Annotated in this window: 202 protein-coding genes, 1 pseudogene and 1 riboswitch (2 of these 204 running past the window's edge); of the genes and pseudogenes, 107 read left to right on the top strand and 96 right to left on the bottom strand. The window is 51.8% G+C overall.

What is annotated here, in order from left to right:
* The 5 genes from IX84_RS30670 to IX84_RS04340 all read left to right on the top strand — a co-directional run.
* Nucleotides 1–364 carry the 3' end of a ligand-binding sensor domain-containing protein gene (locus IX84_RS30670; protein ID WP_052515755.1) on the top strand. 2,735 nt of this gene lie to the left of the window's left edge, so only the last 364 of its 3,099 coding nucleotides appear in the window; the start codon falls outside the window, past its left edge; it ends in the stop codon at nt 362–364.
* A 96-nt stretch (nt 365–460) separates the two neighbouring features.
* Nucleotides 461–3,034: a hypothetical protein gene (locus IX84_RS04325; protein ID WP_044216842.1), complete on the top strand. Its 2,574-nt coding sequence runs from the start codon at nt 461–463 to the stop codon at nt 3,032–3,034.
* 86 nt (nt 3,035–3,120) lie between these two features.
* Nucleotides 3,121–3,765 carry a hypothetical protein gene (locus IX84_RS04330; protein WP_044216843.1) on the top strand — a complete coding sequence of 215 codons (645 nt, stop codon included), beginning with the start codon at nt 3,121–3,123 and terminating at the stop codon, nt 3,763–3,765.
* Nucleotides 3,762–4,076, top strand: a complete 315-nt coding sequence (locus IX84_RS04335) for a winged helix-turn-helix domain-containing protein (RefSeq protein WP_044216845.1) — start codon at nt 3,762–3,764, stop codon at nt 4,074–4,076. The genes IX84_RS04330 and IX84_RS04335 overlap by 4 nt, the downstream gene beginning before the upstream one ends.
* Before the next feature lie 45 nt (nt 4,077–4,121).
* The gene (locus IX84_RS04340) at nt 4,122–5,612 is read left to right on the top strand and encodes a DUF4153 domain-containing protein (RefSeq protein WP_044216847.1); all 1,491 of its coding nucleotides are present in this window, start codon (nt 4,122–4,124) and stop codon (nt 5,610–5,612) included.
* On the opposite strand, the gene IX84_RS30675 is transcribed toward IX84_RS04340, so the two are convergent.
* Nucleotides 5,605–6,360, bottom strand: a complete 756-nt coding sequence (locus tag IX84_RS30675) for a LamG domain-containing protein (protein WP_052515756.1) — start codon at nt 6,358–6,360, stop codon at nt 5,605–5,607. The two genes, IX84_RS04340 and IX84_RS30675, sit on opposite strands and share 8 nt — an antisense overlap.
* Nucleotides 6,361–6,483: 123 nt before the next feature.
* On the opposite strand from IX84_RS30675, the gene hisB reads away from it, so the two are divergent.
* The 4 genes from hisB to hisA are packed head-to-tail and all read left to right on the top strand — an operon-like array spanning nt 6,484 to nt 9,593.
* Nucleotides 6,484–7,617: a bifunctional histidinol-phosphatase/imidazoleglycerol-phosphate dehydratase HisB gene (gene hisB, locus IX84_RS04355; protein ID WP_044216853.1), complete on the top strand. Its 1,134-nt coding sequence runs from the start codon at nt 6,484–6,486 to the stop codon at nt 7,615–7,617.
* Nucleotides 7,618–7,676: 59 nt separating this feature from the next.
* Nucleotides 7,677–8,246, top strand: a complete 570-nt coding sequence (locus IX84_RS04360; RefSeq protein ID WP_044216854.1) for a Uma2 family endonuclease — start codon at nt 7,677–7,679, stop codon at nt 8,244–8,246.
* 32 nt (nt 8,247–8,278) lie between these two features.
* On the top strand, nt 8,279–8,866 hold the full coding sequence (hisH, locus tag IX84_RS04365) for an imidazole glycerol phosphate synthase subunit HisH (RefSeq protein ID WP_044216855.1): 588 nt from the start codon (nt 8,279–8,281) through the stop codon (nt 8,864–8,866).
* Between the two features lies 1 nt (nt 8,867).
* Nucleotides 8,868–9,593 (top strand): 1-(5-phosphoribosyl)-5-[(5-phosphoribosylamino)methylideneamino]imidazole-4-carboxamide isomerase, encoded by a 726-nt coding sequence (gene hisA / locus IX84_RS04370; RefSeq protein WP_044216856.1) that lies wholly within the window; start codon nt 8,868–8,870, stop codon nt 9,591–9,593.
* A 1-nt stretch (nt 9,594) separates the two neighbouring features.
* Here the strand turns inward: hisA and IX84_RS04375 are convergent, their stop codons facing one another.
* Nucleotides 9,595–10,170, bottom strand: coding sequence for a nitroreductase family protein (locus IX84_RS04375; RefSeq protein ID WP_044216857.1), 576 nt, complete (start codon nt 10,168–10,170; stop codon nt 9,595–9,597).
* A 105-nt stretch (nt 10,171–10,275) separates the two neighbouring features.
* Here IX84_RS04375 and IX84_RS04380 point away from each other — a divergent pair, with 105 nt between their 5' ends.
* A complete protein-coding gene (locus IX84_RS04380) occupies nt 10,276–11,043 on the top strand; it encodes a glycosyltransferase family 2 protein (RefSeq protein WP_044216858.1) in 768 nt (255 codons plus the stop codon).
* Nucleotides 11,044–11,056: 13 nt separating this feature from the next.
* Complete coding sequence (locus IX84_RS04385; protein WP_044216859.1) at nt 11,057–11,887, top strand: glycosyltransferase family 2 protein; 831 nt, start codon at nt 11,057–11,059, stop codon at nt 11,885–11,887.
* Here the strand turns inward: IX84_RS04385 and IX84_RS04390 are convergent.
* From IX84_RS04390 to IX84_RS04415, 6 genes are all read right to left on the bottom strand, one after another.
* Complete coding sequence (locus IX84_RS04390) at nt 11,884–12,381, bottom strand: dihydrofolate reductase (protein WP_044216860.1); 498 nt, start codon at nt 12,379–12,381, stop codon at nt 11,884–11,886. The two genes, IX84_RS04385 and IX84_RS04390, sit on opposite strands and share 4 nt — an antisense overlap.
* 13 nt (nt 12,382–12,394) lie before the next feature.
* Nucleotides 12,395–14,266 (bottom strand): penicillin-binding protein 2, encoded by a 1,872-nt coding sequence (mrdA, locus tag IX84_RS04395; RefSeq protein ID WP_044216862.1) that lies wholly within the window; start codon nt 14,264–14,266, stop codon nt 12,395–12,397.
* Between the two features lie 42 nt (nt 14,267–14,308).
* Nucleotides 14,309–14,833: a hypothetical protein gene (locus IX84_RS04400; protein WP_044216863.1), complete on the bottom strand. Its 525-nt coding sequence runs from the start codon at nt 14,831–14,833 to the stop codon at nt 14,309–14,311.
* Nucleotides 14,826–15,653 (bottom strand): rod shape-determining protein MreC, encoded by an 828-nt coding sequence (gene mreC / locus IX84_RS04405; protein WP_052515757.1) that lies wholly within the window; start codon nt 15,651–15,653, stop codon nt 14,826–14,828. The genes IX84_RS04400 and mreC overlap by 8 nt, the downstream gene beginning before the upstream one ends.
* A gap of 41 nt (nt 15,654–15,694) precedes the next feature.
* A complete protein-coding gene (locus IX84_RS04410; protein WP_044216865.1) occupies nt 15,695–16,726 on the bottom strand; it encodes a rod shape-determining protein in 1,032 nt (343 codons plus the stop codon).
* 297 nt (nt 16,727–17,023) lie between these two features.
* Nucleotides 17,024–18,244 (bottom strand): M16 family metallopeptidase, encoded by a 1,221-nt coding sequence (locus IX84_RS04415; RefSeq protein WP_160213660.1) that lies wholly within the window; start codon nt 18,242–18,244, stop codon nt 17,024–17,026.
* Between the two features lie 255 nt (nt 18,245–18,499).
* On the opposite strand from IX84_RS04415, the gene dnaN reads away from it, so the two are divergent.
* The 7 genes from dnaN (at nt 18,500) to IX84_RS04450 (ending at nt 24,833) form a co-directional block, all read left to right on the top strand.
* Nucleotides 18,500–19,615 carry a DNA polymerase III subunit beta gene (dnaN, locus tag IX84_RS04420; RefSeq protein ID WP_044216866.1) on the top strand — a complete coding sequence of 372 codons (1,116 nt, stop codon included), beginning with the start codon at nt 18,500–18,502 and terminating at the stop codon, nt 19,613–19,615.
* A 94-nt stretch (nt 19,616–19,709) separates the two neighbouring features.
* Nucleotides 19,710–20,162, top strand: a complete 453-nt coding sequence (locus IX84_RS04425) for a hypothetical protein (protein ID WP_044216869.1) — start codon at nt 19,710–19,712, stop codon at nt 20,160–20,162.
* 16 nt (nt 20,163–20,178) lie between these two features.
* Complete coding sequence (gene nadD / locus IX84_RS04430; RefSeq protein WP_044217281.1) at nt 20,179–20,754, top strand: nicotinate (nicotinamide) nucleotide adenylyltransferase; 576 nt, start codon at nt 20,179–20,181, stop codon at nt 20,752–20,754.
* A 73-nt stretch (nt 20,755–20,827) separates the two neighbouring features.
* Nucleotides 20,828–21,250 carry a glycosyltransferase 61 family protein gene (locus tag IX84_RS04435; RefSeq protein ID WP_044216871.1) on the top strand — a complete coding sequence of 141 codons (423 nt, stop codon included), beginning with the start codon at nt 20,828–20,830 and terminating at the stop codon, nt 21,248–21,250.
* Entirely contained in the window at nt 21,243–22,514 is a 1,272-nt protein-coding gene (locus IX84_RS04440) for an NDP-hexose 2,3-dehydratase family protein (protein ID WP_044216873.1), read from the top strand. Before IX84_RS04435 ends, IX84_RS04440 begins: the two co-directional genes overlap by 8 nt.
* Nucleotides 22,515–22,675: 161 nt before the next feature.
* Nucleotides 22,676–23,029, top strand: coding sequence for a hypothetical protein (locus IX84_RS04445; protein WP_044216875.1), 354 nt, complete (start codon nt 22,676–22,678; stop codon nt 23,027–23,029).
* Between the two features lie 391 nt (nt 23,030–23,420).
* Nucleotides 23,421–24,833: a DUF2851 family protein gene (locus tag IX84_RS04450; protein WP_063978248.1), complete on the top strand. Its 1,413-nt coding sequence runs from the start codon at nt 23,421–23,423 to the stop codon at nt 24,831–24,833.
* On the opposite strand, the gene IX84_RS04455 is transcribed toward IX84_RS04450, so the two are convergent.
* The 11 genes from IX84_RS04455 to IX84_RS04500 form a co-directional block, all read right to left on the bottom strand.
* Nucleotides 24,776–25,804 carry an SPASM domain-containing protein gene (locus tag IX84_RS04455; protein ID WP_044216877.1) on the bottom strand — a complete coding sequence of 343 codons (1,029 nt, stop codon included), beginning with the start codon at nt 25,802–25,804 and terminating at the stop codon, nt 24,776–24,778. The genes IX84_RS04450 and IX84_RS04455 overlap by 58 nt on opposite strands.
* A gap of 32 nt (nt 25,805–25,836) precedes the next feature.
* Nucleotides 25,837–27,393: a YifB family Mg chelatase-like AAA ATPase gene (locus tag IX84_RS04460; protein ID WP_044216879.1), complete on the bottom strand. Its 1,557-nt coding sequence runs from the start codon at nt 27,391–27,393 to the stop codon at nt 25,837–25,839.
* 95 nt (nt 27,394–27,488) lie between these two features.
* Nucleotides 27,489–28,271: a Spy/CpxP family protein refolding chaperone gene (locus IX84_RS04465; protein WP_044216881.1), complete on the bottom strand. Its 783-nt coding sequence runs from the start codon at nt 28,269–28,271 to the stop codon at nt 27,489–27,491.
* A 42-nt stretch (nt 28,272–28,313) separates the two neighbouring features.
* Nucleotides 28,314–28,703, bottom strand: a complete 390-nt coding sequence (locus IX84_RS04470) for a hypothetical protein (protein ID WP_044216882.1) — start codon at nt 28,701–28,703, stop codon at nt 28,314–28,316.
* A gap of 9 nt (nt 28,704–28,712) precedes the next feature.
* Complete coding sequence (locus IX84_RS04475; RefSeq protein ID WP_044216884.1) at nt 28,713–29,108, bottom strand: anti-sigma factor family protein; 396 nt, start codon at nt 29,106–29,108, stop codon at nt 28,713–28,715.
* Entirely contained in the window at nt 29,105–29,647 is a 543-nt protein-coding gene (locus IX84_RS04480) for an RNA polymerase sigma factor (RefSeq protein WP_044217286.1), read from the bottom strand. Before IX84_RS04480 ends, IX84_RS04475 begins: the two co-directional genes overlap by 4 nt.
* A gap of 72 nt (nt 29,648–29,719) precedes the next feature.
* On the bottom strand, nt 29,720–30,844 hold the full coding sequence (locus IX84_RS04485; protein WP_081968609.1) for an extracellular catalytic domain type 1 short-chain-length polyhydroxyalkanoate depolymerase: 1,125 nt from the start codon (nt 30,842–30,844) through the stop codon (nt 29,720–29,722).
* Between the two features lie 39 nt (nt 30,845–30,883).
* Complete coding sequence (locus IX84_RS04490) at nt 30,884–31,783, bottom strand: glutamate--tRNA ligase family protein (protein ID WP_044216886.1); 900 nt, start codon at nt 31,781–31,783, stop codon at nt 30,884–30,886.
* 428 nt (nt 31,784–32,211) lie between these two features.
* Nucleotides 32,212–34,170: a histidine kinase gene (locus tag IX84_RS04495; RefSeq protein WP_044216888.1), complete on the bottom strand. Its 1,959-nt coding sequence runs from the start codon at nt 34,168–34,170 to the stop codon at nt 32,212–32,214.
* Nucleotides 34,171–34,388: 218 nt separating this feature from the next.
* Nucleotides 34,389–34,532, bottom strand: coding sequence for a hypothetical protein (locus IX84_RS33275; protein WP_160213662.1), 144 nt, complete (start codon nt 34,530–34,532; stop codon nt 34,389–34,391).
* A gap of 337 nt (nt 34,533–34,869) precedes the next feature.
* A complete protein-coding gene (locus tag IX84_RS04500) occupies nt 34,870–35,625 on the bottom strand; it encodes a LytR/AlgR family response regulator transcription factor (protein WP_044216890.1) in 756 nt (251 codons plus the stop codon).
* A gap of 406 nt (nt 35,626–36,031) precedes the next feature.
* Here IX84_RS04500 and IX84_RS04510 point away from each other — a divergent pair, with 406 nt between their 5' ends.
* On the top strand, nt 36,032–36,859 hold the full coding sequence (locus IX84_RS04510) for an ion transporter (protein ID WP_044216894.1): 828 nt from the start codon (nt 36,032–36,034) through the stop codon (nt 36,857–36,859).
* Nucleotides 36,860–36,861: 2 nt separating this feature from the next.
* Here the strand turns inward: IX84_RS04510 and IX84_RS04515 are convergent, their stop codons facing one another.
* The 4 genes from IX84_RS04515 to IX84_RS04530 form a co-directional block, all read right to left on the bottom strand.
* Nucleotides 36,862–37,755, bottom strand: a complete 894-nt coding sequence (locus IX84_RS04515) for a universal stress protein (RefSeq protein WP_044216895.1) — start codon at nt 37,753–37,755, stop codon at nt 36,862–36,864.
* Between the two features lie 3 nt (nt 37,756–37,758).
* A complete protein-coding gene (locus tag IX84_RS04520) occupies nt 37,759–39,345 on the bottom strand; it encodes a BCCT family transporter (protein ID WP_044216896.1) in 1,587 nt (528 codons plus the stop codon).
* A 110-nt stretch (nt 39,346–39,455) separates the two neighbouring features.
* Nucleotides 39,456–40,946 (bottom strand): SusD/RagB family nutrient-binding outer membrane lipoprotein, encoded by a 1,491-nt coding sequence (locus IX84_RS04525; RefSeq protein WP_044216897.1) that lies wholly within the window; start codon nt 40,944–40,946, stop codon nt 39,456–39,458.
* Nucleotides 40,947–41,021: 75 nt separating this feature from the next.
* Nucleotides 41,022–44,378 (bottom strand): SusC/RagA family TonB-linked outer membrane protein, encoded by a 3,357-nt coding sequence (locus tag IX84_RS04530; RefSeq protein WP_202965204.1) that lies wholly within the window; start codon nt 44,376–44,378, stop codon nt 41,022–41,024.
* 205 nt (nt 44,379–44,583) lie between these two features.
* On the opposite strand from IX84_RS04530, the gene IX84_RS04535 reads away from it, so the two are divergent.
* Together IX84_RS04535 and IX84_RS04540 are read left to right on the top strand one after the other, a co-directional pair.
* Nucleotides 44,584–45,585 carry a transporter substrate-binding domain-containing protein gene (locus IX84_RS04535; protein ID WP_052515761.1) on the top strand — a complete coding sequence of 334 codons (1,002 nt, stop codon included), beginning with the start codon at nt 44,584–44,586 and terminating at the stop codon, nt 45,583–45,585.
* A gap of 66 nt (nt 45,586–45,651) precedes the next feature.
* Complete coding sequence (locus IX84_RS04540) at nt 45,652–46,422, top strand: DUF547 domain-containing protein (RefSeq protein ID WP_044216899.1); 771 nt, start codon at nt 45,652–45,654, stop codon at nt 46,420–46,422.
* A 5-nt stretch (nt 46,423–46,427) separates the two neighbouring features.
* On the opposite strand, the gene IX84_RS04545 is transcribed toward IX84_RS04540, so the two are convergent.
* The 5 genes from IX84_RS04545 to IX84_RS04565 all read right to left on the bottom strand — a co-directional run bounded on the left by IX84_RS04545 (nt 46,428) and on the right by IX84_RS04565 (nt 51,485).
* Entirely contained in the window at nt 46,428–47,921 is a 1,494-nt protein-coding gene (locus IX84_RS04545) for a tetratricopeptide repeat protein (RefSeq protein ID WP_044216900.1), read from the bottom strand.
* Nucleotides 47,922–48,047: 126 nt separating this feature from the next.
* Complete coding sequence (locus tag IX84_RS04550) at nt 48,048–48,809, bottom strand: zinc ribbon domain-containing protein (RefSeq protein ID WP_044216901.1); 762 nt, start codon at nt 48,807–48,809, stop codon at nt 48,048–48,050.
* A gap of 49 nt (nt 48,810–48,858) precedes the next feature.
* Nucleotides 48,859–49,911 carry a Nif3-like dinuclear metal center hexameric protein gene (locus IX84_RS04555; RefSeq protein WP_044216902.1) on the bottom strand — a complete coding sequence of 351 codons (1,053 nt, stop codon included), beginning with the start codon at nt 49,909–49,911 and terminating at the stop codon, nt 48,859–48,861.
* Entirely contained in the window at nt 49,911–50,399 is a 489-nt protein-coding gene (gene rfaE2, locus IX84_RS04560; RefSeq protein ID WP_044216903.1) for a D-glycero-beta-D-manno-heptose 1-phosphate adenylyltransferase, read from the bottom strand. Before rfaE2 ends, IX84_RS04555 begins: the two co-directional genes overlap by 1 nt.
* A gap of 3 nt (nt 50,400–50,402) precedes the next feature.
* Nucleotides 50,403–51,485, bottom strand: coding sequence for a lysylphosphatidylglycerol synthase transmembrane domain-containing protein (locus tag IX84_RS04565; RefSeq protein ID WP_044216904.1), 1,083 nt, complete (start codon nt 51,483–51,485; stop codon nt 50,403–50,405).
* Between the two features lie 138 nt (nt 51,486–51,623).
* On the opposite strand from IX84_RS04565, the gene IX84_RS04570 reads away from it, so the two are divergent.
* From IX84_RS04570 to IX84_RS04580, 3 genes are all read left to right on the top strand, one after another.
* Nucleotides 51,624–52,100, top strand: coding sequence for a hypothetical protein (locus IX84_RS04570; RefSeq protein WP_044216906.1), 477 nt, complete (start codon nt 51,624–51,626; stop codon nt 52,098–52,100).
* 83 nt (nt 52,101–52,183) lie between these two features.
* Nucleotides 52,184–53,137 carry an isopenicillin N synthase family dioxygenase gene (locus tag IX84_RS04575; protein WP_044216907.1) on the top strand — a complete coding sequence of 318 codons (954 nt, stop codon included), beginning with the start codon at nt 52,184–52,186 and terminating at the stop codon, nt 53,135–53,137.
* A 122-nt stretch (nt 53,138–53,259) separates the two neighbouring features.
* Nucleotides 53,260–53,487, top strand: coding sequence for a Sec-independent protein translocase subunit TatA/TatB (locus tag IX84_RS04580; RefSeq protein ID WP_044216909.1), 228 nt, complete (start codon nt 53,260–53,262; stop codon nt 53,485–53,487).
* Between the two features lie 88 nt (nt 53,488–53,575).
* Here the strand turns inward: IX84_RS04580 and IX84_RS04585 are convergent, their stop codons facing one another.
* On the bottom strand, nt 53,576–54,205 hold the full coding sequence (locus IX84_RS04585) for a DUF937 domain-containing protein (protein WP_044216910.1): 630 nt from the start codon (nt 54,203–54,205) through the stop codon (nt 53,576–53,578).
* Nucleotides 54,206–54,373: 168 nt separating this feature from the next.
* On the opposite strand from IX84_RS04585, the gene IX84_RS04590 reads away from it, so the two are divergent.
* Complete coding sequence (locus IX84_RS04590) at nt 54,374–54,694, top strand: hypothetical protein (RefSeq protein ID WP_152604913.1); 321 nt, start codon at nt 54,374–54,376, stop codon at nt 54,692–54,694.
* Between the two features lie 14 nt (nt 54,695–54,708).
* Here IX84_RS04590 and rsmI read toward each other — a convergent pair whose 3' ends face one another.
* Together rsmI and IX84_RS04600 are read right to left on the bottom strand one after the other, a co-directional pair.
* A complete protein-coding gene (gene rsmI, locus IX84_RS04595; RefSeq protein WP_044216915.1) occupies nt 54,709–55,380 on the bottom strand; it encodes a 16S rRNA (cytidine(1402)-2'-O)-methyltransferase in 672 nt (223 codons plus the stop codon).
* 22 nt (nt 55,381–55,402) lie between these two features.
* Complete coding sequence (locus IX84_RS04600; protein WP_044217292.1) at nt 55,403–56,119, bottom strand: CDP-alcohol phosphatidyltransferase family protein; 717 nt, start codon at nt 56,117–56,119, stop codon at nt 55,403–55,405.
* 107 nt (nt 56,120–56,226) lie between these two features.
* Here IX84_RS04600 and IX84_RS04605 point away from each other — a divergent pair, with 107 nt between their 5' ends.
* A complete protein-coding gene (locus IX84_RS04605; protein WP_044216917.1) occupies nt 56,227–59,166 on the top strand; it encodes a T9SS type B sorting domain-containing protein in 2,940 nt (979 codons plus the stop codon).
* 14 nt (nt 59,167–59,180) lie between these two features.
* A complete protein-coding gene (locus IX84_RS04610) occupies nt 59,181–62,168 on the top strand; it encodes a T9SS type B sorting domain-containing protein (RefSeq protein ID WP_081968611.1) in 2,988 nt (995 codons plus the stop codon).
* Nucleotides 62,169–62,329: 161 nt separating this feature from the next.
* Here the strand turns inward: IX84_RS04610 and rpsU are convergent, their stop codons facing one another.
* Nucleotides 62,330–62,521, bottom strand: coding sequence for a 30S ribosomal protein S21 (gene rpsU / locus IX84_RS04615; protein ID WP_044216921.1), 192 nt, complete (start codon nt 62,519–62,521; stop codon nt 62,330–62,332).
* A gap of 626 nt (nt 62,522–63,147) precedes the next feature.
* Between rpsU and IX84_RS04620 the strand changes: the two genes are divergently transcribed.
* The 18 genes from IX84_RS04620 to IX84_RS04705 all read left to right on the top strand — a co-directional run bounded on the left by IX84_RS04620 (nt 63,148) and on the right by IX84_RS04705 (nt 81,125).
* The gene (locus IX84_RS04620) at nt 63,148–65,055 is read left to right on the top strand and encodes a tetratricopeptide repeat protein (protein ID WP_044216922.1); all 1,908 of its coding nucleotides are present in this window, start codon (nt 63,148–63,150) and stop codon (nt 65,053–65,055) included.
* A 173-nt stretch (nt 65,056–65,228) separates the two neighbouring features.
* Nucleotides 65,229–65,945, top strand: coding sequence for a pirin family protein (locus tag IX84_RS04625; RefSeq protein WP_044216923.1), 717 nt, complete (start codon nt 65,229–65,231; stop codon nt 65,943–65,945).
* A 433-nt stretch (nt 65,946–66,378) separates the two neighbouring features.
* Entirely contained in the window at nt 66,379–67,005 is a 627-nt protein-coding gene (locus tag IX84_RS04630; protein WP_044216924.1) for a TetR/AcrR family transcriptional regulator, read from the top strand.
* Between the two features lie 296 nt (nt 67,006–67,301).
* Nucleotides 67,302–68,282, top strand: a complete 981-nt coding sequence (locus tag IX84_RS04635; protein ID WP_044216925.1) for an NADH-quinone oxidoreductase subunit B family protein — start codon at nt 67,302–67,304, stop codon at nt 68,280–68,282.
* 98 nt (nt 68,283–68,380) lie between these two features.
* Nucleotides 68,381–69,979, top strand: coding sequence for a nickel-dependent hydrogenase large subunit (locus IX84_RS04640; RefSeq protein WP_044216927.1), 1,599 nt, complete (start codon nt 68,381–68,383; stop codon nt 69,977–69,979).
* Nucleotides 69,980–70,157: 178 nt separating this feature from the next.
* Entirely contained in the window at nt 70,158–70,646 is a 489-nt protein-coding gene (locus tag IX84_RS04645; RefSeq protein WP_044216928.1) for a hydrogenase maturation protease, read from the top strand.
* A 5-nt stretch (nt 70,647–70,651) separates the two neighbouring features.
* Nucleotides 70,652–71,023 carry a hypothetical protein gene (locus IX84_RS04650; RefSeq protein ID WP_044216930.1) on the top strand — a complete coding sequence of 124 codons (372 nt, stop codon included), beginning with the start codon at nt 70,652–70,654 and terminating at the stop codon, nt 71,021–71,023.
* On the top strand, nt 71,023–71,346 hold the full coding sequence (locus IX84_RS04655) for a hypothetical protein (protein ID WP_044216932.1): 324 nt from the start codon (nt 71,023–71,025) through the stop codon (nt 71,344–71,346). Before IX84_RS04650 ends, IX84_RS04655 begins: the two co-directional genes overlap by 1 nt.
* Nucleotides 71,321–72,832, top strand: a complete 1,512-nt coding sequence (locus tag IX84_RS04660; protein WP_044216934.1) for a hypothetical protein — start codon at nt 71,321–71,323, stop codon at nt 72,830–72,832. The genes IX84_RS04655 and IX84_RS04660 overlap by 26 nt, the downstream gene beginning before the upstream one ends.
* Nucleotides 72,833–72,846: 14 nt before the next feature.
* A complete protein-coding gene (locus tag IX84_RS04665) occupies nt 72,847–73,212 on the top strand; it encodes a hydrogenase maturation nickel metallochaperone HypA/HybF (protein ID WP_044216936.1) in 366 nt (121 codons plus the stop codon).
* 235 nt (nt 73,213–73,447) lie between these two features.
* Nucleotides 73,448–74,170 (top strand): hydrogenase nickel incorporation protein HypB, encoded by a 723-nt coding sequence (hypB, locus tag IX84_RS04670; protein ID WP_076650619.1) that lies wholly within the window; start codon nt 73,448–73,450, stop codon nt 74,168–74,170.
* Nucleotides 74,170–76,500: a carbamoyltransferase HypF gene (hypF, locus tag IX84_RS04675; protein WP_044216937.1), complete on the top strand. Its 2,331-nt coding sequence runs from the start codon at nt 74,170–74,172 to the stop codon at nt 76,498–76,500. The genes hypB and hypF overlap by 1 nt, the downstream gene beginning before the upstream one ends.
* Nucleotides 76,491–76,775 carry a HypC/HybG/HupF family hydrogenase formation chaperone gene (locus IX84_RS04680; protein ID WP_044216940.1) on the top strand — a complete coding sequence of 95 codons (285 nt, stop codon included), beginning with the start codon at nt 76,491–76,493 and terminating at the stop codon, nt 76,773–76,775. The genes hypF and IX84_RS04680 overlap by 10 nt, the downstream gene beginning before the upstream one ends.
* 46 nt (nt 76,776–76,821) lie before the next feature.
* Nucleotides 76,822–77,934, top strand: a complete 1,113-nt coding sequence (gene hypD, locus IX84_RS04685) for a hydrogenase formation protein HypD (RefSeq protein ID WP_044216942.1) — start codon at nt 76,822–76,824, stop codon at nt 77,932–77,934.
* Nucleotides 77,935–77,947: 13 nt separating this feature from the next.
* Nucleotides 77,948–79,012 carry a hydrogenase expression/formation protein HypE gene (gene hypE, locus IX84_RS04690; RefSeq protein ID WP_238578227.1) on the top strand — a complete coding sequence of 355 codons (1,065 nt, stop codon included), beginning with the start codon at nt 77,948–77,950 and terminating at the stop codon, nt 79,010–79,012.
* Nucleotides 79,012–79,413 carry a group III truncated hemoglobin gene (locus IX84_RS04695; protein WP_044216943.1) on the top strand — a complete coding sequence of 134 codons (402 nt, stop codon included), beginning with the start codon at nt 79,012–79,014 and terminating at the stop codon, nt 79,411–79,413. The genes hypE and IX84_RS04695 overlap by 1 nt, the downstream gene beginning before the upstream one ends.
* Before the next feature lie 6 nt (nt 79,414–79,419).
* Entirely contained in the window at nt 79,420–80,529 is a 1,110-nt protein-coding gene (locus IX84_RS04700) for an NHL repeat-containing protein (protein ID WP_044216944.1), read from the top strand.
* Between the two features lie 32 nt (nt 80,530–80,561).
* Nucleotides 80,562–81,125, top strand: coding sequence for a bifunctional nuclease family protein (locus tag IX84_RS04705; RefSeq protein WP_044216945.1), 564 nt, complete (start codon nt 80,562–80,564; stop codon nt 81,123–81,125).
* Nucleotides 81,126–81,233: 108 nt separating this feature from the next.
* Here IX84_RS04705 and IX84_RS04710 read toward each other — a convergent pair whose 3' ends face one another.
* Nucleotides 81,234–81,872 (bottom strand): sugar-binding protein, encoded by a 639-nt coding sequence (locus IX84_RS04710; protein ID WP_160213664.1) that lies wholly within the window; start codon nt 81,870–81,872, stop codon nt 81,234–81,236.
* Between the two features lie 169 nt (nt 81,873–82,041).
* Here IX84_RS04710 and IX84_RS30680 point away from each other — a divergent pair, with 169 nt between their 5' ends.
* The 3 genes from IX84_RS30680 to IX84_RS04725 all read left to right on the top strand — a co-directional run bounded on the left by IX84_RS30680 (nt 82,042) and on the right by IX84_RS04725 (nt 84,761).
* On the top strand, nt 82,042–82,632 hold the full coding sequence (locus IX84_RS30680; RefSeq protein WP_052515764.1) for a hypothetical protein: 591 nt from the start codon (nt 82,042–82,044) through the stop codon (nt 82,630–82,632).
* Nucleotides 82,633–82,756: 124 nt separating this feature from the next.
* Nucleotides 82,757–84,085 (top strand): AAA family ATPase, encoded by a 1,329-nt coding sequence (locus IX84_RS04720; protein ID WP_044216947.1) that lies wholly within the window; start codon nt 82,757–82,759, stop codon nt 84,083–84,085.
* Nucleotides 84,078–84,761, top strand: a complete 684-nt coding sequence (locus IX84_RS04725) for an RloB family protein (protein WP_052515765.1) — start codon at nt 84,078–84,080, stop codon at nt 84,759–84,761. Before IX84_RS04720 ends, IX84_RS04725 begins: the two co-directional genes overlap by 8 nt.
* A gap of 70 nt (nt 84,762–84,831) precedes the next feature.
* Here the strand turns inward: IX84_RS04725 and IX84_RS04730 are convergent, their stop codons facing one another.
* On the bottom strand, nt 84,832–85,776 hold the full coding sequence (locus IX84_RS04730; RefSeq protein ID WP_044216952.1) for an endonuclease/exonuclease/phosphatase family protein: 945 nt from the start codon (nt 85,774–85,776) through the stop codon (nt 84,832–84,834).
* Nucleotides 85,777–86,128: 352 nt separating this feature from the next.
* Here IX84_RS04730 and IX84_RS04735 point away from each other — a divergent pair, with 352 nt between their 5' ends.
* Nucleotides 86,129–87,700, top strand: coding sequence for a Fic family protein (locus IX84_RS04735; RefSeq protein WP_044216953.1), 1,572 nt, complete (start codon nt 86,129–86,131; stop codon nt 87,698–87,700).
* A 19-nt stretch (nt 87,701–87,719) separates the two neighbouring features.
* Here IX84_RS04735 and IX84_RS04740 read toward each other — a convergent pair whose 3' ends face one another.
* From IX84_RS04740 to IX84_RS04785, 10 genes are all read right to left on the bottom strand, one after another.
* Nucleotides 87,720–88,586 carry an RnfABCDGE type electron transport complex subunit B gene (locus IX84_RS04740; RefSeq protein WP_044216955.1) on the bottom strand — a complete coding sequence of 289 codons (867 nt, stop codon included), beginning with the start codon at nt 88,584–88,586 and terminating at the stop codon, nt 87,720–87,722.
* 13 nt (nt 88,587–88,599) lie between these two features.
* Nucleotides 88,600–89,457: a ferredoxin reductase domain-containing protein gene (locus IX84_RS04745; protein ID WP_044216958.1), complete on the bottom strand. Its 858-nt coding sequence runs from the start codon at nt 89,455–89,457 to the stop codon at nt 88,600–88,602.
* Between the two features lie 77 nt (nt 89,458–89,534).
* On the bottom strand, nt 89,535–89,717 hold the full coding sequence (locus tag IX84_RS04750) for a hypothetical protein (RefSeq protein ID WP_044216961.1): 183 nt from the start codon (nt 89,715–89,717) through the stop codon (nt 89,535–89,537).
* 222 nt (nt 89,718–89,939) lie between these two features.
* Nucleotides 89,940–90,521: an electron transport complex protein RnfA gene (locus IX84_RS04755; RefSeq protein ID WP_044216964.1), complete on the bottom strand. Its 582-nt coding sequence runs from the start codon at nt 90,519–90,521 to the stop codon at nt 89,940–89,942.
* Nucleotides 90,518–91,165 carry an electron transport complex subunit RsxE gene (rsxE, locus tag IX84_RS04760; protein WP_044216965.1) on the bottom strand — a complete coding sequence of 216 codons (648 nt, stop codon included), beginning with the start codon at nt 91,163–91,165 and terminating at the stop codon, nt 90,518–90,520. The genes IX84_RS04755 and rsxE overlap by 4 nt, the downstream gene beginning before the upstream one ends.
* Entirely contained in the window at nt 91,158–91,862 is a 705-nt protein-coding gene (locus IX84_RS04765) for an FMN-binding protein (protein WP_044216967.1), read from the bottom strand. Before IX84_RS04765 ends, rsxE begins: the two co-directional genes overlap by 8 nt.
* Nucleotides 91,859–92,878: an RnfABCDGE type electron transport complex subunit D gene (locus tag IX84_RS04770; protein WP_044216968.1), complete on the bottom strand. Its 1,020-nt coding sequence runs from the start codon at nt 92,876–92,878 to the stop codon at nt 91,859–91,861. Before IX84_RS04770 ends, IX84_RS04765 begins: the two co-directional genes overlap by 4 nt.
* On the bottom strand, nt 92,871–94,229 hold the full coding sequence (gene rsxC, locus IX84_RS04775) for an electron transport complex subunit RsxC (protein WP_044216970.1): 1,359 nt from the start codon (nt 94,227–94,229) through the stop codon (nt 92,871–92,873). The genes IX84_RS04770 and rsxC overlap by 8 nt, the downstream gene beginning before the upstream one ends.
* Nucleotides 94,229–99,157, bottom strand: a complete 4,929-nt coding sequence (locus IX84_RS04780) for a 2-oxoacid:acceptor oxidoreductase family protein (RefSeq protein WP_044216973.1) — start codon at nt 99,155–99,157, stop codon at nt 94,229–94,231. The genes rsxC and IX84_RS04780 overlap by 1 nt, the downstream gene beginning before the upstream one ends.
* 11 nt (nt 99,158–99,168) lie before the next feature.
* Entirely contained in the window at nt 99,169–99,549 is a 381-nt protein-coding gene (locus tag IX84_RS04785; protein ID WP_044216976.1) for a hypothetical protein, read from the bottom strand.
* 154 nt (nt 99,550–99,703) lie between these two features.
* Here IX84_RS04785 and IX84_RS04790 point away from each other — a divergent pair, with 154 nt between their 5' ends.
* Entirely contained in the window at nt 99,704–100,528 is an 825-nt protein-coding gene (locus IX84_RS04790) for a ZIP family metal transporter (RefSeq protein WP_044216979.1), read from the top strand.
* 71 nt (nt 100,529–100,599) lie between these two features.
* Nucleotides 100,600–101,049 carry a NifB/NifX family molybdenum-iron cluster-binding protein gene (locus IX84_RS04795; RefSeq protein WP_044216981.1) on the top strand — a complete coding sequence of 150 codons (450 nt, stop codon included), beginning with the start codon at nt 100,600–100,602 and terminating at the stop codon, nt 101,047–101,049.
* Nucleotides 101,050–101,157: 108 nt separating this feature from the next.
* On the opposite strand, the gene trxA is transcribed toward IX84_RS04795, so the two are convergent.
* Nucleotides 101,158–101,529 carry a thioredoxin gene (gene trxA, locus IX84_RS33280; RefSeq protein ID WP_044216983.1) on the bottom strand — a complete coding sequence of 124 codons (372 nt, stop codon included), beginning with the start codon at nt 101,527–101,529 and terminating at the stop codon, nt 101,158–101,160.
* Between the two features lie 115 nt (nt 101,530–101,644).
* Between trxA and IX84_RS04805 the strand changes: the two genes are divergently transcribed.
* Genes IX84_RS04805 through IX84_RS04815 form a run of 3 tightly spaced genes read left to right on the top strand, consistent with a single transcriptional unit; the run spans nt 101,645 to nt 103,304 of the window.
* The gene (locus IX84_RS04805) at nt 101,645–102,217 is read left to right on the top strand and encodes a hypothetical protein (RefSeq protein WP_044216985.1); all 573 of its coding nucleotides are present in this window, start codon (nt 101,645–101,647) and stop codon (nt 102,215–102,217) included.
* A gap of 12 nt (nt 102,218–102,229) precedes the next feature.
* Nucleotides 102,230–102,988 carry an HNH endonuclease gene (locus IX84_RS04810; protein WP_044216987.1) on the top strand — a complete coding sequence of 253 codons (759 nt, stop codon included), beginning with the start codon at nt 102,230–102,232 and terminating at the stop codon, nt 102,986–102,988.
* On the top strand, nt 102,969–103,304 hold the full coding sequence (locus tag IX84_RS04815) for a hypothetical protein (RefSeq protein ID WP_044216989.1): 336 nt from the start codon (nt 102,969–102,971) through the stop codon (nt 103,302–103,304). The genes IX84_RS04810 and IX84_RS04815 overlap by 20 nt, the downstream gene beginning before the upstream one ends.
* A 1-nt stretch (nt 103,305) precedes the next feature.
* Here the strand turns inward: IX84_RS04815 and IX84_RS34480 are convergent.
* The 3 genes and pseudogenes from IX84_RS34480 to IX84_RS04825 all read right to left on the bottom strand — a co-directional run.
* Nucleotides 103,306–103,461, bottom strand: a pseudogene (locus tag IX84_RS34480) (DNA cytosine methyltransferase); the annotation flags it as partial.
* Nucleotides 103,458–104,414 carry a HaeIII family restriction endonuclease gene (locus IX84_RS04820; RefSeq protein WP_044216992.1) on the bottom strand — a complete coding sequence of 319 codons (957 nt, stop codon included), beginning with the start codon at nt 104,412–104,414 and terminating at the stop codon, nt 103,458–103,460. The pseudogene IX84_RS34480 and the gene IX84_RS04820, both read right to left, overlap by 4 nt.
* Before the next feature lie 9 nt (nt 104,415–104,423).
* Complete coding sequence (locus IX84_RS04825) at nt 104,424–105,479, bottom strand: DNA cytosine methyltransferase (RefSeq protein ID WP_044216994.1); 1,056 nt, start codon at nt 105,477–105,479, stop codon at nt 104,424–104,426.
* A gap of 298 nt (nt 105,480–105,777) precedes the next feature.
* Nucleotides 105,778–105,959, top strand: a riboswitch (cobalamin riboswitch).
* Nucleotides 105,960–106,085: 126 nt separating this feature from the next.
* On the opposite strand from IX84_RS04825, the gene IX84_RS04830 reads away from it, so the two are divergent.
* Both IX84_RS04830 and IX84_RS04835 read left to right on the top strand, forming a co-directional pair.
* Nucleotides 106,086–107,066: a ribonucleotide-diphosphate reductase subunit beta gene (locus IX84_RS04830; RefSeq protein WP_044216996.1), complete on the top strand. Its 981-nt coding sequence runs from the start codon at nt 106,086–106,088 to the stop codon at nt 107,064–107,066.
* A gap of 24 nt (nt 107,067–107,090) precedes the next feature.
* Nucleotides 107,091–108,761 (top strand): ribonucleoside-diphosphate reductase subunit alpha, encoded by a 1,671-nt coding sequence (locus tag IX84_RS04835; RefSeq protein WP_044216998.1) that lies wholly within the window; start codon nt 107,091–107,093, stop codon nt 108,759–108,761.
* 182 nt (nt 108,762–108,943) lie between these two features.
* Here the strand turns inward: IX84_RS04835 and IX84_RS32805 are convergent, their stop codons facing one another.
* A complete protein-coding gene (locus IX84_RS32805) occupies nt 108,944–109,150 on the bottom strand; it encodes a hypothetical protein (RefSeq protein WP_152604914.1) in 207 nt (68 codons plus the stop codon).
* A gap of 159 nt (nt 109,151–109,309) precedes the next feature.
* Here IX84_RS32805 and IX84_RS04840 point away from each other — a divergent pair, with 159 nt between their 5' ends.
* Both IX84_RS04840 and IX84_RS04845 read left to right on the top strand, forming a co-directional pair.
* Nucleotides 109,310–110,593, top strand: coding sequence for a hypothetical protein (locus tag IX84_RS04840; RefSeq protein ID WP_044217000.1), 1,284 nt, complete (start codon nt 109,310–109,312; stop codon nt 110,591–110,593).
* Nucleotides 110,583–112,331, top strand: a complete 1,749-nt coding sequence (locus IX84_RS04845) for a tetratricopeptide repeat protein (RefSeq protein ID WP_044217002.1) — start codon at nt 110,583–110,585, stop codon at nt 112,329–112,331. Before IX84_RS04840 ends, IX84_RS04845 begins: the two co-directional genes overlap by 11 nt.
* Nucleotides 112,332–112,354: 23 nt before the next feature.
* Here the strand turns inward: IX84_RS04845 and IX84_RS04850 are convergent, their stop codons facing one another.
* The gene (locus IX84_RS04850) at nt 112,355–112,879 is read right to left on the bottom strand and encodes a hypothetical protein (RefSeq protein ID WP_044217004.1); all 525 of its coding nucleotides are present in this window, start codon (nt 112,877–112,879) and stop codon (nt 112,355–112,357) included.
* 199 nt (nt 112,880–113,078) lie between these two features.
* On the opposite strand from IX84_RS04850, the gene IX84_RS04855 reads away from it, so the two are divergent.
* Together IX84_RS04855 and lon are read left to right on the top strand one after the other, a co-directional pair.
* Complete coding sequence (locus tag IX84_RS04855) at nt 113,079–114,989, top strand: DNA topoisomerase IV subunit B (protein ID WP_044217303.1); 1,911 nt, start codon at nt 113,079–113,081, stop codon at nt 114,987–114,989.
* Between the two features lie 215 nt (nt 114,990–115,204).
* Nucleotides 115,205–117,625: an endopeptidase La gene (lon, locus tag IX84_RS04860; RefSeq protein ID WP_044217006.1), complete on the top strand. Its 2,421-nt coding sequence runs from the start codon at nt 115,205–115,207 to the stop codon at nt 117,623–117,625.
* 19 nt (nt 117,626–117,644) lie between these two features.
* On the opposite strand, the gene IX84_RS04865 is transcribed toward lon, so the two are convergent.
* The 3 genes from IX84_RS04865 to IX84_RS04875 all read right to left on the bottom strand — a co-directional run bounded on the left by IX84_RS04865 (nt 117,645) and on the right by IX84_RS04875 (nt 121,474).
* Nucleotides 117,645–117,959 carry a rhodanese-like domain-containing protein gene (locus IX84_RS04865; protein ID WP_044217008.1) on the bottom strand — a complete coding sequence of 105 codons (315 nt, stop codon included), beginning with the start codon at nt 117,957–117,959 and terminating at the stop codon, nt 117,645–117,647.
* 10 nt (nt 117,960–117,969) lie between these two features.
* Nucleotides 117,970–120,519: a T9SS type A sorting domain-containing protein gene (locus IX84_RS04870; protein ID WP_044217011.1), complete on the bottom strand. Its 2,550-nt coding sequence runs from the start codon at nt 120,517–120,519 to the stop codon at nt 117,970–117,972.
* Between the two features lie 85 nt (nt 120,520–120,604).
* Nucleotides 120,605–121,474 carry an alpha/beta hydrolase gene (locus tag IX84_RS04875; RefSeq protein ID WP_081968615.1) on the bottom strand — a complete coding sequence of 290 codons (870 nt, stop codon included), beginning with the start codon at nt 121,472–121,474 and terminating at the stop codon, nt 120,605–120,607.
* Nucleotides 121,475–121,701: 227 nt separating this feature from the next.
* Here IX84_RS04875 and IX84_RS04880 point away from each other — a divergent pair, with 227 nt between their 5' ends.
* From IX84_RS04880 to IX84_RS04895, 4 genes are all read left to right on the top strand, one after another.
* Nucleotides 121,702–122,406, top strand: a complete 705-nt coding sequence (locus tag IX84_RS04880) for an esterase family protein (RefSeq protein WP_044217306.1) — start codon at nt 121,702–121,704, stop codon at nt 122,404–122,406.
* A gap of 43 nt (nt 122,407–122,449) precedes the next feature.
* Complete coding sequence (locus tag IX84_RS04885) at nt 122,450–123,400, top strand: ATP-grasp domain-containing protein (RefSeq protein WP_044217013.1); 951 nt, start codon at nt 122,450–122,452, stop codon at nt 123,398–123,400.
* An 80-nt stretch (nt 123,401–123,480) separates the two neighbouring features.
* Complete coding sequence (locus IX84_RS04890; protein ID WP_044217015.1) at nt 123,481–124,299, top strand: type 1 glutamine amidotransferase; 819 nt, start codon at nt 123,481–123,483, stop codon at nt 124,297–124,299.
* 112 nt (nt 124,300–124,411) lie between these two features.
* The gene (locus IX84_RS04895; protein WP_044217017.1) at nt 124,412–125,602 is read left to right on the top strand and encodes a hypothetical protein; all 1,191 of its coding nucleotides are present in this window, start codon (nt 124,412–124,414) and stop codon (nt 125,600–125,602) included.
* On the opposite strand, the gene IX84_RS04900 is transcribed toward IX84_RS04895, so the two are convergent.
* The 7 genes from IX84_RS04900 to IX84_RS32385 form a co-directional block, all read right to left on the bottom strand.
* Nucleotides 125,599–127,161, bottom strand: coding sequence for a GH3 auxin-responsive promoter family protein (locus tag IX84_RS04900; protein ID WP_238578228.1), 1,563 nt, complete (start codon nt 127,159–127,161; stop codon nt 125,599–125,601). The genes IX84_RS04895 and IX84_RS04900 overlap by 4 nt on opposite strands.
* A 91-nt stretch (nt 127,162–127,252) precedes the next feature.
* Nucleotides 127,253–130,111, bottom strand: a complete 2,859-nt coding sequence (uvrA, locus tag IX84_RS04905; RefSeq protein WP_044217018.1) for an excinuclease ABC subunit UvrA — start codon at nt 130,109–130,111, stop codon at nt 127,253–127,255.
* A gap of 58 nt (nt 130,112–130,169) precedes the next feature.
* Entirely contained in the window at nt 130,170–130,973 is an 804-nt protein-coding gene (locus IX84_RS04910; protein ID WP_044217020.1) for an alpha/beta fold hydrolase, read from the bottom strand.
* Nucleotides 130,973–132,241: a glucose-1-phosphate adenylyltransferase gene (locus IX84_RS04915; RefSeq protein WP_044217022.1), complete on the bottom strand. Its 1,269-nt coding sequence runs from the start codon at nt 132,239–132,241 to the stop codon at nt 130,973–130,975. Before IX84_RS04915 ends, IX84_RS04910 begins: the two co-directional genes overlap by 1 nt.
* A gap of 21 nt (nt 132,242–132,262) precedes the next feature.
* The gene (locus tag IX84_RS04920; protein ID WP_044217024.1) at nt 132,263–133,696 is read right to left on the bottom strand and encodes a glycogen synthase; all 1,434 of its coding nucleotides are present in this window, start codon (nt 133,694–133,696) and stop codon (nt 132,263–132,265) included.
* A 238-nt stretch (nt 133,697–133,934) separates the two neighbouring features.
* A complete protein-coding gene (locus tag IX84_RS31820; protein WP_063777922.1) occupies nt 133,935–134,054 on the bottom strand; it encodes a 30S ribosomal protein THX in 120 nt (39 codons plus the stop codon).
* Nucleotides 134,055–134,144: 90 nt separating this feature from the next.
* Nucleotides 134,145–135,698 (bottom strand): T9SS type A sorting domain-containing protein, encoded by a 1,554-nt coding sequence (locus IX84_RS32385; protein WP_052515766.1) that lies wholly within the window; start codon nt 135,696–135,698, stop codon nt 134,145–134,147.
* Between the two features lie 169 nt (nt 135,699–135,867).
* Between IX84_RS32385 and IX84_RS04930 the strand changes: the two genes are divergently transcribed.
* Entirely contained in the window at nt 135,868–137,319 is a 1,452-nt protein-coding gene (locus tag IX84_RS04930; RefSeq protein WP_044217025.1) for a hypothetical protein, read from the top strand.
* Between the two features lie 3 nt (nt 137,320–137,322).
* Here the strand turns inward: IX84_RS04930 and IX84_RS04935 are convergent, their stop codons facing one another.
* Both IX84_RS04935 and IX84_RS04940 read right to left on the bottom strand, forming a co-directional pair.
* The gene (locus IX84_RS04935; RefSeq protein WP_081968616.1) at nt 137,323–138,546 is read right to left on the bottom strand and encodes an MFS transporter; all 1,224 of its coding nucleotides are present in this window, start codon (nt 138,544–138,546) and stop codon (nt 137,323–137,325) included.
* 70 nt (nt 138,547–138,616) lie between these two features.
* On the bottom strand, nt 138,617–139,834 hold the full coding sequence (locus tag IX84_RS04940) for an HD domain-containing protein (RefSeq protein WP_044217027.1): 1,218 nt from the start codon (nt 139,832–139,834) through the stop codon (nt 138,617–138,619).
* 40 nt (nt 139,835–139,874) lie between these two features.
* On the opposite strand from IX84_RS04940, the gene IX84_RS04945 reads away from it, so the two are divergent.
* Nucleotides 139,875–140,132, top strand: coding sequence for a hypothetical protein (locus IX84_RS04945; protein WP_044217029.1), 258 nt, complete (start codon nt 139,875–139,877; stop codon nt 140,130–140,132).
* Nucleotides 140,133–140,164: 32 nt separating this feature from the next.
* Here the strand turns inward: IX84_RS04945 and IX84_RS04950 are convergent, their stop codons facing one another.
* Nucleotides 140,165–141,802 carry an ATP-binding protein gene (locus IX84_RS04950; RefSeq protein WP_044217032.1) on the bottom strand — a complete coding sequence of 546 codons (1,638 nt, stop codon included), beginning with the start codon at nt 141,800–141,802 and terminating at the stop codon, nt 140,165–140,167.
* A gap of 227 nt (nt 141,803–142,029) precedes the next feature.
* On the opposite strand from IX84_RS04950, the gene porX reads away from it, so the two are divergent.
* Nucleotides 142,030–143,583: a T9SS response regulator signal transducer PorX gene (porX, locus tag IX84_RS04955; RefSeq protein WP_044217034.1), complete on the top strand. Its 1,554-nt coding sequence runs from the start codon at nt 142,030–142,032 to the stop codon at nt 143,581–143,583.
* Here porX and IX84_RS04960 read toward each other — a convergent pair whose 3' ends face one another.
* Nucleotides 143,584–147,153 carry a hypothetical protein gene (locus IX84_RS04960; RefSeq protein ID WP_044217036.1) on the bottom strand — a complete coding sequence of 1,190 codons (3,570 nt, stop codon included), beginning with the start codon at nt 147,151–147,153 and terminating at the stop codon, nt 143,584–143,586.
* A 661-nt stretch (nt 147,154–147,814) separates the two neighbouring features.
* Between IX84_RS04960 and IX84_RS30690 the strand changes: the two genes are divergently transcribed.
* Nucleotides 147,815–150,709, top strand: coding sequence for a peroxidase family protein (locus tag IX84_RS30690; RefSeq protein WP_081968617.1), 2,895 nt, complete (start codon nt 147,815–147,817; stop codon nt 150,707–150,709).
* A 63-nt stretch (nt 150,710–150,772) separates the two neighbouring features.
* On the opposite strand, the gene IX84_RS04970 is transcribed toward IX84_RS30690, so the two are convergent.
* Complete coding sequence (locus tag IX84_RS04970; protein WP_160213665.1) at nt 150,773–151,222, bottom strand: DUF2442 domain-containing protein; 450 nt, start codon at nt 151,220–151,222, stop codon at nt 150,773–150,775.
* Nucleotides 151,223–151,229: 7 nt separating this feature from the next.
* Nucleotides 151,230–151,484: a DUF4160 domain-containing protein gene (locus tag IX84_RS04975; RefSeq protein ID WP_044217039.1), complete on the bottom strand. Its 255-nt coding sequence runs from the start codon at nt 151,482–151,484 to the stop codon at nt 151,230–151,232.
* A gap of 163 nt (nt 151,485–151,647) precedes the next feature.
* Here IX84_RS04975 and IX84_RS04980 point away from each other — a divergent pair, with 163 nt between their 5' ends.
* The 5 genes from IX84_RS04980 (at nt 151,648) to IX84_RS05000 (ending at nt 158,288) form a co-directional block, all read left to right on the top strand.
* A complete protein-coding gene (locus IX84_RS04980) occupies nt 151,648–151,860 on the top strand; it encodes a helix-turn-helix transcriptional regulator (protein WP_044217041.1) in 213 nt (70 codons plus the stop codon).
* Nucleotides 151,861–151,918: 58 nt separating this feature from the next.
* Entirely contained in the window at nt 151,919–154,609 is a 2,691-nt protein-coding gene (locus tag IX84_RS04985; protein ID WP_044217042.1) for a DEAD/DEAH box helicase family protein, read from the top strand.
* A gap of 27 nt (nt 154,610–154,636) precedes the next feature.
* On the top strand, nt 154,637–156,853 hold the full coding sequence (locus IX84_RS04990; protein ID WP_044217044.1) for a site-specific DNA-methyltransferase: 2,217 nt from the start codon (nt 154,637–154,639) through the stop codon (nt 156,851–156,853).
* A gap of 4 nt (nt 156,854–156,857) precedes the next feature.
* A complete protein-coding gene (locus IX84_RS04995) occupies nt 156,858–157,535 on the top strand; it encodes a HipA domain-containing protein (protein WP_044217046.1) in 678 nt (225 codons plus the stop codon).
* A 357-nt stretch (nt 157,536–157,892) separates the two neighbouring features.
* On the top strand, nt 157,893–158,288 hold the full coding sequence (locus IX84_RS05000) for a HipA N-terminal domain-containing protein (protein WP_044217048.1): 396 nt from the start codon (nt 157,893–157,895) through the stop codon (nt 158,286–158,288).
* A 4-nt stretch (nt 158,289–158,292) separates the two neighbouring features.
* On the opposite strand, the gene IX84_RS05005 is transcribed toward IX84_RS05000, so the two are convergent.
* From IX84_RS05005 to IX84_RS05015, 3 genes are read right to left on the bottom strand one after another with little or no spacing between them, the layout of a single operon-like run.
* Complete coding sequence (locus IX84_RS05005) at nt 158,293–160,158, bottom strand: glycoside hydrolase family 13 protein (RefSeq protein ID WP_238578229.1); 1,866 nt, start codon at nt 160,156–160,158, stop codon at nt 158,293–158,295.
* A 43-nt stretch (nt 160,159–160,201) separates the two neighbouring features.
* Nucleotides 160,202–161,083, bottom strand: a complete 882-nt coding sequence (locus IX84_RS05010) for an alpha/beta hydrolase (protein WP_052515768.1) — start codon at nt 161,081–161,083, stop codon at nt 160,202–160,204.
* 10 nt (nt 161,084–161,093) lie between these two features.
* A complete protein-coding gene (locus IX84_RS05015; RefSeq protein WP_044217050.1) occupies nt 161,094–161,879 on the bottom strand; it encodes an SDR family oxidoreductase in 786 nt (261 codons plus the stop codon).
* A gap of 57 nt (nt 161,880–161,936) precedes the next feature.
* Here IX84_RS05015 and IX84_RS05020 point away from each other — a divergent pair, with 57 nt between their 5' ends.
* From IX84_RS05020 to IX84_RS05030, 3 genes are all read left to right on the top strand, one after another.
* Nucleotides 161,937–162,455, top strand: coding sequence for a 3-hydroxyanthranilate 3,4-dioxygenase (locus tag IX84_RS05020; protein ID WP_044217053.1), 519 nt, complete (start codon nt 161,937–161,939; stop codon nt 162,453–162,455).
* A 246-nt stretch (nt 162,456–162,701) separates the two neighbouring features.
* On the top strand, nt 162,702–163,475 hold the full coding sequence (locus IX84_RS05025) for a UDP-2,3-diacylglucosamine diphosphatase (RefSeq protein WP_044217055.1): 774 nt from the start codon (nt 162,702–162,704) through the stop codon (nt 163,473–163,475).
* Nucleotides 163,444–164,394 carry an NHL repeat-containing protein gene (locus tag IX84_RS05030; protein ID WP_160213667.1) on the top strand — a complete coding sequence of 317 codons (951 nt, stop codon included), beginning with the start codon at nt 163,444–163,446 and terminating at the stop codon, nt 164,392–164,394. The genes IX84_RS05025 and IX84_RS05030 overlap by 32 nt, the downstream gene beginning before the upstream one ends.
* A gap of 79 nt (nt 164,395–164,473) precedes the next feature.
* On the opposite strand, the gene IX84_RS05035 is transcribed toward IX84_RS05030, so the two are convergent.
* A complete protein-coding gene (locus IX84_RS05035; RefSeq protein WP_152604916.1) occupies nt 164,474–165,238 on the bottom strand; it encodes a hypothetical protein in 765 nt (254 codons plus the stop codon).
* A 156-nt stretch (nt 165,239–165,394) separates the two neighbouring features.
* On the opposite strand from IX84_RS05035, the gene recO reads away from it, so the two are divergent.
* Nucleotides 165,395–166,120 carry a DNA repair protein RecO gene (gene recO, locus IX84_RS05040; protein ID WP_044217320.1) on the top strand — a complete coding sequence of 242 codons (726 nt, stop codon included), beginning with the start codon at nt 165,395–165,397 and terminating at the stop codon, nt 166,118–166,120.
* Nucleotides 166,121–166,184: 64 nt separating this feature from the next.
* Here recO and IX84_RS05045 read toward each other — a convergent pair whose 3' ends face one another.
* Together IX84_RS05045 and IX84_RS05050 are read right to left on the bottom strand one after the other, a co-directional pair.
* A complete protein-coding gene (locus IX84_RS05045) occupies nt 166,185–166,568 on the bottom strand; it encodes a LysM peptidoglycan-binding domain-containing protein (RefSeq protein ID WP_044217061.1) in 384 nt (127 codons plus the stop codon).
* A 294-nt stretch (nt 166,569–166,862) separates the two neighbouring features.
* Nucleotides 166,863–167,456 (bottom strand): class II aldolase/adducin family protein, encoded by a 594-nt coding sequence (locus IX84_RS05050; RefSeq protein ID WP_044217064.1) that lies wholly within the window; start codon nt 167,454–167,456, stop codon nt 166,863–166,865.
* Nucleotides 167,457–167,639: 183 nt separating this feature from the next.
* Here IX84_RS05050 and IX84_RS33900 point away from each other — a divergent pair, with 183 nt between their 5' ends.
* The 3 genes from IX84_RS33900 (at nt 167,640) to IX84_RS05065 (ending at nt 171,924) form a co-directional block, all read left to right on the top strand.
* On the top strand, nt 167,640–168,320 hold the full coding sequence (locus tag IX84_RS33900) for a TraR/DksA family transcriptional regulator (RefSeq protein WP_063978251.1): 681 nt from the start codon (nt 167,640–167,642) through the stop codon (nt 168,318–168,320).
* Between the two features lie 826 nt (nt 168,321–169,146).
* On the top strand, nt 169,147–170,517 hold the full coding sequence (locus IX84_RS05060) for a KamA family radical SAM protein (RefSeq protein ID WP_044217066.1): 1,371 nt from the start codon (nt 169,147–169,149) through the stop codon (nt 170,515–170,517).
* Between the two features lie 111 nt (nt 170,518–170,628).
* The gene (locus tag IX84_RS05065) at nt 170,629–171,924 is read left to right on the top strand and encodes a pyridoxal phosphate-dependent aminotransferase (protein WP_044217068.1); all 1,296 of its coding nucleotides are present in this window, start codon (nt 170,629–170,631) and stop codon (nt 171,922–171,924) included.
* 84 nt (nt 171,925–172,008) lie between these two features.
* On the opposite strand, the gene IX84_RS05070 is transcribed toward IX84_RS05065, so the two are convergent.
* The gene (locus IX84_RS05070; RefSeq protein WP_044217070.1) at nt 172,009–172,299 is read right to left on the bottom strand and encodes a hypothetical protein; all 291 of its coding nucleotides are present in this window, start codon (nt 172,297–172,299) and stop codon (nt 172,009–172,011) included.
* A gap of 175 nt (nt 172,300–172,474) precedes the next feature.
* Between IX84_RS05070 and IX84_RS05075 the strand changes: the two genes are divergently transcribed.
* The 7 genes from IX84_RS05075 (at nt 172,475) to uvrB (ending at nt 178,190) form a co-directional block, all read left to right on the top strand.
* Complete coding sequence (locus IX84_RS05075) at nt 172,475–173,122, top strand: hypothetical protein (protein ID WP_044217072.1); 648 nt, start codon at nt 172,475–172,477, stop codon at nt 173,120–173,122.
* Nucleotides 173,123–173,290: 168 nt separating this feature from the next.
* Nucleotides 173,291–174,067: a sulfite exporter TauE/SafE family protein gene (locus IX84_RS05080; RefSeq protein ID WP_044217074.1), complete on the top strand. Its 777-nt coding sequence runs from the start codon at nt 173,291–173,293 to the stop codon at nt 174,065–174,067.
* 90 nt (nt 174,068–174,157) lie between these two features.
* Nucleotides 174,158–174,784, top strand: a complete 627-nt coding sequence (locus IX84_RS05085; RefSeq protein ID WP_238578230.1) for a MarC family protein — start codon at nt 174,158–174,160, stop codon at nt 174,782–174,784.
* 38 nt (nt 174,785–174,822) lie between these two features.
* Nucleotides 174,823–175,464: an O-methyltransferase gene (locus IX84_RS05090; RefSeq protein ID WP_044217078.1), complete on the top strand. Its 642-nt coding sequence runs from the start codon at nt 174,823–174,825 to the stop codon at nt 175,462–175,464.
* Nucleotides 175,465–175,535: 71 nt separating this feature from the next.
* Entirely contained in the window at nt 175,536–175,769 is a 234-nt protein-coding gene (locus tag IX84_RS05095; RefSeq protein WP_044217080.1) for a hypothetical protein, read from the top strand.
* An 11-nt stretch (nt 175,770–175,780) separates the two neighbouring features.
* Nucleotides 175,781–176,152: a hypothetical protein gene (locus IX84_RS05100; protein WP_044217083.1), complete on the top strand. Its 372-nt coding sequence runs from the start codon at nt 175,781–175,783 to the stop codon at nt 176,150–176,152.
* A gap of 13 nt (nt 176,153–176,165) precedes the next feature.
* Complete coding sequence (gene uvrB / locus IX84_RS05105; RefSeq protein ID WP_044217086.1) at nt 176,166–178,190, top strand: excinuclease ABC subunit UvrB; 2,025 nt, start codon at nt 176,166–176,168, stop codon at nt 178,188–178,190.
* Nucleotides 178,191–178,255: 65 nt separating this feature from the next.
* On the opposite strand, the gene argJ is transcribed toward uvrB, so the two are convergent.
* From argJ to IX84_RS05140, 7 genes are read right to left on the bottom strand one after another with little or no spacing between them, the layout of a single operon-like run.
* A complete protein-coding gene (gene argJ / locus IX84_RS05110; protein ID WP_052515785.1) occupies nt 178,256–179,467 on the bottom strand; it encodes a bifunctional glutamate N-acetyltransferase/amino-acid acetyltransferase ArgJ in 1,212 nt (403 codons plus the stop codon).
* A 32-nt stretch (nt 179,468–179,499) separates the two neighbouring features.
* Entirely contained in the window at nt 179,500–180,534 is a 1,035-nt protein-coding gene (gene argC, locus IX84_RS05115) for an N-acetyl-gamma-glutamyl-phosphate reductase (protein WP_044217089.1), read from the bottom strand.
* A 34-nt stretch (nt 180,535–180,568) separates the two neighbouring features.
* The gene (locus IX84_RS05120) at nt 180,569–181,786 is read right to left on the bottom strand and encodes an aspartate aminotransferase family protein (protein WP_044217091.1); all 1,218 of its coding nucleotides are present in this window, start codon (nt 181,784–181,786) and stop codon (nt 180,569–180,571) included.
* Nucleotides 181,777–182,604 (bottom strand): acetylglutamate kinase, encoded by an 828-nt coding sequence (argB, locus tag IX84_RS05125; protein WP_044217093.1) that lies wholly within the window; start codon nt 182,602–182,604, stop codon nt 181,777–181,779. Before argB ends, IX84_RS05120 begins: the two co-directional genes overlap by 10 nt.
* 8 nt (nt 182,605–182,612) lie before the next feature.
* The gene (gene alr, locus IX84_RS05130; RefSeq protein WP_044217095.1) at nt 182,613–183,812 is read right to left on the bottom strand and encodes an alanine racemase; all 1,200 of its coding nucleotides are present in this window, start codon (nt 183,810–183,812) and stop codon (nt 182,613–182,615) included.
* 12 nt (nt 183,813–183,824) lie between these two features.
* Nucleotides 183,825–185,804 carry a hypothetical protein gene (locus tag IX84_RS05135; protein WP_044217097.1) on the bottom strand — a complete coding sequence of 660 codons (1,980 nt, stop codon included), beginning with the start codon at nt 185,802–185,804 and terminating at the stop codon, nt 183,825–183,827.
* Between the two features lie 7 nt (nt 185,805–185,811).
* Entirely contained in the window at nt 185,812–187,035 is a 1,224-nt protein-coding gene (locus tag IX84_RS05140; protein ID WP_044217099.1) for an ATP-grasp domain-containing protein, read from the bottom strand.
* A 312-nt stretch (nt 187,036–187,347) separates the two neighbouring features.
* Here IX84_RS05140 and IX84_RS05145 point away from each other — a divergent pair, with 312 nt between their 5' ends.
* The 3 genes from IX84_RS05145 (at nt 187,348) to IX84_RS05155 (ending at nt 191,952) form a co-directional block, all read left to right on the top strand.
* Nucleotides 187,348–188,160 (top strand): inositol monophosphatase family protein, encoded by an 813-nt coding sequence (locus IX84_RS05145; RefSeq protein WP_044217101.1) that lies wholly within the window; start codon nt 187,348–187,350, stop codon nt 188,158–188,160.
* On the top strand, nt 188,157–189,059 hold the full coding sequence (locus IX84_RS05150) for a mevalonate kinase family protein (protein ID WP_044217103.1): 903 nt from the start codon (nt 188,157–188,159) through the stop codon (nt 189,057–189,059). The genes IX84_RS05145 and IX84_RS05150 overlap by 4 nt, the downstream gene beginning before the upstream one ends.
* A 505-nt stretch (nt 189,060–189,564) precedes the next feature.
* On the top strand, nt 189,565–191,952 hold the full coding sequence (locus IX84_RS05155; RefSeq protein WP_044217105.1) for a thiamine pyrophosphate-dependent enzyme: 2,388 nt from the start codon (nt 189,565–189,567) through the stop codon (nt 191,950–191,952).
* Here IX84_RS05155 and panD read toward each other — a convergent pair.
* On the bottom strand, nt 191,949–192,299 hold the full coding sequence (gene panD, locus IX84_RS05160; protein ID WP_044217325.1) for an aspartate 1-decarboxylase: 351 nt from the start codon (nt 192,297–192,299) through the stop codon (nt 191,949–191,951). The two genes, IX84_RS05155 and panD, sit on opposite strands and share 4 nt — an antisense overlap.
* A 155-nt stretch (nt 192,300–192,454) precedes the next feature.
* On the bottom strand, nt 192,455–193,309 hold the full coding sequence (gene panC / locus IX84_RS05165) for a pantoate--beta-alanine ligase (RefSeq protein ID WP_044217327.1): 855 nt from the start codon (nt 193,307–193,309) through the stop codon (nt 192,455–192,457).
* A gap of 188 nt (nt 193,310–193,497) precedes the next feature.
* Here panC and IX84_RS05170 point away from each other — a divergent pair, with 188 nt between their 5' ends.
* From IX84_RS05170 to murA, 5 genes are all read left to right on the top strand, one after another.
* Nucleotides 193,498–194,322 carry a glycogen/starch synthase gene (locus tag IX84_RS05170; protein WP_044217108.1) on the top strand — a complete coding sequence of 275 codons (825 nt, stop codon included), beginning with the start codon at nt 193,498–193,500 and terminating at the stop codon, nt 194,320–194,322.
* 241 nt (nt 194,323–194,563) lie between these two features.
* A complete protein-coding gene (locus IX84_RS05175; protein ID WP_044217110.1) occupies nt 194,564–195,997 on the top strand; it encodes a DUF4270 family protein in 1,434 nt (477 codons plus the stop codon).
* A 392-nt stretch (nt 195,998–196,389) separates the two neighbouring features.
* The gene (glmS, locus tag IX84_RS05180; protein ID WP_044217112.1) at nt 196,390–198,228 is read left to right on the top strand and encodes a glutamine--fructose-6-phosphate transaminase (isomerizing); all 1,839 of its coding nucleotides are present in this window, start codon (nt 196,390–196,392) and stop codon (nt 198,226–198,228) included.
* Nucleotides 198,229–198,248: 20 nt separating this feature from the next.
* The gene (locus IX84_RS05185) at nt 198,249–198,977 is read left to right on the top strand and encodes a DUF4290 domain-containing protein (protein WP_044217114.1); all 729 of its coding nucleotides are present in this window, start codon (nt 198,249–198,251) and stop codon (nt 198,975–198,977) included.
* 113 nt (nt 198,978–199,090) lie between these two features.
* The gene (murA, locus tag IX84_RS05190) at nt 199,091–200,410 is read left to right on the top strand and encodes a UDP-N-acetylglucosamine 1-carboxyvinyltransferase (protein WP_044217116.1); all 1,320 of its coding nucleotides are present in this window, start codon (nt 199,091–199,093) and stop codon (nt 200,408–200,410) included.
* 46 nt (nt 200,411–200,456) lie between these two features.
* On the opposite strand, the gene IX84_RS05195 is transcribed toward murA, so the two are convergent.
* From IX84_RS05195 to IX84_RS05205, 3 genes are all read right to left on the bottom strand, one after another.
* Nucleotides 200,457–202,004, bottom strand: a complete 1,548-nt coding sequence (locus IX84_RS05195; protein ID WP_152604918.1) for a hypothetical protein — start codon at nt 202,002–202,004, stop codon at nt 200,457–200,459.
* Nucleotides 202,005–202,350: 346 nt separating this feature from the next.
* A complete protein-coding gene (locus IX84_RS05200) occupies nt 202,351–204,108 on the bottom strand; it encodes a T9SS type A sorting domain-containing protein (RefSeq protein WP_044217120.1) in 1,758 nt (585 codons plus the stop codon).
* A gap of 80 nt (nt 204,109–204,188) precedes the next feature.
* The gene (locus IX84_RS05205) at nt 204,189–204,761 is read right to left on the bottom strand and encodes a GrpB family protein (RefSeq protein WP_160213669.1); all 573 of its coding nucleotides are present in this window, start codon (nt 204,759–204,761) and stop codon (nt 204,189–204,191) included.
* A gap of 121 nt (nt 204,762–204,882) precedes the next feature.
* On the opposite strand from IX84_RS05205, the gene IX84_RS05210 reads away from it, so the two are divergent.
* From IX84_RS05210 to IX84_RS05235, 5 genes are all read left to right on the top strand, one after another.
* Nucleotides 204,883–205,188 carry a muconolactone Delta-isomerase family protein gene (locus IX84_RS05210; protein WP_044217121.1) on the top strand — a complete coding sequence of 102 codons (306 nt, stop codon included), beginning with the start codon at nt 204,883–204,885 and terminating at the stop codon, nt 205,186–205,188.
* A 63-nt stretch (nt 205,189–205,251) separates the two neighbouring features.
* Entirely contained in the window at nt 205,252–206,109 is an 858-nt protein-coding gene (locus IX84_RS05215) for an alpha/beta hydrolase family protein (RefSeq protein ID WP_044217123.1), read from the top strand.
* Between the two features lie 429 nt (nt 206,110–206,538).
* Nucleotides 206,539–207,495 carry a hypothetical protein gene (locus tag IX84_RS05225; protein ID WP_044217127.1) on the top strand — a complete coding sequence of 319 codons (957 nt, stop codon included), beginning with the start codon at nt 206,539–206,541 and terminating at the stop codon, nt 207,493–207,495.
* A 220-nt stretch (nt 207,496–207,715) separates the two neighbouring features.
* The gene (locus IX84_RS05230) at nt 207,716–208,174 is read left to right on the top strand and encodes a protein-disulfide reductase DsbD domain-containing protein (RefSeq protein WP_044217128.1); all 459 of its coding nucleotides are present in this window, start codon (nt 207,716–207,718) and stop codon (nt 208,172–208,174) included.
* A 114-nt stretch (nt 208,175–208,288) separates the two neighbouring features.
* On the top strand, nt 208,289–210,895 hold the full coding sequence (locus IX84_RS05235) for a protein-disulfide reductase DsbD family protein (RefSeq protein ID WP_052515770.1): 2,607 nt from the start codon (nt 208,289–208,291) through the stop codon (nt 210,893–210,895).
* Between the two features lie 66 nt (nt 210,896–210,961).
* On the opposite strand, the gene IX84_RS05240 is transcribed toward IX84_RS05235, so the two are convergent.
* The 3 genes from IX84_RS05240 to IX84_RS05250 all read right to left on the bottom strand — a co-directional run bounded on the left by IX84_RS05240 (nt 210,962) and on the right by IX84_RS05250 (nt 215,472).
* Entirely contained in the window at nt 210,962–212,824 is a 1,863-nt protein-coding gene (locus tag IX84_RS05240) for a T9SS type A sorting domain-containing protein (protein WP_044217130.1), read from the bottom strand.
* A 1-nt stretch (nt 212,825) separates the two neighbouring features.
* Nucleotides 212,826–214,772, bottom strand: coding sequence for a S8 family serine peptidase (locus tag IX84_RS05245; protein WP_044217132.1), 1,947 nt, complete (start codon nt 214,770–214,772; stop codon nt 212,826–212,828).
* A 172-nt stretch (nt 214,773–214,944) separates the two neighbouring features.
* Nucleotides 214,945–215,472, bottom strand: coding sequence for an RNA polymerase sigma factor (locus IX84_RS05250; RefSeq protein ID WP_044217134.1), 528 nt, complete (start codon nt 215,470–215,472; stop codon nt 214,945–214,947).
* Nucleotides 215,473–215,742: 270 nt separating this feature from the next.
* Here IX84_RS05250 and IX84_RS05255 point away from each other — a divergent pair, with 270 nt between their 5' ends.
* From IX84_RS05255 to IX84_RS05285, 7 genes are all read left to right on the top strand, one after another.
* Entirely contained in the window at nt 215,743–216,264 is a 522-nt protein-coding gene (locus IX84_RS05255) for a helix-turn-helix domain-containing protein (RefSeq protein ID WP_044217136.1), read from the top strand.
* A 401-nt stretch (nt 216,265–216,665) separates the two neighbouring features.
* Nucleotides 216,666–217,574, top strand: coding sequence for an SPOR domain-containing protein (locus tag IX84_RS05260; RefSeq protein WP_044217139.1), 909 nt, complete (start codon nt 216,666–216,668; stop codon nt 217,572–217,574).
* Between the two features lie 133 nt (nt 217,575–217,707).
* Entirely contained in the window at nt 217,708–218,970 is a 1,263-nt protein-coding gene (gene hutI, locus IX84_RS05265) for an imidazolonepropionase (RefSeq protein WP_052515786.1), read from the top strand.
* A gap of 25 nt (nt 218,971–218,995) precedes the next feature.
* Nucleotides 218,996–219,874 (top strand): hypothetical protein, encoded by an 879-nt coding sequence (locus tag IX84_RS05270; protein ID WP_044217140.1) that lies wholly within the window; start codon nt 218,996–218,998, stop codon nt 219,872–219,874.
* A 68-nt stretch (nt 219,875–219,942) separates the two neighbouring features.
* Nucleotides 219,943–220,425 (top strand): TspO/MBR family protein, encoded by a 483-nt coding sequence (locus tag IX84_RS30695; RefSeq protein ID WP_052515771.1) that lies wholly within the window; start codon nt 219,943–219,945, stop codon nt 220,423–220,425.
* Nucleotides 220,426–220,499: 74 nt separating this feature from the next.
* Nucleotides 220,500–221,768: a UbiA family prenyltransferase gene (locus IX84_RS30700; protein ID WP_052515772.1), complete on the top strand. Its 1,269-nt coding sequence runs from the start codon at nt 220,500–220,502 to the stop codon at nt 221,766–221,768.
* A gap of 315 nt (nt 221,769–222,083) precedes the next feature.
* Entirely contained in the window at nt 222,084–223,889 is a 1,806-nt protein-coding gene (locus IX84_RS05285; RefSeq protein ID WP_044217142.1) for an acyl-CoA dehydrogenase family protein, read from the top strand.
* A 96-nt stretch (nt 223,890–223,985) separates the two neighbouring features.
* Here the strand turns inward: IX84_RS05285 and IX84_RS05290 are convergent, their stop codons facing one another.
* The 8 genes from IX84_RS05290 to IX84_RS05325 all read right to left on the bottom strand — a co-directional run.
* Complete coding sequence (locus IX84_RS05290; protein WP_044217145.1) at nt 223,986–226,010, bottom strand: NADPH-dependent 2,4-dienoyl-CoA reductase; 2,025 nt, start codon at nt 226,008–226,010, stop codon at nt 223,986–223,988.
* A gap of 80 nt (nt 226,011–226,090) precedes the next feature.
* Nucleotides 226,091–226,840: a c-type cytochrome domain-containing protein gene (locus IX84_RS05295; RefSeq protein WP_044217146.1), complete on the bottom strand. Its 750-nt coding sequence runs from the start codon at nt 226,838–226,840 to the stop codon at nt 226,091–226,093.
* Between the two features lie 23 nt (nt 226,841–226,863).
* Nucleotides 226,864–227,766, bottom strand: coding sequence for a DUF5777 family beta-barrel protein (locus IX84_RS05300; RefSeq protein ID WP_044217148.1), 903 nt, complete (start codon nt 227,764–227,766; stop codon nt 226,864–226,866).
* 5 nt (nt 227,767–227,771) lie between these two features.
* Entirely contained in the window at nt 227,772–228,350 is a 579-nt protein-coding gene (locus IX84_RS05305) for a YceI family protein (protein WP_081968622.1), read from the bottom strand.
* Between the two features lie 30 nt (nt 228,351–228,380).
* Entirely contained in the window at nt 228,381–229,052 is a 672-nt protein-coding gene (locus tag IX84_RS05310) for a c-type cytochrome domain-containing protein (RefSeq protein ID WP_044217151.1), read from the bottom strand.
* Between the two features lie 192 nt (nt 229,053–229,244).
* The gene (locus IX84_RS30705; protein ID WP_052515774.1) at nt 229,245–229,907 is read right to left on the bottom strand and encodes a hypothetical protein; all 663 of its coding nucleotides are present in this window, start codon (nt 229,905–229,907) and stop codon (nt 229,245–229,247) included.
* 7 nt (nt 229,908–229,914) lie between these two features.
* A complete protein-coding gene (locus tag IX84_RS05320; protein ID WP_044217157.1) occupies nt 229,915–230,406 on the bottom strand; it encodes an RNA polymerase sigma factor in 492 nt (163 codons plus the stop codon).
* A 77-nt stretch (nt 230,407–230,483) separates the two neighbouring features.
* Nucleotides 230,484–230,686, bottom strand: the 3' portion of a protein-coding gene (locus IX84_RS05325; RefSeq protein ID WP_052515775.1) for a serine hydrolase domain-containing protein. It continues 952 nt past the right edge of the window; only the last 203 of its 1,155 coding nucleotides appear in the window; its start codon lies beyond the right edge, outside the window; the stop codon is at nt 230,484–230,486.

Consider the following 230,686-nt stretch of genomic DNA (forward strand, 5'->3'; position numbering starts at 1 on the left):
GGATGAAGATGAAGCCGTGCGCGTGACCCTGGCTGCTATGGAGATTCAGGAATTCATGGCGGGCCTGAAAATACAACGGGAAGCCGAAGGGCGTACCTGCTTTGAAGCCCGTATCGGCATACATACCGGACCGGTAGTTGCAGGCATCGTAGGCATCAAAAAATTTGCCTACGATATCTGGGGCGACACCGTCAACCTTGCCGCCCGCATGGAAACCAGCGGAGAAGCCGGAAAAGTCAATGTTTCCGAGGCTACTCATGCCTTTATACAGGACTTCTTCAGCTTTTCGCGAAACGGGAAATATACCGAAACCAAAGGGCAGGATATTGACATGTATTTCGTAGATGCTTATCTTGGGGATTAATTCCTACCTCCCTTTTCCCTCCTTTTGACGTCCGGGCTACTTTCGGAGTAGCCGCAATCCATTATCTTGTACCCAAGATCCTTAAATCCCATGTTCATGAAATATCAATGGCCACTCGCGCTCTTATGCTTAGCTGTACTCAACCTGACATTGGTTGATTTTTCATCCATACAAAATGAGGTACCGCTCCCCGCTCCTACAAACGGGGAAACGATCATTCATTTTGGAGAGGAAGAATCAAAAAATGATGCCAAAAGCCAATGGCTGGAACTCCTGCATCAGGCAGCTCCCGGCACGGACTGGAAAGCAATTGAACACCAAACCCGGCTGCGCCGGCACCGCGCCAAGGCCAGCCGGAGAATCGACCTCAGGTCGGGCTGCGAGGGCGGGCTTTTCGCCGATGGGCTTCTCCCCGGTTCGTGGCGGGAACGGGGCAGCATCAATCAGGCGGGCAGTGTTTTTGATACCGAGTACGACCCGGCTACCGACGAGCTGTGGCTGATCTCCGCAGGCGGCTCTCTTTGGCGGGGGCTGCTCGATGGCAGCCACTGGGAAATCGTGAATCAGGACCTGCGGTTTACCCCCGGGATGCTGGAATTTATTCCCTATCAAAATGGGCGGCGCATGATTGCCTTTACCGGACGGATTCCACACTACTCCGATGACGATGGCTACACCTGGCAGCAGTCCGTTGGCATCAGCCACGATGACCGCTGGGGCAACATCCACTCCCCTATCCTTGTGCAAGACAGCATTTCGAGAATTTATGTGCTCGCCAAACCGTCCTACTGGGCAGACATCCAACTGTACCGGTCCACCAGTCAGGGAGAAATATACTCGCCCGTGAGCACTTTCAACACCAATGATTTCAACCGCTTGCGTCTTTCCGCACCCCACCACTATGGCCGGATGATGCTGGTGGAGAAAGCCGCCAATAACACCGGTAAAATTTACCACGCCAATCCCGACAACGGACAGCTCGACTGGATTAACCCTTCGACCAACCTGGACTTTGGCGGGGCACGGGCCAACCTGGCCGGTACCGCAATTGCTGACAGCCTGGTACTTTATGCCTACACCAGCCCCCAGCAGGGTAGCTGGGAAGTCTGGCGCTCAGTGGACAAAGGCATGACCTGGTCAAAACGGGGAGACCTGCCCGCCCGCCCCTGGGATGTTGGCATCTTCGTCAGCCCTGACAACCCGGATGTGCTGTACATGGGCGAAGTGGAATGCTTCCGCAGCCTCGACGGAGGACAATCCTGGGAAAAAATCAATGACTGGTGGGCTTACTACTCTGATATTGCCAATACCCTGCATGCCGATATCATGCATTTTGACGCCTACGAAACCGCTGATGGCATACCTTTTACCCTCATTAGTAACCACGGCGGCTTGTCAGTATCTTATGATCAACTGGCAACGGTGGACAATATCGGCATGGAGGACCTCAATGTCAGCCAATACTACAGCGTCCGTACCGACCCTGCCAATAACCAATTCGTATATGCCGGTTCACAGGATCAGGGTTTTCAGCGCTCCCGCCATTTCGATGATCCTGGTATTCAGCGGTTTGATCAGATTATCTCGGGAGACTACGGCCATATCGTTTTTTCCAATGACGGGCAATACCTCTGGACGGTTTACCCCGGGGGCTGGGTATCCTACTATCAAAACCCCCAAAACGGCGGGATTACCGGCGATTACGACCTTGAGTCTGAGGATGAGTCTGTGTGGCTGCCTCCGCTTATGGCCAGCCCCTTCCCAGCCGATGTGGGCGCCTTTATGGCTGGTGGGAATATTGATGGTGGGCCGGGCTCTTACCTCATCCGCCTTGACCCATCTCCAAACGGAATTGCCGCCACGCAGATTGACTTCGATTTTGCCGCCGCCTCCGGCGATGGAGAACTCTCTGCCATGGAAGCCTCACCTCTGGACTACAACCGCTGGTACGCCGCGACTACCAATGGCCGGTTTTTTACCTCGGATGAGGCTGGCTATACCTGGGAACAAACGGTGAATTTCATTCCGGAAGGGCACTACCTCTACGGCCAAACGATCTACGCTTCCACTCAGGATATTGACAAGGTTTACCTGGGCGGGAGTGGTTATTCCAATCCACCGGTATACGTCAGCACAGACGGAGGGCAAAACTTTACCGATATGTCGGAAGGCCTGCCCTCAACGCTGGTCTTTGAAATCACCGGCACGCCAGACGAAGCCTACCTGTTTGCGGCAACAGAAGCCGGCCCTTACGTTTTCATCACAGCAGAGGAGCGCTGGTACTATCTGGGGGGCGACTGCTCGCCCGCGCAGACTTACTGGTCGGTAGAATACCTGCCTGAGATCCACACCGCCCGCTTTGGTACCTATGGCCGGGGCATTTGGGATTTCGAACTCGACCCGGTTGTGGCCAGCAACTCCACAGCAGCGCCTATCGCTAACCTTGTTATTGCCCCCAATCCGGTGAGAGAACAGTTTACCGCCAATTTGCCGGAAGGCACCTGGGAACTACAACTCTTCAACAGCGCCGGGCAGAGTATGCAGGTGTGGACTGATGTGCAAGGCACCGTCCAATGCCAGGTTTCCGCTCTGCCTAATGGCACCTACTATCTGCTGGGACGCTCAGCAACCGGGGAGGTCCGAAAACAGCCGGTAGTGCTTCAGCGGTAGACCCAACTGAATCTTTCCAAAATAAGCCCGCCAAAGTTGCGTTCTATCATTAAAACCAATAACTTTGAATTTCAAAGTACTCTAAAATGACAACTCACCACCAAGAACACCTGGAAGCGCTGACAGAAATCCGCAGCATTATGGAGCGCTCCTCCCGTTTCATTTCCCTTAGCGGCCTCTCCGGAGTAGCTGCCGGCATCTGGGCGCTGCTCGGTGCGGTTGCCGCCTTTTGGTATCTGGGCGCAACGCCTTTCGAAGGCACCATACCCTATGACCGCATTTCCGATCACCCCACCGGACTCGACCCTATCAGCTTCTTCTTTCTTGATGCGGCTCTGGTGCTGATTTTGGCGCTGGCCACAGGCATTTACTTCACGACCCGGAAGGCACGCCGGAAGGGATTGCCTGTCTGGGACCGGCTCACCCGCCGGCTCCTGATTAACCTGTTCATTCCGCTGGCGGCTGGGGGGATCTTTTGTCTGGCGCTCATTAAACATGGAGAAGCCGACCTCATCGCTTCAGCTACCCTGATTTTCTATGGGCTGGCACTCTTCAATGCCAGCAAGTACACCCTCAACGACATCCGCTATCTGGGCCTGATGGAGGTTGGGCTGGGGCTTATCTCCGCTTTTTTTACCGGATACGGGCTGGAGTTTTGGGCCATAGGCTTCGGAATTCTGCATATCCTTTACGGTACTGCTATGTACTTCAAATATGAGCGGGAGGCATGAAACACATCATCACCAAATTAAATCCTGCTTTTGACCACCGGGTACGGCTGGGCATTATGTCTGTGCTCATGCTGGAAGAATGGGTAGACTTCAGCAGCCTGAAGGAAACCCTCAACCTGACCGACGGCCGCCTGGCTTCCCACATCAAAGCCCTGGAAAAGGAAACTTATCTGGAAGTCCGAAAACGTTTCATTGCCCGGAAGCCTAATACCTCTTACCGGGCTACAGATGAAGGGCGCAAGGCTTTTCAGGCCCACCTCGATGCATTGGAGGCATTGCTGCGGGCTGGCAATAGCGGGCAGCCAGAGTAAGGTCTCTATTTTTTTACCTATTAACTTTGAAATACAAAGTACTTTATGAAAAAGAACATTAACCTTCAGCACCCCTTAACCAAATTGGCACTATGGATGACTGGTGCATTAATTTACGTACAACTCTTCTACGATGCCTACCTCGGGCTAAATGTGGTGGTCTTTGCGCTCACGGCTATTGGCACTGCGGCACTGAGCTACCCTGAACTCCGGCACCAAAGCGCATCCCGCTGGCTGGCAGGGGCATTGCTCAGCAGTGCGGTGCTGGTGGCCTGGCGGAATTCTGACCTTTCGATTATAGCCTTCTTCCTCTCTTTTCTGATTTTCACCGGGCATTTGCACCAGCGGCCACTGCGCTTCCTCTGGTTTGCCGGCATGCTGGGCATCACCAAGCTTCTTGGCAGCCCGATAGCCGCGTTTTATCAGCTGATCCGTTCCTGGCAGCCCCTGGCCTGGAAACCGGCATTCCGCTGGGCACCCTTTGCAGTCCTGCCGGCAGGGCTCGGGCTGGCTTTCGGAACGATTTATTACCACGCCAACCCGCAATTCGCGGCCTTTTGGCAACGGTTCTGGCCGGGCAGCTGGCTGCAATTCAACTGGGATGTGGGCCAAATACTCCTGTTTATGATGGGCTGCTTTGTAGTTGGTGGCCTGGTCTGGCCTTCGCTGTGGGGCGATTTCCTCAAAGACTGGGAAGCCCCTTTCCGGTCAGTGCTGAAGCGCAAACGGGGCACACCAAAGCCGGAAGTGGGCACGCTGGGGCTTAAACGAGAGTACCAAACCGGGGTTTTCAGCCTGGCTGTGCTGAACGGGCTTCTCTTTGTGGCTAACCTGGCGGATTTGCGTTTCGTCTGGATCAACTACGGGCTGGCCACGCCGCAGGAGCTGAGTCAGTACGTGCACGAGGGCACTTATCTGTTGATCTTGTCTATCCTCATGGCGATGGGGGTGTTGCTCTGGTTCTTCCGGGGCAATCTCAATTTTTTGCCGGATAACGAAAGGCTGCGGTGGCTGGCTCATCTGTGGCTGGCACAAAATGCGATGCTGGTCTTATCGGTAGGGCTACGCAACTGGCAGTATGTGGCCAACTTCGGGCTGGCGTACAAGCGCCTGGGCGTATTTGGCTTCCTGATTGCCACACTAGGCGGACTATGGCTGGTTTACCTCAAAACGCGGGAGCAACGCACCATCTCCTTTGTGCTTCAAAAATCTGCACAACTGGCATTGGTGCTCCTGCTATTGTACAGCACCGTCAACTGGGACCGGATGATCACGCGCTACAATATCCGGCAGGCTGCCCCCGGCCAACTGGACACTGATTTCCTGACCCGCGAAGTCTCTCCGGTCAATTTGCCTACCCTTTGGGAAGAGCGGCACCGCCTGCAGATTGCTGCCGGTTGGACAGATGAACAGCTGGAGCGCAAACTAAAATCGGTTAGCAGGCAACTGAGCAGGCAGTACCAGCCTGGCTGGCGCTCCTGGAACTATACCACCTCAAGGGCTTACCACAGCGACCCGTTCCGGGAGGTCAGGTAAGGCAATCGGAAGGGGCCTCCTCCGCTGGATTTTGCTGGTAAAGAGACCAGATTTCCTCCGGGCTAAGGGCGCGGCTGTATACCCGCAGCTCGTCGAGGACGCCCCTGAACCGGCGGGCGCTGCCCTGTTGGACGCAGGGGCTGTTGCCAAAGGAAAGGGGGACTGAGTTGGAAATGTCCACACCGCTGCAGCGGAAAGCTTTCTGGGCCAGGCGGCCGTTGACGTAGGTAAAAGCACGGGTGCCCTCCCGGGTGATGGCGAAGTGCATCCAACGGGTGGTGTCGAGACCGGGGCTAAGCCCGGGATAGAATTTATGAGGGTTCTCGTGCACCAGGGTAGTAATTTCCTGAGCATTAAGGTCGAGCAAAATGTCCAGCATATTGTAATCTTCGCACTCCTCCCGCTTGGACAACAGGCTTTGCTGAAAAACCAGGTACTGCTCCGGCTTAAAATAAAAGCTGACCGTAAAGTCTGAAGTGTTGAAATAACGGTTGACCGATCCTTCAAATTCCACAAAGTCGTCCACACCATCGAACAGCAGGCCGCTGCCCTCTATACCGCACCAACAGCTCGTGCTGCCGTACATCTGGCCGTGAGAACCATTGCCCGAATCATCTCGGGCATCACAATGGTTAAAAGAGTAGTAAGCCACAAGGCCAGCTTCGGGAATAGCAGGTGCAAAGGGCGGCGTGGAGGCCAAAAGCCCACTCAGGAAGAGGAGTAATGCGCTATGGATCAGGGTTTTCATAAGGCAAATTTGTTATCCCTTAAGATATGAAAATTTCAATAAAGTATCCATGGGCTCGTCTTCCCTGTGTCAGGTTTCTGCACTGGCTACTGCCCTAAACCTTGAATTTGCTACCTTTGCAGGATGAAGAAACTATTGATCCTGGACCGCGATGGTACGCTTATCCTGGAGCCGGAAGGCTATCAGATCGACAGTCTGGAAAAGCTGGATTTCTATCCCGGTGTTTTTCAGCACCTGTCCCGTATTGTGAAAGAACTGGACTTCGAGCTCGTCATGATCACCAATCAGGATGGGCTGGGTACAGAGGTTTTCCCGGAGGAGACTTTCTGGCCGGCGCACCGGAAGATGATGAGCGCTTTTGAGGCCGAGGGAATCCCCTTCATTGACGTGCTGATTGACCGAAGTTTTCCGGAAGACAACGCCCCTACCCGTAAGCCGCGCACCGGGCTGATGACCCCCTACATGAACGGCGATTATGACCTGGCGAATTCTTTTGTCGTGGGCGACCGCCTGACGGATATGGAGTTGGCCAAAAATCTGGGCGCAAAGGGCATCTGGCTCAACAATCAGCCTGACCTTGGAGCCGATGAGGTCGAAGGGGACAACCGGGCCGTACATGAAGCTATTGCCCTCACCACCACCGACTGGGGCGACATCTACCGCTTCCTGCGCCTGAGCGAACGCACTGCTAAGGTACAGCGGACCACCAAGGAAACCGACATTCTCATACAGCTCGACCTGGACGGCACGGGCAAGAGTGAGATTGATACCGGGCTGGGGTTTTTCGATCATATGCTCGACCAACTGGCGCGCCACGGTGGGCTCGAACTGGCTATCAAGGTCAGTGGCGACCTCGAAGTGGACGAGCATCATACCATAGAGGACACCGCACTGGCACTGGGCGAGGCTTTCGCCAAAGCGCTGGGCGACAAGCTCGGCCTGGAGCGCTACGGCTACGCCCTGCCAATGGACGACTGCCTGGCACAGGTAGCCATTGACTTCGGTGGTCGCCCCTGGATCGTTTGGGAGGCGGAATTCAAGCGGGAGAAAATTGGCGATATGCCTACCGAGATGTTTTTCCACTTCTTCAAGTCCTTTTCCGACGCGGCCAAAGCCAACCTGAACATCAAAGTGGAAGGCACCAATGAGCACCACAAAATTGAAGCAATCTTCAAAGCCTGGGCGCGGGCCATCCGAATGGCGAAACGCCGGGATACGGAGCATTTGCAGTTGCCAAGCACGAAGGGCGTATTATAAAATTCACCCCTTGCATTTATTAGGCGAAACCACTACTTTAGGCTAAAACAGATTTTTTCATGGAAGCAGTAGCGACAAGACGGTATACTTTGGAAGAGTATGTTGCTTTGGAAGAGCAAGCGGACGAAAAGCACTTTTTCCATGAAGGGAAAATTGCACCTATGGGCTACTCTTCAGATGAGCACGGCATGATTGTGGGCAATATCATTGGTGAGCTGCACCCACTGTTAAAGGGCACAGACTATCGCAAATACCCCAGCGACCGGATGCTTTTTGTCCCCGATTGTCAATTGAACTATTATCCGGATGTCATGGTGGTCAAAGGTCAGCCTGTTTTCCATCAACATTCGGCCCGTATGAAGGCAACGCTGAATCCTTTTGCTATTCTGGAGGTTTTATCCGAGACAACAGAAGAGGTGGACCGCGTACAAAAATGGCGCTGCTACCGAATGATCCCAAGCCTGCAGCAGTATTTTATGATTGCACAGGACCGGATGTATATTGAGGTTTTTAACAGAATTGACGAGCGCCGATGGGAAAACACCTATTTGGATAGCCCACAGCAAAAGCTCCGGATCGCCGGGTTCGACATCACGGTTTCAGAAATTTATCGTGGTATCGCATTCTAACCTGGGCAAGACCTTTTCACTCCACAATACTTATGAAAGTAGCCATCATCGATTATAACGCCGGCAACGTCCGGTCGGTACAGTTCGCCATGCAGCGCCTGGGCATTGAAGCACACCTGACTGGAGACGCTGCCGAAATACAAGCCGCCGAAAAGGTGATCTTCCCCGGCGTGGGCGAAGCGAATACCACTATGGCTTATCTTCGGGAGCGTGGGCTGGACGAGGTCATCCGCAACCTGAAGCAGCCGGTACTGGGTATCTGCCTGGGCATGCAGTTGTTGTGCCGGCATTCTGAAGAAAACGATACCGATTGCCTGGGCATTATCCCACAGGAAGTGGTGCGCTTCCGCCCAAAGCAGGGTGAAAAAATCCCCCACATGGGCTGGAACAGCATCCGCAATCTGGGCGACGGGCTGTTTAGCCCCGGGCTGGAAGGGGAATACGTCTACTTTGTGCACAGCTACTACGTGGAGCAGGGGCCCTATACCACTGCGACCACCGAACATGTACTGCCTTTCAGCTCTGCGTTGCAAAAAGACAATTTCTACGCCACTCAGTTCCATCCGGAAAAATCGGGCAAGGTAGGCGAAGCCATTCTTAAGCACTTTATCCAACTTTAGTATGCACCCCATCCCCGCTATTGACATTATTGAAGGCAAATGCGTGCGCCTGACACAGGGCGACTACGACCGCAAGAAAGTTTATAACGAAGACCCGCTGGAGGTAGCGAAGGCTTACGAAGCACATGGCCTGCAGCGCCTGCACCTGGTCGACCTCGACGGCGCTAAAGCCAAGCAGATCGTCAACTACAAGGTACTGGAAACGCTGGCGACGAAGACCAACCTGCATATCGACTTCGGCGGCGGGCTGAAGTCAGATGAAGACCTGAGGGTAGCCTTTGATAGCGGCGCTAAGCAAGTTACCGGCGGCACCATAGCAGTGAAGCAACCGGCGGTATTCGAAGCCTGGCTGCAGCGTTTTGGGGCAGAGCGCATCATACTGGGCTCCGACGTAAAGGATGGGAAAATTGCCGTCAGTGGCTGGCAGGAGCAAAGCGAGCAGGAGCTATTCCCGTTTCTGGAAGGCTACATCTCGAAAGGCATCAGGTACACCATCTGCACCGATGTCTCCAAGGATGGTTTGCTCGAGGGCACCGCCCTGCCTTTGTACAAGGATATCCGGTTGGAATTCACCGGCCTGCAACTGATTGCCAGCGGTGGCATCAGCAGCCTGGACGAGCTGGACGAGCTCCGGGACATTGGCTGTTTTGGTGCCATCATCGGCAAAGCTATCTACGAAAATAAGATTTCACTGCAGGAACTGGAGCAGTGGGTGCTGAAGAGCTGAATTACATCCAGGTTACCTTCTCTTCAATCGGCCCCCGTTTGCCAGGCAGTTCCGGCAGGTTGTGATAGCCCATATAGAACAGCCCCAGGCAGCGCTCCCCTTCCTGTAGGTTGAGAAATTCGCGGTCTTGCTGCAGGGCTTTGGCAGAGCTCCAGTAGCTACCGATGCCGTGTGCCGTGCAGGTCAGCCACATATTTTGAACCGCACAAGCCACCGCAGCGATTTCTTCCCACTCCGACACACTTTCCTCGGGGTCGCGTTGCATGCAGATGGCAATCACGCAACCGGAGCGTAGCGGCTTTTGCAAGTTCTTCTCGTACTTCCGCTCAGAAAACAATTCGCCCTGCGCTTTCATTTTGTACAACTCAGCCAGCCGCTCACCCAACCGCGCACGGGAGTCGCCCGTGAATACGCGAAAGCGCCAGGGTTCTGTAAACCGGTGAGTAGGTGCCCAGTTGGCGTTTTCCAGTACCTCCTCAATGATAGCCTTTGGAATAGGCTTATCAATATAGGTCTTGGGGAAAATCGCCCGGCGGCGGCGGATCAGCTCAGTGGTTTGTTCAGGCGTAAAGCTCATGTGGTCTCTTTAGTTTTTTGAATAGACACCTGAAGTGGCCCTTTTGTTTCCGTTGCCTGCTCCTGAAAAAAGCGTAATTTTGCGGCTCAACCATAGGACCGTACCGTGAGTAACCCTGTCAGCATTTCTGGTGTTATCATTACGCTAAACGAAGCGAGGCACATCCGCGCCTGCATCGAATCGATGCTGCCGGTGGTGGACGAGGTCGTAGTGGTCGACTCTTTCAGTACAGATGAGACCCCGGCTATTTGCCAGGAACTCGGCGTGCGTTTTTTGCAGCACCCGTTCAAGGGGCATATTGAGCAAAAAAACTACGCCATGCAGCAGGCGAAGTACGACTACGTGCTTTCGCTTGATGCCGACGAGCGGGTTCCCGAGGAGATGGCTAAAGCTATCCTGGCAGTAAAACAAAACTGGGCTGCCAACGGCTATGCCTTCAACCGGCTAAACAACTACTGCGGGCGTTGGCTGCGCTACGCCTGGTACCCCGACCGTAAAACCCGGCTTTGGGACCGGCGGCAGGGGCAGTGGGGCGGCACTAACCCACACGACAGGGTTATATTGCCCAAAGAACAGATTCGGCATTTGCCTGCGGATTTGCACCACTACCCCTACCGCAACGTATTGGAACATGCCGAACAGCTCCTAAAGTTTGCGGACATTGATGCAACATTCAAAAATGCAGAAGGGCAACGCGTTTCTTTATTCAGGGATTTAATCCTGGGGCCCTATTTTAAGTTTTTCAAACTTTATATTCTGAAGCGGGGTTTTCTGGATGGCCTTTACGGTTTTCTTTATTGCTGTATGGCCGCCGGTTTCAACTTCCTGAAATATGCCCGCTTGTGGGAACTCAACCGTCGTCCTGCCAAATAAGTTATGCCAGAAAATGGAACAACCATTGCAGATATCCGTCATTATATCCACTTACAATCAGCCCGAATGGTTGCATAAGGTTTTGCTGGGGTACCAACAGCAAACCTACCCGCATTTTGAGGTCGTTATTGCTGATGATGGCTCCGGAGAAGCAACCCGAAAGCTAATCAACCAACACCAAAAAGACAGCCCTTTTGCGATCCGGCATATCTGGCACGAAGACAATGGTTTTCAAAAAACAGCTATTCTGAATAAAGCTACGGCAGATACCCGCTATCCTTACCTGCTTTTTACGGATGGAGACTGTATCCCCCGTGCCGATTTTCTTGAGACGCATGCAAAATTTGCCGAACCTGGTTATTTCCTTTCTGGTGGTTACTGCAAGCTCCCTATGCCCCTGAGCGAGGCCATATCAGCAGAGGATATTCAGACCCAGCAATGCTTTGACCCGGCCTGGCTCAAAGCCCGTGGACTGGAGGGGCGCAGTCAGCTGCGCAAACTTGGTGCAAGCCCGCGCTGGGGCGCCTTTTGGGATTTTGCCACACCTACCAAAGCCAGCTTCAATGGCTGCAACACTTCGGTTTGGAAAGCAGATGTGCTTGCTGTGAATGGCGCTGACGAACGTATGCAATACGGCGGTGAAGACCGGGAGTTGGGAGAACGCCTGTTCAACTTAGGCTTAAAAAGCAAACAGATCAGGCACCGTGCCATACTGCTGCACCTGGACCACGCCCGAGGCTATATGACAAAAGAAAGCCTTGAGCGTAATCAGGCTATCCGGGAACATACGCGCAAAGCCAGGTCAGTGTGGACGCCCTATGGCATCAAACAAACAGAAGCTTAAGCTTTGCGCTCCAGTACTTTGAAGGTGTAAGCGTGGGGATTTTTCTCATCCGGCTGATGCGCCTCACTCGATACTTCGGACCAAACAGCAGGATCTACCGCCGGGAAAAACACCTCTCCGTTTTCCACTTCTGTATCCACTTCTGTAAGATAGAGCCGGTCTATGAGGGGCATAGCTTGTTCATAAATGGTACCACCTCCGATGATAAAGGCTTCGTCCTCACCGTTGTTGCGCGCCAGATCTATCGCCTCCTGAAGGCTCCCTGCCACGAGGCAGTTAGACACCATAAAGAAAGGGTTCCGGGTAACGATAATATTGGTGCGCTTCGGCAAGGGGCGGCCGATAGACTCAAAGGTCTTACGCCCCATGATGACGTGATGATTGAGCGTACGGCGCTTGAAATATTTCAAATCCGCCGGCAGATGCCAGGGGATATCATCGTCTTTTCCGATAACTCCGTTTTTATCAGTGGCTACGATAGCGGATAAAATCATGCTTTAATATTCGTTAGGGTAGTTCAGGCAGAAGATTGGCTTCCAGCATACGCTTTTCGAGCCACTGCCGGTTGTCACTAATGGTGTCCGTCATATATTTTTCAATCATCAGGCTGGCGATAGGTGCTGCGTAAGTACCGCCAAAACCTGAATTCTCCACATAAACGACGATAGCGATCTTCGGGTCCTTTTTAGGCGCGAAAGCAAAGAAAACCGAGTGATCCTCACCATGGGGATTTTCGGCTGTACCGGTTTTTCCACAGACCGGGATATCCGGTATATAAGCCATGCGTGCTGTACCGGAGACCGTTACTTTTTCCATGCCGTTAGCAATGATTTCGAAGTAGGAACTGTCAATCCCGACGTAGTTGCGCCTGGTGAACCGGTCAGGGATAGGCACATCTACGCCGCTTCCCCGGTAACCTCTGACCAGGTGCGGGGTTACATAGAAGCCCCGGTTAGCGATAGTGGCGGCTACGTTTGCCATTTGCAGGTTGGTCATTTGCAGCTCCCCCTGCCCAATGCCCAGGGAGCGGATCCAAACGGAGTTCCAGCGCTGCCCCTCCTGCTGTTTATTGAAGTAGTCCGTGTAGAATTGTGTGGTGGGATAGAATCCGCTTTGCTCTCTGGGCAGGTCGATCCCGAGTGGTTTGCCCAGGCCAAACTTATCCAGGTAGCTGTTGAAAAGATCAAGCCCTTTCTCCGGGTTACGGAAGCCCCCCGGTCCGTCAACGATTTCGCGGAAAGCAGTAACAAAGTAGGCGTTGCAGGAATGCTGAATTCCCATTTCTACATTGAGGCAGGTGGGGTGGCCATGACAGCCGGTGAGCCGCATTCCGTTGAAGTAGTAGGCGCCAGAGCAGGGAATGGTACGGTTGGGGTCCAGATAGCCCTCCTGCATGCCGACCAAAGCTACGATGGTCTTAAACAGCGACCCAGGCGGATACTGCCCCATAATACTGCGGTCAAACAGGGGCTGCGTTTTATCTACTGAAAGCCGGCCGTAGGGATTGCCTTTGCCGTGCCCGATGGCAAGAAGATTTGGATTGTAATTTGGCGAACTGATCATGGCCAACACCTCTCCGGTGGTAGGCTCCAAAGCGACTACCGCACCTATTTTATTCTCCATCAACAACTCACCGTAGGCTTGCAAATCGAGGTCAATAGTCGTAATCAGGTCCTTCCCAAAAACGGCATCCACATCAAGTTCACCATCTTTATAGGGCCCTACTTCACGGCCCAGGTTGTCTTTTAGTATCAGAGACATGCCTTTCTCACCGCGCAGGGTATCTTCGTAGGAAAGCTCCAGCCCACTTTTGCCCAAGTAGTCCCGGGGCTCGTATTTGCCATCAGAGAGTTTAATGTCGTTTTGATCCGCTTCCCGAATATAGCCAAGAACGTGACAGGCGTTGTCATGAGGATAGCCACGGGCATGGCGCAGGCGAGGGGAAAAGCCCGGGAACTGGTAGAGGCGCTCCTCCAATGCTGCAAACTGTTTTGCGGACAATTGAGTCAGAAAAGGGAAGGGAACTGATTTGGAATACCTTGGGTCACGCCAGTTTTTGTCGAGGGTCTGCTCAAAATAACTGCGCTCTATACCCAGCAGTTCGCAAAAAGCAGCCGTATCCATGTCCTCATTCAGCTGATTGTAAGTAACCATAAGGTCATACATGGGTACGTTGTAGACCAGTATTTCACCATCGCGGTCGTAGATGGTGCCCCGTGCCGGATAGACAACCTGCTCATCAATTGCTGTGGCGTCGGGATTTTCCTTGTAGGTGGAGTCCAGTACCTGTAGCTGGAAGGCACGATAAATCAGCCCGAATGCCGCCAACACAAAGAGGCTCCGTATGATGTATTGCCGTCTGCTAAATGTATCTGCCACTTCAAAATAATTTCAGTGAACAATTAACGCTTAAACCCTGGGTCAGCGTTTAGGCATGAAGATAAAAACAAAGATCAAGACCGCCGCCATTGAGGAGACAAAGGTGAAAAAGGTACGTAAAAGTATGCCCAAAATATAAATGGGCGAAAAGGCATCAACGCTAAAGTAAACCAGCAGGTGCAACACCATCAGGGACGCTGAATACTTCATAAACCAGTTCATACCAAGACCGGCAGGTGTAGGTTTATCATTTAGCTTGTACCCTTCACGGGGCTCATACAGGCTTAAAAAGAGGGCCCTGGCATACCCCATAGCTGTTAAAGCGGCAGCATGAACACCCGGAGAGTCATAGAACAGGTCTACACCGATCCCCATCAAAAAGGACAGCAGCAAAACACCAGTACGGGGCGTCTGCAACGGCAGCAGCAAAATAAACAACGGATAGAGAAAGACATTGATGTACAGGCTGCCAGTCACCCAACCATCAGAGATGCGCTTTAAGAAGAGCCCCTGCAGCGCCAGCAGGACAAAAAACCGTATGATATTCCAAATGACCGTATTATTCATTGACCGCTTCGTCTAATTCCTTATGCTCTTTCCACATCTCATTTTCAATGACGTAGACATAACGCAACTTATTAAGGTCATTGCGCAGCATGACCTGTATGTTATAAAAATTCCCACCTCCCGAAAAATCAAAAGACTTTACAGTCCCGACAGGTAGTCCGTACGGGAACAATTGGGAATATCCGCTGGTGACCACGGTATCACCTTCCGCTACCACCGCGTGCTTGGGGATCGCTTCCAGTTGCATCAGCCGGGCGTTTTTGCCGTTCCAGGTGAGTGTCCCGAAATAACCGGAGTTGGACAGAGCTGCTTTGATGCGGGTTTCCCGGTGCAGCAGCGACATCACCTGGCTGTAATGGGGTGTCACGGCTCTGACCACCCCCACGATACCATCCGAAGAAACAACGCCCATATTGGGCCGGACCCCATGATTTGAGCCTTTATCGAGGCGCAGGTAATTAGCTGTGCCTATGGTGGAGTTGCTGATTACGTTGGCAGGGATATACGAAAAGAGCTGCTCAGTGGAATCTTTCAGAAAGGTATCCTGCCGCACCGCATTGGAGTACCTTGCGTTGTCAAGCTGCTCCATGAGGCGTATGTTTTCGCCCTGCAGTTTAATCAGCTCATCGCGCAGGGCCCATTGTTCTCCCAGCCAGTCTGCGGACTGATCCAACGCGGCAGTAGCCATTCCCCAGGAATTATCCCAGATCGCACCCTGACGCTGATTGAAACTGACCACCAGAATAAGGGCGAGCAGCTCCAGGAAACCAAAAAGCAGGAAGTTCCCATAAGCTGCAAAAAGCTGCAATAGGCCTCTCATGGCTGGCGGTTGTTTTTTAAAAGTTCAGTGATTTGGCTTTCCTACACGCTCTTCCGGTCAATCAGGAAAGAAAAACGGTCGGTATTCTTAAGCGCTATGCCGGTACCCAATACTACTGCACGGAGCGGATCCTCAGCAACGTGCACCTTAAGCTTCGTTTTCTGAGCAATACGTTTGTCCAGCCCGCGAATGAGCGCACCACCACCAGTCAGGTAAATCCCTGTACGGTAAATATCGGATGCAAGTTCAGGTGGCGTAGTTTCCAGTGCCTTCAAAATGGCATCCTCAATTTTTGAGATAGACTTATCGAGGGAGTGAGCGATCTCGCTGTAAGAAATCATGATCTGCTTGGGAATACCCGTCATCAGGTCCCGCCCGTTGACCGCAAAATCTTCAGGTGGGTTCTCCAGTTCGTGCAGTGCAGAGCCAACGTTGATTTTGATCTGCTCTGCTGTACGCTCCCCGATGAGAATATTATGCTGCCGCTTCATGTAGCTCATAATGTCGCTGGTAAATTCATCTCCAGCGATGCGGATAGACTGGTCACAAACGATACCTGAAAGCGCGATCACCGCAATTTCAGTAGTGCCCCCGCCTATATCAATAATCATATTGCCAACAGGCTCCTCCACATCCAGGCCAATACCCAGCGCAGCCGCCATAGGCTCATGGATCAGGTAAGTTTCTTTGGAGTCTACGTGGTCTGCTGAATCAAATACGGCACGCTTTTCCACTTCTGTGATACCCGAAGGAATACAAATTACCATCTTCATGTGGGTGAAGAAGCGGCGGCGGCGGCCGATCATATTAATCATGCCTTCGATCATATCCTCCGCAGCCTGAAAGTCAGCAATAACACCATCTTTAAGCGGGCGGATCGTTTTTATATCTTCGTGTGTTTTTTCGTGCATCTGCATGGCCTTGTTGCCAACGGCAATAGGCTCACCGGTACGGCGGTTTTTTGCAACAATAGAGGGCTCATCCACGACGATTTTACCGTCCTGAATGATAAGTGTATTGGCAGTACCAAGGTCAATAGCAAGTTCTTGGGTAAAAAAGCTGAAGAGTTTCATTAAAACCTTTGTCCTGGTTAATAGTATCGTGTTTCGAACATGGTGTCGGCGCACCCGATACAGGAGCACAGATCTCTCCGGCTACTGTCGAGGCTCTACAACGATGGAAATTAGCAATTTTTCCTATATCAGGGGTATGGTTTTCTAAAAATAAATTGCCTGCCGGGCTTTCTTTTTATCAAAAAAGGGCTGTTTGCAGCCTGCCAGGCCGGATTCCTGCTGCTGTAAAAGTTACCGACTCGCAAAGCAACGCATTTTTTTGGTCAATAAGAAGAATTTAAGGGCAAATTAAATGAGCTAAGGGCCAACGATGACCTGCCACAGGTCTGCTTTGTTGAGGTACTTTTGAGCCAGGCCCTGCAGGGCTGCAGCGTCAATGTTTTGTACCGTTGACACCAATTCGTCAAAGGTGCTCAAAGGGAGATCGTCGAGTACTAAAGTCCGGATGACTTCCGAAACGTTGAACGGACCATCCAGCATGGTCAAAAAGTTGCCCAGCAAAAAATTCCGGACCATCTTCAGCTCCTCTTCATCAACCAATGTCTCCTGCAGTATTTTCATTTCCCGTTCAATTTCCCGAAGAGTAGGCTCTACATACTCCGGGCTGACCTCCGTGCCGATGAGCAGGGAACCGTCATACCGCATGGTTTCCAACATGCTGTAAATGTTGTAGGTATAGCCTTTTTCCTCCCGTATGTTGGTCATCAGACGAGAGCCGAAGTAGCCGCCAAGTAGCGTATTAAGCACATACAGCCCATAGAAATCCCCGTGGTGGCGGTTGAGCCCTCTCCTTCCTAAACGAACAGCAGACTGCAGGGTATCAGGGCGCCGCTCAAAAGTAGACTGTGGCTGGCCATCCGGAACAGGAACACGAGGCGCTGGCTTTTCTCCGGGGCTCAGGGCATCGCGTAGAGCTTTGTTCAGTAGCTGCTTCACCTCATCCGTTACCCGCCCACTGATAAATAACAAACAATTGGAAGCATTGTAAAGCCTTTGATGATGCTTCTTCAGGTCAGCCGGCGACAGAGCCAGATAAGCCTCACTGGTACTGTTATAACCATACGGATGAGAACTGCCAAAAATCTGCTCCGTGATGAGGCGATAAGCCAGGGTGTCATTCTTAGCCAAATCAACGGCCAGCCGGCGCTGATTGCGCCTGATGTAAGCCTCCAGGTCTTCTGCGGCAAACAAAGGCTCTCTTAGCATATCCTGCAAAATGGGCAGGGTGTCTGCAAAGTGCTTGTTCAGGCTGTACAGCACTATGCTCGACGTATCAAGGTTGAAGGGCAGGCTCAGCGTTGCGCCATAGAAGTCCGTAGCTTCCGCAATTTGGGCAGCAGTGTAGTGCCGCGTCCCCTCGCGTAGTAAGCTTGACGTGGCACGGGCTACCAGTTGTTTGTCTTCGTAGGTGCGCCCTGCAAAAAAAACCAGCTCCATTCGAATGACATCCTGTGTGCCCATATTGGTAACGTAAACAGGTATGCCGTTGTCTAAATGGAAAATTTCCGGTTTCGGCAAGTGCAGAGTTTGGATATCTTTGATAACAGGCGGCTGCGATCGGTCAGGCATAAATTTTTTATTCAAAGAGTCAAAAAGCAATAATTCAACTTATTAACAGTCTGTTGGTTATTCGATAGTACGAAAATGAGCAAAAAAATTTACTTTTGTTTGCTATAATGCTTGCAAGCCGGCCGCCAACAAAGCAAGCCGGCATAACCATGAGAAGGCAAGCCTCCAAATTCAACAAATTCTCAAACCCTAGCGGATATACCTATGAAGTTCAGCGTTTCCTCATCAGAATTGCTTAAGCGCCTGCAAATCGCAGGTGGCGCCATTGGCTCTAACCCGGTATTGCCTATTCTGGAAGACTTCCTCTTTACCATTGACAACAACAAGCTGCAAATTGCGGCAACCGACCTGGAAACTTCCATCACCACTGAAATCGAAGTGATGGCTGATGCAGATGGCAAAGTGGCCGTACCTGCTAAAATCCTGCTGGAAACCCTCAAGGCGCTTCCGCAACAGCCTATCACCTTCACAGTAAATGACGAAAATTTCGGCATTGAAATCACCTCTGCCTATGGTAAATACAAACTTGCCGGCGAAGATGGGCAGGACTTCCCGAGTATCCCGCAGCCGGATTCCGTTGATAAGATTTCCATGCCGGGCGGTTCTCTGACGCACGGTATTACCAAGACCATCTTCGCAGCGAGCAACGATGAGCTGCGCCCGGCAATGACGGGTGTATACTTTCAGGTCGACTTCAATAAGCTGATCCTGGTCGCTACGGATGCCCATAAACTGGTGAAGTATACTTTCAATGAAATCGGTGGCGAGGTTTCCACGTCTTTCATCGTTCCAAAGAAAGCCCTGAACCTGCTCAAAGGCAGCCTTCCGGAAAATGAAGACATTGACATTGCCTTCAATAGTGCCAACGCCTTTTTCTCTTTTGGAGATACTCAACTGGTCTGCCGCCTCATTGATGCACGTTACCCGGACTACAACGCGGTTATCCCCGTAGATAACCCGAATACGCTGAGCCTGTCACGCTCAGACTTCCAGAACTCCCTCAAACGGATTGCCATCTACGCCAACAAAACCACCAATCAGGTTATCCTGAACATCAATGACGGCAGCCTGACCATCTCTGCCCAAGACCTCGACTTTTCCAACGAGGCAACCGAGCAACTGGCTTGCACCTACGAAGGGGAGCCACTAACGATTGGTTTCAATGCCAAATTCCTGGTGGAAATGCTGGGCGTACTGGAAAGTGATGAAGTTAAAATTGAACTCTCCACTTCCACCCGCGCTGGCATTATGGTGCCGGCGGAAGAAACCGAGGGCGAAGAAATTCTGATGCTGGTCATGCCAGTGATGCTGAGCAACTAATTTGCCGATGCTCTGAAGGCGAGCCATTGTCGACAATGGCTCGCCTTTGTTTTTGCCAGGCCTGAAGCGGTCCTAACCCACAACCAAACGCAATATGAAATACAACAACCTGTGGCCTGCGGTGATCATGGTGGTGCTCTTTGGAAGCTGTGGTAGTGATGCCCCTCCCCCTCCCAGTGAACCGGAAGCCGTTTTGAAACAATACCAGCGCTTTGTAGACCAAAATCTGCTTGAAAAAGCAAAAGCCCTGAGCACGCCTGCCGGTAAAGCCTGGCTGGATGAGCTGAAAGCTATTGTGGAAGAAGAACAACCCGACAGCACCCTTTTTCATACCGAATTCCTTTCTGTCAATTGTGAGGGTAAAAAGGATACGCTGCGGTGTCAGTGCGTGCTGGAAGATCAATACGAGCGCTACACTTCCGACTATCACCTGGTAAAACTCAACGGCCAGTGGCTGGTGGATGCACCTCAGGAAGAGATACAGATCGACAATGACATTCTGGAGCAGCTACCTGACAGCCTGGTCCGTGAAATGATGCAAGAATAAACCTGAAACCATGAGCATGCCGAAAGTGGGGCTCTTCTTTGGCTCGTTTAATCCCGTTCACGTTGGGCATATGATCATCGCCAATTTTATGGCCACACAAACAGGCCTGGAGGAGGTATGGATGGTCGTCTCTCCCCACAACCCGCTTAAGCCTAAAAAAACGCTCGCCCGGGACCATGACCGGCTCCACCTCGTTCGACTGGCCATTGGCGATAACCCAAAGTTAAAAGCTTCAGATGTTGAGTTTGGGCTCCCCCAACCTTCCTACACCGTGGATACCCTCTCCTACCTGAAGGAAAAATACCCCTCCCGGCAGTTCGTCCTTATCATGGGCGGAGACAATCTGGCGACTTTGCACAAATGGAAAAACTACGAGCTGCTGCTCCGCGATCATGAAATATTTGTCTACCAGCGCCCCAGCCATGATTTGGGTGAACTGCAGCAGCACCCCAGTATTAAAATTGTGGAAGCCCCACTGATGCAGATTTCCGCCAGCTACATCCGCAATTGCCTGAAAGCCGGACAGTCTGTGCAGTACCTGGTGCCTGATGCTGTTTACCGGTATTTGGAGGAGGTTGCTATTTATCGTTGAATATCCAACAGAAGGGCTTAAGACTATGTTGGGATTTCACCCTTTGGGCTGAATTTGCCAACTTGCAGCAGGGATGCTCCTCCTTAAGCGCTCAGAGATGCCTGCCTATTACAGTGAAAACGGACAAGCCCGGAAGAAAGGATACGGTAAGTCCCGCAGATCAATGCTGCATTTGGAAGAGGGTATGCAATTGCTGCGGGAACACGAAATCTCCGCCACTATTTACGAGCCTGGCAAGTATTCGCTTGTGGAGCAGATTCATACCTTTTATAACGCAGACGGAGTGATAGCCATCCGGGGCGCAGACCTTGCCAATATGCTTTGGTTAAGGCCGGGAAGCCTGGTCCTAATGGTCAACCCCATGGGCAAGGGCTCCTTCCATATCTATAACTATTGCTGCATTTTAAAATTATTCCTGGTTGAACGGCTTACAGAAACAGACTTTCCAAGTTTCCTCGACTTCCAATTCGATAAACTGATTAAGACCTATGCCTAAAGTTGCCCATACCCTAGCGGATTTAAAAGCCTTCTTATCCGAAACGCTGCACACCTCTTCCTTCCGTATAAAACGGACCTCCTTTGACGCTCAGGAAGAGTGGCTGTTTAAAGACGGCATGCTTTCGCATAAAACCGGAGGGTTTTTCCATGTCATTGGCCTGAATGATATGGAGGACGACTCCGATACCCTTTATCTTTTCCAGCCTCAAAGCGCTGTTACAGGCCTCCTCATTTGTCCCTCGAAAAAGGGCTTGGGCCCCTACGTACTCACTCAGGCCCGAATTGAGCCTGGAAATACCGGGGTCATACAACTGGGCCCCACCATTCAGTCTACTCCTGCTAATTTTCTCCGCCTTCATAACGGTAAGAAAAACCCTTATCTGGACTACCTCTACTCTGGCCATCGTCATGTAACTGGATTCCATTCCACCAATCAGCTTGACCTCGGAAAACGCTATTATCAAAAAACAAAGTGGCACAATTTTGCGCTTGTCAGCGCCCTGCTGGAAACAGCAGATACCTATATTTGGCTGCCGCTGCCTGTCCTGGCTGAAGCAGTAAAAATGGATTTCATCCTCAATACCGATTTGCGCTCTCTTATTGCTGTATTTGAATGGGACTCCCTATCCGGTCAAAATGCGCATCCTGAACAAACTCAGTCGTCAGCAATACTGGAGTACTATTTAAAAAAGAGCCACTCCGTTAACTGCAGGAACAAGTTCATTCCGATTGATCAATCAAGTGCCTTCTCCATTGAAGACCAAGCTATACGCATTAACAAAAACAATCAGGAAATCGGGCTCTACCAAATCGAGACCAACCACCGGGAAGTACAAGGATGGACGCAGCCGCTTTGGAGAGCTGAGGGAAGAGGAAAAGCCATATTGCTTTGCAGCAAGCTGTCCGGGCAACGCGTATTCCTGCTTACTGTAGAAGAAGAGAAAGGTACGCCCTCCTCTTTTTCGATATCACCTTCTTACCTTTTTTATCCGGAGGACACTCACACTCCGGAAGTCAACAACCTTCCTCCTCCTTTTGCCAGGTTTGCTCAGTCTGATGAAGGAGGGCGATTCATCAACCACGAATTCGAGTTCCAGCTTATCGAAGTGAACAATGATTTTGATATTCGGGAAAACCAGTTTTGGGTGGGCATTGACAACCTAAAACACATACTAAGCACTTCAAACCTCTGCAACATCCAACTTCGAGGCCTCTGCTCGCTCCTGATTGAGCAGCTTAACCCTCTGATATTTGAAGCCTAGACCGATCTGCCACCTCTGAAGCCGGCGCTTGGTTGGGTCCACGCAAGAGTAAAACCAAAACTTTAACTTTCATAAATTATTGAAAGTTTTATAAAAAAGCTTACCTTTGGATAAACTTGAATTAAGCCTCACAGGTTTCAAACAGGAACAAACAAGAAAATATGATCAGCCAATACAGAATGAAGCTTGACCTTGTAGGCCAGTCTGTTTTAATTGCCCTTGCAATGATAGTGGTCTTAGGCAAATGGTGGCTTTGGGCGCTTGCAGTAGTGGCGGGCCTTGCGCTCTGGCAAACGGGTAGCGCTTTCCACCTGATAGTAGCCTACGCCTACCGCAGCCGCAAGCCCTATTTGTTGTTGCTCGGCAGCATCCTCCTCCTTCTGCCGCTCAAGTTTTGGCTGGCTGGCTACTGGAGCCTGATCATACCTGGGCTTGCTGTACTTATTTACTTCTTCATTACGCTGCGCGACACTATCGTAGTCCTTCGCAGGCCAAGGTCTTTTTGGGATATATAAATTTTTTGTTTTCCAAATTTGCAATAAACAACAATAACCACTATATTTGTGTCAGACTTATAGTCGATTTGCGCTTATTTCTGTAACTCTTGCTCCACGATAATTTCGCGTCCCCTGCCATTAAGGCAGATTTTCATGACTCATTTTACTGATTTGCGGCAAGTGGCTTCCACCAGGAAACTGCTAATTAGACTGAGTTGGCCTGTATGGAAAACTCGGCGCTTAAGGCTTTACCGCTTTCAGAGCAGCAGGGCAACCTGAGCGTCTCAGTTCTCCGCCGGGCTTTACAGAGTGGTCCGGATACCAACTGTGTTTCTACGAAGAGTTCTCCTGAGTGGGAGCTGCCTTGCCGGATTTTGTGTATAGATATAACTACCAAAAAACCAAAATCATGAAAGAGGAACTCCTTCATTATGCCTGGCGTATGCGCCGCTTTAATGCTACTGCGCTTCAAACGACCGATGGAGAAGCAGTGGAAGTCCTGCACCCCGGCCAACTCAACACCCACGCCGGGCCAGATTTTCTGAACGCAAGGCTGCGGATCGGTGATACCGTTTGGGCGGGGAATGTAGAAATGCATCTACGCAGCTCAGACTGGCTACAGCACGGGCATCAGACGGACACTGCCTACGACAACGTAATCCTACATGTTGTCTACGAAGACGATGCGCCCATTCAACGAGGCAACGGTACTTCCATCCCCTGCCTGGAAATGAAGCAGCGTATCTCAAGAAGGTTGGCCGCACATTACCAACGTTTGATCCAAAGTGAGCAATGGGTGCCCTGCGCCAATACGCTTGGACAAGTTAGCGAACTCACCCTCAACCTATGGCTGGACCGCATGGCTGCAGAGCGGCTGGAAAGCCGGGCCAGTAAGATTATGGAACAATTGGAACGCAACAGGGAAGGCTGGGAAGAAACTTTCTACCAGTTTATGGCTCGCAGTATGGGCGGAAAAGTCAACGCCGAGCCTATGCAAATGCTGGCAGAACGTACACCTCTGCTCCTGCTTTACAAATACCGCCATAGCCTGTTCCAGGTAGAAGCACTGCTGTTTGGACAATCCGGCCTATTGGAAGACACTTTCGAAGACGAGTACCCCAGGCGGCTGCAACAGGAATACCGCTTTTTGAAACAAAAGCACGGGCTGACGCCTATGCCGCGCCAAACCTGGAAATACCTGCGGCTCCGGCCTGCCAACTTCCCCACCATCCGTATTGCACAGCTGGCTACTATGATTTATCAACAGGCAGGGTGGTTCAGCAAAGCCATGGCAGCCCATGACCTTACGGAGCTCAACAACTTCTTCACCATCAAGCTTTCTAACTACTGGTGGGACCACTATACCTTTGACAGAGCCTCTCAGCGCAAAGCCAAAGCCCTCGGTGAACAGACTGTCCGTTCGGTCATTATCAATACTGTGGCTCCCATGCTTTTCCTCTATGGTACCCGCAAAGGAGATGACCGCATAAGGGATAAAGGTCTGGATATCCTCGAAAAACTCCCCCCGGAGCAAAACAAAGTGATTAGGGAATGGAAACACCTTGGCGTAAAAGCCGGCTCCGCCTACCATACGCAGGCATTACTGCAACTAAAACAGCAATACTGCACCCCCAAGCGATGCCTGGAGTGCGCCATTGGCAATGCCCTGCTCAAGCCAACCTCTAAAGCCGAAGAGCCCTGGCTGAATGAGATGATTGGAGAGGACTGGGATAAGGATTGGTCTTTATTTGATCTGGAATACAATCAGGCTTTCTCCCATACTTTGCAGCCTTCTGTGCAGTTGGTGCAGATGTCAATTTGATCACGCCCCTGTAGCAGCTGCATCCGGAATTGCTGGTATGCCGTACCCTGCCACAGTTCGGCAAACGAACTGCGCTTGAGGTCGCCCAGTTGGTGCTGTGCGTCTTTGTCAAAGCAGCAGGGCACTACCAGCCCGTCCCAGGTAATGACACAGGCATGCCAGAGTTTCCAGCAGTGATTAAGCAGCTGATTTTTGACCCGGTAGGTGCCATCTTCCTGCCGGGCGTAGCGGGAGTAGCGCTCGTTGAGTGGAATAAGCGGGTTGCCTTGCTCGTAGTCATATACCTGTGCGGTCTTCAGGCGGACCTCATCAATACCTATTTCCTCCGCCAGGCGGTAAATTTCCGGTATCTGATGCTCGTTTGGCCGTACCACCAGGAACTGAAAAATGATATGCGGCTTTGAGGCCTTCATTTCACGTTTTGCAGCCACAACATTTCTTGCACCCTGAAGTACCGTCTCGAGATTGCCTGCCTTGCGGTAGTTTTCGTATACCTCCTGTGTAGTGCCATCCACAGAGATGATGAGCCGGTCTAACCCTGACGCCACCGTTTTCTGAGCATTCGCTTTGTTCAAAAAATGCCCGTTGGTGGAAGTGATGGTATAAATCCCCCGCTTTGAGGCATGCTCCACCATATTGAGAAACTCCGGATTGATATAAGGCTCTCCCTGAAAATAAAAAATCAGGTAGATCAGTCGGTCGCCCAGTTCAGTGATGATCTGCCGGAAGAAATCTTTCTTCAGGTTTCCGGTGGGCCGGGTGAAAGACCGGAGACCGCTTGGGCATTCCGGGCACCGCAAATTGCAGGCAGTAGTCGGCTCTACGGAAATAGTGATAGGTAATCCCCACTGTACAGGTCGCCGCAAAAGCCGGGTCACCCAATAGGAGGACCAGACCTTTATGGCATTCCAAACTCTATGTATGGTTAGTTTGCGCAAAAAATTAAGTGCATCAGCGGTGTGGATCATCATACAGTGCTGGGATTATTATTTACATCAGCGTACTATCCTGCCCAGCCTTCACGGTCGAGGCTCCTGAAATGTATAGCCTCGGCCAGGTGCTCTATTTCGATATTTTCACTCTCGTGCAAGTCGGCTGCCGTTCGGGCTACCTTTAGTATCCGGTCGTAAGCCCGGGCGGAGAGCTGTAGCTTTTCCATGGCCTTCTTGACCAGTATCCGGCCGGCCTGCCCGATTTCACAAAACTCCCGAACCTGTCTGCCCGACATTTGCGCATTGGCATTAACGCCCGGAGCATCCTTATAGCGTTCAGCCTGAATCTCTCTTGCTTTGATGACCCGCGCCATAATTTCACTACTCGATTCGGCTGGCATTTCCTTACTTGCCAACTCATCATAAGATACCGGCGTCACTTCCACATGCAAATCAATCCGGTCCAACAGCGGACCGGAGATTTTATTGAGGTACCGGTTGATCTGAGCCGGGCCGCAGACACATTCCTTGTCCGGATGATTGTAATACCCGCACGGACAGGGGTTCATGGAGGCGACTAACATGAAATTAGCCGGGTAGTCTACCGTCATCCGTGCCCGGGATATGGTCACCCGGCGTTCTTCCATGGGCTGCCGCAATACTTCCAGGACCGTCCGTTTGAACTCGGGCAGCTCATCCAGAAACAGTACGCCGTGATGCGCCAGAGATATCTCTCCAGGCATAGGGTTACTACCTCCCCCCACAAGCGCTACATCACTAATGGTGTGATGAGGCGACCGGAATGGGCGGTTGGCAATGAGAGCCGAATCAGGAGGCAACATACCTGCTACCGAATGTATCTTGGTCGTTTCAAGCGCCTCGTGCAAATTCAGAGGAGGCAAAATCGTCGGCATGCGGCGCGCCAGCATGGTCTTGCCTGCTCCGGGAGGCCCGATCAGGACTACATTATGCCCACCCGCAGCTGCAATTTCGAGGGCCCGCTTAATATTTTGCTGCCCCTTCACATCAGAAAAGTCAATATCGAAGATATTCTGCTGCTCGAAAAACTCATCACGGGTCAGCACCATTTTGGGGTCGATCTTGAGATCGCCGTTAATAAAATCGGCAGCTTCCTTCAGGCTGCTCACCCCATACACATCCAGCTCATTTACAATTGCTGCTTCACGGGCATTCTCTTTGGGCAGAATAAACCCTTTAAAGCCCTCCTTCCGGGCCTGAATAGCAATCGGCAGGGCGCCACGAATAGGCCTCAGGCTACCATCAAGTGACAACTCACCCATCATGATATACTGATCCAGAGCACTGCCGTCAATCTGCTCAGAGGCCGCCAACACTCCAATCGCAATAGGCAAATCATAAGCCGAGCCTTCCTTTCGGATATCGGCGGGGGCAAGGTTCACAACAGTTTTGATCCGTTTCATTTTGAACCCGATATTCTGCATAGCAGCCTCCATACGAGAAAAGCCTTCACGAACCGCATTGTCCGGAAGGCCTACCAGGTGATAGAAATTTTTGTCCGTTGCAACCTTTCCGCCAACGTTAACTTCTACGGTAATGGTTTGAGCATCCACGCCCTGTACGGCGCCTGCATAGGTTTTGATTAACATGGGTGTCTTTTCCTTTAGTGGTTATACAGAGAGATGCTCCCGAAACCTGTAAGCTCCGGGAGCATTTTCACACCCTAAGTTAAGGATTTTTTGGTTTAGTACCGGTTATTATTATCAAATTCCGGTCCTTTTGCCGGATCCATAAGCAAGAACCGTACTTTCTGGAAATCTGGCTTTGGACGATGCGCCCCCTTTTTCATGCCCTGTTTGCCTTTACGCTCCGGACGGTTAGCTTCACTCATGGTTTTCATATCCTTTTCCCACTGCTCCCGTTTGGGTTTGATCTCTTCCATCAGCATGCTGATTTCCTCATCGTACTTTTGTACCAATGCTGAGAGTTCGTCCCCATTGGGTCGGGAGGCAGCTTTGTGGCCGTCAGCCTTGTGCGGGCGGGAGCCCTGCCGTTCTGTACGAATCCTGGCAAGCGTTGCTTTATCCTCGTCACTGATTTTGAGCTCCAGCTTTTTGCGCTGCTCCAGCAAGACCGGCGCTACGTTTTGTTCATGGTACTCGCGCATCTTGTCACGCATAGCTTTAGCCTCCGCTTTTTTGGCCTCATGATGAGCTTCCAGTATTTGCGTTTGAGCAGGCGTCAGGATAGCATCCAGTTCGCTTTTGAGCGCTTGGTGCATCGATTGCTTCCGGGTACGCTCTGCGTTTCGGGCTTCTTTTTGAGCGTTACGTGTCTCTTTCTTTAATTCTTCAATCGCCTTTTCCTGTTCGGGCGTTAGCTGTAGCTCTTCCTTAAGTTCTTCAATAGCCTTAAAGGGGCTGCCATTGCCGCCACGGTGATGGCTTTGTGGCTGTGCCCATACCGCACCTGCGGTCAAAAACAGTGCTGCCAGCAAGAAGCCAGCGTTCAAAAATACCTTTTTCATAGCGATAATTTTTGATGTTTGATGATAAAGGCGCCACGGGGTTTAATCCCGCTGCCGCCTTTTTTTAGGATGGCCATCCCGCATCTCAAAACGTCGGGAAAACCGATTTAATTTTTCAACCTGCTCTTCAGTTAGCAAAGGTTTTATTTCTTCGTGCATTTGGTCAATCATCGCACGGCGGTCAACCCCGAAACGATGGTGTATGCTGTCAATGCGCACGCCGTAGCGTTGCACGATGGGGTCAAGCGTCTTTTGCTGCTCCGGAGTAGCCTGTATGCGCCGGTACAGGAAGTCTTCAAAACCACCTGATTTGCGCATCCGGGCCACATCGTGCATGCGGTCTACGACCATACTCCGGTGGGTGGCCCAGCCTCCTGCAAATCCGGCAGCAAGCAGTAAAAACCCAATCAGTAAAAGCTGTAGTCGGCTCATGATTATAGATTAATAGGCCTGAAGTAAAGTGACGGCATCTTCCGGTGCCAGTTCGCTCACACCTACCAGAGCATCGGGAGAGAAACTCCCTGCCGACCAGTAGACACTGCCCCCCGCCAGAAGTATGACCGCTATGCTTGCGGCAGCAGCCCAGTACAACCATCGGACCGGTACACGATCAGCAACGGTTTGCTTTACTTTTTGCATAACTGCATCTGTAAAGGCTTTACTTTCCGGCGCTGGCATAGAACGGAAAGCCTCGCGCAGCTTCCGGTATTGACCTGCCTGCTGACGCAGCTCGAAGGAAGTACGCAGTGCCTGTTCCAGATCAGCCCGGTCTCCATCGTCCAGTTCTTCATCGAAAGACCGGGCAAGTAAGCCCTGATAATATGCTTCGTCTTTCATAGCCATGGTTCTAAAATTAATCTTAATTTCTGCTGTGCCCTTGCCAAACGTGAGGCTATAGTGCCCTGTGGCAGCCCCAGAATATCAGCGGTCTCCTTTACGGAATACCCCTTCATCAGGCGCAAGGTGACTACCGCGCGAAACTCAGGGCCAAGCTGTTGCATCGCCTGCTGTAGTGCATCCTGTAAATCCTGACGCTCGGGCCGGGCTGCAGTATCTTCCACCTGCAGCTCCGGGCCATCTGACCGGGTAAATGTGAGCCAACGCCCTTTGCGCTTACGCCTTTTCAGCTCATTCAGGGAAAGGTTAATCGCAATACGGCTGAGATAAGTACTCAGCTTCGCATCTCCCCGGAAATCCGGCAGCGCCTGATGCAGGCGGATAAAAACCTCCTGTGCCACATCGTCCGCCTCCGGTACCGCTCCCAACATGCTGCGTGCCATTGCCCGTACCTGCCCCTCATGCTGCTCAACCAGCAAACGGAAGGCTTGGGTATCGCCTCTTTTGGCGCGTTCTATGCAGTCATTGGTTTCGGGCATGCAGCTTTTTTCGGTTGCTTTCATGGGTCAGACAACCTCAAGTCCTGTTTTTTTCCCTGCCGCTCCATTTTTTTATTGCCGAAGTAACTGACCTATGCTAACTGCCCCGCCCTGCCGGGCTCTCACCCAGTAAACACCCGTGGGTAAAGCAGACAAATCGAGCGTGACATGGCGGTCTTCTATAAGCTGACGAATGACAGGCTGACCGGCAGCATTTACAACCATGAGCTCACCTCCTGATTCGGGAAGGATGACCTCTGCCTGCCCGCGGGTTGGATTAGGGAAAAGCGCTAACCGGACGGGCTCAGGGTGGTCCGCTGAAGAGGAAAGCCCACTGACGGTATACCGGGAGAAGAAATGCCAGATCTCGGCACTACCATTGATATCCTGATTTGTCACACCAATAGCAAAAGGCGAACCCGGCCAGGTATGACCGCCACCATTAATGCGGTAATGCCAGACGTCGCCCCGATCCGCGCAGCCTGCAGATTCGATAAACGATACGGTAGAAGCATCTGTACTATTAGTATTGGGTAGCTCAGATATCGCAGCATCTCCGTCGCAGCTGTTGTTCGCGTTCCAGAACGCCAGGAGCTCCTCAATAGAAATCGCCAACAAGGGCTGTCCTTCATAGGGGACAGTAGCATCCTCTGTACCATGGATTTCCAGGACTGGCACCGGCCGGCCGGGCACACACTCGCTAACGTAGGCTGGTACCATACTTCCGGTCACTGAGGCAACAGCAGCTATACGGTCGTTAAGTTCACAGGCCAGGCGGTAGCTCATGAAGCCACCATTGGACATACCGCAGGCATATATCCGCTCCGGGTCGATTGAGTACTGACCTGCGAGGGTATCAATCAGGGCACTGATAAAGCCCACGTCATCAGCGGTGCTCCCAAATGTCCAACCCACATTCCAGGCATTGCTGATGCCATTGGGATAACAAACGTAAAAGCCAGCAGTATCTGCCACAGGGTTCATCTGAGCATAGGCTTCCTGCTGAAAAGCATTGGAACCAAAGCCGTGAAGATTGAAAACTAAAGGGCGCGCCCCATCAAAGGAAGAAGGCGGAACCCGCAACCGGAAGTCGCGTTCCTGACCATCAAATTCAAAACTTCCGGTAACAGTTTCCTGAGCCAGTAGCAGGCTGACTGGCAACAGCATACACAATAAAACGGGTATCCACTTTTGCATAAGATTGAAATATTTAGGTTTCCCATCAAGATAGGCCTTTTAGGATAAGCGGGTACTTTTTATAAGCATCTCTACCAATTCTTCAGGGTTTTCAGCACGCTCGGCCAGCCCCAGCGCTACAGAAGCTTTGCGAAACAATACCGCCGGCGACGCCCCCGCTTCCCGCCAAGCCTGCAGCGACCCCGCACCTTTGCTTTTGGAGAGTTTTTCCCCATCTGTCCCTTTCAGCAGCTCATGATGCCAGAAGACCGAGTGCTGAAAACGGGCTACACCAAGCAGTCCGGCCAGATACAACTGAGAAAGTGTAGATGCCCATAAATCAGCTCCACGCACGATAAAGTTGATCCGGAAGTGCTCATCATCAGCCAGAGAAGCGAGTTGGTAGGCTGGAAACCCATTCTTTTGGCGCACCACAAAGGCGTCAATTCCCTGCAAAGTGGCTGTTTGCTGCCCTTCGCGCCACTTATTGACCTCAACGGATTGCCCCGGCTCCGGAGGCAGGATGCGCCATGCTGTCTGGGGAGCATCAAAGCCTAGTTCCCGGGTAAGGCAGGTGCCGGGATAACTGCCATCCGGGCTAAGTGCCTGGATTTGCTTTCGGCTACAGGTACAGGCAAACACTTGCCCTTGTTGCCTTAGCTGCTGCAGAAAGTGCTGGTAATAGTCCAGCCTGGTATGCTGTGACCAGTGAGAAAAAAAGTGATCTACGCCGGTTGGGCCTTCATCATAGTCCAAACCTAACCATTCCAATGTCCTGAATATATCTTCGACGAAGGGCTTACGGGTACGCGCTTTGTCAAGGTCATCTATACGAAGTACGACATGCCCGTTTTTCGCACGGGCAACAGCCCAGGTCATAATAAAGGACAGCCCGTTGCCGGGATGCAGCAATCCGCTGGGCGTTGGGGCCAACCGGGTACGCAAAGGTGCAGAAGTCATGGTGCATGTATTTCCCGGAGTTTTTCCGCTGGGCAGTAAGAGAAATGGCCCGCACTGGTATATCCATCATCCTGACGGGCGCCCAAGGGGCCAACTCCACAAAAAAACTCCTACATCAGGGGAGACTGAATGTAGGAGCACTAACATACTATGAGAAAACTACACGGTCAAATTTAAGAAAAGCTAATAGGTGAACAGAGGGGCAATTAGAAAGCGGGAAGGCTGGAGGAGATTAAGGTGCAGCTGGGATAGAAAATGGCATAAAAAAACCTGCACCGGTGTTGGGTGCAGGAGGTTCAAACAAACATACTATGAGAAAACTGTTAGCAAGATAAGGTTTTGCATATGTCTTTGGAAGCACCTTTCCGGGTACGGTCCGTTTGGGCCAGTTAATGGCAGGGTTAAATTATCTAACGGGAGGAAGCAGCCTATAAAGAGGAGGCAGACTGGGACGATGGGCTGACCTTGATCTCAAGGATAGGAATCTTGATTTCTACCCGGGTACCTAAAGGCAGGCCGGTCTCGGAGTCTCTGAGGTCATGCGTATGCACGAAGACCTCCTCTTTCTGGGCGTTATTATTGTGTAGGATGCGAAGCCGGTTTTCGGTAATGCTTGTCCCCCGGGAGCGGTGGTTCTGATAGCGGGGGTCATTCATCTGAAGCTGTAGTGCTCTGTCCCGGCCAATACCATTGTCTTCCACCCGGCATAAGATGGTTTGCTCATCAAACAGAAAAAAGAATACTTTGATCAGCCCGTTCTCCCGGGTACGCAGTCCGTGCTCTATGGCATTTTCAACGTAAGGCTGAATGATCATTGTAGGCACACAGAGGATGTCTTCCTCTATTTCTTCATCAATAATGATTTCGTAGCTCAGCTTATGCTCAAAGCGGAGTTTTTCATTGATAACGAGGTACTGCTCCAGGAACTCAATTTCATCCTCCAGAGAAATCACTTCCAAATCTGAGTACTCCAGGCTTCGCCGCATGAGCTGGGCAAACTTGGCCAGGTATTTTGTGGCCGAGTCCACATCGTGAGAGGTGATGTAGTTTTGAATAGAGTTCAGGGCATTGTACATGAAGTGGGGGTTCATCTGGGCGCGCAGTGCCTTTAGCTGCAGGCGCGTGGCTTTCAGCTCAAGCAATTCAGTCTCCTGCCGCTTCTTTTCCGCCTCATATTTGGCTTCCACTTCGCGCTGTTTACGCTGGTCCACATCTTTATGATAGCGCTCTATATACTCATCGTGCTTGCACTGATACTGATAAGCCAGTTTATAGTCCGAATGCCGGGCGTGAAAGGCGGCCAGTTCCTTACAGATATTGGCGATTTGCTGGTAATCCTCTGTTTTTTCCGCAAAATGGAGTGCCATTTCCAGCTGCTTCAGGGATTGCTCCGCATCGTTCAGTTTTTGGAAGATTTCTCCCCGCCACAGGGCTACGTTGGAAAAGTTTTTGTTGTTTTTTTCCGGCTTTTGTGAATAGACCTCATGAGCAAGATCGAACAGCTCAAGTGCTTTTTGATACTGATCGCGTTCCATATAGCAGAAGCCAAGGTTGGCATAGGCATTGGCACGCGCATCTTCGCTGGCGTCATCCGCATTTTCCAATGCAAGCCGGAAGAAGCCTTCTGCGTTTTCCTGCTCCCCCTGCGCCATGTAGCTTTTACCGACACTCAGGTAGTGCCAGGACAAGCGGGTACGAATGCCCATCTGTTCGCACATTTCCACCACCTTCCGGCGTGCACGGATACTTTTTTCAGGCTCGTCGTTGCCTTCATAGATCTGTCCCAGCCCGGAATGGATGAGCGTGAGAAAGTAATAATCCTTCAAATCCAACGGCGACTGAAGCATGGTGATCATCTTATCAGCCTGCAGCAACATTTCGATGGCTTTAGAGTAGTTACCGTAGTGGAGCTGCAGGAACCCTTCCCGGCATATAAGTCGGGCTTTCAGGCGTTCACTCGGAAAGGTTTTCAGGATTTTCCCCGCTTTGGTCAGGTAATCGTGCGCCCGCTCCATGTCTGTCTTATTGATACACAGGCCGGCATAGTCAATATAGACTTCTGTCTGCTGGTTCACCGTTCCTCGTTCCTGCAACATAGCCATCGCAGTTTGATAATGGAACTCTGCCTCGTCGTAGTCGTACATCTGATTTTTGATCGTAGCTTCGTAGAGGTGGTAATTCAGCAGCAGATCGGGCGTTTCGATATCCCGGAGTATTTTGTAAAGCTCCCCGAGGAGTTCTTCGGCACGCTCGATATTGGAAAACACGTAATGGGCGATCAGCTTATCCAGCAGCACCAGCCGCTGCCTGGGGTCCGGTTGCAGGTTGAGCTTATTCTCCAGCTGCTGTACATTAACGACACGTTGTTCGGAGGCTTCGATAAACATAGTAAAGAAATGTAGGTTGCGATAACCTTATAAGGAGTGGTTATCAAAAGGGGTAAATTCCAATAGGGCACCTAAAATGCAGGCACACCAGTTTAGAGGTTCATCTTCGTAAGTTCGGAATGTTTCAGAACAATTTCAACAGAAGACAAATATAAAAAATGGCTATGCCTAAGTGAATAGGTATAGCCATCTCCAGAAGGGGGTAAATATTTTGAAAATTACTGAGGGACTATGCCGCCACAGCCTTTATTCCAATTTTTCTTTTTACCCTTTTTACCACCGACGATCTTTTTCATATCCTCTTTTTTGATCGACTTTAGCTCCTTCTTGATGTCATCGAGGTTCTTCTTTGATCTTCCCATAGTAAATTAGATTTTCTGCACGGGCTTTTAATAACATAAGCATTATCACTTGCCTGTGCGTCCGTAAAAGTAAAAAAACAATCCAATGCACCGAAGCATTGTGGCCGTAAGCTTGATATATTTATATCTTGCATAGACGGCTTTCCTATGTGATTGCTCTTCACACCAGACAAGACAGGTGCTTATGCGTTTGTAAATCGTTAAGTGTTTTGTGTAGATCTGTTATGGGAATCCTATTACAACGATACAAGGACCTCAACCGCTACAAAACGTAATGGTTGAATTTGAGTGGTGTCTGTTCTGTTGCTCAATAGTGAGCGGCAATGGCAGGACAGGCTTAGAGCCCCTCTTGCAACCTTTTCATTCTTTCCATGAAAGCTGGTCGGCGGCGGCGGGAAACTTCTATCTGAATATCATCATCCATGACGAGGTAGCCACCGTCTCCCTTGACGAACTTCCGCATAAAATTTAGGTTGATCACGTGGCGTTTGTGGACTCGATAGAAATTGAAGGGTGCCAACAAATCTTCGTAGGCCTTGATGGTCTTTGAAGCTGTTATGCGCTCTCCGCTTTTAAGATAAATATGAGTGTAGTTGTCTTCTGCTTCGAAACGGACGATATCTGCGATGTTCACAAAATAGATACCATCCAGAGCAGAGATGCTCATCTTAGTGAAAGCGTTCGGATTATTGTAGTAGCTGTTAAATAAGTCCAGCCTTTTTTCTACTTCTGAGTCTTGCCGCAAATGTATGCGGGAGACTGCCTCCTTAAGCGCATCCGGGTCAATAGGCTTAAGTATGTAGCCTATCGAACTGTATTCACAAGCCTTGACAGCATATTCTTCATACGCTGTTACAAATATTACTTCAAAGTCAATGGGACGAATTTGGTTCAGTAGCTGGAAAACCAGACCATCCGGCAAACTAATATCCAAAAATGCCACATCCGGAGACTCCTCCTCTAAAAGTGCGGCACCTTCGCTAATCGAACCTGCGTCTCCAATAACGTTCACCTGAGGACAATGCTCTTTGAGCAGATTTTTCAGGTTGTTCAGCCCTTTGGCTTCATCTTCAATTATTATGGCTTTGAACAAGGCTATTTTGTTTTAGCAGTTAAAATACTAACAGCCCCAAATGCACTTTCAAATATACGACTATTTTCGATTAATTGTTACACCAATTTAAAATTGTGGCGTATTAATCTTAAAAAAAGGGGGCCTGACACAACAAATAACTTTTACAAAGATAGATTATAGGTTTCGCAATATAAATTATAGCTGGCACTTATTTCCTGCTCGCTGTTAGGGATTTGCGCTGCGACTATCCGGATAATACCGGTAACAGAGTGCCATGGCCCTTTATTTTGGCCATGGCACTCCTGCCTGATTATACTCCAAAAACTAACTTTCAGCACCTGGTTGATGAGCAGATGCTCCTGTTCCATTTTCAAAATCACTCAATAAGCCCTAATTTAACGGCAAGCATTAACGCCACTATTACATGCCGCAGCCTGAATCTTCCACATTCCGGGACAAACTTCATGAGATCATCTTCGAAGCAGATACGCCCGAGGGGAAAGCTTTTGATGTCATCCTGCTGATCCTTATTGCCGCTAGCGTATTGACAGTAATGCTGGAGAGTATAGAGCCCCTCCAACGCCAGTATGCAACCTTATTCACTGTAGTGGAATGGGTTTTCACCGTCTTTTTCACCATAGAATACCTGCTGCGCCTCTACTGTGTGCTTCGGCCCATGAAGTACGCAACCAGCTTTTTCGGCATTATCGACTTATTGGCTATTTTGCCATCCTACCTGGCGCTGTTTCTGCCTACAGCCCAGTATTTCCTGATTATCCGGGCCTTCCGGCTCATCCGTATTTTCCGGATATTCAAAATGGCGCACTTCATCAACGAAGGAGATATTATCATACAGGCGCTGCGGGCAAGCCGGGCTAAAATAACAGTTTTCCTAACTTTCGTCTCCCTGCTCGTGATTATCATTGGCGCACTGATGTACCTCATTGAAGGAGGGAGCAACGAAGGTTTTTCCAGCATCCCCCGGGGTGTCTACTGGTCTGTAGTTACCCTTACTACCGTTGGCTACGGCGATATCACCCCCCGTACGGAACTGGGCCAATTGATCTCGGCCGTTGTCATGATCCTGGGCTATGCCATTATTGCGGTACCCACCGGCATCGTCTCCGCCGAGTTTGTCAAAGAGTACAAGAGCGGCAAGGCCAATACTCAGGCCTGCCGCTACTGTGGACAGGAAGGGCACGATCATGATGCCATACATTGCAAATACTGCGGTGAGCAACTGAACCCCTGAGTTTACCGGACAATCAATACCGGGATATGGAAATCGAAGTTCAGTAATTGTATGGCTGTGCTGCCCAGCAGCATGGCCGGAATATTGCTGCGCCCCTTGGACCCGATGATCACCAGGTCTTTACTCTTTTGAATAGCAAAATCGTATACCGCCTGAGCCGTAGTGCGGTCCTCACTGTACGTAAAAACACAGGAAGTGTCCTGCAGTGGCTCTGGCAGCCCCCGCCGAAAACGCTTATACTGGTCTTCTGCCTCCTCTTTCATAGACTTCCGGAACCCCTGAACCGGGATGAAGGGAAAATAGTGCATCGGAATGGTATATACATGCTGGCTCGTCAGTACGCCCTCTACCGAATCTTTAATCCGTTTGCCTGCCAGTAGAGCCCGCCTGGACACCTGAGAAAAATCAATCGGTACAAGGATACGCTCCATATGGTGCGGAGCCGTTTCCGGCACAGCCAGCAGGTCTGATTTCAAAGAAGCCTGCCTAAGGACTTTTTCGGCCACCTGCCCGGAGCCCTGATAGGATAGTTTTTTGCCGACTACGATCAGCTCCGCCCCCTGGGCATTAGCGGTTTTTACAATCTCCTGAGCAGTAGAGCTGCCTTCTGTGACCATAACTTCCCAATCCACATCTGGCATCTTGCCGCTATTCTGCTGCAGGAAGTGAGTATCAATGTTTTCTTCAATTTCTTCACCAATGAGCTCCGAAAGCGGACGCTCCAGCTCTTCCAGAAGAGATTCAGCTTCTTCAGGATAGTCAAAACGGATATTGTGCTGAAAACAGATTTGCTCAACGCCCGGAAGCGCTTCGCACAGAAACCGGGCGTAACGCAGCATAACCTGGTCCATATCCGTAAGGTCCAGACCTAATAATATTGATTTGTAGGCAACCATAGGCTAATCGACTTTATTTTTTTTCTGCCGCTTGGCAATGAGTTCAGATAAAACCTGCCGGTAGGATTCCCGTTCCTTCAGCTGCTTTTGCTGTTGCATATCTTCAAACTCCCTGGACAGCCCTTTGTACAAGCTGTAACACATTACAAATAGCAATAGCGTAAATGGCAGACCGGTAGAGATCGCAGCGGTCTGAAGGGCTTTCAAACCACCTCCTAAAAGCAGGGTGGCTGCCACTGCGCCCTCCGAAAGGGCCCAGAAAATACGCTGCCCCACTGGCGCGTCCAGTTTGCCACCGGAAGTGATGCTGTCAATCACCAGCGAACCGCTGTCTGAAGAAGTCACAAAAAAACTGGTCACCAGCAAGATACCAATAATAGAGGTGACAAAACTCCACGGATACTCTTCCAATAGTACAAACAAGGCTGTAGCTATATTTTCATTCACAGCCGTGGCTATATCTCCTATTCCATTCAACTCGAGAAAAAGGGCAGACCCCCCAAAAACAGACATCCACAAAAACGTCAGTAAAGATGGCACGAGCAGTACGCCCAGGAAGAACTCCCGCACCGTACGCCCCTTCGACACCCGGGCGATAAACATCCCCACAAATGGGGACCAGGAGATCCACCAGGCCCAGTAAAATACAGACCAGTCGTGCTGCCAGGTGGTACCGGCATAGGACTCCGTCCAGGCACCAATGGAAATCAGCTCCTGCAGATAAGCGCCGGTATTCTGAATAAAGGAATCCATCAGAAAAACGGTAGGCCCCAGGATAAGCATGGCAATCAGGAAAATCAGCCCCATGCGCATATTGAGTTCGCTGAGCACCCGTACGCCTTTGTCGAGCCCCAATACAACAGATACCGTAGCTGCACCCGTAATCGCAGCGATCAAAAAGACCTGCATGGAAACCGTATCCGGCGTGTCAAACAGGTGGGCCAGACCAGCCGAAACCTGTTGCACCCCAAACCCAAGGGAAGTAGCCAGCCCAAACAACGTGGCCACCACGGCTACTACGTCAATAATGTTCCCTATAGGCCCGTGAATACGGTCACCCAAAAGTGGATAAAATACCGAGCGTAGCGTCAGGGGCAGTTTCTTATTGAAGGTAAAAAAGGCAAGGGACATGCCCACTATTGCATAGATAGCCCACGCATGCAGCCCATAGTGCAGAAAGGTAAACTTCATGGCATCCTGTGCGGCAGTAGCAGGATTGGTGGCACCACGCGGAGGATTGGAATAGTGAAGAATAGGCTCTGCCACACTAAAAAAGAGCAGCCCGATCCCCATGCCCGCAGAGAAAAGCATCGCAAACCAGGCAAAGGTGCTGAAGTCAGGTTTGGCCTTGGGGCCGCCAAGCCGAATCTTCCCCATCTTGCTGAATGCGAAGTAGAGCGAAAATGCCAGGAATATATTAACAGCCAGCACCAGCAGCCACCCGGCATTAGTGGTGATCCCGGCAGTGGTTTTTGAAAAGATCTCTTCCACAGGCTCCCCTATCCCCAGCGTCAGCCCAATGAAAATCAGGATGATAATTGCCGAAGGGTAAAATACCGGGGCGTGGATGTCAAAATACTTCTTAGACATAAACCTGTTGGTTGCGATGATTAAAAACTTGCCCAAAACACAAGTGTGCCACCTCTCATAACGGAGGTGGCACACACGCATCTTTGTTCAATGCTTTGCAATGAGTATGCCTACTGCACCAGCCACATTGCAGCGTTTTGTGAGTTAGAGCCGCCTAGACGGTCTACTGCGGCGTTGTAGTTTGTTTCGTTCAAGCTGATCTCCTGACCAGGGTAGAGGAAACGCAATGGCAGTTCGTCATCATTGACATTGGCGCAGGGCGGGTTGAGGAACGGGATACCATCCCAGCTCATGCCACTTTCATGGTACCAGCGGCGCAGCTCAAAATAGGGCTGCAAGCCGTGGAAAAATAAAGCGACCCACTTCTGCTCCCAGATGTCTGTGACTTTTTCGTAGGCTGCACCAGAATTGTCGTAGAAGTCTTCAAAAGAAGACCACTGCGTAGAGGACAGGTCTACCTGATGGTACTCCATAGAAGCAGCAACACCATTGCGGTAGTGGCTTTCCACGTCGCCGGATATCCAGCCTTTGGCAGCTGCTTCTGCCAATAGGAATTCTACCTCGGCGTAAGTCATCAGGATGCCTTTTGCCAGGTCGATACCCAGCTCGGCAGCTGTTGTCTGAGCAGCATCTACATAGTACGCAGCGCCAAGGCGTGAGCCTGTCTTGCTGCAGTCTTCGGTATTGTTGCCGTTGTCCGCACCATTAAAAGCGCCTTCCGTGGTGTACATATCGTTGTCCGGACGTGCATAGCGGAACAGACGAGGGTCATCGTAATCTGTCAGGTGGGCTACGAGGGTGGAGCTAATTGCCACCGCATCAAAGTCCCCTGTTTTCAGCGGGATCAGCGGGAACTGATTCGGGAAAGCGTTGAGGTACGTCAGGGTAGCGTTGTCGTCGTTGCTTTCCATAATATTGCCACCATCCGCGATAGCTGCAAAATCAGCTGCTGCGTTATCCAGTTGGTTACTGGCCAGCATCAGGAGCTGTAAACGCAGGGAGTTGGCAAACTTCTGCCACTTGGAAGCGTCGCCATTAAAGATCAGGTCGCCGGCAATAGAGCCGCCGTTGGAAGAGGACAACAGATTGCTTGCGCGCTCCAGCTCACTCAGCAGGTCCGCGTAGATTTCAGGCTGCGGGTCATACACCGGTGTGAAATTATCCTGCAGCCCGCTAATGGCCTCGAAGTAAGGCACATCGCCATAAGCGTTCGTCAGTACGGAGAAAATCCAGCTGCGCAGGACGACTGCCGCACCTTCGAGGTGGGCATTCTCCGATTCAATCGCAATTTCTTCCACAGCATACACATCAGTCAGGCTGCCGTAGAGCCCTTCCCATACGGTTGGGAAAGCGTTCCAGTTATAAGCATCTACCTCATTCCGGAGGGTCTTGGCGCTCAGCTGCGCGATGTTATTGCCCAGGAGGAAAGACTCTTCAGTGGTGGTATTCACACTGTTTCGGATAGCCGAAGCCATGAGCACGTCGGGAGAAACCGTCGTCGGCTCGTTCGGGTTTTCGTTAAACTCATCAAATTGCTCGCAGGAAACCAGGAACAGCCCGGCCAGCACTAAGAGGAGTGATATAGATTTGAAAAATTTCATAAATGTCTTTTTTGTCTTGAAAAATAGGGAGGCAGGAAAGCCCTTCCTCCCCCGAATGCGTTTCAAGCTTTTTATTTAGAAGCCCAGATTAAGAGAGAAACCGAAGCTTCTTACAGATGGCAGCTGCGTACTTTCGAAGCCATTCACAAACAAGCCATTCCGGATGGAGTAGGTCTCCGGGTCGATAGATGGCACGTTGGTGAAGAGCAACAGGTTGCGCCCTACAAGTGAGATGCTGGCGTTGGCGATGCCTGCCGATTCCAGCACACCTGATGGGATGCGGTAAGAAAGGCTCACCTCACGGAGCTTCACATAGGTAGCATCGTAAGTTGCGGCTTCAATATTGTCACGGTTGAATCCGTTACCGTAGTAGTTGTAGAAATAACCGGTGTAGCCGGCTCCACCTGGCTCTACGGGTACGTCGTTAGGCACGTATTCCGGATTTTCATCCGTACCGATGTTCTTCACACCTGGCCCTATTACCCCCCCGGCTTGCTCAAGGGTGTAAACAGGGGCGCCATTGGCATCGTAGTCTACACTGTAGACCGTACGGCCCTCTGTTGTGAGCAGGTCAAGGTGTGGGTCATCCTCGTTGGTAATTGTACCACCGGTATTCATAAGCGCATGGGTACGGGAGTAGATGTTACCGCCTATCTGGCCGTCAAACAGGAAGCCAAAGCTGATGTTCCCAAAGTTCAAGGTATTGTAGATACCGATACGGGCATCCGGCTGGAAAGACCCGGCAGACACTTTCTCTTCTGTGAGCAGTGGCAGTCCGTCTTCGTGAATAATCTGGCCATCATACTGACCGCCTTCCACCCGCTGGAAACCAAGGCCATAAAGCTGGCCGAGCAATTCGCCTTCCTCAGCAACGTACTCCAGGTCTGCGCCACCTTCATCCCCGGGGAATACATCGGCGATAATGCTGTAACGCCCGCTGGTGATAATGTCCGGCAGGCTTTCCACGATAGCGCGGTTGTGGCCTACGTTCAGCATCACGTCCCAGCTGAAGTTGCGGCGCTGTACCGGTGTGGCACTCAGCATCAGCTCGATACCCTCGTTGCGGATTTCACCACCGTTGGTAAGGCTGAAGTCGTAACCACTTGTTGCCGCAACAGGCAGGGTGATCACCTGATCGAAGCTAAGCATGTTGTAGTATGTCGCGTCCAAACGCAGGCGATCATTCAGGAACCGAACATCCACACCTACTTCGATAGCCCGGGTACGTTCATTGGTCAGGTCCGGGTCGGCTACGGTGCGGTTGGTTGTGAAAACCGATGTGGCACCAAAGGCAGCCTGTGGCGTAAAGGTGTTACCGAACGAATAAGGCGGTGCACCATTACCGACTTCTGCGTATGCTCCTTTCAGCTTCAGGAAGGAGAGGGCAGAATTAGCACCAAGGTTGAGCTTTTCGCTCAGTACAGCACTCATCGAAACAGAAGGGTACAGGAAGTCGTAATCTGATCCATCAATACCCAGTTCAGGGTTCACCAAGGTACTGTTCCAATCCTGCCGAAGCGATGCATCGAGGTAAAGGAAATCGTCAAATGAAATGGTCGCGATACCAAACAAGCTGTTGATACCGGTAGTGGTCTTCTGAGACTCTACCAAAACACCGGAACGAGCATTGGCAAGGGTGTAAATACTTTCGCTCGTACCTGCAAACTTGAGCTCCGGGTTGTTGGCGACCAGGAAGTTGGCGTTTTGCCGCATGATGTTGCCACCAAGCTTTACATCAAGTGCGAAGCGGGAACCGTTGCTCCGGTCGGTATGATAACCGATCAGTGCCTCAGCATTCGTCTCTGTGAAGGAGATTTCATCCTCGCGATAGCTGCCATTCTCTCCCGGTGTGGCCTTGGTGGAAGGTGCCCGGCGGTAGGCCCGCTCATCATCTACTACATCTGCACCGTAGCGCAGGCGGATATCAAAGTTATCATTCAGTTCATAAGACAGCTGCAGGTTACCAATGACGCGGTTGCTGCTGAAGCTGTTGGTATTTTCATTGGCAACAAACCAGGGATTGTTTACCCAAAGGTCCTCCACATAGCGCTGCTGTACGCCTTCGAGGCCAGGCTCCCAGTAGTCGCGCAAGTCGTCAATAGCTACCTGCCGCGGGTACCAGAGCCAGCCGTACATCACGGAAGAAGACTCATCGTAGCCGGAGTTCGGCACATTATCAGAGCCGGAGCGCACGTACATGGCATTCAGGCGCACATTGAGGCGGTCGTCAAAGAGCTGACGGCCAATGCTCGTCTGAAATGTATTACGCTGCAGGTTGGTATTAGGTACGATCCCACGATTAGAGGTGTTCGTGTAGGAAAGTCGGAAATCGCCATCCTCTGATTTATTGTTGATCGCGATGTTATTGATGCTGGAAATGCCCGTACGGAAGAAGTTGCGGATATTGTCTTCAGCTGGCGTAAACGGAGCAGGTTGCCCATCGGAGTTGAACTGCTTGATCAGCTGCCCGTTCATGCGCGGGCCCCAGTTCTCACCGTATGCTTCGTAGTATTCCTTATCACCGATGTAGTTGGTACCGTCGATATAGCTGTACTTACCACCGCCACCAAAGCCAAATTCATTCTGGTAGTTAGGCAGTTTGAGGATGGTCTGCGCCATGGTTGTGGAGTTGATTTCCACACCCCAGCCCTGAGCATCTTTACCCGTCTTGGTCTCAATCAGGATCACACCGTTTGCGGCGCGTGAGCCGTAAAGTGCGGATGCGGCTGGCCCTTTCAGTACATTAATGGAAGCGATATCATCCGGGTTGACGATCTGTGCCGCATTACCAAAGTCGATGGTGGTAGAGCCGTTAAGGCCATCATCGAAGCTGTACAGATCGTTGGTAATTGGAATACCATTGACTACGAATAGTGGCTGGTTATTGCCCAACAGTGATGCTGCGCCCCGAATGTTAATATTGGAAGATGCGGTTGGGCCAGCGGAGCTACCTGTCACGTATACACCGGAGGCTTTACCCGCCAGAGCATTAGTGACGTTGGTCGGCTTGACTTTTGCGATTTGCTCAGCACCCAGCTTTTGGACCGAGTAGCCCAGGGCTTTCTCTTCCCGCTCGATGCCAAGGGCAGTTACCACTACTTCGTCCAGCTCAATTTGAGAGCTCAGCTCAACGTCGTAGGTATCTTTGCCATTTTCAATAGCAACCTCTTTAGTGCTAAAGCCAACATAGGAAAAGACGAGGACTTCCGCATCTTCAGCGATCGGCAGCTCATAGGCGCCGTTGAAATCCGTCACGGTACCTTTTATCGTCTTTTTCACGTAAACGTTGGCACCAATTAGAGGCTCCCCTTCATTATCAGTTACAGTACCGGTAATGGTTCTCCCACCCGCTTGTGCCAGCATGGTGCTACTGCATACGAACAGCAGGACCAGCCCAAGGAAGTGGCGAGTCATTTGTAAAGTACGATTCATAAAACTAATGTTTAATTAAGAATAAACATGGACCAAGCAGTGTGCTAAACACACTACTTTTATTTAACTTAGAAACTCGTATTGCTTATTTTGGGCACGAAAATCGAAAATAAATGACAAAAAAGCACATTATTACGTACTTAATATTCACATTTTCCTTTTTATCTGCTATAAATGGGCAAAAAACACCCTTTATTTAGATAGCTTGTCAATATTAAAGGTAGGCGTAAAAGAATCTCCACCTTTCCTGTTTAAAAAAAGTACAAACCACTTTGAGGGCATCAGCGCCTGGCTATGGGAGCAGGTGGCATCTGAACTCGGGCAGGCTTACGAATTACAGGAACTCACCCTTAGCGACATGCTGGATCAGTTGGAGGCCGGAAAGCTTGATATAGCCATTAATCCGCTGACCGTCACCAGCAGCCGCATAGAACGGATGGAATTCACGCAGCCGTTTTTCGTTTCTTCTTCCGCCGTGGCTACACACAGCAGCAGCGGCTTGCATAGCGCCCTGGCTTTTGTTAAAAAATTCTTCTCTGTGAATTTTATAAAGGCAATTTTTGTGCTGTTTATTGTCATTTTTATCTTTGGCTTTATTGCGTGGCTGTTTGAGCGCAAGGCCAACCCGGAGGAATTCCCCGATGGCTGGAAGGGCATGTGGGAAGGCATATGGTGGTCGGCCGTCACGATGACGACGGTAGGCTACGGCGACAAATCTCCACGCTCACTTGGCGGCAGGATTGTCGCGCTGGTGTGGATGTTTACGGCCATTATTATCATTTCCGGCCTTACGGCAAGTATCGCTTCTTCCCTAACGGTAAATCAGCTGAGTGGCGACATTGAAAGCTTACAGGAATTGCGGCAGCATGAGGTAGGTTCTGTGGCGGTTTCAGCCAGCCTTCGGTTCCTCGAAGACAACTATGTGCCTGCCCGGCCTTACAATAATGTACAGGCAGGCCTGGATGCACTCGAATCCGGAGAGATTGATGCTTTTGTATACGACGAGCCCATCCTGAAGTACGAAATCCTTAGCGGCAACCGCACAGAGCTACAGGTTCTCCCCTACCGCTTCAATACACAGTACTACAGCTACGGCCTGCCCAAAGGCAGTGCTTTGGCTGACCGGATTAACCCCATTATGCTCAGCGTACTGGAAAGCAGCCGATGGCAGGCGATCCTTTCAGAGTATGATTTGAAGGAAGAATAGTCCCGGACCGGACATTTCAGAGGAGCCGATATAAAGTGGTGCTAACTTTATCCTAAAGGACGCGTTATGAAAATAAAACCGTCCATGCGTTATTGCCTGCTATTTGTATTTGCCGCCTTGCTTAGCGGTTGTAAAGTCAGCGACTATGCTTCTGATTCCAAGCCCATTGACCACCGCATCTGGGACAGCCTTTTGCAAAAGCACGTGACCGCAGAGGGGTTAGTCGACTATCAGGGCTTCATTGCCGATAGCGCACGCCTGAACAACTATTTAGACCTGCTGCGGCAGCACCATCCCAACGACAAGCACTGGTCCCGGGACGAGCGCCTGGCATACTGGATCAATGCCTATAATGCCTTTACGGTAAAATTGGTGGCCGACCACTATCCTGTGGAAAGTATAAAGGACATCAAAAACGGCATACCCTTCGTGAATACCGTTTGGGATATCAAGTTTATTGAAATCGAGGGGCAGACTTATGACCTGAATAACATAGAGCACGGTATCATCCGCCCAAAATTTGAGGAGCCCCGTATCCATTTTGCAGTCAATTGTGCTGCGCGGTCCTGCCCCAAACTGCACAACCGGGCTTATACGCCTGAAACACTCGATGACCAACTCACACAGGCAGCCGAAGCCTTCCTTGCCGACGAGAGCAAGAATAAGGTGAGCCCAAATTCCGCGAAGCTATCCAAAATTTTCACCTGGTACGGTGGCGACTTCAAAGCGGGTGGAATGTCAATTATCGAGTACATCAATCGGTATGCGCCGGTAGAGATCAACGCGGACGCAGAAGTTTCCTACCTTGAGTACGACTGGAGCCTGAATGAACAATAGAAACCTTACTGTTCCAAACGGGTAAGGCCTGCTTTGGCCTTTTGATGAAGGCCAACGCGGTATTCTTCGGGCTTGAGGCCCAGGCAGCGCTCGTAGGCTGCCCTTGCCTGGGTGCGCTTTCCTTGCTCTTCGTAGATAATGCCCATTTGCAGGGCGGCATTGCAAGCGTAAAACCAGGGAGAGTCAGCTCCTTTGTCCAAAGTCAGCTGATAGTGTTGTAAGGCTTCCTCATATCGCTCCATGCCATGCAGCAACCGGCCCAGACGGTAGAAATATTCCAACTCATGGGCACCTTTAAAGCTATCTGTAGCTTGTTTGGCCAGCAATTGGTAGCCTTTTTGGAAATATCCTCCGTCGAAGAGAAGGCGGGCGCGCAGTAAGTCGAGATTCGGTACGATGCCGGATTCCGCCTCCTGCTGGGCATTTTTGTCGCCCCCGGCTACCGAATAGCCATGGGCAATGCAATTAAGCATATGCCTTTTATAGCCTGCTTCGTTGCCATTGATCAGAGATTGCCAGCCGAGTTTCTGGTAGGTTTCCTTAATGAAGTTCCGCCCGTTGTAGGCGCTCAGGTAGGCTTTGAAGTACGGGGCAGCATCCCGGTCCAGCCGGCGAAGCTTGGACAGCCCGAGCATATAGTCCAGGTAAGGGAAACTGAAGTAAGCGCCGCTCTTCGGGTACAGCTGCAACAGCTCTATGGCCTGATCATTACGACCGGTCCGCATAGCCACATGCGCCATCACAAAGCATTCTAAAGGGCTTCGCCGTGGCGAAAGGCCCGCTTTGTTGACGGCCTGCCATGCGGTATCCCCCTTATTTTCGAGGTGCAGTAACAGCAGCGCGTAGAGTACCTTGGTTTCCTTTTCAAAAACGAAGTCGTGGGCCTCCGCGTACTTCAGCACCGTTTCCACTTCGCGCCGCCCTTCTTCGATAGTACCTTCCAGCCCGCCCAGCAGTTTGACGCCCCATTTGTAACTATCCGGAATAGTACCCACCATGGCATGAAGGATGCCCAGGTCCTTCTTATTGGGCATAAAGTCGGGGTACAGGGCTTCATTCTCTTTCAGGAGCTTATAAGCTTTGCTCACTTCTGTAAAAGCGCCAAGGTAGTCTTCGAACCGTAAGCGCACCAGGGCCCACTGCAACCGGATATCAGCTTGTACGAAACGGTAGTAAGGCGAGTTGGGATTGCCCTTCTCCACAATCGTGGCGAGCCGGCGATCGCGCTTCACTTTTAGCTGCTTGTACTCCTCTTCGTTTTCATTGATGTACAACTTGAAGAAGTCGATATAATTCTCAATGTGGTGTACTATGAGATTATCCGGTTCCTGCAGGCGTACTTTGGCCAGCAAGGCATAGGCTTCTCCAAACCGGAGGTCAGTAGCTTTTTCATAGGCGGTTTTAGCATCCGCAGTGAAATGGAAATACTTGCCCGCTGCGCAGCTCAGGGAGGTGGCCAGGAAAAGCAAAACGAATATGGAGAACCGGAGGGCGTGCATATCATTTGGTTTGGCACAAAGATAACAGACATTAAGGACATCAGCAGCGCAGCGCATAAACGGAAGAAGCCCCGATAGCACAAAACAGGCTTATCGGGGCTTCTTCAACAATGAAAGACCTCAGGGCTATGCCACTTCTGTCTCCCCGGTTACTTCAGCAGCAATGGTGTCATCCACCAAAACACGGCTGCAGTGCTCGCAGGCGATAATTTTTTTCTGCATCGCAATCTCCAGCTGCAACTGTGGCGGGATCATATTGAAACAGCCACCACAGGCATTCCGCTCAACGGTCACCACGGCCAGGCCATTGCGGTAGTTGGTGCGGGTGCGGTCGTAAGCACGCAGGAGGCGGTCTTCGATCTTCTTACGCCACTTTTCAGCTTCCTTGCGCAGCTTCTGCTCTTCCTTTTCTGTCTTCTTGATGATTTCCTCGAGTTCTACCTTCTTGGTCGCGAGGTCCTTGGACTTGCGGTCGAGGCGTTCCTGATTAGCTTCCAGGGTTTCGGCCTTGCGCTCCTTGTCTTTTTCCACGCCGCGGATTTTCTTTTCAGAAAGCTGGATTTCCAGGTTCTGCATTTCCAGCTCCTTCATCAGAGCGTCGTATTCGCGGTTATTCTTTACATTATCCAGCTGTGTATTGTACCGCTCAATCAATGCTTCCGCCTCCTTGATGTTGGCGCGGTGCTTTGAAATTTCTGAGTCAAACTCAGCGATGTTGTCCGTCAGGCGGTTGATACGGGTTTCCAAGCCGGCAATTTCATCTTCCAGGTCGCTCACCTCTATCGGCAGCTCCCCCTTCAGGATTTCAATCTCATCAATCTTGGAATCAATGGTTTGGAGTTCGAATAAATTTTTCAGCTTCTCCGCAACAGTGGGTTCTCCTGCCATTATTTTATATCGATTTAGTAGTGATCAGATGAAGTAGTACTGCATTATACTACAAGTAATGAACGGGATTCGTTGTGACTTCCGTGCAATAAGCGGCAAAATTACTAAATTTCTGAGAAATAATCTCCTGCAGCAGCTGTATTGTAAATTGCTCACTTTCAAAGTGCCCGATATCTGCGATGATGATTTGCCCGTCTGCATCGAAGAATTCGTGGTATTTGTAGTCGGCTGTGATAAAAATATCCGCACCCTGCCCCTTGGCAGCTCCCAGCAGGAAGCCCCCTGCACCGCCGCAAACGGCTACCGTATTAACGGGCTTACCCAATAATGCGGTATGCCGGATGACATTGACATCCATTGCTTTTTTCAGGTGCTTAAGGAAGGCTTCTTCCTTCATAGGCTTTACCAGTTGGCCAACCATGCCGGAGCCGACAAGCGCACTCTTATTCTCAATGCTGCTCAGCTCGTAGGGCAGTTGCGCTTCCGGAACGCTATCCCGGAGCGCCCTTAGCACGGCCGGTTGCTGACCGGAAGCAAAGAAGACTTCGAGTTTGACCTCAGCGCCTGTTTGTCCGTCCTGCGTACCTACGCCAAGCGAGGCATAACTTAGCCCTTTTTCATGGTTTAGCGTGCCTGCACCGGCTGCAAAGAGGGCTTTACGAACCACATCGCTATACGCCGGAGGCACATAAATGCTGAGCTTCTTCATCACCGCTGCCGGGGCCAGAATTCGGGTATTTTCCAACTGCAGTTTTTCTGCAATCCGGGTATTAACCCCCTGATAATATACGCTGTCGAGATTAGTATGAATAGCGTAGATCGCAATATCGTGCTTAATGGCCTGTATTACTACCCGTTCCACATAGTTGCGGCCAGTCAGGCTTTTCAATCCCTTAAACACTATTGGGTGATGAGCGACAATCAGGTTGCAGCCTTTTTCGATTGCCTCTTCCACAATCGCTTCCGTAGAGTCCAGGCAACAAAGCACGCCTTTCACTTCTGCGCCTTGGTCCCCTGTGATCAACCCGGCATTATCGTAGCCAGCCTGATAGGATGATGGAGCTATTTGTTCCAGGTACTGAATGACATCGCGTATCTGCATTAGGGTGAATTTCTGATTTTTGCTTCTAAAGAGGTCGTCGAGTAGCCTTCAATATAAGGTAAAACGCGCACTTCGCCACCATTTTGGAGCACGGTATCGGCACCGACGATGCTACTAATTTCATAATCGCCTCCCTTGACCAGTACATCAGGCTTGAGCAGCTCAATAAGCGCCGCCGGGGTATCTTCTTCAAAAGGGACTACCATATCTACAAACTGCAGTGCGGCCATTTGCCACAAGCGAGTGGTTTCGTCGTTAATAGGCCGGTTAGGGCCCTTCAGCCGCCGTACCGAATCTGCTGCGTTGAGCCCGATGATCAGCACATCGCCCAGTTCCCGCGCCTGCGCCAGGTAGTGGATGTGCCCATAGTGCAGGAGGTCGAAGCAACCATTGGTAAACACCACCTTTTGGCCTTGCTGCTGCCAGGCGTCCCGTTGCTGCGCGGCACCTGCCCGGTCTTTGATTTTCGCTTTGATCTTCTCAATCATAGATTATGCATTAGCGGTCACGATCTGCTCCCGGTCACTGCCCGGCTGATAGTCGCGGTTGAGAACAGGCAGGAAGACCAGGGCGAGGATACCCACCAGGACGTTGCAGCCCAACTGAATCGAAAAGAAGGCAATATTCGCCCAGGAGAATCCATCTTCTCCACTGATACCATACATAGACAGTGCCGTTTGCGCCAGGAAGTGATAAGTGCCCATACCGCCCGGCGAGGGGATGACCACGCCCCATCCTCCAAATACGAATACGGTAAGCCCTGCCACGGCCGGCAGGCCAGCTGTGGGCGCAAAGGCAAAGAAACAGAGGTAAGTCATCAGGTAATACATCAACCAGATGTTGATGCTATGGAAAAGGAACCACCAGGGTCGGTCAAGCTGACGCACCGTCTGCAGCCCTTCCCAAAAGCCGAGCGCCAGCTCACGGATTTTCTTATAAATTGCCGTTCGGGACAGCGGCTTGCGGAAAAGGTACAATACTGCCATGCCCAATACCCCTACACCAGCGGCCATAGCCATCAGGTTGCCTAAATTTGCCAGCTTGCCGAGGTCGGCTTTTTCATTGACAAACTGCCAGATAGTATCATACTCCAACAGAAAAGCCAGCCCGGTGACCAACAGAATGCTGATGACGTCAATAATCCGGTCAACGACAATGGTCCCCATGACTTTTTCCAGCGGGATTTTTTCATATTGAGCAAGGGAAGCCCCCCGGACGACCTCGCCCATACGTGGCAGGCCCAGGTTGGCAAAATACCCCAGCACTGTAGTCAGAAAGGCATTGATAAAACGGGGCGTGTAGCCCATTGGCCGGATGAGCATACTCCAGCGGATCGCACGGCTTACGTTGCTCATCATAAAGGCGATAAGGACCATCAGTACCCAAAAGTAGTTGGCCTCCTGAAAGTCCGTGACTACTTTTTGGAATAAACTGCAATCCTCAGCCGAGATGCCCTTGAGGGCGCATTCTTCCTGATAGGCGGCATTTTGGCTCCGGTACACCAGGTAGAGGATGCCCAGGCCCAGGCCTAAAAACAACAGGAACTTCAGAATATTTACGAGCGTCTTTTTCAAAGGTCGTATGGTTGATGGTGGGCGCAAAGATAGGGGACTGTCCCTAAATGGCAAAGCCCGGCTGCCATGGGAAAAAACTATTGAAGCTCAACATTTTACAGCTGATCCGGTTTTATCGCAAATTAAAGATACTTTCCCATGAAGCTCCACCGCCAAATCCTGCCCGTTTTTGGGTTTCTGGCCACCCTGGGCCTGTTATTTTCCCCACTTATTGAAGTGCACACTTCCGGGGATATTCCACGTAATCTGATCATCTTCGGTACTGATATTACCGGGGACACCCAACAACTCAGCGGGCTGATATTCGCACAGGACTTCCAGTTCTACAGCCTGATGGCTCTGCTGATGAGCTGGCTGGCTGCCATTTTTTCCCGAAAGCAAATCCGGGTAGTTGCGCTTTCGTTCGGCATTTTCATCATCAGCATGCTGCCTGCATGGTTCATGGTGTACGTGGAAGACATCATCAAGCATCAGGTCAATGGGCCTCTCGAGCATCAATACCTCTATGGTTTTATTTTTGCAGGTATCGCCCTTTTCTGCGGTACCTTCGGGATTATTCAAACTCAGTCCAGGCCACCACAGCCGGCTGCCCAGATTCTGGACCAGGGGATTTAACCATCCTTTAGGAAGAATTTCTTGTTGAAAAGCAGTAAATTACGGTACTTTGCGGCGCAATTTTCAAACAAGCATAAGTACCAATGACCAAAAGAGTAATTCCTGTAGTCGACTTGTCTCAGTTTACCAAAGGCGATGCTGCTGCCCGCGAAACTTTCGTAGCAGAGCTTGGCAAGGCCTTTCACGAAATTGGCTTTGTTGGCGTTACCGGCCACGGCATACCCGAAAAACTGATCAACGACTTCTACAAGGCTTCCAATGCATTTTTTGCGTTATCCACGCCTATTAAAGAGCAGTACGAGATTGCAGGCATGGCTGGACAGCGGGGGTACACCTCCTTTGGCAAAGAGCACGCCAAGCAGTCGGAAGTAGCTGACCTGAAGGAATTTTTCCAAATCGGACAGGAAGTCCCTGCCGATGACCCGCGCAAAGCTCAGTACCCGGATAATGTGCATGTTGATGAAATCCCGGACTTCACCAAACTCGGCCTGCAGCTTTACCGGGCTTTTGAGAAGGCTGGCGGCGAGCTTCTCAAAGCCATTGCCATCCACCTGGAACTGCCGGAAGACTACTTTGAGGCGCATATTGAGAAAGGCAACAGCATCCTGCGGGCTATTCACTATCCTCCGATCACAAAAGAACCGGAATCGGCAATACGGGCCGAACAGCATGAAGACATCAACCTCATCACCCTGCTTGTGGGCGCTTCTGCCGGCGGGCTTCAACTGCTCAATAAGGATGAGGAGTGGCTGCCTATCATGCCTGAGGAGAACGAGATTGTCATCAACGTAGGGGACATGCTGCAGCGGCTGACCAACAACTACCTGAAGTCTACTACCCACCGGGTGGTCAACCCTCCGCGCGAGCAGTGGCATCTGCCCCGGCTTTCTATCCCTTTCTTCCTTCACCCGAAGTCGGAAATGGATTTGAGCGCACTGCCGAAGTGTATCACCGCCGAAAACCCGTTGCACTACGAGCCCATCACAGCCGGCGAATATCTCGACGAACGCCTGCGCGAAATCGGCCTGAAAAAATAAGGATGGCCAAAAAATACATTACCTTCACTAAACTTAAACCTCTTATTACGGTCAGATGACTGAAAGCAGGTTGATAAGGACAGCATAATGCTGTAATTTTGCAATAATTAAAAAGTATCATTATGGAAACTATACTGTTGTTCAACTTCTTCGGCCCGGAAATGCTGGTTGTACTCTTCGCAATTCTGTTGCTTTTCGGCGGTAAGAAAATTCCTGAGCTGATGCGTGGCATTGGAAAGGGCATCCGCGAGTTCAACACTGCCCGCTCTTCCCTCGAAAGCGAACTGAAAGAGGGCATGGATGCGGCTGAGCGCGAGGAAGCGAAAAAGAAAGAAAACAGCAACGCATAAATTCCGCAGTTTTTGCGCACCAACAGAAAAGCCATCCGAGATGTATTCCCGGATGGCTTTTTTCGTGCTCAGATTACGGAAGGACAGTTTATTTCCTGCCAAACAGCCCGCCCAACATTTTCATGCCGATGCTGGCTACGTCATCCACTACGCTTCCGTCCCCATCGCTGTCCAGAAACTTCATCGCCATATCGATTGCCGGATTGTTTGTATTCGCCCGCTCGGCGGATACTGTACCCGAAAGCAGCGAAGCAATACCTGCCATATCCAGGCCCTGCTCCCGCTTGGTCTTGCCCAGCGCGCCCATTACAACCGGTGCCAGCATCGTCATCAGGCTGCCGGTTTTGTCAGAGTCCAGCCCGCTAAGCTGACTGATCATTTGTACTGCGCCTCCCTGATTGTTGCCCAGAACATGCTTCAGGATACCTGAGCCATTGAGCATACTTGGATTCTGCGCCTGCACCTGCTGTCCGCTAAGCATACCGATGACATCGTTCAGTATACTGCCGTCGTGGTCCCGCTCCAGTGCATTGTTCAGTGACTGAGCACCTTCTGTGGATTCGGCATTTTTGGCTAGTGCGCCCATCAGGGTATTCACGATGCCGGAAGCCGCAGCGGCGGTTTTTTGCTTATCGGCACCTCCGATTTGCTGGCTCAGTTGGTCAATCATGCCCTCAGAAAGGGAGCCTTGCAGGAGGTTCATTAAGTTAGCTTCCATATTGTTTTTTATGGTTGTTGATTATGGTGTTAAATTACGGATTGTTTTTCGGGCAGCAAAACATGCGTGCTTCCCGGGAATGCTTTTTGTAGACGCTATTTTCCCGGAAGGTCACATCAACTATAGCCGGCCCAGGCTGTTTCCTCAAAGTAAAAGGATACTGAACGTATGATGTGGAGCGATTTAAAAGCTGTAATAGCCTGGTTTCGCGGGGAGCAGGAGCCCGATGCGACAGACACGGACATTGGGGTAGCCAGCCTAATGCGGCTTGTCGCAGCCAATACCATGGCTAACATCAGAAAAGCGCAGGAACAGGCAGACCGCCTGCCCTATCAGTCCGATGAACCATTAGATAATGCACCGGCTTCTGCTGATAGTCGCCCCACCATACCCTTTTCTCCATCCCGCCAGGGTGGGCTCCCAACTTCTGACGCACCGGGTTCGGCATCCGCACAGGGAGATGAACAGGAGCCGCCGCAGGAAGCTTAAGCCAAAGGTTGGCCCTACGCAGGTTGCCCGCTAACCACCACCACAATTTCACCTTTCACCTTAGCCTGTTGACCATAGTAAGCGATCAGCTCTTCAAGTGATGCCGTTCTGACTTCTTCGTGCATTTTGGTCAGTTCGCGGGCCACGCAAGCGAGGCGGTCTGCTCCACAGTGCGCTGCCAACTGCTCCAGGCATTTGACCAGGCGGTAAGGCGACTCATAAAGCACGAATGTGACCGGCAGTTCTGCCAGATAACTCAAGCGGGTTTGACGGCCTTTTTTATGAGGCAGAAAACCTTCGAAGTGAAATTTATCGCAGGGGATACCAGAAGCCACAAGCGCAGGTACGAAAGCGGTAGCGCCGGGCAGGCATTCCACCTTCACGCCTTCCTGCACACAGGACCGGGTCAATAGGAAGCCAGGGTCAGAAATACCCGGCATGCCCGCATCAGAAATCAGCGCCATCCGGGCACCGCCTTTGAGTTGTTCGACCAGATTTTCGGTAATGTTATGCTCGTTATGGGCGTGGTAGGCGCGGAGCGGCGTGGTAATGTCGTAGTGGTCCAGCAGCTTTTTGGAGGTGCGGGTATCTTCTGCCAGGATCAGGTCCACCTCTTTGAGCAGGCGAAGCGCCCGCAGGGTGATGTCTTCCAGGTTGCCAATGGGCGTGGGGATGAGGTAAAGCATGCTGTTGTCGATTCTGTTGAAGTCAGTGGTCCGACTTCGTGAAATACTGGAAAGCAGAAAAAAGAACATAAAGCACGACTACTGCTGAAAAAGCGACCTCCCGGGTCAGTACCAGCAACAGCAACGCAATGCCGGCAAAGATAAACTTAATCTCATTGCCTGCCCACGCCAGCGATTTGAATTTGAGGGCAAACATGGGGATTTCACTCACCAGCAGGTAGGACTGCAATGCGATCAACACGTAAAGCACCACGGGACTGCTGACCACCCAGTCTCCCATACCGTAGCTATCCAGGGCATAAATCAGCATCAGCCCGGTCACAAACATCGTACTCGATGGCGTCGGAAGGCCGATAAAGCCATCCGTCTGCCGGGTATCGAGGTTGAACTTGGCCAGCCGCAAACCGGAGAAAGCCGAAAGGATAAAACCAGGCACTGCTGCATACACCAGCGCATCTGCTCCTTCCTGCCCCAGGGCCACCAGCAGCAACTGATAGTAGATGGCTCCGGGCACTACCCCGAAGGAAACCGTATCGGCAATGGAGTCCAGCTCTTTGCCCAGCTCCGAATGCACGCCCAGCAAACGGGCCACCAGCCCATCCGCATAATCGGCCGCAACCGCAGCCACTATAAATCCAAACCCGGCTACGTACTGCCCATGCAGCACACTGACCAGCGCACAACCACCGAAGACCAGGTTGAGCAGGGTAATCGCGTTTGGAATTTGCTTTTTTACCATGAGTGCGAAGGTACAAAAAACCAAAGGTTGAGGAAAGCTGCCGACCAAGGCTATCGGGCAGGGTTTGATTTTATTGCTTAACTTTCCGGGGAATCACATCCGACGCTATGAAAACGACAAAATCTATACTGGTAACAGGGCTGTGCATTCTGCCTTTACTAGGGGCCTTGGCACAACCTGCCAATGATGAGTGCGCCAATGCTTTTTTCATTGAGGAGCCGGTCAACTGGTGCTCTTCAGATGGGCAGTTCACTACCGTTGAAGCTTCCGCTAACCCGGATCAATCCCCTTCCTGTTTTACAGCAGAAGGTGATGTTTGGTTTACCTTCACCGCAGTAGCCCCCTCGGTAAGTATTTCTGTGCTCGGTGGCTTTTTCAGCAACCAGCTTTCCCAGCCGCAGGTCGCACTGTATGCCGGCAGCTGTACAGATTTGACGGAAGTCACTTGCCAGACCGGCAGCGGCTTGTCCCTGCAAATCATCGAAACAGGTTTGCAACTTGGGCAGACCTACTACCTGCAAGTACAGGGGGTGGCTATCGGCAATTTCTCCCTGTGCCTCAACAACTACTCCGGAGCAATCACCGCTACCTCAGATTGCCCACAGGCCGCCGTGCTCTGCAATCAGGCTCCTTTTGTCATACCGCAGGTCACCGATGGCGGCAACGACCCGAGTGAAGCTGATGACGCCGAATGCCTGAATATTGCCGGGCTGCCAGTAGAGACCTTCTCCACCTGGTTTGTCTGGACCGCTGCTGAGTCGGGGAGCCTGACTTTCGCGCTTACGCCAATCAATGAGACTGACGACCTCGATTTTGTCCTCTACGAATTCCCGAATGGGCCGGGTGATTGCTCCGGGAAGACCGTACTCCGCTGCATGGCGTCCTCCTGCATTGGCCCTACCGGGCTAAACGATACCGCGCTTGACATTTCTGAAGCTCCGGGCTGCGGTCCGGGGGATGATAACTTTCTGGCTGCGGTACAGATGGAGGAAGGTGTCACCTATGGGCTGATGGTCAACAATTTTTCGCAAACGACCATCGGTTTCGAAGTGGAGTTTGGGGGCACTGCCAGCTTTGTGGGTGGGGAAGAGCGCCTGGCAGCGGAAGCCGATGAAGTCTGTCAGGACAGCTTGTTGACTTTCGTCGGGCTGAACCCGCCGGGCAGCTCCAATGTGGTGGACTGGCAATGGGAATTTGGCCCGGGCGCCACACCGGCTTTTGCCTCCGGTCCAGGCCCTCATGAGGTAGCGTTCGGTATTTCCGGCACACAGCTGGTGCTGCTGCGCGCCACAACGGCGCAAGGGTGTACTTCCACTGAAATCCTGCCCATAGAAGTACTTTGCTGTACTGATAACTTCCAGGTCAGCGCCACAACTATGCCCCCCTCCTGCCCGGGCGATAGCGACGGAAGCATTGCGCTGGATATTGAAGGCCCCAACGGGCCGCCCTTTTTCATCACGTGGGAAGATGGCTCCAGCAGCAACCCCAGGACAGGGCTTCCTGCGGGCTTGTACAGCGTGACTCTTTCCGACACTTCAGAATGCCAGGCTATCCGCACCTTTGAAGTGCCGTCTGCTCAGCCTTTTGAAGTGGACACACTACTGAGTTTGCCCAGTTGCGATGCCGGAGTGGATGGCAGTATTTCACTGGAAGTATCGGGTGGCGCGCCTCCCTTCTCCTACGCCTGGGCAGGTATGCCCTTTAGCAATAACAACACGCTTAGCAACTTAAGCGCAGGGCTTTACACCGTAGCCATTCAGGACAACCTGGGCTGCATGGATACGCTCGAGATCAACCTCCAGGAGTTACAACTTGTACTAGACCCGCAAGTGACTGATATTACCCCACCCAGCTGCTTTGGGCGGAGCGACGGCCAAATCACACTGGTCATCGCCAATGGGCTCCCACCCTATCAGTTTGATTTCAATGATGGCAATGGCTACGTGCCATCAAATGCGCTGAGCCAGCTCGCATCCGGCATTTACACCGTAAATGTGGTGGACGCAAATCTCTGCGAGGGGCAGTTCATCATCGAGCTGGCAGACCCGCCCCCACTGGAGCCCGGGCTGCAACCCACCAACATTTCCTGCACAGGGGCAGCCGATGGACTGCTTTTGGCTGCGCCCTCCGGAGGCACACCGCCCTACAGCTATGCTTGGGAGAATGGCAGCGATGCTCCACAACGGGAAGCTCTGCCGCCCGGCATTTACACCCTGACCCTTACCGATCTCAATGGGTGCACCGCCATTACCACCTACGAAATGGCAGACCCTGAGCCGGTTATTGCCTCCTTCGACTCCATAGCCGGCCCGGTATGCTTCGGCGATCAAAATGGTTACCTCGCCGTAGCCGTCACCGGAGGCCAACCGCCCTACCTTTACCAAATCGGGGGTTCAAACCCTCAGGGCGATGCGGCTTTCCCTAATCTTGCCGCGGGCTCCTATAGCATCACGGTGGCCGATAGCCGCAATTGCAGCACTACAGCCGATGCCAATGTTCCCGTTCCCGAACGCCTTACCCTGACGCTCACCTCCAACAGCCCTATCGTTTTGGGTAATAATGCGTGGCTCCGGGCCCTTACCAACGCGGCCGAGCCAGCCATTCTTTGGTCACCGCCCGACTTTTTGTCCTGCGCCGATTGTGCAACCCCTGAAATCACCCAGCCCACACAATCCATGACCTACCAGGTGGAAATCACCGATGACAAAGGTTGCAGTATAACAGATTCCATAAATTTGGAGGTATTATTAAGGTATCCGGCCTATCTGCCCAACGCTTTTTCGCCTAATGACGACGGTATTAATGATACCTGGGCACCTCAGGGAGGCCCGGCGCTGGAGCGATGGCTGCAAATGCAGGTCTACGACCGCTGGGGCGGGCTCATTTTTGAGGCACAAAATCCAAATGGTCAAAATGCCGTTTTAGAATGGGATGGCCGCGCGGAGAACCAGCCTATGCCCATTGGTGTATATACGTGTATTATTGAAGGGCAATTTATTGATGGTACCGTACGGCAATTCCACTCTGATGTTCTGCTTACCCGGTAACACAAACAAAAGTGATGAGAAAATATAGCCTGTTCTGTTTTTTAATACTATGGATGCCTTTGGCCTTGCTTGCACAGGGAGAGGACTGTAATACAGCCACCAACCTGCCCAATGTAAGCAGCTGGTGCTCGGAAGGCGGCGCCTACACCAATGTAGGCTTCGAAGATTCCGGTTTCACTACTGGTTGTTTCCCGAATAACCAAGACAACTTTGATGTCTGGTTTTCCTTTGTGGCCGAAGCCACTACTGTGAATGTGAGCGTGGCGGGCGCTACCGGGCAAAGTAATGGCGGTACCCTGCAGAACCCTCAGTTTGCCGTTTACAGTGGCGAATGCGGCATGCTCACCGAGATTGGCTGCTTCTCAGATGCCATCGGCGTGGGCAGCGGGCAGCTCTTTGCCGGGCCTTTGGAAATCGGGCAGACTTACTACATACAGGTCGGTGCCCGGGCTGGCAATCAGGGGACCTTCCAGCTTTGCGTGAATAACTACAATGACATCCCCGACCCTTCCAGCGATTGCAATACCGGAGTGATCCTTTGCGACAAATCCCCCTTTACCGTTGAACAGGTTACAGGCGTTGGCAGCAATCCCAACGAAATTGGCGATGTAGCCTGCTCCACTTTTTCCTGCCCGCTGAGCGAAAGTGGCTCTGCATGGTACAAATGGACTTGCGATGAGGCCGGTTCACTTACCTTTTCCCTTACTCCGCTTAATCCTGCGGATGACCTTGATTTTATTCTATATCAGCTGCCAAACGGTGTGAATGATTGTGATGACAAATTCGACCTACGTTGCATGGCTTCCGGTGAGGTGGTGGGGGCCACTTTTGATATTTGGGAGCCCTGTACCGGTGCGACCGGCCTGGCAGATGGAGAGGAGGACACAAGCGAAAACTGTGGCTGTGACCCGGGAGATGACAATTTTGTCGCTCCAATTGAAATGGAAGCAGGGGTAAGCTACGCCCTTGTCGTTAATAACTTTAGTCAGTCCGGCAATGGTTTCACTGTGGAGTTTGGTGGCACAGGCACCTTCCTCGGCCCGGAGGCAGAATTCAGGACCGAGCCCGAGCTCGACACCCTTTGCCTGGAAAACAGCATCACTTTTGTAGACGAATCCAGCTTCATCGGCGGTCTTTCAGGCTGGGAGTGGACCTTCGGAGAAGATGCCAGCCCGGCAACGGCTACCGGGCAGGGGCCGCACGAGGTTACCTATAGCAGCCCGGGGCTGAAGAGTGTCCTGCTACGGGTGCTTACCAGTGATGGGTGTATTGTATCGCATGTGGAAACAATCTACGTTAAGTGCTGCGAGAGCAGTTTCACCATCGACGATACGATATCCGATGTACTCTGCCCTGACGATAGTACCGGCGTTATTTTCCTTACGGTCGCCAATGGCAACCCACCCTATGTTTTCAACTGGAGTAATGGGGAAAACACCCCGGGAATCAGTAACCTGCCTCCCGGGAACTATACCGTAACTATTACTGACGACTTTACTTGTGATTCCGTTCTGACCTATACGGTCAACAGCCCGCCACCGCTCGACGTGGACACTCTCATCACCATGCCCACCTGTAATGGTGGCACCGATGGCGGCATTGAGCTGCAACTGACCGGTGGCACGCCTCCCTATGAATACAGTTGGGAAGGGCAGCCTTTCGGCAATGACAATACGCTAACCGATTTGCCTGTAGGCGACTACGAGGTCGTCATCCGCGATGCCAACGGCTGTATTACAGAACTGACCATTCCGGTTAGAGAATTGGAGCTTATGCTTGATCCGGCACAGCCCGGAATTGTCAACCCGTCCTGTACGGGCTTCTCTGATGGCGCCATCACCATCAATATAGCCAATGGGCAACCGCCGTATCAGTACAACTTTAACGATGGAAATGGCTTTGTAACCACCAACTCTGTAAGCGGTTTAAGTGCAGGTGCCTATACCGTCAATGCCCTTGATGCCAACCTGTGCGAAGGCACATTCAACATCGTACTGGAAGATCCGCCCCTGTTGGTAGCTGGCTTGGACGTGCAGGGTATCAGCTGTTTTGGAGAAGCAGATGCCCTGATCACAGCAACTCCGGAAGGCGGCACCGGAGGGTACAGTATACAGTGGAGTACCGGTTCGGCGGAAGCGACCATCAGAGGGCTGGGAGAAGGCACCTACAGTTATACCGTTACGGATGCCAATGGCTGCGTGGCTTCGGCTGATACGACGATCACACAGCCCCCACTGCTTGAGCTTTCGATATTAGACATTCAGGACGTTCTCTGTTTTGGGGATACGACAGGCATCGTTGTACTGGAAGGTACGGGAGGAGTGCCGCCTTATGAATTCAGTTCAGACGGGCAGGTCTTTCAGGTAGCGCCAGCCTTTGACAGCCTCGCTGCCGGCAATTACACCTTTGCAGTCATGGACGCCAATGGGTGCCTGGCCAGCATTCAGGGCAGCGTATCCCAGCCCCCGGAGCTCATCGTGGATGCAGGAGAAGACATCCGGATTGAGCTGGGCTATAGTGGGCAAATAGATGCGAGCGTGTCCAACCCCGATGTTGCCTACAGTTGGATGCCGCCAGACTCGCTCTCCTGCATCGATTGCGAAGATCCGGGGGCCAATCCGGTCAATACCACTTTATACACGCTCACGGTGACCGATGAGAACGGCTGCCTGGCGGTTGACTCTGTTACCGTGCGTGTGATTAAAAACCGCCCGGTGTTTATCCCCAATGCCTTTTCACCGAATGCGGATGGCAGGAATGATGCCTTTACCGTGTATGCAGGGCCCGGGGCCCGCCGGGTGCAGGAGCTAAAGATCTTCAACCGCTGGGGAGGCATGGTCTACGAAGGGCAAAACTACCCACCTAATGCGCCAGAGTTCGGATGGGACGGCACCTTCCGGGGAGAGCCCGCTCAGATCGGCGTGTATGCCTACTATGCGAAAGTGGAATTTATTGACGGCATCGTCGTCCTTTTTGAAGGCGACATACAGGTCGTAAGGTAGGGTAAAAAACAACCCCGCCTATATAAAATGCGAAAGGGTTTCAGGTGATGACTTTACCTGAAACCTTTTCTTATGCTAAGGTATGTGTAAGATTCAGTTCTTTTCCAGACCGAAGAAGAACAGAAGAGATAATATCAAGAGACAGCAGGCTGTCTGAGGAATTATCCCAGGTCTCTCTGCTTTTCCAGCTTGTAGCGAGCCTTAAGCACTTCGTGCCGGCGCTCAACGGAAGGCTTCGTGAATTGCTTACGCTTACGCAATTCCTTAATTACGCCAACATTACGGTGCTTACGCTTGTAGCGCTTCAGCGCCCGGTCAATAGACTCTCCTTCTTTTACGTTGATGATGATCATGTACGAACTATAAGATTGAGGGCGAAAACATCCTGCCCGTTTGGTGAAAAAATAATCAAATCAATTGATGAAATCACAGCCTTGATTGACAGGTCTGCAAATTTGCCCGGCAAAGGTAATAATAATATTAAAACGAGGCAAGGAAAAATGAACAACCCACTTCTAACAAAAAGAAGCAGGCTGTCATTTTAAGGCAAAGGGAGAACCTATTTAAGAAAACTCAGACATTTCCTCCCCGGTACAATTGTGTTTATTTGCCTGATTAAAACAAGCTACAAACCGGAAGCAAAACAATCAGGGCAACCCCTGAGGTCATGAGTTCATAGTGTTCGGAAAAGATACCCGCCACAACGGCAGGTATCCGTACTGATAAATGCACAAAATTCTTGTTGGCGATAGGAAGGATGCATTAAAAGAAACCATTCGTAATGCTAGTCTCAGCAGATAAAATGAATGGTTATTTTTGCTATTGTGGCGATTGTTGAATAATTTCAGGCAGTATATGGACAGTTGTTCAAAAAAGCAATTAATCTGCTATATTTCAAACCAGACATACGCTCTACATTCTTTCGCAAACAACTAACAACCAACGACTTAAACACCCCACAAAAGCACCCCGTAAAAACATGAAATTTGCACATTCCCTATTTCTGTATATCCCCCTACTCCTACTTTTAGTACCTCCTGTCCAGGCTAATTCAGAAAACTGCGAGCAATGGTGGACTCAGGAACACATTTCAGAGGAAGACCCCAAGGATTTGATTATCCGGATTTACGATTTAATGCGCATAGAAGACGAGCATTTTCTTTGCCTGATTGACTATTACCGGAATCACCACCTGACAACTCCGGAATACAAACAGCTCTTCTACAATTTTATGGGGCAATACTTCAATAACATAGGGAAGTTTGACTCAGCCAAAACCTATATACTCCTTGCCATCGGTCAGGATAGTTTACTGACAGACAACCCTGAGGCCCTGCCGTCAGACCTGGCCACACTGGGCAACACCGAGTTATTCCAACGAAATTACCGGGAAGCGTTGGAATACTACAAGCAAGCCCTTGATGCGGTAGACTGGAATGGGCGCCCCTATGTTATTGCCAATATTTTTTCCATAATGGGCGTTTGCTACGTCGAGCTGGAAATGCCGGGCAATGCCCTTGCCCATTTTTCTACCGCCCTCGAATACAGTATCCGGGACACCACCCCAAACTCCACCGGCAGGCGGCTTATGATACGCCATAATATAGGTGTGGTGCATAATATCCGGGGGCAGTACAGGCGAGCCCTTAATATCCTTGAACCATTGGTTGACTCCCTTGAGCAAATCGACTATCCATACCTCGAAAGGCTGCTGCATAGCAGTATTGGCTATGCTTATCTTGAGACCGGAGAGCTGGAGCTGGCTGAACAGCATCTGAAGACACTGCTTGGTGACGAGATGAGCTTTGATGTCAATCAGGAAGAGCTCTACTACTATGTACTGGAACTCTACGCACAGCAAAATGCATACAACAAAATGAAATCTATTCTTGATACCATTTCTGCCCATTACGAGGACGTTGGCATCCCCCCTCCCTTCGAACATTATTACTGGACCGGTCAATACTATGAGCTTTCCAGGCAACTTCCCGAAGCCGAAACGCTATACAAAGAAGGCCTCAGACTGATACCCAAAGACTCTTTTCCTGCCAACCGGGCGCGATTTTATGAAGCGCTGGCAGCATTGTACGAAACAACTGCGCAATGGGAAAGCGCCTACCAATATCAGACCGAGCACGCAAATGCACTGCTTGAACAACAAGAGCATGACCAAACCCGGGCAGCAGAGGACATCGCGGTAGCTTATGAAGTCAAAGAATACCGGACCCGTGCCAAAGAAGCAACTGCCAGGGAGAACCTCTCGATCGTGCGGGCTGAATTGGCAGAGCGCAAAGCCCTTTACTCCACCTGGGCTGTTGCTTTTAGCATACTCACCATATTATTATTAGGCTTCAACTACTGGCAGTACCGGCAACGGGCTAAATCCAAACAAGAAGCCATACGGGAACGCAACAAACGCCTCGCTCAGGAGCAACAGCAAACCCGTCAGCAGCTGGAGTATCAGAAAACCGCAGTGCTAAACAAAAGTCTCTGGGCTGCCAGCCTTAAACCCAAAGTGAGCGAAGCCATTGGCAAATACCACAAACGCCCGGACTACCTGGAGCGCAAAATTCACCAGATATTCATGGAAGAAGACATCCTTCCGCAGTTTGAAAAAGAGTTCCAGTTATTCTACCCTGATTTTTCCCGCTCTCTGGTCCGGGAAATCCCAAACCTTACAGACAAACAGTTGCGGTATGCAATGCTTATCGCGCTGGGCTTAAGTAACAAAGAAATTGCGGAAATCCTTTCGGTGAGTGTCAAAGCAGTGGAAATGGCACGATACCGCCTCCGGTCTGCTCTGCAAATTGAACAAGAGGATTCACTCGAAGCACTCCTGCGAAACCATCTGCTTCACATGGAGCCCACAGTACCCGAAGAAGTATAAGCAGCTGTTCTATCATTCGTTTCCGCCTGATTGAGGAGGATTCCTGACAACACCAACCCTTATCCGGTGTCAACCATCGGAATCCGAACTTTTTATAGGTATCTCTCCGTTTTCTACATCGCATGAGATGCTTATAACCCTGATTTTTGCAGTACATCAAACATTCAAAGATCATGAAAACCGTAATCCACAGAGCCAATACCCGTGGCCATGCCAATCATGGCTGGCTCGACTCTCATCATACCTTCAGTTTTGCCGGCTACTATAACCCGGACCGGATGAATTTCGGGGTGCTGCGGGTACTCAATGATGACGTGGTAAGCCAGGGGCGGGGCTTCGGCACCCACCCGCACGATAATATGGAGATTATCTCCATCCCGCTGGAGGGTGACCTGGAGCATAAGGACAGCATGGGCAACACTACCGTCATCCGGCAGGGCGACGTGCAGGTGATGAGCGCCGGCACCGGCATCTATCACAGCGAGTACAACAAAAATGCTGATCAGCCTGTGAAGTTCCTGCAGATTTGGGTCTTCCCAAATAAAAAAGACGTCACGCCCCGATACGATCAGATCACCCTTGACCCACACCGGCTGCACAATCAACTTTCACAGGTACTCTCGCCCAACCCGGAAGACGATGGCGTATGGGTGCACCAAAACGCCTGGTTCCATATGGGCACGCTGGAGGCCGGTTTTGAAACCACCTACAAGCTTAAAGATACAGCCAACGGCGTCTACGCTTTCGTTATCAAAGGCGATGTGACCCTCAACGGGCAGGCACTGCACCAAAGAGATGGTATGGGTGTGTGGGAAACGGATCAGCTAACGCTTACAGCCGACAGTGACGCCCGGGTCCTGTTGATGGAAGTACCAATGCAGTTGAATTAAGCCCCCCCGTGAAACGATCATCCCGAATCAGGCGGATACCTCGATTCGGGATGATTTATAATACCGGCGTTTTGAACGGCACGTTCAGGGCATTTGGCGCAGGCCATAACGCGTTTTAGCAGAGCACCCTACCGAAGGTTTTCGCCATACTTGCTCCGCACACCATAGCACGCTTTGTAAAGGTCTTCAAAGCTATTGCCGTAATGCTTTTTCTCTAGTTTGAAAGCTGTATCCTCACCAAGAACTATACATAAGAAGAGTTCTATGGCCACTGCACAACTCTTTTGGTTGAATTCCTATTGACATCAATCAAAACTATTATAACATTCTAACCCTATCTGAGAGACCTACTCCAAATGAAAAACAGAGCCCATACTAGAGATTAGCCGAAGGAAGCCTATTTTTGCCCCACAACTATGCATGTGCTTAGCCTATGTCTACCAAAGAAAAAATACTCGCCGCAGCTCTAAAACGTTTTAATGCCGATGGTATGGTCAATGTCCGCCTGCAGCACATCGCCGATGAGGCAGGCAAAAGCGTGGGCAACCTGGCCTACCACTTCCCCAACAAACAGGCTATCGTTCTCGGGCTGTACAAAAAACTGGAAACCGAACAGATCGAACTCCTCCGGGAATTCCGTATCGTTCCTCTTTTCGACAATATCGACCGCCTGTTGGAAGCTGTATTTCAACATCAGCAAATCTACCGCTTCTTTTACCTCGACACCCTGGAGGTGACCCGGGCATTCCCTGAAGTGCAGGCCGAATACCAAAAATATATCGAAACCGAGGTGCAGCAATGGCTCCAAATCCTGGAGTTCAATACCTCAAGAGGGGTGATGAGCCCTGAGCCCCGCCCGGGCTTTCATACCGGACTCGCCCTGCAGCTTTGGGCTACGAGTACCCACTACATGGCTCAAGAGATGGTACGGTCAACGGTTTTGCCCGGCCTGGAAGCTTATAAAGCGGGGGTATGGAACCTTCTTATCCCTTTGTTCACCAAACTAGGGCATCAGGAATACGAACAGATGCTGCAATCCCCTTACGATCTTTTCTATTAATCCTTCTTAGTTATTTAGAAAAAATACAAATAACGCCAATTGCGCCATATCGGATTAGAAAATTTTTTCTAATCCTGTTTTTTCCATACTTTTATTGCAGAGTAAATTGATAGGCATAGGTTCTTTTGATTACTCACCTTCAAAAGTGGAGAGATAAACTTCAACTTCTTGCCAATTTATCACCAACCTCCTGCCACTTCCCCGGCGATCTGGTCCAATGCTAAGTTTGCAAAGCCTCAGTTGACGTCCCTTATTCACTGCGAAGTACTATACAACAAACAAAAATATTAGCAAGCATGGCAAACATCCTGTGGCTGCAGGGCGGAGCATGTAGTGGTAACACCATGTCCTTCCTGAACGCCGAAGAACCCACCGTTGTAGAGCTTATCGTCGATTTTGGCATCAACATTTTGTGGCACCCTACCGTAGGCCTGGAAATCGGTCATCAGGTTACCGACTTGATGAATGATTGTATCTCCGGCAAAACACAACTCGACATTTTCGTTTTTGAAGGCTCCGTAGTAGAAGGCCCTGACGGAACAGGAAAGATGAACTACTTTGCGGACCGCCCCATGAAAGACTGGGTGCAGGAGCTCTCGGACGCTGCCCAGTTTGTTGTCGCTATTGGCGACTGCGCCACCTGGGGCGGTATACCTGCCGTACCACCGAACCCGAGCGAATCTACGGGCATGCAGTTCCATAAAGAAGCAAAAGGGGGCTACCTGGGCCCTGACTTCAAGTCTAAAGGTGGCTTACCGGTCATCAACATTCCGGGCTGTCCGGCACACCCGGACTGGGTCACACAAATTCTCGTAGCTATCGCTACCGGCCGTATTGGTGATGTTCTCCTGGATGACTTTCACCGCCCTAAGACTTTCTTCACAGATTTCGTACAAAATGGTTGCCCCAATGCCATCAGCTTCGCACAGAAAGTAGACGGGCACTTTGGCAAGCGCGGTGGATGCCTGTTTTACGAAGTAGGCTGCCGCGGGCCGATGACCCGGGCGAGCTGTAACCGTATCCTCTGGAACCGGCAGTCGAGCAAGACCCGGGCCAACCACCCCTGCCTGGGCTGTACCGAACCAGGCTTCCCGCACCACGATCTCAAGAAAGGCAGTGTCTTCAAAACGCTGAAGTACCTCGGCTTCCTGCCACAGGACACCCCTGCCGGCACCAACAAACTGGCTTACTACAGCCGGGCTGGCTTCGAGAAGGTCATGGGTACCCTTGAAAATGTGATGGGCGTGAACAAGGAGCACTTCGAGACTTCCAAATAGAGCGCCGCGCCGGATGATGGGCACGCTACAGTTATACCTTAGACTGCTGTGTCCATCTCTAACCTCAATCTAGTTATTGTCAAAATTGTAAGCTAAAAATGACTCAAGTTAAAGAACTCAACATATCTCCGGTCGGCCGGGTAGAAGGCGACCTGGACGTTAAAGTCTATATGGAAAACGGCCGGGTCACCCGCGCACATACACAGGCAGCCATGTTCCGGGGTTTCGAAAAAATCCTCGTGGGCAAGGACCCGCAGTCGGGCCTGATCGTGACACCTCGTGCCTGTGGCATCTGCGGGGGGTCCCACCTGTACTCTGCTTCCTCTGCCCTTGATACAGCCTGGGGAACAACGCTGCCGCCCAACGCACTTTTGCTGCGGGCCATCGGTCAGGCTACAGAGACCATCCAAAGTATCCCGCGCTGGTTTTATGCCATCTTTGCAACCGACCTGGCGAATAAGAAATTTGCCAATAAGCCTTTGTACGATGAAGTCGTCAAGCGCTTTGCTGCCTATGTGGGCACCTCCTTCCAGAAAGGTGTGACTGCGAGCGGGCGCCCGGTGGAAGTGTATGCCCTGTTTGGCGGCCAATGGCCACACTCAAGCTATATGGTTCCGGGCGGCGTGATGTGCGCCCCTACCTTAAAGGATATCACCCGGGCACATGCCATCATGAATCAGTTCCGCAACGACTGGCTCGAGCCGGTATGGTTGGGCTGCTCAATTGAGCGCTACCTGCAAATCCAGAGCTGGGATGATATGATGGAGTGGCTGGAAGAGAATGAAAGCCACCGTAACAGCGATCTAGGCCTCTTCCTGCGTGCCGGTATTGAATTCGGGCTCGACAAATTCGGTCAGGGTGTAGGCAAGTTCCTGGCATGGGGCACCTACCTCCATAAAGATCTTTACAACAAACCAACCATCGAGGGCCGTAACCCAGCCCTCATCAGCCCGGCTGGCTTCTGGGACGGCAAGCAATACTACGATGCCGATCAAAAGATGGTGGAAGAGCACGTGAAGCATGCCTGGTACGAAAATCAGGCCAATGCCCTCCACCCATTCGATGAACCTGCACCGGATGCCTCTATCAACTCCACGACTCTGGAGCATACCGACTTTGACGGTAAGTACAGCTGGTCAAAAGCGCCCCGCTTCATGCAACATGCTGCCGAGGCTGGCCCACTTGCAAGGGTGATCATGGCGGCTAACCCTGCCAATACAGATCATCAGATCAAAGACCCGCTCTTTGCAGACATCATGGAAAAGATGGGACCGTCGGTCTTTACCCGGAGCCTGGCACGGGTACACGAAGCACCACGACTGTATACCATGATCAACGACTGGCTCAGCCAGGTCAACCTGGACGATGAGTTCTATATCAAACCGGAAGAGAAAGATGGCATCGGCTGGGGGGCTACGGAAGCCGCCCGTGGTGCACTTGCACACTGGATCAAGATCAAGGACGGTGTGATTGAGAACTACCAAATCATTGCTCCTACCACCTGGAATGTCGGCCCGAATGACTCGGAAGGCAATCCCGGCCCGATTGAAGCAGCCCTGGAAGGCACTGAAATCGAAGATCCCCACGATCCGGTGGAAGTTGGCTTGGTGGCACGTTCGTTTGACTCCTGCCTGGTCTGTACCGTGCATGCACACGACAACAAATCCGGAAAGCAACTCGCTAAATTCAAACTTTAGACTTGCCCTGCCGGGGCACCAATGAACGCAACCCGGATCATGCACCGGTTGAAGCCATCTGATGCCCCGCAACAAGTCATTTTAACTAAAACCGATAGCGACGCACTTTTAGGGCAGGCCCGGGCTGTACCATTATAGCCCGGGCTATCCCAATCTGTAAGAAAAACGAACCTCCACTATGGTACAAACCTTACCCGTAAGCACTGCGATCCTTGGCTTTGGCAACCCTGTCCGGGCAGATGATGGCGTGGGTGTTTACGTAGCGCAGCAGCTTCAGGAAGCCCTTGAAGGCGTGGAAAAGTGCCAGGTTTTCGATATGGGCACCTCTGCCTTTGAAGTCCTTTTCCAGCTCAAAGCCCATGAGCGGATCATCCTGGTAGACGCTGTAGTCAATACCGGCGAAGCGACCGGGACCATTTACCGGCTGCCGGCATCAGAAGTAGAAGCGCAGATTGAAGAAGACCCTCTGGTATTTCTGCATGGGTTGAAGTGGAATCAGGCCTTGTCCTATGCCCGCAAAATACTTGGGGGCGATTACCCGGAAGAAGTAGAAGTCTACCTCATCAGTGTAGAAGATACCCGCTTCAACGTAGGTATGTCTGATGAGGCCAAAGCAGGTGCCGACCAGGTCGTCGCCTTATTAAAAGAGAGACTGCAAAACGAATAAAAGCTATGTTTATTCCGCCCAGAGCACTACAGCAGCAAATGCGGGCAGCGCAGCAGCAGGAACAGGCAGCGGTGAGCCTTCGCACATCACATTTAGTGATTCCCACAGCAATTGCAGACCGCATATTTGGCAGTACCTTTAATGTACACCTCGTGTATTACCCGCAGAAACGCTCCCTCCTTATTGCAGGTGCGGAGAACGAGCTCTTCCGGCAGCTGCACAAATCGAAACAGCATTTACTAAAAGCCGGTGACGCTCAGGGCAACCGGAGTATAGCGCTGCACGAATTGCTCATTGACAATGGCATTCCAGCAGAGGACCGGACGCTGGCCTACGAAGCGGAAGATGCCCTCGGGGTACTCAATGTGAGCCTCTGATGTTCATTACACCGGGTCTTACAATTGCAGAGGAGGCTGAGCGCCCCGCTCCGGATACGCCCCTCGACCTGCTGTCCGAAGAAGCATGGCTAATGGACACCGAAGTCCGTTATTGCCTGCAAGCCAGAAACAGTGCCTGGCACCTTTCGATGGTTTTCGTGGATGTACACAACGCCATGCGGTTCATTACCCGCAAAATCGACGTGTACTACTCCGAACAAAAAGCACTGACTTACGCAAAAATCCTGCAGCGTGGCATCCGAAAAGACGCCCGCGGCACACTAAAATCTGAATGGGATGCTTTCCGTATATGCACCAACTGATATCCACGAGCAGCTCCGGGGTTTTCTCCAACAAGAAGACCGCCTGGAAGAGCTCGTGCGCCTGGTAGACCTCCTTGAAGAACGCCCGGCAGCCAATGCTCACAGTGTGATGATCCGAAAGGGTGAAATCCACACCGGTATCGATTGGCACAACATCTATCCGCCATACTTGCTGCCGGATGCTATTGACCTCGATGGCCCCAACTTCCTCGGGCTGCTTTACGCCCGGCTCAACAACTTCGAGCGCTGTCAGGGATTGCTCAGCGCAGGCAACCACAGCCTGTACCTGGAGCTTGATATCCTCAACCGCCTGCAGCAGGGCATTGAAGTAGCCCCGGAGGAGCTCCCCTCCTCCTACTCTCCCTTTGAAGAGTACCGGCTTATGCACAATCAGGCCATTGTGCTGCACTACAGCTCGGCACTCGACACGCCAAGCCTCAATAAAGCCAAGTACTTTTACCTGGAAGCCCTTCAGTGCTCCCCTAATGAAGAGTACCGGGCCTTCACCGCTCAGCATTTTGCCCTTTTGCTGCTCGACAGCGGGGCTCACGAAGATGCAGACCGGGTGGTAAATATTGCCCTCCACTCCGATATCTCAGCAGATGCACGGATGGAGCTGCAGCGCACCCGTTGCCAAATATGGACTCAACACCTGACCCCACCCTACCCTCAGGATAAGCTGGCGGCCTTGCAGCAAATGATGCGCGACGTACTGGGCCACTATGAAAGCCAGGGACGGGATGTAGAGCAGGCGCTACTGTTGCTGGAAGCTGGCCAGATTGCGCAATTCAGTGAAAACTGGTCTGAAAGCCACGGCTGCTACAACAAAGCCCTGACTGCTTTTGAGCGGGAAAATTTGCCACTGCTGGCTGCTGAAGCCAACTACCGAAAAGGCATACTCCTGCTGGCCTGGGCCCAAGCCAACAACCCTCAGTTTTACCGCCCGGCTGCCGAAAGTTTTCAAAAAGCCGTACAGATATTCACACGGGAAGAAGCCCCGCAAGTCTATGCCGACATTCAGCACCACCTCGGCATCATCTACGCGGATATCCCCGACGAAGTAAAAAAGAAAAGCATCTGGGCAGGGGTCTCCTCTTCTGCTTTCCGCGAAGCACTGGACATTTACCAAAAGGATACCCATCCCCATGCCTACGCTACCGTATGCAACCACTACGGCAACGCCCTGACCAAATATCCGCAGGCGAAGCTGTCAGATAACTTTGAGAAGGCGCTTTTCTACTATCAGGAAGCTCTGAGCATACGCACCGCTGCTGAATTCCCTACAGAGCGCTGCCTGATCCTGCTCAACTACCTCAACGCACAGTGGCACCTGGGGATGGAGGAAGATAAACTCGACGAAACCCGCTATCAGAATATGGTAGACAAGGCAGAGGAAGCGGCCCGGCTTGCTACCGATGATGCCCTTCGTGAGGAAGCCACTGCCCACCTCAAAGAATTGGAGCAACTGCGTTCCGCTTACGCTTAAATGTCTGGACAACCATGCACGAAATATCACTCATACGCACTGTTTTCAATACCCTCGAAGCCGAGTTCAGCCCGGAGGAGCTTAGCCGCCTACAGGCAGTGGACCTCAAGGTAGGGCTACTCTCCAACGTAGAGCCTATACTGCTGCAAAATGCCTTTGCTGCCGTAACCCAATCTGAAGGCAAGTACGAAACGACCACGCTGAATATCGAAACCGTCCCTATTGAAGTCTACTGCCCGGTCTGTGACAAAAACTCACCGGTGAAAGACTACAAATTTGCCTGCTCCTGCGGCCGCCCAAGCAGCGATGTGGTGAGCGGTACAGAGCTCCTTATTCACCGCATCCACTTTGCAGAACCGGCCTCGGTGCGCTCTGCTTAGAAAAAGTGGCCAAAATTCAACAAACGATACTGAGCAATCGCGCCCAACCGCTTAAACCCATTAATTCCCATGGGTTTAAGCCTTTAAACGCCATACCCTTTTACCTGTTTTCAAAATTTTAATTGGCTTTACAAAGCCTGGAGCATAGGAACACAGAGATTTACCGGAGTTCTACTTTTTTTATTCTCCCTCAATGCGTACCTTGTAAGGATACAAGCAAAAGCAAACAAAAGACATGCAAAAAATCCAACGGTCCTCCAAAGCCGCAAGAGGTACAGTAACTTGTGATAATACAACCATGCACCTCCTGAAAGCCAATGATTTTGTTGCCGATAGTATTCGAAAGCAAATGGCGGCGCAAAATATCCTCCTGCTCAATATCACCTCTTCAGCCGGCAGCGGAAAAACCACACTCCTGCAGGAAACCATCAAGCGACTTGGCGGTCAGATCAATATCAAAATCCTGGTGGGCGATTTGGAAACCGAACGTGACGCCGACCGGCTGCGTGCCGTAGGCGGGGATGCCCTGCAAATCGTTACAGGTGGCATCTGCCATCTGGAAGCACAGATGGTCTGGCAGGCTATGGAGAGCCTCAATCTCGATGGCGTAGACCTACTGATCATAGAAAACGTTGGGAACCTCGTCTGCCCCGCCTCCTTTGACCTTGGCGAGGACTACCGTGTGACGCTCATCGCTACCACGGAGGGCGATGATAAACCTAAGAAATACCCGCGGATGTTCCTCACCAGTGAGCTGATGCTGGTCTCCAAAGTAGACCTCCTGGAGTACCTGCCTTTCTCCGTAGATAATGTTGTAGCGGATGCGCGGGATATCAACCCGGACATTGATGTGATGGAGCTGTCCACTATCAATGGTACTGGTGTGGATGCCTGGTGCAACTGGCTGCTGAACAAGGTAGCCGAGAAAAAAGAAGCCGCTTCCTTAGCCGCTTCCTAATGCAGACCTGGCACATCCATATTCAGGGGCAGGTACAGGGCGTTGGCTTTCGCCCCTTCATTTACCGTTTGGCACATCAGTTCGGGCTGAATGGGTGGGTAAATAATACACTGGACGGCGTACACATCCGGTTAAATACGGATGAAACAGGCATTCGTGATTTTTGCCGGCAGGTGAAGTATCAGGCTCCGCCCCTGGCCCGCATCCTTAGTTTACAGTACCATGTGATTGCCCCGGAGCCCTTCGCCAGCTTTCAGATTATGCACAGCCAAAGCGAAGGTGAGCCCGACCTGCTGCTTACGCCCGACGTCGCGCTTTGTGCAGATTGCCGGACCGATATTCATGATGACAGGAACCGGCGCTCAGGCTATGCTTTCACAACCTGCATAAACTGCGGCCCCCGCTATTCCATTATACAATCGGTGCCCTATGACCGGGCCAATACCGGGATGGCAAGCTTCGAAATGTGCCCTGCCTGTCAACAGGAGTACGATAACCCGTCCGACCGGCGCTACTATTCTCAAACCAATTCCTGCGCCGAATGTGGCGTAACTTTAACACTCTGGGCTGACGGAGCACCACGAGACTTGTCCCAAACAGAAATCATAAACGCAGTCACCCAGGCCTGGGCAGACGGGCAGACCGTCGCCATCAAAGGCATTGGGGGCTACCTGCTTACCTGTGATGCCGGGAACGCTGAAGCGTTACAACAACTCCGCTCCCGAAAACAGCGGCCCACCAAACCTTTCGCCCTGCTTTTCCCCAATCTCAGCCAGTTGGAACAGATGGCACAGGTAAGCCCGGCAGCAGCTCAGGCCCTCACAGGGGCAGTCTCCCCAATTGTACTGCTGCCTTTTAAAGAAAATGCCAAAGCCCAACTGGCCATAGACGATATCGCACCCGGATTGGGGCAGATCGGCGTCATGCTACCCTACACCCCACTCTATGAGCTGCTGCTGGCCGAATATGGCCAACCGGTAGTGGCAACAAGTGGCAACATCAGCAATATCCCAATTGTCTATCAGGATGAAACCGCACTACATTCCCTTCCCGAAATTGCCGATCAAATCCTGCTGAATAATCGACCGATCGCCACGCCACAGGACGATAGCGTACTGGCTTTCACCCCACACCATAATCGCCCAATTTGGATGCGGCGCTCCCGCGGGCTCGCCCCTTCCTACCTGGAAACGGACATCCCCTGGCCCAATCAGACCATCCTGGCTACGGGCGCTATGCTCAAAAGCACCTTTGGGCTGCTGCACCGGCAAAAGGCCTTTCTGAGCCAGTACCTGGGCGACCTGGAACAATACGAAACTCAACAGCATTATCAGGCGACTTATGCCCACCTAACTCAAACGCTGGCAGCCCGGCCGGAAGTCATTCTCGCCGACGCCCATCCTCAATACTCTTCCACCCATTTTGCACAAGAGCTCAGTGCGTCCGAGGATATTCCGCTACAATTGGTGCAACACCACAAGGCCCACTTTGGCGCCATACTGGGCGAGCATCACCTGTGGGATCAGGAAGAACCTGTACTCGGGCTGATCTGGGACGGCACCGGACTGGGCGATGACCAGCAAATCTGGGGCGGGGAATGTTTTCTCTACCAGGACTATCAGTTTGAACGGGTCACCCATTTCGATTACTTCAGCGCCATACTGGGCGACAAAATGCCAAAAGAACCCCGGGTTTCCGCCCTGTCCGCCACCTTTGGGCTACCGGGTGCAGCAGCCTGCCTCCAACCCTTATTTTCGGATACAGAATGGAGCCTCTACAACCGTATGCTGGACCGCCATGCCGGGCTGCAAACGTCAAGTGTGGGGCGGCTCTTCGATGCGGTAGCTGCCCTACTTGGGCTCGCCAGCCACCAAACCTACGAGGGAGAAGCAGCTACCTTACTGGAACAACTCGCCCGGCAACATATTGCTCATGAAAGGCTTCCCGAACCCTACGATTTTCACTGGCAAGCGGGCACTCCCCTTCCCGTGAAGCCTGTAATGGCTCAAATCCTGGCAGACCAGAAACAAGGTACACCTAAAGGCCTGATTGCGGCCCGCTTCCACCATACGCTGGCACAAATCGCCGTTACTGCAGCTACGACCCTTAGCGTACAGCATATTGCCTGCTCAGGCGGTGTCTTCCAAAACGGGCTGCTGATCGATTTGCTAACCGATGCACTACCACAGGGCTATACCGCTTACTTTCACGAACGCCTTTCCCCCAACGATGAAAATATCGCCTTCGGACAGCTCATTTGCTACCTGACAGGCCAGCGCAGCGCCGCAATACATACCTCACTTTCTAAAAACACTCAACCATGTGCTTAGCAATCCCCGGAAAAATAACAACGATAGAATCCAAATACGACGGGCTCGTCCAGGTCGCCAAGGTGTCCTTTGGCGGCATCATTAAAGAAGCGAGCCTGGAAATGGTGCCCCATGCCAAGGTAGACGACTATGTGCTGGTGCACGTGGGCGTGGCGATTAGCGTGGTGGATGAAGCCGAGGCCCGGCAAACCTTTAAATACCTGGAACAAATGGGAGAAGTGGCAGAAGAACTGAACATTCACGGCTTCCTGCCCGACCAGAAAGAGTACAGTTGACAGCCACTGATGCCCCCATTTTTTGATTCCTAAAAAATAACCCGCTATGAAGTTTCTCAGTGAATACCGGGACCCCGAAGTGGCCCGCCAATACCTCGATGAAATCAGGAAAACCATCACCCGCCCGTGGACCATCATGGAAGTCTGCGGCGGACAAACCCACAGTCTGGTCAAGAATGGCATCCTCGATATGCTGCCCGATGAGGTGCGCATGGTGCATGGCCCCGGCTGCCCGGTCTGCGTCACCCCGCTTAACCTGATCGATAAGGCGGTCTACCTGGCAGAAGAAAAAAACGTCATTCTTTGCTCCTTCGGTGATATGCTGCGCGTACCGGGTTCCGAAAAGAGCCTGCTGGAAGCCAAAGCCAATGGCGCAGACATCCGTATCCTGTACTCTCCCCTCGAAGCGGTCAACATCGCCAGGGACAACCCGGACCGGGAAGTGGTCTTCTTTGCCGTGGGCTTTGAAACTACCGCGCCGGCCAATGCACTATCCGTCGTGCACGCCGACCGGTACGAGCTGAAAAACTACTCTATTCTCACCTCGCACGTACTTGTCCCACCCGCCATCGAAGCTGTGATGGATGATGAAGCCACCCAAATTGAAGGCTTTCTCGCTGCCGGCCACGTTTGCACCATCATGGGCATCAGCGAGTACTATCCGCTGGTGGATAAATACAAAGTGCCTATTGTGGTAACGGGTTTCGAACCGGTGGACTTACTGCAAGGCATTCTGATGACCGTAAAGCAGCTGGAGAACGGCGAGCATAAACTTGAAAATCAGTACGCCCGTATGGTCCGTCCGGAGGGCAACCCCCACGCCATCAAAACACTGGAAGAGGTCTTTGATATTACAGACCGGATGTGGCGGGGCATTGGAGTGATCCCTGGCAGCGGGTACGAGCTCAAGGCCAAATACGCAGCGTATGATGCCCGCCTTAAATTCGACGTTAACATCCCGGAAGCACCGGAAAGTGACAGCTGCATCGCCGGCGAAGTCATGAAGGGCATCAAAAAACCATTCGAATGCCCCAATTTTGGCAAAGCCTGTAAACCGGAGACCCCACTGGGTGCCCCTATGGTCAGCTCAGAAGGCGCCTGCGCCGCCTATTATCACTTTTCTGGCATGCTGGAAGAACTCGAAACCGTACAACCCTAACCCCCACTAAACTATGGCAATAACCGACCAAAAACGCCGCATGCAGCTGCAATGCCCAATGCCCAAACTCGACTTTGAGGTAATTACACTCGGGCACGGCAGTGGTGGATTGCTAACCAACCGGCTCCTGGACAGCGGTGTATTTGAAGTACTGAAGAATGACATTCTGGACAAGCGCCATGATGGAGCGACCCTGAACCTCAGCGGCCCTACGGCCTTCACCACCGACAGCTTCGTCATTTCCCCTATCTTTTTTCCGGGTGGGAATATCGGTGAGCTGGCGGTGAATGGCACCGTGAATGACCTCGCCATGTGCGGGGCGCTGCCCGAGTACCTGTCCCTGAGCTTCATCCTGGAGGAAGGGCTGCCGGTTAAGCAGTTTTGGGAAGTGCTCGTCGGAGTAAAGGTCGCCTGTGAACTAGCGGGCGTGCAAGTCGTCACCGGCGATACCAAAGTGGTGGAAAAAGGCAAGGGCGACAAGGTCTTCATCAATACCACCGGCGTTGGCCGTTTGCACCCCAGAGCACAAATCGACGTCAACCGGGTACAGCCCGGCGACCAAATCATCGTGAGCGGGCAGTTGGCCACCCACGGCATGGCCATCATGTCCGTACGGGAAGGGCTGGAATTCGAAACTACAATTGAAAGCGACTCCTGCAATCTGAACCACGCGGTCAGGGCGTTGCTCGATGCTTTTGGCCCCGACATCCACCTGCTGCGTGATCCTACCCGGGGCGGTGTCGCTACGGTACTTACGGAGATTGCCCGGGACACCGGGCTGGGCGTGAATTTGCAACAGCGCCAACTGCCCATTGACCCGCAGGTGGCTGGTGCCTGCGAAATGCTTGGGCTCGACCCGCTCTACGTAGCTAACGAAGGGCTCTTTATTGCCGTAGTGGCTGCTGAAAAAGCGGATGAAGCCCTGGCTATGATGCGGGAGCAGCCATATTGCGAGAATGCCGCCATCATCGGGGAAGTCACAACAGACCATCCCCGCAAGACCGTGCTTACCAGCAGCATCGGTGGCAAGCGCGTAGTGAACATGCTCACCGGCGAGCAACTACCACGGATTTGCTGATGAAAAAAGACATTAACAACCGCAGTGATATTGAGATGCTAGTGGACGACTTCTACAAACGAATGTTGGAGGACCGCCTGCTGCGCCCTTTTTTTCTGGAAGCCGCCAACGTACACCTGGCCGAGCATTTGCCACTGATTTGTGATTTTTGGGAAACGGTCCTCTTCCAAACCGGTATCTATCAGGGTGGCACCTTGCAGAAGCACTTGGAGCTGCACATGGAAAAGCCCCTTAAAGCCCGCCACTTCGAACGCTGGCTGGAGCATTTCCAGGCAACGGTCAACACCCACTTCGAGGGCCCAAAAGCCGAAGAAGCCAAACAAAAAGCCCGGTCGATCGCTGCCGTTATCCGGGTCAAAATTGATAACCTGGAGCGCCGCCGTAAGGAGCTCAACAACTAAAAAACGATGACACCCACTTCCTCACAGGAACAATTACGCCCCGAGCTTCTTCAGGACACCCGGGTTTTTAAAGGCGCAGAAGGCAGCCCTCTGCTTGCTCCAAGAGGCGTATTCCTGAGCCATAACCGGCTTTTTGTTGCTGATACCGCCCAGAACCGCCTGTTCATCTGGCACCAACTGCCCGAACATGAATACCAGGACCCGGATGTGGTGCTGGGGCAGCCCGCCAAAGCAGAAACTGGCCGGAATGCAGGTGGCGGCACTTCAGCATCCACCCTGTTCTATCCTTCCGGCATCTGGTCGGATGGCCAACGGTTGATCGTAGCTGATGCCTGGAACCACCGCGTTCTGGTCTGGCACCAATTGCCGGAAAAGGACGGCCAACCGGCAGACGTGGTCATCGGCCAACCCGATTTTGAACGTAATGAGGCTAATGTAGCCGGGATTAGCCACCACCCTACCGCTCAGTCCCTGCACTGGCCCTACGGCGTATTTTCAGATGGGCAACATCTGTGGATTGCCGATACAGGCAACCGGCGGGTATTATTTTTTGAGACCATTCCCGCTTCCAATTATGCCGCCGCGGATAAAGTGCTGGGCAAGCCTTCCTTCGAGGAGCGCGACTACGACCACAATGACCCCATCTGGCCTTACTCAGTGAAAGTAAGCCCTGATGGTGCCCTGGCCATTACCGATACGCAGTATTACCGGGTCCTGCTCTGGCATGACTGGAAGCAGGCCTTTGGCAGCAAGGCAGATGCCATTATCGGGCAGGCTTCCTTTGAGGGCAACGGGCAGAATCAGTACGGGTGGTTCCCGCAGGCCAATACCCTGAACTGGTGTTATGACTCTTGCTTTTATAAAGATGGACTATGGGTAGCCGATACCGGCAACAGCCGCATCCTGTGGTTTAAGCAACTGCCTTTCGAACATAATACGCCGGCCGACAACCTGATCGGGCAGAAAAACTTTACCACGGGCAGCGAAAATAAAGAGACCATTTGGACAACCGAGGAGAGCCTCTACTGGCCTTTTCAGGTGAGTATTGAAGGGCAGACCATGGTTGCAGCCGACACCGGCAACCATCGCATCGTTATCAATCAGCTCGCAAAGTAAGCCTTTCTCTAACCGCCCCAATCTGCCACCCCATGGATTACATAACCGTTGAAGTAGCAGCGCTTACGGATGCACCCGATCAATCTCAGGCTTTTGTGCTGGTACTGGAAGAAGTGGATGGCTTTCGGCGGTTACCTATTAAGCTGGGGCATGCGGAGGCGCAGGCCATTGCCCTGGCAGTACAAAGCCGGGAACTATCGCGCCCGGCCACTCATGACCTCTTTGCCGGAGTACTTCAATCGGCAGGGCTCCAATTGCGGGAAGCCAGGATTAACCGTATGGAAGGCGAGGCTTTTTGTGCCCTGCTCACTTTCAGGAAACCCGATGGCGATACTTTCGAGCAGGATGCCCGCCCTTCTGATGCCATCGCCCTGGCGCTTCGGCTTTCTTGTCCGGTTAAGGTAGCTGACAATATCATGGACGAGCACGGCATTCTGTCCAACCGCTTAACACCTAATACCGCCTGGATCAAAGGGAAGCTGGAGGACTATACCCTGCCTGAGTTAGAGGCCTTATTGCAGCAGGCGGTGGAACGGGAAGATTACCAATCGGCTTCCCGTATTCGGGATGCTATCACCCGCCTGTCCAATTCCTGATCATTGTTCACTGAAGGTATAGGCTTGTGCCGCTTCTTCCCAATTCACCTCTAACATATAACATTTGCCTTTTGGCTGGGCAACGGGCGGCACCTTCCTTTGTTTGGCTTACGCCAATTGCAGACACCCAAATGATGAAGGGACATGAAAATCGGGCTGCCCGGTTTGCGGGTCCACCCAGGTGATCCAGTTGAAGGTGGCTTTATCTCCAGTGATGTCGAGGCAGCGCCCCCGGTATAAACCCGCTTGCAGGTAACCGCCATCCTGAATCAGATGCAAGTTGCGGAGAGACTCAATGCTGATCCGCCCCTGTAGCCAGTAACCGGAGGGCGTGCGCCCCGTTTCCAGTTGCAGATGCCCTTCCGGCCATCCCCAGGTTTTATCCGATTGGCGGTAGTAGCTCGACTGGTAATCGTAGACTCTGCCGAGCGGGTCCATCTCCAGTCCGAAGTACCGCTTTAATTCCGGGTCCTGCCGAAAGAAAATCTCCACCCGCTCGGAATTGAGGACGTCGAACTTGGTGTGGTCTTTTTCGTAGATCAGAATATTGGGCTCCTGTACATCAAACCGGAAATAGAGATGCACGCCATCGTGGAGGGCGCGGAAAGCTGTTCCGGTGTCTTCAACTTCCAGCCAGGGGGAGGAAAAGTCGCGGAGGATGGTGGCGGGTTGCCAACCAGGAAATAGGTTCGGTGGAGTAGGCACAATTCCTACTCTATAGGTTTTTGTGGGTTGGTGATGGTTCATTTGGGAAAGGTACATATTTGCTGACAACACCTCCAAAAATTACACGAGTAGAGCAAAAGCAAGTTTGAGCCTGGCAGATTAGGTACTATATAAAGTCAGAAGGGGAGTATACACTAAACTGCTCCACAATTTTCTAACTTCGGCTGTTGCCACAACAATTATAAATAAGATGTCATTTACATTTAAAACCACGAAAGGAAAAACGTATTATCTCAAATCGCGGGCCACGAAGAAAGGCAACACCACGTACTATTTGACCCAGAAGAAAGATGCCGAATGCCTGCAAGAAGTGCCCGTGGGGTACGAGGTATTTGAAAAATACGATTCCGGGCAGGCTTATATCCGTAAAATTAAAGAAAGTCATATTGAAGAAGCGGAGATAGCCGCTATCGGAAAGGAATTACGTCGAAATAAGTCGCTGCATGACTTCAAGCTGGATATCTGCGGTGATGAAATTCGCATATATACCAAAGAAAGAGGAGCCACAACTGAAGGATCAGAACTACTGAGAGGCTTTATGTCTGGTACCCGGGAAAACCCTGGTGCGATGTTGAACAGGTTCGCACGTTACGAGGAAAGAATGCGGATCATTCTTGTTCAGCGCAAAGGCGAGCGTGAGTTTACCTTCCAAAGGTATTACTACCGGGGCTCTATTGACGATTGGATTACTATTGATTCCGGCAGCGATTTGGAAGCGCTGGCCGAGAAGAACTTGTACCACCTTGGGAAGGAATCCTATTACAAGCTGTTTGGTTTTTGAACCGGTCTTTGAGGCCATGCCCAGTTCTGCTGTGGTCTAATACAGGCGCTCTTCGCGGCTCCAAGAACAAGTATTTTAATGATTTTATTTGTATATTTGTGAAATACACACAAATAATGCGATTATGGTCATTGAATTTAGTCTCGGTAACTTCTGGTCTTTTCATGAAATTCAGACACTGCACATGCAGTCGGCCGCCATCAAGTCCAAATTTCCGAAAGTAGATCAGGAGAATCTTTTTCAGATAGGGAAAGATTTCAGCCTACTGAAAAGCAAGGCTATTTTTGGTGCAAACGGAAGCGGCAAGAGCAATTTGATCCGGGGGTTTCGGAGTATGATCAGGATCATTCGTGAATGCATAAAGGATGAGCAGATTCTACAGAAAGAGATCGTCCCATTCTTATTCCAAAAAGAAGCCCACCATGAACCCAGCTTCTTTCAGGTCGCCTTTATTGCCGAGGGCGTACAGTATCGATACGGTTTTGAAGCTGATAAAACACGAATAATTACGGAATGGCTGTTTGGAAAACCCCTCACTTCGGATAAAGCGTCGAAAATAAGAGAACGGTACTATTTTAAAAGAGAGGGCGATGAAATTAAGATCAACGAAAAAGAATTTCGGGAAGGGTTGGCGTTTGTTCCCAAAACTAATCAGGCATCTCCTTTGTATCGCGAAAATGTGCTTTTCCTTTCTCTAGTCAATGCATTTAACGGTCGTATTGCCAAAAGCATACACCACTCTTTCCTAAAAAACATCAATGTTTCGTCTGGCCTTGAAGACCCTTTCAATTGGGTTGTCCTGCTAAATAAACTAGATCAGGATAAAAGTTTTTCAAAGCGATTAACCCATTTTTTAAAATCCATCGACTCCAAAATATCCAGATTGGACATAGTGGATGTTCCAAAAGCGGAAGCAACATCGCGCATATCTATGGTTCAGGAACCCAGTGAAAACCGAAAAGCGGGCTATGTGGTCATTTACAGATCGGCAACAGATAGCAAGGGCAATTTGAAGGAGGTTCCTCTAACCTTACACTCGCAGGAAGCGGAAGGCACAAAAAAACTAGCGACCTTAAGCCCTTTCCTTTTTCACACTTTGGACCATGGGGGGCTGTTTGTCATTGACGAGTTCGATGCCCGGCTGCACCCCAATCTTAGTAGAAAGATCATTGAGCTTTTCCATTCTCCCAATACGAACAAGCGGAATGCTCAGCTCATCTTTGTATCCCACGACTCTAATTTGCTAGACGCCCGATTGCTGAGAAGAGATCAGATCGCCTTCACTAAAAAGGATAGCACGGGTGCTACAGAACTGTATGCTCTGGCAGAATTTAAAGGCGTGCGTAATGACAGTTCGTTTGAGAAAGATTACTTAATGGGTAAGTACAACGCTATTCCGCATAATCTAACCGCCCTGGAAAGAGCTGTTGAAAACTATGTGGGCAATGAGTAGGAAAGTAAAGAAAACAGACCGGGGAAAGGCTTGGAATAGAAAGTTGACTAAGACGAAACCACCTCATATTGGGACGAGGTCTAAGGCCAAATCTTTTTATATCGTGTGCGAAGGCATGAACACCGAACCAGAATATTTCAAATCTTTTCCTCTCGGAAATGCTCAGGTTGAGTCTTTCGGGCTGGGGCAATCGAAAACTAAATTGGTAGAAAGTGTCATTGAGCTTCTGACATCTGATGAATCCCTAAAGGAAAAGGAAGTGTGGGTGGTTTTTGATATGGATATCAATCAGGAGCAAGGGAACCAACAAAAAGGAGACTACAATAGGGCTGTAGAGCTGGCTTACAAGAACAGTATCAACGTAGCTTACTCAAACGACACCTTCGAACTTTGGTTTGTTTTGCATTATCAATACATTGACACGCCCTGGAATAGGGGTCAGTATTTTAAAAGGCTAAGTGAGCTTTGGGGATGCAATTATTCAAAGGATGGAAAAACTAAGGCTTTTTGTGAAAGGATATACCAAATTCTTTTAGAAGATGAGCATGCGAATCAAGAAAAAGCCATTTATCGAGCAAAAAAATTACACGACGAGCAAGCTCATTTGGCTATTTCTGATAAAACCCCCTGTACAACTGTTTTTCAATTGGTCCAAGAGTTGAATCAATATTTATAGTCTGACAAGCTAAAATACGGCGCCCCAACCTGAAAACCAGGCCCATTCTAAGGGGGATCCCGCCCTATAATCAATCAAAATCCACCTCCACCCACATCGGACGGTGGTCCGACATGTAGTACCGGCAGTACGCCTTGAAGTCCTCCTCGCTAAGCCGGTCCCAAAGCTCAGGGAAAACGGCCGTGTCATAGTCAAACACTCCGCTGTTTTTGATTTTGCGCTTCAGGCTTGGGAAGAACGCCACCTGATCATACTGCGCATCGGTGGAAATACTGGAAGCAATCCGGGTGGAGTGCTTTGGCACCGTCAGCCCGCGTTTGGAAAGCGCATCGTAAATCGGGTCTCCGGATGCGGCAATCGGTATATTGAAATCGCCCAGCGCGATGATGTTGGGAGAAAAGGCATGCTCATCTTCCCGGCGCAGGTCTGCATAGCGGCCTACCGCGTAAGCTTCAAGCGCCCGGCGGTTAATATCGGCCGAAGCCGTGCCGCCGAAGAAAAGGTGTGCATTGACCAGCATAAACCGATGGTTGCGAAACTGAAAACTGCCGATGTAAGGATTGCGGTCAAAACCGCGAAAGGCCTGTTCTACCCCCGGCAGCCGAATCCAACGATGAGCAGCGGGCTCAATGGCCAGCTCGCCGGTCATGGGCATTCGTTCCACCTTGCTGGTGTCATAGAAGTACGCAGCCCGCTCGTCATTCCCACCCCGGTCAGTAAACATGGGCTCATAAGAAGAGCCAATGAAGGATTCCAACTGGTACAGCCCGCTGAGGTCGTCGTGAACTTCCTGAACAGCTACAATATCAAACCAGCTCATGATCTCAGCAATCAGCTGATAGTGGGCTTCTGTGCGCTCGTGCAGCCCCAGGTTGGCTACATTCCAGGTGGCAATGAGCAGGCGGTCCTCTCTTTTTTCGGGAATACTCCGTTTGGCTTTGTGCTGCAGGAGGTGCTGCCGTTCCGTCTCTACGGAAAAGGGGAAGGTATAATTTGGTTTTTCAAAGGCTACCATGGGCGTAAAGTTGTGCTTTCAAAAAGAAGTAGCTTCTTGTAAGAGAACACTTTTTCATCCCGTTTTGTGCCATAAGCAGAGTTCAAATGTAAGGGGCTATTGCAAAAGTTAGCCACGGCAGCACCTGCGGCAGGCGTTGAATACGGCTTCTAAGACTGTGTTGGGATTTCATCCTTTGGGCTGCATTTGCCAAATTTCATCCTGCACTTCGTTGCTCTTCAGTCGCTTAGCTCAGGCTAGGCTCCCTCATCGCGCCTTGTTCAGAATAAAATTTGACTTCACTCGCTCCAAAAGCGAATTCCCAACACAGTCTAAAAACCGTATATTGCGCCTATATTTAAAAAATAAGCTCATGAGCGCCTATTTTTCGACAGCTGCGCCTGATTTTAAGGCCCTGGCACTTCCGGGTAAGGTTAGTGTGGTGGGGTATGCGGCCATCATTCACCGCCTGGGGCTGCCGGTGCCAATGCCGAGGCAAATCACCGTGGTCAATACCAGCCGCAGAAAGACGAGGATGGGCACATATGACCTTCTCCACTTTCCAAAGGTTTACAATCCCGAGAGTAGTACGGTAGGCACTGAAATTGAGGCGCTCTACCTTCATTTAGTTTTTGCGCTAAAGTATGAAGGCGTCAACTTGTTGGTGTTCCGTATGCTTTGCCGGCATTATTCCGAAGAAGAGTTGTGCAAACTCATCCATATCGAACCAACAGGACAGTATTCGCGGCGGATATGGTTTTTCCTGGAGTGGGTATCCGGAAAGCCATTGCCAGATGTGCCTGACTTGTCGATCTCAAAAAAGGGTTATGTCGATGCGTTAGATACCAAATTGCAGTATGGCATAAGCGGTAAGAAGTCCGAACGGCATCGGGTGTTGAATAACCTGCCCGGCACGCCTGATTTTTGCCCGCTCGTCAGCAGGACGGAGGCATTGGAAAAGTTCAGAGCAGCCGGACTGGATCGGCAAACAGATCAGTACCTGGAGGGTGTCCGGGAGTCGCTGCTGCAGCGGGCATCTGCATTTTTAATGCTAAAAGATTCTAAAGCCTCCTTCAACATAGAAGGGGAAAGCCCCAAAAGCAGAAGAGCTGCGCTATGGGGCGATGTGATTGGCAAAGCCGGATCTAACCCGCTCAGTCACGAGGAGTTGCAGCAGCTACAGCGCATGGTGATCGAAAACCCTAAGTTCGTCCGTTTTGGCTATCGGACTAAAGGTGGGTTTGTAGGAGAGCACAACCGGGTGACCGGTACGCCTATACCCGAGCACATATCCGCAAAACCAGAGGACTTAAACCGGTTGATGGAAGGCCTGCTTCACACAGCGGATCAGCTAATTGGCAGCGATGTGGATGCGGTCGCTGCCGCTGCTATAATTGCCTTTGGCTTTGTTTTTATCCACCCGTTTGAAGATGGCAACGGCCGTATTCACCGCTATTTGGTACACCACGTGCTGGCTGGTATGCACTTCGCCAAACGAGGCGTCGTTTTTCCGGTATCAGCTGCTATTCTGAAAGATATCAATGGCTACAGGAAGGTGCTGCAGGCTTATTCCCAGCCCTTACTCGCTTTTATAGATTGGGAAGAAACATCCGACCATAATGTGGCGATCCTCAATGAGACAGCAGATTACTACCGCTTCTTTGACGCCACGCCTCAGGCGGAATTCCTTTACGAATGTGTTCAAAAGACCATTCAGGAGATCATTCCGGAAGAAATCAATTACCTGCAGCGTTATGAAGCCTTCAAAACATTCATCAATCAGCACTTTGACATGCCGGACAAAATGCTCAACCTGATGCTTCGTTTCCTGCATCAATACGATGGGCGGCTGTCGAAAAGAGCCCGGGAAAAAGAGTTTCAAGCCTTATCAGATCAAGAGGTTCAACTGATAATGTCAACCTACAAAGAAATCTTTACCTCTTGAGTGTTCAGTAAACAGCGCCTCAGCTCACCCCCACTTCCCGCGCCCCCTTCCGGATAATCTTCTTCGCGTCCCGGCCTTTCTCCGCCTGCCCGTCGGCATTCCACCAAATGATAGCGCCAGTGGGGCAGCGCTGAATGGCGTCCTTGCTTTCTGCTGCCGCACCGTGGTGGATGACCGGTAAGTTGTAGGCCATCTCAATCAGTCCACCGGGCGCATCCATGGCACAGCGCCCGCAGGCCGTACAGGCCACCTCGCAGTCTTCCAGAATTTCGTTACCCTGCTCCAGGTTTTTGCAGGCCACCCAGAGGTGGTTCTGCAGGGGCTCCAGAGAGAACAAGCCCTTAGGGCAGGCTTCCACGCAGTCGCCGCAAGCCGTGCACTTGTCGGTATCCACGACCGGCAGTCCCTGTTCGTCCATCTGTATGGCATCAAAATCACAGACCACCTCGCAGTCGCCGTAGCCCAGGCAACCCCAGGAACAACCTTTGCCGCCACCGCTGACCAGGGCAGCAGCCTTACAGCTCTGCATGCCTTCATACTGTGCCCGCACCCGGGCAACATTCGCCCCACCGGCACAGGCAAGGCGGGCGACTTTGCGGTCTTCATTGCCCAGCGCCACGCCCAGGTACCCGGCGATCCGCTCCCGTGCCTCCTCAGAGCTTACCGTACATTTGCCCGGCAAGGCTTCCCCGCCAACCAGTGCTTCCGCAAAGGGGCGGCAACCAGGATACCCACAGGCACCACAGTTGGCGTGCGGTAGCATATCTTCTACCGTGTCAATACGCGGATCCTCATACACATACAGCTTCTTATTGGCCAGTACGAGCATAAGAGCGAGCAGGAAAGTCAGGCCTCCGAGGGCAGCTATGGCGGTCAGGATAGTCATGTCAGTTCGTTTTCTAGTAAATCACCTCCGCCCACTTGCCACCGGCAATCAGCTCAGCTTTGCGCTGCGCCCACTTTTCCTTGGAACCCAGTACTTTGGCAAAGGCTTTGTCGAGGTTGTCTTTCACCTTAGCATAGCCGGCCACGTAGATGTAGGTATTCACCTGATTCAGCATCTCGAGCAGCTCTGCTGCGCGGTCTTCGATGGCTTTGTCCAGCTCAATCGGGTCCAGCCACTTCGGCCGCGGGCTGAGGGCACGGAATGCCCGGAAAGTGTCCTCATCGTAGTAGTTCATGAGGTCCCCATCCTTGTCATTGAGGTAGAGCAGCTCCAGGCCGGAACGGGCTCCGTAGAACAAGCGGATCTTGCCTTTCCAGTCTTTCTCCTCTGTAAAAATGTGCTTGACGAATGCGCGGAAGGGTGCAATCCCCGTTCCCATACCAATGAGGATAAGGTTTGCGGTTTTGTCCTCAGGCACTGAGAAGGGCAGCCCAAATGGCCCGGTGATCGTGATTTCATCCCCGGCTTTGCGGTCGCAGAGGTAGTTGGAGACCACGCCCTTGTAGCGTTCACCATTCACATCGTCCACATACGCGCAACGCTTGACCAGCATAGTGAGCAGGGTGTGCCCATTCTCCCGCTTTGGCAGGTCGGCCACGCTGTACAGCCGGTGGTGTTGGGTATTGCCAAACTCATCCTTGTGGTCCAGCAGTACGCCAAAGCTTTGGTCCACCGCGCAGTCGAAGCCAGGCTCCAGCACTTCCAGCTGAATTTCCCGGACCTCGTCGGTATCCATGGGCGTAAGGCGCTCAGTTTTGCGCACAGCAGCCCTAAAACGGGGCTCGGTCTGATAATCTGCTAAGTATGCCATGGTTGTTGTTTTTAAGGTTTATTGATCGAGACTTGACAAGAGCTTTGGTGTTGCACTGGGAAACTTATCAAGTCAGGTCAGTTCTCTTTTTTGCATACGCCTCCTCTGCACCCACAGTCGCCGCAGCTCCGGCGCTCCGCCAGCACATCCTCATCGGTGATTTGGTCAGCAAACATCTGCCGCCATACGGTTTGGATGAGTAGCCAGTAGACCATGAGGGCGACTACGCCAACGAGTCCGATGATTAATGAGGAGGTCATGGTTTTTATTTTTGTGAGGTTGCCCTCAAATTAAAATTATCAATCATTTCCTACGGGTGCTGTTACTTGGTCAAGGTTGAGGCTAAGGTTTAGGTTGAGGCATACACGGCATGTACTCCGGGGGCGGCAGCGAGCTGCCTTCTTCCTCAGAGGCAATAGGCAGCTCGCTGCCGCGGCGGGCGAACACGTCTCCGCTCGCCTCAACCTTAACCTCAGCCTAGCTTACCCTCCCAATCCCGCAAACCCCATAAACGACAGCGACAAAATACCCGCTATCAAAAGGGTCAGGGCCGTACCTTTCACCACACCGGGCACCTCCGCAAATTCCAGCCGCTCCCGCAGGCCAGCGATCAGCACCAGCGCTAACGTAAACCCGGCACCGGCACCCAGCGCATAAACCAGGCTTTCCACCATTCCGTACCCCTTTTGGGTTTGGAATAGCGCCAGGCCCAGAATCGCGCAATTGGTGGTGATGAGCGGCAGGAAGATACCCAGAGCGCGGAACAGCGCCGGGCTCATCTTGCGCACAAACATTTCCACCAGCTGTACCGTGGAGGCAATCACTACAATGAAGCTGATGAGCTGCAGAAACGGCGCACCCACGGCAATCAAAAACGCATTGATACCATACGCGCACACGGAGCTGATCAGCATCACAAAGGTCACCGCGCCCCCCATTTTCGTAGCCGTCTCGAGCTTGCCCGACACGCCCAGGAAGGGGCAGATGCCCAGGAAATACGCCAGTACAAAGTTGTTGATCAGGCTGGCGTTGATGAAGATGTACCACAGGGATTCCTCTTTCATGTCGTCGCTCGTTTTTGCTTCAGAATGTTAAAGAGCAGCAGCCAAATCGCCAGCGTGAAGAAGCCTCCCGCAGGAAGTATCATCACAATCCAGTTCTGGAAACCATCCGGGAAAAGGCCGAAGCCAAAGACGCTGCCACTACCGAGCACCTCCCGCACTACGCCTAAGCAAAGCAGGGCGAAAGTGAAGCCCACGCCCATACCCAGCGCATCAAGCATCGATTGCCCCACCGTATTCTTTGAAGCGAAGGCTTCCGCCCGGCTCAGGATGAGGCAGTTCACTACGATGAGTGAGATGAATGCGCCCAGGCTTTTGTGCAGCTCCACGCTGATGGCCATAATGGCATAGTCCGTAATCGTCACAAAGGTGGCGATGATGAGAATGTAGGAGGCGATGCGCACCTGTTTCGGTATGAAGTGGCGCAGGGAGGACACCAGCACATTCGACATCAGCAGTACAAAGGCCGTAGCCAGCCCCATCGCCAGGGCATTCATAGAAGTATTAGTCACAGCCAGCACCGGGCACATACCCAGCACCTGCACAAAGACCGGGTTGTCTTTCCACAAGCCGCGCAGGAAGGTATCCGCTGAAGGGCTGTCCTCCAGTGCCGCGAAAAATCCGGATTTGTCCGTAGGTTTATTCATGGCTTTGCGTTTGTGGATTGAATCGTTCTTTTGCTTCGTAGAGCCTGGGCACCCATTCGGCGGTGCTCGTGCTCAGCGCTTCGGTCACTGCCTTGGAGGAAATCGTAGCACCAGTAATGCCGTCCACTTCCCAGGCGTTCTGCTTTTCGCCGCTTTTGGCATAAGTAATCTCGTTCTTCAGGCTGTTGCCATCTGCTGCGACCGCCACCGACAGGGCTTCAAAATTGGCCAGGAAGGCAGGGTCTTTCTCAATTTTATCGCCCAGCCCAGGCGTCTCTTTGTTCTCCAGCACGTAGAAACCAACCAGGGCTTCCTGCGCAGGGTCATAGCCGTACAGCACACGGATTTCACCGGCATATCCCAGCCCTACGGCAGGCAGTGCAAAGCCGGTCAGGGTGCCGCTTTCGCTAAAACCGGCGTAGACGCGCTGCCCCTCGGCTTCGGTGCCTTTCAGGGGCGAGAAGGCGTTGCCACCCCAGTAGTAACCAGCGGTGGTCACGGTGCCGGGCAGGACTTTGAAAATCGCCTGCTCCAGAGCTTCTGCTTTATTTTTTGCGATAATGGGCTTGGTGCCCTCGTACGTCAGCACGATGAGCAGGGCGCACATCAGGCCGATGCCGACCATGGCGAACAGCATCTTGTTGCTGTTGCCGGTAGCCGCTTTTTGCTCGGGTGCTATCGTCATCGTCTCGCTCATACGGCTTTGGCTTTTTTATGGGTTCCGTAAACGCGGTTTTGCAGGGCGCTGTCAATATGAGGTGATACGGCATTAGCCAGCAGGATAGCGTACATCACGCCTTCCGGCAAACCGCCCCATAGCCGGATGACCACCACCAGCAGCCCAATCAGCACACCATAGACCACCACGCCTTTTGCGGTAAGCGGGGAGGCGACCATATCGGTGGCCATGAAGACGGCCCCCAGCATCAATCCGCCGGAAAACAGCATAAAAACGGGTGAAGGGTAAGCTTCGGCATCTACCCAGTGCATAATGCCGCTGAGCACATAGACCGTCAGCAGGATGGAGACCGGGATGCGCCAGTTCATCATATTGCGGGCGATGAGGTAGATACCGCCCAGCACAATCAGCAGGGCGCAGGTCTCCCCGGCCGAGCCGCTGACCAGCCCGAGGGCGAGGTCCGCTGAATCTGCCGCCACTCCGTCAAATTTGAAGGCCGACAATGGTGTCGCGCCGGAAACCGCATCGTAAGTGGGCTCCATAAAGGGCAGTGCCAAAGTGGAACCCGCAATATCCGTAAAGCGCCCTTCCAGAAAAGCGGGATGCCAGGTGGTAATCGCTGCCGGGAAAGCCGCTTGCAGTACCGCACGCCCGACCAGCGCCGGATTGAAAGTGTTGTACCCCAATCCGCCGAAGGCAAATTTGCCGAGGGCAATCGCAATTACACTGCCCACAAAAGCCATCCACAGCGGGAAAGCAGGGGGCAGGGTCAGGCCCAAAAGCAAACCGGTGATCGCTGCTGACCAATCGTTGACCGTGCTTTCCTTGCCCGACCAGCGGCAAAGCAGGTGCTCGGTCAGGATTGCTGCCACCACAGAGGTGACGAGCAACAGGAATACGCTCAGCCCAAAGGCGTAGACCGCAAAAGCCGAGGTAGGCAGCATGGCCCACACCACGTTGCGCATGATGTCGTCCGTACTGACGCCCAGCTTGAGGTGGGGAGAGGTGCTGATATGTAGGGTCTGCTTAAACATTCGCTACTTCCTTTTTGGCCGCCGCCCGCTTGCGGACCACGCCCTTCGACATTCGGAAATACTGTACCAGCGGAATATTGGACGGGCAGACATAGGAGCAGGAGCCACATTCAAAGCAGTCCATCAGGTTATGATCGGCTGCCATCTCGTCGTAGGCTTCAAACTTCGCCAGTATGCCCATCTGTGACGGGTTGAGGGAAATCGGACAGGCATCTACACAAGCCCCGCACTTAATGCAGGGGTAGACCTTGTCCGCCCGGTGCACTTCATTATCCGTAAAGGCCAAAATACCGGAAGTCCCCTTGGTGATGGAAATATCCAGGTTGGACACCGCCATGCCCATCATCGGGCCACCGAGGTAGACCTCGCTCAGGTTGTCCGCTACGCCGACTTCTTCCAGTACGAAGCGCAGGGGCGTCCCAACGGGAATGAGGTAATTGCCTTTCTTTTTTACGCCCGGCCCGGTGATGGTTACCACCCGTTCCTGTATACCGCGCCCCTGGGGCAAAAGCCGCCCGATCTCAGCCGTAGTCGCTACATTCACCACTACTGCACCGACATCAATCGGCAATCCGCCCGAGGGCACTTCCCTGCCCATGACCGAGGTAATGAGCATCTTCTCGGAGCCCTGCGGGTACTTGACCGGCACCACTTCCACCGTTACGGGCAGCCCTTCCGGGATATTCCGGGACAGGTGCTCCGCGGCGTCTTTTTTGTTGGCTTCTATGCCAATGATGGCGCGTGGCGCACCGGTAGCTTTCAGCAGGTAGCGGATGCCCATGAAGATATCCTCCGCCTGCTCCAGCATGACGCGGTGGTCGGTGGTGAGGTAAGGCTCACATTCGATGCCGTTGAGCAGCAGTACTTCACACTGCTTGCCTTCCGGCACCTTCAGCTTGACGTGGGTAGGGAAGGCCGCCCCGCCGAGGCCTACAATACCGGCATTCTGAATGCCTTGCAGGATGTCCTCCGGCGTAGCGGCCTCCCAGTCGAGCCCGTCGCTTTCCAGCACTTCCTGCCCGGAGGCAGGGAAGGCTTCCAGGTAAATCCCCAGGGACATTTCCCCTTTTGCCGTAGGCACGTTCGCGATCTTGCGCACCCGGCCGGAGACCGGCGCGTGCAGCGGTACCGAAACGTAGCCACCGGCTTCCGCCAGGAGCTGCCCGCGCATCACTTCCTGCCCTTCCCGAACTATGATTTTGGAAGGGGCTCCGATGTGCTGCGCAAGGGGCAATACAAGCAGCGGCGCAAAGGCGAACTGCCGGATGGGCAGGCCATTGGTCTCGCTCTTGTGCTCCGGCGGGTGGATGCCGTGGCGAAAGGTACTATTTCTAAAATTAAACAGCCCCATTAGTTATACTTTTCGCCTCGCTTGATCCATTTCTCCTGTCCTTCCGGATTGGCGGGCAGACCGGGGTGGATGACCTGCGCGGTGCATTTCTCGGCTGCTTTCACCAGGTCCTCGTAGGAACCGGCATTGGGATCCTTAATCTCAGCTTGGTTATTGCTGTTGTAAGCAAATACCTTCGAGTTGATCTTGATGCACTCGTCACACGCCGTGCACTCCTCGGATTCTATCCAGGGCCCTTGTCCTGTGGCGGTCGCTACAGCGGTCTCTGCTTCTGCTGAGCTGCCATTGGTAGCAGGTGCTGCATCAAAGTTGAGGGCAGCAGCATCTACGCCCAGCTCATCGAAGTTGCCGCCGGCAGCCATCTTCATAAGCCCTTTGGCGATATTGCTGACCACCTCGTTGCGGATCTTGCCCTCCAGGTCTTCCGGAGTAGCTTCCACCTCTTCCTTCACACCGGCGATGGCACGCAGCATGATCCAGAAGTCGCGGCGTTCCTCGCAGGAATCCACAATGGTTTCTGCCACGAGCACCCGGGTGAGGTGCTGCTTTTGGTCGACCGTCCAGATGAACGGGAATTTGCCTTCCCGCTCTTCGGGACTCATTTCGAGGAAATCGGTCAGGACGACCATATTGTCGTTCCAGGCTTCGCGCGGCACTTTACGGAAGTGTTTGCGGAAGCGTGCCTCAGTGAGGGCAAAGTCGGCGAAAGTCATCGCCACTTCCAGGCTCTTCTCACGGCCATTTTCCAGGTACTTGAGCTGATAGGTTGGCCAGTTGCTGTGCAGGTCCGGGTTGCCGCTGAGGTCGAATGCCTCTTCTGGCTTCACACCCATTTCAGGATTGTACCTGAATACCGGATAAGCCCGGGATTCTACCGCCAGCTTCGCCTGATGCGCACCGAGGTCATCGGCTACGCCGTGCTCCGGCTGACAGGTGGTGTACAGGTTGAACAAGGCCGGGCGCTTCGCCATCAGGCCATCGATGAAACCTTCGATCATATGGCTCGTGTTCGCCAGGGTGGCCTGCATCACGTAGGTGTTGCGATGCGCCATAGCGATCAGCCCGATTTCCTTGCGCGGCTCCGGCTTGCCTTTCCAGACTTTGCCATACTGCGCCATATCGGATACCTGGCCGATGAAGCCCGAAGTACAAGCCTGACCTCCGGTATTGGAGTACACCTGCGTATCCACTACGATGACTTTGATCGGCTTACCGGAAGCCATCAGGCGGGAGAGGTTTTGGAAGCCGATGTCGTACATGGCACCATCACCGCCCAGAGCGACTACCGGTGGGCACAACAGCCATTCCTCATCGGTAAACTGTTTCCAGTTGAAGTAAGTGAGGAAGGAATCGTGCTCGCTCGGGTCGTATTTGCCATCGAGCATCAGCTCGGCTTTGCGGATGGTTTTGAAGCCCTCTGCCATTTTGGCCATGTGCCCCTCGAAAACGCCCATCGCCATTGACGGGGAATCCTGGAAGAGGTGGTTGGCCCATGGGAATGGGTAGGGGTTATACGGGTAAGTACTGCCCCAAACGGAGGTACAGCCGGTGGAATTGAGCATGCCCATATTGGTACGCCCCTTGCCGGTCAGGCCATCTGTGTATTTCCACTTGAGGTTCTTCAGTTTGGCGAGCAGTTGGGAGACTTCGCGCAGCCATTCCTGATCGATCGGCTGAGTGCCTTTTTCGGACTCAAAACGGCTGGCGATACCAGATACGGTAAGGTCACCACTGCTCATTTCGGAGACAATCTTCGTCATCAGGTCGGCATCGCTCACATTCACCGTGCTGAACAGCTTCTGCTGAATGTGCTGCTCCAGGCGGTTGATGAGCTCCGTCAGGCGGGTCACGTGCTGCCTGATACGCGGCTGCATGAGCGCCTCTACGGTAGCAGTAAAGATGTGTACAACTGACTTTTCAGAACAGCCCAGGCAGGCGCCATCGCCACTTGCGAAGTTTTGGTAGGCCTCCTTGTTGAGGAGGAGGGTCTCCAGCGGGCCGATCTTTTCTTCCAGATCGTCAATGCGGTTGTATTCTTCCGGCGTGTTGGGCAGATCGGTCCAGAGGTCCCAGTTCTGCCGCAGGGTGGCTACGGAGTCTTCGGTCTGTGTGATGGGGCGCAGGGCGTCGTCATCGCAGACTTCAATACATTCCATACAGCCCTTGCAGGTGGTCGGGTTCAGGGTAATGCTGAACAGGCCGCCGCTGCCGGCTTGCTGCTTTTCTTTTACATCGTAGTACGGGCGGGTGAGCGCAAACTGGAAGTCGCCCAGTTCCTCGAGGAACCAGTCAAATTCCTGCGCCATGCCGTTGGTGTTGCCGCTTTCGCGAACAGTCTTGTCGACCACCTCGCGGATCATGGTGTTGACCTTTGCCCGGTCATCACCTTCGTTGAATAAGGCGCGGATTTCCGGCTCCATCTGACGGACTGCTTTCGGCAGGTAGTTGAGCTTGCCGTGGTTGTTTTTCACGCGCTGCACAACGGTGTCGAGTACATCGGACAGTTTGGAAACCAATCCTGGCAGTGCCGTGTCCGGACAGATGGTGTAGCATTTGCCACAGGCGGTACAGTTCTCGGCAATCCATTCCGGATGGTTGAAGCGGATGCCGGTCATATCGCGGAACAAAGAGGAGGCCGCAGGCATCACACTCAACCCGATAAACGGATCGGTGAGGTTGTCATTGCCACTGCCCTGCTGATAGAAATTACCGGTCTGTTCCCAGAAACGGTGGATATCGCTCAGCCTGGACTTACTCTGTGGTGTATCCTTGAGCATAGCAGGAAGCGGGATCGGCTTGACAGCATTGGCTTTGGCATCGTGCCCGGCGCCAACGACCTTGTCAGTGACCTCGCCTACTTCGTCAAAGCCACGGCGTACCACACGCATATTGTCATCTACTACGCGCTGCCCTTTGCTGCCAAATTTCGACTGCACCTGATCCTCGATGGCCTGCAGCAGGCTCTCCTCGGTCAGATTCGCTTTCTCCTTGAGGGGAGAAGCAGCGAAGAAGGCGCCCTGGAAAGCGATACCCTGCATGCGGAGTTGCAGTTCGGGATCGGTTGCTTCCTCGCGGGCAATCTTGAAGCCGTCGATATAGAACAGGCGAATGCCATTATCCACGATGATCTTCTGATACGGCTTGGGGATATCGGCCCAGACTTCCGCCGGGCTGTTTTTGTCGCTCTGTATAATAAAGGTGCCGCCTTTCTTCAGGCCCGCCAGTGCGTTGGTGTGCTTGAAGACGTTGGGGTCAGGTGAAAGCACTACGTCCACGTATACATACTCACAGTTGACACGGATGGGCTCCGGAGCAGCAGACAGGTAGTAAGTCGTCGGCTGTCCTTTCTTTTCAGAACCGTACTTGGGGTTGGCTTTGATGTCATACCCGAGCAAGTCGAACAGGGTCATCGCCAGGTTCTTACCTGTGGTAATCGCGCCCCAGCCACCGATGGAGTGGAAACGGACCGTCACGGCGCCTTCCGGCATGAGGTTTGGGTTTTCAGAACCCCGTACCGACAGTTCTTTTACATGCGGGTAGGCTTCCTGAATGGACTCCTGATAGGCCCGCTGTTTAGGCGTATAAGGTACATCGCGGATGAAGTCGATAGACAGGTAAAACTGCTTTTTCTTTTTGCCCGTAGGCAGCATATTCTCTACCGCGCCGATGATGCCCTCCGGCTGCAGGTCGCGGCTACCCATACCAAAGGAACCGGAGTACAGGGGCGGCATATCGCCCGGTCGGTACGCTTCCAGTTCCGGATAGGGGCGGTTATCCTTGTAGTTGCCATTTTCCAGGCACTTGGTCAGGCTCGCGCGTACTTCCCGCATGAGCGGCAGGTCCGCGGCCAGCGGCTGATCGAGGCGCTCAAGGATAGCAACGCCCTTCTTACCTTTTAGAATTTTGCCCAGCAGATCAGCCGGGAAGGGGCGGAACATGACGAGGTCGACCACGCCGACCTTCAGGCCGCGGGTTTCACGCAGGTAGTCGGCTACGACTTCAGCACTTGGCACCACGCTGCCCTGCCCGAGGATAAGGTAATCGGCATCTTCCACCTTATACGTCATTACGCGCTCGTAGCGGCGGCCGGTGAGCTTGTAGTACTCGTCCATAGCCTGCTCGGTGAGCTGCTTAATGTGATCGAAGAAGAAGGGGCGCTGTGCGGCAACGGACTGCATGTAGCTGTCCTGATTCTGCACGATGCCCGCCATAACAGGATTATCCACATCCCAAAGCTCGGGTATGCGGCGGCGGGTGTCCCCGTAAATGATGCGTTGGGCTTCGGTCGGCGTCTTGATGATGTCATCGGGCCGGCCGAGGTATTCTTTGATGAGCTCGCGCTCGGGAAGCGTCATGGACTCGATGAGGTGGGTGGTCAGGAAGCCGTCCTGCGCCACGATACCCGGTGTAAGTGCCAGCTCCGCGATGCGGTGCGCGATGATATTGAGGTCCGCTACGTGCTGCGCCTTTTTGGCAAACAGCTGAAAGAAGCCGGTATCGTCCACGGCGTGGTAATCGTCGTGGCCCGCGTGTACGTTAAGGGTGGATTTGGTCATCGCCCGTGCGCCGATATTCAGCACATAGGTCAGACGCTTGCCCACTGCAGCATAGAGGGATTCGTGCATATAGGCGATGCCCTGCCCGGAGGAGAAATTGGCGGCACGGAGCCCAGTCATAGACAGGCCGGCGGTTACTGCAGCAGCAGCGTGTTCGCCTTCCGGCTCGATAAAAATAAGAGGCCGGTCGGAGATATTGAGGTGGCCCTTTGCGGCCGCATCAGCCCAATACTCGCCCATTTGAGTGGAAGGGGTAATCGGATAGGCACCGGCAGCGTCGGAGGATTCCCGCTCGCACATAATGGCAGCGGTGTTCCCGTCCATTGCTACCCGAGTGCCCGGATACTTGGCGGGCTCGGTTTGCTTCTTCATGGTGGATTTTTTTAGTAGGCGGGCGCCTCATCAATAGCGATGGCGCGGGTCTGTTTAGCAATACGCAGGCAATCAGCCACTTTTTTGACATCCATACAGTAGGCTTCATCCTCTGCATCGTGCTTGCAACCGATATCGGAAATGTCGATCAGGTTGAACCGGCCGTCGATATCGCGGCACTTATCCAGGAGACCTGCCATGGTCACGGGCTCGGGGAGCTCGCTACCATGTTTTTGCAGGTAGGAAGACAGGTAGTTAATAATGGATTGGCGGGAGTTGAAGCAGACGGCATGGGTGGCAACGTCTTCTTCTGCCCGTTCAATTTCGTGGCTGGCGAATTCAAGGAGCTGGTCAGCTTCCTGAATGAGTAGATCGGCATTTTGCTGGCGCATGGCACTAGGTTTTAATTAAATTGGTGCCCTAAAATTCCTGGTTTGCAGTTGGTTTTTAAATGAATATTGTCAGTGAAGGGGAGTGATCATTGTCACTTTGCCCGGGTTTACGAGCGTGCTGTTGTACCTTTGAGCCACTATAAACGACAAGAAAATGGACGCTATTCTATCTGCCATTGGGCAGTACCATCCGGTTACACAAGCCTTATTGGCCACCTTATTTACCTGGGGCGTCACGGCCCTGGGCGCAGCGGTGGTATTCTTTTTCCGTGAAATCCGGCAGGAGGTGCTGGATGCCATGTTAGGCTTTGCGGCAGGGGTCATGATTGCCGCCAGTTTCTGGTCACTGCTGGCTCCGGCCATTGACCTGAGCGAGCGGATAAGCACCCTGCCCGGCTGGTTGCCGGCGGCACTGGGCTTTATGGGCGGTGGGCTGTTTATGGCGGGGGTAGACAAGGTACTGCCCCACCTGCACCCGGGCCTAAAAATGGAAGAAGCTGAGGGGGTATCGACCAACTGGAGAAGAAGCGTGCTCTTGGTGCTCGCCATCACCCTGCACAATATACCCGAAGGGCTGGCGGTGGGTGTTGCCTTTGGCGCAGTAGCCCACGGGCTACCGGCCGCTTCCATCGGGGCGGCAGTAGCACTGGCGGTGGGCATAGGGCTGCAGAATTTCCCGGAAGGGACAGCGGTATCTGTGCCGCTGCGGCGGGAGGGCTTTAGCCGGCGGCGGGCCTTTTGGTACGGTCAAATGTCAGGGGCTGTAGAGCCCATAGCGGGTGTACTTGGCGCCTGGGCGGTAATGACCATGCAGCCCATACTGCCCTACGCACTGAGCTTCGCAGCAGGAGCAATGATTTTTGTAGTCGTGGAAGAACTGATCCCGGAATCCCAGCAAGCCGGCAACACCGACCTGGCCACTATTGCCACGCTGGCGGGATTTACCCTGATGATGAGCTTGGATGTAGCGCTGGGATGATAATTGATGTTTTGTGACCATTCGCACTGAATCCTGTCCTTGACTGCGTTAGCTTACCTAAAATTTCACTTATGTTCATCGCAATTGCTACGGACGGACAGGGGCATATCCCCAGGCAACATTTTGGAGAAGCCAGCCACTTCGAGATTATTGAACTCAAAGACGGGATCGTCACGCCCTTTAAGACTATATCAAACGTTCAGCAACACCATAGTGGGCACGGGCAACACGGCGCGCACCACGGATCAGGGGGTAAGGCCAAAGAAATTATCAGACAGTTGAAGTCCAATGGGGTGAGCCTGCTTGCCGGTCAGCAGTTTGGGCCCAATATCAAAAAAATATGTGCGCACTTCGGCACATTCCTGACTACCACACCCTATGTCCAGGAGCTACAAACATTGATGGAAGCGAACGCTGCCCGCCTTGAAGGACAAATGCTGGAACCCAAAGATGGTTGCTACCCTCTTTTTCGGATAAAATCAGGAACAATAGCTATTCAGCATCTCAAAGGTTTGGTCTAGCCCTTGACCGAAGTCGAAGTAAAAGACCTGCAAGGACAGGCCCCTGATTCATCTCTATCGTCCGATAGCACCGGCTACATTAATGTATATAGTTTCGATTAGCCTCTGCTACTCCCAAAACTTCCACCAGGCTCCGCCTTTAACCTCGGCCTGTGCATCTTCCGGCAACAATGGGCGCAGCCGCTTCAGTATAGCTCCCTTGGACACCACACCGGTACTGCGGTCGACCACTTCCCCATCCTTAAAGTACAGAATCGTGGGCAGGCTGCGGACCTGATACTGCTTGACCAGTTTCTGATTCTTTTCGGCATCGAGCTTGACGAAGCGGGCGTTGTCACCGGCTTCTTCAGCGGCGGCAGCAAAATTGGGGGACAGGGCATGGCAGGGGCCACACCAATCCGCCCAGACATCAACGACAACGGGCGTTTCGGCATTCAGGACCAGAGGGCGGAAGGTTTTACGGTTGACTTGTCGTGGCATAATCGTTCTACATTTTGGGCAAAGGTAAAAGGGCCCGAAAAGAGTTTCAGTGATAAATGCCACTTTGGCTTTTGAGAACAGGTGATGTTCCTTATTTTGGGAAAAAACCAGATAAATGCCCAGGCAAAAACTACCGGACGAACTCAAAGCCGCGATTTCTAAAATGCCCGACAAGGAAAAAGACAAACTGCTCTTCCGCCTTATCGCCAAGGAGGAAGCCTTGGTCAACCGCCTGACCTTCGAGCTGCTGGAAGGGGCTGGCAGCCGGGAGGAGAGACGCAGCGAACTCGCCATCAGCATCGAGCGGGATGTGACCTACGCCATCCGGGCTTTCTACTCGCCGGGCTTTTTGCTGCTCGACCTGCGCGCCATCAGCGGTGACATCAACCGGCATGTGAAGGCCACCAAAGACAAGTACGGGGAGATCGAGCTCAACCTGCTGATGCTCAATCTGGCACTGGAGGGCATAGACGGACTGCTCGATCAGTTCCCGGCGGCCAAGGCGCGCACCTTCTCCAATTATGTGGTCAAACGGGCCCTGAAACTGCAAAAGCTGTTGTCGAAAATGCACGATGATATCCGCCTCGATTTTGAAGGTGAAATGGAGCGCCTTGGGCAGTTCATCCGCAACAGCAGCTACCTCAAGAAAACGGCAGAACGGGAGGGGCTGGAGTGGCGGGAGTTGTAAATATCCAATGCTATGAAAGAAGGACAGAAACGCTGGACCCGGGAAGAGCTTATCCTCACCTTTAACCTGTATTGCAAAACGCCTTTCGGCAAACTGCACAGCCGAAACCCAGAGGTTATCGAATTGGCAGCGCTGATCGGGCGGTCTCCCAATGCTGTAGCATTCAAACTGGTTAATTTTGCCAGCCTTGACCCCAGCCTCAAGAAAAGAGGTATAAAAGGGGCTTCCAACCATAGCAAGCTGGACAAACAAGTTTGGGACGCCTTCAATGACAACTGGGAAGAACTGGCTTTCGAAAGTGAGCAGTTGAGAGCTCAATTGTATGGGAAAGGACAGGGAGCCAACGACCTCGTTCAGGAACCCCGCATCACAGAAGGAAAAGAAGAACTACGCCTTGTAAAAGCCAGGGTCAATCAACAATTTTTTCGGTCTATGATCATGGCAGCCTATAACCAAACGTGCTGTATAACCGGTATTGGTATCCCTTCGCTCCTGATCGCCGGTCATATCCGGCCATGGGCAGAAGCCCCTAAACTCAGACTGAATCCACATAACGGGCTCGCTCTAAATACCCTTCACGATAAGGCTTTCGAACTTGGCCTGATTACCATTACGCCAGATTATAAGGTTAGGGTATCTCCCCAGTTGCCCACGGAGGAAGCCAGTACATTCTTCAGCCGGTACGAAGGGCAGCCAATCCGCCTTCCGCAACGTTTTTTACCTGATCCCGAACTCCTAAAATACCACAACGATGAGCGGTTCCTTCACTAAAATCGAAGTCCTGTACTTGTACCGGGATGCCGGTAATTACAAGATTTACGACAAGCGGGTTCTGCCCTGCAGCGGACAGTACACGATTGATGAAATGGAACGACGTCTGCGCGATGTACTGATTGATGAGGAATACTTTCTGCCCAGGGCACTGGGAATCTCCCAGTTAGATTTCGGCTACTACGATGCTGAACTGGACCACGATTGGTTAGAGTTCATTGGGCTTTGCCGTACTGATCAGGAGGTAGATACTGATTTAGACTTCTTCAGCTTTGTGGAAAACATGAAACAGTTGAAGCAGGAGGTGCTTCCATAACTTACTCAAAGTCTTCTTTTATTTTACTCGCAATAATCTGCGCCAGCCGTACCGGCACTGCATTGCCGATCATTTTGTAGGCTGCGCCGAGGTTCTTGTAGTAAAAGATGAAGTCGTCCGGGAAGGTTTGGACGCGGGCTACTTCGCAGAAGCTCAGACATAGAAGTTTGTAGAGAATAAACTTTCAGGAGTGCTTATAAGGTTAATATCAAACTTAAACGAAGGCTCAATTCTTGAGCTGGCATTATGGATCCGAAAACTCATTTGCCAGCCATTGCTCATCGTCAGTTCCAATGTTGATTTAGACCCTTTTTTCAAACTAAGGTCGATAATCCTGTCTGGTAAATTAAGTTTAGGTATTCTTGCAGATGGCTTTCTGTAGGGAGAAGGCAAATTCAATGTTCCTTGCAAATTAAAAGCCTGAATAGTAATCATCCCTTTTGTCTTGATCACTTTATAAAAGTCTTGTTTACCAATGAGATATCCAACTAACTTAGCGGCAACAACACCTTTATTCTGTACATCAAGCCGGAGCAACTCATCTTTAAAGTGCTCCAAAATGGGCAAATAAAAATCTCGTTGTATATTTTCGAGCTCACTCCACTTTGTCTCTGGACCATTGTTCTTCAGCTTTTTAAGCTCAGAGAAAATTGGCTCTATGTTTTCGAAGTAGTTATCTGACACCGGTAAATCAAGCCATGATGCTCCAAAATCAATAGATTGAGATAGGCGAGGATGCTTCACTGCTTTGTGGTTATTCTTTGCAGAAATACCGATAACCCACTTTTTTAAAGAAGACTGGATTAAAATGTCCCTAACATCTCCTTTTTGCCCTCTACCATCTGAAGCCAGTGATAAATTAATTGAGCTATCCCCTTTCTGATAAAAAAGCATAGGCTCTACATCGGGGAAAAAAGATACTGCTGTTTTAGCTGCAGTGTCAAAAGCTTGCCGGTCAGATTTGGGGAACTCAGAATAGTATTGCATAGCATAAGAAAGGCTCTTATCATCCACTACGTTGACGTTCATTTTATTATCGCGCAGAAGATCATAGAAAGCATTGAGCAATGCAAATTCAAAAGCTTTGCCTGACTTTACCTGACTGGCCATGAGAATACCTTAGGCATTAATGAAGCTTTTAGAGCTTTCCTGTTTCGAAAAATTAACTTGACCGGTTACCTTACCTGATTCAGAAAATAAGTCTTTCCTGATCCTTGATGCAAGAGCCTCTCCTAATTTTACAGGAACTGCATTGCCAATCATTTTGTAGCCTGCTGCTACATTCTTATATTTAAAAATAAAGTCATCAGGAAAGGTCTGTATCCTTGCGCATTCCCTGACACTTAAGCGACGATACAGATGCTCAAAACCCGGAATGAATCTCCTGACATCTCTTTCAACCAGTTCCATCTTAGGGGCCTGCGGGTGCAAAGGCGCATGCCGGCCCCCCGCCTGAATGGTGAAAGACACTTCGTCCCAACTCCTTACGCGGTTACGAGACATATATATACTCGAAAAGCCACCAGTGAAATACTCGTGATTGGGAACTTTGCAGGCCATATTTTTATAGTTACCTTCTCCTGCAGGAACTACATTGTCTTTTAAATCCCAGATTGCATCTTCAAGTGTTAGTTGGGTTTGATGAGGCATAGGGAACTCAAATTTTTTCCCTAAATCTCTCCTGTAGCCAATAAAAAAAACCCGCTTACGGTCTTGCGGAACGGAATAATCCGATGCATTTAGCATTTTGAAACTTAGCTCATACCCAATACCTGCATTCCGAAACATTCCTTTTATGTTCTCCAGTGCCTGACGGTGACGTGGCACTAACATTCCTGAAACATTTTCCGCAAGAAAAAATTTGGGTTGCTTAGCCTCAAGAATTCTAATAAAATCAAAGAATAACTGCCCACGCTTATCATCTATACCCCTTAAAGCTCCGGCGGCACTCCAACTTTGGCAAGGCGGTCCGCCAATGATTCCGTCGCACTCTGGTACTTCTTCTTCTTTAATCTGAGTAATGCTTCTTCTATCCAACTCTGTCTGAGGATGATTGGCTTCATAGGTGCCCCAGATATCTTTATCATATTCATTAGCCCATATTACGTTGAAACCGGCATTTTCAAACCCCAGGTCTAACCCCCCTGCCCCTGCAAAAAAAGAAACTAGTTTCATATTGTATTGAGATTAGGTCTTTTCAAACAAAACTTTAATATAGTCTTTACAACGGGACTCTCAACCATCTAGTTGAAAAAAGTTATAAACATTAATGCTTTTTGGGGTGCATTTTGCTTCCATTGATAGTTTTCCACACCCATATGTGGAAAACTATTTTTTCAACCCCTTGTATTCAGAGGTTTACGGGACTTATCCACATTGTGTTGGTAATTATACGCTTGCGTTGCTTGATCGCTCAGCCGGAGCTCCGTATCTTGCCCGAACCAACGGTATTGCGTTCAATTCGAGCACCTATCAAATAATTTTAAGCGACAGATTAGCCATTCGATATTGAACAGGGAACCGGGTGAAAATCCCGGACAGTACCCGCTGCTGTGAGCCTCATTCATCAGGATTTGCCAGCAAGCCACTGCCTCCGGGCGGGAAGGCGGCAAAGCCGGGGCGAGTCAGAAGACCTGCCGTTGCCAACATACCATTCTTTAACTGCGAGTTTTCGGGAGTTAGGACAACGCAGTGCCACCGTTTTTGCCCGGGTAATGCCCGGATGCAGCCTGCCGGTGCGCGCTCCTGCCCTCCCCCACAGCTCGGTAATGCATTAGCTACATGAGCGCGATTTTCAAACCCAGACTAGCGTACAAGCCGTTCGAGTACCCGGAAGTGCTCGACTTTATCAACACCATCAATCAGACCTTCTGGGTGCACTCGGAGGTCGATTTTACGGGTGACATACAGGATTTCAAAGTGGAGCTTACGGAAGCCGAGCGCAATGCCATCAAGCGGACGCTCCTGGCTATTGCTCAGGTGGAGGTGGATGTGAAGTCCTTTTGGGGCAATCTCTATCAGCACCTGCCCAAGCCTGAGTTCAACGGGCTGGGCAGTACCTTCGCGGAGTGCGAGTTCCGCCATTCTGAAGCCTACGCCCAACTGCTGACTGTACTGGGCCTGGCGGATGAATTCGAGTCTGCCCTGCAGTCTTCTGTCCTTAGCGACCGTATTGCTTTTCTGCGCGATCGCCGGGCAGCTGCACAACTCGACTCTCCGGAGCAGTCCTTCGGGCTTAACCTCATCCTCTTTTCCATTTTGGTGGAAAATGTATCGCTCTTCAGTCAGTTTGCCACCGTGCTGTCGTTCACCCACTTCAAAGGCCTGCTGAAGAATACGAGCAACATCATCGCCTGGACGAGCAAGGACGAGCAGCTCCACGCCAATGCCGGCATTTACATCTTCAACAAAATCGTGGAGGAAAACCCGGGCTGGCTGACCGACAAGTACCAAAAGGTCATCTACGAGACCGCCCACGCCGCCATTCAGCAGGAGGAGCGCATTCTCAACTGGATTTTCGAGATGGGCGAACTGGAGCACGTCTCCAAGTCGGACCTGCTCAACTTCATGAAGCACCGCATCAATACGAGCCTGAAGCAGATTGGGCTGCAGGACATTTTCGACATCAACGAATCTCAACTCCGCCGCATGAGCTGGTTTGAAGAGGAAATCTACGCCAACACCCTGGACGATTTCTTCGCCAAGCGCCCGGTAGAGTATTCCAAGCATAATCAGTCGTTCACTGCCGACGACCTTTTCTAAATACCCAAAAAACACGCATTGACCATGACCAAGACCATTTATAACAATACCAAGCCCTACCACTGGGTAACGCCTGAGACTGAAACCGTACTGCAGCGGGGCTACCTGCTGCCCGGCGAGACGCCACAGGATGCGGTGCGCCGGGTGACCACCGCCGCTGCTAACCGCCTGGACCGCCCGGACCTGCAGCCAAAATTTGAGGCGCTCGTGGCCAACGGCTGGATGTCGCTGTCTTCACCCGTTTGGGCCAATATGGGCACCGACCGCGGCCTGCCGATCAGCTGCTTCGGCTCCTACGTGGAGGACAGCATGGACGGTATCACCAAGACCCTGTCCGAGTGCATTATGATGACCAAATTCGGGGGCGGCACCTCGGCCTACTTTGGGCACCTGCGCGAGCGGGGCGCAGGTATCCGCAACAACGGCAAGTCTTCCGGGCCGGTTTCCTTCCTGAAGATGTTTGATGCCATGATCGATACCGTGAGTCAGGGCAATGTGCGCCGCGGGGCTTTCGCTGCCTACCTGGATATCGAGCATCCGGATGTGAATGAGTTCCTCAAGATCAAAGACATCGGCAACGCCATTCAGAATATCTTTTTTGGCGTGACCGTGACCAACCAATGGATGGAAGAAATGGTGGCCGGCGACAAAGAGAAGCGAGCCACCTGGGCAAAGGTACTGCACAGCCGTCAGGAGAAAGGCCTACCGTACATCATGTTCAGCGACAACGTCAACGACAACGCGGCGGATGTCTACCGCGACAAAGGCATGCGCATCTACAACTCCAACCTCTGCTCGGAGATCGCCCTGCCGGTGAAGGAAGATGAGAGCTTCGTCTGCTGCCTGTCGTCCATGAACCTCGAGTACTACGAAGACTGGAAAGATACCGACGCGGTGCAGACCGCTATATGGTTCCTTGATGCGGTGATGGAAGAGTTTGTACAAAAGTCTGCCAATCAGCCCTACATGGAGCGTACGCACAACTTTGCGAAGCGCCACCGTGCCCTGGGCCTGGGTGTCATGGGCTACCACGCTTACCTGCAGAAGAACAACATCCCGTTTGAGAGCATGGAAGCCAAGCAATTCAACAGCAGCGCCCACGCCCACATCCGCCGGGAAGCCGAGCAGGGCAGCCGCGACCTGGCAGAAGCCTACGGCGAGCCAGAACTGCTCAAAGGCTATGGCCGCCGCAACACCACGCTGATGGCAGTAGCGCCCACCACCTCTTCCTCCTCTATTCTGGGGCAGACTTCACCAGGGATTGAGCCGTACAGCAGTAACTACTATAAAGTGGGCTTGTCGAAGGGCAACTTCATGCGTAAGAACAAGTTCCTGAAAGCCCTGCTACAGGAAAAAGACATGGACCGGGAGGAAATCTGGCAGTCCATCCTCCTCAAAAATGGCTCTGTGCAGCACCTCAACGGGCTGACCGAGCACGAAAAGGCTGTCTTCAAGACCTTCCGGGAAATCAATCCGCGGGAGATCATCATTCAGGCGGCCGCCCGCCAGAAATTCATCGATCAGTCGCAGTCGCTCAACCTCAACATCCCGCCACAAGTGCCGGTGAAAGAGGTCAATGCCCTGATGATCGAAGCCTGGAAGCTGGGCGTGAAGAGCCTGTACTATCAGCGCTCTTCCAGCGTGGCCCAGGAGATGGCGAATAAGTTTAAGGAGTGCGTGAGCTGCGCTTCGTAAGCTGAAGAATTAATTTGCTGATACAAAAGGATGGCCTCGCAGCGGTTGCTGCGGGGCTGTTTTTTTCGCCTGGCGCGCGCTCCGTCCGACGTAGTTTGAAACGGAGTCGGACCTTTCGCCGGGCGTACTGGACATGTGCGCATGAAAAGCACACCGGGTGAATGCCCCGGTACTTGCTCAGATTAGTGCACCCGGTGAGACTTCGCCCGGCGCGCGCTCCGTCCGACGTAGTTTGAAACGCCAATATACATCCGTATGGACTGGCCCGTCCATACGGACAAATATGGGAAGTCGGACCCTTCGCCGGGCGTACTGGACATGTGCGCATGAAAAGCACACCGGATGAATGCCCCGGCACTTTCCAGGGTTAGTGCACCCGGTGAGGCCATGATAAAGCAAGCAATCTAAGCCTTTCCTACAGATAGACACAAGACTTACAAAAAGACGTTGCTGGTGTAGAGCTTGAGCCAGGTACTTTCCAGGAGCTCTGCCCCAGCTTCCTTTAAACAATCCGTAAATTTCCCTAATTTTGGAAAAACACAGATTGAATGTACCAATTTCCCGAAACGAATAAATTCCGGGCACGAGAGGTGCTGGAGCTGGATTTTGATATCCGGGAACAGGATAGAGCAAGGGAGCTGTATGTGGAATTGGACGAAGCGCGCGGGGATGCCTACCGGGAAGAACTGCTCTATCTGCTCAGTATTGACGAAGACGAACTGAAAGCTGGCAGCGACCGGTACGTCAAAGTCATTTTCTCCGGGCACCGGGGCTGTGGTAAATCGCTGGAATTGTACCGCATCCATCAGTATCTCAATAATCCGGACCGGTACGTTTCCCTTTTCATTGATATGGAGCGGGAACTGGAAATTGCCCACTTTCAACCCGAGGATTTCTTTGTCACCATTATCGTCTGGCTTATTGACCTGGTGAAAGAGCAGGAGCTGGAGGTTGACCTCAAACCGCTCAATACGCTTGCCGAAGATTGGCTGAATGAGGACCACGAAGTCCGCAAGGAATGGAAAGAGGAACAAGGGGAAGCGGCCTCTGTAGAAGCCAAAGCCGGCCTGGGTTTCTGGGACTGGTTGTCTTTCAATGTGGGGATCAAATCTTTCTTTACCGGAACCTCCAAAATATCGCGCACCCTACGGCAGCAAATCCGCAAGGAGCCGCTTAAACTACAGGCGCAGCTGAACAGCCTCATTGAACAAGTCCGGAAGGAGGTTGTGCAAAAAGGTAAGGGCAGGGACTTGCTGCTGGTATTCGATGGGACAGAGAAAATCCGCTACGAAATCTATAAAAACTTATTTGTCCAGGACTCTTTCCTGATCCGGGAGCTCAAGGTCAACCTGATCTGTGCGGTGCCCATCAATGCCTTTTACGATATACAAACCGGAGTGACCTCTGATGCCTACGAACGGGTCGTCTTGCCCATGTTCAAGATCACGGATGATAATGCCCACCTATTCAAAGACATCATCAGCAAGCGGGTAGACCTGGAGGCTTTTTTTGCAGCAGAAGCGCTCGACATCATCGTCCACTACTCCGGAGGCTGCCCCCGGCAATTGCTGAAGATTGCGAGTACCGCTTTGCGCAAAGCACTGGGCAAAAAGGTGGAAAAGCAGCATGCCGAGGCCGCCATTCACTTGCTGGGGCAGGAAATGTTTGAGCGTCTGGAAAAAGCGCATGTGGAAATCATTCAGCAGCAAGCCTTCGAACACGCAGACGAAGACATCAAGGAACTATTGTTCTCCCTGGCTGTGTTGAAATACAATGGCAAGCGCAAAACCAACCCATTGCTTAACGAATTCATTCCTGCCGATGAGCGTTAAACCCCATACCTATCAAACCGCAGACTGGGACGAACTGGAATACGTCCTGAGCGAACGGCATAAGCCGGCCACCCTGGTCTGCAGTTTTGATACGCTCAGCACCAAAGAAAAGGCGATTGCTCAATTCAAAAGAACATTCCCGCAGTACACCCAGCACGAAATAGACACCACCGGCGAACAGGTCGTTTCGCTCTTCCGCTACCTTAATGAAAAGCTGCCCGCCCTGGCGAATGCCCAAAACGGCAACATCCAAACCCTCGTCCACCTCAGCGGCCTGGAATACAGCCTCATGGCTGAAGACCCGGCGGGCCCGGGCTTGTTGTTGCCGGAGCTGAACTTTGAGCGCGAGCTCGTTTTCCGTGACCTTCCAGTTGTTTTGGTGATCTGGGTCAATCATTACACCCTGAAGCGCCTGCAGAAGGAAGCCCCTGACTTCTGGGATTGGGTACAGTACCAATACCATTTCAGCAGCCCGCCGGAGCTGATAGACCGGGACCCGGTGGCTTACGATGGCCCTCTGCCGAGTAAGGGCTTCACCCCCGAGCGCCTGGCGCGGGTGGAAGAAATGGAAGCCCGCTACCAACGCCTTGACCAATCCGGCGACGACCGGGAGCAAACACTGCAAAACATAGCAAACCTGCTGGAAACCCTTGGGCGGGAATACCTGGAGATTTTTGAAGGGGAGAAGGCGGTTGCGTATTTCACGAGATTGCTGGCGGTGCGGGAGCGGTTGGGAGATAAGTTTGAATTGGCTGCCGCCTATTTTTATTTGGGAGAAGCCTACAGAATTGCCCGGCAAATGGTGCCCGCTGTGGCTGCCTACCAGAAAGCATTGAATGTTTTCCTCGAACTGGATCAGGCAAAAAATGCAGCCCTCTGCCACCACCGTACGGGAATGATTTATGCCGAATTTAGGTACTGGGATAGCGCACTGGAGCACTATCACAATGCCCTGACAAATACGAGCGAAACCGATGATTTACCCGGAGCTACGTACCACCAAATCGGGAGGATTTACGAAGAGCAACGGCAGTGGGGACAAGCACTGGAACACTACCACCAAGCCATCGAGTGGTTCGAGAAAACAAAGCAACACCATGAGCTAGGAGGCTCCTACCACCAAATCGGCCGGGTCTACGAAGCGCAACGGCAGTGGGAGCAAGCCCTCGAAAATTACCACAATGCCATCGAGTGGTTCGAGAAAACAAAGCAGAGCCACCAACTCGGCAGCTCCTACCACCATATCGGAATGGTCTACGAAGAACAACGGCAGTGGGATAAAGCACTGGAACATTACTACCAAGCTATTGATTGGGATGAAAAAACACAGCAACACCACCAACTCGGCATATCCTACCACCAACTCGGAAGGGTCTGCGAAGAACAACGGCAGTGGGGACAAGCACTGGAACATTACCACAAAGCCATCGAGTGGAATGAAAAAACACAGCAACAGCATCAACTTGGCATATCCTACCACCAACTCGGAATGGTCTACCAAAAGCAACAGCAGTGGGAGCAAGCACTCGAACATTACCACAAAGCCATCGGGTGGAAGGAAAAAACACAGCAACAGCATCAATTAGGCGCAAGCTATGCGTGCGCAGGTCTGGTTCACAAGGCGCAGGAAGATCACAAGACAGCCAGGCAGTACCTGGAAAAAGCCCTCCGCCTGGTCAAAAAGCACAATACCCCTTTCATCGGTGCGATAGAAGAAGTACTAAAGGAGCTTGATTAAAGCGCCCACTTGCCACTTCAAACCTACCGCCCTTCCCCCTCTTCTTTCAACAACATCAAAGGGCTGGCCATAAACCACTGCTCCCGGTCTTTGGTATAACCAAAGGTCGCGTGGGGCAGCAGGCCATTGAGGTATTTGGAGACGGCTTTGAGGTCATCGGTGGAGAGGCTGACGGAGATGTCGTCCCCATCGCGCAGCTTGAAGTAGAGGGTGCCGTTGCGCAGAAGCTGAAAGCCGAAGGGCAGTTGCTCGGTGACCACAGAGTAGACCCACACGATTTCTTTGGGGTGGAAGTGCAGGAGGATCATCAGGCGGCTGTTGGCGACGTTCCAGTTGCTGATCAGGTGAAAGCAGAAGCGCAAGCCGAGCACAGCACAAATCAGCCCGAATACCGATAGGATAATGCTCTTGGTAAAGAAAGCGTAGATGAAGACCAGCCCCAGCGCCAGCAAGGCCAAGGCACAGCCCACCTTGAGCCGGTGCTCCCGCCGGAGCCCGCTCAGGATACACTGCATAGCCGGATGCTGATCGGTCTGTTCTGCCTTCATCGTTTTTTAAGACAACAATTTGTTGTTTCCGTTGTAAATTAATTGTATTTTAGCACAAAAAATTTAAACTCAGTATTCAATTCATGAAATGTGCATAACTTTTGTACGTTTCATTAACAAGGAAAGCGGCTTTTTGCTGACCTTACTTTGTGATTTTTTGCACAATATTACCCCGAAACCACCCAAGCATTTTAATTCAATGGCAGAAGTTACCTATACTGAAGACAACATCCGCTCGCTCGACTGGAAAGAGCACATCCGTATGCGCCCGGGCATGTACATCGGTAAACTGGGCGATGGCTCAGCAGCCGATGACGGCATCTATATCCTACTCAAGGAGGTCATCGACAACTCTATTGATGAGTACGTCATGGGTCACGGACGGGACATCGACATTAAAATTGAGGAGGGCCTGGTGTCCATCCGCGACTACGGGCGGGGCATCCCGCTGGGCAAGGTTGTGGACTGTGTCTCCAAAATCAATACAGGCGGCAAGTACGACTCCAAGGCGTTCAAAAAGTCGGTGGGCCTGAACGGGGTGGGTACCAAAGCCGTGAATGCCCTTTCGGAAAACTTCCGGGTGACATCCATCCGGGACGGCAAAGCCAAAGTGGCAGAATTTGAGCGGGGCGAACTGGTCAAAGACCACAAGCTGAAAAAATCCAGCGAGCCGAATGGCACCCTGATTGAATTCTTCCCTGATAAAGCGATTTTCAAAAAATTCCGCTTCCGCAGTGACTACGTTGAGAATCAGCTTTGGAACTATGCCTACCTGAATGCCGGGCTCAAGCTCAATTTCAACGGCAAAACCCTGGTCTCCCGCAAAGGCTTATATGATCTGCTGGAGCGCAAAACGGCTTCCGAGCACCTGCGCTATCCTATTATCCATATGAAGGGGGACGACCTGGAGATCGCCCTCAGCCACGGCAATCATTACGGGGAGCAGTACTATTCCTTTGTGAACGGGCAAAACACCACACAGGGCGGTACGCACCTCAATGCACTGCGCGAAGCCATTGTGAAAACCGTTCAGGAACATTTTAATAAGAACTACGACCGGCGGGATATCCTTAGCTCGGTCATCGCAGCGGTCAGCATCCGGGTGGAAGAACCGGTTTTTGAGTCACAGACCAAGACCAAGCTGGGCTCAAGCGATATGGGGCCGGAGGGGCCAACCGTGCGTACCTTCGTAATCAATTTCGTGAAGGAAAAACTGGACAATTTCCTCCACCGCAATCCGGATACCGTCAAGGCATTGGAAAAGCGCATCAAGCAGTCGGAGCGGGAGCGCAAGGAGATTGCCGGTATCAAAAAGCTGGCTAACCAACGTGCCAAAAAGGCTAACCTGCACAACAAAAAGCTACGCGACTGCCGCCTCCACTTTTCCGACAGCAACCGGAAAACAGAAGAAGAACGGCGCAAGGCCACGACCATATTCATCACCGAGGGAGACTCCGCAAGTGGTTCCATTACCAAAGCGCGGGATGTACAGACGCAGGCCGTCTTCAGCCTCCGCGGCAAGCCCCTCAACTGCTATGGCCTAACCAAAAAAGTGGTGTACGAAAACGAGGAGTTTAACCTCCTGCAGCATGCGCTGAATATCGAAGACGGGCTGGACGAGCTGCGCTACAACCGCGTGGTCATCGCTACGGATGCCGACGTGGACGGTATGCACATCCGACTGCTGTTGCTCACTTTTTTCCTGCAGTTTTTCCCGGAGCTGGTACGCAACGGGCATCTTTATATCCTAGACACGCCTCTGTTCCGGGTGCGGGACAAGCAAAAGACCTTCTATTGCTACAGCGAAGAAGAAAAGCAGGAAGCCATCAAGCAACTGCGGGGCGCGCCGGAAGTGACCCGGTTTAAGGGGCTGGGCGAGATTTCTCCAGGTGAATTCAAAGACTTTATTGGCGATGGAATCCGCCTGGAGCCTGTGATCCTGAATGAGGACACCAATATTGACGATGTGCTGCAATACTACATGGGCAAAAACACCCCTTCCCGTCAGGAATTCATCATTGACAACCTGCGGGTGGAAAAGGATGATGCTGAAGAAGCCCTGGAAGAAGCAGAAGCCGAGCTGGAAGAAGAAGCAGTGGCAGCAGAGTAGGAATAAGAACTGCCGAATTGACAATTCAGCACCGGGCGCGTCAGTTTGTCGGTTCCTGGAATAGTGGCACGAATGTTGGTGCATAGGGAGCACGGTGTAGGTTGGCCCTTTTGCTGCCTTATTGGCATGCGCCATGCCCGCACATTGGTGTGAACCTTTCAGACAGGTACCGCTCGATTAAAAAATACAACAGCTCCGGCTGTAAACATACAAGCATGTTTGACGACTATTATATGCAGCAGCGATTAGATGATGATGGCGACTTTCTCCCTCTACTGTCCATAGAAGATGAAGAAGGTGAGAACCCCAATGAGCAATTTCCGGAAACCCTGCCTCTTCTGGCCCTGAAGAACACCGTTCTTTTTCCGGGCATTGTCATTCCGATTACAGTAGGCCGTGACAAGTCGATCAAGGCCATCAATCAGGCTCACAATAAAGCCAACAATAAGGACCGCATGGTGGCTGTACTTTCTCAGCGGGACAGCGAAGTGGAAGAGCCTGGCATTGATGACCTTTTCCGAGTGGGCACGATTGCCCGCATCCTGAAACTGCTGCGCATGCCCGATGGCACCACTACAGCGATCTTGCAGGGCAGGAAGCGCTTTGAGCTTGAAGACCTTGTTTCAGACGAGCCTTACATGCTGGCCACTGTCCGTACCCTTGAATACGAGCCGGTGACTGATCAGATGGAGTTCGATGCGCTTATTTCTTCCGTTTTGGAACGCGCGCAGCAAATCATAGAGCTTTCGCCCAATATTCCTTCGGAAGCGAATGTGATGCTGAAGAACATTCAGAACCATTCGTTTCTCCTCAACTTTATCGCTTCCAATCTAAGCGCCAAAGTTGGCATCAAGCAGGAACTGCTCCGGGAAGACAACCTTCAGGAGAAGGGGCAGGCGTTGCTGAAGCAGCTGAACAGCGAACTCCAACTGCTGGAACTCAAGGACCAAATTGAGAACAAGGTCCGCGTAGATATTGAAAAACAGCAACGCGACTACTTCCTCAATCAGCAACTGAAGACGATTCAGGAAGAACTGGGACAAAACCCTCAGGAAGAGGAGATCAACAATATGGCCAGGCGGGCTAAGGATAAAGACTGGCCCGAAGCCGTTGCCAAAACCTTTGACAAGGAAATCAACCGCCTGCGCCGTATGAACCCGCAGGTAGCAGAGTTTTCTATACAACTCACGTATCTGGAGCTGCTGCTCGACCTGCCCTGGGAAGAATTTACACAGGATAATTTTGACCTGAAGAAGGTCAAGAAAGTCCTGGATGAGGACCACTTCGGGCTGGAGAAGGTCAAGGACCGTATTCTGGAGCATCTTGCCGTACTCAAGCTCAAGGGCGATATGAAAGCGCCCATCCTTTGCCTGGTGGGCCCTCCCGGTGTGGGCAAAACCTCACTGGGCCGGTCGATCGCCCGGGCTATTCAGCGCAAGTTTGTACGCATGTCGCTGGGCGGGCTGCACGATGAATCGGAAATCCGTGGCCACCGCAAAACCTACATTGGGGCGATGCCGGGGCGTATTGTGCAATCACTGAAGCGGGCAGGTTCGTCCAATCCGGTCTTTATTCTGGATGAGATCGATAAAGTAGGGAAGGACTTCCGCGGCGACCCCTCCTCTGCTCTGCTGGAAGTGCTGGACCCGGAGCAAAACGGGACTTTTTACGACAATTACCTCGAATTGGAGTACGACCTGAGCAAAGTGATGTTCATCGCTACGGCCAACTCCCTGAACACCATTCAGCCCGCACTTCTGGACCGTATGGAAATCATTCAGGTCAGCGGCTACTCCACCGAAGAAAAAATAGAAATTGCTAAGCGCCACCTTATACCCGAACAGCGTAAGGAGCATGGCCTGAAGGCGAATCAGGTCAAGCTGGGCAAGCGTACACTGGAAGCCCTCATCGAAACCTACACCCGTGAATCCGGCGTACGGTCCCTCAATCGCCAAATCGCCGGTGTTATGCGCAACGTTGCCCGAAAGGTAGCGATGGAAGAGGAGTACGAAGTAAGTGTAAAGCCGGAACACCTGAATGGCATGCTGGGCCCGTCCCGCTTCGACAAAGACCGCTACGCTACGCCCGAAGTGCCCGGCGTGACGGTAGGCCTGGCCTGGACACAAACGGGTGGCGACATCCTGTTCGTGGAAGCCATTCTCAGCCCGGGCAAGGGCAAACTCACCCTGACCGGCAACCTTGGTGATGTCATGAAGGAATCTGCGTCTACCGCATTGAGCTTTATTAAAGCTAACAGCGAAAACCTTGGCATTGACCCCAAAATTTTCGAGGAGAAAGATATCCACCTGCATGTGCCCGAAGGTGCGATCCCCAAAGATGGCCCATCAGCGGGCATTACCATGCTTACGGCACTGACTTCTGCCTTTACCGGCAAACGGGCCAAGACTTATGTAGCGATGACCGGAGAGATCACCCTTCGGGGCAAAGTCCTGCCGGTGGGTGGCATCAAGGAAAAGATACTCGCTGCCAAACGGGCTGGCATGAAGGAAATCATCCTTTGTCAGGAAAATGAAAAGCACGTCGCGGAAATCAACCCGGACTACATCAACGGGATTGAATTCCACTACGTCAGCCGCATGGAGGAAGTCCTGAACATTACGCTCGGCATCCGGTAGCACCGCCTCATCAGGCCTGCTACTTGCCGGTGCCGTAGTTTTCCGCCCAGCTCATCATGCCACCAAGCAAATTGCGAACATTCTTAAAGCCAGCCCGCTCCATGAATTCCTTTGCGAGACCGGAGCGATTGCCGGAGCGGCAGTAGACGATGACCTCATCTTCCTTGTGCTGTTCCAGTTCGCCCATGCGGCCCATCAGGCTGCCCAGGGGGATGAATTCACCGCCAATATTGAAGGCTGCCCGCTCATTGGGCTCCCGTACATCGAGTAGTACAAAATCTTCGTTAGCGTCCATTTTGGACTTGAGTTCCTGAACGCGGATGTCTTGTGCCATTTTCGTTTTGTTATTCAGTGATGACGAGCTTGCGGTGCAGGGACCGGTTGGTCGCCGGGTCATAGACCTTTACTATATACAGCCCAGGCCGAAATTCGTTCAGCCCAAACTCCCGGACCAGCAGCTGATCCAATACGACCTGCCCCAGTGGGTTCACGAGCTGCATGCGGTAATCTGCCGGCCAGCGTTCCCCTTCTATGCGGATGTAGGCGCGCTCCTGAGCCGGATTAGGGTACAGGCGAAGATCGAGGTCCAGCGCTTCCGCAGAAGAGGTGCCGGAGCTCAGCGGCCGTTCATTGCCCATAACCGGGCGCAGCATTAAAGACCCCGACAGGAAGCCCTCCGGGAAAGGCTGCCAACCTTCATCGTCATTATTGAAAAACAAGGCTGAACCGCCCGCCGGAGAGTTACGGTCAAAACCCACCGGTATACAATCCAAATAGTCACAGGGCGACACCTGCTCCCACCCGATATAGAAATCACCAGCCGGAATAAACACCGCTGTCGGACCGTTATCCCCAAACAGCGGATAGGTCGTAAACGCCTGTAGGCTGTCGTAGTAAGAAGAGGGATAGAATGGCCGTTCGAAGGTCATCCGGATTTCCGGCTCATCGTCAAGCTCGCCCACCCAGACCTGCAAATGGAACTCCTGCCCGGAAACATTGCTGATGATGCGTGGGAAATTGAACTGAACCGCCTGCAGAGAGTCATCGACCGTTGTGGTATACTTCACAGCAACCTGATCGCCCTCCTGCACGACCACACCGTTTTCTGCGGTGCCATCGTCGTAAGCGAAGTAGTTATCAAAAACCGTGGTGGTCACCGCGCGGTTATTGTACGCTACGGATTCGTACCCCTGCCCGTCCTGCTCATTGGTCACATCGGTGAGGTTGTACTCCACCTCAAACTCCAGGCGGGGCTCAGCATCAAAGGCGGTATTGCCGAGGGCATCAATAGCAGCGCTCAGCCCCTCAAATTCCTGGGCGTAACCAATGCTCTCGTTAGCAAAAACTGTACGGCAGCAGGCATCCAGCAAGTTGGACTGCAGGACCTGAATGCCGGTGTTTGCTTCGGTAATCCGCAGCACGCCGGCACCTGCGTTGAGCGCCTGATCATTGTCCAGGTTGAACAGGAATGTGTTGTAGCTTTCCGGCAGAAAGTCAGCTGCGCGGCCATCAAAATGCCTCCAGGGCATGCTTGTATAGGGAGTGGTGAAGGCAGCGGGCACCCGGGTGAGGGCCACATCAGTGATATTAGACTGGAAAGTCACGAATTCATTGCTCAGCCAAACGTAGTCAAGGTTCCAGATATCATCAATCCCATTGCCGCTGTTGTAGGCAGAAAAACGGAACTGGAAGGCACTATGCTTAAAATTATTCGGCACTTCAAAGGGAAAGAAAAACCCGGCAGGTACGGTATCCAGGTTCATCTCCTCCGGGAAAAACTCATGGATTACCTCCCAGTCGCCGCCTTGCTGTTTGAACTCAAGCACCATGTAGTCATCCTCCTCGGGAGACTGCCCCAAGCCTTTGGGCTGCAGCCAGAAAGTGAGGTAGACATTCCCGCTGAGCTGCGTCAGGTCCAGATAGGTGGAGGTGAGGCGGTCGTTCAGCCCTTCCGAGTTGTAGGGGCGGCCGTTGCGGTCCAACCCATCGAAAGTAGCGACCCCAAGGCTGGGCTGATCCGTAGCGAAAGTACGGTTGATGTAGACATCTTCATCCAGCCAGAATTCCGTGGGAGGGACGATGGCATCATAGGAAAAGTCATCCAGAAAGGCTTCCTGCCCTGCACTACCGCCCAGCTTCAGCGTATCGTGCTGAATACGGAAGGTAAAGTGGTAAACATCACAAACGGTGAAGGAATCACAAACGGTGATGTCGATTTTATCTTCTCCGGCATAGCGGCTGGCTACGTAGATAAAGCTGCTGTCCGGTGCACTGTAGTTCCTGAAATAGACCAGCTTATCACGCCCCTCATAGTCATCGGGCACATCCGTAATCTTGTTGCAGGCCAGCGGGCCCGGCAGCTGTGAAGCCTGCACATCGAGAGCGATGGATTCTTCTGACTGAAGGGTGATGGGCGCCATATCGTATTCCTGTGCCACCCGCCGCCCCACTACATCAAAGGAGGTGCTGGCGCAACCGTTCGGGTTACAAAATTCGACAATGAAGAGGTATTCCGCCCCAAGCAGGTCATCAGCTCCGGTAATGACCAGGGTTGCCTGCCCATCTTCCACCTGTAGCTCGGCATCGCCAATAGGGTTGCCTTCGCACTCAATGCATTCAAACGCACCGGCTACCTGCCCCAGACCAAAGGTGTCAATATCCACAGACAGCTCTACGGTCTCACTGGCGTCGATATAGGTGATGTCGGTCTCTTCAAGCTGACAGTTTCGGCTACGAAGCGCACTGTTGGCCCGGTCGTAGCCCTTGGGCAGTTGGAGGCCTTCCTCTGCCCGGTAGTGCTCCAGGAGCGCATTGCCCCCGAGCGGGACCAGCTGCTGAGCATTGGCGGAACAGGCAATAAAAAGTATGATGGAAAGGTAGAATAATCGCTGCATGTCTGTCTGTAAATTAATTCGCCTGCCACGTACAGGTGGGCAGTATCGGCACCGGCTGCTCCGGCATATTTTGAGAACGGCAAAGTTATTCATTTGTTGCTCGTTTGGGAAACGCCCATTGCAGGAAATCCGGCATTACTTGCCCCCACGTTTGGGGATTGTGTTCTCCACCCGACACTTCAACGTAACGAATGGCTTGCTTTCGGTCATAACCGAGGCCCTCCAAAGCTTTGATCAGGTCCAGGGTATCATCAATGGCGTCGATAATGCCGTTGTTGTTGCGGTCGGCCTGTTCGTCATCAGTCCCGGCCTGCAGCCAGAAACGGAGCGGCGGACAGGTTTTACTTGTTTCCACATAAGTTTGTACAATACGGTCGGCGTCCGGAGCTTCCTCCCGGAATGGCTTGGAACGCCACCACAATGAACCCGAGAACACCCCAATCTGCCCAAAAACCTCCGGATGATGCCAGCCGACATCAAAAGCGGAAAGCCCACCCAGTGAAAAACCGGCTATGGCGTGGGCCTGCGGATCAGTATCAATCCGGTACTGCTGCCTTAGCAGCGGCAGCAGCTCCCGAAGCAAAAACCGGGTATAAACCCCGGCTTTGAGACCCCGGTTCATGTAGTCTGCTCTGCCGGTCGTGCCGTATTCCTGCATGCGGTCACCGGCATGTACGGCAACTGCAATAAAATGGCCTACTTTTCCCTTTCGGTATAGCCGCTCCAATACCCTGACGAAGCGGAGCGCTTCGAGGTCCTGCCCGTCATTTAGGACAAGCAAGGGGTAGCTACGGCTGGATTCGGCATACCCGGGCGGCAACAATACGCGCACCCTAACCTCCCGCTTCAGCCAGGCAGACCGCAGGCCCGGCAGCTCCTCCACCTCTACTCTGCCCGCATCCGGCGAAAAAAAATGGAAAAATTTCCGAATGGCTTCCCTTTTGAACAACCACATGAATTTCAAGGATTTATTTTGACATCGGCTCCGCAGACGCACAAAAATACCACCAATTAATTCGTGTACGAAGTATTAGGCATTACAACTATTGCCCTGCTATCTGATAAGCATTTGAACATCAGCAACTTAATACTTTGAAATACCGGAAAAGCCCGTATTTTTGCAGAACTTATTGTCAAAAGTACAATTACTCTGCTTTTTGGAGCGGCATCAAGACGAAAAACGTGAAAGAGACTTATCACAAGTGGTACTCCCAGAGCCTTAACCGGGAGATCGAAATGCTCATCTACGGCCATCAGGGCTATCCGGTCATTTTGTTCCCTTCCAGTCAGGGCCGATATTACGAGGGCAAGGACTTCGGTTTGGTACAGACCGCGCACTGGTACGTGGAGCGGGGCTTTATCCAGATTTTCTGCCCTGATAGCGTGGATGCACTAAGCTGGTACAACAAGGGTATCCATCCGGCAGACCGGGTCAGGAACCATGTCTGGTATGATCAAATGCTCCTTCACGAGCTGGTGCCGAGCATCCGGTGGAATACTGCGGGTGGTAAAGTAGCCGTTGCGGGGGCCAGTTTTGGGGGCTACCATGCGGCCAACTTTGCTTTTAAGCACCCGGAGCTGGTCAGCCACATGTTCTCCATGAGCGGCGCCTTCGACATAAAGATGTTTATGGATGGTTATTACGACGATAATGTCTATTTTAACAACCCGGTAGATTTCCTTCCGGGCAGCAACCATCCGGCGCTCTGGCAGATGAACATCGTCCTGGGCACCTCGGAATGGGATATTTGCCTGGATGCCAATAAGCGCCTTTCGCACCTGCTCAACCAAAAAGGCATTAACCACTGGTTGGATATTCGGGGCTGGAAGGAGCACGACTGGCCGCTTTGGCAGGAAATGTTCCCTCATTATTTATCTCTGATTTAGAATATCCTTTTACGCAAGCACTTGTCTAAAAACCATAAACTCCATGAAAAAAATTGGTATTCTCTTCGGTCAGGAACGTTCTTTCCCGCACGCGCTGATCGACCGTATCAACTCCAAAAAGGTGAAAGGGATCCAAGCCGAGCCCGTTCTCATCGATAAAGTGGTACAAGCAGCCCACTCGGGCTACGCGGTGATCATCGACCGTATCTCGCAGGATGTCCCCTTCTACCGGGCTTTCCTGAAAAATGCGGCAGCCAGTGGCACTGCCGTGATCAACAACCCCTTCTGGTGGAGTGCAGACGAGAAGTTTTTCAACAACACCCTGTCTGAGAAAATCGGAGTGCCTGTTCCCAAAACAGTGCTTCTGCCTTCCAAGGACCACCCTGCGGATACTTCTGCAGAGTCCTTTTCCAACCTGGCTTTCCCGTTGGACTGGGAAGGTATTTTTGAGTACGTGGGCTTCCCGGCTTTCATGAAGCCGTTCGCCGGCGGTGGCTGGAAGAATGTGTACAAGCTGGATAATGCTGATGACTTCTTCCGCGCCTACAACGAGACCCATCAGCTGGTGATGATGCTGCAGGAGGCCATCGACTTCAGCGCTTACTTCCGCTGTTACTGCATTGGTGGCAAGCACGTCCGCATCATGCCTTACGAGCCGCGCAATCCGCACCACCTGCGCTACGCTGCGCACTTTGACGTGGGCGAAGAGATGATGAAAACACTGGAAGACTATGTGCTGCGCCTCAATCAGGCACTGGGCTACGATTTCAACACCGTAGAGTTGGCTATCCGTGATGGCGTGCCTTATGCCATCGACTTCTGCAACCCGGCACCGGATGCTGACCTGCACTCGGTTGGGCAGGCCAACTTTGACTGGGTGGTGGAAACCGCTGCCAGCTACGCCATTGAACGGGCGCAGGCGCAGGTAGACGGGCAGGACAACCTGACCTGGGGCACCTTTATGAAGGGCGCAGTCAACGGTAAAAAACTTTAAATTGGTCAGCTGACGGCAGGTTTTCTTCCCTGGGCTTGCCGTCAAAATCCTTAGCTTTGCCGCTGTAACAAGCAATTAATATGTCTTCATTACGATTAGCGATCCTGGATATGTACGACAACACGCCCAATCAGGGCATGCGCTGCATTCAGGATATCGTGCGCCGCTTTGAGGCGCAATACGAATGGAAAATTTTTGACGTGCGCGGCAAAGCTGAGGTGCCTGGCATGGACTACGATATTTATATTTCCACCGGCGGCCCTGGCAGCCCGTTTGAAGGAGACGGCATCTGGGATGTCCGCTACTTCGACTGGATGCAGCAGGTCTGGGACTGGAATCTGATTCCCGGCAACCGGAAAAAGCATGTCTTTTTCATTTGCCATTCCTTTCAGATGGCCGTGCGGCATTTCGAACTGGCAGAAGTTACGGAGCGCAAGTCGATGTCTTTTGGAACCTTCCGCTGCCACATGACAGATGCAGGAGCGAGCGACCCTAATTTTCAGGGGCTGCCCAATCCTTTTTTCATTGCGGACTTCCGCCACTGGCAATGCATACAGCCAGATGAGGAAAAGCTGGCCGCAATGGGTGCCGACATACTGGCGCTGGAGAAAATCAGGCCTCATGTCCCGCTGGAACGTGCGGTAATGGCTATTCGCTTTTCACCGGAAATCATTGGCACGCAGTTCCACCCGGAAGCCGACCCTGATGGTATGCGGGAGCACTTTATGGACCCGGCCCGGCAAAAAGCCGTTGTGGACGAACACGGAGAGGAGAAGTACCTGCGCATGATCAAACACCTGCGGGATTCCGATAAGATCGGGCTGACCCATGAGGTCGTCCTGCCGCTCTTCCTGCACCGTGCTATTAATGCTTTAGAAGAGGCTCCTGCCGCTGTTTGACCAAACGGGTCCGGAGCCATAGCTGTTCCTGCCTTTGGCAGGGCCGGCAACACATACACCCTTGTTTGACCGATGCCACTGCGGTCCGCCGCCGGCACAAAACGCTAAACTTATGGTTCCCGATCTGCGGAAACAATTCAACGCAGCGTTCACACCTGAGCGCTATCAGGCTCTGCTCGAATGGGTAGAAAAGCAGTACAACCACCGCCCGCCCTTTCGCATTGCCGAAACACCAGTTTTCATACCGGATGATCTGAAAGCAAAACTCTTTGAAGCCTGCGACCAGATTACGGATGTTATCGTCTCACCCGATTTTGAAGAGCGCTCCCGTAGTGCACTGCTCGCCGGGCAGGAGGTTCCCAATGAAACGCCGCACACCACTTTCTTACAAATGGACTTTGGCATTTGCCAGGAAGCGGATGGGACACTTACCCCTCAGCTTATTGAAGTACAGGGCTTTCCCTCTCTTTACTTTTTCCAGGATTTGGTGGCCCGTGGGTACCGGGAGATTTATGACATACCGGAAGGCTACTCTCACCTCTTTGGCGGACTGACTTCTGAAACGTACCTCGAAAAGCTGAGGCAGGTCATCATTGGCGACCACGACCCGGAGGAGGTCATATTGCTGGAAGTGGAACCGGACAAACAAGTCACCGGGATCGACTTTATCGCAGCCAAGCACATGATTGGCATTGAGTCCGTTTGTGTATCTGAAGTCAAGGTGGAAGGCAGAAAAGTGTTCTACTTCAAGGAAGGCCGCAAGATACAGGTTCGCCGAATTTTCAACCGCGTCATTTTTGATGAGCTGATCCGCCGCGATGACCTCAAGCGGGAGTTTTACTTTATCCACGAGCATGATGTGGAATATGTAGGCCATCCAAACTGGTTCTTCCGCATCAGCAAGCATACCCTGCCGCTGATTGACAGCCCGTATGTACCCAAATCTTACTTCCTCAACGAGCTGGAGACACTGCCGGAAGACCTGCACAATTATGTGCTCAAGCCTTTGTATTCCTTTGCGGGGACGGGTGTCATCATCAACATCAATCAGCATGATGTGGACGCGATCAAAGACCCGGAAAATTACATTCTGCAGCGCAAGGTAACTTACGCACCGGTGATAGAAACCCCGGGCGAGCCTTCGAAGTGCGAAATCCGCATGCTGATGCTTTGGGAACGCGGTGCCCCCCGCCCGGTAATGGTCAACAACCTGGCCCGGCTAAGCAAAGGCCTGATGGTCGGTGTGCGCTATAACCGGGACAAAGACTGGGTAGGAGGGAGTGTGGGCTTCTTCAAGGTTTAGACCTTATTCCCGAGATAATCGAGAATTTCCTCAACGTATTTGCGGTGATTGGCCAGGCGGGGCACTTTGTGTTGCCCCCCAAACTTTCCTCTGGCACGCATCCAGTCATGAAAAGTGCCCGGAGGCAGGGCATGCAGGCGCAGTTGCTCCAGAGCGAGGCTTTTGGAGCGCTTCGCTTCGTAGTCAGAATTGGCGGCCTGCAAAGCTTCGTCCAGCACATAAGCGAACTGAGCTTCGTCAGCGGGTTCCCGCTCAAACTCAACCAGCCATTCATGGCCGCCTTTGCTGTTTCCGTTGAAATAAACCGGAGCTACGGTATACTCTGATACGACCGCCCCCGTACGCCGGCAGGCGGCATCCAGCGCCTGATCCGTATTTTCCACCATCACCTCTTCACCAAAGGCGTTGACAAATTGCTTGGTACGCCCCGTAATCTTGATCCGGTAAGGCTCCGTAGAGGTGAACGTTACGGTATCTCCAGGCGTATAACGCCAAAGCCCGGCATTCGTAGTGACCACCAGAGCGTAGTTCCGGCCAGCCTGTACTTCATGTAGGGGCACCGCTACAGGATTGGGCTTGTCCCACTCTGTCATGGGCAGGAATTCATAGTACACGCCATTATTGAGCAACAGTAACATATCGTCCCGGCTGAAGTCGTCCTGAGCCGCAAAATATCCCTCAGAAGCGTTATAAATTTCCTGGTAGCTAATGTCATCCGATGGGAAAAACGCCTCAAACTGCTTGCGGTAAGGGGTAAAGCTGACCCCACCGTGGACATAACCCTGGAAATTGGGCCATACCTCCAGCATATTGCTTTTCCCGGTAAGCTGCAGAATGCGGCGGAACAGGACCACTGTCCAGGTCGGAACTCCGCCAATCATGACCATATCGGGTTCGTTGGCTCCGATTTGGGCCAGTTTTTCCAGCTTCACCTCCCAGTCGTGCAGCAATGCTGTTTTAAAATCCGGTGTAAAGAACGGGCGCCCCACTGCAGGCATATTCTGAATCATAATGGCAGACACATCGCCATAGGTAGTCTTGGGATAAGGTTCGAAGGGAAAAAGACTGCCCCCCATAATCATACTTTTGCACTCAAACTGACGGGCATCGGGGCGGTTGTGGTAAAAAAGCGCCATTGTGTCCCAGGTGCCGCGGATGTGGCATTTACGCAGATTTTGAGCAGGGACGGGGATGAATTTGCTCCGGTCGCTTGTCGTACCGGAGGACTTGGAGAACCATCGGACCTGACCGCTCCAAAGCACGTCCTTCTCCCCATACATCATACGTTTGATGAAGGGCTTGAGGTCATCGTAATCATTAACCGGTACCCGGCGGGCAAATTGTGCCGCATCGCGGATATCGCGGTAGCCATATCGCCGCCCCCATTCGGTATGTTTGGTAAACTGCAGCAACTGCTTCAGCAATTGCTCCTGAACCTGATGGGGGTGCTCCATAAAATGCCGAATACCTTTATACCGTTGCTGATAATACCATTTAAAGGCCCGGTTGATCGACTTCCTCATAGAGGCGTTGGTGTTGTTGGCGGTGTATGTGTTCAAATATAAGGATTATGCGGTGCTTTTGCACCAATGCCTGAGTATTAATCCATGCGCGGCCCCTACCCATTGAGAAAAGCTACCTTGCCGGTTGTTAAAGCTCCTGCTTCAGGAACAGCCCGGTGTAGCTGTCTTTTTTCTTCGCGACCTGCTCAGGTGTGCCGGTACAAACCACGGTACCTCCCCTGTGCCCGCCTTCGGGCCCCATATCAATGATGTGGTCGGCCACTTTGATCACATCCATATTGTGCTCGATGATGATCACAGTGTTGCCTTTGTCCACGAGCTTATTGATGACGCGCAGCAGATGCCGGATATCTTCAAAGTGCAGGCCGGTGGTGGGCTCATCCAGAATATAAATGGTGTTGCCCGTGTCGCGTTTGGCCAGCTCTTCTGCAAGCTTTACCCGCTGTGCTTCACCGCCCGACAGAGTCGTAGCCTGCTGCCCCAGCGTGATATACCCCAGCCCCACTTCCCTTAGCGTGCGTAGCTTTCGGAAAATGTTGGGCACCGGCTCGAAGAACTCGGCTGCTTCTTCCACCGTCATATTCAGCACATCGTTGATCGACTTGCCTTTGTACAGGACCTCAAGGGTTTCCCGGTTGTAACGGCGTCCCATACAGGTCTCACATTCGACATGTACATCGGGCAAAAAGTTCATTTCAATGACCCGCATTCCGGAACCTTTGCAGGTTTCACAGCGGCCACCCTTCACATTGAAGGAAAAACGCCCCGGTTTATACCCGCGGATTTTTGACTCCGGCAGTTCGGAAAAGATCTTGCGGATATCTGTAAAAACCCCGGTATAGGTCGCCGGGTTCGAACGGGGTGTCCGCCCAATTGGCGACTGATCGATTTCGATTACTTTATCCAGCTTTTCCAGCCCTTTCACACTTTTGTAAGGCATGGGTGGCTTCAGGCTTTTGTAGAAATGCTGCCGCAAAATTGGGTAAAGCGTTTCGTTGATAAGGGTGGACTTGCCGCTGCCCGACACACCGGTTACGCAGGTCAGGGTGCCCAATGGTATTTTGACATTAACTTTTTTCAGGTTGTTGCCTTCTGCTCCTTTGAGCTCAAAAACTTCTCCGGTGCCTTTACGGCGAACCTTTGGCACTTCGATCTGCCGGGTGTTGTTCAGGTAGTCGGAAGTCAGGGTGTGCCCCTTGATAAATTCTTCCGGGGTGCCCGCCCCGACGAGTTCTCCCCCGTGCTTGCCTGCACCAGGGCCCAAATCAATGACATAGTCTGCAGCCAGCATGATGTCCTTATCGTGCTCCACCACAATGACGGTATTGCCGATGTCAGACAGCTCACGCAGGGCTTCGATCAGTCGTTGGTTGTCGCGTTGGTGAAGGCCGATGCTGGGCTCATCCAAAATGTAGGTAATGCCCGTCAGCTGGGAACCAATTTGAGTAGCAAGGCGGATACGCTGTGCCTCCCCACCGGACAGCGTGCGCGCCGGGCGGTTGAGCGAGAGGTAATCCAGCCCTACGTGCAGCAAAAAGCCGAGGCGCAGGCGTATTTCCTTCAGGATATCCCGGGCGATCAGGGCCTGACGTTCCGACATTTGGGCTTCCAGCCCTTCCATCCAGTCACGAAGCATGGTAAGGTCCATTTCTGCCAGTTCGCCAATATGCTTATCACTAACCTTGAAGTGGAGCGATTCCTGCTTCAGGCGATAGCCGTTGCAATCCGGGCAGGTGTCAATGGTCATGAACTCTTCTGCCCAGCGCCGGATTTTCTCGGAGCTCGTGTCATCGTACCAGCGCGACAGCATGTTGGCGATGCCCTCCTGCGCCAGATCATACGAATAATCATTGTAGTCATTGACCTTTACCTTGAAGGATTTGTCGCCGCCGTGCAGGATGACTTCCAGGGCTTCCTTGGGGATGTCTTTTACGGGGGTGTTAAAACTGAACTTATATTTTTTGGCAATGGCCCGCAACTGGTTGAAGGTCGTATTTTTTCGGGGCTCACCCAGCGGGGCGATACCGCCCTCGTTGATACTTCGTTCCTCATCCGGAACCACCTTGCCCAGGTCTACCCGGTTAATTTGCCCCAGGCCATTACAGTTGGGGCAGGCGCCGTAGGGAGAGTTGAAGGAAAAGCTGTTGGGCGAGGGCTCTTCGTAGGAAATACCGGCATCGGGGTCCATCAGATTACGGCTGAAGGTCCGGACATTTTCCTTGCCATGTTCCATGATGAAGACCAACCCGTTGCCCATCTTCAGGGCAGCCTGCAGTGAGGTATTCAGGCGGGCCGCCCGGTCTTCTGAGACTTTGATCCGGTCAATCACCACTTCAATATCATGGACTTTGTAGCGGTCTACTTTGAGGCCGGGGACCAGGTCGAGTATTTCGCCATCCACCCGGACTTTAGCGTACCCCTGTTTGCGGGTCTGCTCAAAGAGCTCGCGGTAGTGCCCCTTTCGCCCCCGGACCAGCGGAGCCAGGAGAAGGATTTTTCTGCCGTCGTACTCCCCCATGATCTGCTCCTTCATCTGCTCCTCCGTGTACTTTACCATGCGCTTGCCTGTAGCATAAGAATACGCCTCGCTTGCCCGGGCGTAGAGCAGCCGCATAAAGTCATAGACTTCCGTGATGGTCCCTACCGTGGAGCGCGGGTTGCGGCCCGTTGTCTTTTGCTCTATGGAAATGACCGGGCTGAGCCCGTTGATTTTTTCCACTTCCGGGCGCTCCATCTCCCCGATAAACTGCCGGGCATAGGAGGTGAAAGTCTCCATGTAACGGCGCTGCCCTTCGGCGTAGATGGTATCAAAAGCCAGGGAAGATTTCCCGCTTCCGCTAATGCCCGTAATGACGACCATTTTGTTGCGTGGAATCTGCAGGTCAATATTCTTGAGATTGTGCTCCCGGGCACCAATCACTTCGATATAATCCTTCTCTTTAATCTGCTCATAAGCGGCTAGCCCGCTTGCTGGATACTCTGTCATAAGGTGTGAGTTGTTCGGCACCCTTGTATAACTGAATGGGAGGCGGTAGTGTTGAGGCTTATCCTGAATTATGCGCACCTTTTGCAGGTTGCCATTGCTGCAACATATCCCAGTGGCCGCAGTCCAGCAATTTTAAATGTACCTGAGGCATGCCTTCCAGGGCTGCAGTAAGCTTACGGGCGGGGACCAGAATGTCTTTTTTCCCCAGCCCGACTTCCACTGGACAGTCCGCGCCGGCCAGAATCTGCTGTGCCCGGTTTTTACCGAGCTTAAAGGCCAACAGGCTTTGCCAGGTGCCGAATAACCGACGCCGGGTGGCTTCGGTTGCAAGTTGTGTTTGCAAATACCGGAGCGCAAACCGGTCGATCACACCCCAGTCACGCAGCAGACTAGCCAACTGCAGGAACCGCAAAGGCCGCTTCAACCAACAGGCTGCCCGGTAACGCATCCGTGCTGGTGTATGGTCGATCAGCCCGCCCCAACTGCTGCCCAGTCCATCAGGCGCCAGCAGGTAGAGGCGCTCGGGGCGCAGCTTTAGCTCCGGCAGCAGGCTGATCCAGAGCCGCCCGCCCAGGCTGTGCCCCAACCCTTCCCAGGGCCGCCCCGCAGTGAGCTTCCGGATAATCTGCATTAAATCACTATGTGAAAAGGTCGGATCTTCCCACTTCGTTTGCCCATGAAAGGGCAGGTCGATGAAATAACAGGTGTACACCGCTTCCGGAAAAGCACGCATCAGGGGCAACAGCACTGAGCCGTCCTGCCCAAAACCATGGAAGGCCAACAGGCACTTTGGGCCATAGCCCAACTCACGGTAAGCTACCCGCCCGTTCAGCAACTCCAGAAAGCGGACCGTTCCCTGCATTATTTTTCACCTATGACCGTGCCGTCAGGGATGTGGACGCCTTTTTTCAGTACAATGATACCGTCCCGGACCACATAGGTCTCGGTCTCTGTGTCTTCCATATCGGGGCTGCCCTTGATTACCACATTATCACCTACCCGGCAGTTCTTATCCACAATGGCCCGGTGGATGACGCACTCGTTGCCGATCCCCATGGGCTGTATCGCCTTCTCCATTTCGTGCAGGGTCTCGTAGTAGTCGTTACCCATTACAATGGCTTCTGAAATTTCAGTGCCCTCGCCGATGCGCGAACGGATACCCACCACAGAGCGCTCAATCTTCTTGGCATGGATGATGCAACCCTCCGCGATCAATGCTTTATTGAACCAGGTGCCGTACACCTTGGAAGGTGCCAGCAGGCGGGGCCGGGTGTAAACCAGCTTTTGGTTGTCGAATAGATTGAAGTCGGGAATGTTGTCTGTCAGTGCAATATTCGCTTCAAAGAAGGAACGGATGGTTCCGATATCGGACCAGTACTCATCAAAAGCGTAGCTTGCCACTTTGTAGCCTCCGGTAATGGCATTAGGAATGATCTCTTTGCCAAAATCAGTTGCATCCGGGTGGTCATCGAAAAGCTTAGCCAGGAATTCGCGTTTGAAGATGTAAATGCCCATGGAAGCCAGGTAGTGCTTCTCCTGAGAAGCATACTCCTGCGGCACCGCCGATTTCCAGTCGGGCAAAAGGTCGGGTCCGGGCTTTTCCGTAAAGTCTTCAATGAAGCCCTCGGCGTTGACTTTCATGATGCCAAATGCCGGTGCATCTTTGGCGGTGACAGGAATGGTAGCGATGGTCAGGTCGGCCTCCTGATCGATATGGTAGTTGGCTAAAACGCCAAAGTCCATTTGGTAGAGCTGATCGCCCGAGAGCACCAGAACATAATCGTGCTCATGCGCACGCAGGTGGTGCATGGTTTGCCGTACCGCATCAGCCGTCCCCTGAAACCAGTTGCTGCTCGATGGGGTTTGTTCTGCCGCCAGGATGTCTACAAACCCATGGGAGAACATATCGAAGTGATAGGTATTCTTGATATGCTGATTGAGGGAAGCCGAGTTGAACTGAGTGAGTACAAACATACGGCGCACCCCGGAATTCAGGCAGTTGGAAATGGGAATATCGATCAGACGGTACTTACCGGCAATCGGCACGGCGGGCTTGGAGCGCTCACTTGTAAGTGGGTAAAGGCGGGAGCCGGCGCCGCCCCCCAGGATCAGGCTTATCATTCGGATCATATTGCAAAGTGGTTAGGTGGTTTATATCATTTGTTCATATACTTCCCGGTAATCTGCGGCAGAGCGCTCCCAGGAAAAATCCATTTCGGTAATCCGCTGCCGGATGTCTTCAAACACAGCACGGTTATGGAACAATTCTACGGCCCGGTAGATCGCGATATGGCCATCATCCAGGTTGAAGTGGGTAAATCGGATGCCGCGCCCTTCGTTATTCGGTACTCCGATATCAGGCACGGTATCTTTCAGCCCGCCCACCGACCGCACAATGGGCAGGGTCCCATAGCGCATAGCGTACATTTGGTTCAGCCCACAGGGCTCCACACGGGAAGGCATCATCAGGAAGTCAGAACCAGCATACAACTGATGCGCCAACCCTTCATTATATTCCAGCACCACATCAAAGCGCCCGGGATAGCGATTGGCTAAATGCCGGAAAGCATCGTGTATCCAATGCTGCCCGGTGCCCAGTACGGCAAAGGCGACCTGCATGCCTGACTGCAGCACCCGGTCAATGAGGTCGGGCAGCAAGTCTGCGCCTTTCTCACCCACCAACCGCCCGATAAAGGTGACCAATGGCAACTTCAGGTCAATGCGAAAACGGGGCCCCAGGGCTGCCTTGTTGGACTGCTTGAAGTCTGCGAGGCTTCCGGTCCAGTTGTAAAGCAGGAAGGGGTCTTCTTTTGGCGACCACACCTGAGTATCGATACCATTGATGATGCCCAGGCATTTGTGGCGTTCATGCTGCAACAGGGCTTCCATACCATTGGAGTCTTCCCGCAGCTCTTCCAGGTAGGAAGGCGACACCGTGGTCACCCGCCAGGCGCATTTGATCGCTGTTGCCAGCGGATTAATGGTATGCCGCCAGTCGAGTAAGCCCCGGGCTTCGGCATCAAAAAACGGCAGCAGGTACATTTTGTCCCACCCGTAGTTGCCGTGGTAAGCCCCGTTGTGAATAGTAAAAACGGTAGGAATACGCTGCAGGCTCCGGTACTCCGGGCAATGCTTCACCATAAAAGGGATCAGCCCGGTGTGGTGGTCATGGCAGTGCAGGAGCGCCGGCTTTCCCGGGCTATTGACAATCCACTGCAAAACAGCCTGCTGAAAAGCAAGATACCGCTCCACTTCGTCGCTATAGTTTTGCCCATCCGGATCTGCGTAGACCCCTGCACGGTCAAACAGCCCGGGAATATCCGCAACAAAGAAAGGGAAGCCCAGGCTATCACCTGTAAACTGTTGTATACTGAATGGGATATGCCAGTTGTGGAGTCTGACTACCCCCTGATACACCGATTGGAACGTCTTGCCCTCAAACCACTTAAGGCGGTATTTGGGAATAACGACACCCGTAGACAAGCCTGCCTTGTTGAGATATTTGGGAAGCGCCCCCACAACATCTCCAAGCCCTCCGGCTTTTGCCGCCGGATAGCACTCTGCGCTGATGTGTAATACCTTCATGGTTGGTTTTCGTTGCTAATACCCGCATTAACACAACGCGGGGCGCCCGGAAAATAAGAAAATTTCCAGCAGCGGAGGGCATAACAGGGTGATGTTTCTGTAAAGAATGCACCAGGGTTTTGTACGCCGTTTGCATCGGCAGTATTTATCCTCCTGCTAAACAACGGACTGCTCTTCCAGCCTCAGCCCAAAATGAAGCGCGCCTTCCGGGCTGATGCCGAAAGGCGCGTATTGAAGTTTAGCTATTTTTCTGCTTTTCTTCTTTCTTCTTCTTTTCGTCTTCTGGCTTTGGACGGCTGTTGCCGTAGGAACCACTCCAGCGCTTGCCTTTTTTCGTGCGCTTATCACCTTTTCCCATCTTGATATGAGTTGATGTTAATGAATATCGATTATCGCCGCAAAGATAAAAAATCCTTTGAAGGCAAAGAAACTGCGCTGCAGCCTATTTTCAGGGTGTGTGCAGCACCCGGCAGACCAGAATACGGCCATCATCCAGCCTCGCCCGGAGCAGGAACAGCCCCGGCCCAAAACGGCTGAGGTCTATATAAGGCAATTCCTGCGTAGCAGGGGACGCCCAGACCAGTCTGCCCTGAGCATCCATTACTTCCAGCGTGGTGCCGCTGCTGCCCTGTGGCAACTGAAGGTAGATCTTCCCCGTGGTGGGATTAGGGAAGGCTTCCAATTTACCGACTGTGCCCGGCAAGACTTCGTCATTAGCCAGCGTCTGATCGTAGATGACGAGCGTATCTCCACCAGGCAAGTCGTAATCCAGCGTATCGCCCGCTGCATCGATGAGGTACACGCCGTTTACCTGAGTGGGGAATGGAGTTTCCGGCACGGAGCGCCCCATGATAATATCGGCACTAACGATGAAATTCACCGTGGCCAGGCGGCTGTAGCCACTACTCCCTGGCCCACTTTTCTGACTCCAGGCCAGATCGTACCGCCCCTGCCCAAACTCCACAAGGTCGCGACGGACGGTCAGCAGGTCTTCAGAATGCCCCAAAAAGGCATCATCATTATAGTCCACCGTGATGGAGTGGGGCACCGTCAGCCCGATTGGATAATCAAAGTTCAAACTGATGCTATGTAGGTTTTCTGCCAAATGATCCGCATCCCCTACATAAAGCCCTGCACTAAAGGAGAAGTACTCCGGTGTATTGTTGTCAATAGTGAAGCTTTCCTGATCAAACTCCAGATAGACCGGTACAGCCCCAGGGGTAGGGGCGCTGACCACGGCATTATCGGGCATATAGTTAAAGTTGATTGCGTCGACGTCCCATTCATCAATAAAGCCATCCCCGTCACAGTCCAGGTGCTTGAAATCCACTGCACCAGCATACTCCTGCCAGTCGTCGCTGAAGTTGGGCGCCCAGGCAATAGGGTTGTCGGGATCAGGGAAGACCGTCCGCTCGGGACCGGCACTACCGTAGCCCAGTCCGATATTGACCAGGTCATAAATATTAGGCAGGCGGTCGCCGTTTGCGTCACCGGGCCATACGCAATCGGTCTGTGCGCAGAGGTCATTTGGGGAGTCTGCATAGATAGCCTCACAGTAAGTGTCCGTACAGCCATCGGCCGTCCAAATTGTCAGGCAAACGGTCGCCGTATCGCCGGGCAGTTCAAGGAAGGCACTGTTGCCCATTGGGAAGTTCGAAGGATCGAGAACACCATTAATGGTCACTATGGCGCTATCGAAAGCCGTTGAAGTATTGAACAGGTAAGCATTAGCGTCAGATACAAAACTAAACAGGAAGCTGGCCTGACAGGAAGGCGGCGGACAGGCACCGGGCATCCAGGAAGTCACCCCATACCAGGTCTCTGCCACGCATGAATTGATGTAGGTCTGCCCATCGCATCCACAAACCGGATCTGCTATTGTGGGGCAGATGATGGTTTCGTCGATTAGCTGGGGATCTATACAATCTTCCTGTGCAAAGAGGTAGCCACTGGTAAAAAAGATAAATCCCCCCAAGATCAAGCCAAAACGTAAAAGTTGCATGTGTATCGTTTTATGTAGACCATCCATATTCCAAAAATGCACTTAAATCCACTTGCACTAAAGGACAAAAATCGTATTTTGTCATCTGATTAACCAGACACCAAAAACACAATACCTTGATTTAGAACAACTTAGCAAGCCTAGGTATTAAAATTTGTTCGCCCCAAACATGATAAGCCCAAAGCTCATCTCCTTTCTTTTCACTTTTTCTGCCAGAGACCGGCTGCAATTTGAGCGTTTTCTGAGCTCTCCTTACTTTAATGAAAGCGAGACTTTGCTTCTGCTTTTCCGATACCTCAATGGACATTTAGACGACAGCAGGAGACACGTGCTCCAACGGGACAAACAATTAGAAAAAAAGGTTGTTTGGAAAAGTTTGTATGGAAAGGCGCCTTACAAGGACGGGACCCTGAGGCGAATCTGCTCGGAGCTATTGCAGCTGGCCTACCGTTTTATCTACATCAACACCTGCGCCTCTAAAGAGAAGGAAGAGGTTTTGAAGGCCCTGAAAACGGTGGTGGAGCCCCATCAGGACAAGCATTTCCGGGGGCTCTCCCGAAAATTCAACACCCTTCAGCAAAATGCTGAACGGCCGGAGCAGGACCACTACCGCCAACTTTACGATTACCACCTGGCCTGCCATCAGCAACTCGAAGCCCGTGCCGAAAAACAGACCGATTTTTCCCATCTGGAGCAAGCCGACTACTACCTGAACTGCTCCTACTACCTGCATAAGCTCCGGCATTACTGCGATGCGCTGGGCTATGGTTTGTTTTCTGCACAAAAACCGGACATCCGGCTCCCTGGCCACCTTTTTCAGGAAATGGAGCAGGGAAGTTATGCCGAGAAGGAGCCCTGGCTGCGTGCCTATCTCCTTGTTGCCCGGCTCTTTGAGGCTGAAGATGGGGAGGAGTTGTTTCATCAGCTCAAATCTGCTTTTTTTGAGCATATTGTCCAACAGGTCCCCGAGCCTGATGCCAACGCCCTATGCATCCACCTGAGCAACTACTGCATCATCAAAAAGATCAATGCAGGAGAAGCCCGGTTTTTCAACGAGCTGTTTGATGTCTACCGGCAGGCGATCGAAGCGGGCCTGCTGATGAAAAACGGAGTACTCAGCTATCAGGACTACAAAAACATCATCACGGTTGGGCTGCATATCAAAGAGCTGGACTGGGTGGAATACTTCATTCAGAATTACACTGAAAAGCTGCCCGAAGAGCACCAGCGTAATGCACTGACATACAACCTCGCGAAAGTCTATTTCCATCAGGAAAAGTACGATGAGGTCATTGCCCAATTGCGGGAGGTGGAGTACGAGTCTATTGTCTATACCCTGGGCAGTAAGCTATTGCTGTTGCTGACCTATTTTGAGATGGGTGAGTTTCTGGCCCTGGACTCTCTGCTCGACAGCTTCCGCATTTACCTTCGGCGTAACCGGGAAATCGCCCGCGATGTCAAGGAACAGTACGTGAACGTTATCCGGTTTACCCGCCGGCTGTCGAGGGTCGATCCGGGCGACGACAAGGCGCTGGACAAAATCGAGCAGCAGGTTCAGGCTTGTGACGCCCTCGCCTCCCGGCAGTGGCTGCAGGAAAAAATTACAGAAATGCGGAATTGATCACTACTCTACTGCCTTCAAACGCCTGGCCAGGGCTACTGCGAGCAAACTCATTACAATGGCGATATAGCCAACGTACTCATAATCAACAAGCGAACCATCTGCATTTTCCTGCACAATCAGGCCCGCCACAAAAGAAGACAGCCCCATTGCCATTTGATTGATGGACGTGCGCACACTCATGAAACTGCCGCGGCTCTCAGGTCGCACTACTGAAGTCACCATCGTAGTAGCCGGCACATTCCGGCCGCTGGCCACCACAAAGAAGCTGGACGTCACGCACAAGGCCAACGCGATGGAAGCCGTATCAAGATTGGTAATGGCATAAATGGACGCCAACGCGCCTAAACTGGCAAAGGTGAACACGCGCGCATGCCCAAACCGGTCTGCCAGCCGCCCGAAGAACGGCAACAGAAATATAGTGAGCGCCCCGCCAACCGCATAAATATAGGTCACCTGATGGTCCGAAAAGCCGATATTGAGCTGCATATACGGGGCAATGAAAGGGATAATGGTGAAGTGCCCCAGCATCAGGATAGTGGTAAACAACAGCGCCATTCGCTGATTGCCATCTTTGAAGATATTGCCCATCACGCGGAAAGGGTTGCGCTGTATACCCTCTCCCTGCAGGTGCCGGTTGAGTGCCGGAATGAAGAAGAAGATCAGGACCAGGACGACCGCAGCAATACCGCCAATCACGAAGAAGGTGGCCCTCCAGCTAAAAGATGCTGCCAGGTAAAGCCCCGCCGGCACGCCCACAACGGAGGCGGCAGAAAAAGCGGTCATTACAACGCCCATCGCCTGCCCGCGCCGCTTGAGCGGAACAGCATCGCCAATAATAGAAAGGACCAGAGCGGAAAGCACACCACCAAAAGCGCCGGTGATGCTCCGTGCTGCCAGAAAAATGTAGTAATCATTGGCCAGCCCGCAGGCAAACGTCCCCAGCGTAAAGCCCAAATAAGTAAAAGCGAGTGCCTTTTTCCGGTCAAACCGGTCGATATACATAGCACTCAGAAAACCTACTGCGAAGGCACTCAGCGCGTAGGCAGATACGATCACACTGAACTGCTGCGGGCTAATATCAAACAGCTGCATAAACTGCTTGCCCAGCGGCATGATGATCATGAAGTCGATAATATGAGTGAATTGCACCATCGCCAGAAGAAAAAGCAGTAGCTTCTCGTTCATGACGGGTGTTTCGGGGGCATTCAGTGCAGTTTTGACCATTTTTAGCAGCTTTCGAGTTCCAACACAAACCCTTAACGGCAGGCAATAGTTGCACCGGGGCTGCTAAAGATCAGAACTTAATCTTGGGGTAACAGATATAGTATTTGCGCACGGCTTTGGATTGTATATCGTAGTCGGTGCTTTCTGACATGGGGCACACCTGCCCGTTTTTGCGGAGTATCTTGATCTCGTCTTTGCTTTTGCGATATGCCGCATTGGCTTCTGCTCCCTGTATAAAAAGGTATTCCAACGCACTGGGGTCCAGCTCGCTCCAGTCCAGTACGGCCTGTTTCACCCGGTCCAGATAAGCGGGATCGAGGGGCTCGTAACTGAACTCCAGCCGGAAAAGACGGCGATTGATAAGGCACTGCGACAGGTAAGCCAGCACCTTGTCTGAATGATGCTGCCAGTATTTGAAGGCCGTCATCACATCGTAATCGTCCAGAGCGGCAAAGCGTTGGAGCAGGGCACTGCGGTTCTCTTCAAAATCGGCAGCAGTGGGGGCGCCGTTGAGGAAAAAGCTTAGGGCCGGAGGGGCTTCCACCATTTCACCTTGTTTCACCAGGTCTTTGGCGCGTTTCAGCGCAACGATCATCATTTGCTCGGCTGAGAGGACCGTTTTGTGCAGGTATACCTGCCAGTACATGATGCGGCGGGCGATGAGGAATTTCTCAATGGAGTAAATGCCTTTTTCCTCCACCACCAGCTCACCGTCCCGCACTGCCAGCATTTTGATGATGCGGTCGTATCCGATCACGCCCTCGTGAACCCCGGTAAAAAAGCTGTCCCGGTTGAGGTAGTCCATGCGGTCCATATCCAATTGGCCGGAAACCAGCTGATGCAAAAAGTGCTTCGGGTATTCATCTCTGAAAATGGACATCGCCAGCTCCAGCCGGCCGCCAAAGGCTTCATTCAGCTCCTCCATAAAGTAGAGCGACAGGTCTTCGTGCGTGACCTGCATGAGGGTATGCTCCAGGGTGTGGGAAAAAGGGCCGTGCCCGATATCGTGGAGCAAAATAGCGATGCAAACGCCCTCGGCTTCTTCCTGCGTGATGTGCACGTCTTTGGAGCGCAGCACTTCTATAGCCTGCTGCATCAGGTGCAAAGCGCCCAGAGCATGATGGAAGCGGGTGTGCAAGGCCCCCGGATAAACCAAGTGCGTAAGGCTCGTCTGCTTGATGCGCCTCAATCGCTGAAAGTAGGGGTGCTCTACCAGGTTGAAGATGATGCCGTAGGGAATCCCAACGAAACCATAGACCGGGTCGTTGAGGATTTTTTTGTTCTTCATTTGAGGTCTTTCTGCTGTTTGTCAGGTGAAACGGCTGGTTTTGGATAAAGTTAAATCAATTGAGACGGTCAATCTCTTAAATATGGTGATAATGCAAAATCACTCCCAGGTTAAGGCACCAAATATCATGATGCATGCAAGACGCTTGCTTTATGACACTGATTCTGAGAGTGCAGACATTCACGCTCTGAATGAACAGGATAATCTGATTTTTGCCGCATTCTCAGATAAGCTGAAAAATAATGATCCTTCTGAGACAAATATTTTCTGGAAGGATCTGCTTTTAGCTATCTATTGACAAAGTATTAACAAAATGGTTTTTTTTCGGGCTTATTTGTCAATAAAATACTTAGTCCCTCTTTTCTCTCCTTTTTTTGATACACACCCGCTTTCTACTAATTGATTCATTTGATACCTTATTCTACGCAAGGGAATCTCTTTACCAATACGCTGGTGGATCTGACTAATAGCACTTTTTCCATATCGGGTTAAATCCTCAACAATCAAGGCATCTAAGCGGTGAGACGGAATATTTTTCAAGCTAGTTTGCCCCTTAAATTCGTGCTTCTTAAGCACAGAGGGCTCTACATAGTAAGTAGTTCCTTTGGTCCTGCCTTTTGATTTTAACAACTTCAAGTCCAGTAATCTACCTAACCACGTGCGGATGGCTTCTTTTTCTTCCAAGCCAAGTATATTACCAAACTCTATGGCCGTAAGCGAAGTATTCTGAGCTATAAGCCCCAGGCTAATGAGCTCTTTCGATCGTAATTGATACTCATGATTTACCTTTTCAATAAATTGAATGACATGCTTATTGACAATTCGTTTACGCACCGTTACTTTTACCCGGTCATACTCCTCGACAGGTTCTGGAAGGGGTTTTCCGCTAGAGAGCAGTAATTCGTATATCCGGTCATATCCTGACCCTTCTTTTTCCATAAGCTTTAGGTCATAAAAAACTTTTGACAGATGTGGATTGCGTTGTACACTCTTATGCAGAATGTTCCTGGAAGTTACACCAAGCGGAAATAACCCCGGATTGTGAATCTCTAAGCGATCGGGAAATAAATTGATAAATATATCGCCCTTAGTCGTATACGGCCGATGAACTAATGCATTGGCCATCAACTCGCGAATTACAGATTCATCATAATTGGAAATATTTTTTCGAAAGATACCATCTGCAATCTCTATACTTTCCTTCCAATCAGGAACTTCTTCAAGCACAGACTGAATGAGTTCCTGTGGGTTTTTACTGTAGTCGTCCCAAACCAATTTATTGACCTTTTGCTCCTGCTCATCGTACTTTATGAACTGAACGGAAGGTGCATAAAGCAAACGAGCGCGATGTTCACGTTTTCCTATCCATAATATGCCAAGATTAGTGAGGTACTGCCCGGATTTGAAAAGATAATGCTCAATGAGCTCCTCCGGAGATTTATCTTTAACGAAGTCACTTACTCGATTAGATGCATGAATACCTGATAAAAACTGAGAAAGTTTTTCCAGATCATATGCTTTGCTGTTAACTTTCAAATGAGTTTGTACCTCCCATAAATAAGCTCCCTTATCTGCTAATAAGCGGGCTAGCTCATCCGGCAGGATTGGTTTACAATCATCATTTACACGCATATAGTACCTACCATTTGAGGTAGAAGCTATAGCAGTTATATTACGCTGCACCAATAACTCTAAATATTCCCCTCCATTTGCAGCTATTTTCACCTGAGGAATCACGCTAACATTAATTGTCCTTCCCTGAATCTGCTTTTGCAACCTTGCAGGTAGGTTTTCAGGGATTTTTTGCCCCTCAGGAGGAAGATTATCCTTGTCTTCAATTCCAAAAATCAGAGAACCTCCCTGCGCGTTAGCAAAACTCACACAATCCTTAGCCAACTCACCCCAATTTGGGTTGGCCTTAGTTAACACACGTAATGACTTTTTATCCTGCAGGCTGTTTTCTTCCATCAGCTCTTAAATTTTTCAGACTTCGCTAAACCTTAAAATTATTATAAAAACTTTAACCCTAAAGTGATTCAGTACTTCAATTGGCTTTCTTGCTTCCTCAATAATTTCGCCTCATTCCGCAAACTTTCAACGTGGTCTGATATAATAAACCCACCGCCATACAACGTTTTCCTACAATATGCGCTTATTAAAACAGACCAAGGCGAAGAAACAGTCAAAAAAGCAATATGGAAAACATCACCATTCTCTGGGCAGACGACGAAATTGACCTGCTCAAACCTCAGCTTATGTTTTTGGAAAAGAAAGGCTACGAGGTCATTACCGTCACCAACGGGTACGACGCGCTGGAAGAGTGCGATGAACGCAATGACATCGACGTGGTCTTCCTGGACGAAAGCATGCCGGGCATTACCGGGCTGGAAACCCTCTCAAAAATCAAAGCGAAGCGGCAACACCTGCCCGTCGTGATGATTACCAAAAACGAGGCCGAGAATGTGATGGAGGAAGCGCTGGGCGCTCAGATTACCGACTACCTCATCAAGCCGGTCAATCCAAACCAAATCCTGCTGACCCTTAAGAAAATTGTGGACAACAAACGCCTGGTACGGGAAAAGACCTCCTCTGATTACCAACAGGAGTTCCGGCAGATTTTCATGGAAATCAATAGCGGGCTCAATTATGAAGAGTGGGTGGACATCTACCGCAAGATCATCAACTGGGAGATCAAGCTCGACGAATCCAATTCAAGTGGCATGTGGGACATCCTCTCTGATCAGAAGAGTGAAGCCAATGCCGCCTTCTCCAAATACATCGAAAAGAATTACCTGAGCTGGATCCGCGACAAGGACGGCCCGGTGATGTCCAACGACCTGCTTCGGTCTAAGGTCTTTCCAAAAATGGACAGCGATGCCCCTACCATTTTGCTGCTGCTAGACAACCTGCGCTACGATCAGTGGCGTATGCTGGAGCCTATCTTCAACGAATTTTACCGCACCGAAGAGGAGGACTATTTCTACAGCATCCTCCCCACCTCCACACAGTACAGCCGCAATGCGATCTTTGCCGGGCTCATGCCTTCAGAAATCGAGCAATACTACCCTACCTGGTGGAAAAACGATAATGACGAGGGCGGCAAAAACCTGCACGAGCACGATTTCCTCACAGAGCTCATCGGGCGCACCATCCGAAAAGAGCTGAAGTTTGACTACGTCAAGGTCACCAATGCCAACCACGCCAAACAGCTCAACGACAACATCCTCAACCACCTCAATAACGACTTCACGGTCATCGTCTACAACTTCATCGACATGCTGTCTCACGCTCGTACGGAGATGGAAGTCCTCAAGGAACTGGCAGGTGATGAGAAGGCCTATCGTTCGCTCACCCGCTCGTGGTTCCGCAACTCCCAATTATGGGAAGCACTACAGCAAGCCGCTGAAAAAGGGGCGCAGCTTTTCGTGACCACCGACCACGGCACCATCCGGGTAAAAACGCCAAGCCGGGTGATCGGCGACCGGGATACCACCACCAACCTACGCTACAAGGTGGGCAAAAACCTGCAGTACGACCGGAAAGATGTCCTCGATGTGCGCGACCCCAAACACGCCAAGCTTCCGCGGCCCAATGTCAGCTCCACCTTCATTTTTGCGAAGGAGGACAAGTATTTCCTATACCCCAACAACTACAATTACTACAACAACTACTACCGCAACACCTTCCAGCACGGCGGCATCAGCCTCGAGGAGATCATTTGCCCGGTGGTCAGGATGAGCCCGCGGTAATCAGAAGTTGGCCGCTACCTGCGCCCGGCCAGTGTGGACAACATTCGCCTCCCCCGTCTTCCGCCCTTCGTAGCTCAGGCGAAGCTGTATGTTTTTGGCCAGCTGTTGGTCAAGGGTCAGGCTCCACAGGAAATTGCGCCCATCCTGCAGGCCATTAAGGATGGCAAAACCCACCGGAGAATTTGCCGGCCCGTCAAAATCCACAGCGACCAGAGAGGTACGGAGCTGAATGGACGTCTGAGTGGATTGATTGTACCGGGCTTCTGCCTCAAAGCTGTGCCGCTGGGCAAAGGCATTCCCATCCGGTAGCTGATCATCATCCTGACGGAACTCATACGACAGGGTGGCCCGAAAAGCCCGGGAGGGGATCAGCGTCACTTCAGGCCCCGCCTCGTAGTAGCGAATATCGAAATCCTTATTATTGAAAAACTCAGAGTCATTGGTGCGCCGCCCCTGTGACAAGGCAAATTCCGTACTCACTGCCTTTGAGATGTTCCAGCGGCCCCGCAGGTACTGCTCGCTGTTGCGGCGGCTTTCGAAGCCTGAAGTCTGTACAAACTTATTCCGCACATCGCTCATCCCCACCTGCAAATCGTAAGTGGGGTCAGCCTGATTGAAAAAAAGTACATTCCGGATATTAGAGGTAACCGCCACCAGGGCCGTATCTGCTACATCCAGCTGAAACGGGTTCCAGGCCGCCACGCTTTCCGTGGCCTGAGTTTTCCGGTTGATGGTTAGGTTGGACAGCGTGGAAAAGCGGGCCAGCGTAGCCTTCCAGCCCTCCTCGTTGTACCACACGGCTTTGGGGGTGATGCGCAGGCTTTGGTTCAGGCGCACATCATCAATACGGATAAATTCATCGGTCACCGCCGTTACCCGCACATAATCGGCCAGGTCCTGAAAGGGGGCAATTTCCATTTCATTTTGCTGAATGACACCATCATTATTGTAGAGCGAATCCAGCCAGATGTAGGTCCCCTCGCCCGGCCGCACTTTCACGTAGGTGAATTCCACCTTGGCTTCCTGCCCGGAACCGACTTCATAAGTATTTGACGATTGCACCACACCCTTCAGGATGGTAAAGTTAAGGTCGCCCCGCCCCAGAAAAGTCTCTCCGGCCTCCTGATTGGTGGTTTCCGGGCGGCTGATGCCCAGGCGGCGGTAGGTGAAATTGCCGGCCATTTGCAAGCGGTTACGGGATTTTTGGTAACGCCACTGGCCATTGACATTCGCCTCGCTTGCCCGGGCACTTTGCAAAAAGCGCTCTCCTACCGGCGCGTAGTCAATCCGCTCGCTAAAGCTGCTGCCCCACTGCCAGTTGTCCTGCTCCGGGGACTCCAGGAAAAAGCGGTAGCGATTGTAGTAAAAACTACTGGCCTCAAGGGTATCAGCACCGGCGGTGAATCTTGCATTGCGCTCCTGTTCGCCGTATGCCCCCAGGCGGGTTTGCCCCAGCCAGGGGATGGCGTAGGCGATAGTGCCACGTGGGCGCCGGAATCGTGTGCTTTGTTCAGTACTCTCCGTGCTGAGCAGGCTGCCATCCAGTTCCACCTGCCAGTCTTCGAGCTGTTCCCGCACTTGAAATCGGTGCTGCCATCCCTGATAGAGGGTGTCTCTGCGAAAGCCACTCAGTTCGTAGCTCAGCTCCCCAACACCTCGCTTGCGCAGATCAAAGCCACCTCTTCCAATTTGCTCTTCTGCTTCCGGCACACTGCCCTGCCCCTGTACATTTGCCAGGCTCCAGTCTCGAAGGAACTCGGGGTTGCGGTAGGGATTGAGGGGTTCGAAATTGGCCTGCACCCATTCGTAGCTCAACCGGGTATCCAGCTGCCATCCGCTGCTATCGCCCCCCGGGAGCAACCGGTGCTGCAACTCGGTATAGCCAGAAAAACCCAGGTCGTCTTCGCTGTCCAGGTCCGAAAAGCGGTTGAGGTCGTTGCGGCTCATGCCTACCTCTGCCTTTACTTTGGTATATTCAGAAAAATCATAGCTGCCTCCCAGGGTATAGAGCTGCTGCTGCCGGGGGGGCGCCAGCTGAATTACCGGCGCAAAGTCCCCGGCAGGCTGACAATTCTCATTCAGCCCCACCCAACGATAGACGCGCTCATTGGCGGGCTGATTCGCATCCAGGATGTACTGCCCGTTGCCTTGCCCCACAAAGGAAAAGCGGGCGGTAAACAGGCTGTCCTGTGGCTCAGTGGTAAAAACAAGGTATTGTACCAGCGTATCCTGCAGCCCGCAGCTGATCAGGGTATCGACCTGCCGGTAAGCCACCCGTGACGGAGAGAACTCCCCCAGTGTATCCAGGCTTGGCAGCAAAGCTCCACCCTCCCGATCGCCCGCCTCTCTGAGCAAGCGTTTGTCCTCATCGGTAAGCTGCAATTCCCCGGTGGCATTTCTGCTGTCCTGCTGATTGAAGAGGTTGAAATTGAGCTTAAAGCGGTCCTTTTCATAGGCGGAGCCTACAGCATAAAGGGAGCGCACATAGTTTTGGTCGGCGTATTCAAACTCCACGACAATCCTGCTGTCTTTGGTAATCAGGCGCTTATTGGTAAAGGTGAGCTCGCCCCGGTTGTAGTCGATGATGTAATCTTCTTCCAGCCCCCGCACCAATAGTTCGCCATCCAGGAAGACCCGCTCTGTACCGGAAAGGACAATGATAAAACGCTCCCCTTCCCCACCCCGGAGTTTGTAGGGCCCCTGATTGCCTTCAATAGCATCAATAAAATTGCGGGTAAACTGCCCCCGGCTGATGGCCACACTCGCTTGTGACGATAACCGTCCGCCATTTTCAAAGGTGGAGACATTGGAAAAAGTCGCGCCCTGCAGTTTTTTGAAGTAATTCATAAAATAGCTGTCTGGCCGCTGCAATTCATAGTCCCCTGCTGTGAGCTGATTCTGCCCTTTGCGCAACTGAATAAAAATGCGGTCAAACTCCCGGAGCTGCTGCGTGTTGCCTTCCGGCTGAATGGGGATATTCTCGTCTGTAATGGCCGCCAGGATCTCCACCCCGTCGCCAAGCTCCCCGGCCAGTTGCAGGTTGAAACTGGAATTGAGGACCAGGTCCTGATTGTTGCCGAAGGAAATGCCCCGGGTGAAGTTGCCGTTGTAGTTGAGCCCCCGGAAGTCGAGTAGCTGCTCATCGCGCTCGTAGGGATTGTACGCCAGTCCGATGCCCCCGTCATCCAGGGGCTTGGCCAGGCTGGTATCCAGGCGTTGCTGCCCGGCACCCAGCGCAAAGGGCAGTACACGGTAAGAGAGCCGCACCTTGGGGTACTGCAAAATTGAAGAATCAAACCTAATCTGCCGGTCCACCACCCTAAACCAGGCTTTGGGAAGCCGTTCCCCGAGCGTATCTGTAGCCACAAGGCTGCCAGGCACGATAGTCAGCGAGTCCGGCCATAATAAGGAAGGCTCCGGAGTATAGTCAACTGTGCGTAAATTGCTGGCAGGTGTCACCTGAGCAGACAGACTGGCAAACGGGGACAGGAACCAGCATAAGGCCATCGCCTGGCAGGCCATACTTCCCCATGCATCGATCCATTCCCATATCCTGACTGCCTTTGGCATGCGTGTTTACTTGCGTTGCGTTTCCCGAAATAACGAAATAAAAGCAGTTGGCGTACACCGCGGCGGAGGGGATGTCCGGGTAAAGTCAAAAACGAAAGGGCAACAAAAGCTGCCCTTTCTTCAAGAAATCACCCGACTGTTGTATGGCTATTGAGTGTAAGGCACTCTTGCCATACCACTCATTAGCCGTAGCGGTTGTTAAACCGATTTTGGTCAGGATTTATTCGCTAAGCAGGAAATTCGGTTGTGTAAATTAATACAATTTAACATTTCAGTGAAAAATCACGGCAAAAAAGCCGCCGCTATCACAACAGAGTTGATCTAATTCTGTTTTTAACCAAATTCAGACATACAATCTGAAGGCAAGAGGTGGAGATATCTAAAATATTTAGTTATTTTCGTCTCAGATTGCAACAGTCTAAAAATCCCCCTCGTAAACTATATTGAATAAGCCTTAACAGGAGGCTAAATCAAAGTACAGCGTACAGAGCTTTGTTGCGTTGACTCGTCTGCATACCAAAACAAATAAGTCTGGTCATCTACCCAAAACAGGTTACAGCTCCCTTAAATTTTGGCAGTAACTGAAATTTTGTGTTATTGATTCATTGTTACTTTGACAGAGGTATAAGTCATAAATACCCATGAGCTAAACTATCGCACTATGCAAAGACGATCTTTACAATTAATGCTACTTGGAGTCCTGGTCTCAACGGCACTATTCGCGCAGCCGCTGAACGTGGACCTTTATCGTACCTACGATGGCTCCTTCAACAACCCGAATAACGCGGACTGGGGGCAGGCACACACCAATCTGCTCATTTCCGGCGATCAGGTTGCCTATGAAAACCTTATTGACGAGCCGGCGGGGCCTAACCGACCCAATCCACGGCGGGTCAGTAATTCGCTTTTTTCTCAGGGTGCTCCCCTCTTCGACCCTTTCGAACTGAGCGATTTTGTCTGGGCTTTCGGCCAGTTTCTTGACCACGATTTTGGGCTCACCCCAGACGGGACAGAGCCTATGAACATCAGCGTACCTCAGGGCGACCCTATGTTTGACCCCTTCAACACCGGTCAGGCTATTATACCAATGGTCCGCAATGTATTTGATCCTTCCACCGGCACCAATACCTTCAACCCACGCCGCCATCCAAACGAAATCACTGCGTTTATTGATGGTTCCGGTGTTTACGGATCTGATGAATTCCGGGCGAACTGGTTGCGGAGCTTTGAAAAGGGCAAACTGAAGGTGTCTTCTGGCAACCTCCCACCTTTCAATACTTTCAACGGCGAATACGACGCTCCTATCGACCCGAACACGCCACATATGGACAACCCTGTTGGCCTGACAGAGAGAGTCTTTGTATGTGGTGACCCCCGTGCCGGCGAGAACCCATTGCTGCTCGCCTTCCATGCGCTCTTTGTAAGAGAGCACAACCGGCTGTGCGACGAACTGGCACAGGAGCATCCGGACTGGAACGATGAGCAGCTCTATCAGCATGCCCGCAAGCTGGTGGGCGGCTTGATTCAGTCCATCGTTTATGACGAATGGCTGCCTGCTATGGGCGTTCAACTGGAACCTTATCAGGGCTATGATGAAACCGTGCACCCACAGTTGTTCAATGTCTTCACCGCTGCTGCTTTCCGACTTGGGCATACCCTGCTCAACAGTCAGTTGCTGCGCGTAGATGAGAACGGCAATGAGATTCCTGAAGGCCATATGCTGCTTCGCGATGCCTTCTTCAATCCTTATCCCGTAATGGAGCTTGGACTGGAGCCTTTCTTCCAGGGTATGGGCGAACAGAAGATGCAGAACTTTGACTCCAAGGTAGTCGACGACGTCCGCAACTTCCTGTTTGGCCCTCCGGGCTCAGGTGGACTTGACCTTGTATCCATCAATATACAGCGGGCCCGGGAGCGTGGCGTGGCCGACTTCAACACCATCCGCCAAAACTTTGGGCTCAACCGCTACTCTTTCTTCCAGCAGATCAACAACGATCAGGAAGTGTATGCACGGCTAATCGGCTTGTATGGGAACATTGATGAGCTCGACCCATGGGTCGGCATGCTGGCAGAAGAGCCTGCACCCGGGTCCATCCTTGGACAAACACTCAATCGTGTTCTCCAGGTACAATTCACTAACCTGCGGGACGGAGACCGTTTTTATTACGAAAACGACCCCGTTCTAACCGATGCTGAAAAGGACTGGATCAAAAATACCACCCTGCACGATGTGCTGATGAAGAATACCACCATCAAGCTGATGCAGGACAAGGTGTTCGAAGCTATGAGCCACGATGAGATTTGTGACCACATGACTTCTGATATTACCGGCGAGGTAGTCACAGAGTCCGGCGAGGCTGTTCCTTCCGTGATGGTGAATGTCATCAACACCACCGGCCCGATGAACCTCATGACCAATGACGAAGGCCGCTTTGACTTCTGGGGCGTACCGGCATGTGATGTAACGATGATCGGCATGGAACGGGACGATGACCTCACCAACGGTGTGTCTACAGCGGACCTTATCCGTATTCAGCAGCACATCCTTGGTGTCATTAACCTGGACAGCCCGTACAAGCAAATTGCCGCAGACGTTAACCGTAGCGGCACCATTACAGTACTGGACCAAATTTACATCCGCCGGGTCATCCTGGGACAAGCTAACTTCTTCCCCAACAACTTCTCCTGGCGTTTTGTAGATGCCAAATATGAATTCCAGACGGACGAGCCGCAGGGGGAAGACTTCCCGGAAACCATTACAGTAGAGGATGTCCTCTCTGAAGATATGGCCCTGCAGTTCATTGCGGTTAAAGTTGCGGACGTTACCGGCGATGCCATTCCTAATGGTTTCCACTCCGGTGAAGTGGGTGAGCGTAGCCTGACTCTCTTCCAAATGCAAAATATGAAGCTTGAAGCCGGGCAGGTTTATGACATCCCGGTCACCTCAGCCGCTATTGCCAACCTGGAAGGCTACCAGTTCGGTTTCGACTTTGATACGGACATGCTGGACTTTCAGGGTATGAAACCTGGCAGCCTGACTAACCTCACCGAAGACCACTTTGGCATCTTCGAAGAGGAAGGCCAAATCACCAACAGTTGGGTAAAACCTTCCGGCTTTGAAGCAGAAGCGGATGAACCTTTGTTCTTCCTCACCTTCCAGGCCAAGCGCCAGGTACAACTGAGCGAAGCACTGGCACTGAGCGAGCAGAAGGTAAAGGCAGAGGCTTACAGCAATGGCTTACAGGTATCTAATCTCGGCTTAGTATTCGAGCAAGGCACCGGCGCTGATGCGAGCGGCTTTGCCCTGCAGCAGAACCAGCCCAACCCATTCCGGGAGTCCACCCTCATCAACTTCCGCATGCCGGAGGCTGGCTGGGCACGGCTGACGGTGACGGACATCAGCGGCAAGGTCCTCCTGGTACAGGAAAACGACTACGATGCCGGCGAGCAGCAGTGGCAGCTCAACCGTACCGACCTGAAAGGCAGCGGCGTCCTGTTCTACACCGTGGAGACAGCTAACGATCGCGCCACACAGCGCATGATTGTGGTGGATTAAATCCACAATTGAGATATAAAGTGACAGGAGCGGATTCGCGTGGGCGGGTCCGCTCTTGTTGTTTTAGGGGAGGTTTGGAGAGGGGAAGGTGGCTTTGTAGAGGAGTTCGGGATCTATACTGAAGGGATGAAAACGAAGTATGCCTTCGAAGTCCCGAATTTGCTTCCCGTGAGAGGGCCAGGTCAACGTCCCGTTCCGGACTTTGAAGGACCGGAATAAAATGGGATCCTCAAGTAGTGCCTTTTCCAGCGGTCGGAACTCATCAAGAAAGTGCCGGAAGTCGATTTCGCCTTTCACCCCTCCATCAAACTCAAGAAGCAAAGAGAACGCTCCGGTAAGCCGGGCTTTGACGACTTTGGGGAACAGCGGCAACTTCATCGCTGCTGCAATGCATTCAAAGTTTTGCAGATTCGGGCGGGCCTTTTGCAGCTTCAGAGCTTTCAGCAACACCTCAATCTGTTGACCGGCAGGTAGCGCACTTAGATGATGGCGAACATATTTTGCATCTGGCATGGTTTTGTTATTTTTGGAACTCATCCCACTGATCTTCCAGGAAGGATCGGTTTTCTTCAGCCCACTTTTTCACTTTCTTACTTTTCTTTGGGCTGATTTTCCCTTTAATGGTATTACCCTCAAAATCATAAACTGCTTCATCACTGCCATCTTTAGCATGAAAATGCGGCGGATTATGATCCTTAAAATACATATAAACTGCAACTCCTGCAACCGTTGCTATAGCAGGAGAAAGCACATAAATCGCTATTGTTAAAAGCATGAGGGTGAGTTTTAGGTTCTTTTATGCACTTGAAACTTTCAATTGAGGGGTTACTTTTTGTAAAAGCAACACATTGTTGCCTTCAAGGCAATAAAAGTGCGTTTAAAACAACAAATTGCTTTGCTTTCTCCAGAATTCGTAGGAGTTATGTATCTATGTTACTATGCGCAAGTATAATAGGATACGTGTCGTTCTCGCAGAGCAGGACAAAAACAGTACCTGGCTGGCAGACCAACTGGGATACAACAGGTCTACTGTCTCCCGGTGGTGTTCCAATACAATGCAGCCGACCATGGAGTCGCTCTTCAAAATAGCGGAAGTACTGGATGTAGATGTGCGGGAGTTATTGCGGAGCACAAAGGAAGAAAAACCTTAGTGCCGTACCCTTTTGACCTGTGTTTTACTATCGTTTTCTTTTGTCTCAACCCTGGACTATGCCAAATAATGAGCCATTTATCAAACGCGCGCCCGACCAACGATGGGCTCCAACACAATCACAGCTTGACGCTTTCAATAATGCGCAGGAAAAACTGCTCCCTCCGCTGGTACACAGCGTGCGCGTGAAAATTGCAGAATGGAGAGAAAACAATTACCTCGGCGCATCGAGCACTTCAAAAGCACTATTAGAACACTGGTTTGAAACCGAACACCAAAAAGCTGGACAAGACACTCCATTTCAATTTTACTTTGCACAACGCGAAGCGGTTGAGTCTGTCATATATCTTTATGAAGTAGCAAACTATAAAGACAAATACGACCTGCTCCGCCTCGACGAATCCGGCCGGGTAAGCCCGGGCATGTTCCCGGAAAACTGGACGCGCTATATCGTCAAAATGGCCACCGGTACCGGTAAGACCAAAGTCCTAGGGCTGGTTCTAGTCTGGTCTTTCTTTCATGCGCTATATGAAAAAGATAGCCCGCTATCTAAAAACTTCCTCCTTATTGCGCCAAATATCATCGTCCTCAACCGCCTGCGTAAAGACTTTGAGGGCCTAAAGTATTTCTTTGAAGACCCTTTCCTGCCCGACGATGGTTTTCGAGACCGAAACTGGCGACAAGATTTCCAATTGACCCTGCACATTCAGGACGAACTCAAGCCGATTTCTGATCATGGCAATATTTTCCTGACGAATGTGCACCGTATCTTCATGCCGGAAGAGCAGGAAATGTCTTTTGAGGACATGTTCCTGGGAAGCAAGCCTAAAGCCGATGCCGATACCAAACGAGATACCGACCTGGGGAAAATCCTCCGCAGTGACCGTATCAAAGACCTCGTTGTACTCAATGATGAGGCACACCACATCCACGATGAAAAGCTGGCCTGGTTTCAGGCGATACAGGACATCAATGACAAGCTGAAACTGAAAACCGGTAAAGGCCTCGCTTTGCAGTGTGATGTCACTGCTACGCCGAAACACAACGATGGCAGTATTTTCGTCCAAACGATAGCCGACTACCCATTGGTAGAAGCTATTCAGCATGGCGTGGTAAAGACCCCCGTACTGCCCGATAAAGAATCCCGGCTGAAAGTCACCGAAAAAGACAGCGATGACTTTGTGGAACGCTACCGCGACCACCTTCAACTGGGCTACATAGAGTGGGAAAAGCAATTTCAGGACCTCAATCACGTCGGTACACCTTTGCTTTTTGTGATGGCGATGACGACCAAGGAAGCCGATGCCGCTGCGGAGTTTCTGGAGCAAAACTATCCGCTCATGCGGGGTAAGGTGCTGAGCATCCACACCAACCGAAGTGGAGAAATCAAAGAAACAGCTACCAGCAAAAAAGACAAGGAAGAACTCGAAAGGCTTCGCAAAGCTGCCGACGAGGTAGATGCCGAACACTCGCCTTACCGGGCCATTTGCTCCGTGCTTATGCTGCGGGAAGGATGGGACGTACGCAATGTGACCACTATCGTTGGCTTGCGCCCCTTTAGTGCCAAGTCAAAAATCCTGCCTGAGCAGGCTATAGGCCGGGGCTTGCGCAAAATGTTCCCGCTTGATGTGGATGAAACGCTGGTTGTGGTGGGCACCGCGGCTTTCGTTAACTTCATCGAAGAACTCAAAGATCAGGGGGTCGAGTTTAAATATTCGCCTATGGGACAGCGCGGCGGTCGGGCACAGTCGCCCCTCGTTATTGAGATTGATACCGAAAAGACCGAGGAAGAGCTCCACGAGCTGGATATCCCACTGCCTATCCTCCAACCAAGGGTTGTACGCGACTACAGGAGGCTGCGGGAACTTGATGTGGAAGGGCTCAACCACCCGATTGCTCAATTGCAGGATTTTCCGGGCGATACCAAAGAGATCGTCTTCAACAATATCCACGGCGACTTTGACCACATCACCGAAGTCGAAGAATTTACCCCGGAATGGCGCAATGTACTGCGCTTCTACACTGGAGGTATCCTAAAAAGCAACCGATTGGCGCACGGCTTTGACGAGCTTTATCCAAAAGTAGAAGCCTTTGTCCGGCACCGGCTGTTTGGGAGAACCGTCAGCCCTGAGGATGAGACCGTTTTGAAAAACCTCAGCACCCCGGGCGTGCGCAAAATCATCTACGATGTCTTCCAGCGCGCCATCACCAAACTGACTATACGCGATGTAAAGACCACTGAACTGCGTGGGTACCGCAGCCTGATGGAGGCCCGCCCTTCCCCCAAGTCCAATCAGCAATTCGTGAAAGCCAAAAAGTCGGTCTTCAACCTCATCATTGGCGACAATGATATGGAGCTGGCTTTCGCCGGTAAGTGCGAGCATCAATTTAAGGATGTACAGGCTTTCGCCAAAAATACCGAAGGGCAGGGCGGCGTGCGCTTCCACATCGAGTACCAAAATGCAAGGGGCAGCATCAGCCAGTTTTACCCCGACTTTTTCGTCAAACTGACCAATGGCATCATCTACGTAGTGGAGACCAAAGGCCGGGAGGACAAAAACGACCGCCGGAAAATCGCCCGCCTCGTACGCTGGTGCCGCGATGTGAACCGCCTGCAGACAGACTACCGCTACGAGCCCCTGTACATTACCTACGAGGACTGGACCAAACACAGCGATCATGCTCGTTCCTTTAAAGACCTGATCGATCTCTATCAGACCGATACTTATGCGCACGCACCCGAAAACTGATTTTTGAACTTTCACTAGCTTTGCTTCATGGATAAACTATCACAAGCCGATAAAGACCGTATCATACAGCTCATTCAGGAAGGGCAGCCCCTGCCTAAGGAGGACATCTACAAGCTGACCGCCGATGAGGAGGACGTTTTCCTGTTCTGGAATGGCCGCTCGGAGACGACCACCAATGCCGTCCTCCCCTTCCACCACATCGAGCACATCGACGAGCCCCGGCAGGAGGTGCAGGAGGAAGGGACGATGTTCTCTATGTTTGACACCAAAGGGCGGCAAAAGACCGGCTGGCACAACAAACTCATCTGGGGCGATAATAAGCTGATCTTATCGAGCCTGCTGCACGGGCCCCTGCGCCAGGAAATTGAAGCCGAGGGCGGGCTAAAGCTCATCTACATCGACCCGCCCTTTGCCGTGGGGGCTGACTTTAGCCACACCATAGAGATCAACGGCGAAAGCGCCACCAAGAGTCAATCAGTACTGGAAGAAATCGCCTACCGCGATACCTGGCAGCGGGGCATCTCCTCCTACCTGAGTATGATGTACGAGCGGCTCAAGCTCATGCACAGCCTGCTGGCGGAGGATGGGAGTATTTATGTGCATTGTGATTGGAGGGTAAGTAGTTTTTTGAGAATCATACTAGGGGATATTTTTTCAAATGAATATTACAGAAATGAGATCATTTGGAAGCGGTCGACTGCCCACAGTGATAGTAGTGGTTTTGGAAATTTGCATGATACAATAATTTATTTTACAAAATCTCCAAGCTACTCGTTCACCACCCAATATGAACCATATTCAAAGGAATACATCAAAACATATTACCGCCATTCTGACAATAAAGGAAGGTTTTTGGATCGAGACTTAAGTGCAAAGGGTCTCCAAGGTGGAGGATATAAATACAAATGGAAAGAAAAGGAAGGGCTATGGAGATGTCCAAAAGAAACAATGGAACGCTATGAAAAAGAAGGAAGAATTTATTACACCAAAACTGGAACTCCTAGGTATAAGCAGTATTTAGAAGAAATGCCTGGTGTCCCGTGCCAAGACATTTGGACTGATATATATGCCGTTAATTCTCAAGCTTCGGAACGCATAGGCTACCCCACTCAAAAGCCCGAAGCCCTGTTAGAACGCATCATCCAAGCCAGCAGCAACGAAGGCGACCTGGTGGCCGATTTCTTCTGCGGCAGCGGCACCACGGCCGCAGTCGCCGAAAAACTCAACCGCAAGTGGCTGGCCACCGACCTGGGCCGATTTGCCATCCACACCACCCGCAAGCGCATGATACAGGTACAGCGGGAGCTGCAGGAAAAAGGGCAGGACTTCCGGGCATTTGAAATCCTCAACCTGGGCAAATACGAGCGGCAGTTTTTCCTGCAGGAGCTCAATGAGGCACAGCAGCGCAGCCGGCAGGCCGCTTATCTTGACCTCATCCTGCGCGCCTACAAGGCACAACCTGCTGAGGGCCACACGCAGCTACACGGGCGCCGGGGCGAGCGCATGGTACACGTAGGCCCGCTCGATGTGCCCGTCACCCAAACGCGGGTGCAGGCGGTATTCGAGGAGTGCCAAAGCCTGGGCTACAGTCAGGTGGATGTGCTGGGTTTTGAGTTTGAGATGGGGCTGGTGCCCCGCGTCATACAGGAATATGCCGATGCGGGCGTACGGGTGCGCCTGCGCTATATCCCCAAGGAGGTCTTCGACCCCCGCGCGGTAAATAAAGGGCAGGTCAAATTCTACGATGTCAGCTACCTGCGCGCCACGGCAGAAAAAGACAAGGACGGTAAAGTCATCGTCACCCTGCGCGACTTCGTCACCAACTATACACAGGATGATTTAGATGCCGTGGAAGACAAACTCCGCAAAGGCGGCAGTCAGGTCGTCATCGAAAACGGGCAAATCATCAAAGTCAGCAAAGACAAAAACGGCGTACAAAAGCGGGAGCCCCTCACCACCGAGTGGCACGACTGGATCGACTACTGGAGCGTGGACTTTGACTACGACAGCAAGAAAGAGATCATCCGCCTGCAAGCTGAGGACGGCACCGTAGAGGAGAAGTGGACGGGCAACTACATTTTCGAGAATGAGTGGCAGAGCTTCCGCACCAAGCAGGACCGGACGCTGGAGTTCACCTCAGCACCCCGCGTGTATGAAAAGCCGGGCAAGTACCGTATCATGGTAAAGGTGGTGGATATTTTGGGAGTGGATACTAGTCAGTTGTTGGAGGTGGAGGTGAGGTGAGGCTATGCAGTACGCTCAAAAGATACAAGAGAAACTAAGGGTTGAACAATCTCAAAATTGTTCTGGGGTCATCTTCAATGAACAAAGAATCCCCTGGCTTAAAGAGACTCATTATTTGGTAGAGGATTACGATTTGGACGGTGACGCACCAAAGCAGTTTATTAGAGTATACCGATACATTCGGGATGGTAGCGTTCGTAAAAATAAACCTAAAACCTGGATTCCCTATATTGCAAAAACAGGGGCGAAATGGTATCCACATGAATCCGTGATCGAATACCTAATCAATAGAATCGGTCAGGTTTTAGGTATTGAGATGAATGAGGTAAGACTCTATCGAATCAATGATCAAATCCGGTTTCTGAGTCAGTACTTTCTGGAACAGAATGAAACTTTGATCCACGGAGCTGAAATATGTGGAGACTACCTCGAAGACCAAGCGTTTGCAGAAGAAATAGCAAATGATAAAACCACAGCACGAGAGCTATTTACGTTCGAGTTCATCGAAGAGGCGATTTTAGACGTGTTTCCAACTCATGGGCAGGACCTTTTAAGGAAGTTGGTTTACATTTTAACCTTTGATGCAATAGTCGGTAATAATGACAGGCATTTTTTACAATTGGGCAGTGATACGATCCTTGTCAAAACCAGGTCCGCCCCCACGAATTGCTCCGGTTTATGACTCCTCCAGAGGACTATTTTGGAATTTTGATGAAGAGAAAATCAGCAGTTTTCTTCGACAAACAGCTGATCCATCTTTCAAAAAGTTTTTCAAATATTTAGAGAATGCATGTCCCAGAATAAGCATTGAGTCAGATAAAGCGATCAACCATTTCAAACTTATTTCGTATCTTTCTAGTTACAATAGTGATTATGAGAAAATCGTTATAAGTATATCTAGCGACCAAAATGAGAAAAAAGTCATCCAACTGCTTGATAAGGAATTTAAATTCTTATTTTCTGAAGACAGGTATGAGTTGACGAAAATGCTACTCAGGAAAAGGTTTGAAATTGTTCGTTCCCAAGTATAAAAGATTCGATGTTAAGTAAGCTGCGCAAACTATTCCAAAAGGACCAGTCCACCGGTTCTAACCTCCACCTCCCTGATGAGGAAGAGCAGCGCTTTACCCTTTATTTAAAAGACTTAAAAGTAGGAGAACTGAGCTGCGAGGAAGGAATATGGACTTTTTCCTACAGTGATGAATTCAAAGCCCGATCTGACGAATTCTACCCCATCGTAGGTTTTCCAAAGCTAGACAAGGTATATAAGAGCAAGTCTCTCTGGCCGTTCTTCCTTATCCGCATTCCCGGTTTGGGACAGCCTCGTGTCCGGGAAATTATCAAAGCGGAGCACCTGGATATCAACAATGAAGCCCAACTGCTCCGCCGATTCGGCCGGAAAACCATCGCCAATCCTTATGAGCTAACCGTGTAGGGGATTACTCGATTTCCAGGATCATAGCTGATTTACCGGGCACATTGATGGTTCCCGAAGTTTTGTACGCTTTTCCGGTCATTATGTCCTTGCCTTGCTTGGTACCGCCCAGCATTTCTGCAAAGCGGTCGAGCTGTAGGGGCGTGGCTTCCTCGTTTTTATTAAGAATGGTCATGACTTTGCTGGTATCGGTATAGCGGAAGGTGACGTAGAAGCCGCCGTCCGGCACAAACTGCATAAGCTTGCCATGGTGAATCGCCTCGCTGGTTTTGCGCCAGTTGAGCAGTTTTTTAATGTAGGCTTTGGCTTCTTTCTGGTCCTCGGTGAGGCCTTTGCCGGTAAAGCCGTTGACCTCATCGCCTGCCCAGCCGCCGGGGAAGTCGGTGCGGATGATACCATGGTCGCCCGGATAGCCTTCATTGTCCATTAGTATCTCGGTGCCGTAGTACAGCTGAGGCGTTCCGCGCAGGGTCAGGATGTAGGCAACGCCCATTTTGAAGAGGTCGAGGTCTTCGTTCACCTGCGTGTAGAAGCGATCCATATCGTGATTGTCAGGGAAGGTCACAAGGCTGTAGGGGTCTGCATAGAGGAAGTCCTGCGTCAGCATTTTATACAGCTCGATGAGCCCGCTGCCGTATTGCTTTTCCTCCTGTACCAGCCCTTGTGTAAGCGCAAACTGAATGGGAAAGTCCATCAGGCTCGGCAGGCAGGAGGTGTAGTCATCGTGGTTGTCTTTGCCTTCCTGCCAGTAGGATACAATAGCCGGATTAGTCACCCACTCCTCACCCACGGTGTTGAAATTGGGGTATTCAGCACGCAGGGCACAAGTCCATTCTGTCATAAAGTCTTTATCCGGATAAGGGTAGGTGTCCATTCGGATGCCAGACAGGCCCGAATATTCAATCCACCAAATGGTATTCTGTATGAGGTAGGTGGCCAGCAGCGGATTGCGCTGATTCATATCGGGCATGGTTTCCACAAACCAGCCATCAGAGAACATGCGCTTGTCGTACTCGGAAGCGTGGATGTCCTGCACGGTATTCCGGCGGTGGGAGGTGTTGACGTATTCCCCTCCGAAGTTGATCCAGTCATCCGTGGGCATATCCTTTACGAACCAATGCTCAGAGCCACAGTGGTTGAGGATCATATCCATGATGATCTTGATATCCTTATCTTTTGCCCGCTGAATGAGGTCGAGGTACTCTTCATTGCTGCCAAAGCGCTGATCCACTTTGTAGAAGTCCGTGGCTGCGTAGCCGTGGTAGGAGTAGTCAGGCATATCGTTTTCCAAAACCGGATTGAGCCAGATCGCCGTGAAGCCCATATCGTCAATATAATCCAGCTGATCGATGATGCCCTGAATGTCGCCCCCGTGGCGCCCACCTTTGAAGTCACGGTCAGGCTTTTCCATCATGCCCGCCACCGCATCGTTATCAGGGTTGCCGTTGGCGAAGCGGTCTGGAGTAATGAGGTACATGACATCTGCCGGCGTAAAACTCTCGCGCAGGGCAGATCCCGGTTCGCGTTCCCGCAGTTCATAATCGTAGGAGGCCACGACATCTTTGCCATCCAGCAGCTGCACCTGAAAAATGCCCGGCTCCACGCCCTCGGCCAGTTCCAGGTTGACAAAGAGGTAGTTGGGGTTTTGCACCCGCACCGTAGAGGTGATTTTCACACCCTTGTAGTCGCTCAGGGCAGCTTTGTATTGCGCCAGATTGTCTCCGTAGAGCAGGAGTTCGAGCTCAGGGTTATGCATCCCAGCCCACCAGTTGGGCGGCTCTACGCGCTGCAGGGGAGATTGGGCGAAAAGAGCGGCACTCCAAATAGTCAGGAGCGCCAGGATTGTCAGACGTTGCATGTAATCGGTCATTAGTAGTTTGATTTTGGGAAAAATAGGCATTTTTTGCAGAATTTCACTCCTGAATAACACCACGCAACCCCAAATGCACCCGCTCCCGCCAGTAGCGCTCGTTATGGTCGTGACCGGGGTAAGCCTGTGTCATCCAGTTTTGCCCCGCCTGATAGCCCTGCGCCTGCAGGATGGAGTCTACCTGTTGCTGATAGGGCGCATAGAATTGGTCCAGCCCCTCTGTGCCGTAGTCGAAGTACCAGCGCTTGCCTTTCGGCAAATGAGCGGCAAAGTAGTCAATAATGGCCTGAGCCACTTCCGGAGTGTCATCCTGCAGGGAAACCGGCCAATGCGTAGACAGGCAGAGGGCACCGGCGAAGACATCCGGGTACTCGCAAACTGCATACATGGATATCAGCCCGCCCATACTTGAGCCACCGATGTAGGTATGCCCCTTACCTGGTTTGGTACGGTAAGTGCGATCGACGTAAGGCTTCAGCTCCTGTGTGAGAAACTTCAGGTAAGCATCAGAAAAGGCGGTGCCGCCCACCCGCGCTTCAAGCAAGCTATCGAAGCAGGCCGCAGGCTTTTCAGGAAGGTACTCCTGAAAACGTTTTTCTCTGGCGTGGTTGACCCCAACGATAATGACTTCAGGCATTTGCCCTGCTGAGGAGAGGCTGTCTGTAGTGCGGTGTATCTGCCAGGCTGCACCACCGTAGGCCAGGCTGTCAAAGAAGAGGTTCTGCTGATCCATCATGTAGAGCACCGGGTACTGCCGCAGCGTATCTGTGAAGTAGGAAGGAGGTAGGTACACCTGCCCGCTTTTCGATTCGGTCAGCTCAGAACTCTTGTAAGTGAATGGCTCAAAGCGGGAAGGTTCAACGGGAGGCTTCTCCCCGCAGCTAAAGAGCAACAAGATCAGCGAAGAAAGGAGTACGTATCGCATGAAGAAGTTTTTACATGTTTCTCAATCTCCCGCCGTCTACCGCCAGAGCTACCCCCGTGATATAGGCGGCTGCAGGTGTAGCCAGAAAAGCAATGGCAGCGCCGATTTCTCCGGGCTCTGCGAAGCGCTGCAGGGGGATACTGCTCTGCATGGCAGCCGTCACATCCTCTACAGGCTTTCCGGTTGCGAGGGCCTTTTTTTCAATGATTTCCTGCAGGCGGCCAGTGTTGGTGGCTCCGGGGAGGATGTTATTAACAGTGATGCCATCTGCCCCCACTTCATTGGCGAGGGTCTTAGCCCAGTTGCCCACGGCTCCACGTACTGTATTGCTCACGCCTAAGCCAGGCAATGGTGCCTTTACGGAAGTGGAAATCACATTGATAATGCGGCCGTAGCCTTCCTTGCGCATGCCAGGGAGTACAGCTTTCGCCAAAAGGTGGTTGCAGATGAGGTGTGTAGTGAAGGCTTTGGTGAATTCCTCCAGTTCTGCCTCCGTAATCGGCCCGCCTGGAGGACCACCGGTATTGTTGACCAGGATGTGGATAGGCTTGGTGGCGGTGAGCCCCCGGACCTTCTTTCGCAGGTCAGCGGTATCGGTAAAATCGGCTGCAAGAAAGTCATGCTGCTGCCCTTTGACCCGTGCCATTTCCTTGGTGATGGCTGCCATCTTATCAGCAGAACGGGAAACCAGGGTTACGTTAGCGCCCAACTCTGCCAGTTCAAAAGCGGCGGCTTTTCCAATTCCTTTACTGCTGCCACAGACGAGCGCATTTTTCCCTCTCAAGTCTAAGTTCATGGAGTGTGTTTTGTATATTCCGGCTAAATTTAAAGAATTTCATACAAAACTTAATTTATGCCATTAGCCAAACCTTTCAACCTTCAGCAATGGGTAGATGACAACCGCCATCTCCTTAAGCCTCCTGTGGGCAACAAGCAAGTGTACCAAGGCAACGATGACTACATTGTCATGGTCGTAGGCGGGCCAAACGGGCGTAAGGATTATCATTGGGAAGAAGGGGAAGAACTCTTCTATCAAATTGAGGGCGACATCACCCTGAAGATCATCAATGAAGCCGGAGAGCCAGAGGATATTCCTATCAAAGAAGGCGAAATGTTCCTGCTGCCACCGCGTATCCCACACTCTCCGCAACGTCCTTCGAATACGATTGGGCTCGTCATTGAGCGCTACCGCCGGGAGGGCGAGATGGACAAGCTGATGTGGTTCTGTGAAAATTGCAACCATAAATTGCACGAGGAGTCTTTTCCGCTTGAGGATATCGTTGCTCAGTTGAAGGCGGCTATTCAGAACTTCATGGGCTCGGAGGAGCTGCGGACTTGTGATAATTGTGGGACGGTTATGGAGAAGCAGTAGGGGGTTGGGGCGTTTTTTAGTGGGGAGTGGGGGAGTTCTTTAGTCGGCAGTTCTTTAGTCGGCAGTTTTTTAGTCGGCAGTGGGCAGTTCTTTAGTCGGCAGTTTTTTAGTCGGCAGTGGGCAGTGGGGAGTCGGCAGTCGGCAGTGGGGAGTCGGCAGTGGGCAGTGGGCAGTTCTTTAGTCGGCAGTCGGCAGTCGGGGCAGTTGGGGAGTTTTACTTACTTTTGTGGGGGTAGATGATAGCCTATGCAAAAAGTATACTTTGCTTCTGATTTTCACTTAGGTATTGATGGCCGTTTGACGAGTGGTGAGCGGGAAAAGCAGATTGTCCGCTGGCTGGAGTATATCCGTGAGGATGCGGCAGCGATTTACCTGGTGGGGGATGTATTTGATTTTTGGTTTGAGTACACGACGGTAGTGCCTAAAGGGTATGTGCGGCTCTTGGGAAAATTGGCAGAGCTGCGCGATGAGGGTATCCCCATTTACTTTTTTACCGGTAACCACGACATGTGGGTTTTCCGCTACTTTGAAGAAGAAATGGGTATTCCAACCTACCGCAAACCGATCCGCCGGGAGATCATGGGCAAACAGTTCCTGATTGGGCACGGTGACGGGCTGGGACCTGGTGATTATGGCTATAAGCGCATTAAGAAAGTCTTTGCTAATCCGGCGTGCCAATGGCTGTTTGAGCGTATACATCCAAACTTTGGAATTGGGCTGGCTAATTTCTGGTCACAACGCAGCCGGGCAGCGGACCACCCCGAAGAAAAAGATTTTCTGGGCGAGGATCGGGAATGGCTGATCACCTACGCTAACCGCAAGCTGGAAACGGAGCCTATCGACTACTTCGTGTTCGGGCACCGGCATCTTCCTATCGAATACACGCTAAAGAACGGGTACAGCCGTTATATTAATCTGGGGGAATGGCTCTTCAGTAATTCTTACGCTGTCTTCGATGGTGATTCTGTCAATTTAGCTTTTTTTGAAAATGAAGAAGGTCGGATTTTTGGTGGTGGGTAGTTTTCTGGTGGGTAGTTGGGCAGTGGGGCAGTGGGCAGTGGGCAGTGGGGCAGTGGGCAGTGGGGCAGTGGGCAGTGAGGCAGTGGGGCAGTGGGGAGGTTTTGAGTCGGCAGTGGGCAGTGAGGCAGTGAGGCAGTGGGCAGTGGGCAGTGAGGGAGTGGGTGTTCTTGATACGGGGCGCATTCAAAGGCACTTGCATACTTTGCCAACGCCTTGTCGGGACTTTACTACTGATAAGTTACAGAATGTTTATGTAGTTGATAAAAATAACCGAGTGCATAAATACGGGCCGGATGGGCGGGAGCAATTCCATTTTAATAATAACACCCGGGGCACTTTACAATATATTGACCCTACTGATCCTTTTAATCTGCTTTTGTTTTATCCGGAGCTGCAAGTGGTGGCAACCTTAGACCGCACCATGAATGAAACCGCAGTACTCGAACTCTTCACCGCGGGGATTTTTAATGCTACGGCGATCGGGCTGGCTACGGACAACAACATTTGGGTTTATGATCAGGCAGCGTTCCGTTTGAAAAAGGTGGGCCAAAATGGCGAAGTGCTGATCCAAAGCGACAACCTGAGCTCGCTGCTTGATGCTCCTCCAATAGCGACACAACTACTAGCCAATAACAATATCGTGTACCTCAACTGTCCAGGGCAGGGTGTTTATGTCTTTGATAATTTCGGTCAGTTCCATCAACTCCTCCCCTACCCGGATGTAGTGTCCCTGCAACTACAAGATGGGAAATTGGTCCTGTACAGCGACCACCGTGTCCGTGCCTACAATCCGGAAACCCTACAGGAACAGGTATTGAGAGGGGATATCAATTCAGATGTACAGGTCCGGTATCAGGGAAACAGGGTTTATGAAAAAGAAGCGGATGACTTGGTCAGGGTGTTTTCGAGGACACCATAGCAGCTCTGCCAAAAAAGATGACCACGGCAGGAAAATACCCTCCGTGGCCAAGCCAAAATTCTAAAACAGGAAATGTATTTTATAACTTATTGAAGTAGAAGTCTTTTCTACCCGTGGCAAAGGCCGGGTCTTCACAGCGGAGTACATGTTGCAGCACCAACTCGTCTAACTGAAGGTACTTCAGCGCTACCACAGTGATGCAACTGTTATCAAATTGCAACAGCACATAATGCCCATCATCGCTGACCAAATACGAGCCCGCTTCCTTTAACTTCCGGTTGCCATTGCCGAGTTTACGCACAAAAGTACCATCTTCAGAAAACTGGTATTGCAGATAAGCATCTTCCATATCAGGCGCTTTGCGGCGGGAGACTTCAAAGGGGTAAGTGGTGTTGCCCCATGCGCCGCTAAGCAGTTGTCTGTGTTTTTCTCCATCCCCGGCTTTAATCTGTTTCAGGGAATGCGCTGAAAAATCTGTAGCGATTAGCTGTATTTGATTGCATTCCACATCTACGCCATAGTTATAGGTGGTACCGGACGCCTGATCCGTCATTTGCAAAAACGCACAGCCGCCAACGCCTGGGATAACCTCCCAGCTATACAAGGCAACCGCAGGAGCCTGACCGGTGCCTTCGTTCCACTGTGCGACCCCATTTTCATAAAAGACGACGGAAAGCTTTTGTCCGTCCGCGCTTGTCCCTAACCAAACACCATTAGGCAGGTGCTTTGCAAGCACGGGCGCTACAAGGCAGGATTCCGGTTTAGCGGGCGAAGGGTCAGCGGATGCTAATGCCATAAAGCTTAACCCCAGGTACAGGGTTGTCAGGAATAGGGTTTTCATCATTTTCTTTTTAGTCGGGTTGAATCACAACAACGGGTGAGGCTGTTGCTTTTCTATATAGACGAAGGTAAGCCCGGAAGGTTGCACCAGTCCAGTTAGATGGATGAGCCCGGATGGTTTTTCGATGAATTGGTGTACATTACCACAAAAACAGAAAAAGTGCTGATTAAAACCCGGGGCATTGTTTTCAGGTCGATAAAATACAGCGAGTCAAGCGTAATAGTGGATATTTTCACGGAGGAGCGGGGCATGCGCAGTTATCTCGTTCCAGGCGTAAGGCGAAAAAATGCCCGGATCAGCCCGGGGCTGCTGCAGGTCATGTCGCTAGTTGATATGGTAGCTTACGAGAAAAGTGAAAAAGGGCTCAACCGGATCCGGGAGATCAAAAGCGCAGTGGTGTACCAGTCATTGCCCTTCGAGGTCCACAAAAGTGCTGTGGGTCTGTTCATCGCAGAGGTTGCTCGTAAGTCGATCCGGGAACCCGAGGAGAACCCGCGGCTGTTTGAGTTCCTGTTCCGCACCTTTCAGTTTTTGGACCAGACCGCTTTGCCCATCGCCAATCTACATCTTCATTTCCTGTTGGAACTGAGCTTTCACCTGGGCTTTGTCCCTGGAGGAGCATGGTCAGAGGAAACGCCATACTTTGACCTGCAGGAAGGCTTGTTCACCAGCAGCAAAACAGCCAGCCATCAGTACCTTGATACCGTCACCAGCCAGGTGCTTTACCAATTGCTGCGGTGCGACTATGCCCAGTGCCATGAAGTCAGGATCGGCCGGCAGATGCGCCAGGATTTGCTCGACAAACTGCTGACCTTCTACCGCTATCATATTGACAACTTTCCGGAGATCAACGCCCATAGCATCCTGAAGACGGTTCTTTCCTAAACAGCAACAGGCTACGCACGTCAAGGAGTACGCAGCCTGTTCTGTTTGCAATTTTCACCGCACCTTAAGCCGGGAAAGGAATGGTCAGCTCCTGATCCGGATGGATGAGGTTAGGGTCTTTCAGCTGGTCCGTATTCGCATTGAAGATCACCATGTACTTAGACGCATCGCCGTAGTAGTGCTTCGCGATTTTAGAAAGGCTGTCCCCACCTTTCACAGTATGCTTGTGGAAATAGTCTTCAGTGGCAATTTTGATGTCCGCCTGAATATCAGAAGGATTTTCGCCGCCAATTTCCTTGATTTTATCCCAAAGCAGGTTTTTATGGTACTGAGTGCTTGCTGTACCGCCTACCTTGAGCACGCCATCCAGCTCCTCAACGTAGCCATCCTGAATATTGAGCTCTTCGCCGAGGTCGAGTACGGGTTGGTATTTCGCCTTTACAGACATAATGCAATTGTTTTATGGATTTTGATAAAATAATGAGTGTGCTTCATTTTGACGGGAGATGCAAAAGAAGTAACAATATACGCTAAAGATAGCGTTCTTAAATAACACACCCCTGCGTTTGTCCCGAAAACGTATTTTCCCGCCAGATTCCTATTGCTTTATGCAATTATACCAGGGAGGCAGACGTTTATCCAACACCTGTTAAGAACGCAATTCCACCACAAAAGTGGTGTAACTTTTTATCATGGGATTCTAATTGTATGTCAAGTGCCTCCGTCGTCGCGGGGGCATTTTTTATAAGTAGGCTTTCAGAACGGTCATTGCTTCTGCAAGGTCCTTCCCAAAAGTAAAAATACCTTCCTCGTGTCCTTCCATCACAAAGATTTTACATGCTTTCAGGTCGGCCTCCACCAGTAACCTACGAATACTTTCCACCATTTCCGGAGAGCCATAGGGTGCGGAGGCCTCAGTAGTAGGCACCTTGTGCATCAGGCTTTTCCAAAGATGGAAGTCATGGACATGGATCACGCCGTTCACATCGGGGCACTCTTCATAGATCACAGCATGGCTCATAGACTCGGAAGACGCAATGATTGGACCGGTACAGCTGAGGCGGTTTTCGGGAGCCCCCACATCAGTGACCAAAGCGTAGTGGCGGCTATCCAACTCTGCGAAGTTGCCCGTTTTTGAACCCGAAATATAGAACAATCCCCCATTTTCCGCCCTGCAACTGATATTCCCGAAACCAATACCATTCTCATAAGCCCCAATCAGTCCCATTTCGTAAAGCTCTTGCCGAAAGGCATTAAGCTGTGCGGTTGCTGCTGCCGGAAAAGGCGGTGCATGCTGCCAATCAGCCGAAAATTTGATGTAGCCTTCGTCTGTCATATTATTTTTGACAAAATTACGATACTGGAAAAAGTGCTGCAAACTTTGTATGTTAAGCGTACATTTAGAATAACGCGGGGCTATAATTCGATAATAATGCTTGATTATTTCAAAAGAATACTTCAGATTGCACCCGCAAAATAAAGGCAAAACGGTTATCCCTAATCAGCAAACCTTAGAATAATGGCTAATACAGTTGTAAGATACTCCGATGCTGAGCTTGAAGAATTCAAAGTACTCATTGAGTCCAAGCTCGAAAAAGCACAAATTCAGCTGAGCTCCCTGCAGGAGCAAATACTGGAAATTGCCGAAAACTCCGGTGATGATCACGGTGTGGACTGGATGGATGACAGCAGCACCGGCAGCGATGTCGAAATGCTTAATAATATGGCCATCCGTCAGCGCCGGTATATTCAGGACCTGCAAAATGCGCTGATCCGAATTCGAAATAAAGTCTACGGCATTTGCACCGTCACCGGCGAGCTTATCGATAAAAAGCGGTTGCGGGCGGTACCAACCACTACGAAAAGCCTGGCGGCTAAAACCCAGCCTCCGGTGTCTACCCGTCCGCTAAGTACGTCTGAAGACGATGAAGACGAAGAGCCAAAGCGCAAAACACCTAAACCTCCGAAAAACAAGGTGATTACCCGCGTGATCCGGAAATCAACTGCCGCCAAACCAGTCCGGCCCGTTGACCTGGACGATGAAGATGATTTTGACGTGGATGGTGTGTATGATGATGATATCGATGTCGATGATATTGACAGCGATATGATCAGCCTTGAAGGCATGCAGGATGACGACGATACGGATGTCGATGAGCAGGACCTGCGCCTGCAAGATGACGAGGAGGACGAAGATTAATCTTAACGCCCCCCAATACTTAAGTGATCAAAAGCGCTTTTCGCACCTTACAACGTGCGGTCATTAAGCACACTTTCAGGAATCTTTTACGCACCGTGCACCATATTCCCGCACGGTGCAACCCCTTTTCGCTCTCAATGGGACGGATTCAGTCCCAAAATATCCAGTATTTTTCTTATCTTGTGAATCACTAATGGAGCTTAGAGGGTTCATTCCCTGTCCTTAGCATTTCAAAACACCATTCATGCGAATCTCAACGCTGCATGTCTTTGCAGCCGGTGACCGTTTGTGCTTTTCCAGCGCCTCGAAACTAGTCTGCCACCTGCATGAAGCCGAATGTTAGGGCATCAACAGGGTATCGTATTATATCGCCTCCAGGCTCCTTCCGCTACAGCAACAGCCTATAGGATAATTTGCTGAATAAGTGCCTGGTACGACTAGCCTAAATTAACTGCTAGTTTTTGCCTGCGGAGTCTTTGCTATTGCCTTCCGACAGCTATCGGGGTTAACTGATCATGCAGTTGCGGCCCCATCCACCAGGCCCTTGCCCCAAGCAAACAAAAAGCATCGGTGAACCTGCCTGGCAGGCCTCACTGGCTTAATGCATGTTGTCAAATGAGCAAATTAAGCAACAGCGTATACCCTTTTCTGAACACCATAAACAAATCGCGTATGATGCATTCCAAAACCAGACTCTTTTACCTGCTAAGCCGTCATTGTACATGGGGCGGACAAAAATTCATGTACATCCCTCCAGAATAACCGGCTCCCCAATATCCTACTATCCTGATTCAACCCTTTGTACCACCTATAAATTTAAGGAGCCATGGAAAAATACAGCGCTTATACTTTACGGAACTTCCGGGAAATCCCTCAGTTGCAACAACACCTTTCCGAAGAAGAGCTATTCGATATCGAGGTCGTGGGCAATGTCCTGCCTTTTAAAGCCAATAATTATGTTGTTGAGCAACTGATTGACTGGAACAATTACCAGGAGGATCCTATTTATATTTTGACGTTCCCGCAAAGGGACATGCTGCAACCCCAACACTACAAAGAAATGGCGAGCGCCATCCGCGCCGGTGCACGCAAACCTGAACTCAAGCTGATCGCTAACAAAATAAGAATGGAGCTGAACCCGCACCCGGCCGGGCAACGCTCTCAAAATATGCCGCAGATTGATGGCACTGAGCTCACCGGTGTACAGCATAAATACCGGGAGACGATGCTCTTCTTCCCCAGTCAGGGGCAGACCTGCCATGCCTACTGCACGTTTTGCTTCCGCTGGCCACAGTTTGTAGGCATGAACGATTTGAAGTTTGCTATGCGGGACACTGAGCTGGTCATTAAGTACCTGCGTGCTCATCCGCGTGTGACGGACATCCTGTTCACAGGGGGCGACCCGCTCATCATGAAGACCAAAATCATCAGTGCCTACATTGATGCGCTGATTGAGGCAAAGCTGCCCAACCTCCGCACCATCCGCTTTGGCACCAAGGCGCTCGGCTACTGGCCGCAGCGTTTCACACAGGACAATGATGCGGATGAGCTGCTGCGTGTTTTTGAGAAAGCCAAAAAGGCAGGCCTGCATATTGCCTTCATGGGCCACTTCAATGCGCCCGCAGAACTGCGCACCGATGAAGTAAAGACCGCGATTGACCGCATCCTCAATACCGGTGCCGTGATCCGCACACAATCGCCCGTCATGCGAAAAATCAATGACAACTCGGATGCCTGGGCTGAAATGTGGCAGGAGCAGGTGGAACTGGGTTGTGTGCCGTATTACTTCTTTGTCGCCCGGGATACTGGCGCTCAGGACTACTTCGCGGTGTCACTTGAACGCGCCTGGCGCATTTTCCGGGGAGCGTATCAGCGGGTCAGTGGCGTTGCACGGACCGTGCGCGGGCCGTCGATGTCGGCAGGCCCCGGCAAAGTACACATCGTAGGCGTGAGCGAGGTGGCTGGAGAGCGCGTCTTTACCCTACAGTTTTTGCAGGGGCGCAATCCGGACTGGGTGGCGCGGCCATTCTTTGCCAAATACGACCCTAAAGCGATTTGGCTGGACGACCTCTACCCTGCTTTTGGTAAGGAACGGTTCTTCTTTGAGGAAGAATATCCGATCATTCGGCCAGCAAAATCCACTAAGCCGTCTAAAAGCATTTCAAATGGCATAGCGCAGGGCGCCGCACTGAACTAAATAAGCCAGACAGCCAATGATGCCCCTGAAGTGTGGATAGAACGACGCTTCAGGGGCTCTTTATTTCAATATTTTGATAACTTGAACCTTATAAACCAATAACAACGCATCGTGGCAAAACGGCAAAATGTCCGCATCGACCTCAACCTCAATATCCGGGGGCTGAAGAAATCCGCAACCTTAGCCATCAACGAAAAGTCCCGCGAACTGCAGGAGCAGGGGCGGCAAGTGTACAAACTGGGCTTTGGGCAGTCCCCTTTCCCGGTACCGGACCCCGTAGTGGAAAGCCTGCGGCAGCACGCCCATGAGAAGGACTACCTTCCGGTAAAAGGCTTACCGGCTCTACGGCAGGCTATTGCCGGCTTTTACGAGCGGCAGCAGGGCATAAAGCGGACCGCCGAGGATGTGCTCATCGGGCCAGGCTCAAAGGAACTGCTCTTCATTCTCCAACTCGCTTATTACGGCGACCTGGTTATTCCGACACCCAGCTGGGTCTCTTATTCTCCACAGGCTATCATTCTGGGGCGGCGGGTCAATTGGGTAAAAACCCATCAGGAAAATGACTGGCGCCTGACACCGGAGGAACTGGAGAGCATCTGTGAGACTGACCCTGAGCGCCCGCGCATTGTCATTCTCAACTACCCGGCCAACCCCACCGGTGCCACGTACACCGCAGACCGGCTAAAGAAAATCGCAGAGGTGGCACGAAAATACAAGGTTATCCTGCTGTCTGATGAAATCTACGGGGAACTCCACCACTCCGGCCAGCACGTCAGTATAGCCAGGTACTACCCCGAGGGCACCATCATCAGCAGCGGGCTTTCGAAGTGGTGTGGCGCAGGTGGCTGGCGGCTGGGCATGTTTGTATTTCCGGAAGAACTCCGGTGGCTGCTTGATGCCATGGCTATTGTGGCCAGCGAAACCTTTACCTCTACCAGTGCACCCATACAGTATGCGGCGGTGGAAGCGTTCCGCCCCCACGAGGAAATTGACCGGTATCTTCGGGATGCACAGCGCATCCTCAGGAGTGTAGGCCGGCACTTCCACAGCCGCCTGACTCAAATGCGGGTATTTGCACCCAAGCCGGCAGGCGGTTTTTATCTGTTCCCCAATTTTGCGTTTTACCAAAGCAACCTGAGTAATAAAGGGATCAGCAACAGCGGGCAGCTCTGTGAGCGCCTTTTGGAAGATACCGGCATCGCCCTGCTCCCGAGTTATGACTTTGGCCGCCCTTCTGAAGAACTGACGGCCAGACTGTCGTACGTAGACTTCGATGGCGCGATGGCCCTTCAGCTCGCCCGCACTACCTACAAAGACAAACCCCTCGATGAAGGATTCGTCAGAGCCTGCTGCCCGGAAATGAATACAGCCTTCGATCAGCTTCAGCAGTGGCTACAGCAGAAATAGCCGGCGGGATAAAAAAATCAGGTGCGCAGCTCAATGCCACACACCTGATCGACTAAACCAAACTAATATTTTGAAAGCACCGTGTCAATAAGACCGTGGCCGGAATTGATAGACATTCCTGTTTTCCAATGCTTCATCAGCGATATCCTCAAAGTGAAATTCAAGTTGTTCGCGGTCGAAGATGTCGAAGAACTGATCCCATTCCAGGTCAGACTCATCGGGGTATTCCTCTCCCGGAAAACGGAACCGGACCCGGTCGTTAATTTTCTCCCCATCGAAGTTGCGCACCTCGACTGGCCGGGCTTCCCGGGCTTCTGCCCATGACAGGATATCTTCGTGTTCGTGAGTTGATATGCGACTTCCGTCCCTTTTCATATTTAACTTTTTGATTTTCAGTAATTTATTATACAACGGATTTTAGGGTCATATGCTCATTGCATCTCCCATTTTTCCGAAACCTCCGCCTAAGAATGTTAATTTTTGAGCATCAGGAAGCGAATTGCGCTCAAAAAGGCTCTACGAAAGGAACCGATTATCGAGAAAACGACCTATGATATTCAACCGCGCCCCTATAATGTTGCTTTTGATGGCTTTCTGGGCATGCAGCAAAGATGCGCCACTGTCTGAGCCGTTACCAACGCTACCGCCATCTGTACCTGCTAATCAGTACTTGCAGCTTAGCCCGGGCAATGCATGGGTTTATCAAAGCCGGAACATCAATTTACAAACCGGTGACACCCTTTCGCTTTCCAAACTGGACAGTATTCGTGTCGCCTCCGATACCTTCATTGACCGGGCACTCTACCACGTGCAAAAAGGCACCCGTCTGGGCGCGGCTTTCGAGTCCGTTCTCCGGGTTTCCGGCCCTGAAGCCGTAGACACCTCCGGCCAGCTTTACTTCTCCACTCAAATCAACAAGAGCAACTTCAGCGTGCCCCACAGCCTACTTCCTGAAAACGCACAATCTGCAACCGGCAGCATTGATGAGGGGCCGGTATTGACCACGGCCTATGGCACTTATGCCACCCGGGCCTACTCAATGGAAGTGGCTCTGTATACGCCTGACGGAGATAACCCCGAGATCCGTTACGATACGCTTTTCTTTGCGCAGGACGTGGGCTTGCTGCGCTACGTACAGCATCATCCAAGCCATGATCTGCGTGTGGAAATGGATTTACTCAGAGCCTACCTTCGATAAGTAGTGGGCCAATCCAGATAATTATCGGGATCAATTGCTCTGGTAGCTTTTACATTAAGAAGTCCCCACCCGTACGATGGTTGGTTTTGTGCCTCCTCAAAGCAAAACCCAATTGGAAAACTGATTTTTCGAGAAGCCCTAAGCCGGAAACCGCTACCTTTGGCAGCTATGGATATTTCATGGCAACACCTCCTTATCGTTTTTTTTGGCAGTGCTCTGGCTGGCAGCATCAACACGCTGGCGGGCAATGGCTCAGCTATTACGCTCACCATTCTGACTGAGCTGCTGGGGCTGCCTGGCAATCTTGCCAATGGCACCAACCGCGTGGGCATCTTTACACAGAGTGCAGCGGGCTCCTATGCCTTTTTCAGGGGTGGGAAACTCGACCTATTGCGCAGCCGCTGGCCAATCCTGTTTACCATTATTGGAGCAATAGGGGGCGTAGCGGTGGCCGTGAATGTGAGCAATGAAGCCTTCCGCAGCGTCTTCCGTTTCCTGATGATTCTCATGCTTATCGTTATTCTCGTAAAGCCAAAACGCTGGCTGCGGGAATCTGACCTGAGCAAACAGACCAACCCCTGGATTGCTGTACCACTCTACCTCGCGCTGGGATTCTACGGCGGCTTCATTCAGATGGGCATGGGTGTTTTTTTTCTGGCCGTGATGGTGTTGTATGCACGGTACAGCCTGGTTGATGCTAATGCCGTTAAGGTCTTTGTCGTGGGCGCTTACACCTTTCTCGTCATCCTGATCTTCCAATGGCAGGGGCTCATCGACTGGAAAGTGGGGCTGCTCATGGCGGTGGGGCAAACGATTGGGGGCTTTTTTACTGCACACTACGCAGCGACCTACCCTCAGGCTAATGTATGGGCGCACCGCCTGCTGGTAGCCGTGGTTTTACTGGCTATTGTGAAGCTGTTTGACTTGCATCTGCTGCTCTTTTAAATCAGCGAAAATCTTAACCCACAATTAATCCTGCCGGGGTTTACTTTTTCAAAATTTCGGGCATACCTTTGCGCGCTTTTTTGAGAAACCATGAACACAACATCCGACATGATTAATCCAAAAGACCTCATTTCTGTATCTCTGATCCTGTTTTCTGTTATCGATATTATCGGTTCCATCCCTCTGATTATCGATATGAAGAAGCGGGGCGTGAAGATTGAATCGGCTAAAGCGTCCGTGATAGCTATGGTGCTGATGCTGTTATTCCTGTTAACCGGCCGCCCTTTGCTGAGCCTATTTGGCGTGGACGTGGAGTCCTTTGCCGTAGCGGGCTCTATTATCATCTTTTTGCTAGGCATTGAGATGGTGCTGGGCATTACGTTGTTCCGGGATGACCACCTGGAGGAAAAAACCGGAACGATTGTGCCTATTGCCTTCCCCCTGCTGGCCGGCGCCGGTACCATGACCACTATTCTGACCCTGAAAGCCAAATACGCCCCAATTGATATTGCCCTGGGCATTGTCCTCAATACTCTGATTGTCTTCCTGGTACTGCGCAGTAGCGACTGGATCAGCAAAAAGCTGGGCGAGAGCGGTGCCAACGTGCTCCGCAAAGTTTTTGGCATCATCCTGCTGGCGATTGCCATCAAAATTTTCCGGGAAAACTTCCACCTCATGACGAAGGTGGACCTTGCGGAACTGACGAAGCAGCTTTAACCCTTCAACCTCTGGCCTAATTAAGCGTTGATTCGAGTATGCAACGATTAGACGCTACTATTTTCGACTACTGCGAGCAATGGTCTGCACCTCCCGACCCGGTGCTGTATGAACTGGAACGGGAGACACACCTCAGGACCCTCGCCCCGCAGATGCTTTCCGGTGCCCTGCAGGGCCAGCTGCTTAAATTGTTCAGCCAACTGCAGCGACCAAAGTCTGTACTGGAAATTGGCACTTTCACCGGCTACGCCACGATCTGCCTGGCGCAGGGGCTCGTGGAGGAGGGCCGGGTGCGTACCATTGAAGCAAATCCGGAGCTGGAGTATATTATCCGGAAGTACCTGAAAAAAGCGGGACTGGAAGACAAGGTAGAAGTCCATATTGGGGATGCCATGCAGGTCATTCCCACTCTGCCCGGCACCTTCGACCTGGTGTTCATTGATGCCGGCAAACAGTACTATCAGGCCTATTATGACCTCATCATTGACCGGGTGGAATCCGGCGGGCTGATTATTGCCGATAACGTCCTCTGGAGTGGCAAAGTGGCTACCGGTCTCCGGGAAACCGATGCCGACACGAAGCAGCTGCACGCCTTTAATGTAGCGCTGCAGGAAGACGAGCGGGTGGACAATCTGCTGCTGCCGATCCGTGATGGGCTTTTGGTGGCCCGTAAGCGGTAAGGGGGAACGTTTGGTGTAGAAAAGTTGTATATTTATAGTTAGATCTTCATCACTTCTCAAAGCTTATCGATATGGTTTCCTCTTTAGAAAATATTGAGCTTGAATACATAACGGATGATTCCGGTGCAACAACTGCCGTTAAAATACAACTCGAAGACTGGCTGAAGTTAAAAGAAGATTTGCTGAAGCTTGAAAAGATGAGCGCTGTAAACACTCCTTTGAGAAAGGCCTATGCAGAAGTGGCGCAAATGATCAAGGGGGAAGTGCCTAAAGAAGAGGCTCGGTCTTTTATTGAAGCGCTTTAATCTTTGCCCCGATGGTTGTAGTTTACCTGACCTCCACGTTCAAAAAGACAGCCAAGCGGTTGAGCAAAAAATATAGGTCATTAAAAAAGGATTTACTAGGGCTGATTACAGAGCTGGAGGAGAACCCTGTAAAAGGGATCAAAATTGGCGAAAACACTTACAAGATAAGGCTAGCTGTAAAAAGCAAAGGAAAAGGCAAAAGTGGCGGCCTGCGAGTTATCACTTTCCTTTACAGCAGAATAGCAGATACCGAAAGCCAAGAAGTTTACTTACTTGACCTTTTCGACAAATCAGACTTAGATAATTTGCCAAAGTCCTATATCCAAAACCTTGTAGCTCTACTGGAACAGGAGCTTACGGAACAAACGCAGGAAGAAGAATAAATAACAAATTTCTATGCCCTTCAATCTCCAATCCCCCTTCAGCCCCACCGGCGATCAGCCACAGGCCATTGAGCAGCTCATTCAGGGTGTGGAAGGGGGAGAACAGGCGCAGGTACTGCTCGGCGTAACCGGCTCCGGTAAGACCTTTACCATGGCCAACGCCATTGCCCGCCTGAACCGCCCGACCCTTATTCTCACCCACAATAAAACCCTGACTGCACAGCTCTACGGCGAATTCAAGGAATTTTTCCCCGATAATGCGGTGGAGTACTTTGTCTCCTACTACGATTACTATCAGCCGGAAGCCTACATTTCCACTACCGATACCTTTATTGAGAAAGACCTTGCCATCAACGAAGAAGTGGATAAGCTGCGGCTCAGGGCGACCTCCTCGCTCCTGTCGGGGCGGCGCGACATCATCATCGTGGCCTCTGTGTCCTGCATCTATGGTATGGGCAACCCGGAAGACTACAAAAGCAGCATTATCCGGATCAAAGTGGGACAGACAATCTCCCGGAACAACTTCCTGTACAGCCTTGTGAACAGCCTGTATTCGCGCACCGAGACTGACTTCCGGCGGGCGACCTTCCGCGTGAAGGGCGATACCGTTGACATCAACCTGCCCTATGTTGACTTCGGCTACCGGGTAGTTTTCTTCGGGGACGAGATTGAGTCCATTGACCGCATTGAGATTGAAACCGGCAAGCGGATTGAAGGCATGGAAACCGCGGCGATTTTCCCTGCCAACCTGTACATCGCCCCCAAAGACCGCATGAATCAGATCATCCGGGACATTGAGGATGAACTGCACGAACAGGAGAAATACTTTGAGCGCGAACTCCGCTTCCTCGAAGCCAAGCGCATCAAGGAGCGGACTACCTTCGACCTGGAGATGATCCGGGAACTGGGCTATTGCAACGGCGTCGAAAACTACTCCCGTTTCTTTGATGGCCGCCGCCCGGGCACCCGCCCCTTCTGCCTGCTCGATTACTTCCCGGACGACTACCTCATGATTATTGATGAGAGCCACGTGACGGTGCCTCAGGTCCGGGGTATGTACGGAGGCGACCGCGCCCGAAAGCTGAGCCTGGTAGACAATGGCTTCCGCCTGCCCTCGGCCATGGACAACCGCCCGCTGAATTTCTCTGAATTTGAATCCCTCATCAATCAGGTCGTCTTCGTGAGTGCGACGCCGGGCGACTACGAGCTGGAAAAAACCGGAGGTGAACTGGTGGAGCAAATCATTCGCCCCACCGGCCTGCTCGACCCGCCCATTGAAGTGCGTCCGAGTATGAATCAGATTGATGACCTCATGGAAGAAATTCAAAAGCGTATCGAACGGGAGGAGCGTGTACTGGTCACCACCCTCACCAAGCGAATGGCCGAGGAACTGACCAAATACCTGCAGCAGATGAATATCAAGGTCCGCTACATCCACAGTGAGGTGGACACGATGGAGCGGGTGGAAATCCTGCGTGACCTCCGCCTGGGTGAATTTGATGTGCTTGTTGGGGTCAACCTTCTGCGGGAAGGGCTCGACTTGCCGGAAGTGTCTCTTGTTGCCATTATCGATGCTGACAAGGAAGGATTCCTGCGCAACAACCGCTCCCTGACCCAGACCGCCGGACGGGCAGCCCGAAACTCTAATGGCCTAGTCATCTTCTACGCCGACAAGATCACCGATGCCATGCAAAGCACCATCGACGAGACCAACCGCCGGCGTTCCATACAGACAGCGTACAACGAGGAGCACGGCATCACCCCACAGACTGTCCGCAAGAGCCGGGACGAAATTATGGCCAAGAAGTCCATTCTCGACATCCGGGGCAATCAGAAGCGTGCCTATGTGGAGCCTGAAGAACCCAGCCTCGCTGCTGATCCGGTGCTACAATACATGAGCCGCGACAAGGTGGAGAAGATGATCGAAGATACCGAGCGTAAGATGAAAAAGGCAGCCAAGGAACTGGATTTCATCTCAGCTGCACAATTCCGGGACGAGCTCTTTGCGCTGAAGAAAAAGCTGAAGGAAGTGGCCTAAAAGTACAAAGGCAGGTGCTGATCATGCTCAACACCTGCCCGGTATTTCTTTCCGTAACAGACCAATCAGGTTGTATAAACCGAGTTGAACATTACATAATCCGTTGTCAGGTCAGCTCCCCAGCCAACGCCCTGCCCGTCGCCGGCATTCATATCCAGCCGGATGCGCAGGTGAGACTCCCGAAGCAGCCGCTTGACGTGGTTGCGGTCGAAGTCTGCGGGCTTTCCTTTGTCCAGTACCTGTATCAAAGTCTCATTATCGCCCAGATGCAGATCGACATTAGCGTAGTCGAATGGCACACCGGCATTGCCCGCCGCACAAACAATACGCCCCCAGTTAGGATCACGCCCGAACATGGCAGCCTTCACCAGGGTGGAGTCCGAAATTTCGCGGACCAGCGTGCGCGCCACTTTGTCAGAGGGTGCACCGACAACCTGATACTCAATGAACTTGGACGCCCCTTCCCCATCGGAGATGATCAGCTTTGCGAGGTGGACCATCATTTCCTCCAGTCGATTGCGGAACAGCTGATACCCTTCATCCTTTTCTGACTTGATCATTTCATTCCCGGCCATGCCGTTGCAGAGTACAGCCACCATGTCATTGGTAGAGGTATCCCCATCTACCGTGATCATATTAAAAGACAGGTCGACACACTCTTTTACCGCTTTGTTCAGCAGCTTAGGCTCGATGGCCAGGTCGCAGACGATAAAGCCGAGCATAGTCGCCATATTGGGGTGGATCATACCCGACCCTTTAGAGATACCCGCAATATTAATGGTGGTGCCATTCAGGTCGAAATCCATGAAGCCCTCTTTGGCGAAGGTGTCGGTGGTCAGGATGGCGTTGGCCGCAAAAGAGCCGGCTTTAGCATCATTGGAAAGCTTCGCCATATTCTCGCGAATGCCTGAGACGACATCCTCAGTTGGGAAAGGCTCACCGATCAGACCGGTAGAGGCTACAATGACCAGCTCTTTTTCGATACCTAGTTCTTCGGCAGCCGACTGCGCCATGGCTTCAGCTGCCAGGCGGCCCTGCTCGCCGGTACAGGCATTAGCATTGCCGGCATTACAAACGATGAGCTGGGCTTTCCCGCTTTTGATGTGCTCCCGGGAAAGCTTGACCGGTTCGGCCACCACTTCGTTCTGAGTGAAAGTACAAGCCGCACTGGCAGGCACTTCCGAGTAAATAAGCGCCAGGTCACGCCGCATCGACTTGATACCAATGTGTGCGCCCCAGCATTTGATGCCCCGGACCGTGGTAAGGTTTCTTATCATTTTGTTGTTGGTGTTCATGCAGTATATAGGGTTTATGGGTTGAGTGGCAAGGATACAAAGCCACGGGTTTCGGGTAAGCCAAATTGCAGATTCATATTCTGCATAGCCTGGCCTGCCGCACCTTTTACCAAATTATCGATGGCAGCCAAAGTGATGATCCGGTTGGTACGCTCGTCGTAAGTCGTGAAGATATCGCAGAAGTTGGAGCTCCGCACGTCCTTCAGGGTAGGTGGTGTTTTGCGCAAACGCACAAAAGGAGCATCTGCGTAGAAGTCTTCGTACAGCTTCCTAAGCGCCTGATCGCTCACCTCCTCCCGAATGGGGGTGGTGTAAATGGTGGACAGAATACCCCGGTCAACCGGCAGCAAATGGGGTGTAAACTGTACTTGAAGAGGCTCCGGCCGCAGACCGGACAGCTGCTCCTGTATTTCCACAGTGTGGCGATGAGACTTCAGCCCGTAGGCTTTAAAATTATCGCTGACGTTGGAGTAGTGCGTAGTCGGTTTTGCCTTAATACCCGCACCGGTTATGCCTGACTTGGAGTCTACAATCACGTGCGCCGGATCTACCCAGCCTGCCTCTATCAGCGGTGCGAGCCCCAGAATAGCGCTCGTAGGATAGCAGCCGGGGTTAGCAACTAATGAGGATTTTTCAATGGCAGCGCTATGCAGTTCAGGCAACCCATAAACGGCATCTTCGAAGCCTTTGGGGTGGGTGTGGTCTTTTTTGTACCAGGCTTCGTAGACTTCAGGGGAAGAAAGCCGGAAATCCCCGGACAGGTCGACAACATTAAACTTTGCCGATTGGTACCCCTTCACGTAGTCCATGGAAACACCATGCGGGAGCGCCAGAAATACCATATCCAGCTCTGTCTCCAGAACAGCCGAAGCCGGCTGCAGGACATGATCGACCAACCCCTCAAAGTGCGGGTGGACGGCCGAAAAGGGCTCTCCTTTACGGCTTTCCGAAGTGATCATTTGAATTTCCACATCCGGGTGGTTGTACAACAGACGCACAAGCTCAGACCCGGTGTAGCCCGTAGCGCCAACAATTGCTGTTTTGATCATCTATATGTAGGTGTCATTGTTTTTTTGGGTGGTTTTACAACTCGCCGCGCGATTCCAGTGCATTGATGCAGGTAACGATGGTGTCTGCCAGGCGCTCCAGCTCTTCGTAGGAAATCACGAGTGGGGGCACCATGCGCAGCACGTTGTCGGCTGTGGCATTAGCGAGAACACCATGCTTTAGCATTTCCAGCACGAGCGGTTTGGTTTGAAAGTCGAACTCCACGCCAATCATCAGCCCGAGCCCGCGAATCTGACGTAGCTTCGGGTGGGTACCCAGGCGGTCGTCCAGCATTTCCTTCAGCCAGAAACCTTTGCGCTGGGTTTGCTGCAGGATGTTTTCCTGGTCCATGGCTTCCAAAACGGCCAATCCGGCAGCACAAGCCATAGGGTTGCCTCCAAAAGTCGTTCCGTGGTCACCAAATTCGATGGTACTACTTACTTTCTCATTGCTCAGGATGGCCCCAACCGGTAATCCATTGCCCAGTCCTTTCGCCAGCGTCATAATATCCGGCTGTACTTCATAATGGTCCTTGGCAAAAAGTTCGCCGGTACGCCCGACTCCGCACTGAATCTCATCGAAAATCAGCACGATGTTTTCCTTATCGCAAAGCTCGCGCAAAGCACGCAGGTAGCAAGGCTTGGCTACATTAATGCCGCCCTCGCCCTGTACAGGCTCTACGATGATGGCCGCCACCTCTTCGGTAATCGCGGCGCGCACCGCTTCAATATCATTGAAAGGCACTTTCTGGAAGCCGGAAGGCATAGGGCCGAAGCCCTTCTGCATTTTCTTTTTCCCGGTAGCAATCGTAGCTAGTGTACGCCCGTGGAAGGACTTTTGCATAGAAATAATGGTGCCCCCCCTCCCGTTCGAGTGGGCATACTTACGGGCAATTTTGATAGCGCCTTCCACTGATTCTGCGCCGCTGTTGGAGAAAAACACCCGGTCCAGACCTGACCGCTTCACTAGTTGCTCCGACAGTTCTACCTGCGGCTCGCTTACGAAAAAATTAGAAATATGCATCAACTTGGCAGCCTGCTCCTGCAGCTTCTTCACGACGTGCGGGTGGCAGTGCCCCAAATTGCAAACAGCGATGCCTGCCAGGGCGTCAAGGTATTCGTTGCCTTCCACGTCCCAGAGCTTAGCGCCCTCACCACGGCTGAACGCCAGCGGCATACGGTTAAAAGTGGGCAGGTAATATTGTTTATCTACCTGATGTAAGGTGGCATTTGTGGTTTGTTCCTCTACAAGCATATTTCTGTTCCTATTGAGTGGTTATCGGATTGCACGACTTCAGCGATGGTGTCTGGCTTCGTGCCATTTATAATGCGGGCATGCCGGGCACCGTGCTCCAGGGCAATTTGACAGGATTCCAACTTGGGGATCATGCCGCCTTTGATCACACTGCCATAAAGCCCGGGCAATTCTTCAAGCGTTAGCCGCTGAATGAGCGAAGACGGGTCCTCAATATCCCTGAGCAGCCCGTCTACATCGGTCAGTACCAGGTAATCCTGTGCCTTCAGGGCACCAGCCAGAGCACCGGCGAACATGTCGGCGTTCACGTTGTAGTCCTGCCCCGCTTCATCGGAAGCAATACAGGTAACAACAGGCACAAAGTTATTCGAAAGCAACGTCTTCAAAAGCCGGGTGTCTACTTTAGTGACATCGCCAACCTGACCGAGGTCGAAACGCTCAGTCTGCCCGTTTTCGGTTACTTCGTGGTAACGCTTTACCGCGGTGACCATTCGCCCGTCCTTACCAGACAAGCCTACCGCACGCATTCCTGCTTTATTTAACAAATGAACCAGGCTGCTGTTGACTTCGCCCTTGAGCGCCATCTCAATGTACTTCAGTGCCTCCGGTGTCGTCTTGCGGTGGCCGCCGATAAATTCGGACTCAATGCCCACCGTTTTAAGGATATTTTTGATGAACGGGCCACCGCCGTGCACCAACACCACCTTTGTACCTGACTCCTGTAATTTTTTGATATTGGCGACCACAGCAGACTTCAGCTCGTCGTTGAGCATGGCGTTGCCGCCGTACTTGATTAATACTATAGGTTCCTGCTCCATAAATTCTTCTATCGGACAATTTTTCGGGGAATAGCAGTGGGCAAACGGCTCAGCATCTCATTGTTCAGCAACTGCGTATAATTGGTAAATGAACTGACGTTGATGGTGTTGTTCTTCTGCTTGCCCAGCAGTACCACCTCGTCCCCTGTATTCACGTTTGGGATGTCGCCAATGTCCACCATAAATAAGTTCATATTGATCAGACCTGTGATCCGGGCTTTCCGGCCGTTTATCAGCACATAGCCCCGGTTGGACTGCCCGCGGGGGTAACCATTGCAGTAACCCACCGGGATGACGGCAATATCCATATCGTGCGTAGCCTGAAAAGCCGTACCGTAGCCAATGAAGTCTCCTTTTGGTACATGCTTGATATCCATGATATCCGACTTCCAGGTGATGATGCGGCTCATGGGAGTATCCTTCATCTTACTCACGGACTGCAGGTGCTGATAGTAAACATCCGGGCTTGGCCAGAAGCCATAAGTTGCCACGCCAACCCGGACCATATCATAATGGGTTTCGGGCATCACTAAAGCGGAGGCGGAGCAGGCGATATGCCGGGTTACAGGCATATACTTTCGCTTCTTACATTCTGCCAGATAGTTTTTGTACCGTTCTTTCTGTTGTTCCGTCCGGAAGGTACTGCTTAGAGACTCAGCCCCTCCAAGATGTGTGCACAGCCCCTGAAAAGTGATGTGCTCGTTGTTTCGCTTGAGGAAGGTAAGCGCTTTTTTGAAGTATTCCTCTGTCATTCCGGTACGGTTGGTGCCCGTTTCCACTTCGATATGCACCTTAGCCTTGCGATTTAGCTTTTTGGCTTTTTCCAACACCAGTTTCAGCCGCTCGTAATTGAACACATAAAATTCAATATCATGCGCAATGGCCCATTCGATATCATTATCATACAGAATGCCCATGATCATAATATCTGTACCTGCTTTCCGGAACTCAAGTACCTCTTCCGCTTCGTAAGCTGAGGCCACAGAAATGTGGTCAACACCAACCTTGCCCAACATAGTCACGATTTGCGGTATACCGTGCCCGTAGGCATTAGCTTTTACCACACAGGACAGGCGCGTGCCCTCAGATAGTTTCTTCCGAATAAAGTTGATATTCTTCTTTAGCCCGGACTGACTGAGCTCAATGCGGGAGGTGTGCTTAACATTCCGTACGAAAGGCTCAAAGTGCCCAATTTGCTTCTTTGTCATAATTATTTTTCATTAAATCCACCGGTACTTACGCCCCCAGCTTTCCTTCGATAGCCTGGTCACTTTGGCTACTGTTTCGACCGGCACCTGATGGTGTTTGTCCTCCAGGCGGAGCTCATTGAAATGGAAAGCGTAAACCCGGGAGACGAACTCATCCACCGGAAGCGAAGACTCGCCGTGGCGCTCTCCGTTGTCCCAAACCGTTGGCTCAATGCCCTGTCCCCAGTCCTGCTTACCCTGACTGTTGGGATTGAAGAAGTACGCCCGCCACGCTTCCGTTTCGGGCACTTTTTCAATTCGTAACAGGGAAATGGCATGGTAGCCCAACATCTGAGCCGAGGAGTCGGTGATGAAAATCCCTGTTGGCACCGGATAAATCAGATGGTGGCCGCCGTTGTAATCCGGATGGAAGGAAGCGTAGAAAATACGCACAAACTCATCGTACTTTTCAACGGCATGCAGTGCAGGATTGTACACCGAACGGAAGCCGGTTTGAATCCAATGCCCGTAAAAGGCAGGGTTTACAGACGCATGGGGATCTTTGCCAAAGTGCTTTAGCCCGGCGCGCTTCATCATTTCGTTGTACACCTTATCCAGCAGCGGGACCAAAACAATGGAAACCGGATCCAGCTGAAAGTCGAACTGCTGCGTCAAACCCTCCGTGACATCCTGCGATTTTATCTGATCACCTTCGTAGCGGAAGACTACATTATTGGTAGTTGCAGCATCAATCATCATATTGATGAGCTTGGCCGGTGCGTAGCGGCTCCACATACTAATGCCTCTTGCAGATTGGCAAGTAGGGTTGTTGCCCTGACGGACGCCGAGCGGCAGCCCCAGCACACAGAGTATCCCCCCGATAAGTGACTGTATGGGAGACAAATCAAACCGGGTCAGGTTACCTTGTTCAAGCCGCTTTGCAACCTCAGGGTGCACCTTGATTTTCACCAACCGGTTGATGGCATGCCAGGCTGTTTTTTGGGAAAAGATGTTGCGCTGCAGTACTCTCGCCAGCCCATACACCGCTTGTTTGTTGCCGGGAACAATAAAATCCTGAATTATCTGATGTACAAAATCCTGATGCCGCTCGTAATCTGCCCGGCCATGAGCGTTCAGGGCCAGCACTTCAGGTATCATATCCGTATGATACTTGCGCACAAATTGCAACAGCACCAACTGATGTTCCGAAACCAGCCCGGTATCCACCATCATTTTGCCTACTTCCTGACACTCCTGCCGCAAGGCATCTGCATCCAGGTTTTCCAGGGCGGTCTCGTACTGCCCGGGAGATTTATACTTGCGGGCAAGCTCTGTAGGACCGAAGAGGGTGTTGATAAAATAGCTCAGCCGGCGGTCCTGCTTTTCACTCAGGTCAAGTGTAAGCTCCCGGCTGATTACGCTTAAAATCCGCTTAATACGGGTAACGACAACAGGGCGGTGCGCTACAATAACCTCAATTTTTTCCAGCAAATGAGGTTTAATTTGCTGCAGGTCAACCCGCTCCCGGACTATACCGAAGAGCATTCTGATCTTTTTCAGCTCTCCATCTGCATACCGGGCGCTCCACCCTTCGTGCTCAAAATCCTCAAAGGCCAGCTCAAAGGTATTCACCAGCATACTGTAGATGAAGCCCCTTGCCTGTTCAGCCGAAAAATCAGGGTGGCTGATCCTGCCTTCGCTGATATTGAGTATTCGAAATTCGTTTAGCATTTCGATCGTACTCGTGGGCGAGCCCGCAAGCAGTGTCCCTCTTACCAGTCCGGGTATGAGATTGTTAGGATTTTCCCATACCGTCCCGTTAAAAAATCCGGATTCGTCCAGCTCGGGAAGCCGGTGATACAGGAGTTGCCCTCCCTCTTCATTTCGGCTAAGTAAGTCGATCTGACTGATGAGCCGTTTCCGCTTGTCATCCTTACTAAAAGAAGGTGCTTCCTGAAAAGCTTGCAGGCTATGCAGGAAACGGTCTTCCAACTGATCTAAGGTTAATGCCATATACTAATTATACGTAAAAGGGTACATCCTCGTAATGCTTCAACAATTCCCGCATGCGTACAGGATCTTCACCGGCGAAGTTAACGGTGCCAAAGTGATTACCAAAACCGCTGCGTTCTGTAATCTTCTGTGGCCCCAGTGGTTCTACAAGATTGTTATCAAGGTAGTAAGGCTCTTCCAGCAGTTCTTCCGGGATTTCCAAACGGGAAATTTGCCCGGGCTTGGGGAATACCATAACGTTGCCGTACTTTTTCTCTGGCATATAGCCCTTTGATGGGAAATATTTGTCCAGTTCCTCCTCCGATATATTGGGGTCGTGGCTGACTACAAAAGCGAGCAGTGCGTCGAAGCCATAAGCTTGCCCACAGAGATCCAAAATATGACCACCGGGAATCCGGCAGGCGACCTCGCCGAAATTAATGGTCTTGCCATCATCACTGACAAACCACTCCGGGTGGACCATTCCGAACTCTATGCCGAAGATGTCCACCATTTTCTGCACTTCATTGTGAATCAGCTCCCGCTTAGCTTCCAGCTCAGGGCCTGCGGGGATGAAGTTGGAATAGCCCAGCTTTACGTATTCTGTTATATTGAGAAAGCGGATCTTTCCTTTGTGAATAAAAGCTTCACAGGAAAATTCTTTGCCGCTCAGGTGGCTTTCCACCAGGCAGGGAAAATCCTTAACCGTCATCTTACGGTCTATATCATCACGGGACCGGACAAAGTGATGCCCAACCGTACCCGCTGCTGCAAATGGTTTGGCGTGGAACCAGGCATCTTCCTCGCCGGGCAACTGTAGTTCTGCTTCATTGAGGCGATCAAGGAACTTATGGACATGCTCTCTGTCATAGACCTCTTCGAACAGCCCTACCTTCAGGCCGCCCAGCAGCGCCTTACGTTTCATCATTGCCTTATTTCGAAAAAGGAAGGCCCGGTTGAGCACGCGGGGGGCATCACGATAGATCGAGTTCAGTGCTCCTGCCCATTCCACAGTTTCTTCGTACAGGGGCACTGCTACATCAGCATTAAAAGGCTTGAGCAATTCTACTAATTCCAGAGAATTGGAATGCGAACCAAACTCATCCAGTTTGTATCCGACAAACGGGATATTATGCTCTTTGGCATAAGCGCCAAATTCAGGAAATGAAACAACAACGTAAGGGAGACCAGATTTTTGTACACTCTCAATCACGGGCAGGCTCCAGCCCATGAGTGCAAAACAGTTAGCCATAAATATTTAAGGGTTTTATGATTTCAGTTCACCGGGCTTCTCCGGGACCACATTTTATATGAATGAAATTTTCGGGAATTCCAAATTTTTTCACTTTTTATCACTTCAAAAGGGCATTTTGACCTTTAAGTTATTTTTTTGGGTAACAAACTACTACTTCAGCTTCGATAATCTCTAAAATCGATCAAATAATTACCAAAACAAAGATAACACCCTCATAAACGTGCAAAATATTAACAAAACGAACCTCAGGTTTGTGCTATCGAATACTCAGATTTGCAAACTTCTTTTTTTTGGCGGTATCTTTGAGCTATGAACGCAACACACGTCCTCAATTTTCTTAAGCGGATCGCCCGGGAAGCCGGATCTATAATGATGGAACGGATTGACGGGCAATACAAAGTCTACGAGAAGCCCGACCATTCAAGGGTAACGGATGTAGACCTGGCCATCTCTAAGCTACTGCAGGCTCAGGTGGAAGCAGAACTCAATGGGATCGAGCTATACAGCGAAGAGTCTCCCAAGTCGGCGATCGACCGCAGCAGGCCTTACATTATAGCCGATGAGCTTGACGGCACGAGCTACTACATAGACCTTAAAAAAGGGTTTTCGCATCAATCAGCCTACTATCATCCCGAGCATGGGCTGTGCGTAGGCCTGGTTTATTATCCCCGGATTGACACGCTGATTTACGCAATTAAGGGACAAGGGGCCTACATTGAAGAAGGAGGAGCCGCACCACAACGGATCACCCCTCCTGCTCCTAAGCCGGTCGAAGCCCTTACTTTCGCACATCCATTGCGCTACCGGGGCGAACGTTACAACAACCTTTACCGCAAACTGGGCGCTGATGACGACCGGATACTCCGGACAGATGCCCGGCGTACCCTCATGATGGCGAAGGGCGAACTTGACGTTAATATATTCCTGTCCCCCCGAATCCCTTACTGGGACTTAAGCGGAGAGAAAGTTATTGTTGAAGAGCTGGGGTACAGCCACAGTTACCTCAACCGGCAGCCGGTAGAATTTGGGAAGCCGCCTCCCAAACCCAACCTTGGCTACCTGATCTGCCCGGAAGAATGGAAAGAAAAATTCTTTACGGAAACACCACGGCTGATTGCATGAGTACCGCCCGTACGCCCGGAAAACTGCTCCTTTTTGGTGAATACACCGTCTTGCTGGGCAGCACAGCTCTGGCACTGCCCCTACCCCACCTTTTTGGAGAATGGGCAACCGGTTCTACCCCACCGAGCCATGACCTGTTACCTTTTGCAGCGCACCTCCATTTCCTGGATCAGGAGGGGCGACTATTGGCTCCCCTTGACACTCAACGGTTCCTTCAGGAGGTAAAATCTGGCCTGTACTTCCATTCCAACATCCCGGTGGGATATGGTGCCGGCAGCTCTGGCGCACTTTGCGCAGCTGTTTATGAACGCTATGCTAATCCGGCAATCGCAAAAGACAATACCACCGCCCTTTCTACGCTGCAGCAACAGCTGGCACAACTGGAGAGCTACTTCCACGGGGAAAGCTCCGGGGCAGACCCCCTGATCTGCTATCTGCAGCACCCCCTGCTAATTGAGCAAAATACTATCCGGCCGGTCTCTGTAGCCCAAAGCTCCGGAGACAGCGGCCTGTTTTTCCTTATAGATACAGGGATTAGCCGGCGAACAGGGCCCCTGGTTCAGCAATTCAAAGCCAAATGCGAGTCTGACCATTTCCGGGAACAGGCACTGCGCCAACTGGCTACGCCAACCACCGCTGCCACCCATGCCTATCTGGAACAAAATACAGCCCAGCTCGAACGCGCCTTACTTCAAATCGCGACAGCCCAGCTCAACCTGCTCAGGGACTTTATTCCAGAGCTCTTCCGGCCAGTTTGGGAAGAGGGGCTGCAATCCCATCAGTTTTACCTGAAACTCTGTGGTGCCGGCGGCGGCGGTTTTCTGATTGGCTACAGCCCGAACAGACAATTGCCCGCATCAATTGAGGCGCAGCGGTTGCATCCTTTGCCGGAGGTGTAAAATGAGAAAACGACTGAACTACCGGCGCAAAACAAAAGGCGGCTTCCATACGGAAGACCGCCTAATTATTTTTTCATACTAATCCAACTAAACAAGTTGCAGAACCTGCAGCACTCAGGGCACCACAGTTTTCTTAATAACCGGGCGTAATAAAATAAGTAAAGATGAAATGCTAATTTGGAAAATCCACCAAAGCAATACGCTTTGAGATTATTTTTGATGCTGACAGACGAACGTGATTAATATCGCGTTGGCATAAAGTTAAGCATTTTATTTTGGAGAATCAGCAATCCGCCCCATTATTCCTTTTGCCACTTCCGATTTCCAAGCCGCTCCAATCGACCGACAGATTCAGGCATCAACCGCCTGCCACAACCATATTCGGTAATATAGTCGTATATTTGTACCCCGCAAGGTATTGAACCCCATCTAATTATACCCAATCGCCGGTCGGCTGACCACCGTGAAGCCGGTACATTTGTGAATCAAGCGACGCCAAAGTATTTTGAAAAAAACGACTGTTCAACAAGATGTTCTACCTATAGCGCCCGAGGAGGCGCTGCACGATTATTACATCTGCTGCCTCAGCCGTGAGGTTAGCCTGACGATAAGGCGGGAAGTACTCACCGGGAAGGCTAAATTCGGCGTTTCCGATGACGGCAAAGAGCTTTTTCAGGTGGCTATGGCCAAGGCGTTTCGAAAAGGGGATTTCAGATCAGACTATTACCGGGGGCATACTTTATTGCTGGCGCTCGAGCTGGCCACCCCTGAGGACTTGTTTGCACAACTCTATGCAGACGCCGACAACGACCCCTTTTCCGGCGGCCGTCAGATGAACAACCACCATGCCACTCCGCTGATCACACCTGAAGGCGACTGGCTCAATCACCGGGAGCGCTACAACCTCAGTTCCGATATTTCCACAACTGCCGGGCAGATGGCCCGTGGGATCGGCCTGGCCATGGCTTCCAAAAAGTACAGAGACCGGCCGGACCTGAAAGCAGAAAATTTCTCCGATAACGGGCAGGAGGTGGTCTTTTGCTGTATTGGAGATGCCTCGACTTCTGAAGGTGCTTTTTGGGAAACCATGAATGCCGCCGGGGTCCATCAATTGCCACTGGTAACGACGGTAGCAGACGATGGCTATGGTATTTCCGTGCCCCGGGAGGTACAGACGACCAAAGACAGCATCAGTGAAGCCATGGCTGGTATGGAAGCCTCATCAGGCACCAACGGTATTGGTATCTACAAGGTCAAAGGCTGGGACTATCCGGCTTTGTGCGAAGCCTATGAACAAAGCGCTTCCCAAGCCCGCCTTAACCACCGCCCTGCACTGGTTCACGTGGAGGAGCTGACGCAGCCACAGGGGCATTCCACCTCTGGCTCCCACGAGCGGTATAAGTCCAAAGCCCGCCTGAAATGGGAAGCCGAACACGATTGCAACCGTAAGTTTAAGCGCTGGCTGCTGGAGGAAGGCATCGCAAGCGAGCAGGAGCTCGAAGACTTGGAGCAAAAAGCCCAAAAAGCGGTAAAACAAGCACGTAGCCGGGCCTGGAAACGATACAACGAGCCCATTCAGCAGGTTTGGAAAACCCTAAAGGCTGATTTCGCCCAGCTGGCAACCGATGCGGGCACAGACCGTGCCCGCCGCATTGAGGATGCCCTAAAAGCTCTGATCAATCCGGTACGGGCGGATATCGTCAAGCTGATCCGGCAAATGCTTTTTGCCACCCGGCAACTCGACACGCCAGAGCGGCAGCGCCTGCAAGCTTTCCTTGAGGAGGTCAACCAGACCATGGAGCAGCGTTACCACACCCACCTCTACAGCCAAACGGACCGTGCAGCGCTAAAGGTACCGGTAAATCCACCCGTTTACAGCGACGATGCGCCAGTTTTGAACGGGTACGAAATTCTTAATCAGTTTTTCGATCAGGCCATGAGCAGCCGGCCGGAGCTTTTTGCCTTCGGAGAGGATGTCGGTAAAATCGGCGATGTCAACCAGGGCTTTGCCGGGCTGCAGGAGAAGCACGGCGCAGAACGCATCTTTGATACCGGCATCCGGGAGTGGACCATCATGGGCTATGCCCTGGGCATGGCGATGCGCGGGCTGCGCCCAATTGCGGAAATTCAGTACCTGGACTATCTGATTTACGGTCTTTCTCCGCTTTCTGATGACCTCGCCACACTCCGCTACCGCAGCAACAGCATCCAGGCTGCCCCGGCTATCATACGTACCCGAGGCCACCGGCTGGAAGGCATTTGGCACTCTGGCTCTCCAATTAGCGTGTTGCTGGGCGCCTTGCGGGGCATCCACCTGCTGGTCCCCAGAAATATGGTGCAGGCGGCTGGGTTTTACAACACACTGCTACAGTCTGATGACCCCGGACTAATTATCGAATGCCTGAATGGCTACCGGCTAAAAGAACGGCTACCTGACAACCTCAATACCTTTACGGTACCCATTGGGGTGCCGGAAATACTCAGAGAAGGCGAAGACGTCACTTTGCTCACATATGGCTCTTGTGTAAGGGTTGCCGAAGCAGCCTGTGACCAACTGGAAGAAGAAGGGATTTCGGTGGAACTGATAGACGCCCAAAGCCTGTTGCCTTTCGATTTGGAGCACCTGACCGTTGGCTCTCTTCAAAAGACCAACCGCCTGGTGGTGCTTGATGAAGATGTGCCCGGTGGCGCTTCTGCCTATCTGCTGCAACAGGTACTGGAACAACAGGGCGGCTACAGATGGCTGGACAGCAAGCCGGTGACCATTACCGCGACAGACCACCGGCCTCCTTACGGGACGGATGGCGATTACTACTCCAAACCCAATCCGGAGGATGTGTTTGAGCGCATTCTTGAAATGATGCAGGAAGCAGAGCCAGGGAGGTTTGCTTAGCCTGGCAACCGGTTATCATCTGTCGGGAAGACGACCTTCGGCTGATAAGCTTTGGCTTCTTCCTCTGACATCCATGCGTAGGCTATAATGATGACGGTATCGCCCACCTGCGCCCGCCGGGCGGCTGCACCATTGAGGCAAATCACGCCGGAACCCCGCTCGCCTTCGATAACGTACGTTTCCAGGCGTTCGCCGTTATTATTGTTAACCACCTGCACTTTCTCACCATCAATCAGCCCCGCCGCATCCATTAAGTCGAGGTCGATTGTAATGCTGCCAACGTAGTTGAGGTCGGCTTGCGTGATAGTTGCGCGGTGTATCTTGGATTTGAATCTTTGAATCAGCATGATATATTCCGAAAGGAATGAAATTTTGTTCAGGTAATAGTTTTCAGGCACATTTAGATTATCTCGCCCTGAAAACGCCTCAATAACAATACAAAATTACGTAAGGTTTATACTCCAGAGTCTTCACCACCTGCTTTTTTGAGGTGGACCCAAGGCTATCCCGGATAAATCACCCGGTTATCAATCAGGCGTACCTCCCCGGCGCGGGCAGCCACGCAGGCGATTACCTCCCGGCCCGCTTCAAAGGTATCGACCAGCTGCAGGTTTTCCGCATCAGCCAGCTTAAAATATTCGGGTACCAGGCCTGCTTCACGAAGGGCATTCAGTGCTTTTTCCTGTATTTCGCCTGGAGACAAAGCTGCCGCCCAACTGCCTGCCTCGGCCAGTGTCTGGCTGATGGCCAGAGCCCGGCTGCGATCTTCCGGCGAAAGCCGCACATTGCGCGAGCTCATAGCCAGCCCGTCGGGCTCCCGAAGGGTAGGACAACCGACAAGCTCCACTTCCAGGCTCAATTGCCGGATCATTTCGCGGATGATGGTCAGCTGCTGATAATCCTTTTGCCCCATGAAAAGAAAATCCGGCTGTACCAGACTGAGCAGCCGCAGCACCACCTGCATCACCCCTTCAAAGTGCCCTGGCCGGTGCTCGCCTTCCATCACTTCTGCCAAATGGCCAAGCGCAACATCCGGCACCGGCACCTCATATTCCGCGGGGTACACCTCCTCCACCTCTGGCATAAACAAGATGTCGCACCCTGCGTTGTGCAGCAGATCAATGTCTCTGCCCGGCGTGCGGGGGTAATGTTGCAGGTCAGCAGATTCGTTGAACTGTGTGGGGTTGACGAAGATGCTGCAAACGGTAACGTGGGCCGTATCTTGGGAAGCGTGCAGCAGAGAGAGGTGGCCTTTGTGCAATGCGCCCATTGTGGGAACAAAGCCAATTTGCCGGTTTCTGGAGCGATAGTCCGCCAGAAAAGCCTGTAAGTCCGCTGATTTCTTGAATAAATACATCAGGTAAAGTTCAAAAATCAATGGCACGGCCAATAGGGCGGCCAATCAGGGCGCAAATATAGACGTTTTTGTTAACAGCGCATTAAGAGCCAGACAAATACGGCAATAACAGCATTTTTTTGTTAAATTTGCAAACTTGTTCATTGAACCTTCGGTGACATCGTTATTTTTTTAAATTTTTACCGCTTATGAGTAAGACAAGAGTGCTGATTGTTTCGCAGGAAATGCAGCCTTATACCGCTGCGTCAGAAATTGCCAATATAGCACGGAAGCTTCCGCAATATATACAGGAAAACGGAATGGAAATCAGGGTGCTTATGCCTCGTTTTGGCACGATTAACGAGCGCCGCCACAGACTGCACGAAGTCGTTCGCCTTTCTGGAATGAACATTATTGTGGATGACGACGACTACCCGCTAATTATAAAGGTCGCTTCACTGCCTGAGGCCCGGATGCAGGTTTACTTCCTGGACAACGAGGACTTCTTCAAGCGCAAACGCATCTTCACGGATGCTGACGACCAACCATTCGAAGACAACCCCGACCGCATGGTCTTTTTCTGCAAAGGCGTTATCGAGACGGTCAAGAAGTTCGGCTGGGCTCCGGATGTGGTCTTTTGCAACGGCTGGATGACGAGCCTTATCCCATTATACCTAAAGACGGCGTACAAGAATGAGCCGCTTTTCCAGAATGCCAAAGTAGTCTATTCTATCTACAATGGCTCTCCGGAAAAAACTTTTTCAGACACTTTCATGGCTAAAGCCTCTATCAACAACCTGACAGAGGATGACCTGAGTGCCTATCAGAATGGCAAGGGGGTAACCCTGCATCACGGCGCAATCAACTTCGCCGATGCCCTGATTCAGGGTAGCGAGCAAATTGAGGACGACGTTAAGAAAGCCCTTTCTGATACCGACAAGCCCGTCCTGGATTATCAGGGTGAAGAAGGCTTCGAAGCGCCAATCAAAGAGTTCTTCGAGACCCTCGTGACAGAGGAAGTGGAGGAAAGCTAGTTCAAAGACTCTTTACCATAATACTATTTTCAGCCCTGCTGGCCCCAAACGGCTTAAGCAGGGCTGAATTTTTTCTTCTGTATACAACGGGCCTATCTTTTTTTTTCTCTTTCCCCGTAGGTAACTACTTTTGCGTCTGAAAGACAAACCTGATCCATTGGTTGAAATGCTCCGGTAAAGTCTGGCGTTACAAAACAGGTGGAACCGTCCACGGCGCGCGAACTTCAGCAAAAAAAGAACTATGAAACGGAATATATTCTGGGGGCTGGGAGCCCTTCTCGCTATTATGCTCATTAATGCCTGCTCTGACCCTACGCTTGTAGGAGGGGGACTGCTCGATGAAGACCGGGCAGAGGTCGGATTTACGGACACCTTCACGCTACAAGTCGCTACCGAACTCAGCGACCCGCTTATGACCTATTCTCCTTTTCCCGTTTTGCAGGCAGACCGGTTTCTGTTCGGCGATTTCCGGGACCCGGTGTTCGGGCAAGCCAAGTCGACGATCAATGTACAGTTGGTGCCTCCGCGCACGAACAGCGCCCCTGTGTTTCACCCTAACTTTGCCGACATCACCGGCGTGGACTCGGTCGTCCTGATCCTGCCTTACACGAGTGGCGGGTTCTATGGGAAAACGGAAGGCGAAACTTTTGGGATACGGGTTACAGAGCTGACCGAGGTTTTTAACGAAGACCGGGAGTACTTCTCTGATCACGAAGCGGGCATTGCCAGTGCCCCCCTGGCGGAAATTGAATTCGTCGCCACGCTCGATAGTATACCTTATATAAATTACCTGGATAATAATTCGCTGGCAGAGCCGGCAGAAGCCGACACGGTTAGCTTTCCGCATCTTCGCGTCCCGCTGCCTACCGTTTGGGCAGACTCCCTGATCAGCTTTTATCTGGCGGATACGACCGTGTTCGATGAAAGCAACCGCTTTCTCGAACGCTTCCCGGGCTTTCAGCTGGAGCCCACCATGCCAACCGCCGGCATGCTCGCTTTTACGCTGCAGTCTATTCGGGCAGGAGTTCATATTTATTACCGGGACAGCACCGATTCTCCCCGTGATTATCAGCTATTTTTCGAGAACGACCAGCTTGATCCGATCGTGCAATTCGCCACTTTTGAGCACAACTACGAAGACACTGATGCTATGCCGCTCCTCGAAAACGGGGAGGAGAATGACAGCCTGCTCTTTGTTCAGGGCATGGCCGGTTTACGCTCAAAGATTAAGCTTCCTGACCTCAGCGTATTTGAGAATGTTGCCATCAACCAGGCCTTCCTTGATTTTTACGTTGCCAGAGGAGAAAGCCTTGACACCGCTAACTATCCTCTAGTCCGGCAAATAGCCGTGAAGGCAGAAAATGACGCAGGGGAAGAGGTGTTCATCTCAGATATGATTGTTGCAGATAACGCACAGATACCTTTTGCCTCTGGTTTCGGGGGTGTTCCGGAATTTATTGAATCCAAGGGCGCTATACGATACCGAATGGCCATTTCCACTTACCTGCAGGAGGTACTGGAAGGCAGGATGTCCAATGAGTTCTACCTCATCCCCATTGAAAACAACGACCTTACCGATGCGAAGCGGTCAGAGGTAGCGGAACGAGTGTTGTTCTACGGCGGAGAGCACCCACAATTTCCTGTCACCCTGAGCGTTACTTTCACACGGTTGTAACATTGTAAAATGGAATATCTTATCAGAAGTGATGCGGGAATCCTCAAAAGTTTGTACTTTGCGGACCCGCGCCTGTTTCGGGAACAAACAAAGCTTCGGTAAAGCACTAAACAGCAAGTTGGTTTTCTGCTTTACCAGAACAACACTCGCACCATATTGAATCCTAATCCCATTAAATTCCAAGGCTGTTCATGGTTGATAAAGCCATTAATGAAATGAACCCAAAGTGCGTTCCCCGGGCTTTACGTTAGGAGTACCGAGCGACGCTCAAAATAAGTATGCGGCTATACTACTGATTTTTTTACCAGGGTACAATTCTCCGGAAGACCAATCAGTAGCTGCCTGTACCCCAACACATCATAATCATTGTACAACTTTAAACCCAAAGAGCTATGTGCGGAATTGTTGCTTACATTGGGCCCCGCCAGGCAAGCCCCTTTCTCATTAACGGCCTGAAACTGCTGGAGTACCGCGGGTACGACAGTGCCGGCATTGCGGTATTGAACGGCGACCTGAAAGTCTTCAAGCGCAAAGGCAAAGTTGCAGAATTAGAAGCCTTCATTGAAGGGCAAGACCACAGCAGTACAGTCGGCCTGGGCCATACCCGCTGGGCTACCCACGGCGAGCCTACCGATATCAATGCCCACCCCCACCGATCCGGTAATGGCCGGCTGGTTATGGTCCACAACGGAATTATTGAAAACTACGGTTCTTTGAAGACAGCACTGCAAAAAGAAGGGCATGTTTTTGAGAGCCAAACCGATACGGAGGTGCTGGTGCACCTCATAGAAGAAATACAGGACCATGGCAATCTGCCACTCGAAGAGGCGGTACGCCTGGCGCTGGATCGTGTGGTAGGCGCCTATGCGATTGTGCTGATGGACCGGGAACACCCCGACAAGCTCGTCGCCGCCCGAAAAGCCAGCCCCCTTGTTATCGGCGTTGGCGATGATGAATACTTCCTCGCTTCGGACGCAGCACCGCTCGCCGGGCACACCAAGCGGATCATTTACATGAATGATGAAGAGATTGCCGTAGTACACCGCAATGGGGACCTGCAGATCAAGAACATCCACAATAAAGTGCAGACTCCTTTCATTCAGGAGTTTGACATGCAGGTCGAAGAACTGGAAAAAGGTGGATACGAACACTTCATGCTAAAGGAGATCCATCAGCAGCCTCAAACCCTTGCTGATTGTATGCGCGGGCGGCTGAGCCTTGAAGCCCCTTACGTCAAGCTGGGCGGGGTTGATGAATACGAAAAAACCATTTCCAACGCCAAGCGCTTCATTATTGCCGCCTGTGGTACGTCCTGGCATGCCGGGCTGATTGGAGAGTATCTCTTTGAGGACCTTGCCCGCATACCGGTAGAGGTGGAGTACGCTTCAGAATTGCGCTACCGCAATCCCATTATTCAGGAAGGCGACGTGGTGATTGCCCTTTCTCAGTCCGGAGAAACTGCAGATACCCTGGCCGCTCTGGAGCTGGCCAAAGACAAAGGTGCGATGCTTTATGGGGTGGTGAATGCTGTTGGCTCTTCCATCGCCCGCCTGACCGATGCCGGTTCCTACATCCACGCCGGGCCGGAAATCGGGGTGGCCTCCACCAAAGCCTTTACCGGTCAGGTAGCACTCCTGACGATGATGGCCATCAGCCTGGGCTACAAAAGAGGGCGTATCCCCAACTCCTATTTTCATAAATTAATCAGCGAATTGCACAATATTCCTGCAAAAATTGAGCGGGCATTACGGTGTGAAGAGCAAATTAAGTATATTGCAAAAGAAATAAAAGATCGCCAAAACGCCCTTTACCTCGGCAGAGGTTTCAACTTCCCCGTTGCACTGGAAGGCGCCCTTAAGCTTAAGGAAATTTCCTACATCCACGCAGAAGGCTATCCGGCAGCAGAAATGAAGCATGGCCCTATTGCTCTGATCGACGAGGAAATGCCGGTCATTGTGATTGCAACCAACCGGAGTGCCTACGACAAGGTAGTCAGCAACATCCAGGAAGTGAAAGCCCGTAAAGGCATGGTTATCGCCGTCGTCACTGAAGGTGAAAAAACCATTAGCGAAATGGCGGACTATACTATTGAAATACCAGATACGGAAGAGCCGCTGACGCCGTTGCTTTCCGTTATCCCGCTACAGTTGCTTTCGTACCACATTGCCGTTATGCGCGGCTGTAATGTGGACCAGCCACGAAACCTGGCGAAGTCTGTAACTGTTGAGTAAAACAACGTCAACGAATTTTTATGAACGATCCGAACAAAATCGGGATGGAGTATAACTCTAACCGAGAGCACCTCATCATCCCGGAATACGGGCGTAATGTGCAGAAAATGATCCACTATGCGAAGGCATTAGAGGACAAAGCTGAGCGGCAGGCTCACATCGAAAAGATCATCGACATGATGCAGATGATGCACCCGCAGAGCCGCAGTATCGAAGATTACCGCGAGCGCCTTTGGAAGCACGTCTACCGCATTGCAGAATACGACCTTGATGTAGATTACCCCTACGGTGAGCCCCCTACTGAAGAGGAGCACCGCAAGCGCCCCGAACAGGTTCCTTACCCGGTTTGGGAAGCGCGCTACCGTCACTATGGCCATAACGTGCAGGAGCTCATCAAAAAAGCAAAGGAAATGCCGGAAGGCCCCAAGCGGGACGGCTTTGTCGCTACTATTGGTTCTTACATGAAGCTGGCCTACCGCACCTGGAACAAGGAGCACTATGTTAGTGATGAAGTCATCAAGTCTGACCTTAAAGGTTTGTCTAAAGGCGAGCTGACCATGGATGAGGACGAGAATATCGAAAACCTCGCTAAAGGCAGCAACAACAACATCACCAATAGTAATAACACCAACAACAACCGCCGCCGCTCCAACAACAAACGGTCCGGTGGTGGCCGCTCCAGAGGCGGGCGTTCCGGTGGTGGCAGCTCCCGCGGAGGGCGCAGCAATTACCGCCGTAGCAAACGCTAGATGACCTCGGTCCTGTTCCCGAAATGATTACTGTTTCGGGAACAGTAATCTCTTCTTACATTCGACTTTCCTCCTTTTTGGGCTTACCTTTGCGGTAAAACCAAAACAACGCTATGTCTTTCGATGCCTTCGAAGTGCACGGTGGTTTGCCACTGAGCGGAAACATCACCCCACAGGGTGCCAAAAATGAAGCCCTTCAGGTGCTTTGTGCCACCCTCCTGACCACTGAACCGGTCACCCTTTCCAATCTCCCCAACATCCTTGATGTCAACCGCCTGCTCGACCTGCTGCGCGGGCTGGGCGTAAAGGTGGAACAAAAAAGCCCCCACTCCTATCAGCTTCAGGCCGATGCTATAGACCTTGGCTTCTTTGAAACACCGGAATTCCGCCGGGATGCCAGCCGCATCCGGGGCTCTGTCATGCTTATTGCGCCACTGCTGGCCCGGTACGGACAGGCTTTTCTCCCACAACCAGGCGGCGACAAAATCGGCCGACGCAGATTGGATACCCACTTCGTTGGGCTCCAAAAGCTCGGTGCACATTTCGACTACGAATCCGACAAACGGCAGTACTCTGTTACCGCGCCGGAAGGGCTGAAAGGCACCTACTTGCTGATGGACGAGATTTCCGTCACGGGAACCGCCAACGTAGTGATGGCCGCCGTTCTCGCTACGGGCACCACGCAAATTTACAATGCCGCCTGCGAGCCCTATGTGCAGCAACTCTGCCGCATGCTGGTGCAAATGGGCGCCAAAATCGAAGGCATCGGCTCCAATCTACTGACGATAGAAGGGGTAAACGAACTAAAAGGCACCGAACACCGCCTCCTGCCCGATATGATTGAGATTGGCTCTTTCATCGGTCTGGCGGCCATGACCCAGTCAGACATCACCATCAAAGATGCCCGGATAGATCAGCTGGGCATCATCCCCACTGCATTCGAGCGCATGGGCATCAAGCTCGACTTCGAAGGCGACAACATCCGCATCCCGCAGCAGGACACCTACGAGATACAAACCTTTATCGATGGCTCCATCATGACCATCTACGATGCCCCCTGGCCCGGCTTTACGCCCGACCTGATGAGTATTATGCTGGTCATCGCCACACAAGCCAAGGGCAGCGTGCTCATCCACCAAAAGATGTTTGAAAGCCGCCTGTTTTTTGTGGATAAACTCATCGACATGGGCGCACAGATCATTCTCTGCGACCCGCACCGGGCTACCGTCATCGGGCTGGGGCGGAAAAACCAGCTCCGGGGCATCGAAATGTCCTCACCGGATATCCGTGCCGGGGTAGCCCTGCTGATTGCGGCCCTTTCGGCAAAGGGCAAGAGCGTTATCCACAACATCCATCAGATCGACCGGGGCTATGAGCAGATTGATGCGCGGCTGAGGGCGCTGGGTGCCCGGATTGAGCGGGTGGAGGGGTAAGGTACCTTCATAGCGCTAATTGGAGCCTTCGTTTTTCAGAAAAGCCCTACCGCTGTATCATTAGCGGAATAACGTTTTGCTCCCCTTCCGCCCGGAGGCTCAACTGATACCAACCTTCCGGTAAGTTGCCCAGTTGGAAGGTGGCATTGCCGCCGAAGAGCTCCAGGGTACGTTGCCATACCGGTTGCCCAAGGGCATTAAAAAGTATGGCTTCTATCGAGCTGGCTTCCCTCCAGCCGGTTTGAAGATGGATAGCCTCCCCTGACGAAGGGTTGGGGAAAAGGGAAATGCCCTTCGCAGGAAGCAGTGTGTTGGAGCTATTAACAATACCAGGGTCACAGGGCTCACCGGGATTGTCAATGGACCCTAGGCGGTAGTTGGGGTAAATAGAGTTGGATACCTGCCGCATGCCAAAGGGCAACTGAATGGCGTTCTGCTCGAAGTTACAGTCTGTTCCTCCTTCGTCCGGATTATGGATTACGTGGATCGTAGTGCAACTTGAGCAAAAGACATAAATTCTACAATCCGGTCCTAATTGCATATTTGAAAAGTGAGTAGGTATAGGGTCCGCGTACCCATCGTAAGTGTCTATGAGAGTGCGGCTCGCTTCAATGTCAGAGGACCAAAGGTCAAATTGGTACAGCTCTAGATTGCTACCGGCATAAAGATACTGACCACTGGGAGAAAAAGCAGTACCTGCCTGCCATCTATAATCCTCAGGCATTGGAAAAAACCTAGGGTTGCTAAACTGCCCTATACTACGGTCAAAGTCAAAAAGGCGGACCCCGTCATTTTCATTATTGCTGCGGTAGGCAAACTGAGACCCATCAGGAGAAAAAACCGTTTGTCCCCATGAATATCCAGTTTGAGCGTGCCCGATTTCCTGTTCATGGCTAAAGGTAACCCCATCTGAAGTGAGCAGGAAAAAATAGTACTTATTGCCTACCTTTTCAGGGCAAACCACCCACCAGTCTTCTCCATTGGCATGTTTGACCGCTGTGATCTCACCTAAGGAGTTAAAGCTTTCAGAATTATCTATCAAGACTGTGTTTTTTTCTAATATAGATCCGTTCCCTCCATTTTGTGCATCATCAACAACGGTGTACAATAATTGAATAAGTGCGCCATACGGAGCCCCTTGGATCGGATCATAGGCAGACCGTATATGAAAGAGATAATAAAGATTAGTGTCACCAGGCACTGGTATGGCTAATGCACCCTGAAATGGTACAGTATAACCGGGCGAATGTTGGCTTTCATCACATTGATTGTTATGTACGTCACCAGGATTAATTCCATCCCCATTTTCCATAAGTTGGTGCCGGGCATTATGTACTTCGCACCCATTGGTATAAAAAATTAGTTCTCCTTCCGCATTGCTCATGGTAAAATTGGTGCCCCCAAAAATCATCTGCACACTGTCCGGTGCACTAATGACAGGGGGGCTTGAGTTAAAGTCGAGCATAGACGCTTCCCCCCAGTCATTGCTGAGGATGTATTGTTCACTGAACAGCCAGGTGTAGTCGTGTTTTTGGGCGGATAGGTTGGAGGTAAATCCGGCCATACAGCAGAGTAAAGTCAAAAAAGTTCGCATGTTCAAAAATTAATGTACCTGGCCCGTGCAAGCCAGGTTGATGCCTAAAAAAAGTCCAAAAAAAACACGCTTCATACAATTTTAGTAAGCGCCAGCGCGTGCATTCATTAGAAAGAAACTACATTCCAGGTCAGGCAATAAAACTTATCGATCTGACCCTATTCTGAAATTTTGTGCCGCAATGTTCATTCAATCAGATGCAAGATACCCCCCCCCGCGATATTTCCAAATATTTTCAAAGTTTTCTCAGGAAAAACATTGCAAAATGGCAAAACACCAAAGAGGTACAGAAACTCAGACGGGACAACCTAATCAAAATTCCATTAATGCCCCTTTTACTACCCCCCTACCGCACCAGCAGCTTCCGCGTCACCACCTCGCCGCCCCAGCCGGCCTGCACAAAATACACGCCGGTCTGCCAGCCACTGACCGGCACCTGTTCCACCTCATCCGGTGCATCATTGGCGTACATCAGCTGTCCTTTGGTATTGTAAATGCGGTACCAGTAGATTGGTATGCCCCTTGCATTGAGGGTGACGATGGAGCGGGTCGGGTTGGGCCAGAGAAAAAGTGCAGGCTCAACCGGTGGCTCCTCTGGTTCCGGAGGGGTGAGGTCTTCCTGCACGCAGCCTTGGTAGATAGGCGGAAAGCAATCGTCCCAATAGCTTATCGCCTCCGCATCTGCGAAAAACAAATTAAGCGGTTCGTCCGTGAAGTAGGGACGGCTGACCTGAAGAGCTACCTTAAATTGATTGAGCCCTAACGGGTTCAACTGTAAGGGCCCAACGGACATCAGGCCCATCCTGCGGCCGGGGCTATTGCCTACCGCGAGTTCAGACCACCCGGATCCTTCACCAGGAAAATCAGGGAAGATGGCACTTACCATATTCCCAGGTGCCTCATATCCTTGTTCGCCGTAAGTTATGGGCGTACCGTCCCGCCATTGCCCATTCAGGCAGCGGTATACTTCAAATGGGATTTGCGGGAAGCGCTGCCCTGCGGTAGGCTCTTCTCCCTCCGGAAACAATTGGATGAAGTTTTGAAAGCGCGATTCAATCACCGTATCCCCACCATCAGGACTTGGCAGCCTCCTGAAAGGACGATTTACCACCGTGCAACCTACCGCTTCTGTCACCTCGCAACCGGAGGCCATAGGTTGCTGGGTGTTGTAAAAATACAGTAGCTCCTGTTCCGGCTTGGAGCCCAGGTAACCTCCGGGGCCACACTCCGGGCCATGGTCCATAAGCAGCCCGATGTACATGGAATCCAATGGCGTTAGCCCCTTAAGCTGAAACCTGTAATCGAGAAAGACCGTATGGCTCATCTCCGCACTCCTGGCTTCTTCAGCAAAGCGGTTACGACCACAGTAGTAAATCGTGCCGGTCAGGTAAAACTGTAGCCCGCTGTAGCCTTCGTTAAGAAAAGCGGCAGGCTTGAAATTATGAAAAGGTACCCAGAAGATTTCGTCAGGCATGGTCCTTATTGTTCCACATAATGTAGACTCATCGTGTACCGGGTGATCCCCATTATCCGGATTGTAGACCCCGTCGGCATCTTCATCCCAGAAGGGCGCCAGTCCAAGTAATTCGGCAGGCAGTTCTGTTGTATTGTTGTTATAGGACCCGAAATGGGGGTTGCGCGTCCCCGGCCAGGCATAAATAGCAGGTTGCGGGTTATCAATCTTACCGTTATCCGCATAATCGCGCTGATGTTTAAGGATTTCGGCGCGGGTGACCCGCCAAACGTTGTTGGTGCCTTCCAGAATAGAATCTTGCATTGCTCCTTCAAGGTTGGAAAAAGCAATGCCTGGCCAAAAGCCGTTTTCCTCGTCATCCTCCATATGGACGGTGGTGTATATTGAGCCAACCGCATTAAGCGCTCCCATCCAAAGCCCGGCAAATTGCAAACTACTGGCGTAATCGCCCCGGTCTTCCAGGTAGTCGAGCCTCAAATCGCCTTCCCTGCCTCCGTGAAAAAGCCGCCCATCCGAGCTTACGCTGAAACGGAGGTTATTGCCATGAAAATGCTCATATTTGGGCGTGAAATCCTGCCCAAAAAGAAATCCAAAACAGCTGCAAAAGCAGAGCAGAAAGAAGGGGCGCATCGTTTTTTTGAGGAAAAATGCAAAATTACCGCCTGATGTGCAAGGAAAAAGTATCGCTAAAGTCAGGTTCCTGAATAGCTTCAGCCCTCCAGCTCCGCCAGGCGCTCCACCCGGCGGATAAACGCGGTTTTGGCTTTGGCGTAATCGTTATGGCTTTCCCAAACGCCCTTAGCCAGCTTGACTTTCATACGGTAGTAGGCATCGCGGGTGATCGGGTGCCGCCGGAGGTAATCGCGGAAAGCCAGGTGCCGTTGCCAGAAAGGAGAGCCGTGCCGTAGCAGATGAAGATGGAAAACAGGCGGATGGGCAACCCGGTCAGGGAAGTCCTCCGGGCTTTCAAAAACAGTAGCCGGAAAATCCTGCAACCGGGCCAGGAAACGCCGGTCGCGGAAAGGAGGCTCCTCAAAACAGGGATAATAACAGTAGCCTGCTTTCAACAGTGGATCCACGGCAGCACTTAGGCTTTCTTCATCCGAAAAGCCCACCATGATGTCAATGACGGGCTTCCCGCCCAGCCCTTCCACTGCTGTGCTGCCGATGTGCTGCACTTCGGGCGACCAAGCAGTAAGACAGGCTTCCAAACGCCCCTGCTCCTGCTGGAAAGCCACTGCCCAATCGGCGCTGTAAGGTTCTATCATCACACGTACTGCCATGGGCCGAATATAGCACATTCTTAGGGATCAGAATTGTCAGATTGAACGCAAAGCGAGCGGGTTTCGGCCTCATCCGGCACACAAAGCCTCTGAATTTGAGTATGTTTGCAAAAAAAGTGGCATGATCAACCCGACCAGTCAGTTCATGGTAGACTTTACGCTCCCGGAGGAACTCTCCACCGAATTCACAGACCTCATCCCCTATCAGCGGGCTGTGGTGGACCGCTACCTGTCGGAAGGCTCCCTGGTGAACTATGCCCTCGCGCTGGAAAGTGCCAAGCTCTGGGCCATCTTTAATGCCAACTCCGAAATGGAGGTGCTGGAAATGCTGGCGGACTTCCCGCTCACGCCCTTCATGCAAGTGGAAATCAATCAACTGACTTCTTTCAATACGGCTGAGGCGGCACCTGCTTTTTCGCTCAACTAATTTTTGGCAGCCAACGGTTTGAACCAGCGCCCCCATCTGCCCTGTTTCCTCTGTAAAACTTCCATGCAAATCCTCCGCAATCTGCAACTCACCGGGGCAGCTGCCCGCCCGTTTCTGCTTGATGCGTACTACGTGCCAAGCAGCCAGCCCAAGCCTATTGTGCTGTTCGCCCACGGCTTTAAAGGCTTCAAAGACTGGGGCCACTGGGACCTTATTGCCCGGCGGTTTGCGGAAGCCGGTTTTGTTTTTATCAAATTCAACTTTTCGCACAACGGCACGACGCTGGCTGCGCCAACCGACTTTGCTGACCTCGAAGCATTTGGGCAGAACAACTACTCCAAGGAACTGAATGACCTGCAGGCCGTACTCACCTGGCTGCACCACGGTGATGAAAGGCTGCCCGCTGAAGAAGCCGACCTTGGGCGCATTCACCTGATCGGTCACAGCCGGGGAGGTGCAATTTCAATCATTTACGCCTCCCAGGATGAGCGGATTTCGAGCCTGCTGACCTGGGCTTCGGTTGCCAGCCTGGATTATGCCTGGAAAACGCCAGGCATGATGGCAAAGTGGGAAGCAGACGGCCAATATGAAGTGGTCAATGGGCGGACCGGGCAACAAATGCCCATCTATTTTCAAATGTACCGCGACTACAAAGCCCGGGAGGAAGCTATGGATGTAAAGCGGGCGCTTCAGCGGCTGGATATCCCCATGCTGATCCTGCACGGCACAGCAGACCCGGCAGTGCCGGCCTCGGCTGCGGAGGCACTGAAAGAGGGCAAAACAGATGCCCGGCTGCACCTGATCGAGGGCGCAGACCACGTCTTTGGCGGGCAGCACCCTTTTGAGCAGAAGGCCTTACCTGCCCATAGCCGGGAATTGGTCGAACAATCGCTACGGTTTTTAAAAAGCCTGCACCGATAAACGCCAACAAAAAACCCGGCTGGGACGCCGGGTTTAGCAAATTGAGAACGAATCTGGAGAGATTTGGTTTTTTGGGGTTACTCTCTCAAAATTTGCAGGGATTGATAAGTGAGCCCTTGGGGTTATACAAGGTTCAAAAGTGTTTTCTTGGTGGTTTTGTAGATAAGAGTGCACGCCCGCCAATTTTCCACAAAAGAAAAGGCACTTTTTTTATTTTTCTATTCCAGATCTACCTAATTATCTGAAAAACAGATATTTAAACCTGATCCGGGTTTTCAAAAAAACCATCTGCTCCCTTTAATCACTCGATTTATCTTGGTTCCCAGGCAGTAGTGTGGGTTTTCGTTTTTAGCATTAGGCTGAATTCGGTACTTTTGAGCATCAACAGAACGAATTGCTGTGTTAGCCATATTCAGATCCAACCAGCTTATGGCGAGTGTACTGCTCGCATTTTACATCCTGCTTGTGCGAGGTTCTGTATTTTTTGTGCCGGTTGATATGGCACCTCACGGTGCCGGACCTTTCTCCATCTGGGTTTACGACTGGATCGGGCACAGTGGGCAGTTGCCATCCATTGTTGCGATGGTGCTGTTGTTGCTACAGGGCTTTTATCTGAATTACCTGGTCATGGAACACCGGCTGGCCAGTGAAGTCAGTTTGTTTCCCGGTGTTTTCTATGTGCTGATCTGTAGTCTGCTTCCCTCCTTTCATTACCTCTCACCTGTCTTAATGGGCAATACCTTTTTTCTGATTGTGATGGGGGAAGTCTTTGCCACTTACAAAAATAACAGGGCGGCCGACCGGATTTTCAACATCGGGTTCTGGTCAGGTGTGGGTTTCTTATTTTATCCCTCTTTCCTGCTCCTGCTGTTATTCGGTTTTTCGGGGCTCAATATTCTGCGCGCCTTTAAGGTGCGGGAGCGGCTGATGGCCATTACGGGGCTTTTTGTCCCGGTATTCCTCACCGGAGCATGGGCTTTTTGGAACGGCTGGTACCCGGCATACCTGCAAATGCTGAGCAACAGCTTTGAATGGCTAAGCTATGTGGCGGCAGCGCCGGCACGGGTATATCGTGACCTTGGCATTATGAGCGCATTGGTGCTTGTGGTGCTGTTCAGCCACCGCAGCTATATGCTGAAGCAAAATATTGAAGTGCAGCGCAAGATCAGCATCGTATACTGGGGCCTGATTATTACTACGCTGAGCCTGGTCTTTCAGGCCGACATCCAACTTGACCACTTGCTGATTACAGCAGCGCCTATCGGACTGCTGCTCTCCCTCAACTTTGTGCGTATGCCTGGCCGCATGGCCGAAGTCCTGCACCTCCTGTTACTCGTGATTGCTCTGGCCCTGCAGTTCCAGCCTATGATTTTCCCGGATCTGTAGCTCTCTTGTGCGGTTTGGAGCGCGCAAATACTGGCCCCTTTACTGATGTAAAAACAGCCACCGCCGTCCGTCATTCCACATAGCAGCAGCCCACATCAAGACCTCCCTCTTCCCGGACCCTCCTCAACTGTTAAACTTTTATTATTGCCTTGCTGAGCTTCAGTAACTTATCATGGTAGCGTGTAAATTTACCGTATTCATCATAATACAAAGCCAGACTATGAAATACCTCCTTTTGTGTTTGCTCCTTGGATGGGGAACAGTACAGCTTACAGCACAGCAAGATATGCTCCAGCCAGTAAACTGGGCATTCGAGGCCAAAATGGTCAATGATACCACCTTTGACCTGACCTTTACTGCCGCAATCCAAAAGGGATGGTACCTCTATGCACAGGACCTGGAAGAGGGCGGCCCCATTCCCACCACCATTGCATTTGACCCGGCAGAGGGCTTACAACTGATTGGTGAGACCAAGGAAGCCGGCCCGGTAATCGAAGGCATGGATGAGCTCTTTCAAATGAACGTCCGGAAGTTCAAAAATGAAGTCGTTTTTACTCAGAGAGCCGTCATTTCCGAGAAGACAAAAGTCGTCAGCGGTTATATCGAATTTATGACCTGTGACGACGAGCAATGCCTGCCCCCTACAGAAATACCCTTTGCGTTTTCGTTCCGCGGGTGACCGAAGCAGGGCATTGTACTCCAGATCACAATTTAAGCTGCTAAAGGTTATTATCTTTGCGCTTCAACTGACCTCCCGCACACCTTGTTAATCTTGCAAAGCTAAATGTAAGTCATGAAAAAAACGCTTCTGCTCCTTCCGATACTTTTCCTGGCAAGCCTGCTGATGGGGCAGGTTGAAACGCCGGTTACCTGGTCGTTCGAAGCCAAGCCTGCCGGTGAGAACACCTATGACCTGGTCTTCAAAGCCAATATTGCTGATGGCTGGAAGACCTACTCCCCTTTTCAGTCTTACGGCGATGACGTCTTCGGCCCGGTCCCTGCCGGCATCTACTTTGACGAGGGCGATCATTTTGAGACCGTCGGCAAGCTAAAGGAGTCTGACAACCGTCAGGAAGCGCTTGAGCCTTTGTTTGACAACATCACGGTGGCCTACTTTAAGAAATATGCCACTTTCACGCAGCGGGTCAGGGTCAGTGACTTCGGGAAGCCCATTACTGGCTATGTGGAATGCATGGCTTGTGACGCGGAGAAATGCCTGCCACCATCCGCAGAGGACTTCAGCTTTAGCCTGAAACCCACCGCAAGCGCTCCAGTAACAGCAGAGTCCAAGTCTGCGCAAACCGAAACAGCGCCGGCTACTGATGAAACAACAGCTGAAACAGCCCCGAAATTTTCCATCTCCGGTACAGAAGATGCACTGATCAGCGATGCAGGCGCCTCATCGGGTATGAAGGAGCCAGTGCAGTGGTCCTTTAGCAGCAAGCTCTTACAGGATAGCCTCTACGAAGTGACCTTCACCGCCGATATCGAAGCGGGCTGGACGATTTATTCCGTCCATACCAATCCTGATGACGGCCCGCTGCCAACCACTTTCAACTTTGAAGACAGCGACGAGTATCAGTTGGTGGGCGCCATTTCCGAATCCGGAAAGACTAAAACAGGAATGGACCCGGTTTTCAAGGTAGAAGTGACGAAATTTGTAGAAAGCCCCGCGGTTTTCACTCAGCAGCTGGTTGCGATGGACCCCACTCAGCCTGTAACCGGTTATCTGACTTATATGACCTGCAATGATGCCGAGTGCATCCCTGCCGATGTGGACTTTGCCATCAACCTGGCAGCCGGTGCAGGGGGGATCGTACAGGTAGACCCGGCCAGCGGGCTCAAAGCGATTGACCAAACGGTGCCTGCCATACGCGAAACACACAAATCACCGGTAGCAACCTGTGGCAAGGAAGCCCAAAGCGACGAAGAAAGCAGCCTGCTCTGGACTTTCGTCCTAGGCTTTGCAGGTGGCCTTTTAGCTCTGCTGACGCCCTGTGTCTTCCCTATGATCCCGCTTACGGTGAGCTTTTTCACCAAGAGTTCTCAGGATAAGGCCGCAGGCGTACGCAATGCACTGATTTATGGCTTGTCTATTATCGTGATTTATGTGGCTATTGGCTTGCTCATTACTGGGATTTTCGGTGCCACCGCACTGAATGCCTTGTCGACCAACTGGATTGCCAATACTTTATTCTTCGTAATCTTTTTATTCTTTGCCTTTTCTTTCTTTGGGTATTACGAGATCACCCTGCCCAGTTCCTGGGCTAATAAGAGTGACGCCATGGCAGACCGCGGCGGGCTGATTGGCATTTTCTTTATGGCCTTTACCCTGGCTCTCGTTTCCTTCTCCTGCACCGGCCCAATCATTGGTTCGGCCCTGGTACAATCGGCTACCAGCAGCCTCGGCCCGTTTGTGGTGATGCTCGGCTTTTCCACAGCGCTGGCACTGCCGTTTGCACTTTTTGCAGCTTTCCCCGGCTGGCTCAATTCACTGCCCCGCTCGGGCGGCTGGATGAACTCGGTGAAAGTAGTCCTGGGCTTCCTGGAGCTGGCACTGGCCCTCAAGTTCCTCTCGGTTGCGGATATGACGATGCACTGGGGCATTCTGCCCTACGAGGTATTCCTGGGCGCATGGATTTTGGTCTTCGCAGCCATGACAGCCTACCTCTTTGGCTGGATCAAATTCCCGCACGACAGCCCTGTTAAGAAATTATCGCCCACCCGAGGTGGCTTTGCCGCCTTGTCGCTGGCCTTCACCATATACCTCGTCACCGGCTTCATGTACAACGAAGACACTAAGAGCTACAATGCCCTAAAGCTTATGAGCGGCCTGGCGCCTCCTGCCAATTACAACATCCTGCTAGCCAAAGGAGAGGCAGACGAAAGTATAAAGGCCAAGTACCCTTCCTTTACGAAGTGTGCCAATGACCTGGACTGCTTCAAAAACTACGAAGAGGGCGTGGCTTACGCCAAAGAGAATGATATGCCTATTCTGCTTGACTTCACCGGCTATGGCTGTGTCAACTGCCGTAAGACCGAAGAGCACATCTGGGTGGAAGATGTCGTCAAGGACAAACTGGAGCAGGACTTTGTGCTCATTTCACTTTATGTGGATGACCGGAAGGAACTGGAAGAAACCCTCCTGTCTATCCCTCGCCAGGAGAAGCTGCGCAATGTGGGCAACCTCTGGGCAGACTTCCAGATCGTCAATTTTGAGCAGAACTCTCAGCCGCTCTACGTCATGATGAGCCCGGACGAGCAAGTCCTTGCCCCACCCCGCGGCTATAAGGAGGGCGTTCAGGATTATGCTGAATTCCTGGAATGTGGGCTAAATACTTTTCAGGGGCTTAACCCGGACGCTCCGTCGAAAGGCAGTAAGCCACTGGGCAGCAATTAAACACGATCCCAAAGGACGTTAAAGCGTACGCCGCCTGTAGCCTGTTTGCTGCAGGCGGCGTATGCGTTATTGCCTGAGTACCATGGACTGCCAGTGTTGTGCTCCTTCCTGCACCACCACTACGTACCAGCCGGGAGGGAGCGCCCCCCACTGCCATTGCAACTGACTTTGCCCAGCCGGCCAAATACCCTGCTGTACGCACTGCCCCAAGCTGTTGTAGATGCCCACCTGCACGGTATTTTTGAATGGCACCCCTGCAGACAGGTAGAACCATTCTCCTGCCGGGTTGGGAAATGCTTTTACCGAAAACTGAAATGAAGGCTCCTCGGTAGCGACTGCCGGTGTACAGTCAGAAATATTGTCAAGGACCGCCCGGTACTTGGGAGCATCCTCATAGGGCGCATCCTGATAAAACTGACTCGTCAGCAACCCCCAGCTCCCGTACCGCCCGCTCGTTGGCCCGATGAAGGAAAAATTCATAAGCAAAGTCGGATCCGGACCAACAGAGAGCGTGCGCAGCGAATCGTACCATTCCTGATACAAATCGTACATGCCCGGATGGGACTGAGCTTCCACTAATGCCGGATTGTAAGGTTGCTCGGAGCCAAAGGGCTGTGGCGTCAGGTGCTGCCCGCCTTCGTAGAAAAGCATGGGAATCCCCAGTTCGTCTGCAATAGACACCTGCTGCGCCTTTACCCACGGTACAGCCCTGCCCAGCATCCCTTCACGCGCCCAATCCAGGACATCCCCGGCGGAGGCCGCTGCACCCAGTGCCTCCAAAGCCGCAATGCCCTCATCTGAAAAGCCAAAATAGGCAGCTGGTGCAAAGGCATCAAAGCTACCGGGCTCCATATTGAATACGATGCGGTTGCTTACGTCCTGCCATGACAGCTGTACGCCCACCACCCGCACGAGCCGGTCTTCCTGCCCTTCAAACTCCTCTGTCCAGATATCCAGAGCGTTTTGTACAAAGGGGACGATCCGCTCCGGCCAGGGCACCTCCTGATCACCATTGTCATGGCAGTAGTGGGTCTGTTCGAAGATCCAGTTCCAGATTTCATTGGAGTATTCCACATAGATAGCGAGGCTGGGGTCCAGTTCATCCCGGAATAATCTCGCCATTTGACGGATATAGTCTTCATCAGCAGCGTGGGGGATGCACACCCATGCATCTGCCTGCTTCAGGTTGCAGATTTCGGCCCACCACTCATAGGGGATACCGTGAGGCGTATAGGTGTAGTCATCTATTTGCGGGCGGTCAGCCCAGTGCTGAAGGGGCGAGCTGTTGGTATGCCCCCAGTCCATAAACCTTAGCGCGTTGAACGGCTCCAGTTTGCTCAACCAGGCTTCTGACCAGGGCTGACCTGTATAGGTTGCTTCAGTGCCGGGCAGCAAAAAGCGGATATTACGTACGGGGTCGTTTGCTGCTGATGCCATTAGCTCCATGGCCATAATATCAGCTACACCAGGGGTGACTTCAACCTCTATCCGGCCAGGTACAGCGGTGATCACTTCGGCATCACCCCAAAAATCAAAGGCTCCTGTACCTTCGTACAGCACAACATATACCCCTTCCGGCAGTGCCTCCGTATTTGCCCAAACAGACCGGACGATCTGCGGTGCTTCCGTACCAGGTATATCCGCTACCGGCAATGACAACGGATAGCCGTGCTCATCCAGAGGAATGTGGGTAAGGACATCGGTGTCCCAGTCATTCGCGCCCCCGTCTACCCAATAGGCATTGTGGGTAATCCAGGTACGCCCGTACTTCATAATATCAGCAAAGGGCCATTCGCTGCCCCAGTCTGCCGGCCCTGCCAGATTAGTACCAATACGCAAGCGGCAGCTGTCTGCAAGTTGAGCCGACAGTGCGAGGGGCATTGCGACCACAAGCAGGATCGCCAACGCCCGGAACCCTTTATTTTTCATCTTATCCCATTTTTGAAAGGTCTGCGGGGAAGGTGCTCAGTCCTAGTTCTGATTTCACGCGATCATTCAGCCGGCGGGCCTGATCAAAGTTATCAAAAGCGCCCACAATCACTTTGTAAACCGTTTTGCCATTGAGATCGGCGATGTTGACGATAACGGGCTGCTCAAACTGCCGCTCCAGCTTTTCTGCCTGTACCAGCACATTGCCATAATCACCAAATACACCAATCTGCACCCCCCAGCCCCGAGCCGGTTGAGGCGCAACCTTAAACCGGAACAACCCTTGCCCTGATGAAACCTGCGGGGCTACACTCCCCCGGGAGGGCGACGGAGCAGGCGACGGAGACGGGGTTGGGCGGGGAGAAGGCTTTGGTGTGGGCTGTGGCACCACATTAGACGATTCGCGACGGTCACGCCGGCGCAAGGCTTCTGCTACTGCTTTATCGGCATTGACCCTGCCGTAGCCATATTTCAAAGACCGCCCGTTGACGTATTCGGATGGAGCGCCAATCTTATCTGCGGTAGCGCGAAGGATTTCTTTGACTTCCCGGGCTGTAAGGTCAGGATTGGCGGAAAGCATAAGGGCGCAAATACCAGCAACCAAAGGGGTGGAACTGGAAGTGCCACCAAAGTGCTTGTAGTGCGGGCCCCGGTCACGCCCGTCCCGGTAATACTTGTAGACGCCCGTTTCCCAGCTCAGCCCGGGGTCCCATGATGCCCGGGCAGCCAGGATTGGCCAATCGCCATTGGAAGGTGCACAAATATCAATTTCCCGCCCCCGGTTGGAATAGCTGGCGTGGGTATCCTTACTGGTGGAGGCAGCCACCGCGATGACATCGGGGTGCGCGGCATAAAAGTTGACGTAATCTTTATCATCGTTGCCTACCGCATACAGAATGACGCAGCCCTTGCCATTACGGCCCTGCCGTGCGGCTTTCGCAATCGCCTGTTCCTTAATGCTGCCCAGGCTGAACTTAGGGTCTGTGGTGCCCCAGCTGCAGCTGATGATGTCCGCTCCATTGCGCATGCAATAGTCAAACATCTGTTCCGTAGCCCGGTTACTGAATGAAGTGCCATTGACCGGCATAAACCGGGATTCCGGTGCTGCGCCTACGATGCCCCGACCATTGCTTACCGCAAGGGCAACACTTGCACAGGGCGTACCGTGTGTAAACCGGGCATCGCCCATCGTCATGTTGGAAGAACCGGTCCACAGGTCAAAAGGCCGGAATAATTTAGTCCTCAAATCCGGATGGTTGACGTCAAAGCCATTATCAATAATAGCGATGGTAATGCGGTCAGAGCCCATGCCATCGAGCCTGCGCCAGGCATCAAACACTTTCGCATCAGCCCCCTGCCGCAGGCGGTAGTTGGCACCAGGAATGTAACCACGATTGCGCAAATGCCACTGCTGAGTGACCAAATCATCGTTGGGCTCATGGTATTCGTACTCATCGAGCAGCGTGTCCAGGTCAGGCTCAGCGACCTTCACCATAGATATTCCCTGCAGCAAGTGAGCGACTTTCAGCGGATTGGGGGAGTTTGCTGTTACCCGGGCAACGATTTGCTGTTGGTCCCGCCGTTCGACGAGCTCCAGCTTGTACTCTTCCAGTACAATGCCCTGCTCTTCTTCATCCACGCCCTCTTCAAAGGTAATAAACAGCTCGCCTGTAGCAACAAGAGGCTTGTCACTGCCCTCAGCGTAGTATACATGAGTGCCTACGGCTACTTCATCGCGGGTACGCACTGCGTCCAGTTTCTGATCAATATTCTGCCCTTCTGCATTCAGGCTTACGATTTTGAAACCGCCCAGGTTCTGGTGGACTTCCTTTTTGACGAAAGGCTGGTCTTCGGTTGTTTTTTCTTCAGCGGTGCGCAGCCCCACCAGGGCTTTACTTTTTTTGAGGGTGAGTTCACCTTTACCACTGCGGACTTTAAGTTTGCTCATGTGCTTTGTTTTCGGGGATTTGGTAACCGATAACCAATATAGAAATATTTCATGGATAATAGCGCCTTTGTACCACAGGAGCTTGCCCTAAGGCATAGAAACAGGAACGGGGTTGAACTACTGAATAGCTCAACCCCGCTTATCTACAACAACATTAATCTTTCGGCACTTTTTAAGCGCGGCGCTCTTTTTGAGCCTCAGCGTACATTTTTTGCAGCTTTTTGCGTGCAAAGAAAATACGGCTTTTAATGGTACCAAGTGGAGAGCCCAGTTGCTCTGCAATTTCGTCATACTTATACCCCTGATAAGCCATCATGAAGGGACGGCAGAAGTCCTCGGGTAAAGAGTTAACCATTTTCATCAGCTCTTTGTAGGCCACATTATTTTCCCCATCGTTCTCCACTGTTTTATCTCCGGAGTTGAGGTAATAATTATTGGGCGTTTGGTCGATGATCATATTACGGCGCACCTTCTTACGGTAATTGTTGATGAAGATGTTACGCATGATGGTCACCGCCCAGGCTTTGAAGTTCGTGCCTTGCTTGTATTTATCTGCATTGGTGATGATGCGGACTGCTGTATCCTGGTACAGATCCTCAGCATCAACCGGATTGCCGGTCAGCTTAAGCGAAAACGCCCGAAGCGAACTGCTGATGCTGTCCAGTTGTTCCTGAATCTGATTTTGCACTGTATATAGCATAGTCGGTGATTTATGTTTGATGAATTAGCTTTTGTAATTATTATTTACAAATTTACAGTTCCAACATCAATTTTGCAAATAAAATTTCCCTCGGACGGCGCTTTCTGCTGCAGGTGTAGTTGATTTGACAGTTCAATGGCAATGCCCCTCTGAATCGTTAAAAATCTTAACACAACTAAACCATGCGGAGCTTCATTTGTATTTTAGAATGAATAATGCAAAACGGTAAACTTCATCGTTCGGTCTTTTTGCAGGAAAAGCCATCCAATCATGAGCCTGGTTAAGGAACAACAAGATACCATTCTACTACATCGGAACATTCGCTTTTTACGTAAGCAAATGAAACTCAGTCAGGAAGAACTGGGCAGGCGCATCGGGCTCAACCGGGGCAATATCGCCTCCTACGAAAACGGTAGTGCAGAACCCAAGATATGTAACCTGCTGAAACTCTCCAACCTCTTCGGTGTCCCCATTCTTGACCTGACCAAGCGGGATTTAAGTGTGGTGGACAACCTTCAGGCCGCCAATGATCATTATCAGGCGCCTTCTGCCAATGAAGCTGAACTGATCGAGCAATTCACAAAAAGGGCAGACGAGCTCCTTAAGGTAATCAATAGCATACATACTTGCTTCGAATATAAGACCAATTCGCTTGATGAATCGACGCGCGGCTCAAAAGCCTATCAAATGGCGGCTATGAAATTCGAAGAACTCTTTGATGCATCAGAAGAACTGGCAGGGAATCATAAAGCGTTAATTGACTTTGTAAAGTGTCACATCAAAGGAAAATAATTATTTTTTATTCAAATATTCCCACCTGATTCTTGACTGTTATTTGACGTTCCCTTATCTTTATATTCACAAACGTTATTTTCCCAACACTTCTTGCAAACAGCTTGATCATTCTACTCAAGCGGCACTTTGGCACAACACTCCTCCTGATACCAGTCAACACAGAACACAGCTAAGAACAAACCACTATATACCACAGCACTTGGGGCTGGCTGCGTCCTGCATTCAATATGTCCGGATTTAACCACGCAGCTCAGTTGCAATGAGAAAACCCTTTTTTCGGTAATTACCCAGCCGGAAGATGAGTTGTATATATGAATCTATTTACTCAAACGACCGTACAAATGATGTGCACAAAAACTACACCTGTCAAGATTAGTACTTACCGAAAACCGTATCTTATGAAAATTTTACTCACCCTGGCCGTGCTGCTGCCCGGCTTCTGCCTTTGTGCAGCCGATACCATTACGGGACCTAATAATCCGCTTCAGTTTACAGCGTCTGATTACCTCGAAATCCAGCAAAAAGCAAAAACAGAAGGCAAACTTTATTTTTTACACTTTACAGCTGATCATGTCGAGCAGTGTATCTGGATGGAAAAGCACACGTTCTCCAACGAACGGTTAGCAGCATATATCTCAAATAATTACCTGGCAGCTGAAGTGGACATAGAGCAACCGGAAGGTGCCCGTTTACAACATCAGTATGAGATCAATCAGCTGCCCACTACCTTAATCTTTAGTACAAAAGGGGAACTTATCGGTGGCCTCACCGGCAAGCAGACCGCTAATGAAATGCTGGCTACGCTTCGCAACTACGATACACCGGAATACCGTATTTTGCCTGCCAAAGCCAAAGGTGGAAATGCGTGGCCGGCTGCCTACAAAGCTGTAGACCGCAAAATCTTCAGGCCGAGGCTGGTTCCTGATATTGCTTCCGGCAGTGCCGCTGACTATTCCCGGCAGCAATCAGGCCTGACTCAAAACCAGGTACAGACAGTACGCCCGGCTTATACGGAACACTACCCTAGTATTTATACCCGTCCACAAAACCATATAGCAACCCGCCCGGAAAGCTCCTTTGCCTTGCAGGTTGGCGTCTTCTCAAACTATCAGAACGCTTACCGGGAAAAAGGCAACCTTGAACGCTACGGAGCACCGGGCCATGTATTTCCTGTGAAAAGTCAGGATGGACATACCGTATACCGGTTATGTGCTGTTGATTTCAAAACCAGGGCAGAGGCAGAGCAGTACCAAAAAGCAGTGTCTGCAAGATACCCCGACAGCTTTGTCAAAGAAATTGAAAAATAATGGAATGGAATAGCTGATCCAGCAAAGTGCCTTACCCCCCGTATTTTCAGGCCAGCTGGCCGACCCAGCTTAACGGATGTTCTTCTTTAAGAGCATCCGTTTTTTATTTTTGCCCTTCACCAACTTGAGAACCATGTCCAGCCTCCTCCTCCGTAATATTCGTTTCCTCGCCCTCGCAGAGACTCACCCTCAGGCTTCCTATGCCGGCACTGCCATGCAGCACATACCAGTAATAGAAGATGCTTTTTTGCTCATCGAAAAAAGCAAGATCGCCAACTTTGGCCCCATGGAAACCTGCCCGGTCCAAGCTGACGAAGTGGTGGACTGCAGCGGGCGTGCTGTTTTGCCCGCATGGTGCGACTCCCATACCCACCTGGTCTTTGCCCGCAGCCGGGAAGAAGAATTCGTGGACCGTATCAAAGGGCTCAGCTACGAAGAAATTGCCCGCCGGGGCGGTGGCATTCTCAACTCTGCCCGCCGGTTGCAGGAAGCTTCCGAAGCGGAGCTGTTCGAGTCTGCATGGGGGCGCCTCCGAGAGGTGATCAGCTATGGTACAGGGGCCATTGAAATCAAAAGCGGCTACGGGCTGACTGTAGAGAGCGAGCTCAAAATGCTCCGGGTCATCCGCCGACTGGGCGAAAAAGCGCCTATCCCTGTCAAAGCGACCTTCCTTGGTGCCCATGCCCTGCCGCCGGCTTACCAATCAGACCGCAAAGCTTACCTCGACCTCATCGTCAACGAAATGCTGCCCCGCATTGCGGAGGAAAACCTGGCGGATTACGTGGATGCCTTCTGCGAGAAAGGGTTCTTTACCGTTGCCGAAATGGAACGCGTCATGGAAGCGGGTGCCAAATACGGGCTGAAAGCCAAAGTACACACCAACCAATTCAACAGCATGGGTGGCATTGAAGCAGCGGTAGCCCATGGTGCTGTTTCGGTAGACCATCTGGAAGTCGTCTCGGATGCAGAGTTGGAAATCCTAAAAAGCGGGCAAAGCATCCCAACCCTTTTGCCCTCGGCCCCCTTCTTCATTGGAGGACACTATCAACCCGCCCGTAAGCTGATTGATGCCGGCTTGCCCGTTGCTCTAGCCACGGACTACAACCCGGGGTCAACCCCTTCCGGACGGATGCAGTTCGTGCTGGCCCTGGCTTGCCTGAAGTGTGGCATGTTGCCCGAAGAGGCAATCTGTGCCGCCACGCTGAATGGCGCCAAAGCGATGGAGCTGGAAGCCGAACTCGGCAGCATAGCCATGGGCAAACGCGGCAGTTTTGTACTTACTGCTCCCCTGCCCTCGTTGGCGTACCTGCCTTACGCATTCGGCACTGATCTGGTGGAGCGCGTCTATATCGATGGGCAGTGCCGGGTTGATAAGCGGTCTGTGTTTATAGACTGACTAACTTAAATCACCCAGGATGTTAATGCCCTATTGGAGTGTTTCCCGGTTTTCCGGCCTTTTCTTCTTCCTCGTGAGCCTGTTCCCCGCTGTTGCGGCAGCTCAGTTCACGCCAGACTACGAAGTCCTCATCACCACAACAGACGGGCGGGCCCTGAAGGGGCGTAGTGTACGGCAGGACAGTAGCGGGTACCAGTTTTGGCTAAAAGATGCACGGCGGGAAACGATGATCAACCAAGATCAAATCCATCGCATTGATACACTGGGGCTGTGGAGCCCGCCGGTAGGCAGTTACCTGAATCAGATTGGTCCCAATACCAGTTACGGGCTCAAGAAGGGCGAGGTTTACTGGCGCTCCTATATGCTCACCGCCAACTTTGCCGCTGTGGGGATAACGGATTACTTTTCCATCGGTGCCGGCTTCGATATTGCTTCCAGTATTTTAACTGCCTCTGACCATACTTTCACCTATGCCATCGCCCCAAAGTTCAGCATCCCCATCCGAAAGGACCTGATCAACGTAGGGATCGGTGGCATTTTTCTGAACCTGCCTGATTACGAAGGCGGTTTCTCTACCCATAATTTCTACCACGCCACTTTCTCTGTGGGCTCGCGGAGCCGCAACCTCTCGACAGGGCTGGCAATGGTACAGGTGGAGGGCAACCTGCGCCCCTCTCCGGTCTACACCATGAATATGAACTGGTCGGTCAAATCTTTTTTCGCCCTACAGGCAGAAATACTGACCGGTGCCCCTATAGAAGGCACTATTGTCCTACCCGGCATACAGCTCATTGGCCGGCGGTTGGACTTCAATCTTACCTACCCGCTTGGCTGGAATGTGGGAAGCTTCTATTACAGCCCGTTCCCACTTGGCGCACTGAGTTTCAAAATCAGCCGCCCGTAGCGAAAATCAACATCTGCGCCCTGTCCTTGTTCCAGTTACACATGCATTAGTGACTGAAAATCAAAACAATGGATACGCCTAAGTATGAAAAGCTATTTCCCGTTCTTCTGTTTAGTATCAGGGCGTTCGGCTTGAATAACCTTTTTCAGATTCCAGACTGGTATGATGAAGTACAGGCCAATGCCTGGACGTTTACTTTCCAGCAAGTCGATATTGCGGAAATTGTGCTGTACCTCACAAGCAGCTTTGCCTTTTGGCTCGTCTGGAAAAACCGGTCCCTGCACCAAATCTTCTGGCCGGCCTTTGCCTACGTTGGCGTTATACTGTTCAGCAGCAGCTGGTCGCTGCTCTTTTTTGGGCTGCAATCTCCACTTGCCGCATTTATTGATATGATTGTCGTGGCGCTGGCTATTGGAATAGCCGGGCTGCAATTTTACCGGCACCACAAGGCTGCAGGCTGGCTCATGGCGCCCTGTTTCGTAGGCGCGGTTGCCTTCGCCTTTAACAACTACCATATTTATCAGGTGTACACGCAAATAATGAGTGCATAGCCCACTCACTGAAGAACCAAAATTCAGACTGCGTGTTATACTTTCAAAAATTACTGAAAATAACGAATTTAAATATGAAAAGTGTCATCACCTGTGATATGGAGGGTCGGATTGAGACCTTCAATAAAGGCGCGGAAGAAATGTTCGGGTATCCTGCGGACGAGGTCATCGGGAAGGAGCGGGTTTCTGTCTTTTCTCCGGGAGAGATTGTGCTCCAAAATGTACCAGTCTGGCTCGATGAAGCCAGTAAGCACGGCAAGTATACCGCTAAAACCAAGTTTGTGCGCAAAGATGGCACGCCATTCAATGCCAAAATCCGCGTTACGCCCACTTTTGCCAATGGTAAAGACAATGGTCAAACCGGTTATTGCGGGGTGACTGAAGTGATTGAGGAGGAGGTCAACCCAACTATTAAGTTATCCACCAAGCTGATCAAAGCACTGGCGATCACACGTATGCCCTTTCTGTCGGCAGTGCTGATGCCAGCGTTCATAGGAGGCGCGTATGCTTATCACTACGAGCTGGGTTCGCCCGGTGCGTTCAACTGGTGGTTGTTTACCCTTGCAGTAATTGGCGTGGCGCTGCTCCACCTCGGCAGCAACGTCATGAACGACTACTTCGATGTCAAGGACGGCACCGATGGGGCGAATAACGACTATTTCCTGCAATTTTCGGGCGGTAGCCGGGCTATAGAGCTCGGGCTCATCACGCTCGAAGGTACTAAACGCCTGGGCCTGGCGCTGATCGCCGGTGCGACACTCATCGGTATTTACCTGACAGCAGTCACCGGTTGGGTGACGTTCCTGATTGGGCTGGCGGGATTGGCTATCGGCTATTTATACACCGCGCCTCCGGTACGCCTGGTCGCCCGTCAAGGGTTGGGAGAACTGGGGATTGCGCTGGCTTTTGGTCCCCTGGTCACTCTTGGAATCGTTTATGTAGTAACGCAGCAGCTTTCCCCAATGGCATTTCTGATCGGACTGCCTGTGGGTCTGCTAACCGCCAATATCCTGCTCATCAATGAGTTTCCGGATGCGGAGTCAGATGCTAAGACCGGCAAAAATCACCTCGTCGTTACCTTCGGCAAGGAAAAGAGCACCTATATATATCTGTCGATACTGATTATGGCTTTTCTGTCTAATCTCGCGATTGTCTGGTTCCTGCCTAACACCAATCCCTGGCTGATTGGCGTGAGCGTTGCTTCACTGGTTGCAGGCATTTTGATCTTCCGGCATGTTCGGGAGCACTATCAGGACCGGGAACTGGTAACTTCCAACAAAAATACGATAGCCCTCAGCGCACTGACCGGTCTGCTGACAACACTCGCCTTGATAATAGGATAAAAAATACGTTTTGGTTTGATCTGAAAGTCCCGGTGCTGTGGTGCGCCGGGGCTTTTTTTATTGGAAAATCGTTCCAGAAACCGCCAAAACACGGACCAAAGTCACGATTTAGCGAAAATTCGCAAAATTTCAGCCCTTATCCTTTACTTTTTGCCGATAAGCCCCTAAATTAGTAGCGAAAATTCGCTAAACGGTTTGCAAGGCGCTACAAATCAAGCCTTTTTAAACAAACTACAGGCGAATCCGGAGTGGTTTCCACGCTCCGTAACTCAGCAACTTTAACGAAGCATTAGGCTACTAAAATAAGATTTTACCATGCAAGACACGCTCAGCAAGACTGATGTACTCAAGGGGGGCGAATTCCTGATCAGCGATACGCCCGGCCCGGAGTCGACCTTCATCCCGGAAGAAATGAATGAGGAACAGCTCATGATCCGCGATACCGTACGGGACTTTTTGAACACGGAAATTCTGCCACACATCGACCGCATTGAGGCGCAGGAAGAAGGGCTGGCCCCACAGCTGTTGGAAAAAATGGCGGAGCTCGGCCTGCTGGGCTCTCACATGCCCGAGGAATACGGTGGCATGCAGCTGGACACCAACACCAACACGATGATTTGTGATGTTTTTGGCCCGGCCGCTGCGTTCACCGTTTCTTATGCCGCTCACACTGGCATTGGCATGCTGCCCATTCTCTACTTTGGCGATGAGTCTCAGAAAGCTACTTACCTGCCGCGCCTAATCAATGGCGAACTGAAAGCCGCTTACTGTCTGACGGAGCCAAGTTCCGGTTCTGATGCCCTGGCTGCCAAAACCCGGGCGGACCTGAGCGAGGATGGCAACCACTACGTCATCAATGGCCAGAAGATGTGGATTTCCAATGCTGGCTTTGCAGACATTTTCATTGTTTTCGCACAGATTGACGGCGATAAGTTCACCGGCTTTATCGTGGAGCGCGATTCTGAGGGGCTAACCCTGGGCGCAGAAGAGAAAAAGCTGGGCATCAAGGGCTCTTCCACCCGTCAGGTCTTCTTTGAAAATGTAAAAGTGCCTAAAGAAAATGTACTGGGCGAAATTGGCAAGGGGCACCTTATTGCTTTCAATGCCCTGAATATTGGCCGCTTTAAGCTGTGCGCACTCTGCGTGGGCGGTGCCAAGAAAAGCGCTGAGACCGCCGTGCAGTACGCCAACGAGCGTATTCAGTTCAAGCAGCCGATTGCCAACTTCGGTGCGATCAAGCACAAACTGGGCGAGCAAGCCATTCAGATTTTCGCAGCGGAGAGCGCCATGTACCGCGTATCTCATCTCCTACAGGAAAAGAACAAGGCTCTGATGGCAGAAGGTATGACCTTTGCGGAAGCCAAGCGGCAGGCAGCCGAAGAATACGCCATTGAGTGTGCCCTGCTCAAGGTGCTCGGCTCAGAAGTACTCGACTATGTAGTCGACGAGACCGTGCAGGTACACGGTGGCATGGGCTATTCTGAAGAAGGCACCGCTGCCCGTGCCTACCGTGATGCCCGTATTAACCGCATCTACGAAGGAACTAACGAAATCAACCGCATGCTTTCCATCGACATGCTGTTCCGCCGCGCGCTGAAGGGCAATCTCGATATCGTCGGGCCAGCCTGGGAAGTACAAAAGGAACTGGCGTCTATGCCTTCCTTTGATCAGCCCGAGGGCGCCTACGCTGCCGAGAAGAAAGCGATCAAGGAGTTCAAAAAAGCCGTACTGATGACCGCTGGTGCTGCTGCCAAAATGCAAATGGACGGCGAGCTCAACCTCAAGGAAGAGCAGGAGATCATCATGAATGTCTCCGATATGCTGCTCGACACCCTCACCGCAGAGTCTATGCTGATGCGGGTGGAGAAACTAGCGGGTATGGACAGCAAGGAGCAGCCACAGGAAATTTACGATGCCATGCTGAAGGTCTTTATGACCGATGCCACCGCCCGTATCCACAAAAAAGGCACGGATGCCTTGGTTTCCTTTGCCGAAGGCGATCTGCTGCGCACCATGCTGATGGGTCTGAAGCGCTTCACCAAGTACACACCGACCAACGTCAAGAAAGCCCGCCGCATGATTGCCGACCGCATGATTGAAGCGAACGGCTACTGCTTCTAACTAAAGATTTTTGTAGACAATGCTAGATAGGTTGAAAGCCCCGGTCCGTTTGGATCGGGGTTTTTGTTTGGGTGCGCCCGGTGAGGCGACCTCTCCTCACACCACCGCCGCCAGCCAGCTCGCCTGACTGATCGCCCGCTTGGCATCCAGTTCCCTGGCTTCATCTGCGCCGCCGATGAGGTGGACTTTGAGTCCGGCTGCTTCCAGTGGTTGTTGCAGGGTACGCAGAGGCTCCTGCCCGGCGCAGACCACCACATGATCCACGTCCAGCAGGCGGGGCTCGCCTTTATGCAGGATGTGCAGCCCGGCATCATCCACCCGCTCATACTGCACTTCGCTGAGCATCTCCACGCCCTTTTTGCGCAGGCTCTGCCGGTGAATCCATCCGGTGGTCTTGCCGAGGCCGGCACCGGGCTTGCCTTTGGACCGCTGCATGAGGTAGATTTGGCGGACGGGCGGTGTTGACTTTGGCTTGGTCAGTGCGCCGGGGTTCTTATAGCCGGTATCCACCCCCCATTCCTCCATGAATGCCTCCACAGGCTGAGGAGTATCCGATGGTGGGTGGATGAGAAACTCAGAGACATCAAAGCCAATGCCACCGGCACCGATAATCGCAACGCGCTGCCCTACTTCCTGGCTATGCAGGAGTACATCCACATAGCTCAGCACCTTGGGGTGGTCTATGCCTTCCAGCTGAATCTGCCGGGGAGCAACGCCGGTAGCCAGAGCGACTTCATCGAAGCCCTGACTCGTCAGATCATCGGCTTCCACGCGGGTATTGAGGTGAAGATGGACGTCCTGTATTTCAATCTGACGCTCAAAGTAGCGCAGGGTTTCGCAAAACTCTTCCTTGCCCGGGATGCGCTTCGCCATGTTGAATTGACCGCCAATTTGGTGGCTGCCTTCAAAAAGATGGACTTCATGCCCACGCTGTGCGGCTACGGTAGCGAAGGCCAGCCCTGCCGGGCCAGCGCCTACCACGGCCAGCTTTTTCTTCGTCTGCGCAGGCGTGTAGTTGAGCTCCGTCTCGTGGCAGGCCCGTGGGTTGACCAGGCAACTGGCTGTTTTCTGTTTGAACACATGATCGAGGCAAGCCTGATTGCAGGCGATGCAAGTATTGATTTCGTCCGCCCGGTTTTCCTCTGCTTTCTGCACAAAGTCGGCATCGGCGAGGAAGGGGCGCGCCATCGACACCATGTCGGCATGGCCCGCCGCGAGGATTTCTTCCGCTTTTTCCGGCGTATTGATGCGGTTGGTGGTGATGAGCGGGATGCCCACTTTGCCCATCAGGCGCTGTGTGACCCAACTGAATCCGCCCCGGGGCACCATCGTGGCTATCGTCGGGACCCGAGCCTCGTGCCAGCCTATGCCGGTATTGATGATGGTCGCGCCGGCCGCTTCGATCTCCCGGGCGAGGTGCTCCACTTCTTCCCAACTGCTACCGTCGTGCACCAGGTCGAGCATAGACAAGCGGTAAATGATGATGAAATTGGGCCCCACTGCTTCCCGGGTACGGCGTACGATTTCAATCGGGAAACGGATACGGTTCTCGTAGGGGCCACCCCATTTGTCGGTCCGCTTATTGGTTTTGGCAACAATAAACTGATTGATGAGGTAGCCCTCCGAGCCCATGACTTCCACGCCATCGTACCCGGCTTCCTGTGCCAGTTGGGCCGTGCGGACGAAAGCGCGAATGGTGCGCTCCACACCACCACCACTCAGTTTCCACGGCTTGAAAGGCGAGATGGGCGACTTGAGGCGGGAAGGCGCGACGGCCAGTGGGTGGTAACCATAGCGCCCGGCGTGCAGGATTTGGAGGCAGATTTTGCCATCCGCTTCGTGTACGGCATCGGTTACAACGCGGTGGTTGCGCATCTCCCTGCGGTTGGAGAGCTTGGCAGAAAAAGGGCTCACCCAGCCTGCCCGGTTGGGCGCAATGCCCCCGGTGACCATTAGCCCGACGCCACCCCGGGCCCGTTCGGCGAAATAGGCGCCCATTTTTTCGAATCCGTTTTTCTCTTCCTCCAGCCCGGTATGCATGGAGCCCATGAGCACACGGTTTTTGAGGGTGGTGAAGCCCAGGTCGAGGGGGGCAAGCAGCTTTGGGTAAGTTGGGTGCATGGTGGATTAATTTGTGGCGATGAATTTAGCGAAAATTCGCTAAATTCATCGCTAAAATCCACATTTTCATGCATCCCACTTTAATTTTCCGGAGCCCCGGCTTCCACCCACAACTCCAATTGCCGCACTTCGCAATCTGAAATACCGGCACCCGCAGGCGGCATAGGCTGAAATCCCGGCAGATGGGCGGCTGTACCCACTAACTGGCCACTAAGCGCCTGTTCGCGGATCGTGGCATAATTGTTCAGGAGCACCCCTCCACTGGGATTACTACCTTGATGGCAGCCAGCACACTGGGTTTGTACAAGAGGGGCAATATGGAGGCTGAAGCTTACCGAGACCGTATCACAAGCCTGATCACAGTGAAGATTTTGTGCACCCTGCTGAATCCAGGCCAGGATCATCGCTTTTTCTGAACTGCTGAGTGGGTTACGGGGCGCGGGCGGCATACGGTCTTCCGGGTCGCTATCCGAAAGGACTTCATAAAGCTCACTGTCTGTAGGGTCATTCAGTCGAATACCGCTGGTCGTGCGCACCGATTGATAATCGACTAAAACGACGCCATCGCGGTGGGACTCTGTGCTATGGCAGCCCGACATCGCGCAATTGGAAACCAGGATCGGCAACAATTGCTGCTCAAAGTAAACGCTGTCCGGGTCGCAGGGCATAGTGTTTACCGTTGTATCAGTGCTATCTGTTGGGTTGGAGGGATTGGTACCGTTGTTGATTGTTGAATTGGGGCCCGGGACCACCACGGGCTCACGCTCACAGGCAGGCATCAACAGGTAAGCCAGTACTACTGCCGCGAGCAATTGATGTTTAAGTTGCATAATTTGAAGTATTTGTGCCTGTGTTACTTCAGCACAGGCTTTTTAACCTGAAAAACCCTGGAAAGATTAAAGCCAAACTGAATGTCTCCGTTGAGCCAGGAACCATTGTCTCCAAGCAGGAAGGCGCGTTCGTTCATACCATTGCTGTTAGAGAAGTGCAGTTGGAAAACATGCCCCCCGGTTTCTATATCCACTCCGATTGACAATGGGTTGTACACCCAGCTATTGGGGAAACGGTTGAAGGCGTGGTAGTAATCGGCCACCAGCGCCACCCGGTTCGTCAACTTATACCGCCCGCCAATGCCGAGGGCGAAAAAGTCATTGGTAGCCAGGCGGTTTTCTACAATATTACGGTGCACGAGGACCGGGGAGAGCTGCAGGGTGAACTCGTTGCTGAATTTGCGCCCGATAATCAGCTCGTGGTAGTACGCCAAGCGGCGGGTAAAGGTTGGCTCCACTTCTGTAAAGGGAAAGGGTTGTTCCTGACCGTTATATGTTGCCCCGCTAACCCAGACGAGAGAGACAGGCATAGTTTTCGCCCCTTTCGACTGCCACAGGATGCGCCACTTCACAAAGCCATCAAGCTCTTTCTGAAACGTAGACCGGCCCACCCCTACAGTAAGATTAGGGGTAACACCGTAGTCAAAACCCATACGCATAGAAGCCTGGTCTAAACCAAAAAACTGCTGGTACCCCTGATTGACTCGCCCGAAGCGGTGAAGGATACGGAAATCCAGAACCCCTTCGCCTATCATCTCCATGCTGTGCCCGTTAATGACCCGGCTGCTTTTGAAGGCATTGGTGATTTGTTCGGTGGCAGGCTCTTCTTCGATCAGGCTCAGCAAATCATCTTCCTGAGCCAAGGCAGCAGGCAGCCATACCCACAGCATCAATAAGCCTGCAACTATGATTTTCAATTTGTGCATCGTTACTATTTTTTAAGGGGTTGAAGGTTAGCGTCTACTGTGATATCGACAACCTCTGCAATTTTACTGCCTACTATAGAGGGTATTTTGATTTTGTAGTCTTCGAGTTTGACGGAAAAAGCAGCCACAGCGTGAAGCCCCTCCCCATCACTCTGAATACTCCCCGTTGAACTAACCTGATGGGTCACGCCATGAAGGGTAAGCAACCCTTTGGCGGTTACCGGCCAGGAGCCAGTTTTTTGCAGAGCTGCCTCATCGGGAAGCCCGGTCAGGTCACCCTTAAATACAGCTTTCGGGTACTGCTCGCTCTCCACGTAGTTTTCATTGAAATGCTCCTCCATCAGGCCATTTTTGAAATGAAACCCCTTCATACGTACTGCCCATTCCATTTTTCCAGACTGAAAGTCAAGTACACAGACCGCTTCTTTATTGAGGGCTTTAATTTCTTCGAAATAATCCGTGATGCCCTCGGCATCAAAGGTGATCTGACCGCTACGGGTAAAAAACTTACTTTGGGCAGGCAAGGCTGTCTGCAAGGCGGTGCACAACAGCAGCCCCATCATCATTCGAATGGTGGTTATCATGATTTTTTGTTTTTATAGTTTGGGAAAGCTCTAATTTTCGGGTGCGCCATCCGCCACCCACTGCTGTAGGAGGGCTATATCACAGGCTGACAACGGATCACTGTTCTGAGGCATGGGTTCGTAGCTGGAGTCGTGGACAACTGAGCCAATCAGGCTGCCATTATCTGCTATTGATTTTAAGCCAGGATAATTATCGGTAGCAATGCCGCCCGAAGGGGCGCCTGATGAATGGCAACCATTGCACCAGGTTTGCATAAGCGGCTGTACATGCAGGGCGTAAGAGATAGCCGCCGTATCACAGGCAGCAGGGGCGCAGGTAGTAGGCTTTGCGCCCTCATCAATCCAGAGCGCAATGTTCTGAATATTTCTGACAGACAGCATTTCATTGGGGGCTGGGGGCATGCGCTCTTCGCCGAAGGGCTTGACAAGCACCTTGTAGACTTCACTGGCTTTGTAGTTACCGGCAACGATGCCACGGCTTACAATTTTCTCGTAAGAGGTGAAGTCATATCCCTCTTCTCTATCAATACTGTTGTGACAGCCGCTCTGCGTGCAGTTCGAAATAAAGACGGGAAGAATATCCTGTTCAAAACAAATACCGGAATCAGGCTCAATGTATTCCTGGGTACAGGCGTTCCCAAGGAATAACACCATTGCAATCAGCCCGCCCCGAAGGTATGCTGAAAATTTACATTGTGACATTTGTTGTGGCTTTTTCTGTTGTTACCACAAATGTATGCCCACCGCTAAGCTCTTGCAATTACAATTTTCTGAGGTTCTCAAATTTTGCCATGAGCTTTCAAGCTGCAAAGCACCGTCAATACTGAATTAGCTGTCAAATTTGTCAATTTATAGTTATTCCATATAAGAGCACTCCTTCAGCCAGACGACGTATTATCGGGTGCTAAAATCCTCCAGCTCGGCTACCCCCCGCACCGCCTGCTCCACCCGTTCGCCGGCAATACTCCGCCGCAGCCCCACAATCCAGGCAAAACGGGGCATTGGCTTACCCATCTCCCGGATGAGCCAAAAGGTAAAAGGTAGAAGAGCCGCACTCAATACCATTTGCGCGAGCAGCCACTGCGGGTCCCCGCTGGCAAAAAGATCAATGCCGAAGAGCAGCTGGAACCAGAAAAATACATGCGCCAGGTAAAAGGGTACACTGCTCATGAGCAATTGGGTAATGGCGAGGCGGTGCTTACGTAAGCGTTCCAGCCCCACTTGCACCTCCACTACCGGCCCGTCAAATTGGAGCATGCCCAGCAGGATGAGCTGCCCTGCACTGCCGCTTATGCCCACCACTGCGAACAGGCTTAGCACCACTGCTGATATTTGCGGAGCAGTATGCCCCTGAAAAGTGGCTATGCAGGTGCTCAGCCCAGCCAGCAGGAGTACCCAAACCAGCGTTTCGGCTATCCGGGCGGCCCACAGCGCCCGCAAAGGGCGGCGGGCGGCTTGCTGCTGCATTTGCCGGGCGGTCATCAGATTTAGCCGGGTATTTTGGTCCAATTGCGCCTGATGGCTTTTCCAGAGGGCTTTCCAGTCATTCGTTTCCATAATGGTATTATTTTAGTTCTTTTTTGAGCCGCTGCTTCAGCCGGCTGATTTTCGTGCCCACGTTGCTCTTGCTGATGCCCAGCATCTCTCCGATTTCCCCGTGCGGGTAATCTTCCAGGTAGAGAAGCATCAAAGCGCGCTCCAAAGGCGGCAGGGCTTGTACCCAGCGGTACAGTTGCTCACTTCGCCCTGAAGGCTGCCCGGGCTGCCCGGTATGGGGTAGTGCTTCAAAAACTTCCTGATGCCGTTGGCGCCGCTCTTCCCTCCGCAGCCGGTCGATGCTGACATTCAGGGCGATGCGGTAAAGCCAGGTGGACAAAGCATAGGCCGGCTTGTAGTTGCCGAGGGATTGCCAAATCTGTATGCTGATGTCCTGCACCAGGTCCTCAAAGTCAGCCTCATTGCGGGTGTACAGGCGAGCTACCTTGAAGATGATGCCACGGTGCTGCTGCAGTACAGTTTCGAAATCGGGAGCCGGATGTTTAGCTTTGTTTGGCACGATGCGTGTGGTTGAATTGGTTTACATCTTATTATTCGATGTGGGCGGGGCAAAAATCACAGCAGCTCAGCTTTTTTTTAAAATTGCTTCTTTAGCACGCTCAGGACTTTCACCATAAAGACCACGTGCTCTTTCATATAGCCAGTTTGATTAAAAGTGCCAGCCAGGTAGACTTCCAGTTCCGGGCAGTAGTACATGTAGGAGCCGGTCGAGCCGGAATGCCCAATGAGCGTCAGGTCAGGCAGCAGGGGAAAAAGCCCCCTCAGGCGAAATTTGCGGA

It is taken from the genome of Phaeodactylibacter xiamenensis (genome assembly GCF_000759025.1).
Classification (GTDB): Bacteria; Bacteroidota; Bacteroidia; order Chitinophagales; family Saprospiraceae; genus Phaeodactylibacter; species Phaeodactylibacter xiamenensis.

Excerpts from the sequence above, each read along its gene's own strand:
- IX84_RS04325 (WP_044216842.1), top strand. The coding sequence starts at position 461 with ATGAAATATCAATGGCCACTCGCGCTCTTATGCTTAGCTGTACTCAAC.
- IX84_RS04330 (WP_044216843.1), top strand. The coding sequence starts at position 3,121 with ATGACAACTCACCACCAAGAACACCTGGAAGCGCTGACAGAAATCCGC.
- IX84_RS04335 (WP_044216845.1), top strand. The coding sequence starts at position 3,762 with ATGAAACACATCATCACCAAATTAAATCCTGCTTTTGACCACCGGGTA.
- IX84_RS04340 (WP_044216847.1), top strand. The coding sequence starts at position 4,122 with ATGAAAAAGAACATTAACCTTCAGCACCCCTTAACCAAATTGGCACTA.
- IX84_RS30675 (WP_052515756.1), bottom strand. The coding sequence starts at position 6,360 with ATGAAAACCCTGATCCATAGCGCATTACTCCTCTTCCTGAGTGGGCTT.
- hisB (WP_044216853.1), top strand. The coding sequence starts at position 6,484 with ATGAAGAAACTATTGATCCTGGACCGCGATGGTACGCTTATCCTGGAG.
- IX84_RS04360 (WP_044216854.1), top strand. The coding sequence starts at position 7,677 with ATGGAAGCAGTAGCGACAAGACGGTATACTTTGGAAGAGTATGTTGCT.
- hisH (WP_044216855.1), top strand. The coding sequence starts at position 8,279 with ATGAAAGTAGCCATCATCGATTATAACGCCGGCAACGTCCGGTCGGTA.
- hisA (WP_044216856.1), top strand. The coding sequence starts at position 8,868 with ATGCACCCCATCCCCGCTATTGACATTATTGAAGGCAAATGCGTGCGC.
- IX84_RS04375 (WP_044216857.1), bottom strand. The coding sequence starts at position 10,170 with ATGAGCTTTACGCCTGAACAAACCACTGAGCTGATCCGCCGCCGCCGG.
- IX84_RS04385 (WP_044216859.1), top strand. The coding sequence starts at position 11,057 with ATGGAACAACCATTGCAGATATCCGTCATTATATCCACTTACAATCAG.
- IX84_RS04390 (WP_044216860.1), bottom strand. The coding sequence starts at position 12,381 with ATGATTTTATCCGCTATCGTAGCCACTGATAAAAACGGAGTTATCGGA.
- IX84_RS04400 (WP_044216863.1), bottom strand. The coding sequence starts at position 14,833 with ATGAATAATACGGTCATTTGGAATATCATACGGTTTTTTGTCCTGCTG.
- mreC (WP_052515757.1), bottom strand. The coding sequence starts at position 15,653 with ATGAGAGGCCTATTGCAGCTTTTTGCAGCTTATGGGAACTTCCTGCTT.
- IX84_RS04410 (WP_044216865.1), bottom strand. The coding sequence starts at position 16,726 with ATGAAACTCTTCAGCTTTTTTACCCAAGAACTTGCTATTGACCTTGGT.
- dnaN (WP_044216866.1), top strand. The coding sequence starts at position 18,500 with ATGAAGTTCAGCGTTTCCTCATCAGAATTGCTTAAGCGCCTGCAAATC.
- IX84_RS04425 (WP_044216869.1), top strand. The coding sequence starts at position 19,710 with ATGAAATACAACAACCTGTGGCCTGCGGTGATCATGGTGGTGCTCTTT.
- nadD (WP_044217281.1), top strand. The coding sequence starts at position 20,179 with ATGCCGAAAGTGGGGCTCTTCTTTGGCTCGTTTAATCCCGTTCACGTT.
- IX84_RS04435 (WP_044216871.1), top strand. The coding sequence starts at position 20,828 with ATGCTCCTCCTTAAGCGCTCAGAGATGCCTGCCTATTACAGTGAAAAC.
- IX84_RS04440 (WP_044216873.1), top strand. The coding sequence starts at position 21,243 with ATGCCTAAAGTTGCCCATACCCTAGCGGATTTAAAAGCCTTCTTATCC.
- IX84_RS04445 (WP_044216875.1), top strand. The coding sequence starts at position 22,676 with ATGATCAGCCAATACAGAATGAAGCTTGACCTTGTAGGCCAGTCTGTT.
- IX84_RS04450 (WP_063978248.1), top strand. The coding sequence starts at position 23,421 with ATGAAAGAGGAACTCCTTCATTATGCCTGGCGTATGCGCCGCTTTAAT.
- IX84_RS04455 (WP_044216877.1), bottom strand. The coding sequence starts at position 25,804 with ATGATGATCCACACCGCTGATGCACTTAATTTTTTGCGCAAACTAACC.
- IX84_RS04460 (WP_044216879.1), bottom strand. The coding sequence starts at position 27,393 with ATGTTAATCAAAACCTATGCAGGCGCCGTACAGGGCGTGGATGCTCAA.
- IX84_RS04465 (WP_044216881.1), bottom strand. The coding sequence starts at position 28,271 with ATGAAAAAGGTATTTTTGAACGCTGGCTTCTTGCTGGCAGCACTGTTT.
- IX84_RS04470 (WP_044216882.1), bottom strand. The coding sequence starts at position 28,703 with ATGAGCCGACTACAGCTTTTACTGATTGGGTTTTTACTGCTTGCTGCC.
- IX84_RS04475 (WP_044216884.1), bottom strand. The coding sequence starts at position 29,108 with ATGAAAGACGAAGCATATTATCAGGGCTTACTTGCCCGGTCTTTCGAT.
- IX84_RS04480 (WP_044217286.1), bottom strand. The coding sequence starts at position 29,647 with ATGCCCGAAACCAATGACTGCATAGAACGCGCCAAAAGAGGCGATACC.
- IX84_RS04485 (WP_081968609.1), bottom strand. The coding sequence starts at position 30,844 with ATGCAAAAGTGGATACCCGTTTTATTGTGTATGCTGTTGCCAGTCAGC.
- IX84_RS04490 (WP_044216886.1), bottom strand. The coding sequence starts at position 31,783 with ATGACTTCTGCACCTTTGCGTACCCGGTTGGCCCCAACGCCCAGCGGA.
- IX84_RS04495 (WP_044216888.1), bottom strand. The coding sequence starts at position 34,170 with ATGTTTATCGAAGCCTCCGAACAACGTGTCGTTAATGTACAGCAGCTG.
- IX84_RS33275 (WP_160213662.1), bottom strand. The coding sequence starts at position 34,532 with ATGGGAAGATCAAAGAAGAACCTCGATGACATCAAGAAGGAGCTAAAG.
- IX84_RS04510 (WP_044216894.1), top strand. The coding sequence starts at position 36,032 with ATGCCGCAGCCTGAATCTTCCACATTCCGGGACAAACTTCATGAGATC.
- IX84_RS04515 (WP_044216895.1), bottom strand. The coding sequence starts at position 37,755 with ATGGTTGCCTACAAATCAATATTATTAGGTCTGGACCTTACGGATATG.
- IX84_RS04520 (WP_044216896.1), bottom strand. The coding sequence starts at position 39,345 with ATGTCTAAGAAGTATTTTGACATCCACGCCCCGGTATTTTACCCTTCG.
- IX84_RS04525 (WP_044216897.1), bottom strand. The coding sequence starts at position 40,946 with ATGAAATTTTTCAAATCTATATCACTCCTCTTAGTGCTGGCCGGGCTG.
- IX84_RS04530 (WP_202965204.1), bottom strand. The coding sequence starts at position 44,378 with ATGAATCGTACTTTACAAATGACTCGCCACTTCCTTGGGCTGGTCCTG.
- IX84_RS04540 (WP_044216899.1), top strand. The coding sequence starts at position 45,652 with ATGAAAATAAAACCGTCCATGCGTTATTGCCTGCTATTTGTATTTGCC.
- IX84_RS04545 (WP_044216900.1), bottom strand. The coding sequence starts at position 47,921 with ATGCACGCCCTCCGGTTCTCCATATTCGTTTTGCTTTTCCTGGCCACC.
- IX84_RS04550 (WP_044216901.1), bottom strand. The coding sequence starts at position 48,809 with ATGGCAGGAGAACCCACTGTTGCGGAGAAGCTGAAAAATTTATTCGAA.
- IX84_RS04555 (WP_044216902.1), bottom strand. The coding sequence starts at position 49,911 with ATGCAGATACGCGATGTCATTCAGTACCTGGAACAAATAGCTCCATCA.
- rfaE2 (WP_044216903.1), bottom strand. The coding sequence starts at position 50,399 with ATGATTGAGAAGATCAAAGCGAAAATCAAAGACCGGGCAGGTGCCGCG.
- IX84_RS04570 (WP_044216906.1), top strand. The coding sequence starts at position 51,624 with ATGAAGCTCCACCGCCAAATCCTGCCCGTTTTTGGGTTTCTGGCCACC.
- IX84_RS04575 (WP_044216907.1), top strand. The coding sequence starts at position 52,184 with ATGACCAAAAGAGTAATTCCTGTAGTCGACTTGTCTCAGTTTACCAAA.
- IX84_RS04580 (WP_044216909.1), top strand. The coding sequence starts at position 53,260 with ATGGAAACTATACTGTTGTTCAACTTCTTCGGCCCGGAAATGCTGGTT.
- IX84_RS04585 (WP_044216910.1), bottom strand. The coding sequence starts at position 54,205 with ATGGAAGCTAACTTAATGAACCTCCTGCAAGGCTCCCTTTCTGAGGGC.
- IX84_RS04590 (WP_152604913.1), top strand. The coding sequence starts at position 54,374 with ATGATGTGGAGCGATTTAAAAGCTGTAATAGCCTGGTTTCGCGGGGAG.
- rsmI (WP_044216915.1), bottom strand. The coding sequence starts at position 55,380 with ATGCTTTACCTCATCCCCACGCCCATTGGCAACCTGGAAGACATCACC.
- IX84_RS04600 (WP_044217292.1), bottom strand. The coding sequence starts at position 56,119 with ATGGTAAAAAAGCAAATTCCAAACGCGATTACCCTGCTCAACCTGGTC.
- IX84_RS04605 (WP_044216917.1), top strand. The coding sequence starts at position 56,227 with ATGAAAACGACAAAATCTATACTGGTAACAGGGCTGTGCATTCTGCCT.
- IX84_RS04610 (WP_081968611.1), top strand. The coding sequence starts at position 59,181 with ATGAGAAAATATAGCCTGTTCTGTTTTTTAATACTATGGATGCCTTTG.
- rpsU (WP_044216921.1), bottom strand. The coding sequence starts at position 62,521 with ATGATCATCATCAACGTAAAAGAAGGAGAGTCTATTGACCGGGCGCTG.
- IX84_RS04620 (WP_044216922.1), top strand. The coding sequence starts at position 63,148 with ATGAAATTTGCACATTCCCTATTTCTGTATATCCCCCTACTCCTACTT.
- IX84_RS04625 (WP_044216923.1), top strand. The coding sequence starts at position 65,229 with ATGAAAACCGTAATCCACAGAGCCAATACCCGTGGCCATGCCAATCAT.
- IX84_RS04630 (WP_044216924.1), top strand. The coding sequence starts at position 66,379 with ATGTCTACCAAAGAAAAAATACTCGCCGCAGCTCTAAAACGTTTTAAT.
- IX84_RS04635 (WP_044216925.1), top strand. The coding sequence starts at position 67,302 with ATGGCAAACATCCTGTGGCTGCAGGGCGGAGCATGTAGTGGTAACACC.
- IX84_RS04640 (WP_044216927.1), top strand. The coding sequence starts at position 68,381 with ATGACTCAAGTTAAAGAACTCAACATATCTCCGGTCGGCCGGGTAGAA.
- IX84_RS04645 (WP_044216928.1), top strand. The coding sequence starts at position 70,158 with ATGGTACAAACCTTACCCGTAAGCACTGCGATCCTTGGCTTTGGCAAC.
- IX84_RS04650 (WP_044216930.1), top strand. The coding sequence starts at position 70,652 with ATGTTTATTCCGCCCAGAGCACTACAGCAGCAAATGCGGGCAGCGCAG.
- IX84_RS04655 (WP_044216932.1), top strand. The coding sequence starts at position 71,023 with ATGTTCATTACACCGGGTCTTACAATTGCAGAGGAGGCTGAGCGCCCC.
- IX84_RS04660 (WP_044216934.1), top strand. The coding sequence starts at position 71,321 with ATGCTTTCCGTATATGCACCAACTGATATCCACGAGCAGCTCCGGGGT.
- IX84_RS04665 (WP_044216936.1), top strand. The coding sequence starts at position 72,847 with ATGCACGAAATATCACTCATACGCACTGTTTTCAATACCCTCGAAGCC.
- hypB (WP_076650619.1), top strand. The coding sequence starts at position 73,448 with ATGCAAAAAATCCAACGGTCCTCCAAAGCCGCAAGAGGTACAGTAACT.
- hypF (WP_044216937.1), top strand. The coding sequence starts at position 74,170 with ATGCAGACCTGGCACATCCATATTCAGGGGCAGGTACAGGGCGTTGGC.
- IX84_RS04680 (WP_044216940.1), top strand. The coding sequence starts at position 76,491 with ATGTGCTTAGCAATCCCCGGAAAAATAACAACGATAGAATCCAAATAC.
- hypD (WP_044216942.1), top strand. The coding sequence starts at position 76,822 with ATGAAGTTTCTCAGTGAATACCGGGACCCCGAAGTGGCCCGCCAATAC.
- hypE (WP_238578227.1), top strand. The coding sequence starts at position 77,948 with ATGGCAATAACCGACCAAAAACGCCGCATGCAGCTGCAATGCCCAATG.
- IX84_RS04695 (WP_044216943.1), top strand. The coding sequence starts at position 79,012 with ATGAAAAAAGACATTAACAACCGCAGTGATATTGAGATGCTAGTGGAC.
- IX84_RS04700 (WP_044216944.1), top strand. The coding sequence starts at position 79,420 with ATGACACCCACTTCCTCACAGGAACAATTACGCCCCGAGCTTCTTCAG.
- IX84_RS04705 (WP_044216945.1), top strand. The coding sequence starts at position 80,562 with ATGGATTACATAACCGTTGAAGTAGCAGCGCTTACGGATGCACCCGAT.
- IX84_RS04710 (WP_160213664.1), bottom strand. The coding sequence starts at position 81,872 with ATGAACCATCACCAACCCACAAAAACCTATAGAGTAGGAATTGTGCCT.
- IX84_RS30680 (WP_052515764.1), top strand. The coding sequence starts at position 82,042 with ATGTCATTTACATTTAAAACCACGAAAGGAAAAACGTATTATCTCAAA.
- IX84_RS04720 (WP_044216947.1), top strand. The coding sequence starts at position 82,757 with ATGGTCATTGAATTTAGTCTCGGTAACTTCTGGTCTTTTCATGAAATT.
- IX84_RS04725 (WP_052515765.1), top strand. The coding sequence starts at position 84,078 with ATGAGTAGGAAAGTAAAGAAAACAGACCGGGGAAAGGCTTGGAATAGA.
- IX84_RS04730 (WP_044216952.1), bottom strand. The coding sequence starts at position 85,776 with ATGGTAGCCTTTGAAAAACCAAATTATACCTTCCCCTTTTCCGTAGAG.
- IX84_RS04735 (WP_044216953.1), top strand. The coding sequence starts at position 86,129 with ATGAGCGCCTATTTTTCGACAGCTGCGCCTGATTTTAAGGCCCTGGCA.
- IX84_RS04740 (WP_044216955.1), bottom strand. The coding sequence starts at position 88,586 with ATGACTATCCTGACCGCCATAGCTGCCCTCGGAGGCCTGACTTTCCTG.
- IX84_RS04745 (WP_044216958.1), bottom strand. The coding sequence starts at position 89,457 with ATGGCATACTTAGCAGATTATCAGACCGAGCCCCGTTTTAGGGCTGCT.
- IX84_RS04750 (WP_044216961.1), bottom strand. The coding sequence starts at position 89,717 with ATGACCTCCTCATTAATCATCGGACTCGTTGGCGTAGTCGCCCTCATG.
- IX84_RS04755 (WP_044216964.1), bottom strand. The coding sequence starts at position 90,521 with ATGAAAGAGGAATCCCTGTGGTACATCTTCATCAACGCCAGCCTGATC.
- rsxE (WP_044216965.1), bottom strand. The coding sequence starts at position 91,165 with ATGAATAAACCTACGGACAAATCCGGATTTTTCGCGGCACTGGAGGAC.
- IX84_RS04765 (WP_044216967.1), bottom strand. The coding sequence starts at position 91,862 with ATGAGCGAGACGATGACGATAGCACCCGAGCAAAAAGCGGCTACCGGC.
- IX84_RS04770 (WP_044216968.1), bottom strand. The coding sequence starts at position 92,878 with ATGTTTAAGCAGACCCTACATATCAGCACCTCTCCCCACCTCAAGCTG.
- rsxC (WP_044216970.1), bottom strand. The coding sequence starts at position 94,229 with ATGGGGCTGTTTAATTTTAGAAATAGTACCTTTCGCCACGGCATCCAC.
- IX84_RS04780 (WP_044216973.1), bottom strand. The coding sequence starts at position 99,157 with ATGAAGAAGCAAACCGAGCCCGCCAAGTATCCGGGCACTCGGGTAGCA.
- IX84_RS04785 (WP_044216976.1), bottom strand. The coding sequence starts at position 99,549 with ATGCGCCAGCAAAATGCCGATCTACTCATTCAGGAAGCTGACCAGCTC.
- IX84_RS04790 (WP_044216979.1), top strand. The coding sequence starts at position 99,704 with ATGGACGCTATTCTATCTGCCATTGGGCAGTACCATCCGGTTACACAA.
- IX84_RS04795 (WP_044216981.1), top strand. The coding sequence starts at position 100,600 with ATGTTCATCGCAATTGCTACGGACGGACAGGGGCATATCCCCAGGCAA.
- trxA (WP_044216983.1), bottom strand. The coding sequence starts at position 101,529 with ATGCCACGACAAGTCAACCGTAAAACCTTCCGCCCTCTGGTCCTGAAT.
- IX84_RS04805 (WP_044216985.1), top strand. The coding sequence starts at position 101,645 with ATGCCCAGGCAAAAACTACCGGACGAACTCAAAGCCGCGATTTCTAAA.
- IX84_RS04810 (WP_044216987.1), top strand. The coding sequence starts at position 102,230 with ATGAAAGAAGGACAGAAACGCTGGACCCGGGAAGAGCTTATCCTCACC.
- IX84_RS04815 (WP_044216989.1), top strand. The coding sequence starts at position 102,969 with ATGAGCGGTTCCTTCACTAAAATCGAAGTCCTGTACTTGTACCGGGAT.
- IX84_RS04820 (WP_044216992.1), bottom strand. The coding sequence starts at position 104,414 with ATGGCCAGTCAGGTAAAGTCAGGCAAAGCTTTTGAATTTGCATTGCTC.
- IX84_RS04825 (WP_044216994.1), bottom strand. The coding sequence starts at position 105,479 with ATGAAACTAGTTTCTTTTTTTGCAGGGGCAGGGGGGTTAGACCTGGGG.
- IX84_RS04830 (WP_044216996.1), top strand. The coding sequence starts at position 106,086 with ATGAGCGCGATTTTCAAACCCAGACTAGCGTACAAGCCGTTCGAGTAC.
- IX84_RS04835 (WP_044216998.1), top strand. The coding sequence starts at position 107,091 with ATGACCAAGACCATTTATAACAATACCAAGCCCTACCACTGGGTAACG.
- IX84_RS32805 (WP_152604914.1), bottom strand. The coding sequence starts at position 109,150 with ATGGCCTCACCGGGTGCACTAACCCTGGAAAGTGCCGGGGCATTCATC.
- IX84_RS04840 (WP_044217000.1), top strand. The coding sequence starts at position 109,310 with ATGTACCAATTTCCCGAAACGAATAAATTCCGGGCACGAGAGGTGCTG.
- IX84_RS04845 (WP_044217002.1), top strand. The coding sequence starts at position 110,583 with ATGAGCGTTAAACCCCATACCTATCAAACCGCAGACTGGGACGAACTG.
- IX84_RS04850 (WP_044217004.1), bottom strand. The coding sequence starts at position 112,879 with ATGAAGGCAGAACAGACCGATCAGCATCCGGCTATGCAGTGTATCCTG.
- IX84_RS04855 (WP_044217303.1), top strand. The coding sequence starts at position 113,079 with ATGGCAGAAGTTACCTATACTGAAGACAACATCCGCTCGCTCGACTGG.
- lon (WP_044217006.1), top strand. The coding sequence starts at position 115,205 with ATGTTTGACGACTATTATATGCAGCAGCGATTAGATGATGATGGCGAC.
- IX84_RS04865 (WP_044217008.1), bottom strand. The coding sequence starts at position 117,959 with ATGGCACAAGACATCCGCGTTCAGGAACTCAAGTCCAAAATGGACGCT.
- IX84_RS04870 (WP_044217011.1), bottom strand. The coding sequence starts at position 120,519 with ATGCAGCGATTATTCTACCTTTCCATCATACTTTTTATTGCCTGTTCC.
- IX84_RS04875 (WP_081968615.1), bottom strand. The coding sequence starts at position 121,474 with ATGTGGTTGTTCAAAAGGGAAGCCATTCGGAAATTTTTCCATTTTTTT.
- IX84_RS04885 (WP_044217013.1), top strand. The coding sequence starts at position 122,450 with ATGAAAAAAATTGGTATTCTCTTCGGTCAGGAACGTTCTTTCCCGCAC.
- IX84_RS04890 (WP_044217015.1), top strand. The coding sequence starts at position 123,481 with ATGTCTTCATTACGATTAGCGATCCTGGATATGTACGACAACACGCCC.
- IX84_RS04895 (WP_044217017.1), top strand. The coding sequence starts at position 124,412 with ATGGTTCCCGATCTGCGGAAACAATTCAACGCAGCGTTCACACCTGAG.
- uvrA (WP_044217018.1), bottom strand. The coding sequence starts at position 130,111 with ATGACAGAGTATCCAGCAAGCGGGCTAGCCGCTTATGAGCAGATTAAA.
- IX84_RS04910 (WP_044217020.1), bottom strand. The coding sequence starts at position 130,973 with ATGCAGGGAACGGTCCGCTTTCTGGAGTTGCTGAACGGGCGGGTAGCT.
- IX84_RS04915 (WP_044217022.1), bottom strand. The coding sequence starts at position 132,241 with ATGATCCGAATGATAAGCCTGATCCTGGGGGGCGGCGCCGGCTCCCGC.
- IX84_RS04920 (WP_044217024.1), bottom strand. The coding sequence starts at position 133,696 with ATGAAGGTATTACACATCAGCGCAGAGTGCTATCCGGCGGCAAAAGCC.
- IX84_RS31820 (WP_063777922.1), bottom strand. The coding sequence starts at position 134,054 with ATGGGAAAAGGTGATAAGCGCACGAAAAAAGGCAAGCGCTGGAGTGGT.
- IX84_RS32385 (WP_052515766.1), bottom strand. The coding sequence starts at position 135,698 with ATGCAACTTTTACGTTTTGGCTTGATCTTGGGGGGATTTATCTTTTTT.
- IX84_RS04930 (WP_044217025.1), top strand. The coding sequence starts at position 135,868 with ATGATAAGCCCAAAGCTCATCTCCTTTCTTTTCACTTTTTCTGCCAGA.
- IX84_RS04935 (WP_081968616.1), bottom strand. The coding sequence starts at position 138,546 with ATGGTCAAAACTGCACTGAATGCCCCCGAAACACCCGTCATGAACGAG.
- IX84_RS04940 (WP_044217027.1), bottom strand. The coding sequence starts at position 139,834 with ATGAAGAACAAAAAAATCCTCAACGACCCGGTCTATGGTTTCGTTGGG.
- IX84_RS04950 (WP_044217032.1), bottom strand. The coding sequence starts at position 141,802 with ATGGAAGAAAACAGCCTGCAGGATAAAAAGTCATTACGTGTGTTAACT.
- porX (WP_044217034.1), top strand. The coding sequence starts at position 142,030 with ATGGAAAACATCACCATTCTCTGGGCAGACGACGAAATTGACCTGCTC.
- IX84_RS04960 (WP_044217036.1), bottom strand. The coding sequence starts at position 147,153 with ATGCCAAAGGCAGTCAGGATATGGGAATGGATCGATGCATGGGGAAGT.
- IX84_RS30690 (WP_081968617.1), top strand. The coding sequence starts at position 147,815 with ATGCAAAGACGATCTTTACAATTAATGCTACTTGGAGTCCTGGTCTCA.
- IX84_RS04970 (WP_160213665.1), bottom strand. The coding sequence starts at position 151,222 with ATGCCAGATGCAAAATATGTTCGCCATCATCTAAGTGCGCTACCTGCC.
- IX84_RS04975 (WP_044217039.1), bottom strand. The coding sequence starts at position 151,484 with ATGCTTTTAACAATAGCGATTTATGTGCTTTCTCCTGCTATAGCAACG.
- IX84_RS04980 (WP_044217041.1), top strand. The coding sequence starts at position 151,648 with ATGCGCAAGTATAATAGGATACGTGTCGTTCTCGCAGAGCAGGACAAA.
- IX84_RS04985 (WP_044217042.1), top strand. The coding sequence starts at position 151,919 with ATGCCAAATAATGAGCCATTTATCAAACGCGCGCCCGACCAACGATGG.
- IX84_RS04990 (WP_044217044.1), top strand. The coding sequence starts at position 154,637 with ATGGATAAACTATCACAAGCCGATAAAGACCGTATCATACAGCTCATT.
- IX84_RS04995 (WP_044217046.1), top strand. The coding sequence starts at position 156,858 with ATGCAGTACGCTCAAAAGATACAAGAGAAACTAAGGGTTGAACAATCT.
- IX84_RS05000 (WP_044217048.1), top strand. The coding sequence starts at position 157,893 with ATGTTAAGTAAGCTGCGCAAACTATTCCAAAAGGACCAGTCCACCGGT.
- IX84_RS05005 (WP_238578229.1), bottom strand. The coding sequence starts at position 160,158 with ATGACCGATTACATGCAACGTCTGACAATCCTGGCGCTCCTGACTATT.
- IX84_RS05010 (WP_052515768.1), bottom strand. The coding sequence starts at position 161,083 with ATGCGATACGTACTCCTTTCTTCGCTGATCTTGTTGCTCTTTAGCTGC.
- IX84_RS05015 (WP_044217050.1), bottom strand. The coding sequence starts at position 161,879 with ATGAACTTAGACTTGAGAGGGAAAAATGCGCTCGTCTGTGGCAGCAGT.
- IX84_RS05020 (WP_044217053.1), top strand. The coding sequence starts at position 161,937 with ATGCCATTAGCCAAACCTTTCAACCTTCAGCAATGGGTAGATGACAAC.
- IX84_RS05025 (WP_044217055.1), top strand. The coding sequence starts at position 162,702 with ATGCAAAAAGTATACTTTGCTTCTGATTTTCACTTAGGTATTGATGGC.
- IX84_RS05030 (WP_160213667.1), top strand. The coding sequence starts at position 163,444 with ATGAAGAAGGTCGGATTTTTGGTGGTGGGTAGTTTTCTGGTGGGTAGT.
- IX84_RS05035 (WP_152604916.1), bottom strand. The coding sequence starts at position 165,238 with ATGATGAAAACCCTATTCCTGACAACCCTGTACCTGGGGTTAAGCTTT.
- IX84_RS05045 (WP_044217061.1), bottom strand. The coding sequence starts at position 166,568 with ATGTCTGTAAAGGCGAAATACCAACCCGTACTCGACCTCGGCGAAGAG.
- IX84_RS05050 (WP_044217064.1), bottom strand. The coding sequence starts at position 167,456 with ATGACAGACGAAGGCTACATCAAATTTTCGGCTGATTGGCAGCATGCA.
- IX84_RS33900 (WP_063978251.1), top strand. The coding sequence starts at position 167,640 with ATGGCTAATACAGTTGTAAGATACTCCGATGCTGAGCTTGAAGAATTC.
- IX84_RS05060 (WP_044217066.1), top strand. The coding sequence starts at position 169,147 with ATGGAAAAATACAGCGCTTATACTTTACGGAACTTCCGGGAAATCCCT.
- IX84_RS05070 (WP_044217070.1), bottom strand. The coding sequence starts at position 172,299 with ATGAAAAGGGACGGAAGTCGCATATCAACTCACGAACACGAAGATATC.
- IX84_RS05075 (WP_044217072.1), top strand. The coding sequence starts at position 172,475 with ATGATATTCAACCGCGCCCCTATAATGTTGCTTTTGATGGCTTTCTGG.
- IX84_RS05080 (WP_044217074.1), top strand. The coding sequence starts at position 173,291 with ATGGATATTTCATGGCAACACCTCCTTATCGTTTTTTTTGGCAGTGCT.
- IX84_RS05085 (WP_238578230.1), top strand. The coding sequence starts at position 174,158 with ATGAACACAACATCCGACATGATTAATCCAAAAGACCTCATTTCTGTA.
- IX84_RS05090 (WP_044217078.1), top strand. The coding sequence starts at position 174,823 with ATGCAACGATTAGACGCTACTATTTTCGACTACTGCGAGCAATGGTCT.
- IX84_RS05095 (WP_044217080.1), top strand. The coding sequence starts at position 175,536 with ATGGTTTCCTCTTTAGAAAATATTGAGCTTGAATACATAACGGATGAT.
- IX84_RS05100 (WP_044217083.1), top strand. The coding sequence starts at position 175,781 with ATGGTTGTAGTTTACCTGACCTCCACGTTCAAAAAGACAGCCAAGCGG.
- uvrB (WP_044217086.1), top strand. The coding sequence starts at position 176,166 with ATGCCCTTCAATCTCCAATCCCCCTTCAGCCCCACCGGCGATCAGCCA.
- argJ (WP_052515785.1), bottom strand. The coding sequence starts at position 179,467 with ATGATAAGAAACCTTACCACGGTCCGGGGCATCAAATGCTGGGGCGCA.
- argC (WP_044217089.1), bottom strand. The coding sequence starts at position 180,534 with ATGATCAAAACAGCAATTGTTGGCGCTACGGGCTACACCGGGTCTGAG.
- IX84_RS05120 (WP_044217091.1), bottom strand. The coding sequence starts at position 181,786 with ATGCTTGTAGAGGAACAAACCACAAATGCCACCTTACATCAGGTAGAT.
- argB (WP_044217093.1), bottom strand. The coding sequence starts at position 182,604 with ATGGAGCAGGAACCTATAGTATTAATCAAGTACGGCGGCAACGCCATG.
- alr (WP_044217095.1), bottom strand. The coding sequence starts at position 183,812 with ATGACAAAGAAGCAAATTGGGCACTTTGAGCCTTTCGTACGGAATGTT.
- IX84_RS05135 (WP_044217097.1), bottom strand. The coding sequence starts at position 185,804 with ATGGCATTAACCTTAGATCAGTTGGAAGACCGTTTCCTGCATAGCCTG.
- IX84_RS05140 (WP_044217099.1), bottom strand. The coding sequence starts at position 187,035 with ATGGCTAACTGTTTTGCACTCATGGGCTGGAGCCTGCCCGTGATTGAG.
- IX84_RS05145 (WP_044217101.1), top strand. The coding sequence starts at position 187,348 with ATGAACGCAACACACGTCCTCAATTTTCTTAAGCGGATCGCCCGGGAA.
- IX84_RS05150 (WP_044217103.1), top strand. The coding sequence starts at position 188,157 with ATGAGTACCGCCCGTACGCCCGGAAAACTGCTCCTTTTTGGTGAATAC.
- panD (WP_044217325.1), bottom strand. The coding sequence starts at position 192,299 with ATGCTGATTCAAAGATTCAAATCCAAGATACACCGCGCAACTATCACG.
- panC (WP_044217327.1), bottom strand. The coding sequence starts at position 193,309 with ATGTATTTATTCAAGAAATCAGCGGACTTACAGGCTTTTCTGGCGGAC.
- IX84_RS05170 (WP_044217108.1), top strand. The coding sequence starts at position 193,498 with ATGAGTAAGACAAGAGTGCTGATTGTTTCGCAGGAAATGCAGCCTTAT.
- IX84_RS05175 (WP_044217110.1), top strand. The coding sequence starts at position 194,564 with ATGAAACGGAATATATTCTGGGGGCTGGGAGCCCTTCTCGCTATTATG.
- glmS (WP_044217112.1), top strand. The coding sequence starts at position 196,390 with ATGTGCGGAATTGTTGCTTACATTGGGCCCCGCCAGGCAAGCCCCTTT.
- IX84_RS05185 (WP_044217114.1), top strand. The coding sequence starts at position 198,249 with ATGAACGATCCGAACAAAATCGGGATGGAGTATAACTCTAACCGAGAG.
- murA (WP_044217116.1), top strand. The coding sequence starts at position 199,091 with ATGTCTTTCGATGCCTTCGAAGTGCACGGTGGTTTGCCACTGAGCGGA.
- IX84_RS05195 (WP_152604918.1), bottom strand. The coding sequence starts at position 202,004 with ATGCGAACTTTTTTGACTTTACTCTGCTGTATGGCCGGATTTACCTCC.
- IX84_RS05200 (WP_044217120.1), bottom strand. The coding sequence starts at position 204,108 with ATGCGCCCCTTCTTTCTGCTCTGCTTTTGCAGCTGTTTTGGATTTCTT.
- IX84_RS05205 (WP_160213669.1), bottom strand. The coding sequence starts at position 204,761 with ATGGCAGTACGTGTGATGATAGAACCTTACAGCGCCGATTGGGCAGTG.
- IX84_RS05210 (WP_044217121.1), top strand. The coding sequence starts at position 204,883 with ATGATCAACCCGACCAGTCAGTTCATGGTAGACTTTACGCTCCCGGAG.
- IX84_RS05215 (WP_044217123.1), top strand. The coding sequence starts at position 205,252 with ATGCAAATCCTCCGCAATCTGCAACTCACCGGGGCAGCTGCCCGCCCG.
- IX84_RS05225 (WP_044217127.1), top strand. The coding sequence starts at position 206,539 with ATGGCGAGTGTACTGCTCGCATTTTACATCCTGCTTGTGCGAGGTTCT.
- IX84_RS05230 (WP_044217128.1), top strand. The coding sequence starts at position 207,716 with ATGAAATACCTCCTTTTGTGTTTGCTCCTTGGATGGGGAACAGTACAG.
- IX84_RS05235 (WP_052515770.1), top strand. The coding sequence starts at position 208,289 with ATGAAAAAAACGCTTCTGCTCCTTCCGATACTTTTCCTGGCAAGCCTG.
- IX84_RS05240 (WP_044217130.1), bottom strand. The coding sequence starts at position 212,824 with ATGAAAAATAAAGGGTTCCGGGCGTTGGCGATCCTGCTTGTGGTCGCA.
- IX84_RS05245 (WP_044217132.1), bottom strand. The coding sequence starts at position 214,772 with ATGAGCAAACTTAAAGTCCGCAGTGGTAAAGGTGAACTCACCCTCAAA.
- IX84_RS05250 (WP_044217134.1), bottom strand. The coding sequence starts at position 215,472 with ATGCTATATACAGTGCAAAATCAGATTCAGGAACAACTGGACAGCATC.
- IX84_RS05255 (WP_044217136.1), top strand. The coding sequence starts at position 215,743 with ATGAGCCTGGTTAAGGAACAACAAGATACCATTCTACTACATCGGAAC.
- IX84_RS05260 (WP_044217139.1), top strand. The coding sequence starts at position 216,666 with ATGAAAATTTTACTCACCCTGGCCGTGCTGCTGCCCGGCTTCTGCCTT.
- hutI (WP_052515786.1), top strand. The coding sequence starts at position 217,708 with ATGTCCAGCCTCCTCCTCCGTAATATTCGTTTCCTCGCCCTCGCAGAG.
- IX84_RS05270 (WP_044217140.1), top strand. The coding sequence starts at position 218,996 with ATGCCCTATTGGAGTGTTTCCCGGTTTTCCGGCCTTTTCTTCTTCCTC.
- IX84_RS30695 (WP_052515771.1), top strand. The coding sequence starts at position 219,943 with ATGGATACGCCTAAGTATGAAAAGCTATTTCCCGTTCTTCTGTTTAGT.
- IX84_RS30700 (WP_052515772.1), top strand. The coding sequence starts at position 220,500 with ATGAAAAGTGTCATCACCTGTGATATGGAGGGTCGGATTGAGACCTTC.
- IX84_RS05285 (WP_044217142.1), top strand. The coding sequence starts at position 222,084 with ATGCAAGACACGCTCAGCAAGACTGATGTACTCAAGGGGGGCGAATTC.
- IX84_RS05290 (WP_044217145.1), bottom strand. The coding sequence starts at position 226,010 with ATGCACCCAACTTACCCAAAGCTGCTTGCCCCCCTCGACCTGGGCTTC.
- IX84_RS05295 (WP_044217146.1), bottom strand. The coding sequence starts at position 226,840 with ATGCAACTTAAACATCAATTGCTCGCGGCAGTAGTACTGGCTTACCTG.
- IX84_RS05300 (WP_044217148.1), bottom strand. The coding sequence starts at position 227,766 with ATGCACAAATTGAAAATCATAGTTGCAGGCTTATTGATGCTGTGGGTA.
- IX84_RS05305 (WP_081968622.1), bottom strand. The coding sequence starts at position 228,350 with ATGATAACCACCATTCGAATGATGATGGGGCTGCTGTTGTGCACCGCC.
- IX84_RS05310 (WP_044217151.1), bottom strand. The coding sequence starts at position 229,052 with ATGTCACAATGTAAATTTTCAGCATACCTTCGGGGCGGGCTGATTGCA.
- IX84_RS30705 (WP_052515774.1), bottom strand. The coding sequence starts at position 229,907 with ATGGAAACGAATGACTGGAAAGCCCTCTGGAAAAGCCATCAGGCGCAA.